The sequence below is a fragment of the Haladaptatus halobius genome, from assembly GCF_020618475.1.
Classification (GTDB): domain Archaea; phylum Halobacteriota; class Halobacteria; order Halobacteriales; family Haladaptataceae; genus Haladaptatus; species Haladaptatus halobius.
Map to the genome: position 1 here is coordinate 1 of NZ_CP085341.1, position 227,582 is coordinate 227,582.

The window sequence follows — 227,582 nt, forward strand, 5'->3', positions numbered from 1 at the left end:
TGTGTTGAGCGGACACTCGTGAGAACCAACATGTCGCCGGAGTATGTGTATCTCACCCGGGAACGCTCGCGGAGCTGGATTGCGCGTGAAACGCTAAGCCTTATGGAGTGGAACGCGTTACTTCAGCGGGTGAACGAGTCTGACTACGCCGACGTGGCGTACACGAATCGGGATATGACTATCCTTGAAGTTGAACAAGCGGACTCCCCGGAGAGTGTGACTGGGACTCCCGTTAAGTCGTCCGAGTTTACCGCGTCAGCGCCGCTGGAAACGTTGGCGTCCAGAACGATGTCGTCTTCAACCTCAATCCCTTTGATTTAGCGACTTACTCCGACGCCGCCTAGTGATTCACCAGAGCCAATTGATCCAGATTCACTCATCATGCTAAGTCATTTGCTTTGCTCGTAAACAGGTATTGACGTTAGTACCTACGCAGGTTCACCACTTCTGGCTGAACTCGTGGATGCCGCGGAAGTGCGGGCTGACCTCGGGTGCGACGTCCGGATACTCCACCGTGAACGTCGCCCCGTCCAGCGCGTGTTTCAGCGTCGTCATCGATTTCAGTATCCCAATCATCGGTCGACACTCCCGAGCACGATATCGAGACTCCCGAGCGACGCGATGAGATCCGGCACCAACTCGCCCTCCGACATCTCCGGAAGCGCGGAGAGGTTGTGGAAACACGGGCTGCGAATCTTGAAGCGTGCCGGTTTCGGCGTGTTGTCCGAGCGGATGTAGACGCCGAGCTCGCCCTTCGCGGCTTCGACGGCGCGATACGTTTCGGCGTCCATCGGCGGTTTGAGCGTTCGGGGGACGTTCGACTGGAGCTGGCGGTCGTCTTCCGGCCACTCTTCGAGCAGTTCGACGCATTGTTCGACGATTCTGGCTGACTGCTCCACTTCCCGAAGCCGAACCAGTACGCGAGAGTAGTTGTCACCGCCATCTTCGGTGACGACCTCCCAGTCAAGTTGGTCGTAGTAGCCATAGGGGTCGTCGCGGCGCAGGTCGTAATCGACGCCCGATCCGCGAGCGACCGGTCCCGTCACGCCGTACTGCTTCGCGACATCAGGTTCGAGGACGCCGGTGTCGACGCACCGAAGCTGGAATATCTCGTTGTTCGTGAGAAGGTTGTGATACTCTTCGAGCGCCCGCGGCAGTTCGTCGACGAAGTCCCGAGTCTTGTCGAAGAACTCCTGCCGAGGCACGGGAACGTCCCAGATGACCCCGCCGAGGCGGAAGTAGTTGAACATCATGCGCTGGCCTGTCAAATCCTCCAGAATGTTCTGGGCCTTTTCGCGGTCGCGGAACGCGTACTGGAAGATGGCGGTGAAGTCGCCGTATACGTCCAGTGCGAACGTGCCGAGGGCGAGGAAGTGGCCCGCCATTCGCGAGAGTTCGACCCCGAGCGTCCGAAGCACCTTCGCGTAGTCGGGAACGTTGATGTCCGCGAGATCTTCGATGGCTCGCGCGTACGCCCACTCGTTGGTCATGTTCGCGGTGTAGTCCCAGCGGTCGGGGTACGGCATTATCTCGTGCCGATATTTGCCCGACTGGGCCATCTGCTCCTCGCAGCGATGAAGATAGCCGACGTCGGGTCGCACGTCGAGGACTTGCTCACCGTCGAGCACGGTCGCCAAGTGAAGAACGCCGTGCGTGGCAGGATGATGCGGGCCGATGTTGAGGAGGATGGTATCGGCGTTCTCCGTGACGTGGTCTTCCTGAAGCGGATTCTGGTGCTCTTCCAGCGTCACTATCTGTGGTCGGTCTTGGTCGTAATCCAGCGAAAGCGGGTGGCCCTGCCACGTCTCGGGCAACAGAATCCGACGCATATCGGGATGTCCCTCGTACTCGATGCCGACGAGGTCGTACGCTTCGCGTTCATGCCACTCCGCGGTGCGGTAGACGGGTTCGGCTGTCTGGCTCACCGGATTTTCCGTGGAAGTCGGCACGACGACACTCACCTCCTGCCGGGGGTCGTCGAACTTCTTTAGGTGGTAGATGCTCTCGTATCGGTCATCGTACTGTTGGGCCGTCAGACACGAGAGGTGGTCGAACCCGGCCTCGTCGCGGAGGATGGTGAGCACGTCCTGCACCTCGTCCGGGCGAATCACGAACCCGCGCGTGTTCGAGTGGTCGTCCCGTCCGATGACGTGATCGCCGAGCTGCTCGGCGAGTGCGTCACCGTCGGCACCCTCAACCCTAGTCGGTACTTCTTCTTGCGAACTCATGGCGAATCAACCCAGTTGTAGCGCATGACGAGCGTGTCCTCGTCGATCTGGTCGGCGAGCGATTCGACCAGTTCGTCGCGTTCGAGGTCGCCGAACTGCTCCAGTTCGTACGGCTTCACGACGACCGGACTCGCCTCGCCGTGTGCGATTCGTTCCTGTAATTTGGCGATGCCGTAGATGAGCGCCTCGGGACGCGGCGGACAGCCCGGAACGTGGATGTCGCACGGGATGACCTCCTCTGCTCCTTTGATAACGTTGTACCCTCCTTGGAACGGTCCGCCAGAGCAGGTACACGATCCCATGCTGACGACGAACTTGGGTTCGGGCATCTGGTCGTAGACGCGCTTCATCCGGGGCGCGAACTTCGAGACGATGGTGCCCGGCACGATGATGACATCGGCCTGTCGCGGCGAGGCGCGCGGCACTCCCGCCCCGAAGCGGTCTAAGTCGTGTTTGACGGCGTAGGTGTGCATCATCTCGATGCTGCAGCAGGCGATGCCGAACTGGAGCATGAACATCGACGATCCCCGCACCCAGTTCATGAACGAATCGAACTTCGTGAGGATGAACGGCGTGGTTCCGAGCGCGTCTCGGAGCTTCGAGTCGAACCGACCCGGCAACTCCTCTTTTGCCCGAGCACGACTGGCCGGTGCCGCAAGCTGTTCGTCCGATGGACTGTCTTCCTGTGTTGGCTGTGATTTTTCACTCACGGTTCCCACCTCATTGCCCGTCTCGACGGGTATTAAAAATCGTTAGGGATGGACAGCCATGAATATTTTGGAAATTTAAACTGAGACAGTGTCGGAGTACCCTACTCACGCAGTATGAATTGCAGGTCGTATCTATTAGCGCACATCGTCGAACCGTTCGGCCATTTCGACGTCCTTGTCGGTGATGCCACCTTCTTCGTGGCTCGTCAAGCCAACTTCGACTTCTTCATATCGAACGATAATCACGGGGTGGTGGAACTCCTCGTCGGCAACTTCGCCAACATCGGAGGCGAACGCGATACCGTTTAGGTAATCGTCGAATTCGTACGTCCGGACGATCTCATCGTCGTCGCGTTCCCATCCGTTTGGAATGCGCGTCTGTATTTCCTCATCCGAAAGCAGATCAACCATACCGATGACCACGACCGCGAAGTAAATAAAATCGATTGCCACTGGTTCAGCCGTCCACCGTAATCTGGCTCAATTTCGTGATGAGTGCGGACAGATTCTCCGTTAATTTGGGCCGAACAGCTGGAGGATAGCATTTGATGGGCTCACACTGACTGTACTCCAAAAACAATTCTGAAAGTGTCGCGAATACGGTTTAACAATGACTGGGGCACTGTTAACTTAGTCGGCTAAAGTAGGTTGAGTTTCCCTACACATGATAGAGGAACTCCAGTTGGTTGATACGGACGCCGGTACTGTACCGTTTTTGGTTGGAGAGCGCATGCCAGCCTGATCAGCAAGGCTGGCGCGTGTTCGGTGCTTCCAAAAAGTCCACGTCTGAAAACTCCGATACTTCCACCTGGAGTTTTCCGAGCATGCTTTCTAGCCACCTCGAAGAATTCCGTCTGCTTCATCCTCAATCTAGCTGTGTCAACAGTGCCTAATTCTCGAACAGAGTTACACGCTAGCTGTGCACATACTTCACTCGGTCTGTGCAAAAGGGCCAGGATGACCTGACCAATTCGAAGTACTGGATGCAGTGATTTATCATCGGCCAGAGCGTGTTTATCATTCTGCACGCTATTCCCGATGGAGAGTTAAAAATGACCCCTGAATCATCGACGACGAAATGGCGAGAGTTAGGCGTTGACTTTGGTGAATTTGGCGCACAGCTTGAGGATCAGACCTATCCCATAACGACTGACGAGCTGCTTGAAGCGTATCGGGAGTATGAGCTTGATTTAGCTGCTGGCACGGAGACCGTCGAAGAGATCCTTGAACCTCTACGAAATGAACAGTATGACTCAGCGGCAGAGGTTCGTCAAACAGTGTTGCTCATGGTTGGCGATCGTGCTATTGGACGGAAATATTACAGTGATCGAACGCCACCAGCGATGGGCGAATATAGTCTCAACGACCAACTATCCTTCTGATTTGCAATTGACCATCTGAGGACAGAAATGATGAGTTAATACTCACCTACTCTGACATGATAATCAAGGAGGCGGTTCCGGCTATGGCAAGGGGTGGATCTCGATCATTGCCTCTTCAAGAAAAAGAGAGCAGTAGTCTTTCTTATTGGAAATTCAAGACAAAAATCCTGCTCTACAGAGTGGGGAGGGTATCGATGGGTTCTCCCCTTTCCTATAAGAGTTCATGCGCCAGAACTACTTTCAGCGAGAATGGCTAGCACTCACGCATGAGCGCTCCCTTATCCGATGAAACAACCGAGGAGGTAGTGCGAGCGTGCCGGACACAGATCGGCGATGAACTGCGAAGTATAACGTATTTTGCCCCGACTGATGCCAAGCATCTGTACCTCCGTTAGAATCTCGAACGTGGCGATAAACTTGATTTCGTTAAGACGGAGCGCGCCGGGTTCGACCTCCAGCGCACCTATAACTGGTCTGAACTCGGCGAGTACAACTTCACACTCAGAGATTTCGATAATGGGTATCTCGTTCGCGTGATCGCTGGTACCAATGGAATGTATCTCACCACTGATTCACTAACCATGACTCAGTTTGAGGAAGTGACGAGTGCCGTCAAACGCATTTTTGACGAACTCGACTAGGCAACGTAGCATTTCCAACACCGTACCTGACGCAAACGAGTGTCCACTTTTATACTGGGTAAGTGAACTTGATTTTCAACTGTAATATTTTATATTTTTTATTAGTTATTGCCTTGTTTGTTGGTGTTCATAACTACTCGCCACCGACGCTGGTTACCTCTCCGAGTCCAATCCAGTCATCCTGATCAGGAGTGTACCGCCGAGCCTGTGGTGTCGTCCACTCGTTGTTCTCAAGCTCGGCAGATATGTCGTATCGAACCCGTGAGTCTTCATCTGCGTTCTCGATTTCAATACGCAACCGTTTTTCGGGATCATAGTCGATGAGACTCGCTTCTCCCCTAATGGTCGACCCATCGTCAAGCAATACCTCGATCTGCTCGCCGAACTGTAGATCTCCTAGTGTTTCAACGAGACTGGTCATCTATGATCTCTCAAAACATTGCCGAACTGACTCTTATTCACTCTCTATTATATTTCCGTCAACAGACACATACGATCGACTCAACTAGCAAGCGATCACGGTGAGCACCGTATCAGACGATAGCCATCCAACTACAGATACTATATCAAAACAAACGTACTGCGAAACTGGTCTGCTATTCTTCTCGGTTTAACTGATTTAGTATGTCGTTTTGGACTTCGTCTATGGAGTCGTATGTTTTATTGTCGACTGAACTAAGCACTTCCTCGACAGATTGTGTGCCGCCCGACGATTCGACCTCATAATTGCCATACGCTGCAACCAACTCGTCTAATGTCACTGGATAGTCTTGAGCCTCGAGGATCTCATCAAAGTCACCAAGTTCACCGCCTTGTGATCGTTCCTCGATTGATGGTCGATCGTCACTCATAGGCTTGTTTAGATTCACAAGCCAGAATAAACTGTTGGCTGATTCACCGGATGATTAGCAGCGATGTACTAGATGCGAGTAAGTGATCAACCATCCATTGGTTCTAGTGGTTGTTATAGGCAACTTTGCTTTCGTTCTGTTCGAATATCCGATCGTCAGTTGGGACTGACGTTACCGATTGGGCTCTTATTGGAATGGACAAGTATCCCAGACCAAATTCGTCACCCTATCGCTAACTTATCCGCCAGCCTCATTAGGATTAGAGTGAATCATTGTCTTGGTCAGCCGGATCCTGCTGGTCGTCGACAGCCTGCGTAAATAAATCGTCAGCCAGCTCCTCGTCGGATTCATCATCTGTTTTCTGAGCTGACACACCGAGTGATAGAAGTTTTTCGATCGCTTGTTCTCGATTCAAGAAATCATCCTGTTCGACAAGACGATTGATATCATTCTCAATACGGTCGGGCAGTGCTACCTCAATCGTAACCATACACACTATTTTCTCTTTAGACAGATTAGCTCTCGGGCTATCCTCACGACGCGTAGTACCGCTATTCCACGGTTCTTGCTATTCTATGTTCTTCTCCATGAACAATTCCAAAAGTCGATGCCAACGAAAACGGTATGGGTCGATGTGATTGCCGAGACGGCATAGAGACACGTCCAGTGGGAACAATTCATCGTCAACGTCGATGCCCCTGGAGTAATCGACGTCACCAATGAAAACCATGAGAAGCTTGCAGACCACCAGTACGTTGTGTCGATCGACGACGTGACCGACGAGCTAATGGCCTGCATGTGTCCGCATCACGTCCTCCGCAATGCCGTCTACAAACACATAGCTGCAGTTGAGAACACAACCGACGACGACACACTCAATGTCTTTCTCTCGGAGAATGATAAGTCAACTTCGGTTCTTCGGGAATTATAAGATACAGTCTGGTGAACTCCATACGAATGGTAATTATTTGTTGTTAAAATATTCTTGTAAGAAAATATTAGTTCAAGAGCTATCCTTTCTGTTTCACAATGAGGCAACTGAATCGTAGTACCGCGATTGCTATCAGAGCAGCTGCCCAGCCGCGGAAGGCTGAACTAAATTATAGGCGTTTAAATCCCGTCTTTCAGGGCGGGATACAGTGCGCTACACAGCAAGCCATAAGAGAGGGGGATTTAAACCACCTTGATCACAGGTGGAGGGCATGTTTAATCCAGTTGAGAAAAGGAGTGATCAGTTCTGTTAAGTTAGGAAAAATCACGACGGAGAGAGGTGGACGACAGGCCGTGGAATACTGGGTGAAATATATGCGTTAGTCGAGATCCATCGCATCGATCCGTTCTTAATAGCGATTGCGGATGGTGACTTCAGTTACCTGCGCAACCGCGGCAATCTCATCCTGTGTTTGTTGTTCATTACACAGCAGTGAGGCTGCATAAATCGCGGCAGCAGCGTAGCCAGTGGGTGATTTTCCTGAGAGTAGGCCTTTGGCTATCGAGATGTCGAGGATTTCGTTCGTTTTTGCTTCAACTGCGTCACTGCTTCCGAGTTCTGAGCAAAACCGAGGGACATATTGTTTTGGATCAACCGGTTGTATCTCGAGACCAAGCTCTCGTCCAAGATAGATGTATGATCGACCGATTTCTTTCCGTTCCACCCGCGACACATCCGAAACCTCCCCAAGACTGCGGGGAATATTCTCGCTGCGACACGCCGCATACAAACAAGATGTTGCAATTCCCTCAATCGATCGGCCTCGAATCATGTCTTCATCCAGTGCACGACGGTATATCACACAGGCAACTTCGCGAACTGAGCGCGGGATACCGAGTGCGCTTGACATCCGGTCGATCTCACTGAGTGCGAACTGGAGGTTGCGTTCACTCGCGTCCTTTGTCCGGATGCGCCCTTGCCACTTGCGTAGTCGATGCATCTGACTGCGCTTTTTTGACGAGAGCGAGCGACCAGAGGCATCTTTGTCCTTCCAGTCGATGGTCGTGGTTAGCCCCTTGTCGTGTATCGTCTGTGTGGTTGGCGCGCCCACGCGAGATTTCTGTTGGCGTTCTTGATGATTGAAGGCGCGCCACTCAGGCCCATGGTCGACAGTCTCTTCCTCAACAATCAAGCCACATCTCTCACAGAGAGTCTCACTCCCGTCTGCACTTGTGATAAGAGTATCCAATTTGCACTCAGGACAGCTCTGGACGCCCTCTTGTTTCTCGGCAGTGCGTTCCGTCTCAGTGTCGCGTTGTTGCCGACGAGTCGGGCGTATCATTAGCTCAGTTATATAGATTAAGCCGAAGCGGTTAAGCTCTCTGTATAATTCTGGGGGAACCCTATCGAGAGCGATAGCGACCCCATGTCCATCTCGAATACAATCCGACTTCAATGACTGTATTCAAGTATCCTGTGCTTAGCAAGTTGTGGTAACACGTGGTTGATTAGGATGATGTGTACCTGTCTTGGCAAAGACGTAGTCACAACGTCTGTACAGATAGATGTAATCAGATGGGCAGCGGCGCCCAATCACCTCGATGAGACGAGTAACCCTCACGCATATTTTCGAGTGCCCTTCCCGGGGTGGTTACACTTCCGCTTATCAAATTGTGGAGAAGTGTAGAAGGGGGCACTGTTAACTTAGATTGAAACCGTCACAGGGCAGCCGGATAAATCTGCTCTCTGTTCGTCTCAATCGGTTCTACTAAGCGGGCTTTGACACTGGCGATCCGCTCACGCAGTCGATTTCAATTGTGTGAGCGGTCGTCCCAATCATCCAACATCAGGCAGTGGATTGGATCACCCCGCTGCAGCCTGCCGATTTTTTGCTAAGTTAACAGTACCATGAGGGGAAAGCAAGATCGTACTCATCACTATCGTCCTTAACTGAACATGACCTTCTGAGAGAAAGGGCAAACTTTTATTATGAGAGTTGACGGATACCGACGTGGGATCTCATTTGATGCTCCAGCGGTAACCGAGCAGCAACCACATGACCCAAGTCCAACATGCGACTTCGTCACTCCGGCTTGCACTCTAATGACATCTACTCACAGTATTGACCATGAAAGTCAGAGCCAGCCGCCTCTCGAAGCGTATGGCATCATTGGCAATTTAGAGACATGTGCGCATGTATCCCGAGAGGGAAGTATCGATTGGTGTTGCTTCCCGGCTGTCGATTCGTCGAGCGTGTTTACCAAAATTCTCGACTGGGACGACGGCGGATCCTGGTGTATTCAACCCGCTACTGAATTCAGCTCAAAACATGTCTATCTCGAAGATACGAACGTGCTGAAAACCACATTCGAAACCGACGTCGGCCGTGTCTCGCTCACTGATTTCATGCCGGTAGTCGATCATTCATATAATACGAATACGCCACCGCGGGCGATTTACCGGCGAATTTCTGGAGAGGCTGGAACCGTCGACCTAACGGTCGAATGTTCGCCTGTAATCGACTATGCGCGAGCCATGCCGGACGTCAAACATGAAGGCACGGCAGTCATCGTCGATCACCCCGATCAGCTCGTTCTCTCGAGTATGCCCTCGGTTTCACTCAAGAGGAACGTTGCAACGGCATCCCTGTCAATTGATGCGGGCGAAGATCGGTGGTTCGTCCTCGAGTACGGATCGACTGACCCAACTGATGGCATCTCCCACCAGGATGTGCTCGACGAGACCATTGAGTACTGGCGTGACTGGGCCCACCTCGAGAATGAAACCGTGTTTCAGCGAGCCTTACTTGAGGGACCGTGGCGCGAGTACGTTATTCGCTCGAGTCTTGTGCTCAAACTACTCATAAGTAACGAGACTCAAGCGATCTGCGCGGCACCCACAACCTCACTTCCGGAAGAAATAGGGGGCGTCCGTAACTGGGACTATCGGTACAACTGGCTTCGTGATAGCGCGTTCACCACACAGGCATTATACAAGACAGGCCACAAACAGGAAGCGAGGGCGTACTTGGATTGGTTTATCGAATTGTGTGACGAGTACGATCCGGAAACGCTCCAGCCAATGTATGGGTTACGAGGGGAACCAGTCCCCGACGAGGAGGTCCTCGATCATCTTTCCGGCTATCGTGGTTCGACTCCCGTTCGAACTGGGAACGCGGCGAAGGAACAACGCCAACTGGATATGTACGGCGAAATCGTCGAGGCCGTGTATGAGACGTCACGACGTGGAGAGATGCTCCGGCCGTCGGACTGGTGTGCTATTCGAACACTCGTCGAGTACGTCTGTCGTATCTGGGACGAGCCGGATTCTGGTATCTGGGAAGTACGATCTGATCCGCAGCACTTCGTCTATTCGAAGGTCATGTGCTGGGTTGCCCTCGATCGAGCTATCGAGATCACCGAGACGACTCGCTTCGACGGGCCAGTCGATCGGTGGCGAGAAGAGCGATCTGCGATCAAGCGCGCGGTTCTCAAGCGAGGATACAACGAGTCGATGGGGAGTTTTATTCGCTCGTTCGACGAGCAGTCCAAGCTCGACGCAACCGGGCTTCTCATTCCACTCACTGGCTTTCTGCCGTTTGAAGACGAACGAGTCCAGGGAACGATCGAGACAACGATGCAGCGACTCGTCACTGACAACGGGCTGGTACAGCGGTACGAAGGCCGTGACGGGGTGGCGGGCGACGAAGGCGCGTTTCTGCTGTGTTCGTTCTGGCTTATTGACGCGCTTGCGCTCTCAGGACGAACCGAGGAGGCCGTTTCCATCTTCGAGAACGTCCTCTCGTTTACGAACCCGCTCGGGCTCCTCTCCGAAGAGATCGATCCGTCGACAGGAATGCACCTCGGGAATACGCCACAAGCCTTCAGCCACATCGGACTGATTAACAGTGCCCTCTACATCGAAAGTGTCCGCCGTGAGGCAGTACCGGAGCCGATTCCGCGAGGGGCGGCGGGGTCGGACGTACTTGAGGGAACGGCCAGCTCGCGGGATCAGACTTCCGAGCGGTGATGAGCATGTTCACAAGAACGTATTCGCAGACATTCTATATCTCAGTACAGAGTCTCCATGTGACGTCGACGAGCATTGCGGTGAATGCCTTCAAAGAGAGATATAAGGTAGCCGCCACGCATATTTTCCGTGTCCCTCCCGGGGTGTTCTACTTCCGCTTACCATGCGGTAACATCGTCGACTTCCTCGTTAACGTGGTCGACCAACGCGTCGAGTTCGGCGGTGGCTGTCTCTTGGTCAATGAAATTCTCCGACACCGTTAACTGTGCCGTCCACGGCTATTCTACATTCTGTTTCCGAAGGACAACCGACCATAATGGCTATGATGTTAGATAACCTATGTATCCTGAACGGCATGACTCAGTTATTTGCGTTTCGTCGTGTTTCGGTAGCAGCGACATGACTGGCCCAAAGTTCCACGTCGAGCGGGGATTCGGCTGCGAACGACAGCGTCGAGTAGCGATGCGATATTCTGGGGTCCGAGGACGATGAGTTTCCTCCGAGTCCTTCCGCTGGCGTTCGTCATGATTGCGGGGCCGCAATTTCTCAGTGCCATCTTCCTCGCCACAAGCGAGAATTGGCGACGGAATTCCGCTGCGTTCATCTTCGGCGCGGCGCTCTCCATCACCCTCCTCGTCTCGCTTGCGTACTTCCTCGGCATCGGCGCGAACCGCCAGCGCGGTTCGAACACCACGCTCTCGGTCATCGTCCTGGTCATTCTGCTCGTCGCTATGGTACACACCTACCTGACGCGCAAGGAATCGGAACCGCCGAAATGGATGGGGACGTTGACGACCGCGAACCCACGATTCGCGTTCAGACTCGGCTTCCTCCTGCTTGGGTTCTTCCCGTCCGACATCCTCACCTCGGTCGCCGTTGGATCCTACCTCGCTGCGAACGGTCTGCCGTGGACCGACTCGCTCGGGTTTATCGCCCTCACCGTGTTCTTTTTGTCCCTCCCGTCGCTCGTCCTCCTCGGCTTCGGCAAGCGGGCCGAAGCCGTCCTCCCGAGGGTTCGGGAGTGGATGAACGCGAACTCGTGGGTTGTCAGTGAAGTCGTCATCCTCCTGTTCGTCGGCATGATCCTCAACGATCTTCTCGGATAGCCGGTGTTCGTGCCCCATGCTCGAAACAGGACAGTCATCGGCGCAACGTCTCGATGGGCAAGTTCGAGAAGACTCTTGAGTCGACCCAGCGCGTTAGTATATTATATTAACCAATGAGAATCCACTTGCAGACTACAGAGCGTCTCTCCATTAGTGATGGCGCCAAGGACGGGTATAACTCACTCTGACGAGAGTGTCTCAACCGCAAAGTCAAATAGTCGTTCGAGATGCGGCTACGTTTCGGACAGGTGACCCTCCCGCTCATCGGGGCCGACGTAGTTTTCGGCCTGCCGGAGCGCGCTGCCAACAGAGCGTTGATTGAGCAACCAGTTGGCGTCGTGCTACAGGTATTCGTCGGGGAGTTCGCCACCGTGATCATCCGGGAGATCCGACACTGGAGTGATGGCGTCGAATCGGGGGCCTTTCTTCACGAAATTCTCGTCGTGATCCCAGGTGAGAAAGCCGTGTTCCACCAAGGTAGAGAGGTCGGTATGGCAGAGTGCAAGCCGGAGTCGTGCTACCTCTTCGTCAGCAGAGGGTGGGTCATCGTCGAACACGTAGAACCATTAGTTCCCCAAACGTGTAAACGAGGGATATTTTCACGGAGACGTAACGTGTGAGGAACGGGTAAGAGAGAGGGAAAACAGGAGACTCCCGAATATTTCTCTCCGTTGGTTTCGGCTTGTAGCAACATCACGTTGATTTGAAGAGCGTATTTGCTCTGTTTGCAGTATCAAATGATGAGTCTCATTTCGGACTCCCATTTCACCCCCTCGTACCGAGGTTTGTGTCCAGCCGGCCGGGAGTTGCTGCTGTTCCAAAAGCGGTAGCATAAATGTCTATTCGCTCGCTAGTCTAATCCCTCTTCTGGAAGCAGGCACTCTTAAACAGCCTCTTCGAGGTACATCAACTCGTTTATCTACCCTCTGGGAAATTTACCGGACAAAAATATTGGTCATGAGTTACATGAAAGCGTAGAACGGCAATTATCGTCTACTCACGTTGTGGGTCGCTGGCCATGCCAGCTTTGACATCAGTTGCGCTCATACAATTTAAGCAGCCCTGGACAGTGTTTTGATTATCGCCGAAGACCCGTGCGAAATCTCGAGTGATGAAGCTCCCGCAGTTCTGACACCGATTATCAACGATTCGTGACTCCATCCCTCTTTGTGAAGTGGTCTTTGCCATGGGTCAACACCTATGTTACATATCATTCATCCGCTGTTTGCTTGTGGCCGCACACTGCTGGCACTCTGTAATCCGATAGGGTTCCCGCGAAAATGCTGCATTTTGGCTCTCCTCGCTCTCAGTGATGAGCTTGATCATCACTTGGTGTGGCGTCATCGCAGCATAGTTATCACATCGTTCTACGAGCTGACTGTCAGCGGATCTCTTTGCTCCCATAGGTTTGTGGTTTCTCCGTCTGGGGTGGTTTCAGCGCAGCACTGGCATCAGGTGGTTGTCTCTGTCTTGTTCACTCTAGACACGTGTTAACGTATGGATAGGGAACCTCTCTACTGGGCTGAATATGCAGGCTCATTAACCGCCAGTAAATGATTATACTTATGTGTAGATTGAGCAACCGTTGGCAACACGTCTCAAGTGATGGATTTTGGGCAAAGAGGCGGAGTGACGCCACCACCTATCTGTGGTTTGAGAGACCACTTTGATTTTCACGATCCCATCGCCTCAGAGCGTGACTATCACTGTCGAAAGGTGCTATCGTCTTCGCGGAGCACAAGCGTCACGGAAAATTGCTGAAGCAGACGCGGGAGTTTGCCTCGAAACAGCAATCGAGTCTAATGACATCGTCGTCAGCGGCGACCTAGGTATCCCCGTCAGTGAACACCCTCTAGAATAGTCACCAACCAAAGGGGATGCGAATTTCCCTAACACGAACCACTGTAAGCAATACTCTTCTACTGCACAGTATACCTTGTTTTGCGGTTGTAGAGGAGACGGTGGTACGAGAAATGGTTCTGACGATGTCGGTAAGCGAGCGGAGGCCTTCCTTCCGAAAGCCCGTGACTGGATGAATACGCACTCGTGGATCGTCAACGAGGTCGTACTCGTATTCTTCATTGTCCTCACCGTCAACAATCTCGTAGGGTGAACTAACTCCCTTCACCTGGCTCTGTTGAAATCCTATCGGTTAGACATTCTCATGGGTGAAGCGTCCGACACATAGATGTGCGAAGTCGCCGAAGTGTCATTCTCATACGAGTTCATTTTCTCTTTTTGAATAGTATGCAATTGAGGAATTCTTGCATCCGAACTTCTCGAAGAATGCCTGTGAGTCGTTATTATCCTCTTCGATTCTGACTAATAACCGCTCCATAGTACAATCTACTAACTTTTGACCGACTGCTAGCCTTCCATCTCGATATCTTCAGTCAAAATCAGGGGGAGTCATCGGGGAATTCCCAGTTTGGAGACGGTGAGTGGTGCGAACGGATGAAATATGCTTCGCTGAGGGCGACATGGTGACCATTTCCACTTCCGCTTATCGCCGAATGAAGGTACTATCCTTGTGCCGTCCGGTTTTTATTCCACGTTAATTATCATTTTCGTGCAATACAGTGATTTGGATCGTCGGATGAAATCTGAAGCGAGTGATTTCTGAGTGCCCAAGGAGTTTCGGCCCGATCGCGATCGATTGCATGTTTCTATACGAATACACAATCGACCCAACCGGCTACACTTGGTCTGCCATTCACATGCTTTTTCTGTGCCGACTGAGTAGCTGTACTGTAGGGTGACAGCCAGTGGCAAACTGTGATTCAATTTTGGGAACGTGTCCGTTCTGTCGAGCGACGATTCCCACCAGTAGTCTCCGCATTGAATACGAGGCGAAGACCGTCAGTACTGTCTTTGCAGAGTGCCCCGGCTGTCGCGAAGTTGTCCAGCCCGAGTAACTGGGCTCGTCGTTGGAGAGCTACGAGACGAAGTGCTTCGGCGATTATGCTGATTCCAGCTCATAGGGATCCTAATGGCCTCTAGCCCAGAATTAGTGGGTATTTAGATGAAGAACGGTGATTAGCTGAACACTGGGGCTACGTTTCTTATTATGCGAACAATTACTCGGGAACTCTTAATCGTCTCCAGGGATCTCTAATTGGTTCCTGACTGGATGTCCTTTTGTGAGATCGGTGTTCCGCCAGGTTCCGCGACGGAACCAGAGGTAGGCAATGATCCCACCGATCACGTTTGAGGTAGCAAAGGCAAGCCAAATACCAGGTGATCCAACCACATCTGCACCAACCCACGCGATTGGAAACCGGATCAGTCCTAGAGTGAGAATAGCAACAACAGCCGCAAGAAGTGTCTTTCCAGCGCCACGGAATCCGCCACTATATGCGCGCATCACACCAATAAACCCAAACGTCAATGCTGTATAGCGCATAAACGTTGCGCCGATATCAACGACCGTAGGATTCGTCGTGAACACAGCGACGATGGGTTCGGCTGCAAACAGTACAAGCAGACCGAACGCAGTGAGCGTCACTAGCATTACCTTTGCACCGTAGTGATTTGCCTGCTCAGCACGGTCAATTTTACCGGCCCCAATGTTCTGGCCAGTCATCGTCTCAATCCCCTGTGAAAACGCGATTGCCGGTAGGAAGATAACCGAAAACACGCGCGTTCCAATCCCATAGGCAGCGACCACCGTCTCGGGGAACGTAGCGATCACCACCAACATGAGATTAACCGAGAGTGCGCGACTGGTTCCCTCCACCGACGCAGGAAGCCCAATATCGACGAGCTGCCTGGCATAGGTGAAGTCTGGCACCATCTGGTTGAGGTGAATCTGGACACCACGTGTTCCCTGGAACATAATGACGAGGCCAATACCAAGCGCTAGTACGCGAGAGAACACGGTCGCGATGGCAGCTCCCTTGATACCAGACCCAGTATAGCCAGTGAGTGCGAACAAGTGCGTCTCTAAACCTTGGAGGCCAAGGTATCCGAATACGGGGTTCTGTTCAAACCCGAAGATGAGGAATGGATCAAGTATGATGTTGAGCACAACAGAGCCAAACATGACAAACATTGGCGTCACTGTATCGCCATAGCCGCGCATCAGCGCGATGAACACGGCAAATCCAAAGACAGCGACTAATCCAAGGGAGAAGACTCGCATGTACGCCGTCGCGAGCGGAGCAACAGTTTCAGAGGCACCTAAAAGTGAAAGGAATTCATCGACGAGCAGGTAGCCAGCCCCGCCGAGGAGCAGCGAGACGATAACCGAGAAGGTCATTGTCTGAGATGCTGCGTACTCAGCTTGCTGTTCTTGGCCAGCGCCGATGTGTTGAGCGACGAGCACGCTGCCTGCCACCGAGAGGCCAAGTGCGAGCGCGATGAGCAAGAAGACCATCGGGAACGCGAAGCTGATCGCGGCGAGTGCGGACGTACTGTATTGCCCGAGCCAGAATGTATCTGCCAGATTGTATGCCGTTTGGAAGAGATTTGTGATGACGATCGGGAACGAAAGATACAGCAGGGGCTTCGCGATACTTCCCGACGTGAGATCGAGTTCTTCAGGCGATTTGAAAAGGCCATGTAGTCGAGTCCGAATACTCACTCAGCGATGCCCTCCGTTACAATCTCAATACGTTCAGAAAATGATTCCTCAATCGGACGAAAATTTTTGCTGATTTTTGCCATATAATAGTTCACCTGTGGCTGACTAGTGAGTCAGCCTCAATCTATACTAGTGTACTCGTCAGCCAGATAAAAAGGATTCGTGAGATATAATCACATTCGTTGAAGCCGAGAAGAGAGCGGTCGAACAGCATTCAGACCGAAACATCGGTTATTCTCGCCTACCGTTGGGTACTTGCATGGTTCTAAAATACCACGTACTTGGCGGAGGCGCAGCCACTCCCGAAGCCACGAGCACGAAAGCACGAGTGAACACAGTGCCATTGTGAGAAGCGAGTTGGACAAGCAATCGGACTAGAACGCACGTGACTACTGATGCGTTTTCGCCAGTGTTTATATCGGTGACCAGCTGCTCTTCTGTAATGGTCTCAGCATGGCTTATTCTGGTGCTCGCCGGTCTCTTTGAGATCGGTTGGGCGATCGGCCTTGAATACTCACAGGGATTCACCAAACTCTGGCCGAGTGTCATGACTCTCATTTTCCTCGCCATTAGCATGCTCTTGCTGGCAAAGGCTGTTCAATCGCTTCCCATCGGCACTGCTTATGCGGTCTGGACTGGCATCGGGGCAGTTGGCGCCGCCACGCTTGGAATACTTTTATTTGATGAACCGGCCACCGTGATACGGATTGGATTCCTCACATTGATCGTGGTCGGCGTCGTTGGCCTCAATTATGTCTCACACTGAGTCTGATGGCAATGGATGCTATCTACTGACGGGGACGTTCAGAGGAGTGTTTTCCTTCGGTTGACCAGACATCCTCATCGAGGAGCCCGTAGTGTTGCTCCAATTCTATCCACAATTCATCAACATCTTCTGTTGAATCCACATCAGTAATTTGTTTGTGAAATTGCTCTGTCTCGGAGGGCGTCAACACATCCTCAGTCTCAGCTGTCGTGATCAGGTTGATGAGAAGATTCCGTTGATAGGTGATCGCTCGAGTTTGCATACTACAGCATCTACCTTATCCTTTCTCAAATACATTAGGGCCACAACCTCACGCGTTTCGAAAATGATGGAGAATCCGTTCTCTTGCAAGAATATTGGGTGAAGACTAATCAAGGGTTGTAAACTAACTCATATGATTTGGATGTTTTTAACTTGTCTTTTTAATATTTTATCAACTGTTGGTATTCTGTGAGCCGATATAGCTTACGTAAGAGTATTCGTCGTTCCTAGGCTAGGCGTTTGATTATTGCGTCGACGTTACCCAGGCGTGCAGTCGAACTCATCCACCCTCCGCTAGAGGTTACGACCTGTGTCCTCATTGCCAGAGATATCTAGAATGACTTCCTTGAGAATCCCCTTCGTCCCCCGGCGAAGCCGTTCGGAAGCGCTTGGTGTGATACGCCAAGTTTCTCGGCCAATTCAGATTGATCAATTCAAGCATAATCAAGCCGAGAAAAACAGCTACCAGTAAACTACCGATGAGAACTCACCGATATCTCTCCAGTAAAAACCACTCGCGAACGTTGGTGAGGGTTGTCTCGTCTTCGATCACCGACGGAAAGTGGAACGATGCCGGGCTGACACGACTGAGCGACGGAGATCGACTTCAATATAGAATTCTAGACTTTTTGCTGGATTTTTGTCGGTGAGCGTCGAACCACACTAACGAAGCCTGTCTCGGACGACGCGCAGTTCGCGTGGATGACGTCCTAGCCGATGAGTTACTTCTTGGTGGTTCGATTGAACGCTTACGAGAGTCATCGCCTCGTTGCTGAGTAGTATCACTCCTGGATTCGAGACGCAGGGAGACCTAGTAAACATTCAGGTTCACGGCTAGTTTCACGGTCTAAAATACACGGAAGCCGTGTATAACCCAAGCTGTTTCCTAATGGCGTATCTTGAATAAAATCCGATATTTTCGCTTACATAAATCCTTCCTCATGATGGCGGTAAGTGTCTTTGGGCTGCTGTTCGTCTACTGTAAGCTGTGACTTACCCATCATTTCAACTTGACTGCATTCGGTAATCAGGCCGATTAGCGGGTTCAACCCCCGTGTGTAGTCCTCGGCGGCACGATAGCCGCCAGTGAGAACGATGAAAACGAATGTAGAAAAACATGACACACAGATCCAGCCAAATCCGCTTTCAGGCATGACAGGATTCCAACGAGATCTACTGCTCACTGTAGCGCTCCTCTCAGGGACAAACCCGTCGGGGAAAGACATCATGCATGAACTTGAGTCAGAGTACGGAGAGGCCGTCAACCATGGACGTCTCTACCAAAATCTCGGTGAGCTCGTCGATTCAGGTTTCATCCGGAAGCTTCCGCTGGATGGGAGAACAAACGTTTACCGGCTGACTGAACGAGCAAACACGCAACTGCATGACCACTACATATGGGCGGAGAAGTGTCTACGATTGATCGACGAGGAGACCGTCGGTTAAATGCGACGATTATCCGCAAAGTGGTCAAATGCGAGGGTAATTCGTAGTGCAACGTCATCCAGACGGTCACCCTCTCACGTCGAACGTCAGCGAACGTCGATATAGAACTATGAATACGAATATCGCGCTCGGGATTCCACCGATCGCGGTGCTGATAAAGATGCTTCGTCGGTCGAAGAATTTAGCTTGGCGTTACCAGCAGGCGAGCTTAGTACTGGCACTGTCGAGTATCGCACTATTTCTCACTATGGGTGGGGCGGTGTTTGCCTATCTGCTGTTGAATGTTCGGCTTTCACCGCTTCTTATGGTAGCATTAGCGTTCACGGTACTAGGGTTGGTACCATTTGCGTTGTTCACTGGCATACTGTACAAAGAACATAAGATGACTTTTGGATCGTGATTATAGAACTCAAGCGAGAGTATCGAATAAAAGAACAAAATTACGGCAACACGACACTGAAAAGGAGATGGAGCCGGCCGAGACGACACTTCATCTCACTTTTCCAGTGTACCTTTTCACGAGATTCACGTCATGATCCCAGGTGAGAAAGCCGTGGTCCACTAGGGTAAAGAGGTCGGTATGGTAGAGCGCAAGACGGAGTCGTGCCACATCTTCGTCGGCAGAGGGTGGGCCGTCCTCGAGCATACAGAACCACTGGTTGACAAACGTGTAAACGAGTGATATTTTCACGAGGGAGTGACGTTTGATGCACCGGGTGAAAGAGAGGGACAAGCGGTAAACTCTCGAGATAGTTTGTCTCACTCACCCTAGGCGGTCACCTTGAGTAGAGCTTCACTCGCCGTACTCCCCCGATACCGAATTGTCTGACTCCGTGTGTCGTATTCGATGAGTCGGTGATCGGCGAGAGCTGGGAGATGCTGATGTACCAGGCCAATCTGAGCCTGGTGGTGTGAGGTGATCGCCTCCACGTTGTTCTGAACGTAGCCAGCCAATTCGTCGAGTGTAGCACTATCCGTATCCTTCGTTCGAAGATATGAGAACACTGTGCGACGACATGGGTCAGCGAGTACTTTCAACAGTGCGTCGACCGGGATGTCGTGCGTGGTGTGATTACAAAGTGTCATTTTGTCTCCCTTCAGTGTGACGAATCTCACTGGAACACCACCACTGGGTGCCCACGAGTATCGTCCAGCCGAAATCCACACCAGTAGATATCCACAGTCGTGCTATCGTCTTAGTCTCTCTAACCAGATGGTCAAAACACCACATGTTCTGCTCTTACCTGATTTTATAGTGCTTTCTTCGGAATAATTGTTCAAAACAGCTACTGCGATCGTTTCTCTACTCACTACGTTGTATGGGGACACACGTGCCAACGGAGTTTTTACGCCTCGAAGGCGAAAAGGATACACCAATGACCAGTGAGCAGCACCAGCCTCAAAACCTCTTTCACCTCGACCACTGCTATCAGGTCTCTGTCGACGAAAACGGCCATGAGACGCTGAGTATGCAGGTGAGTGAGGCGATGGCAACTGTTGTTGAGAAAGATTTGCATGAAATCCCACCCCTCTACGATGTCATCGACCCAGACGCACTCAACAACATCTTTCATCCTCTCTCGGCGGATACACAACAGTCAGGACAATCACCCACTGAGATTGTATTTTCATGGTGTGACCACGCTGTTCGCGTGCGGCAAACGGGTGAGATTCGTATCACAAACCAACCCGTCATTCTTGAGATCGGTACAGACGCCGCCTCATCTACTGTATTCTCTTGTGAAGCATTATCTGGCACAGATGGGGTCGCTCATGAGTATGCCCCAGCCGAGGACGTAGGGACGACAGTTATCCTCGCGATTGCCGATGAAGTCGGGACTGAACCACATGCATTGCGAGAACAACTATCGGATCGCATCAATCCGGATGCACTCACCAACTTGTTCCGCCCAAAAGTCGACGGAACGCCGCGGACTGGTGGCTATGTTTCATTCGCGTTCCAGGGGTATGTTGTCACAGTTTCAAGCGACGGGACAATCACACTACAGTCAGAGCTAGCCCAACTGAAACGAGATGGTGGGAATGTCCTTGTGGTTGGAGATGTCCCTGATGATGTCTTCACCACTGCACGCTCATTCCTCGGTGGGGAGTCCAAGCAAATCCAACACGATCTATTTGCGTTACTTGACCGTTCGCCAGTGGCGCTCCAACAGTCTGCAACGCCAGCACAACCCATCCTAGGTACTAGTGAGATTCTCGATTATCAAATACCAGTAAGAGCGGCGGGGGTACATGAGTCTCTAGCAGAGCAACAGACACAAAACACCCAGATCACTCAAATTACGGGCGAACTGTTCGACCTTCGCAGGGCACTGATTCAGTCACTCGCACGATACGAGTATGACACAGCTGATTATGATGTAGCTGATCTCCGGCTCTACATGGATTCGCTTCGCCCGATCCTTGATGATGTTGACATTGACGTCGCCACGTTTTTACAGCCACTCCAGCAAACTGTGAGCGCTGTGAGTGCAGTCGGCTATTATCTGCTCCCAAGTGATCGAAATGCGCCGTCGATCCGCGAGCTTGAAGCAGACTTTGATGCTGTGATCGAACTCCGCATTGGGACGTCCGGTCCTGAACAACGATGGCGGCTTCGCAACACGGGATATACGACGCGGTGGTTCTCGCTCGACTGAAATTTTGACCCCTTGTAACCGGACATAGCCACTATAATTCAACATCATGTTCATTGATATACGGAAGGGAGGTGGATCAAATGCCAACGCTCTTTGCCGCAGTCATCCCTGCATCCGAGGTCCCCGCCAGTCAAGTCTTTGCTCTTCGAGAGGACTCATGGATCGAATTTCCTATCCTCCAATTGACTACTGGCGACTTACTGCCGCACGTCTGGGCATATGGTGCTGACCGGGAGCGACTATTCACGCAGTGTAACTCGAGTTCGGTCGTGAGGCACATAACTCGACAGCAGGTCTGTCTAGACCGGATTCAATACGTTCTTCAGTGGGAGACAGACGCACTGACTGCGATTGCACGCCTTGTCGCGGAGCTACAAAACAATGAGATAGAACTACTCTTCGGGCGAGCCGATCCTGATCAGTGGACGGTGCTTCTCGAATGCCCATCACCACGGCAGGCCATTTCGTTCTATATCGAGTGTTCGTTTGATGGACTCGAACTTCACCAACGGTCGACCGATGAGTGTACGACGTTCCTTTCCAACTCACCAGAAGATGATCGGCATTGTTGATCGGGTTTTTTCGGCTATTACGCCATGGAGAGTATGTGATTTGGTCAGTTGAAAGAAGAACACCATGATGAAGAATGTCTTTGCCATGGAAAAAGCCCGACAGTGAATAACGGGTTTCCCTGCTTGGGACGACGCTGTAATACCGTGTCCACCGTCGGCACAGCTGAGTTTGGTCTCTCAGTGAGCTTGTTTCGCACGGAGTGTTCGTTAGTGTATTTTAGAATTTTGTCGCTAGTAAGACGACAGAATCGGAACAGCTACGACTCATGCTCTCCGTCAGTCAGATATGGACATCGCACTTCGGTTGCAAGACGGTGCACAGTTAGAACTGACAGACATTGGTGTCTCGACAACAGACGAGATGATTTCATTCAGTATTGATGGCCGCATCACAAACGTTGAAGACGAAGTGTTGAAGCAATTCAGCGGCAAGCACGTCACACCCGTCGAAATCGTGTTCGCCGTTGAGGAACCCGAAGCATAGCATATGAGTCGTGCCCCATAGGTAGTTCTCTGCCTGACCAGCACACACGATGGTTCGTATGAGAATAATCCCATGTAATAGGGAACGTATACGTGTCTGTTGCTCCGTGCTGTGCCTTGCTCTCAAGCATGTTCCTGAGGGTGACCGGCGCTCCAGAAAAAGTCTCGAATCGTTACAAATCGCGTGGTTGGACGGTTTTGCGGTCGTTTTCCTCGGCACGTCGAGCGGCGTTTTCAAGAACCGTCGAAACTTCATCGTCGAGTGCATCGTAGAAGTCACTCGCGACATTCTTATCGTCGAGCTGTTCTTTCACTGCGACTTTGACAATCAAATCAGCCATACAGGCACCTAAACGGTATTATACTACAAAAAGCCAGTGGTAAAAATGGCCGTTTCACGATGGTCGCCGAGAGCAGTCTACGATATCACGCTTGATGAGCATGCCTGTCTATTAGTTACATAATCGTTCAACTGGTATCCATCTTCTACTGGCCACTACAAAACACGGTTCTGACACATCATCAACAGAGCTACTACACAGTGGTTTCGAGACGTCGAGCGATGACGAGCAGCGCTTCAAGCCGTGATTCACCTCGATAGCGAACCGTCTCACTTCGAACGTCATACTCAAGCACATTGTGATCCACGAGTTTCGGGAGATGTTGATGGTGTAACCGGAGGTGGATCTGGTGTTCTGAGGAATCTTCATCAAGCGTGTTCTGGAGATGCTTGCAGAGATCATCAAGTGTTGCTATCTTCGTCTCTCCGTCGTGGAAATAGTAGAGAATATGGCGGCGATACGCATTGGTGAGCAATTCAAAGGCAGTGTCAAGCGGCAGTGCGGGAGAGGAGGTGGGTTCACGCGTCATAAGTGGATCTAGACAGAGAGCATGTGCTGGTTGGCTGCGATGGTGACCAACCCCTTTCGATACTATACGACACGCTTTATTATTTATCTACTGATGCACCCTAAGTATTGTGTTGTTTCGATGGAATCCCAGAGCAGTCTGGCAATGACGATACTTACGTCTACAGTGTTTCGGAGGGACTACTTCTCCGTAGGAGCGGCATATATGTCGGGAGGAGTAATGTTCACTATCTTCTCTGTCGAGTAATTTCCGTCCTCTCTCGGATTGTCTTAACGAACTCTAAGAACCGTTGTTGATCTCTACGAGTATTGGTAACAACTATCTATATTTGTAGAGGGATTTTCCAGACTTGGAATCGCGATACTAAGGAGGGGTTCATCACTAGTTACAGCAGCGATTAAGCAATCCATTTCTCTTTAGAAAGCACTTCGAAACTAAGTAAAAATATCCACTCTAGGTGACTATGGCGACGTCAGCGACCACACTCGAAAGCGACATTCGTGAACACCTCCAGACGATCTTCACTGAAACGACAGCCCCACTCGTCGTTGTGAATCCATCTGAAAACGTTTTAGAAGCACTCATCATCGCTGCAACTGAATATGATACTGACCTCCCTGAAGTACGGGTTTTAGCCGCCGAGTCAATCCTGAAGACCGTGGTTGAAGATTTCATCATCGCGAGCCACGCAGCAGATCTCATTGCCGATGACACGCTTGCACTGCGTACAGCACCCGAGATCTCACACAACTCGTTGCTTGTTACGTCAGAACAGATAATTGCATTCATCTCGATCGACGGCGAGATCCGGGGGGTAGCATCAGATGAATCAGAGGTTGTTGAACCTATGCATGAAACGTTTCTGAACGAGTGGGAGACTGCAGAGCCATTCACGCTTCGGACGCCACCATACTCACAGGTGCTCGATACCCTCGAGGAAGACATCGGCACAGAGACGAAGGACGATTTTGTCGCGCTGCTCGACTCAGTCGAGTCAGTCCGTGGAACCGGTGATGAGTTAGATGAAGTAGAGATCAGTCTTTTAGCGGCGGCGAAGAATGAGGTGCTCTTCTATGATATCGGTAAGTGGGGCGAAGATACCGGTGTTGCAAGTAAGGCAACCTTTTCCCGGGTGAAAACCATGCTCGAAGATCGCGGGCTCGTTGAGACAGAAAAAGTGCCGATCGAGGTTGGACGCCCGCGGCTCCGCCTCCGCTTAGCAACCGAGGACTTACAGAAGACAGATATCGAAGAGCTAGTGCATCGTGTCCAAGAGCAACTTGCCTGAGTATCCACGACGGTGGGCATGCGTCTGTCGCCAGGATTTCATCGTCAAATTACGGTCGGCTATGGTGGTTTGAGATGGTTAATGTTGATGAGATCGCGGAACGACTGGTGAGCGTCGTCCAAACACGTCTTCCGCGCACCTGTTTTTGTTTTGAATTGTGCTACCCGGCCGTTGTTCAGGATGCACTCGGAGATACACTTGTATTTGATCTCGAACTCACATTGCAGTCGCGCTAACCACTCCTATCATCAGAACCCAAGTGGAAGGCAACTTACGACTTGTTCAGCTGGTCGCGCCACTGCATGCCCCGTTTCCCTGTAATGCGCGATTGCTTGGTTGGTGACCTCGTCACGCGGAATTCCGGTTCTCGTACTTGCTTGCCACTCACAGCCGGTACAGCACAGGGTGTAGTCGTTAGTCATCGCTCTCAACAGAGATTATTTCATCGGGTGTGATTTTGATATTGTGGCCGGCATACTCAAACTGGACAGCCAGTGAACCATGGGCGTAGAGTGCATCGAGTGCATCGGGATCAATTGCCTTATAGAGCGGGGGAAGTTCAGCGGGATCACACTCATCCGTCTTGGCAATCTGGTGGACAATAGTCACACTCAGTGGTGTCGTCTGCGACGTATGTGTGCGTGGTGATGGGTCATCTTCCGGCGTGTTGTTTCCAAAGGCCATTTGTGGTATATGACTAATCGTGACTAAGCAAGTGGTCATCGATGGCTGACTATGTAGAATATATATAAAGCCTCATGCGGTGCAGTCAGTCAGTGCTGTCGATGAGCGTATTTGCGATGAGATTGCGATGCCCACGACGGAGCCGATCAGCGAGTGACTGCCGGGAGATATTAAAATCTTGAGCGATTTCTTCGAGCGTCGCTTCCCGCGGGGAATTGAAATAGCCCGCTTCAAACGCCCGGATGAGTGCCGCTTCTTGCGCCGATGTTATTTGATAGACTTCACCTGAGCGCATTTCAGAGAGTGCATAGAGCCGCGTGACTGTAAGAGGGATGTCGTGCTCACGGCAGTACTGTTGAAACTGCGTGATTGCGTCATTGTCGTCTGCGCGGAGTTGGAACTCCCACTCACGTTCAGTTCCAAGGGCCGACAGCAGGATAACGTCCATATCGGCGATTCCTGTAAAGATACTGTTGACCGTCAGATCCCACTCGCCACGAAAGAGGCCGCCACTCGGAACCGTGTCCACAAGTTCGATCATTTCGACTGCGGGGTGGCCCTCAAATCGGTCAGGAATCGCCTCAACGTCACTGCCCCACACCCAGAAGTAGGGAACGATCGCCCTCTTCGTGGGGATGATACGTTCGAGTTCCACTTCCACGTCCGGGAACTTCTGGAAGATTTGGCCAAGGGGGAATGCGTCGGCTGGGACGGTGAACTCAACGATCGTTGGCACAACTCGTCTTATGGATGCATCGGCAAAAATGCCCAGCCTCGTCGTGACACTCCTCAGACACCACGAACACGGATCGCAGTTGACTTAGGTACTATACTCGTCGGTGGAAACCACTGTAAGGAGAGCTTCAAGTCGTGTTCCATCTCGATACCGCACGGTCTCACTGTGCTGATCATAGTCAACGACACCGTGGTCGGCGAGTTTCGGGACGTGCGTGTGGGTGAGGGAAAGCCGTGCGTGACTGGGCGACGTGACCTCTTCGACTTCCTCATGGACATGGTCGGCAAGCTCACCGAGCTCTGCGACATCGCTATCCTTTTTCTGGAGATACGAGAGCACCTCGCGGCGGTGTTCTTTGGCAAATATGGTATACAGGATCCCCGGTGCAAGAGAGTGATCTTTCCCGTCTCGAGAATCAGTCATTACGTTGAATATACAAGAACAACTCCCATAACGATAGGGGCTGTTCAAACGGGGGATTTTAAACAGGATCTGGATGCCACAACTTACGTGGATGGTGTGCTTCATGACCCATCGAGTAACGCACGTTCGAGGAGGGCTTCATTACCGCGGCGAATCAGATCAGAAAGCGGCTGCTGACTGATGTTGAATTCGTCTGCTAACTCAGAGAGTGTGACTTGCCGGGGTGTCTGGAAGTAGCCCTGTTGAAGTGCAAGCAAAAGCGCATCACGCTGTTTCTCCGTGAGGACGCTCTCTACGAGGCCATCACCGACTTCGGTGAGCGTCTGAATCCGCCCGACTGTATAGGGAATCTCATTGTCGCGACAGTGGTTATGGAATGTTGTGAGTTCCTCTTGTGAGGGAAACAGTACTTCGAACTCCCAGGTCTGCGTATCGTAGCCATAGGCACTGCGGATGATCGTTTCCGCCTCTGTGAATCCCTCGAAAAACCCGCCGTCAGGGATTCCCCAATTTAGGAGATACAAGCGACGATCCCCGACCTGCTCGATCTCGCTGAGCTCGTGGACGTGGTCGTCAGCACGCACGCGTTGTTCAAAGGCGTCGAGATCGTCATTCCAGGCCCAAAACAGAGGAATCACATTCGTGTTAATGGGTACGATTCGCTCGAATTCGATCTGAATCTCGGTCTCCGCCGTGAGTAACCGGCCAGGCGTGAAATCTGTGGCTGGGAGTGAGAACTCAACGAGCGTTGCCATCAGTCCGTCTATCATCCAATCTGCAGCCGCTTAGTATTTAGTGTGGCCGCCGTCAGCCATGCTCTCGGCTGACAGATACTGTCAAAAGTGGATATCTGCGCGAATCAATCGCTCCTGCTCGCAGTGGATTACGTAGTCGGCGTGCGGTCATAGTCAGCCGTGACCACTTCAAGGAATGTTTCAAGACGGTCGCTATCCCGATACCGGATTGTTTCACTGCGCTCATCGTACTCGATAACGCCAGCGTCCGCGAGTTTTGGGAGGTGCATGTGGACGAGGGGGGTTCGTGCCTGTTTAGGGCCGGTAACGTCGTTGACTTTCTCGTGGATGTGATCGATTAACTCGTCGAGTTCGGCGACGGCTGTCTCCTCGGCAGTGAAATACTGCATGACGCTGCGTCGCGTGGCGTTCGCGAGCAGTTCGCAGGCGGTATCCAGCTCACGGCGCGGAGTCGATGCGTGGTCGTTATCTGGAGATGCAGTCATTGGTATGTGTTCGGAACAGTATGAGTTTGATTCGCGATCAGTCACTCTGTGGTCGCTCCTGGGTGGAGAGGCTAAGTCGACGTGGATTTGTGTTACTTGTTCGTATGGAATACAATCGCAGACTCCGTAGGTTTTATCGGTGACCGTTCCACAAAACCTACGGAGTTAACGGACAATTCTCGGGAATAATCCTCCGGCAATGATTCACGATGAACATTCAAGAAATGTGGAACTTGGCGAAACAGGGCATCGGCCTTCAGACATATTGTTAAGAACAGCGCTGTCGGTCGTGCTACTTGATGTGGATTTCGTCTGACGTGACTATCACCTGCTGGTCATAATACCCAAATGTCACTGTTGGAACTGGATCAGACCCATCAGAGGTACTGAGCAATTGATCCATGGCAGCAACATTGATCGTCTCATTGAGCCGATCTATTGCTAACGGGGAACATTCTGTTGCGTCGGCCACCGCAAAGACCACGGCTTCACTCGGTGTTTCGTCGGTACTAGATTGATATGTATACTCTGCGTCGCTTCGGGCTGACGTTCGTGTGGGAGCCATGAATGTGGTTAGGTGTGGGAGTTGAATTCTTGTGTCGTCTGCTCAATCTGTTCGAGACGGGATCCTAATAACTGCCGGGTCGTCTCTCCCTCGCCAATGAAGGCCGTTTCCTCATAAACGCCCTCGTCCGTTCGCTCCCTGAGCGTGCCGAGCATGAGGGCATCACGGTCAGCCAGCAGCAGGCGAGCAACTCGGTCTTCTTCGATGGGGACATCTAGCCAGTCTTCGTCTGGCTCCCACAGGACGATTTCTGGAGCGTTCTCGCGAATGAGTTCACGAACAGTCGGATCAGTTGTCCCGAGAAAGACGTCGACACCGCGCTGAGAGGCGTCCATGACGCGCGAGAAACATCCTGCTTCAAGCAATCCTGTTGCGGTGAAAATCGAGAAGAGTTCGTCGTCAACGCGCTCCAAAAGCGACTGGCTATATGCGACAACACCTTCACGACCCTCGATCGTCCCTACCCCTTCGTCCGCAGTGGTTCCTGTGAGGCGTGTCCGGAAGTCGGGATCGAGGACCGAGTGCAGCCAGGCCACTCGTAGGAGCGGGTGACCGTTGTAGGCGACCAATTGCTTCTCAGTATCGTAGTCGATCAGATCCGCCTCAGCTAAGAGAGGTAGATGGACGTGACGCAGGTTACTCAGAAGCTGGTCAACGTCTGCTTTGGGGATGGCAGATTCAGCCGTGCGCTGTTCTCTGGCCCCGTCGTCTCGCGCCAGTGTCTCCAGGTGAATCTGTTGGAATGAATGGTTGAGACTGGCAAGAATGGTCCGACGGCGCGAATCACTGAGTGCCGAAAAGAGTCCATCGAGAGATCCGGCGTCGATATCCGTCCGCTCTTGGGGATGAATCGCCGCAAGGATACCGGGGTCGTGATACGCAGGATGGTTAGTGAGCGTGACGGTGCCACGGTCAGGATCGTGGTCGAATAACCCGGCAGCAGTGAATTGCGACAAATGGTTGTGGTGTAATGTGACGAGGGCACGCTGAACGGCTTCGGTCGGAATGGTGTCTCGTGAGGGCTCGTCTCGCATTGACGCGAGATGTGTCGCGAGTTCTCGCTGTGGCACTGGATCAGGTGTCTGTTCAGAGACGGTTCCGAGGAGACAACGTCGAGGCTCGCTGGCAAGACAAGAGAAGAGAGCGGTGAGTGGGTCTTCTGTGTCTCCACCGGACTGTTTCTCATAGTCATCCACGGTGAGAAATTTGTCAATGCTCAAAACAATACCGAATTATTACAGTCATCATCACGATCTCAGCAGAAACGGTCGACAGAAAAACGAGATATTTCCTAGCTGACGCAGAAGAGATGAAAGATAGTAGTGAGAGGATACAAGCTACTCTGTCCCTTCCGTGAGCAGTTTCAGGTCGATCGTCCCATCGCTGGTAACCGTCACCTCGTATCCACAGTAAGTGAATATGACACGCCCGTTCGCTCGGGGCTGCCCATTATGGCGAGGCGCAAAAATCGCTTCGAGCGCCTCAGGGTCAACTGCCTCGTAGAGGGACGCTAGTTCCTCGGCAGGTTTTCCCTCACGTCGTGCAATTTCTCGGACGATACTGGTACTCACTGAGTCGTCGTCTTCCGGCTCTCTTCCGTCACTTGGTGTTGAACTTACAAGCATTGTTTAGTGTTACTCCTACTGCCTGTAACGAATTGCTCCACCTCAATCCGTGAATGGCGTTCACTAGCACCCCACCAGCCACGTATAAAATAACTCTGAATCGAGATCCAGCCTCACCAAACCCCGCAACACACCTCACGTATAGACTGCAAGAGAGGTATCGGAGTGAATGCACTTCCGCTTGCGATTTTATGCGACAGGAGATCGGCTTCTTGCTAAATAGATAGTGTGAACGTATCACACTTGAACTTGATCTAACGTATGGTTGGTAGAAATCACGAGCTGAATACAGGACGTATGTCTGGCCTCATATTTTGCCCTGCTTTTAGTGGTGATAGACTCGCGTCAGTACTGAGAATCACTCCGTTACATCATCCAATGCGAATGAGCCAAGCTCGATCTCTCCCGATCGCTCGTATCGAAGCATTTGCACCCCTGTACTCGATGTTTCCGCCTTCGTCAGTTCAAGGGCTCCAGGGATTGTCCCCTCCTCGAACAATCGTTTTCCGTCCCCAAATGGGCAGATATCGATTTTAAGCAGGTGTCTCAGCGTTGTAAAGGTATACCGCGGTAAGCGCAACAATTGCCTCCGCAATCTTGGCGATGATAGACATCGCATTGAGTGGACCAGCCATCACGAAGAACGCAATGATCGTCGCAAGTGCATATACGATCGCGATCAGATAGAATTCACGCCGCCAGTATCGACTCAGGAAGAGAAGAACGCCACCGATGAACCCGAGGGCATTCAAATAGAATAGAATTCCCGTTGTCTGATCGAATCCGATCACCATCGGTGCAAGAAATAAATGAATGACTGCCGAGACGAGGGCTGCAAGAATGGTGACGTAAGCAACTGTATTTGATGGAAGGCTCAACAACGGTTTTTGGGCTTCTGTAGTGGCTGGTTGACTGGACATAGAGCGCATTGGGCGGGGAGATCCAAAAAAACCATGCTCATCTAACATTTTCGCATTCTTTCAGGGATGTTTCCTGCTGGCCGTTCGTGAGAACGGGCCACAAAGCACAGCTGAACAAACCTCACTTATCTTTTTACAACTCATCAACAGACGTTCTCAGCTATCACCGACCAGCGACTGTTTACGGAAAGTGTAGATGTAGTGACCGACGATATTCTCAAAACCCTGGCGGCTCTGTTTGATCGAGCGCGAATACATCTCAAGCGAGAAGCCCTCCATGAAGTTGAATTGGGAATCGAACGGCGTCACCGAGTACACGCGCATCTCGTGGCGTTTCATCACAGTGCAGGAAGAGCAATAAGCCACTTAGCAGCGGCGGCGGATCTCCTCCATGAATGCGACTATCATGACCTCGCTGAACACTAACGCTATGATACCTGCGCCCATCTAGTATCATTCAAGGAGAAGCATTTCAATGGTTATCGCATACGTCCTAATCAAGGCAAATGTACCAACTGTGGATCAAATACGAGATACGATTACAGAACTCGACGGTGTCGAGGAAGCGCATATCGTAGCTGGCGACGTCGATATTATCGCCAAAGTCGTCGTCGAGACACCAGCAGCTGTCAGAGAGATCGTCACGTCCGGAGTCTTGACTATAGATGGAGTCGAAAACACCTACTCATACATCGCAATGGAATAAGTCTCCGCACGACCACCGCAGAAATATCTCTCGTCCGTGAGTCCGACGAAGAATAGTCGGGACCGGACTTAGAGCGGTTCTAAGAGAGGGGAAGATGACGGACGGCAGTTGGAGAGCGAATGCGATGGCATCAAACTCGACGAAACGAGTGCTACTACATGAATTCAAATGAGCGTATCCAGAGGGGGGTCACCGCCAGGTCACTTGTCTCTCTCGTTATGAACGATGATTCTCGAGAAACGGTCGAAACCGCATCAATGCCTTGTTATTACTGGCGCTCTCCCTCTCTATTTGGCCATTCCTAATCCCACCAGAGTACTCTCCGACGAGAGCAACGCATCACGAACCAGCTCTTCGGTGGCGAGATCGATACCGAAGAGCCACCACTTCATTCGCGTGAAGACACCAGCCTCTGAACGTGCCTTCTCTCGTTCTGCCCGCCACTTCTGAAGCGACTTTTCTTCTTGGACGTACGCGACGAGCTCCTGGTGCTCGTCGTTCCGCCGACTCGCTACCCGAACCGGCTCACTGCCCGAAATTGGTCCTGCAACTCTTCGAAGACTCCTCTTCTATCTAAACTGAGAGCAGTAGTACTGGAATCTCAGGAGGTCTGCATTTTTAGGCGCCGGAGGATATCACATCGCTAATGAGCGATCTCTTCTCAACAATCATCATCACCGTTTCCATTATTTCCATTATTTCCATTATTTCCGCCATTACCGCCATCTCCGTTATCTCCGTTGTCGCCGTTATCCCCGTTATTTTCATCATCAGTCTCGGCTCGTTCGAGGTCGACATCCAACTCGATCTCCACAGTGATCTCTGTTGGTGAGTTCGAGACTGCCTCTATTTTTGTATCGATGTCAACTTCTAGTTCCTCGACTGCATAGATTTGATCCCTCAGTTCACCACTTGGGAATTCTGTCGTATGGACGTTCACATAGGCGTTCTTCGCATGGATCTCGTCGAGCAAATCCTCAATCGATCCACCTTCAAGTGGACCAACGAGATCCTCATCCGTAATCGTCCCAACTGCCCCAGCATTGTTCTCGACTATAGACTGATCGGCATCTGCCTGGTCACCAAGCAAGTGGACCACAACGGGACCGTTTTCTCCTTTCTGGCCAAGATGGATATGTGCAGCTGTGACCGGCGCATTCGCATTGATGGCTAAAAGGACGTAGTCCAGCCGAGTTCTATCTGGACTTGCTTGGAAGGCAACAATCCCCTCTCCGTCACTGTCAACAGGTGGAACTTCGTTCTCACCCTCAAGGCGACCAGTACTGAACAAATCTCCCGGTAGTTGAAAACGTTGCTCATCTGCGTTCTGTACTTTCGCTGTGTTTGCGGTCGCAGTCCCTGCAGTGAGTCCGGCAAGCGCTGCGGCACTCGTACCAATTATCTGTAACGTACTGCGTTTCTGTGTGTCAATCATAGTTTGACTCCAATTATATCTAAGACACTTATTGTAATTACTATATTGATCATAAATTGATGAATACAACTATTGCTCAAGATGAACCATAGTACTGGTAGAGACTATCTCTCTATGATTCCCTCCGTTGTGACATCCGCACGCTAAACAGCGGTTGGGAATCGAGAACCTCTTGCTGGCGATGATAGGTTTTATCCTTTATGGAGGAGGTCGGTTCGACTGATTTCACTTCTTATTGGAAATGAATTGGAGCTTAGGTGCTATCGCTGGAGTCGAAGCCGAGTGCGGCGGCCACGTCCAAGAGATCCGCGCCACTTTCATTCGCGGAGAGACCAATGTCTTCACCAGTGCTCTTCAGTTTCTGTCGAGCCTCATTATTCGTGAACCCGTTCGTCATGAGTTGTCCAGCAGCTCTTGAAACGTGCGGACACGCCATTGACGTCTCCGAGAGTGTCCATTCGATGACTGATCTCCGGTCTGAGGTTCGAACTCATGGAGGACAGGGTCGTAATTGCCAGCACCAAAGTTTGGCTAGGCGTTTCGTGAAAACATGAACCATCTGCGGCCTTTATCGAGGCGTTCAGCATAGGCGGGAAGCGGAAGTGACAATGACTAACCGAGAACAACAAGACATGAAAGATATCGATTCGGACGACCGCCGATCGTTCATGAAGAAGGGTGCACTCGCAACGAGCGCACTCGCATTAGGACTGGGCAGTGCTGGTAGTGCATCGGCACAGGACGATCTCGTCTTAGTGTACACGTACGACTACCACCCGAACGTGCAGTTCCGTGTTGTTCAAGCACTTGAGCAGTCGACGACGGTGCGTCTCCTCCAGCGTCCCGGCGGCGGCGATGCCCCTGAAATCAGTCAGCCGGACGACTACAATGCGTACATCATCCGCTACCAGCTGGGCGGCGGTGACAGAGGACAGGGACAGATCTCCACATTCGTCTTCGGGCGCGATCTGTCACTGAACACTGGCTCCACTCGGTAGTTCTCTGGCGATGCATCGGTTTTCAGTAGCACGCTCAACCTGCTCAGCACGAGCCTTCGAGGGGGCGGTGACGAAACCACTACAACGACCACAAGTTGAACCTCGTCGTACTCTCTTTATCCTTCGTCCCCTTCGGAGTATTTTAGGGCGGCAACAAGGGGGTCACTCACTAGTCGCATACGTTCTTTCCGACGCATTTAATAGACAAATGTGATCTAGACTGTGTTCTCTCATGAACTCGATTACGGTACGTCTGACATTACCTCATACGGAAGATGGTAATCGGTGTTCCAGAAACAGTGGGACTGTGGATCCGCTACAAATCGCGTGGTTGGACAGTTTTCCGGTCATTTTCCTCAGCTCACCGTGCGGCGTTTTCGAGGACAGTCGTGACTTCGCTATCGAGTGTATCATAGATGTCACTCGAAATGTTCTTATCTCCGATTTGCTATTTTATTACTGCTTTGATAATTTACTCGGCCATACATGCACCCAAACGGTATAATACTGTGAAAATCAGCGGTAAAAATCGGTCTTTACCGAATTTCGACGACAGATACTACAAACCAATGGGGAGTTCTCCAGTAGCGAAGCTCTCTGAAAGAAATCATTTATTTCTACCTTAATGATCAGTGCTTTCCAAAATCAGTATCGTATAGTGCAGACACCGCGATACAGACGCCTGACTCGACTATTTCATCACCACCACAAAATACTATTCGGGATAGATAGTTAATGGAGAATATTTCTGGAACGGGCAGATTCATCTTCGATAGAATCTGCAGTCCTCGCGTCAAACTCTTTGAACCGTTCTCCGGATTGAAGGCAAGCTGGGTAGTTGTACATCCGCAACGACGCTGATCTTCGAAAGTCAGTCGTCGGGAGAAGGACTAACCATGACAAAAAGCAAGCAATCAGATAGTGATTTAAGCGATGAGCCGGAGAACCTTCGACAAAGATCGTTAAAAAGAAGAACAATTCTCTCGGGGTTGATAGCCACAGTAGGCGTATCGAGTCTCGCCAGCGCACAACAAACAACGACAGAACAAGGCCAAACAACAACTACCTAAGGTGGGGGTGGAAATCAGCAATCGTTAGTTCAAGCAGCCCAGCAGGGTGCTCAACAAGGTGTCGACAGTGTCGAAGATTCGTTATCGGAGGACGAGCGGCAAGCGATTGTCGAGGGTGCTACCCAGGGTGCAATCCAAGGTGCTGTCAATCAGAACGTTAACGTCAATGTCGTACAGAATGCTGCGTTCGGCGCAGCCCAGGGTGCAGCTCAAGGGACGGTCAACCAGAATGCCAATGTCAACGTTCTCCAAAACGCCGCATTCGGCGCCGCCCAGGGCGCAATCAATCAGAACGCCAACGTCAATGTCGTCCAGAATGCTGCATCCGGCGGTGCTCAAGGGGCAGTCCAAGGGGCTGTAGCAAATCAAAATGCGAATGTAAATGTTGTCCAAAATGCTGCCTTTGGTGCTGCGCAGGGATGTGCTCAAGCAGGCGTAATTAACCAGAACGTCAACGACAACGTTCTTCAGAACGCAGCATTAGGTGCGGCGCAAGGCGCAGTCAACCAAAATGCGAACGTCAATGTCGTGCAAAACGCTGCGTCTAGTGCAGCCCAGGGTGCGGTGCAGGGGGCTGTAACGAACCAGAACGCCAATGTCAACGTCATCCAAAATGCCGCGTTTGGCGCTGCCCAAGGTGGCGTTCGGGCTGGTGCAGCAAATCAAAACGTCAATATCAACGTTCTGCAAAACGCTGTGGCCGGCGCAGCCCAGGGCGCGTTGCAGCTAAACCAGAACGTCAATATTAATGTAATCCAAAATGCCGCGCTTGGTGCCGCCCAAGGTGCAATTCAGGGCGCTGTGAACCAGAACGTCAACATCAACGTCATTCTGAATGCGGCCGCTGGTGCCGCTCAAGGCGCAGTCCAAGCTGGTGCCGTCAACCAGAATGTTAACATCAACGTCATCCTCAACGCCGCACTCGGTGCTTCCCAGGGAGCGATCAACGCAGCAGCGGGTGCTCAAGACGTCTCGCCCCAAGAGGTCCAAGCCGCAGCACTGGGTGGGGCAACAGGCGCTGTTGAATTCGCCGCGGTGAACCAGAACGTCAACATCAACGTCATCCAGAACGCTGCAGCAGACGGTGCTCAGCAAGGAGTACAAGCAGCAGCCACAGGTGCATCTCCCGAGGAAATTCAACAAGCGGCTGAGCAAGCAGCACAAGAAGATCAGGTCGACGGTACTCAACAACCTGGTGAAGAAACCCAAGAACCAACGGCAGAACCAGAGCCAACAGCGGAACCAGAGCCAGAGCCAACTGCAGCACCGGACAATTCGAGCGCATAAATGGCCTAAAGCGGCAATACACCAAACTGCAATTTTTCGTTGAATTATGGTGCTGACCTTGAATTGATAGACGTAGAAGTATCAACCGATGATCATTGAATCGCGTTGTCTATCGATGGCCGGATCGACAATATCGATGATGAACTCATGGACATCTTCAGTGACACAACGCTGCGACCGGTGGCAATCACGTTTGAGGCCGACGATATCGATGCGGAGTAGCTGCGTCGATAGAGCTACTCACGTTCGTCGTCGAGTGGATCAAGTTCGATCATGCCATCGCTGGTAACCGTCACGTGATACCCAGCATACGAGAATGTGACCTGACCGTCTGATCGTGTGTCACCCTGAGTAGTCGGTGCAAAGAGACGATCCAATGCGTCTGGATCGACAATCGCATAGAGCGGTTCAAGGTCATCGGGCGAGCTATCGGCGGCGTCGGTGATTGCGGTCACAACCCGCTCAGTGAGTGATGTGGAGTAAGGAGTCGGTGACTGATGCGAGTTGTCTCGGTGATTGTCCCGGCCGATTGGAGAATCCTCGCCGCTCATAGTTGCTCTGCCGTATGTTCGCAATGAGCATAAATCTAGTGTGAGAAAGTGAGTGAACGCGTTCGTAACTGTAGTCCCCATCCTCACTCCCGTCTCCGTCATCTTCACCGAACATATCGTCCATATGACTCCCCAGCACAGTCACTGCCGTTTATGACAGTAACTGGGAGTTGTCTGTCCCCATCGAAAGCGAGTCGCGATTAGTCGTCGCGCTCGTCGCTTTCGTCAAGCGCATGTGTGAAATAGAAGTGATTGAACGGCTGGACGCGCCGCTGGCGCATGAGCTCCGAACTGTCGATCGTTAACCCGAGCTCGTGCAATGCGTCCGTAATGCGCGTGATATCTGCCATGCTCGTCCCCACGACTTCCACATGGATATTCCGACGGCCAGTGAGCATCTCGCGGACATCGACGACGCCCTGCACGTCAAGTGCTTTTTCGACGAATGCAGCGCGTTCAACTGCCGGGGCGGTGCACACGAACAACACGTGGAGTGGGAGGTTCGCTGCCTCGTAGTCGATTTCGGGATGGTAGCCCTGAATGATCCCGTCAGTTTCGAGTTGCTCGATGCGGTTGCGAACGGTACTGGGTGAGACACCGACGGTCTCACCGATGTCTTGGGCGGTCGTATGCCGCGCATCTCGTTGGAGGCGATAAAGGATACCGCGATCCACGTTGTCAAGCGCTCGGCTCATACTGAAGATGTAGCGCACTGGCCAATTGACTGTTTCTCCAGTGATATCCCTGACAGAGCGTTGCCTCCAGAAGTGTCGATTCGTCGTCTGCAGTCCTCCGTGGGTCGATCCAGGAGACGTGACTCTTCAACACATACTGTACAACGAGGTGTCACTCACTTCCTCACACGACTAGATTCCGTGAAATTGAGCGGTATTTATGGACATATAGATATTATTAACTATAATTATGCTCAGTAAACAGTTAGCTGTGCTGTCAAGCGTCCACAGACGACAATTGCTCGTCGCTTTAGCACAGAGTAACCCCCAACACGACCAGACAAGTGCTTCCGGTGCATCGGAGACGACCAGCGACGAACACGATCAGGCGATCGCCATGCAACACGTGCATCTTCCCGTGTTAGCGGATCATGGGTTCATCGACTGGGAGCAAGAGACACAGACCGTAACGAAGGGCCCGCAGTTCGACGAAATTGAGCCATTACTCACAGCAGTGGGTGAGCATCAAGAGGTGCTTTCCGATGGGGGCGTCCCCGACTAAGCGATCGTGATCGAAAACTACCATGAATGTGGCAGCTTCGGCACGGAGCGACGATTGGTTGGGACCCTTTCGGCTCCGTGCCATTGAACGCTTCGTGCTACCCCAGTATAACCCTACTGTGATTATCTGAGTGAATAATCGAATATATGACAAACCGACCCACTGATACGTGGTCGCCGAGGGTGATGGTTCAGTGACGCCAGTCGCAGTACTCTCGTCGCACCAGCAGAGTATGGCCTGTACTGTCCCTTGTTAAAACCAGTATTTTGAACTAGTATTCTGTGTTTTCCGGATTTGTATACTGCGATTTCCTGAATTGACAGCGAGTTATGTGGGGAATCAGCAAGCTATTAGAAACGGTACGCGTGTGATTCATGGTGACTGAGCCGCTTCGAACAGATATGAACAAGAGTCCTGCCAGTCGCTCTCGATCAGCTGGACAGGAACTGACTTGTGAGCGGCGACACAACACCACAGATAGCACCGGAACCCCCGGTCGCATGGTTGGGACCCATGAACGACTTAACTAACCACCAACAAGCGGTCGAATTGCTCCAGCAACTCGGATTGAAAGAGTACGAAGCAAAGTGTCTTGTGGCATTATCACGCCTCCCGAAAGGCACCGCCAGGGAAATCAGCGAGTCTTCCGACGTACCGCGCACGCGCGTCTACGATGCGATCAGAGTGCTCGAAACCAAAGGCCTTGTCGAAATTCAGCACTCGAACCCCCAGCAGTTCCGGGCCGTTCCAATCGAGGAGGCCGCCAAAACACTGCGCCAAGAGTACGAGTCACGGACGGACACACTCGTCGAGGCAATGGAGAACATTGAACCAACAGTGCCGGCCAGTGATGAGGAAATCACCCACGAAGTGTGGGCACTGTCGGGGGTCACGCCGATTGCGAATCGGACAGGGCAACTTATCGATGCTGCCGGCCAGGAGATCGTGCTTATCATCGGGCGGGAAGAGGTCGTCACAGAGGAGTTACTCGAGCAGCTCCAAACAGCACAGAACACAGGCCTGAGCGTCCTCATTGGCACAGCGACTGACCAGTTACGCGAGGAAATTCACGCAGCACTGCCTGAGGCCGAGGTCTTCGTCTCGGGGTTGGAGTGGCTGAATGGGTCACCAAGCGCTCGCACTGACGAGACAACAATTAGTCGATTGCTGCTGATTGATCAGAATACAATTCTGGTCAGTTCGGTGCAGGAGACGGAGACTGGTGCAATTGACACCGAGAAAGCAGTGTTTGGTCGAGGTTTCGACAATGGGATTGTGGTGATTGCCCGGCGATTGATGGCGTCCGGTTTGCGTCCAGCTGCTGATCCTGATGTGCCCGACGAATAACGTGTGTGAAACGGCCACCTACTCCCGGTGTTCGTCGAGCGGATCAACATCGATTCTGACGGCAGGACGATCGCTGGTGACTGTCACAGAATACCCAGCGTACGTGAACGTGACTTGGCCACCGGGTCGGTCACTCCCATCAGTGCGCGGCACAAACAGTGCATCGAGTGCATCGGGATCGATCGTTTCATAGAGCGGCTCGAGATCGTCGCTGGCGATCTCCGCCCGCGCAGCGATCCTCTCTACGAGTTTAGTCGATGGTGATGGTTCAGTGTGCCACGCTGGTTGTGAGCCGCTGTCGTCTCGTGAGAAGTTCTCTGATCCCATTTGTGTAGTCTTCTCCCGCAGTCGCTGTCAGCTACTGTGTTAATAGTAATAGTTCCTCTGATCGATTATTTCATGAGAAATATAGAATAATATATTTCTTCTCACAACAACTGCCAATTACTGAGAACCATGCTGTCACCCATTTTCTCACACATGAGTTAAGAGCGTCAAAGTACTACTCGAGATACTGGAGCATTCGCCATGACTGCGCCCACCACCACACCAGCGAGCCCTCGTCGCCATGACGCATCACAACAGCCACTCACTGAACAGATTGTCACGGCGATCACCGATGCAGCCGACACCTCGCATCGTGAACTCCCGCCGCTCTACGAGGTCATCGATCCCGATGCGTTGGATCGCCTCTTCACACCAATCTATGAGGGAGCCACACGATCAAACGTCCGAGTGAGATTTGCGTATGCCGGCTACGAGGTTGTCGTTCACAGTTCGGGCGACGTGACAGTAAGTCCACTCGACGCGGCTGGTGACCAGCACGAGTAAGCCAGTTGGTCGGGCACATTCCCTTCGCCGCCAGACGGGGTGCGAGTAGCTTCGTCAGGCGTCGTAGGTGGCGGCAACCGCGAGAATGGCTTCAAGGAGCGGCTCATCCTGATACTGCACGATCTCGTCGTGCTGATCATACTCGATGACGCCAGTGTCGACGAGTTTCGGCACGTGCGTGTGGACAAGCGCGATCCGTGCGTGGTTGGGGTTAGGAACCGCCTCAATCTCCGCATGGACGTGCGCAGCAAGCTCGTCGACTGCGGCGATGTCCGTTTCCTGGTCACTCAAGTACTGCAGGATGGTGCGTCGCTGAGTGTCAACGAGTAGATCGCAGGCGGTTTCAAGTGAACTGATTGGATTCGATGTGTGATCGGTGTCGAGTGATGTCATCAGTGGCTCCGGGACTATCATGGGAGGTAGTGCCACCAGGGATCATCCACTCCATGGTCGCGTTGTCTCTCCATGAAGGGGTTACTCCCGTGGTGAAGCGATGCTAGCCATTCCCATGGAATACGATAACGTGAGACAAAGGTTTTGTCCCGTCTTCACCGACACAAGTTGATCGTTGACAGAAGATTCTCGATGGAGAGTTTTCTAGAAATACATCGCACTGAGACAGAATCGACGAAGTAGAGTGTGTGCATAGTTTCTGGTGACCCTCCCGGGGAGGTTGCACTGCCGCTTATATAAGCGGCAGTGAGTACCACACATTCGGAATCGTACGCGTCTCTATCAATCCTCAGCCGATATTCGAGAAGAGAATGGGTGTGAGTTCCTATTGCTGATCGGCGTCGTTTTCGTTAGTTGCATGCTTGTTGTCATCGACAAGAACCTCAACGTCGAGAATTGTGAGTGGGATCCCGTCCAATTGTTTCCCGATTTCCGCGAGTGCGATTCGCGAGGCGTGTTCTTTCTCTTCGGCATTGAAGACCGTCAGTTCGAGTTCTAGTGCAACGAGGGCGTCACCTGCTGCCAGGAACGCAGGAGCCAGTGGTTCACCGGATGGTGATGTCCGTGACCCGGGGGTGATCTCGACGTAGTTAAGATCAGGATTTAGCAGTTCGCCAGTTTTGGCGATGGCAATCCGGAGAGCCTCGTCCGCCGTGTCGACAGTATACACTTGGATCGCGGCTTCAACGGTTACCTGGCAGTCCATCGAGAGAACACTTGGATGAGGAACGGGAAGTACCTTTGCTGGATCTCCATCGTGAGGGAAGTCGCTGATCCCTCCAGTCACGCATTCGTATCACAGAGAGTTGTGCCACGATCTGTGACAGGGCAGCAGCACAGTGGAAATACGACCGGAAGTGTGACTGGATGTGAGGGCCGTCGATACGATGGCTACTAGTTGCGGGTGGCAACCACTCGGCGCTTCGATACCACATGCTGCCGTCAGTCGATGCCCAGCGCGTCGAGTTGTTCTTGATAGCGGTTACGGATGGTGACGTCGGTGACCTGGGCAACTTCAGCGACCTCACGCTGTGTTTGTTTTTCATTGCACAGCAGTGAGGCGGCGTAGATCGCTGCGGCGGCGTAGCCAATGGGTGATTTACCCGATAACAACCCCTGTGCACTCGATGTTTCAATCACTTCGGTGGCTTTTGCTTGGACGGCGTCACTGGTTCCGAGTTCCGAACAGAACCGAGGAACGTACTGTTTCGGGTTCACCGGTTCGATCTCGAGACTGAGTTCTCGCGCAACATAAATGTAGGTTCGTCCGATTTCTTTGCGTTCAACTCGCGACACATCCGAGACTTCCGCAAGACTGCGGGGAATATTCTCGCTGCGACACGCCGCATATAAGCAACTTGTCGCAACACCTTCGATCGATCGGCCTTGAATCAGGTCTTCATCCAGTGCACGGCGGTACATCACACAGGCAATTTCGCGAACCGAGCGCGGGATGCCGAGTGCGCTTGCCATCCGGTCGATCTCACTGAGCGCGAACTTAAGATTCCGCTCGTCTGCGTCCTTCGTCCGAATGCGCTCTTGCCACGTGCGCAGTCGATGCATCTGCCTGCGTTTTTTAGAAGAGAGAGAGCGGCCGTAGGCATCTTTATCCTTCCAGTCAATGGTCGTCGTCAATCCTTTGTCGTGCATCGTCTGTGTAGTTGGGGCGCCCACCCGAGACTTCTGTTGGCGTTCTTGATGAGTGAAGGCACGCCATTCGGGCCCATGGTCAACGATCTCTTCCTCAATAACTAAGCCACATCGCTCACAGACAGTCTCACTACCGTCTGCACTCGTGATAAGGGTCTGCGATTCGCACTCAGGACAGCTCTGGACGCCCTCTTGTTCATCGGCAGTGCGTTCCGTCTCGGTGTCGCGTTCTTGCCGACGAATAAGACGTGTCATTCGTTAACAATTGGTGGTTCGAAGCGGTTAAGTTCTCTGCCTGTTGCGCTGGTAGCCCTATTGAGGTCGACGTCGATCTGTCTCTCCTTTGACCGCGGATTTCACACTGATTTGTTCATGGAACTGGGACAACTGCATAATCGCCAACTTTCGGTGGTGACCCAGCCGCTCGCTGGGAGATGCGGATTTTTGCTCTCCCGAGGGCGTGGTGATGGACATTTTCACTTCCGCTTACGGAGTTAAGAAGATGCCACGAATGTTCTATAGCTTTCGTCGGGGATACCGGGGATTCTTCACTGCTGCTTATGATCTAAACAGTAGTACACGTTGTGGAGAGAGTATTCGAACGGGATGGTTGGTAAGGGGGTTTAACCGGCTCTTGCTATTGATAAGTAGTTTATACTTATTTCCCATCCAATGGATACTTTGATGGCATGACGGAACATCGGGCGACCGAGATCGCCTCAGAAGCTATTTTGTTAGTAAATAAGGAAGATGCTTTCAGGCTCCCAGAGCTAAAAGAGAACCTCGAGTTCGACGAGGAGCCCTCCAATAGTATGATCCGGGCCGTATTACGCCAACTCGAGGAAGGTGATTGGCTTGAACGTGACCACCCAGAGGGTCGCATTTGGTATGCGAGCGACAATATTGAAAATCTATAAATTGAATTCTTACTTCTCTCTTATAGAGTAATATCTTCTATCTTATCGATCTTTTTCGGCTTTTCTCCTATTTTAAGTCTTGATTATGGTATATTTCTCAAATGAAGAGAATTGGGTCGGTTTTAAGACGACAGATTCGAATGGTTATTAGGGTCTCTCCACCAACTTTGAAATAGATCACTGTGGTGGAACACCGAGCAGTCTCTATCGCCTCTGAGGCTCTTCTCCTTGCACGTGAACAGGGCCACTTCCGGCTCTCTGAACTCAAAGCTCGCTTATCGAGTTCGTTTGAAGACCCACCCTCTGAAAGTCTTATTCGAGCGGTGTTGCGCCAACTCGAAGCCGCTGACTGGCTCAAACGCGAACATCCACAAGGACGTGTTTGGCACGCCGGCCGGCATTTGAAATAGATTGGTAGCTGAATCCCGCTCTGACATTCCTCTGGCGTTCAGTTATCGTTTGATAGCTGGTGGTAATGCAGAGTATAGTTCGCGCTAACCCTGTATATGAACTGTTGATTTTGACAGTTGCTCAGGTAACAACGCGTATAACCCGATAACTGGGGATTGACTGTGAATAAAAAGATTGAATTGACTTAGAACGATCATAAGACAGAAAGAATGATTAATCGTGGATTATAGATCGCCAGTGGTGATGGAGAGCTCTATTTCGTGTGGAACGCTCCAGTTGCACCAAAATAACAAAATAAACGGTTGTTTTCTTGAGAGCTATAATCAGCAGCGGTGATTTTGAAAGCTGAGCAGGATTCGAAGTTTATTTCGGGCGAAGGCAGTAAAGTCAAATTGGACTCTTCAGAGGCCACGTAAACATTATCAACGGATATGCGTGTTTATTACTGCCACCATAGTGACTGGGACGTGGGTGGGCGAGAAAGCAAGACTCACCCATAGAAGAGAGAAAGACGTGAGAACCTATGAAACGGACACTACACATCTTGATGGCACTGGCAGTCGTCGCCACCGTGTTTAGCGGTGCCTTCGCGACGCCTGCACTGGCTGGCGGGTACGACAAGGCTGATGACCGCAAAAGTGGAGACACGCAATCGAATCAGTGTACGCAATCCGGTGACAGCGCATCCGGAAGTGGCACTGGAGGCTTAGCTGGTGTTGGTGTGGGCGCCAATGTGAACGCGCTCAACACTGGTGACAACCAGGAGCAGACCTGTTCGAACGTCGACTAAAATCAGAAAGCCACTCTAACGACTGGGGAGTGCTTAATTCCCTCGCACAGTTCTTTTATTGGGTGTCAACGATTATAGACGAAACTTTACCAGGCGAGCGAACGCTCTGAGATATACCTCAAAACTTACGTGCTGAATGCATGGAATTGGATGGGATGAGTAGTGGTGTAAGAGTGACGTTCCACCTATCAAGTAATGGGTTAGGACGGAGAAGCGAACTTATCGTCAGTGACGATCTCAAGTCGGACACCTTCAGAATTACTGTCTGAGGTCTAACGATGAATGCACACCACGATGTGGTGGCGTGGGTGCGAGGTGCCGGTTACAAGATAATCTGCAACGAATATCAGGCTGTGATACTGGCTGGGTGCATGTGTACAAGCTGCATTGGTGGACACTGGATTCTTTTGGACGTTCTCCAGTGGCGTCGATACCTTGCTACTCCTGAGAGGGGTGTATGGCTTGTATCAGTGAGTGCTCTCTTCATCAGTGCGCTGTACACGGACGTCGTGCTGCCGGGACTACTCGAGCTCACGTTCATAGATGTGCGCGTGGCGAGAGGCGATCGATACGATGGTTGGCAACGGCGTGGCTTAGAGCTTGGTGCACTTGCAATGGTATTGTTCGCCGTTGCTGGTCTCACGGCGAATTTCCTCATTTTGGTTGTTGCGGCCGGTATCATGGTCACGATGGCAATCGTATTTGTACTGGCCTACGTCCGGCGTGAGAAGTGAGCCTACACCTTACCCTTTTATCCGAAACAGTACCAACAGGATCGTATCAGACGATGATTGAACAACTTGACCAACGATTTTCTTCCCATACGGCCACGATAGGGGCAGTCGTGCTCGGTGAGAGCGTCTTTGGAGCGACTCTTCTTGCCGACCTCTCGTATCTGACTGCGCTCACCCTGGGGACACTCACGGTGGGCGTCGTCTACTGAACGCTTGCACAGATGGAGGAGTGACGCTACCCCGCCGGCGCTAGCGATTGTTATCACACTCTCCCTTCTCACTGGTTACAGTGAACCGAATGCCTAAGTGGTTTGTGAGCATACCTCACGATGTCGGGTCTTGCATCGACGTTCGGTCATACCCGACGAACGTGGATCGCACGGTGCAGCCAAATCACCTCTCTTATCCACGTTTCACAGCCATGAACAAACGCCGCTGTGGGCACATCCGTGAGCCCAAGTAGCTAAGTGAGTCACTCACACACTACGAGTGTCGGGTGGGTCGTACTGAGTTCGCCCGACGGACGTGGACTTCACGGTACCTAGCACCTACCTCTATCACTCCACGTTCCAAAGGAGGGGGGTTCACAGTCGGCAGATGACTATTGCTGAGGTAAGCATGGTTAGGTTCGTGAACTCAACTGCTAAGTGAGTGACTAGCATTCCCCTGTGTGTCGGGTGGGGTCATAGTGAGTTCACCTTAAGGTTGAGAGAAGCAAGAGTCAGGATATTTTCGCCATCACTTGACCTATGTGCGCAAAGCATAGTTTGATTAAGAGAGACGCATGATCCGTGGAGGACAATTAATATCCTGATTCTATAGACCACAGCGGCGGTGTACAACGATTTCATGGGGTGACAGTTGGACTGGCGATGACGCTGCTTCGTTCGTGAACTGCATAGCCCACGAATACGTATTGTGATCATATATGCGCCAGTGGTTTTATTGACTTGAGAGGTTGTTTTGGAGATGGTATGAACGATCTCACCGCCTTTCAACGTGATTTACTCTACGTTCTTGCGGGACTCAATGATCCGCATGGGCTTGCACTGAAAGATGAGCTCGAAGACTATTATGAAAAAGAGGTGCATCACGGGCGGCTGTATCCAAACCTTGACGCCTTGGTTGACAAAGGACTGGTTGAAAAGAGTGAAAAAGATCGCCGGACAAACGAATACGTACTTAGCCAACGTGGCCATCAGGAACTTGACGCACGCCGCGAGTGGGAGTCACAATACGTCGAGATCTGAGCTGAATTGCAGAAATTCCGTCTCTAAATCGTGATTGTCGATCGAAATTGGTGATTAAAGGCATACTATTCCGGATTTTCATACTATACTTATTCGGCTACTCATCGTAGATGAGTTCTCGGTTGGCTATTTCCCCTACAGGGAAATGGCGTCTTGGTTTGACCGGTATCTATGAGTGGTCTGCTCGTGACTTTGATCGTGTGGGGGACTCACGACAATCATGTGTCTATTAGATGAATTCCAGAGCGTGAGCCAGGCGATGTTGATCTGGCTCGTCGATCGCTGGGTCATGCTTGGACTCATCATTATTAGTATCGGTATCATGTCCGTTCTATACCGTCGCCGCAGGGGTTCAGAAGACGCTTCCGTCACTACTGGACAGAAATCGAATGAAGATTCACCAGTCGTCAGTAACCAAGCGCAGATCATTCGTCTCCTCATGAAACATGGGGGACAGATGCGTCAGCAACAGATTGTGACCGAAACCGGCTGGTCGAAAGCGAAAGTGAGTACGCTTCTGTCACGGATGGAAGCCGACGACCACCTCACAAAGATTCGGCTTGGGCGTGAAAACCTGATTCTGCTGCCCGGTCATGAACCACAGATACTCACATCAGCACTGAACACCGACGAAAATCAGGACTAGCCATCCAAATGGATCGACTTCGAGGTGGCTATTTTGGGGTCAACTATGCACATCCGAGGTGGTGGCGACTAGCGTTATCTTCTTCGTATATCTCTTCATGATCACTTTTGGAGTCAAGCCTCAGTTGATACTACTTCACCTTCCAAGTAAAATATCCAAAATACCGCTGATTCGCTAATCGTGACGATAGATCTCTGTTCAGAAAGATTATGAATTGTCAGTTCCCTGCGTGTCCGCTCTCGTTCGATGATGAAGTCATTTGCTGCGTTCGCCTATGAAATCAATCATATATCTCAAATAGAAGAGTATGCAACACGTTTGTCCGGCCGAACTCAGTAGAAAGCGTAATAGCCAAGAGATAGGATGTACATTTCCATTAGAAGCCATGACGAGAGAAAGTTCTCCTACCGAAAGTGCATTCGCCGCCTCAGCGGTCGACCTAGATGAAGCATCATTCTTCCGAACGCTCGTCGAAGATACTTCAGAGGCGATACTCACGCTCGACGAATACAGATCTCATGGGCTATTACCTCTCGTGCACGATCTGCACGTTCAAGCGTGAGGCTGATATGCTTGCGATGGCCTTGAACTTTGAAGAAACGCACGTTGAGCAGTGGGGAATCGAGCATCTCATCGAAATCGAACATCGTGAATGACTGCAATAAATCGAGTGTCCGAGTTTAATCCATAGAATGCTCGATGATTTGTTGGTTGGTTGTTGCGTCGTATTTCTTCTCTTAGACGCCCCAGAACAGTGCGATACCCAGCGGCGTCACAACCGCAAACAATAACTGCAACAACGCACCTCCTATTTTCAAAAAGTGTTGTCCTAAGTACTTCCACTATTGGTTATGGGTAGTCGTTTCATTCAGGTCGGCGTATTTTCTATTCCAGGATTTTTTATTGAATACTATTGATGCCTATTTATAATCTTCTCTCCAGGAGAGATCTTCGTCGTTAGCCGTTCACTGCGGCAAGCTACTAGTAGATAGTCGTCGTCGAAATGTGCAATGTCAGCAATTGACTCACCTTCTGCTGATGCAGGCGATGAGCCAGTGCGGATCGGTATCATTGGACTCGGGAATATCGGCCACTATCATGCTGATCGCCTACGAGATCTTCCAGTGAATCTCGTGGGGGGCATCGATATTAGCGCCGAAGCGCGCGAACGATTTGCCGAGAAATACGAGACGCAGGTGTTCGACACCGCTGATGCGCTCTTTGCGATCGACGTGGATGGTGTGATCATTACAACACCGAATCAGTTTCATGAGGAATACGCGGTCGCGGCCTTCGAGGCCGATATTGCTGTCCTCCTTGAAAAGCCGTTGGCACACACGCTTGAAAGTGCTGAGCGCATCGCAGAGGCTGCTGAAAACGCAGACACATTCTGCATGGTTGGGTTCCATACGCGGTTTTACCCGTCGATTCAGGCCATTAAGGGCTATCAAGACGAAGGCCGGTTTGGCGAGATTCGTCATATCGAAGCGGATTTCATCCGTCGTCGCGGCGTCCCCGAGCGTGGCACATGGTTTACAACGAAGGAGGTCGCTGGCGGTGGTGCACTGATCGATATTGGCGTGCACGCGATTGATTTGGCGCTCTACATCCATGGGTTCCCAGCGCTTCTGGAGGTAAGCGCGACGACCCGCTCACAATTCGGCGCTCGCGAGGACTATACATATCTCAATATGTGGGGCGAAGATACGGGAACAGGCCAGTTCGACGTTGAGGATTCGATCAGCGCGTTTCTCCGATGTGCTGATAGCAAAACGATTGCGTTGGAAGTTGCGTGGGCGGCCAATCGACCGGCGAGTGAAGCGTATTTCATCCGGGGAACGGAGGCCGGAGCCCGGTTCGATCGAGACACTGAGTCACTCACGGTCTATGAATCAAGCCCGGTTGGCGCTGATCACCTGTCTGATACAACGCTTCAAACCCGGCTAGAAGATGCGTTTACGGCCGAACAGCGCGTATTCGTGGACGGGGTTCGAACGGGGACTGCCCCGAACCAGAACACTGTCGAGCAAGCACTGACTGTGCAGCGAGTGATTGATGCGATTTATCGGTCAGCTGCCGAGGAGCAGGCGGTATCGTCGTTTTAATTCAATCGATGCGATAGCGATTCGGAGTCGGTGCATACGGCCGCAAGGATGGTTCGACATACTGAATGTTGCTCGTGAGCGAAATAAGGAGGTGATCGCACCGTCGAGTTTGAGTAACTAAGCCAGCTTCGACTAATCGCGGAATATGCTCACGTTCGAGCGAAGCGTAAATATTTTCGTACACAGTAGGTGAGATTGTTTCGTGTTGTGTATCAGCCTCCTGCTGAGTAATGTGGCGGGCAACCTCTGTGAGGGGGACTGTTCGATCTTGCTGTAGCAAGTAACAAAGAGTCTCACGACAGTATGCCCGTTCGAGCAGGATGAAGATATCTGTGGGTGTGTCATCGGTAATCCTGGTCATTATTTCTCTCTCCTTGTGGTGTTCTCAGTCGTCACGCGAACTGGTCTGCGGGTCGTGGATAGTGGTAGACGGGAACAGATAGCATAAGAATTTGGCTCTGTGCCTGACGCATATTTCGTAGGGCTGAAGAAACAGTTGAATCTGCGGTGGGATCTGGGGATTGTCGACTTCTACATCGTGGCTTCTTGCTTACTCTTCTCGCTCGCTTCACTCCGGCGGTGAAGAACAAGACAGTAGCGTCTGCAATTCAGGGAAAACAACCAGTAGGATTGTAGCGACGGGCCACGAGAGCTATAGACGTGGCTGGCGGACTCTGAGAGAGTATGCCGACTGAGACCCCTACCACAACCTTTCATCAAGTATCAGAGCTTGAGTCACCCGCCCCAACCCTCATTGAAGGACTGCCAGGCCATGGGCTAGTCGCTTCAATTGCCGCTGATCACATTACCAAGCAACTCGGGCTCACTCACCACGGAGCGATCCGATCAGACGCATTCTCATCCGTTGCGTCATTTGCAGAAGGACGCATTCAGGATACCATCCGCGTCTCCGCCGGGGCGGACCCAGCCGTGATGACACTGCAGAGTGACGTGCCGATCCCGGAAGATACATTCACTCCACTGAGTCAATGTGTGTTGGAGGAACTGGCCGACGGATTCAGTCGAGCTATCTTCCTTGCTGGTGCACCAGCACAAGCTGAGGATCAAATCGGCGATGTGCGTGGAGTAGCGACGACCGAGGCAGTGAAACAGGAACTTGCCGACGCGGGCATTCCCATCGCAGATGATCCCGGTGCTGTCAACGGAGTCACTGGCGCACTGGTAAATGCATGCTATCAGGAAGACGTTCCAGCGGCATTGCTACTCGTTCAAGCAGATCCTCGTCTTCCAGATCCAGCGGCTGCTCGCGCCGTCATTGAGAACGCACTCGAACCACTGGTCGAGTTTGAGATCACGACAGACGAACTCCGTGAACAGGCAGATCGTATTCAAGAGCAGAAACAACAGATTTCCCAACAGTTCCAGCACGCACGAAACGATGAGCAAGCAGAGCCGCGCCAAACTAGAGGTATGTATCAATGAAAGAGTCGATGCTTTAGGGAACTGTAGCCGCGACGTCGCCACAGACGGAGTTAATCGGCAGCGGTTGCGTGTGCGGTGGCGGTACCCTTGGACTGCGTCGTCCACAGTTGAGCGTAGATGCCATTGCGCGCACAGAGTTCATCATGGGTGCCTGTCTCCGTAATGTGACCATCGTCCATCACGACGATTTCGTCCGCATCTTGGATTGTCGACAACCGGTGTGCGATCACAAGCGCCGTCCGATCAGCACACACCTCTTCGATATTTTCTTGGATGAGTTCTTCCGTCTCCGTGTCGACAGATGAAGTCGCTTCGTCGAAGATGATGATACTGGGATCGTTGAGCAAGGCCCGAGCGATGCTGATCCGCTGGCGCTGGCCACCCGAGAGTTTCGCGCCGTCCTCGCCGACGAACGTGTCATAACCGTCTGCTAGCTCTCGAATAAACTTGTCTGCGCCAGCGGTGCTCGCCACCTTCCGCAGGCGTCGTGCGGCCGTCTCTGACAATTCCTCGCCGTCCGCTTTCGCAGCTGTTACCTCCATAAAGAGGTTGCGGTCGCCATACGCGATGTTCTCCGCGATCGTGCCCGCGAACAGATATGGCGACTGTTCGACGATACCAACGTGCTCGTTGAGTTTCTGAACATCATACTCTCGAACGTCGATACCATCGATGCGGATAGCACCCGTATCACTGTCGTAGAATCGCGAGATGAGTTTGAGGAGCGTGGACTTCCCGGCACCGCTCGGTCCGGCGAAGCCGACGGTGTCACCGGGTTCAATCTCGAGATCGATATTCTTCACGACCGGGTCGCCGCTCTCTTCATAGCTGAACGTAGTATCGTCGAACTCGATGTGCCCGTCAAGATGGATAGGGGTGTGGCCATCCTCGTGAGAGGTAATCGTTGGTTCCTGCGCGAGAATTCCAAAGACGCGTTCAGCACTCGCTTTCGTCTTCTGCCACTGATTCGCTGTTTTGCCGACGCGCTCCATCGGATCACGGAGCCGGCGGAGAAACATGAAAAATAGCGTGAAGGTTCCGACAGTCATGGTGCCAGTGATAACCTGATTCCCGCCGTACCAGAGGAGGCCGACGAACACACCGCCAATGATGAGTTGGAGCGACGAGAAGAACAATTTCCGACTCCGTACCGCTTGCATTTTCGTGTCCCGATACGCTGCACTCTGCTGGGAAATTCGTCGTTGTTCGATATCGTAGCGATTGAACGACTTGACGACATCAATCCCGTTCAGGTTGTTGGCGAGATCGGTGTTGAGACGGGCGACAATTTCGCGGATTTGTTGATACTTCGGCCAGATCCACTGCATGAATTTCGCGGTCGCGGCAGCGATGAACAGCATCGGCAGGAGTGCGAACGCCGCCAGTATCGGATCGATGCTGTACATGACGGTACCGACAACGAGAACGAGCACTGTCGCCCTGATGAGTTCGCGAAGTTCGGTATTGAAGAAGCTCTCAAGGCGATTGATGTCATTGTTGAGAATCGACATCATCCCGCCCGTGTGATGATTATGATAAAACCCGAGCGAGAGCTGTTGCATATGATCGTACGTATCCCGGCGGAGATCATGCTGAACGGACTGCGCTATCTTATGGAAGGTATACCGGGAGACGAACCGCGTTACTGCGAGCAACGCATAGCTCGCGATAGCAATGCCGATGAGCCGCTGGAGGATGGCAATGCGGAGTGCCGTGTGTCCAGCGGGGATCCCCGTCGTCGGAAGGAGTCCGAGGCCGGCGAGGATTCCCGGATTGCCGTTTGTGGCGATGACGCGATCGATCGCTGCGGCCACCACCAACGTTGGACCCAGCTGAAGGAGCCGCATCGTGAGACTGGTAAGTATGCCGAGACTAAGTTGTGGCCAATATGAATGCAGATACCGTAGCATATTCACCATTGGATGCCCATCGACGTTTCCCCTGATATCTCTAAAGCTGCCGTTATCTGGTTCGCGTGCCATATGTTCCTCGTACCTCGTTCGCTCACTCTGCGAAGTGCCAACAACGAATTTCTGTCCGCACGAAACTCAAAGAATCGCCTCAATTTATAAATAACGGTCCAAATCCTCGGTGTTTCTTGTCCTCGTATCCCAACCTGAGCATTATTAATGAACTAAAATCAGAAAGGGCTAGGAACCGAACGAGCGAGAATTTTTGAGTTTCGTCCCAGCGTGGGGGAACTACAGTGACATGCATCCTCCGACCTACATCAATTAGTGGAAGGTATCTGCATCTAGGATCTCGTTTTTCGATTCTACAGTGATCACTCAGTAGTGTTGCGAAACACTCCGCATGGGCCTGAGAGCCGGTGAGAGGGAGCGGTGACCAGGGCGGGCTGTACTGCATCATCAGACGAATCCGATTTGCAACTTGAAGTTCCCCCATCCGCCTGGCGAACTGAAATAGCGTGGCCGCCACTGTCGTCCCCAACCCCGGAATCACCGCAGGAACGATGTGTACAGCGGCGTCCTCATGAGTATAATATTCGAGAGCCAACGAGATTAGAATGTAGGTGCAACCGCCACTTGCATACCATCTGAGGAGCAGCGCCAGGTTATTGATTCCTCGCTTGGGATGTTTCTTCACATATACGATTCCAAGCGGTAACAAGCTCCTGCGTGAGTGATCCTGTGGCTAGCTTTCACTGCGCACACGCTACGAAATATCTATTCGCTTCAGTTAGCGTGCACTGAATCGGTGGTTGCCTGCACAACTGCCATGTGACGGTTGAAACAATAGATTACTCAACAGTTCCAACACGCACAGGACGATGAGCAGGCAGAACCACGCCAAGCAGAAGGAATGTACCAATAACCCACGCAGATGTTGATGTGTTTGAGGAGAGTGCTTGGATAGCTATTCTCAGTACGTCACAACGTTGGTTGGGGGGAATTGCTTACTGGGTAATAGTACGGGATAGAGAGCGGTTTGTCCGTGGCGATGCGCGAGTGGAATGAAGGGAAAGTCTCGAGCCATCGTACGAGAAGAATGACTCAGTATTAATCCATTCACTTTCCTACATTAGTCGTTGGGTGGAATCGTGAATTCTTGATGGTCGCCTGAGATCGGAACTGATCCGATTTCACGAGGCAATCGTGCTTGAGCCTGATAGGTATAGGTGGTGCCCGGTCGAAGTCGCCATTCTTCACTCTCTTTGCTCACTCCCTCATCTCCGTATGTGAATGTCAGTGAAAACTTCGGGCCTTGTTGGTCATCGGCCGGAAGCTGTGCTGGCGCCGCTTTTGGATCCCAAAGCTTGATTTCCTCGCCAATGCTGCCCGACATCGTTCCTTTCTTTTTGTAAGTAAACCCCGCCCAGACATGATCATGACCACCAAAGTCGGTCATGGTGCCGAACAGGGTGACACACTGGCTTCCAGCCTCGGCGTCCTTCGTCATAACCTCTGTTGGTTGATTAGTGCCTGAAGCTGCAGCTCCCTGCCCACTGAGTACGCCAAGTCCACTGACACTCACAGCGGCAGAGCGAAGGAGTGTTCGGCGTGTCGATCGGAAATTACGGTTTGAATTCGACATCGCTACCTGGGAATCACAGTAACATCCTCCTTTGTTACGCGGTACATTCCAATCAAACTTTCAATAATTGGGAAGTTATGGAAAATATTTACTAGATTCTAATCCAGAGAATATGTACTTCTACCCCTACTAATACGTATTTTCAGATGGGTTCGCACTGTAGTCATCCAGTATTTTATGACCAGACCCACGGATCACTCGTTTCCTTCTCCGCTCAGAGAGCGGGTCGTTCGCTGCAGAAGCACCATCGACTCGCGGTCGGTGTTACCGATCGATGGTTGGTACCTTCTGGTGGCCTCGATGATTCGACGCTATCTTCATTCGCTATACTTGGTTCTTTTTCGAGGTTACAGCAGCGGCTGTTTACAGAGTTTACTTCGTTCAACATTACAAACCATGCCAACTGACTAATACGCACATCAACAGAGGAGAGAATGGCATCCGATGCCATTCCGGTCTCATGGACGCTCTCCCTCTTTCCTGACGAACTGAGGAGGGAACTCACTGTCATCCACTCGGATGCCATATTTTCGATCCACGCTCGACGATAGCGATGCGTCTGAGCGAAGAATTTCCCCGAACAGGCGGATCGCATTTTTGCGATTCGGTTCCGTTGATGATCGCTCGTCTGCACGCATCTTGTGCCCGTGCTGCTCGCTGACTATGGGGATGGGATGAATGGAGCGCGGGTGACGAGTGGCAGAAGTGACGATGACGCTGTGGATGCTGGGCTCGTCCGCGCGTACTACTTCATACGGACTCTGCAGTGAAAGACGTCCGCCAAGGGGACTTTGAACCATTGGTTCGTGAACGGATACGGCATGACAGCATCCGCAGGAGTAAAATCGACTCGAATACCGTGACTAGAAACCATCATCAAAACAATAATTCATGAGATACTCTACTCCACCACCCTGAGGGGGTCGATATCGATAGTTCGGTCACTGAAAACGGTAACCTGGTATCCACAGTACTGAAAGGTGACGCTTCCAGTTCGATCAGTGTCCCTTTGGGTTGAGGCAAACAATGCTTCGAGGGCATCGGGATCGATCACATCGTAAAGAGGTTCGCAGTCGGTAGTTTCTGTACGTGCAACGATCGCTTCGCGAATAAGCACACTTAGCGGTGGGTCGGTACTAGTGTGACAAGTGTTTGACTCGATGATCGTGTCTTCCATTGCGTGTCCTCCTGAAAGCCAGCGCGAATAGTCTCTTCTTGATGGGATAGGAATCCACTCGCTGGCCACCTCATCACAGCTAGTGGTCTTAGTTATAAAGAAGCTCTGCTTGTATATAAACTAAACCATTTATCATGGCGTTCCTCAGAGGAGAATATGAACCCACTCGACCAGCAAATCGCTCATTGATCGTGGCCCCAATCCCTGCGCCGGTAGAACACGTTAAGACATTCACTTCTGATACCATCTTCTGATGTCCGGGGAAGTATTGATCTACGCATCACTGTGGCAGTATTATACACTGGCTCGATGTCTTTGATCGGCTGGTTTTCGTACTCGGCAAGCGCGCGTACGAGTGCGGTACTCAGTTGTAGTTGTCAAAACGAAACCACGGAAGAGTTGAAACTGATTATGGATGGCATCGTCCCTACCGGTGATACCCAAGAGTAGGCAACTCCCTCAGTGAAAGACAGAGAGGGTGAACTGAACGCCTAGAACAGGTATTTGGAGCGTCTGTGTAGTCTAGCGATGGCCTCGACTGGCTCGTCTCAAATCTGCGCTACTGCATCACGAATCACGTTCGTTTCAAACATTTCTGTCGATCCTACCAAGTGCTTTCATGAGGTGACTTTGGCCATCAACATTAGAAAGAGTGGGTGGCCATCAAATTATCCTCACGATCGAAAGCGACCCAGTAATTTACGCCTCGAAATGGCTGACGCGCTCTGGTCGGATCGCGATCAGGATGCGTTCCATTTGAATCGGATTCGGATATTCATCCTCGCCCATATGTCGCTGTGCTAGCTCGTCGATATGCTCGCCTGCCCCTTCCATAATAACTTCGTCAACCTCACCTGTGACTGAGAGCATCCGGTAGGGGCTATCCGGATCGGTCATGCTGATGGCGACCCGCGGATCGTTTCGAGCGTTCTCCTCCTTTTGCTGGCCACGTTTCGTATTCACTAGTAGGCGATTCGTATCAGCGTCGTAATCGACCCACACTGGTGTCACATGCGGTGCTCCGTTTGAGATCAGCGTCGCAAGGTGGGCGAACGTTGGTTCTTAGAATAGATCTTGGAATTCAGTTGGAATCGATGCCGTAGAGCCACTACGGGAGATTGATCTTAATACACACTCCCTTGTTTCGCACTTATGAATCCAAATTTCGAAGATCCGACTCCAGCATAATACCCAGCCCAAACAGATTTCCTGCTCGTAGTCGATACGGTATTCAGAGGAAAAACATGGATGAGCATTCCGAGCGACGGCGGTATTATTCGAAGGATACAGAAGCATCACTTAGCGAAGCAATCCTTGAAGCAGTCGAAGCTCATGAGAACGCCTCATTAGGTGAAGATGAGTTTACTCTCTATGATCATGTCAATCCTGACGCGATCGATATGCTATTCAAAGATACGACTGATATTGCTGTTTCTGTTCAAATTCATTTGACAAATGTAACCGTGAGTATTTGGAGCGACGGTGGAATCGATATTCGTGATACAGACAAAATTGACTAATAGGTGTTTAACGACCAAAAATTAACGCAATTTTAACAAGAAGGTGCGCTCTCGGTTACTGGCCACAGTTATTGAACAAGTTTAGCAGTAAATACAGATAGTTGTCGGCTTGCGATTTTCTTCACTTTCCTCTTCGTCCTTTGTTGGCATATACATAATATAGGTTATATTGTTACCACACGTAGTAAAGAGCAAGAAGTCAGGATGACGGCTTAGTAACGCCAATCTAGCCATGAGGACCCATGATCGGGAAGGGAAACAAGATGACAGTGAACGTCGACGTGTGGCAATACGGAAATCCGCAACATGAGCAGCTGACCCCTCCAATCGACGAACGGTGGTTCTATGGTGACCCTCAACATGACATAGCTACTCCAGTCAATGTTGAACTTCGAGAGTCGCACACATATTTGCGTTCCTGGGCACGGTACACACAGCAGCAGCGGCATCGCGAACCCGACGCAAAGCGTCCAATTCCTACCTCACCATTGGTTGCCACTCGACGGTGAGGCAGTATTGAACGACAGTATCGCTGAGAGAGTCCCAAGTAAATCATATTAGTCAATTTGATGCTCTTTGTAACTTCCCAAAGTACTTTGCTACCACATCATGCTAACTTTCGTTGGGCTCTCATGACGGTTGTTAGATGAGCATGCTCGACGAACGTGGGCAGCGTACTCACCGCTTCACCACCGCTTACTCACGTTTCAGTACTGCAACAAGTGTAGCGCTGGCACTTTCATCCACATTACTTCAATATATACCTTTTTGACCGATCAATTACTCGTTCAGGGTAGGAGACAGTCATGAGGAGACCATTCGCGCGCCCATGTCCCCTTCTCACTGCCGACAGTGAACCCAACCACTAAGTGAATGACTAGCATCCCCCTTTGTGTCGGGTGGGTCAGAGTGAGTTCCCTCGACGGACGTGGACTTCACGGTACCTAGCACCTACCTCTATCACTCCACGTTCCAGGCAGTGTCATGCTCGTTGGAGAGGTATATTCGTTTTCAAAGAGTAGAACAAGTGTAATATCATGTACATACCTATGAAGAAGGAACCATTAGAAGGTAGATCCGCAACCACGGTATACGGTCATTGGCATGATATCGGGCGATGACCCTGATTCTCAATAGAACACGGCTACCAGCCGATCTCTAATAGATCTCGAATGGCCAGGATCTATAAGGCCGTGTCAATCCTACTCATGATTTGGGGCAGTTCTGTCCCACTGACGATAGCCAGCGTGAGTAGGAGTGCTTTGTTTCATGGGTTCTCCTGGTGGCGAACGCAGAGGAGTTGGAGAGCGATTTCCCCTTCCAACCTCCTCCCGAAAAGTCACGTTATGAGGCTGTAGTCGTCAGTAGCTTGCTCTAGTGGCCATGCAGTAGGGTCGACATCGCTAGCGTCATAGCAATTTCCCCAACGATTAAATTAAAAAAATTTAAATAATTTTAACTTATATATGAATATGAGTTCGTAGTTAATCAACTAGACGCCACAACCGATAGTCTCATCATCACTGCACCCACAGCTGCTGGGCTTATTGGCTTCGAGGAGGTGGTGGATGAGACCATAGAACGAGCAAATCAGGCGTCGGTTGCGTCCGTAACTGGATCAGTTTGCCGCGGGGAGCCCGCCCAGACAATTCTCGATTACATTGAGACAAATGATATCGATCTCATCGTCATGGGCACCCATGGTCGAAGCGGGCTTGACCGACATCTTCTCGGAAGCGTCACCGAGAAAGCCGTTCGACATTCCAATGCGTCCGTCCTTACGGTGCGAAGAACTGATTCGGAACGTAAGTAACACTCCTTTCTCTACTTAGAATGAGTACAGGCCGAGCATGGTGGCCAGAGTACTGTATGGGTTGAGTGCTTGTTTGGTATTTGAACAGAGGACTGAAGTCTATTATTCAAAATAATTTTGATATAGAGTAATATACTCTTGAGAGCAAATGATAGTCTTTGTATACCACGTAGCGGTTATTAGGCCGGTACTCACAAGAGAAACGATGAAAATAGTATAATATTGAAGAATAGAAGTTGACGAGAGGATGCGACCAGTTGACGATGTGTTCATCGTCCAAATCACAGCTACAAGGAGTATCGGAAACCCGAGTCCAAACACAAACTTTGCAGCGATCTCAGGAGCAATGATTTTGAGGCCGCTAAGACAGTACATTCCAGCGGAAAATAAAGCTAGTAAACCACTATATGGAATCCAAACGGTTCGCTATAATTGACTATCTGAACTGAAGGTGACGACATGAATACAGCAGGAGTAAGGACTGATAGAAAGAGTACCGTATTGATACCGACGCCAAGCAGTATGAAAATGTAGCCTCGGTTGGCCGTTTTAACTTGCTGATTGCTCATGACCGCATTGTTTACTCCGTCAGTTCTTATGAATCGAGCGTTTCACAAAGGTTTTTTCGTGTCTCTGAAATACGGTGGTATGCGTCTCATTCAGATACGCGTTCCAGATGACTCTCAAGACGACGTTCTCAATACCCTTGAGGAGGTGAACGCTGATTACGTCATCGCTGACGAAGCAGCGAATAACGACGCGTCAATCGTCTACTTCCCCCTTCCCGATGGCGCGGTGGATGAGATGTTGGAGAGGCTCCATAATGACGGGCTTGAGGATAATACTTTCACAATCGTCACGCAGATCGAGACGGCGACGACACCGAACCTTGATGAGCTCGAGGGACGGTATACCCAGGGGCCAGAGGACGAAATCGGGCGCTCACACGCAGAACTACGGACGAAAGCCCGAGAATTGACACCACAACGGTCGATGTTCGTTCTCTTCTCTGCAGTCAGTGCTATCGTCGCGGCTGCCGGCCTCCTACTTAACTCTGCAATCGTGATCACTGGCGCGATGGTCATCTCGCCATTTGCCGGTTCTTCACTTTCCGCAAGCGTCGGCGCAGTTATCGGAGACTATGAATCAATCGTTGACAGTTTTAAATCACAGCTACTTGGACTCGTAGTTGCTATTGCTGGAGCAACTGCTGCAGGATTCGTGTTCAGGTGGGGGTTCCTTGTTCCGCCAACACTCGTTATCAAGAATATCGGGCAGATCAGCAGTTTCAGTGCGCCTGCCGTACTCACGCTCACAATAGCACTCTTTGCTGGCGGCGCGGGTGCTCTTGCGCTGGCAACCGATCTTCCGGTCGCAATCGCTGGCGTTGCGGTCTCCGCCGCAATCATCCCAGCTGCTGCCGCCGTCGGTCTTGGAGTTGTGTGGCTACAGCCACTGCTGGCGCTCGGTGCGCTCGCATTACTCCTTGTAAACGTACTGCTGATCAATATCACCGCCTTCATTGCACTTTGGGCGTTCGGCTATCGGTCATTTAATTCGAGCAACCTTCGGGATGTTATTTCACTCGACCTCCGGACGATCGTAGGGGTCGCGAGTGCCCTCGTGGTAGGCTTTCTTCTCGTTGGAATTCTCATCTCCACATACCAATATCTTCTCTTTGCACAGACAGTTAACCACAATGTCAACGAAGTGCTGACGCAATCGAAATATTCACAGTTAGAACTTGAACAAGCGTACACCGCGTACGGAGGCGGGAGGTTTTCGGGTAAGCAAGCAAGTGGGTCAGTCACTGTCGTCATTGGCCGCTCCTCGAATGAGAGTTATCCAAGGTTGTCTCAAACGCTTCAGCAACGGATTGCCGAGGATACACCTCGAGCAGTTACCGTCCAAGTCCGATTTATCGACTATCAGCAGACAACTCCGACATAAAATTGACAACGCTCTACTGTCGATCTGGTTCCGGTAATACTCTAGTTATTTACCCTTTCCTCAACTGTTGGGAACCTGGACTTCCGTTTTGTAGGACCTTCGTAACTCCCGATCTATGTTCACAAGCTTCTTTCAAACCTAAATCACTTCTCTGATTGGATCTCGCTCGCCTCCTCGTGGCGAATTTCCTCTAGCTCCTGTGTGTCTCGAAGGATGAATGGCCCAATTGCGAGCGTCCGCTTCATCACCGTAAGGACGCGGAGCAGGTAGGCAAGCAACACGGCGAACGGGATGAGTGTGAGCACATAGAGAGCACTGACGACGAGGTAGGCGGTGCTGACGCCGAACACCGTGCCAGCAATCTTCGAGGCATCGAACTCAAGCATCATGTACCCCGCGACCGCCAGCGCTGGCATCGCCCCATATAGCACGCCCCGCGAGATGTTGATGATCTCCCACTGGACATAGAGGGTCTTGAAGTGTTCACGTGCTGGGCCGAAAAACCGAAGCGCTTCAATCAGATCGTCGAATGCCTCGTCCGCCTTGGTCGAGAGCGATTCCGTGTGTTTGTTCTGGAGGGTTCGCGCAGCGAATATCTTCCACGAGTAGTTATAGTTTAGGACGGGAAGCAGCGTCTCGAATGAGCCGAACTCTGCGCCTGCCAAATCGTCGCTGATGGTTTGACTGTGCTCAATGAGTCCATCTGTGTACTCAGCGACCTCTTCAAGCTGTTCCGAGTTGGCGGTTCCGGTGACCGCATCGTTGAGCGTCCTTGCGCGCGTATCCGCCGTTTCGATGAGCGTCCGGAGGAATCGAGAGGGTTCGACTGGAACTACGCCGATGCCTGCGGCTTCCTCTACCTCCTCACGAAACTCGGTTTCGTTCGTCATGCGCTCGCGCTGTTGACCGAGTGGACCGATTTCCTCGGCGAGCACGAATTGTGAGATAGAGAGGACGAGGGTGACACTCGTAACAACGGCAATGACCATCGAGCCAAACAGTGACGCTACTCCGCTGGTCGTCGCGAGTTTCTGTGGTGTACTGGGACCAAGCAGGTGAGCAGTGAGGAGCAGTACATACGCACTCACGAGAATGACACCGGTGACGAGCCAGCGGTTCGCGCTAATTAGGAACCATATCTTCACACGGGTTTCGCCGACGCGCTCGCGCATCGTATCGGCTGGCCGTGTGACGGTGTCCGAGTTGTTACTCATGTACTTCGTTATACGCTAACTTCTGAATTAAATACCCGGATATCAATTGGAGAGAGAACAGTAACCGCGCATAACAGATTCAGAACGTAAATCTACTGGTGAGAGTGCGACTGCGAGATGATGTGGTGATTTATTTTAAACTTCTATTAGTCAGCGATTTTCTCACTACCCAGTTCGATGGATGGGATTTCTTCCTCGAAAATATCGTACTTGAAGTAGGACATCTCCCCAGAGCAACAGCAGAACTGTGATGCTAATCGATTGACGTCTGTGCCTATAATCTTCGACCTCACACAGTCCACGCACCGACGGATCAAACTTGATATTTATGTGTGAGATACGTCAGACGACTCGCTACATATCCACCCCGCTAAGAGTATCGTTTGGTTTCCCCCTCTTTCTCTCACCCATGATTTATCCATTGACTATTTCCTTATCCAAAAATATTTTGGCTATGGGTGACAAGCAACAATTGTCGGGTGTTGATGGAGGGAAAGGAACGTGCGTCCCACCCGACAAACATGGGGAACTCGTGGCGATGGAGAATCTGGTCAGTGCGCTTCGTACATCCCCATGTTCAGTGACTCTGCTCGGTAAGTGAGAGCTATCTCTCGATTAGTTTGCCGCTTTCCCCAATTTCCTTGAAATCCCTCACCATGCTACGTAGTGTCGGACGTGAACGGCGGCAGTTGGACTGCGCTATTCACGTCCGACGAACGTGGGATTCGCAGTGATAGAGATATCCCATCCGCACCCACGTTCCAGGAAGACAAAATCCTTCAACGGTGGTCAGCAGAGGGATACCCCTTCAAAATACGTCTGTCACAGGTTGGACGTAGATATGCATCCACCATACTGACACCGTCGTTAGAAGGATATCTTGTACTACTGTTTTCTCTATAAGAGTAGTAGAAGAGAGACCTCACAGTAGTTATCAAAGCATACAACCAGGTATATCATTAGTACGAAGAGGTGCAGACGGTACTCGCGAGGAACGGTCAGCTACGGCGGAATTCGTCGATAAAGATCTCAGTTTCAGCGGCGATGCAAACACTCGGAGTGGATGCTGCTTCGTAGCTGTCAGTTCTTATTCGATATCGTTGAGTGGCGAGTCGAACGACCCATGTCTGGCCGAGAGGACGGCATCGTGGAGACATTGGTAGTGACCTGTCCGCGATCGCTGCCTCCATGTCCGCTATCCTGTTCTTCCTCGGGTTCTTCCACTGTTTCCTCGTCCGTGTTATCTTTCTCTCCTAATCCGGCGGCGTCGAATAGCGAACGAAGCTTCGCGATGGTTTTCTCGGTCGACGAAGATTCGTCTTCTTCATCGTCCTCGCTTTCCGCCTCGGTCTCGTCGCCTTCCACCTCGTCTTTGTTTCTCGCTTCGGTCGTCGTCTCCTCGTCGGAACTGAATGTCGGCAACACTGCCGACAGCAAGTCGCTTACGCTTCTCTCGCTGGCGCTGGATGTTTCATCGCCGCCGATGCATTGGAGTCGTTTGACGCGCTCCTCTGCGTCAAGGTTCGACCACTCGTTCGAGAGGTCTGCCAGCTCGAGTACGCGTCGGAGGTCGAGCACTGCATCGGGGTCGGCATCTTGCATCACTATCGGTAGGTCAGTCGGAGCGATATCGTCCGATACGTTCGCGAACCCGGTGGCCGTGAGCAATTCGTCGAGCGACGCATTTGCTATCTCTTCGTCGATGGCATCGACGGTGTCGTGCACTGATTCGGCTTTTTCGTCCGGCAGTTCGTCATCCTCAACGGCGTCGAGTGCCGTCTGAATTCGCTCCATCCCATCGGTGAGTAGCTGTTCGAGGTTAGATTCGTCATTACTCATGGTTTGAATAGAATGTCCGCAGATTAGTCGCTGACGGCCACTATAATTAATTCCGCATCGGTTTATTCTTTGTCCTCCTCGGAATCGTCGTTGAAGTCCTCGGCGATGGCATCGACCAGCTCTTCACGCGATAGGTTTGCCTTCACGCCGACCTCCTTCGCGATGGACTGAAGCTCTGAGTACTCCATCTTCTCAAGGAGGTCACGGTACGTCTCTTCTCGAATGGTCTGTATATCGTCAGCGTCGAGATTACTGGCATCGGTGCTGGAGTCCTCGTCGCTTACCCCTTCCATGATTTCTTTTGCGTCCGTCGCTGCCTCTTTGGCAGTCTCTTTCGCCTCGTCGAGTGTCTCCTCTCGTCGTTCGACGTACTCACGGAGCCTATTCTCGAGAGGATCACGGAACTGCGGTCGGCTCAGTGTTCGCCCGAGTGCAACGATGAACGCACCCCCGATGCGGCGAAGTAGCGAGCGCTCACCCTCGTCGTTACTCTGGAATGATAGCTTCGAGACGAGCCAGTCGGATGTAGCGCGACCAAGGTAGCGCCCAGCGAGTGCACCGACCGTTTCGCCAATCGTTCGCCCGAGCGACGCACCATCCACTTGATCGGATACGCTATCGCCAGTCACTAGCGATCCGACGTCGATCTGCTCGGTCAGTTCATTGGTGATCGCCTCTTTCGGGTCGGGATTGTCGGTCATTCGTTCTCGCCTCCCCCGTCGCTTTCAGTATCGTCGCTCGTATTCTCTTCACTTGCCTCGCTCTCAGTATCACCGTCTCCCTCTCCGTCGGCTTTCTCATCGCCGTTCGCGTCCGATGCAGTATCGGACGCAGAATCGAGGAGGGAGTCCAACAGCAGGCCGCCAAGGAGACCGCCGAGCCACCCGCCGAGATGGCGACCGACAAACTCCCCGATCGTCGCACCGAGTGACTCCGCCGACGTCTCGTTGCTAAACTCCCCCCCGAGCGGCGTGTCCGCAAACACTTCACTGAGATCGATGTTCTGAATCGCCGAGCCGAGGTTGAGCGGCGAAGTATCGTCGCTCATGCTTCGGACTCTGTCTCGGATTCCTCCGTAGAGTCACCGCCGAACATCTGATCCACGAGTTCTTTGAGGAGCGTCGTTAGCAGTTCGTCGAGTGGTATGTCTGCCAGCGCATCGCTTACTGAATCGCGGGCAGAGTTGACCGCCGACGAAAGGGGACCAGAGCCATCGGACTCTTCGTCGGAATCGCTGAACAATCCCTCGAAGAGGCTTCCGGAGAACAGGTTCCCCAGCAGCCCTTTTGAACCACCGCCGAGTAGATTTCCGACATCGGAGAGCAGATTCCCCAGCAATCGACCGGGGCCACTCACCGCTGTCACGTCTAACTCGACCTCGTCGAGGTCGACTTCGAGGCCGAGCAGGTCGAGGAACAACCCTTCGAGGTCGAGATATAACACCGTCGTCTCCCCTTCCTCGCGGTAGTCGTATTCGTCCGACTCTTCCTCACTTTCCCCTGTCGTTTCTTGTGATTCGTCCGTCTTGTCTTCGGATTCTTCTGTCCCTTCCTCGTTGGTCTCCTCCGTTTCGTTTGCCTCGTCTGTTTCCTCCTCTTCACCACCGTCGGGCAATAACCGCTTTTCACTCGGAGAGTCGGCGGCGAGGTCTCCGTCGCTGTCCGGGATGATGCCATTCTCTTCGTTATGCGGTTCGTCGCTACGTTCGACAGATCCTGTCATGGTAACCGACTTAATCCTAATGGGAACGGTCATAACTAAACTATTCTGGCTATCTATGCAAGCTTGCCTAGTAGAATACGGCCTCGAAACGGGATATTGAGCCAAATCTCCCGCTACTCGAATAGTGTAGAACGATTCCGGTGGTTCGTTCTCTAACCAGGAAATGATCATCGCCAACTCTCTATCTCTCTAATGGGAAACTCCCACGGTAACGCGTTATCATCGTGGAGTACAGATCGACCATGCTCCATAATTCACTAGATAACAGAGTGAAGACTACCGTTTTCGAACCTCAAGATATCTGCAGTTGCGGGAGATTTGCGACCACCGTGCACTGTGCCTTATCTGTCGAACCTGACGGTTGTCACCGTCTGCTCCACGCTGGCGGCTTATCGTTCAGGGAAACAGTCACGATCTTAGAATCACTTAGGGTGGATCAGTTATAGCAGGTGATCTGGTTGTGGCAGAAACGACTGGCTGATAATGAGCGCGATCTACCGACAACGACACCGTCGCGGGTCACCATCGACGAGACCGCTATCCAAATCGCCAGTGAGTGGTATTGGATCTACATTGTGAACGAGCTCGAGACGAAGCTGCTGTTGACAATCAAGTTGTTCAGCCGCTGTGGCACTGTTCCCGCTGTAGCGTTCCTGCATCTGTTTTCCGAGAAACTCGACTTCTCTAAGATTGTGTTTCTCGTCGATAGCCACGGCCATCTGACTGCCTCTCCCGATTAGGGGGTGAGCGATCGACTCAACTACGGCCTCCAAGACCACATCAAAACGTGATTTTACATGCTTGCAAATGCACACCGACTGCTTTCATACGAGCTAGGTCGACAATCGGTCAGCTGTCAGATTGGATTTCGGTAGTTTAGATGCTATTACAAACGCCACCGATCCCGCCAAGTACTTGATGGACGAACTACCGCGGAGATTATCTAGACAGTGCGGTTCAAATAGTAACTTGGTAGGTTTTAATTCCTCTAGTTTCGATATAGTAGTGGCTAGAATATGAGAAACAATTATTGCAGTGGTGGTCGTTTTTCTGGTTGGAGGAGGTGGAGACACACATGCCAATTCCACATTATCCCTCCGACGAACCCGAGGACGAGCCTGTGCCAGACATCGATGGGATTATCGACACCATCCTCAACGGTGGAAACATTTCGTTGTTGCGGCCGGCCAGGCGATGAATCACTCGCATTCGATTTTTCATAGTGCTGATTTGATTTCGAGAGGAGCGTTCAGACAGCGCTATGCACAACTGCTGCTCCGCGAGTTCAAATTGCTCCCTAATCACGCGATGAAGACGCTGTCGGTAAGTCTCTTCACTACTCGCTGATTCACCAAGTGACGAATCGCCTGAAGTACCCTACCCAGTAGGGTGATTTACAGTCACTTCTATCAATGTCGCCATTCGTGTCTGCTCAGAGGAAGAGCGTAATTATGGTGTAGCCGCCGTAGCTGATCACCAGCGAGAGTGCAAGCAACCCGACCCAAGCGAGGATTGTGTAGTTTGATTTCGTCGAGTCAACACTATCTGCGCCAGCGGCGTAGCCACTCCCGACGATGGCGCTGACGAAAATTTCGTTGAACGACATCGGAAGGCCGAAATAGATCGCTACTTGTGCGATTGCAAATGCCGGAACGAGGACGGCAATTGATCGCCGAGTAATCTTGTGTAAGAGACTTGATCATTCGGGGTGCAGCCATCCATGAACCCGCTAAGAGTCCAAGACCACCGCCGATGAGTATCACAACAATCGGCACCGCAAGCGACAGCGACTCAAATAACGGCAGGAGAGGGCCGATCGCCAATTCCACTTTGCCCCCGCCCGCTGAAAACGCAACCAGCGCACCAAGCGCGAGGAGGAAGTTCCGTTGAGCTGTGTCCGCATCTTGAACCATAGCTCGTGCGAGCCAGCCCGCAAGCACCAGCGCGAATCCTACTGAGATCATCACGACCTGCCAGGTGGCTGTCGGGCCTGGGATAACTGCCGCAACAGCCGCCGCCATTGAGCGAGTTTCTCCCACCGGGCCGAGCAGACTGAACTCCATGCTGGCGATGATGATACCGACGAGACCGGCAAGTATCGGCACAAGCACCCGTTCGGATAGCTGGTCACTGCGGAGAAGCCGGGCGGTAACATATGCTGTTCCCCCACCAATTGGCGGTGTGAGCACCCATAGTGCCACGATCATCTGGTATTCGTCCCACGCAGGGTCACCCCCGAGTGCCAATCCGACTCAACTACTGCGCCCGTGACGGTAAAGGCGGTCGCGATGGAGTAGCCAGCAAACACACCGAGAGCGATGAGGCCGGCCGCAGTGAGAAGTGCGATTGTTACAGCCAGCGGTGAAAGCGTCACCCCGTGTATCAGACCACCCCCAATCGTATGTGTGACAGCCGCTCCTTGCAGAACTGCACCGGCGAATCCTAAAATTCCGACGAAGAAGGCGGCACGCATCGTCGGAATTGCGTTCGCGCTGATTGCTGGCGCAAAAGGTGTCGAGCCAGACGAGCCTGCCCCGATCGTCCATGCGGTAAACAAGCTCGCGATGCCGGTCACTACAAGGATTCCAATCGTTCCCAGTGTAACCATTCACATCTCGATTATCTCAGTCAGGGAGGTCGACATCTTCGGCTGCCTCCAGAGTCTCGGTATTCTTTTCGGTTTTGACGTGCCACCGGTCCACTGTTTCCTCATACTCGGAGAGTCGCTCGCTCACAGTCTCTTTCCGGTCGTCATCGTTGATATTCACCTCGAATGCATACGGCGATTCATCATTTCGCGTTCGGTTGGATGTTTGCGCTCACGAGGTCATTATCGAAATATTGGGGCGCCATCTTCGTCATGACATTCTTATAGACGACTTCTTCGGCAGTCCGAACCACTTTCCGACTGGCCGTGTCAGCTGCGCGAGCGAAATAGTCAAGCGAATCTCGGCCGTTTTCAATGGCGTCTTCACTATCGTTCTCATCCAACGCTTCGTATGACTCGGTTACTTTTTCACCAGCAGTTTGCAGATCTTCAGTTGGTGATTTATCTGCTTGCTCACCTTCTCCTGCTGAGAGGGTGGCTTGTTCGGCGGTTTTTTCGTTCATATCGTCGCGGAGCCGTTCGTGGGCTTTCGGCCGCCACTCATCCCATTCGTCGAACGCTTCCCCCTCAGCGCCTGCGTCACGCAAGGCTTCGGTGATGCGCTCACCGTGTTCAACGATGGTCACCCAGTCACCCTGCTGTTTAAAGCCGGAAATACTTTCCTCCATCCTATTTCTCTCTACGCATCATGCTAGAATAACTGTTTTGCTATTCCTGCATACGATTCCACGTGTCACGGTAAAGTCTTAGAGACCCCACTAGGTCCAGTTCAGGACCTATTCAGTCATGAGCCGTATCGTTAATCAATACCCTGAATGATTTTCTTCTTCGTAAACTCTATCGGTAGCGGAACGTGGTATCTGATCAGCACTCCGACCCGAATCTATAGGGATTAGCAGTGATTTTCAGGGTTATCAGTGACGACAATGATGACGGGAGAAATCAAGCAACGGAGGAAACTATGGGTTTAATTGCTCATCCCTATAGTTAGACATGGGCCGAACGGTTTTCCCACAGTGGCTGGTCACCAGCAATCCCGACATGGTGCCCATTTCCAGGAAGCAGAATAGTGATATGGCGAATTACCTATGTGAAACAGTATTCGACGAGGCAATGCCAGTCTCAAGGGCAGTCACCATTGTGCTGACCAAAACTGGTTTGCGTCTACTGTCGATATTCTCCCTCTTTATAGCCCTGGCAGAGGCAGGAACTGGAAGACCAGATAGGAGGCAAGCGCAGCGATTGACGGCGTGAGAATCCAAAGGGTGATCACCCGTGCGGTGGTTGCTGGATTGAATAGATCAGTTGGCGTGAGCTCAGTTGGATCTTCTTTCCCAATCTGTTGTACCGGGTTCGGATTGACGGTGGTGCTATGGCTATCCGCGGCGAGAGCGTCAACCGAGATTTTGGAACCCTTTTCACCCTGGAGTGCAACTGTTGTCGCTTCGGATAGGGTGATGGTTCGAGATGCACGTCCCCAGCCAAGCCCGACGATACACATGGTCGCACTCACGGCGAGGCTCGCAGGAATCCCAATCGCCGAGAGAAAGGTGATGAGACTTGCGCTTACCACTTCGACGATGAGCGCCGCTAAAAGGGGGAGATCCGTCAAATCATTCCCGACGGTTTCGAGCGTGCGGCGCGCGATCGTGAACGCACCAAGCCCGATTGCGCCACCGGCCAGAAGAATTCCTGGTTCAAGGCCTAATTCACCGCTTCCGACGAGCGGTGCAACGGCATTTGCCGTATTACTCGCACCCGCGCTGAACGCCATGTAACAGCCGATCACCACAACGAGTGCACCACTAATCAGTTCCCGTGCGGATGTCCCGGAGGCGATTCGTGGCCGGGGAATGACGCTGGATTGGTCACGAACGAGTAGTGCGCCTGACGAGCTATCGATGGCGAGCCAGGCGTCAAGATAGGGGTAGAGATATCGACCAATCATCGCACACACCCAGAATGCGATGACGGGTGCGATGAGCCACCAGGAGACGATTTCAAGCATGATCCCCTCGTTGAGACTACCGGTTGCGACTCCAAGGCCAGCGATTGCCCCAACGGCAGTCATTGAGGTCGACGCTGGGACGCCGAAGAGGTTCGATATTAACAGGGCAAGCCCGACGAAAAAGAGGACGCCGACGCTGGCGATAAGTGTGAACTCGCTCTGTGGAACGATCTCACCGCCCATGGTTTTGATCACATTGCGCCCCACAGTCCAGCCACCAAGGAGGGCAAATCCAGTCATGAGGCCGGCGGCAGCAAGTTTTGAGACGACACGACTGCCGACGGCTGGGCCGAAGGCAACGCCGGTCGATGATCCCCCGATATTGAAGCCGACGAACACGGCAACGAACAACCCAAGAAGCAAAAGGAATGTGAAGGCCATGTGAGTAATTGAAGTAGACATCGAATAGGTTTTTCTATCGGTCACATATTCACTCCAGAAGCTAACACTCGCTCGCAGTCGTTCGTTCGTGACTGAAACGCTCATCTACTATCGATGCACTGGGATGCTTAGAGCTGATCGTCTGGAACTTCGTCCCAATGATTATCCAATAGTGTGAGACGTGGGATGATCTCATCCCAACTGTGGACGATGTCGGAGTGTATTGGTGGCATGATCCCACAGTCATGGCCGGTAAAACAGGTCTACGCTGCTCTACTGCGATTCACTTATGACGTGGAATCGTCGCTTTTGAAGCGCCGAAGTTTCGTCCTGAGTAGCGTGCTAAATGAGCGTGTTGTTTGCATTCGATCTGTCAGTACTCCGTTAATGACGATGCCCAGAAGGAGGATGAATGCCCCAGAATAGAGCCAAAGTAATAACAGAATCACACCACCGATGACACCATACGCATCGTAGACCGGTGTCACAGTCACATAGACGTGAAAGAGGACTTGTAGTACAGTCCAGCCGACTGCTGCGACAATCGTTCCCGGCAGGGCCTCGTGTATTGCGATCGGAATTGGCGGAAAGGCATAGTAAATGAGGAAGAATGCAATTGTCAGCCCAACTAATGAGACGAGGGGACTCACAAGCTCGAACGTGGCAAGTTGCGGAATGAGCGTGAACAGTGTCGTACTTATCAGCACGACGACGGTCGCAAAACTGAGTGCGACAAAGCCGACGAGTGTGTCGCGGAGGTGGTGGCGGCCGGCGTTCTGCGATGGCTTTCCATAGAGCTCGGCGAATACGACTTCAAGTCCCCAAACGATACGGTAGGTACTCCAGAGCAGGACAAGGAGGCCGAGAACTGAGCTTCGAAGACGCATTGATGCATTTTGCAATGCCTCGGCGAGGAGTGCCTGACCACTGGGACTCAGGTAGCGCCGAGTGAGATGGATCACCGCCGTCGTAAAATCCTGTCCCCCGAGGAGGGACGCAGTAATAAGGAGGAGCAACAGGGCGGGAAGCAGGGAAACAAACGCATGGAATGCGAGACTGCCCGCTAAAAACGGGAGTCGGTTAGTAGATGCACGCTGATACACCGTTTGAAGGACGTGCACAGTCGCTTTGAGTCGATTGGACATAATTTCTCTGAATGGGGAATATCAGGAGCTGCGTGAGCCGTTCTGACCGCAGCTCCTCTTTGCCACTCTCGATAAGTAGAGTGGTGTGGCACGCGCTCCGATTATCGTCATCGGTTTCCCCTTGGTGAACCGGTTTGTGTGAAGGCTGTTGCAGTGGTGTGTCCCGGTTCATGCACGACCAATGCCATGAAATGGATTGGAGTAGGCGATAATAAACCTTTGCAGTAATTTGAACACTATTCTTATAACTTATGCGATGGATAAGGTACAGACAAGAGACTGAAGAGCTTGGCAAATACTATACTTAACTTTTTAGATAATATGTTGATGTCCTTGTGAGCCACATCACAAAGTAACCTAATGTCGTATATAAGTTATAGAAATATATTAATCAGCGAAATATACGTTGAGAACGCTGGAAAGCGATCACGAAAAGAATTAGATGGTAAAGATAAAATCGAGGATCGTGTCGATGCTGTACCACTATTAATCACATATATTATATATTGTTATTCTGAGTGGTGGGCAAAAGGATTTTAGAGTACGTCTTACTGAGCTACGGTGCATGAACTCGAGTCTCACGCAGAATCGCGAACGGATCGCCTGGTGGTTGATCTTCAGTACACTTGGTGTGCTTTTCGCCTTTATCCTCTACTCATATCTAGGAACGTTCGTCTTGGGGTTGTTCATCTATTATGCGACACGTCCTGTGTATCAGCGACTGAGCCATCGCGTCCGTCCGCGAAGTCTTGCCGCGGCTGTTGCACTGGGTGCGATTTCATTGCCGGGACTCCTCCTTATCGTCTATACAGTTCTGGTGAGTATCCAACAACTGAGTTCGCTCGTTGGAGCGGATCTCCGCCAGTACCAGGCTCTGCTTGGTCCGTATCTCAAGAGACTCTCGGGCTCACAAAACGCACAAGGGGTTTTTCAGCGATTTTTGTCGAATCCCCAGCAACTCACGTAGGTTCTCGATCCGAAGACTGCGAGCAAAATCCTTGTCTCGGCTGGTGAGTATCTCGGAGCGGTGGTCACGGGACTCCTCCATGTATTTATTGCCCTGGTGATCGCATTCTATCTGCTCCGGGATGATCACAAGCTTGCAATGTGGTTTACCTCCCGGATTAGTGGGCCGGATAGCGCGACGCATGCGTATTTGGAAGAAGTCGATACTGATTTGGAGACGATCTATTTCGGGAATATTCTGAATGCATTCGTGGTCGCGATCGTTGCAGCGATTACCTATACGCTCCTCGATAGTATCGCACCATCCGGGTTGACGATTCCTGCGGCCGTGTTGCTCGGGCTGTTGACAGGGCTTGCGAGCTTGATTCCCGTGGTGGGGATGAAGCTGGTGTATGTACCGATTGGGCTCTATCTTGCTGGTCGTGCGCTCCTCTCGAATCCACAGTCAATTTGGTTTCCACTTGCGTTCTTGCTGGCTGCGGTCGTAGTTGTGGATGGGGTGACTGAATTGTTACTGCGGCCGTATATTTCGGGGCGGAATCTCCATGTCGGCCTAGTCTTATTCGCCTATATCATCGGCCCACTTCTGTTCGGCTGGTACGGCCTGTTCTTTGGGCCGCTCCTGTTGGTGCTGCTCATCCATAGTACACGCATTGTCTTGCCCGAGCTGCTTCATGGCCAGGCACTCACACCGACTGCAGCTGCTGGTGATCCCATTCCAGATTCAGATGGCGGGACCGAGAGTGAGACTGATCCCTCAGATGAGACAGTCTCAGATGCTTCTAAGGCAGCAGTTTCATCAAATTCTGAACCTGCTTCTGAGGGTGCAAACGAGCAGGATACAGAACATGCCGAACAATAAGGACGACGACTCAGCCCGTACCATCTCCACTAATTATCAGTGCATTTGAAAAGGCTTAGTGCTGCTCGTCCGTTGGGCGGCGCTCAGTTGGCCAGAGGGTCAATATCGTCAGAAGTAGATAGAAGCCGATGAAGACGCTCACGACCATGTTCCCAGGTACACCGGGGATCGCCGCCGCGTCACGCCATCCCTCGCCAGGAGTATAGAGAGTGAGATACACGAGCCAGGCACCGCCGAGAACGAGGTACAAGACGAAGTAACTCTGTCGAAGACGCTGAGAAAAAACTTCCCGGTACGAGACTGCAGGTAGCGGATCACCCCACTGGGCCTGTCGATGCCAACCGAGTATCTCTGGTGGATCGATCGTGTTCGGGGCCTCGTCTTCTCCGTTTAATTGGGCAGCTACGTGAAGAGCTGTAGAGAGACGATGCTGACTGGTATCAACGGCGAGGTACAGGGTGATTGCAATTATGCCGATCAACAAGAACTGCGGCGCGTTTTCAGGGGTCACAAACGCAAAAACAATCATCACTGTCATCACTGCGATTGCCCAGCGAACGGTCTCGTTTATGTGTTCACGAAACGTCTTTATCTCTGAGATCATTTCCTGAGTATATTGGAGGGAAAATCGCTTTGAAGTCATTTAACGAGTAGTCGCCTCTACTGCACCTTCCTCTGTCTCTGGATTCCACTCTGGCTGTGGAGGGGAACCGTGTAAACAGGAACCTCGACTTGTCGAAGAACGGCTTCCATAACCCTCTCGTCAAGGATATACTCGAGGTTGGTCTGATCTTGTGTTCCCATGACGATGCAGTCGATCTCATGCTCAGTGGCGTACTGTCTGATCACTTGAGCTGGTGCGCCAGCGGCGATCGATACCGTAACTGTTTGTGCACTCGACTGTGCCGTGCGTGCGATCACAGCATCGACAACTGACCGGTTACTCGCATTAAATGCCTCGTATAGCGAGTCACGTTCGGTGGATGGATCAACGTCGACAAATGAAATGATGTGAAGGGCAGCACCGGATCCCTCGGCCAACTCGAGGCCGGCGGCAATCGTATTCATTGCTGTATCATTCGCATCGATTGGAAGAAGGATTCGCGTAAACATACATGATTATTCGTGTTCTCTATCGATAGCTCTGTCGCTCTCGTAGCATGAGATCAGCAAATGATCCATCAATATAACTAAACTAATGACGTTTGATTATATGACCGACACAGAATTAAACACTTCACTCAACAAATGGGCAAGTGAGACCTCTCTGTTCGCATTGATCGTGAGATACTGTGACCACAAGACAATGTGAGTAAACTACATCAGGGGAAAGAAGGGAGAGATTGTCAAGACTATCATACGCTACATTGTGTTTTGTCGTTGTATGTATAGCTCGAAGTGAGCAGATCATAGTATCGGATTGGTGAGTGGCGGATGAAGGTTTGGAGAAGAAGAGAGAAGAGGTAAGCAGAACAGAATTTGCAAATTGAGCAGCTCGCTCAGCTTCAACGTCAAACCGAGCAACAAGAACCGACAATCGCGGAATTAGAGCGGGTAAAAACAACAGTCCAAACTATATCGGCTGGTTTCATCGTCTATGAGGGACTCTGTGCAGACTGTGAAAGTGGTGTTATCATCCGGACAGATGATACGCTTCGGTCTACGTCATGTGGATTCTGTTTCTACCTCTGAGTGCGACTATGAAGGAATAATTCACGTTATATGTTCTCTCCCGTCCTCTATTATAGTAGATGGGTAACATATAACAATATTTTCTATTATCGACTAGCTCGCATATCTTTCTCTATAATATTATTAAAAATATCTGTTATTATCTATTATTAAAAAGGATCTTGGCGCTCTGCTGGTGATCTACGAGCACCTTTAAATACGAACCTCCTAAAACTTCGTTTACTACTTTATTTTTGGTAACCTCATAAGACTTTTGACAACTGGATCCCTGTCGAGATAGTTATAAATAATCATTAAGCATGATCATCGCGTTTGTCTCGGTGGCATGAGTGTGTTCAAAGAGATCACAATCACGGCGACAAGTGCCGACTCGTGGGAAGACGCTGCTCTCACTGCGGTCGAACGAACCGAGCAGACGATCGAACAGATCCAATGGGCTGTCGTACAGGATCAGTCGCTCCAATTGAGCGGCGATGCTCCCACGTTCAGAACCAAACTCAAGATCGGCTTCGAAGTTGAAGAGTAGCAGTTCTACCAATCTATCACCGGTTATTTTTCGCCAGAATATCCGTGAACATACCATAGACAGGGTTTTGACTTGGATGTTCATTATATAGGAAAGGACAGGGCTGGCGGTCGAATGACTGAGTCCCAATCTTCTAAATGGTGTGGACACTGCTCTCTACCATTTTTAGAGTACTCCTTTCTAATATGGACGTTGCTGACTGTAGACTGGAAGTCCGATATCCAAGATGACGACGGCTTCCTCTGGTATGTCTTGTCCGGAACAACGCCGATACACTCCTCATAACTTTATCTTCTGAATTTCAATACTAGTCGTATGCTCGAAGCGACCTAGGAGCAGACGACCGCATGCCGTCAACAGGATCGCCTGCAGCTGTTTGTCGTTGGTGTCGGTATCCTTCTTCGCCATCTTCTCGGTCGGTAAGCTGAGGCGATCGCTTCTTCGCGTATCACTCTGACGTCTGTTCCGTAGTTGGACAATATCGTTTTGTCCTCACAAGTCGTAACCGTGAACCACCGAGGGCGGGATTATGAGTGTGACTGTGCAGATCGCCGAGAATCAGAGCATCCCAACGCTTGTCCAAATCCTCGGCGAAGGAGACGGAACGATCCTGATTGCCACAGTTGATGAAGAGAAGCGGGATCTCCGAATTCTCTTTCCGGATTCTGAGGCCCTCTCTTCCGGCAGGCGGACATGAACGTTGTGGTACCCTTGACTGATGGGTAATTCATGCTCGTTCATCGGCACTGGCGAGTATCTTAGACGGCAGTTGTAAGCAACTCCAGTCAGACGCATAGCAGACGCATGTCAGCCACGGTCACAAAGCCTATTGGGCGCTTGTCCGTGTGTTCGCGTGCCGGTTTGCTCGACCGGCAGGCTCGGGGAGGGGTCATACAGCCCCCTTCCTTTGAGAGTTAGTCCATTGAACTAACGGGCAGGTGTGCTCCCCATCCTACATCCTCCTACCAGACTCGTCAAACCATCAAACAGCCTCTTGACTGTCTACCACATTGCATCTGGTGTTTTTACCCGCTATGTGGATTTCGTCTCCTTATGAGACTCACTGGCACTGTCGCCATTGGTCGGCAGTGAACTGTATCTGCCGCTGTTTTATACTTGTATCCATTTCCATCGTAAGAAACGCCTTTTCCGGGATTTATTCTCGACTTTGACGTGAACGAATGCCTGTTGCTCTCTATCGCCTGCATGTCCCTCAGCGTCAAAAAGCGATGATCTACCGTTCGCGGTCGTCGCCTCGACGATATCGTTCTCCGAGACGATAGCCGGTTACCTCGCCCGACTCGTTCAACGCCACCGCGTACTGTCCGAGAATGTCCTGCGTATCCGGGATTGAACTTCGTTCGACTATCTCGACGACGACCTCCCAGCCATCCTCTTTCTCGGTTATCTCGATAATACCGTCGAGCGGGTGGCCGACCAGGTCAGCGGCAACGTCCTCCATCGTCTCTCGGACGTCCATCACGCCGAAGTGGCCGTCACGTTCTTTGTTCGCGCCCTCTGTCTTCTCGCCCGCATTGCGTTCGGTCTCTTGCTGTTCGCCTTGTTCGCTCACGTCGTCATCCTCGTGTTCGTCGGCGTCGCCTATCGTCTCGTCGTTAGAATCATGTTGAAAGCAAAACCCGTCGTCCTGTGCCGGGCGTGAACAGCGACCGCTAGACTCGGTGAGCGCCCGGCACTGGTCGGCTTCCGACATGATGTTTCAGCGAGTTCCTACGATGTGGTGGCCTTTACATCTACTTCCTCGAAGTCAACTTCCTCGCCCGCCTCGGCATGTTCTATCTTCGACATCTCCTTGGCGTAGTGGATGAACGTATCGACTGACGCGACGACGACGCGCGCCTCGACCGTCAGCACCTCGATACCGACGACGGAGATGCGTGCCCACACGTCGATGACGACACCCTTGTCGAGGATTCGATCCAGCACTTCCGCGAGACTGGACGAATCTGGATTTGATCGTGCCATAGGCAATCAGTGGGATTCTGTCCCTATAGTATATAATTCTGCCGAACGCCTCTTGACGATTCAGATCGTCGTTGTAACCTATTTTAAAGAAAGAGAAGCGAAGTTAACGATACTCGTATCGAATTGAGACATTGTGGTCGAAATTAGCCATTACGCCACTGCTGGATTAAATGACGACGAATGTCCGACGAGAAATTCCCGATGAGGGGCACATGAGTTATTGTCGTGGGTATCGACGTGCCTTTGGGGGAGACAATGAGCCACCGAATGGACGACTCCAGTATCGGCGAACTCGACGATGTCATCGACCGACTCGCCGACGCTGTCGAGGAGTCCGAACACGATACGGAACACGATGCGGAGGACGAGGTAAAGACCAAGATGGAGACGGAGAGTGAGATAGACGTGGTAGACGCGCGGGACATAGGACGAGCTCCGACAACTGACCTCGTCGGCTCACCACTCGACGGAGTCGTTGAGGTTGAAGACCACGAAGACAGGTGGCGAGTGGTCGCAGATATGGTCGAACGGAGCGCGATTCCCGACACGCAAGACATCCTCGGGCGGTACGTTATCAATCTCGACATGACCGGAAATGTTCGAGGCTACGATCGCGCCGGGCGGTATCGGCGCGAAAACGTCGGCAAACAGCGAGAGATTTTCACCGCCAACGAATACTCGGGGAATATATGAGCGACGATACGCAATCGGCACGGGAATTGCTCGAAGAGAGTTTACAGGAGGAAGCAAACGTCGAACAGCTGTTCGACGAACTCCTCGAGAAGCGAGAGAACGGTGGCACCGTCGGGCGCGACCTTGGTGGGTTGATTGGCTGTGGACTGGGGATGCTCCTTGGACGCAAATTTGGGGAGTCGGTTGGGGTGCGAGTCGAGAGCCGGTTCGGTAGAGGCGAGCGCGAAGCGTCCGACGACACCTCGCGCGAGCAACTCATCCGCCAGCGTATTCAAGATGCTTTCGAGCTGAGCAAGGAGGAGGCAAACCAGATACTCGCCGATGCACCCATAGGTAGAACCGAGCCCAGGGAAGAAAGTGGCGAAGATGGCGGCGAGGGGAAAGACACCGAGCAGGAATCCGATAGCGAGGAGGATCCCGACGAAGCGGGGACGGAGACGGAAGACGCCGAAACGCCGGAGGAAGAAGATGAGTCGAACAAAGAGGAAATGGAAGCCGAGGACGATTCAGAGGCAGAGCAGAGCCTTGACCTAGATGACCTCTCGGATAAGGATCTCCAGACGCTGGCGAACGACCTGCTAGACGAACTAAAACAGAGAAAAACTGCGCAATGATGGCTTCGCACAGCGTCGCCAAACTATCCGATTTGCTGTGAACGAGGCGTATGCTTACTATTTCCCCCCCACGGCTTATTAGCGCCCGTCACGTCCATTTATAGTTGAGGACACTATTGCACTGGTAACGATGAGTTCGAACCGATACGTCTACGGGGTGGTCGAACAGAACGAGTTCGAGTTCGACGCCGACGCGGTTGGTGGCGCGGACCGAGTGTACACCGTCGATTACCAAACACTCTCCGCCGTCGTCTCGGACATCGACACGACCGACCCCGAACGAACCGACGAGGACAGCAAAGCGCACGACGAGGTGCTCCGTCGTGTGCTCGAACGCGACGACGTGGACGCCGTCGTCCCGATGCAGTTCGGGATGGCGTTCAAGGACAACCGAACCCTGAAGACCGTCCTCCGCGGGGCGAGGCGGGCGTTCACGAAAGCCCTCCACGAGGTGGACGGCCACGTCGAACTCGGCGTCAAACTCGTCGCCGACGAGGATGCCGACCTCCCTCGCGAGGAGATCCGCGACGATGTGGGAGGACGACTGTCGGAAATCGCGGCGGGCGAGACGGACGACGATCTGTTCAGCGATCGACTCGTGTTGAACCGCTCGTACCTCGTCGCCCAAGACGACCGCGAAGCGTTCGGCGAGGTCGTGGACGATGTGCGCGAGGAGTACGGCGACCTCACCGTCCAGTACACCGGACCGTGGGCACCGTACAACTTCGTGGACATCGAGATCGGAGCGCAACGATGATCGTCGTCGATGACTCGCTCGTGCGACCGTTCGTCTCGCTCCTCGACGTTCTCCACTCGATGGCGCTGGACGAGATGTACGACGTGGAGGGGATTCAGGACGAACTCAAGGAGATGCACTTGCTATACGAAATCGGTGAACTGTCGAACGAGGAGTACCGAGCGCGGAAAGACGAACTCAAAGCGCAACTGGAGGTTGCGGAGGAAGTTCACGAGCGATTGCGGAACGGAAAAGTCGAGGTAAAAGGATAATGGGATTGTTCGAACGGCTAGTCAGATTGGCGAACGCGCTCGCCGAAGAAGACGGGAGCAGAACGCGCTCCGGAGAACTCGGCGATGCCGGGGGGCGAATCAACTACGCGGTCACGTTCGACTCCATCAGTACCGACTCCCCGCAAAGCCAACGACGTTCGTCGGCGTCGCGCCAAGAGTACCTCACGGACGTTCGGGAGGAGGGTGACGAGCTCGTCGTCACCGTCGACGTACCGGACGTGTCGGAAGACGACCTCTCGGTCAGGTTCGACGACCAGATGGGCACGGTCGAGATTCGAGACGCAGAGCAACCCGTCAAGCGTCTCGACCTCGACCGGAGCGATATGCACGTGACGGCGGCGGCGTATAACAACGGCGTGCTCGAACTGCGGTTCGGAGGGTCGGAAGATGGATGACAAACAGATCGAAGCGTTCGAGAAGGAGGTGCGGTCGGTCGTCGAGCGACTGAAATCGGCGTTCGAATCGTCGGAGTCGTTCGAAGAGGTTGCAGACGAAGCGGAAAAGCTCTGGTCGGTATTGGACGAAGGGGAAGACGTGCTCGACGAGATCGACTTGACCGATGTCCCGGACATCGTCGACTCGTCGGACGCTTCCGAGGCCATCGACGTCGAAGATATTCCGAAGGCGATCTCCGAGGGCGACCCGGAGGAGGCCATCGACACGTTGGGCCTCATCAAAGCGGTCGAACTCCGGAAGCTGTGGGGGTCGACGGACATGCGCAAGCTCTGGCGGGAAGCGCGCGAGTTGGAGGACGCGGTCGACGATCTCGGCGACTCCGACGACGGCGAAGACGATGGGATGGTGTCGGGGATGAGCACCGACGCGGGAGGTGCTGACGTGGACGTAGACGGCGAGATGCGGTCGAAGCTGTACCAAGCGAAGATTCAATCCGAACTGCAAGACAGCGTCGAGACGTTCCGCGAGAAGCTGCTCGAAACTCGAAACGAACTCGCCGCCATTAAAGCGGAGAACGAGTCGATAGGCGGCCCCGGCCAGCCGAACTCGCGCAACCCGACGGCCTACTCCACCATGGCGCAATCGCGTACGGACATGGGGAGCGCGGGGAGCTTCTCGACGGTTCCGCGGGAGACGAAATACTCGTCGGCACCCAACATGAAGCGAATCTACGGCGATAGGTTCGAGGAGGAAAACGATGAGTGACGCGAAACCGACGCGCAGTCAGTCCGACCTCGCGGAGATGCTCGAACTCCTGCTCGACAAGGGCGTCGTCATCAACGCCGACATCGCGGTGACAGTCGGCGAGACGGAATTGCTTGGCGTCCAACTCCGAGCTGCCATCGCCTCGTTCGAGACGGCAGCCCACTACGGACTGGAATTTCCGGAGGGTACCGATATGAAGCGCGTCGAGGAGGTGGCGGGCGTCGAAGAACTTCCGGAGTCGGAGGCGGTGACGGTCGAGGCATCTAACGAGGAGGGAGACGAGGAAGTGGAGGCGGAAGAAGCCGGAGAAGAGGAGGAGACCGAAGAGACTCAGGAAGAGAAGGAAACGCAGGAGGTGACGGCGGAGAATGAGCGCGATTGAGATCGACGGCGACGACGCGGGACGCGGACTCATCGCGCTCGTCGTCACCCTCGTCGAACTGCTAGTCGACGCCTTGGAGCGTGAGGCGGTTCGGCGGATGGAGCACGACGACCTCGACCCGGAGGAGATAGAGCGACTCGGCTCGCAGTTGGCGGCGCTGGAAGCGGAGATAGATCGCCTGAAAGAGTCCGAAGGAATCGAACGCGAGGTGGATGACCTCCGCGATGACTTGGACGCCCTGCTTACCGAGGCGCTGGTGGACGTCGCGGAGCACGAACCAGAACTGGAGGGCCTCGATGGCTGAGATCGGAGTCCGGTCGGCGGACGCGACGGAGTTCGAGGAGGGACGGTACCTCTACTGCGTGGTCGATTACACGACGGTAGAGACCGAATTTTCGGAGATGGGCACCGACGGCGAACCCGTCTTGTTCGCCCCCGAACTCGACGCATGAAACCGACGAAAGACGACCACGCCGTGGTGGATTTGCTCGACGTACTCCTCCGTGACGGAGCCGTGATACAAGCGGACGTGGTCATCACGGTCGCGGACGTGCCGCTGGTCGGGTTGAGCCTTCGCGCCGCCATCGCCGGGATGTCGACGATGACCGACTACGGCTACTTCGAGGAGTGGGACGCGGTGCAACGCCGACGCACTCGCGCGCCGGATGACCATCCGCTGCTCCCCAGCGAAGATTAAGGAACCTCACGCGAAGGCTCTTTGAATAGTTATGTGATGACGAGATTCGCCTCCAACATTGTCTATTCGATCATCTCGTTTTCGCATCTACCCAAATTTACGAGCAGAACAGGAAGAATGACATCCCCGTGGTCGTGTATCCTCGAAGAGCATTAACTCTAGTCGGTTGCCGTTTACCATTTACCGAATATGACCGATTCACGTGGGCCGACCAGTCCATCAACGATGGGTCGCGCGTCACCGATTAGAATTGGTGTTGGATGTCATTTTGGTCGGCGGATTGAATAATGATTTTGTCCTCGCGAACACGAACGAATACTTCATCACCGATCGTCATATTGGCTACTGCCAGCTCATCCTCATGCAAATTAATATGAACGTTGTGATAGTGCCCGTGTTCGTCTGTCATCCCGCTTGGACTGAGCGTCTTTCGTCGTACCATCAGGCTCCTTATCAAGTAGGTTTTCGATGGCTACACTTAGCGATTCTGCTGGCAGTCTCTCCCCGTTTTTACACACTCAAGGAAAAAGCCCACAGCTTCAGACGTATGGTGACTTCGACAGCGTGATGCGCTATGGTATTTATCTACACAGTACAGTAGGAACTGGTGGAGCCAAGCCGGGGTAAACGCCTCTGGTGACCGAGACCACTGTGCCTTCGGGTGTATGTCCTGTCGTGGAACAAGGAAGCTCACGAGTTTATTCATGCGAGGCCATCATTTTCGGTACCTGTTTCTCTTGTAGTCAGTGTAGAATTGATTCCAGTGAAGTCTCCCGATCAGACAGAATATCTAGGGTGGTGTCTGGAGGACTGGTAGGGAAATAGTAATCGACATCGATGACTGCGAAATCAGCATCCATCAACCCCTACCTTCAGATCCGATATATTCAATCCACATCGCCCGCTATCCATCCGACCATCACCAATACTGATCAAGAATCAGCTTAATACGCTGTGTCGTGTACTCAGACATATGAGCACCGATGATGCACACAGATTTGATCCGGAAGCGCCGGAAGAGCGAGAAATCGGGCGCGAGATGGTCGACCAGAGCACCGGGCTTGGCTCGGTGATGGCCCATTTTTACCGCGGCGAGATGGACCGTGTGTCGACCTGGCGCCAACGACTCGATGAAACGACAACGTGGGCGGTGACAGTCATCGCAGCTCTGCTTGCATATGGTTTCTCGACGAGTGGTACACCCACTATTATCCTTGCTGGAATTGTCGTTACGACGATTTTTCTTGCAATTGAGGCACGTCGCTACCAGGACTATGATGTTTTTCGCGCCCGGGTTCGTATCTTACAGGAGAATCTCTTTGCGAACGCACTTGATCCCTCTGAAGGCGTTGAACAACGAGATTGGCGCCGGCAACTTAGCGAGGACTTCCGTGACCCAACACTCAGGATCCCATTTTCAGAGGCGATCGCCCGACGGCTGCGCCGAATCTACCTTTGGTTGTTGTTTCTTCTTCTCGTTGCCTGGCTCTTCCGACTCACCACTGTCGCACAGGGCAAGACATGGATAGATAATGCGACGATCGGTGTTGTACCTGGGAGTATCATTTTAGGGCTCGTTGCAATGTTCTATCTCGGGCTGGTGTGGATTACGTTCCGCCCACGGTCGCGGCGCGCGAGAGAAGATTTTGGTCGCGAGTGAGAAATTCAGGAGTCGGAGAAACGCGATGAACACCATTCCAGAATACCTTCGCTCAAGCGCTAAAGTGCGCGTGCGGCCATGTTTGAAACCTCATGCCGGTTAATGCTGGCGTGTATTAAAGCAAACAATGTTTCGAGGAACTAGAGTGCTCCCTCTGCAAATAGTTGTGGTCTGTTTTTGTTTTACTTGTCCAAACGAGGAAGGGATGGTAAATAAACCTCATAATTAATATAGAATAATCCTTGAGATAATCGTCAGTTTGATCGATCCCCGACGCTGAAGGACTACTCAAATCATGTTGTTTTCACTTGAGCCGGCGAGACATCACCAAGGTTCCAAGAATCAACAGACCGATGCCCCAATACAGAGAATCGCCTGGGAGCCAAATCAAAAGTAATGTAACAATTCCCGAGCTGAGTAGCGACCAACCGATTGTCGTATCGTAGCTCATATACTAGCATAGTTGTATCTCTACTTAGCCTCCCTGGTTTCCTGAACGAATACCTTGTTGGATACTCGAAAATCAGCTCCCTATTAGTTGGATGGACGTGTGATTGGCTAGTCTATTGGATACAAAGTGACTGTTGAAAGTCGAATTTTTCCATCCTCGGAAGTTTTACTGATTTCTCCAAGCTGCACTATGTGGATCAGGAGGATGACAATGTATAACTATTAGCTGTCAGAATTGAGCCGTCATAATCCCATACACGGCCAATTCCCATCGACTTCCTTGTATGTAAATTCGAACAACATGTCCTCAAATCAGACTCATAGCTCAATCCGTTCAGTTATCTGTTGGCTCTGGACAATACTTCGTACCGACAATGACCTCCAACTCTTGCGGACGAACAGATAGTGAGAGCTGCTGGTGTGTACGTATCTCCCCATCCAGGCTAAATTCGATGTCCTTATCTTGTTGACTCGTGATTTCGAGCTGCTCTGTAGTAAGTTGGGTTACGTGTTCTGTTTCCTGTCCAAATAACCGCTGTGTCGCAGCCTCAGTGAGCAGATCGTTCGTTGGCATTTCTTCGACGATCGTTATCTCAAAAAGACCATCTTCTACGTTAGCCTGGCCACCACCGCCCGTGAACCGACGGGCATTGCCAATGAGTATGCAGAGCGCGTCACCCGTCCATGTTGCTGGGTTTGTTTCAGACATCTCTTGAGCATCGATTTCTACGTGAAGCGGATCAAAATCAGCTGCTTGCTGTAAACCACTGATCACGTAGGCAAGTGTGCCGAACCGTTTTTTCAAATCCGAACTGGTCTCTGCACTCGTCTTTGCTGTCAGTCCAGCAATACAGGAATTCGTGAATGGTTCACCGTCGGCGATGCCCAAATCAATGCGTCGTCTTTCACCGGCTCCAAGGAGTTCGAAGGCGTGTTCGATGTTCATTACCCCGATATTCTGGGCGAAATTGTTTCCTGTTCCCCCCGGAATAACAGCGAATGTTACATCTGTAAGCGAATCTGCCTGTGTAAGCCCGTAGACGACCTGGTGTATAGTCCCGTCTCCACCACAAGCTGCAACCAATTCGGCGTCCTTGTCAGCAGCTTCTTTAGCAAGAGCGACTGCATCACCCTCTTCCTCCGTCTCTCTGATTATATACCCACGATCCGCCGCACGTGAACGCACTTCAGCCGCGTGATCAGCACTCCCACTAGCTGGGTTCAGTATAATCCACCACTCATTGCCATCGTCATGTGAATGAGTCTCGGATACGTTTACGCCATTTTGGAACGACTTATCGTCTTTCATGGTTCGGAAGAAATTCGCCTGAAATACATTCCTCAAATGTATTGCAGCCCATATGCATCCTTCGGTTAACCTCAGACCCGTATCGATTTGGTGCCGGCGTGTTGGTCTTCGACGGAAGATTAGGAACCGTTAATTGGCAAAAGAAGAGGTACTTCCCGTAAATATTGGATAATGTTGGCCGTCTCTACGCTGACCATAGCCTTTGACTCATCGAAGTAGCGAATTAATTGATGTAGGTCTGTAACGCAGTCGGTATGATTGTATAGACACGTACACAGGACATGGTCATATATTTTCACTCACTTTTCAAACTGAAACAGGGCAAGTTGCGGTACAGGCCGTTTATCGCTTGTAGTGTTTGTTCCTCGTTAGGAATCAACAATCAGGATTATACTAACCAGTGGAGCTATCGAGAGAAAATGCGATGATTTGGTAGTAATTATTATATTGCGAGAAAGGTCAAACTTGCTCAATAGGCAATTCGATCATCGACTCATTAGACCCCTACTTCTTTGTCTGCCTCTAATGGATCCTCCAGCTCACCTGCGATTACTTCGAATGTATCGGTCGCAGTAACGAGACCGACAGTGCGACCATCCTCAACAACCATTGCCAGTTCCTGTTGATTCTGCTGAAACTGATCAATGAGATCACTCACCGCGACATCTGGTGGGATCGTCATCGGAGGAGCAGCCACATCGCCGAAACTGCATTCACCATTTTCTAATTGCTCCTCATTCTGAAGCACTGCTGGAACGTGAACGGTTCCCACGACATCGTCAAGATCTGTTCCGACTAATGGAAAGCGGTCATGAGGCCTTTCACGCATTCTACTGATGTTCTCCTCAGTTGTCCACTCTGTGGAGATAGCGACGATATCGTCCCGGTTCACCATAATATCGGCTGCGTGGATTCGATCAATAGCGAGCGTATTGATCACCTCTCGGCGCCGTTCAGAAGGAAGATCCATATGTGTTAAGATATTGCCCATCTGACCGAGTAATTCACTCCGTGTCGCACCTTCAGCTGTCCCCTCCTCACGCTCTTCCTCAGCCCACGAACGAGTAATTTCGACTCCAAACAAGGTGAGCAAAGCTTTGGCCGTCCAGTCAGCGAGTCGGATAATCGGAGAGAGAATGCGTGTCCACCAATAGAGAATTGGCGCGCCGTACTTCGCGATTGTCTTGGTTCGTTCAATCCCCAGGTATGTCGGTGCCTGTTCACCAATTGTAAGATGGAGCAAATTAATAATTGCTAGTGCACTAATCACTGCGAGCGTTGTATGCCCTCCACTCTGTCCACCGAAAAGACCACCAAGTCCAAATACTGAGATAAGCGGATCGATAACGGCTGTAAGTGCGGGTTCAGCGGCCACACCGAGCCCGACGCTACAAATCGTAATACCAAGTTGGCACCCGGATAGATAGATTTCGAGCCGTTCAGTCATTTCCCATGCGCGCTCAAGACCTTGCGACCCTTGGAATTCTTCCTCGGCGAACTGGCGAACCCGAGTCATCGCAAATTCGATCGTGACAAAGTATCCGTTTCCTAGAAGAAGGATAAATCCGATGAATAGGCGAACGAATGTAAGTGGATCTGCCATTGTCTTCCCCTTTCTGCTGGTTTCCTTATAAATGTATTTTTATCGTGATGACCAGATTTTTCCAGCCTCCATATATCAGTTCTTTTCGGTGACCCCACGCAGGTTCGAGCGAACTCTCCGTCACTACTATAACGCCACTAGCAAGAACAATTAGAAATAACAGTAGGAGATACACAAGTACGTAAAATAGAAGACTGATTGATCGGTTTTCAACGGATTATCCCTACTTCGACAACGTAGATGAAGCACCTGGATATCACTTTATGTAGAACAGTCAAATTTGGCGTATACTTTCCGTCGATACCTGAGTTCTTATCTGTAACTACTCCTCTAGTCAGTGAAGCTATTCGCGTGTCAAGGAGCTACCGGCCCAAATCCCTCGATTACACCCTCATACATACGTTCGTATCTGCGCAAGCAATTTTTGAAAGTTCGTCTTTGCCTAGCGTAGATGGGTTTGCAGAGCCGATCTTTTGCCTTGTTTGCAGTGGTAATGTACTCTTCCTTCTCCTTTTAGTAAATATAGAGGCTGCAATGAGATTGTTCTTTACACTTCAAACGAAGAGTACTGATCCAGCTCGAGTGGAGCGCTGAACGGTGGAAATAGCCAACTTCTCTCTGAGTACACTCAATAGTACATCTTGGATTGTGAGCGAATCAGACGATTTTCGTACCGCTTACGGTGACGTCAATCGTCTCAACAGTCTTGCCATCGAAATTGACTGCACTGAGTGTGGCAGTCTGGCCAACCGGAAGAAAGAGCGTCTTACTCGTCTGTCCGCTTTGGACAGTCCCAGTATCGAACTCGGTGCCATCTTGTTTAATCACCGTCAGCATTCGGACACCGTGTTTCGTTGTTGCTGCTGAAGTAAGACTGATACTGGCTGCCACCCGACCACTCGCCCACGGTTCACTGATACTAATCCGTTTGAAGATGGATGAGTTCGCAAGATTCGCTGTCTGCACTGTGGGGCTGAGCGTAAGACACCCACTTACCCCGAGCGTTCCAACCATCGCAGTCGCTTTGAGAAGTGTTCTCCGTGAATAATTTTTTGACATTTTTGGGATGTATAGGTACTATGTTTGCTGATTTTGGTTCTAATTCTCAGCTATGAGATGAGTGCCTCTTTGCTGAAGAATCCGCCTGAAAGCACTTGACTGTACCGGCAAATCCCGTTATCTTGCCGCTTACTGCACAGACTCTTACCATATTAGCGCTGTGAATTACGGAGGATCAGTGGGCCGATCGCGAGCGTTCGCTTCGCGACTGTAGCAATTCGTAGGATATAGCTGACCAACAGCATGAAGGGAAGGAGTGTCACTGTGAACGCTCCGCTAACGACCCAGAGAATGTCGGTCACGCCGAGCGTCGTGCCGGTGAACGTCCCACTCCCGACGAACGCGAGCATCGCACCAGCAACGAAGAGCGCGGGAATCGCCGCATAGAGGATCAGTTGTGAAAGATCGATCAGTGCCCACTGAAAATACAGCGTTTTAATGTGTTCGCGTGCGGGGCCGAACATTGTAAGTGAGGTTTTAAGTCGTTCAAACAGGCGATGCTGTTCGTCAGTCAGGTCGTCCGCATATTCGTTGCGCATCCGTTCAACATGGAAAATTTTCCACGAGTAATTGAAATTGAGTGCCGCGAATAGCACGTCAAAGGTGCCGAACTTTGCACCGTCAAGCTGATCTTTGACCGTATCAGCGTTTCCAGTGAGACTGTCGGCAAATTCGTCCAATTCGGCCCGCAACTCCTCGTTGTCACTTTCAGTGATCGAGTCGGAGAGCTCGTTTGCCCGACGCTCAGTCACGTTGATGAGCTGTTGGAGAAACGCAGATGGATCCGAGGGTGTCGTCTGGTTAAGCATTTCCCCCACGAAACTACGGAAATCCATCGCATCGCTCATGCGCTGGCGTTGATCACCGAGTGGACCATTTTCTTGCGAGATGACCAACTGGCTAATCGTGACGACCAGCGTTGTACCAGTAATGGTTGCACCGATCATCGTCGAGAACATCGTTTCGATGGTGTCGGTTTGGGCGATTTCGGACTTTAACGGTGGGTAGAGAAGGGTTCCCGCTATCACGAACATGACGAAGAAGATCACGGCGATCACACCGGTGACGACCAAGCGTCTGGCTCCAAGCAGTATCCAGAGTTTCGCGCGACTCTCACCTGCCCGCTCACGCATCGTGTTCGCAGTACTGATTTCGCTGTCACTCATCTGTGGTGTTATCCTTTGTTTGCGCCGGTCGCTTGAATATCAAGTATTTCGTCCCGCCGCCGACATATTCAATGGTATCAGCTAGCTCCCAGCCATCTGCACCGAGGTCGTTGAGGTCATCGGCTGGATCGATCGATTCCTTTTTTGTGCTCCCACGAGGTGGCCGAATCGTGTGATACTCCCATTGCTCGGTAATCTGCCGCGTCATAACTAGTATCTAATCATCAGCACCGACGAATGAACGTTATGGTTCTCTTAGATTGCTAAGACGGAGTTTAGGCTAAATAACAGAACGTAATAAGACACCTGGCTATTAATAGATCACTTCCTTAAGACAAGATTATCTTTAGAACTAGATAATTTTTTCGATAATGACGCTAGTACCATTGGGTAGTTCCATACCCGATCGCCGACTAAGGATTAGTAACAAATATATCCCTTGATAGAGCAACCAAGATAATAAGATAATATATCGTTGGGAGTGGATTTATAGCGAAGACGAGAATTCTTGATTACACGGAGTGTACGTGGAGAATCAGCGCGGCAGACAATACACCTGATGAGGTGAACCGATACGCGATCCAGCATTTCCATGAAACAGGCCACTCAATCGCAAGCGTCAACCGTTAGCTGCTGCCCAGTGGTAATCACTGTCTATCTAAATTCGAAATTGCTCATTTCGATAAATAAGTGACTAGAATTGAATTTGAGTACTTTCTCGGAAGCAAGTGAAAAGGACGTGCTCGATATTTGTTAAGTAGTGTTCAAATGGGTTGTAACTGGCTTCTCGGGAACAGTTTGTCTGTAGGCTGTGGTTTATGCTCTATTCTTCGTTGTCCTTTTCCTTATCATTCTTCTTGTCCGTTTCTTCATTTGTTTGTTCGTTCAATTCACTGTTGACAATTGTTTTAAGTTTCTTTCTTCCCCAGATAAACCCAATGCCGCCCACAACGCCAGCAACTATCGCACCGGGGATTCCATATCGTCTATAACCGAATTTAACTGCTTTTTTGAGAACTGTAAGCGTCCCAATCATCTGTGTTTGTACTCTTAGAGAGGCAGTAACTCAATGATAGAAAGTATTTCGGTACAATCCTGTCATCACCTATTTTTCCTATATTCACTTACCGGATACCACAAATACGAAATGGTTGTCCATGCGACACAACCCTACATCTACGGGTTTGTTGTTTCGACCGGATGAATGGGTGTATGATGTAGATGATCATTCTTCCCGATAATGCTAAAGAATTAGAATGAAATCAGGGAACTCCTCTGTTCTGAGGGACACCCATTTTTGTTAAAACAGTCCCATATTCAAACAAATCCCTTGAATACGGGCTTCGTTTGAGTTTAATCAGCAATAGTAGTATCTCGCGGTTTCAGGTCCTTAATCCGATTCCTCTTTTCTTTCTTCGGCATGGTCGAATACTGCGTGTTAACCTTTATATCTGGATAGTAGTTCGGGATCGTCGAGTAGCCATTGCTGACGCTCAAATACAGCGGAATTTCTGGAACTGTTGATGAGGTAATTAGAGTTTGGGTGGAGGATTGTTAATCGTGACCAGATCCACCTTCATCTCTCCGATCTAATTTATACGCGAATTGACTGCCTTAGTAAGAGCGTTTAAATCCGCAAAATATCGTTTGTAGCGGCTAGTCAATGTTAGCTACCACATTCGACTGACTTCAGAACCACCTGCGGAGTCGCGAGGTGATGCCGAGATGCCGTTTGGCCATTATCACCGTGTTCTGCGCCCGGCGGCCAATTTGTTCGGGGATTGCTCCGAAGACGAGCTGGTCCAGTAGTCCTTCGCGAGTTGCACCCACAACAACGAGATCATACCCTACTGACTGGTCGATGACCGTATCGACGATGTCCTGCCCTTCGAGAACCTCGCCAGTTACTGTAATCCCTTCGCGGAAGGTTGCTATAGTATCGTCAACTATCTCTTGGCCCTCAGCTCGATCGTTTTCATCAGCACCTTGATCTACCACGTAGATTACATCCACTTCAGCATCTTGCGTGTACGCGACACTATCCGCTATATTAGCGGCGAGTTCCGCGTGGAGGATCGCCTGCGCCACGTCGTGGCCGATCCGAATTGTTCCGCTGACCGGTACGTCGGCTTCTCGAGCGATGTCCATCGCGTCGTCAAGCATGTCCGGTTCATCTTCCACGAACTCGCGTCCCTCCGAGAGCGGCGTCTGCTGGGGCACCGTCACGACGCTCATCACGAGAATTTCTCCATTTGGATACGTCTCCTCGTCTTTCGCCAGATCGATGGCGGTTCGCATCAACTGCTCGGCGTTCTCCGGATTGGCGATGGGGACGACGATCTGATTCTCCGCTTCTGCCGCTGGTTCGGGGGAAACCACCGTCGGCGTTTCCTCCTCGAGTTGTTCGGCTTCTTGCTGTTTCGAGTAGCCGTAGTAGATGCCGAGACCGAGGAGCATCCACACCGCCGTGGTGACGAGGGCGACGAATCCGTGGGAGTTTTGCCCCGTGAAACCGGGCTCCAGTCCGAGTTCGAGGAGCAGGAACGGCGTGAGCAGAAACTGAAGGACGATGCCGATGAGCGGCGGCCACGGCATGTACGGTACTGTGTACGTCCGGGGGAGGTCCGGATGGGTTTGGCGCATCCGGATGACCGTCCAGTTCACCTGCACGAACAACAGAATGAACATGATGTCCGCGGAGGCGGCGACACTCTCGATGGGGAGCGCGACCGCCATCACGGCGATGATAACTGCCGAAATCAGAATTGCCCAGTGGGGCGTTCGCTTGCCTGAATGGATGCTGTCGAAGATACTGGGCAGTGCGCGGTCGCGGCCCATCGCAAACGAGACGCGACTGGACGAGTATACCGTCGCGTTCAGCGCGCTCATCGTCGCCGCCAGCCCGGCAAATAACAGAAGCGGTACACCATAGGGGACGAACTGTCCCGCCGCGCTGATGATGCCGAGTTCGCCCATATAGCCGAGCGCTTCCCACGTCGGTAACGTTGACCCCGCACTGTTGGGGATAGCTGTGGTAGAGATGAGTTGTTGCGTAACGTCAATTCCACCGATGGCCGCGAACGCCACGAGCACGTAGATAGGGACGACGATGTACATCGAGTAGAATACCGCCTTCGGCACGTTCGTTCCGGGATCGACAACTTCTTCGCCGGACTGAACGATGATCTCGTACCCCTCGAATGCGATGTAGGTGAAGCCCATCGCACCCACGATACCCATCCAACCTGCAGGTGCGAAACTCGGACTGTTGAGGAACTTCGCCGTCCAGTTCGGCTGTTGGAGAGTTGCCCAGATGCCGAAGGCGATGAAGAGACCGAGAATGACGACTTTGATGGCGGTGACGATGATTCCTGCCTTCCCTGTCTCCTCCGCCCCGCGGAAGTTAATGTACGCGAACGCCGCGATCATCAGCACAGCGAGGAGCTTTTCGTAGAAGTGCAGTCCGAACCCGAATGCCGGGAAATGAAGGAGACCGGTGTACTCGAAGAGATGAACCAGGAAGGTGCCGAAGGTCACAGCGTAGAGCGAACACGCGACCGCGTGGGCGAACCAACTCATCCATCCAGCGTAGAAGCCATTCGGGTCGACGAGGGCTTCTTTCACCCAGAGGTAGCCACCGCCCGCTTCGGGGAATGCCGCACCAAGTTCCGCGTACGAGACGGCGGTGAACATCGCGACGAAGCCGTTGAGGATGAACGCGGCGGTGAGCGCAGGACCGGCGATGCCCGCCGCGAAGCCGGTGAGCGCGAACACACCTGCCCCAATCATCGCACCGACGCCGATGAAGGTGATGTCGAACAGGCTCATATCCCGTGAGAGTTCAGTTTCGACATCTCCCTCCTCAGACTGCTCTACTACAACTGTATCTTTTGAAGCGTCATCCGCCATAAGCCACTTTTCAAATCCAACCATTAAAAAAGAATCGAGCCTCTCATAGCATGATGTTAAGAGGATTGATTAGAGGTATTTTTAATATATTCGCTTCTTCCGAAGTACAGAACGTAGTATATAATGGTTCGCCCAGCAGATTCACTTGCATCGGCTGTGATGATTACCTTTCCTTCAACTGTCGATGCACTATCCTCTAAAGATAGACGAAGGCTAGGACGTTTCACTACCGATTGTAGTCGAGACAGCTCATTGACCGAGGGTATGAGGAATCAAATGTTGACTTAATCATCAGGTCGATTTCCCGCACTTTATAATGTTGGTCCATATACCTCCAGGAAAGATGGTAGACGTTGGCTTTGATTCCTCTGACAATCGAGCTCGCATCGGCTGGTGGCTGTTCATCCTCGTTCTTGCACTCGTGGCAGCGTTTATCGCCTACTCATTTGTGGGAATGTTGGTTCTCGGTATTTTCGGCTATTACGCTACTAGGCCAATCTACCGACGGCTTACTGCTATTACCGATTCAGACGGATTAGTCGCAGCACTGACTATCATTGTGGTGTTGCTCCCCATTATTTTACTCGCACTCTACGCTGGTTTCCAAGTGTTCCAGCAAGTTCAACAGTTTCTCAGTAATACCACTAATTCTACGCTCCTAGCAGACTACCTCGGAGCACTTTCGAATGAGCAACGGCAGACGGTGCTATCAGCCATTCAAAATCCTCGTCAGGTCATTACGAATCCGCAGCAGACATTGCAGACAGGTCTCCAAGTAGGTCTGACCGTAACGTCGGCCATCATCGGTGCGATGCTGCTCCTCGCGCTGGCGGTGACACTCTCGTACTTCCTGCTGAAAAATGACGACCAACTCTCTGCGGGCCTCTGTCAATTGTTCGGTGGAGAGGAGACGACAGCCTACGCCTACGCTTCGGCCGTTGATGAGGATCTCGAATCTGTCTTCTTTGGTAATCTCCTTTTCATCATTGGCATGTCTGTCATTGCAGCAGCCACTTACTGGGGGACGAATGCCCTCGCGCCACCGGGACTCCAGATCCCCATGGTTGTCGTACTTGCATTTCTAACTGGTATCGCAAGCCTGGTTCCGATTGTTGTCGGAAAGATCGTCTACTTACCTGTTGTTGGGTATCTAGGGCTTCAGGCGATGAACTCGAATGGCAACCACTTTGCGTTTGTTGGCGGCGTGCTTGTCGTCTATTTTCTCGTCCTCGATACGCTACCACAGACGTTTCTCCAACCGTATATCACTGGTCGTCAGCTCGACATGGTGATGATGATGTTTGCCTATCTACTTGGCCCAATATTGTTTGGGTGGTACGGCTTTTTCCTCCTGCCGATCTTGTTCATTCTGATGCTCGAAGCGATCCGTATCGTCCTTCCTGAACTCCTTCATGGCGAGCCACTCACGCCGACCGTTTCGATTGGTGAATCTGTCGGAACGGATCCTCAGTCAGTGCACGAAAGTGCATCTGATGACGTTGACACAGCAACAGGCGATGGCTCCGCACCAGACGCTGAATAATGTCATTTACGATCCTATCTCTGCCTCTGTGGTCACCATCGATTGACTGCCTACTCCCAAGGATAAGAGGTTTGTCCACGTGATCGGATTGCGCTCCCAGTTATCTCCGAATCTCTTTCTAATCTTGGTTTAAATAAAAATCCATGTTCCAGACTTCCCTTGTGATACGCCTATGCAGCTGACAGAAACGGTGGTAAGATACACCGAACGTGTTCATTACACCCTGTGAATAAAAATACCAGAGGAGTATTGAGATAGACAGAATTTATAGTTAAATTTGAAGTCATACAGCTCTCGGCTTTCCTAGCGTTGAGACTCACGCAGGATCAGTGGGCCGATAGCAAGTGTCCGTTTGGCGACGGGAGCAATACGAAGAATATAGGAAGTAAACAACAGGAATGGAACGAGCGTGACCGTGAACGCCACACTGACAACCCATGTGACAGTGGGAATCGTTAAGAATATGCCGCTGAACGTCTCGGCACCAACAAACGTGAGCATCCCACCAGCGACGATGAGTGCGGGAATTGCCGCATAAAGGATGTACTGTGAGAGATCGACGAGTGCCCATTGGAAATACAGTGTCTTGATGTGTTCACGTGCTGGGCCAAACATCACGATTGCTGTTTTAAGGTCATCAAATGCAGTTCGTTGGTCCTCGGTCAGGGATGCAGAAAACTCCTCAGTCATCCGTTCGACTTGATAAATCTTCCATCCGTAGTTAAAGTTCAAGGCAGCAAACAGTACATCAAACGTGCCAAACTGCGCTTCCTCCAGTTCTTCCTGGACTTCGTCGGCGTTCCCATGAAGACTGTTGATAAACTCCAACACTTGCTGGACTAGTTCATCGTTATCGTTCTCTTGAATGAGGCGATCAAGCACCTCCGCCCGCCGTTCAATCTCTCCAACAAGCTGGCCGAGGAACGCTGAAGGATCGGCTGGAACAACAGAGCCAAAGAGATCTTTCGTGTATGTTCGAAAATCCATTGCGTCGCTCATACGCTTGCGCTGATCGCCCAATGGCCCATTTTCTTGGGAAAGGACGAGCTGGCTGATCGTAACGACGAGCGTCGTCCCTGTAACAATCACCCCAATCATCGCTGAGAAGATTGTCTCGATTGTGTCCGTCGACTTAATCTCACTCGGGAGTGATGGGTCGAGAGTAACGCTAAACACAAGAAACGAAATAAAGACAAGAAATGCAAGCAGCCCAGTCACGAGAAAGCGATTGAGACGGAAAAGCACCCAAATTTTGAGTCGACTTTCTCCTGACCGTCCTCGCATCGTATCTGCAGTACCAATATCACTTGTCTCGTTATTATTCATCCGTTGGCTCCGTGTCGGGATCCAATGGCCGTTTCAGTACTAAATATTTCGTGCCCCCACCGGTATACTCAATTGTTTCGACAAACTCCCACCCCTTTTTGCCAAGCTCGTTGAGTTGGGTTGTTGGATCACTGGCTTCTTTTTGCGTCTCTTCGCGTGGTGGTTTGAGGCTGCGATACTCCCACTGGTTGGGATACTGAGCGCACATCAGATGGCTGTTAGCGACTATAACATAAGCATATTAGCGTTCCGTCTCACCTCTCTAGGCAATATATGAATAATGGTTTTAGTATGATGATTGGCCAGAAGATACAGCAGATAGGAGATAAATACCCTAGTCGATGCGAGAGCTTCACGTTCGTGTTTCTGACGATCACGCCGACGATGTTATGGCCATCCTCAATAACTATGGTATTGATTTCACAACAATAACCGAAAATGATGATAGCGTTCTCTTTTTGTTTCCGCTCCCAACAGCAGCTGTCTCCTCGATCCTCGACGAATTGCGACAAGCAGGCATGGACGAGGAGTCGTATACGGTGGTGACAAAAGGAGAGTTCGTTGAGACGCCAAATTTCACCGATCTTCGCCAACAGTATTCGACTGTCGTACGAAAGCTCGCAAAGTCTGAGCTACACGCAAAAATTCGAGAAATCCAGTGGCCGTATCAAATTTACTACCTTGGTACGATCTTGAGTGTCATTGCAGCGGCTGCCGGACTCTTACTTGACCAGCCAGCACTCATTATCGGTGCGATGATTATCGCACCCCAGGCGAGTTCAGCCCTCGCAGCTCCAGCGGGGACGCTCTTGAGTGATTGGGAACTATTTGTTACTAGTATTAAAGAGCAGATTCTCGGCCTTGGCATTGCAATTATTGGCGCTGCTCTGTTTGGCTGGTTCATTCGCCAGACAGGGTTTGTCCCACCTGGGTTGGCAATCACGCAGATTGAACTAGTTGGTGTCCGTCTCGCACCAACCTTTCTCTCGACAGTCGGAGCCGTGATTGCAGGTATCGTCGGCGCGTTTGGGTATACCACCGAACAATCAACAGCACTCATTGGCGTGATGATTGCTGCGGCTTTGATTCCCGCGGCTGCAGCAACTGGTCTCGCAATTGCGTGGATGGCCCCACTGTTCGGCTTCGGCACGTTCCTCCTCTTGCTGGTCAACGTCCTCGCAATCAACCTTGGTGCCTTTCTCACGTTGATAGTGATGGGATATCAGCCCGACTGGCGAACTGCAGATCACTCATTTCGAGCGTCGATTCCGTCTGAGCAGCAAGTGGCTGTGTACGGAACACTTTTCTTTCTCTTGGTAGCGACGCTTGGCACTGGGTACCTAACCGCGACAAATATAGTCTTTACACAAACGGTCAATCAAGAAGTGGAAATGACGCTCAACCAACCGGCCTACACAAACCTCTCACTTTCAAGCGTACAAGCAGTGTATGGTGGGCCAAGTTGGCGAGCGGAACCAACAAACGTAACGGTTCGAGTGAGTCGAACATCCAATCGAGGGTATGCAAACCTCGCGGATCGACTGGAGCAAAGAATTGAACGTCGAACAAATCAGGATGTCCAGATCACCGTCGAATTTACAGAATCACAAACAGTCGATTCGGCAACACCGTCAGTAACGAAAACAGAGCGATTGTTAAAATTGACGGCGTAGAGTACTACCTATCGTGTATTCTCGCCACTGTTCTGAAAGTGGCTGACTCACCAAGAAATATAGCATTGCGCAACTGTGGGACGTATATGGCCGGAACGATCGTTGAAGTCGAGATTCCTGCTGAGACATTCATTCTCGGACACACGCTAAAGACCTTCGAGGCAGCCACGTTTGAGGTTGAACAAATGGTGGTTTCTCATCAAGATAGTTTGCTGCCGTTTATTTGGGTTGAAACAAGGAATCGAGACGACATCGAACAAGCGTTCGCTGACGACGAGAGTGTCGCTGATTTCCAGCTGATCGGCGAAGTCGAGACTAGCCGGCTCTATCACCTGGAGTGGGTCGATCGGATTGCTGCATTGATTCGCATTCTTGTCGAAGAAAAGGGAACGGTGCTCAGCGCGGTTGGAAAAGACAATACATGGCGTCTACGCATGTTATTTGTTGATCATGACGCCATTACATATACCTATGAACATTGCAAAGAGCATGGAATCGAACTCAAAGTTCAAAATGTTCATGAATTTACCGCAGATCACCGGAGTCAATTTGAGCTTTCCGACGAACAACAAACAACGCTCCGACTTGCCTACGATCGCGGTTATTATTCGATTCCACGGGAGATACGAGCAGAGGCTCTGGCTGAGGAACTTGGTGTGACCCATCAAGCAGTCTCAGAACGGCTTCGGCGTGGCCACGGCAACCTCGTGAAACATGCGCTCATGAACGGCTCCGGCGCACCAGCGGCCTCACAACCAGCACAAAAAACACCTGACGAAGAACCGTCTTCAGACCACTAACTGGTTGAGATACACTCGTTGTCGTCTGCTTTAGTAGAGTCAAGTTCGACAGTCCAAGTCAACCGGATCTAGCGGCAAAATTATTTTCCTACTTGACGTGCTGTCGGTCGAAATCCTCCTTGGCGCGCCGAGGACGAGGTCGAAACGCTATCCACAGTAGGCCGAGATAAAATGCAGCGACAAGACCGAGAACAATGATTCCAGGTATGATCCCGATCACGGCATTTTTCACCCATGTTCCGTTTTTTGCAAAGGCGATAATGCGAAAGGTCCATGCAGCGAGTAAGATGAGCAATAATGGGAGATACACCCGACGCAGTCGTCGAGCGAAGGCCTCCGAGTATGGAGTTTTCAACGTCGGATCATGCAGATCATCAGTGAGCTGCCGTCGCCAATCACGGTGTTCAACACCCTGTGACGGATCAAGTGCGTTCGCAAAGAGATTCTCCTGGAGCAAACGAATGCGCGCTCGATAGACATCATAGTCTTGATAGCGACGCGCTTCAATCCCAAGGAAAACTGTTGTAACGATGATTCCAGCAAGAAGTACAGCAGGCGTGCCACTCGTTGAAAAGCCATAAGCGAGGAGTGCAGCAATGACTGTCACAGCCCATTTTGTCGTTTCATCAAGTCGTTGGCGCCACGTCGTAATTCGATCCATTTCTCCGCGGTAAAAGTGGGCCATCACCGAGCCAAGCCCGGTGCTCTGATCGACCATTTCACGGCCAATTTCCCGTTCTTCTGGCGCTTCCGGATCAAAATCACGTGTCTCATCAGGACTCATTATCACTAACTACTATTTTTGAACCTCTTAAACCGTCCCTAGTTATTTGGTAGAATCTAAATTAGTTCATTGACACAGTTTTTAAGAGAGAAGGTAGCTCTGGAGGAAGATATGCGAAAGGAGTGTTGCCTGCCGGATGCGAAAAATCGGTTGCGAGTACCGCTCTCTTGCTATCGACTCCGAGCACTACCATGTTCTGATAGTAAGGCGTATTCAGTACGTGTTATTGGAGAATGTGATCTAGATGAATATTATTGATCCGATCCCAGCTGTGCTACTCCGAGACGTCATCAAAATCGGCACCATCCTTAAGCTGTTGCCGCTTTTCGCCAGATTTCTCACTACTCGGGACTAACCCAGCCGTGTTTTTATCCGTCGAGTGCGTCTCTGTCTCCGACTGTGTTTTGCTGTCCAATTTTCGGGTGGTATGTTTATCACCATTTTCGTAGATGGTTCCATCCCCTAACGTGATCGGTGTCTCCAATTCGTCACTTAATCGCTTAAGAAGTGTCTCTATGTCGAGTGTTTTCAGGACAACATCCAAGGGACGTGGTGCCCACCAATCGACCTCTGAATCGTAGATATTCACCCGTTCAACACGGCCTTGGGTGTGAAGTTCGATGAGCTTGTGTCGAGCTGTCTCCGGACTCTCATCAAGAGCGGCAGCAATGTCATCCATCGTGACCACAGGACTGTCGGTGGTAATCACCGCATCTAATATTCGATCGAGCGTCTCTCGGTTACCGGTTTGATCTTGTCCATTCTGTCCTGGCTCTTCCATACACCATCTTATACGACTAGATGGCATAAGCTAGCGGGATTTGTTTTGTCGAAGAGCTACCAATTGGTAAGTCATGAGTGCAGATTGTTACCGGACTTGCTCAGGGCCGATTGCAACAAACAGTCTCTACTGAATATCTTTGCTATTCCTGCTATCAGCTGTATAGTACCATCACTGTGAACTACAGCGACTCCTCTTCGTCCTGTACGTGCTCAGTTCCTCGGTTGCTGTATCGCTGGTGACCAGCTACTTTTGAATCAACTCTATTGAGCACCATCTGACGAACTGCATTGGCTGAGTCAAACACATAGTTTTCTTGCTCAGTGAGTGGGTTGAGCACGCCACGGAATATCTCCGTATCATTTGGGTGTTCGATTTCGTAGTTACTATACTCGTCGATGAGGTCGTCCGTCGCTACCGGATATCCGTGTTGGTAGAGTTCCTTGTTAAGGTCGCTGAAATCGATCCCCCTGTACGCGCTCATCACTACTCATACCCTTTTCTATGAAACCGGGGAGAAAACAAGTTGTGGCTGTTTACATCGAAATTTCTCGCTACTAGCGGTGCTCTCGTTGCTCATCAATATAAGAGATGCGAACGCCAGAATAGACTTAATATAGACGCTATCTGTTCGCAAAAGAATTTATTACCGTTTCGAGATGAGCATGATCAGCAGCAAAGGAAAGCTGATTACTCACCTCGTTCCTCATCAGTCTCGTCTTCAACTTCAATCGGGATCTCGATCGCGTCACCAACGTCGAATTCGTTCTCAGTGGCGATGTTAGATAGGCTGGCCAGCAGTTCCTCGGGTTCTGTTTGATTGAGTAGTTCCCGAACAATGATCGCGCTGAGTCGTCCAGCGACGGAACTCCCCACAACCCGTGTGATGAAATGGTCACCAGCGAAACGGTCAAGCAATTGCTTTCCAAGACCACGTCCGAGTGTCCGCCCCAATACTTCACTCAGCCGTTCATAGTCGACAGCCTCATCATACGATGCTCCATTGCTTAGTGCCTCAATGTCAACGCTTTCGAGGATCTCCTTTGCAATTTCAGTCGTGAATAGTAGGCCAAGGCCGCGCTCAATTTGGTCGAGCTGCTCACTCTGTGATGAAGATGTTGTGAGTATCATTGATCGGTTTCTCCTGACTGATTACTCATCGTGACAGTCGCTGGCGGAATGAATCAGGTGATTCTTGCCTCCTCCTGGGGACATGCTGGCGGATCTGTTCCGAGAGCGATGAACCCTCTGGCGTTTTCGATTGGAATGTCCGGAGGATGGACCTAGCGGTAGAATCTTTGGCTTGGCGCGCTTCGATCTTGCGAAGCAGTATCCCGATACCTAGGAAAAGACTTGCGTCAAGGAGTTCTCTGCGGAGGCGGCGCTGGTCGTGACGAACGGCAAGTGCTTTCAACAATGAAAGGACGCCGACCGCGAGATACCATCTCGAATTCGTCTTCATGATTCGTGGGATTACAGTACGTAGTGGCATACCCATCCCATCTACGTAGAAGGAATAAATAATAGTATGGGCAGAACAGGATATGTATAGAACAAGCCACAAACGATGACTAACGTTTAGCAGGTGAACAGGGTACCCTGACAGCTAAAGATTGCTCAGTGTAAATCCGTATATCAGTGAACACCGAGGTCGTTATCAGCTTCGATCTCTTCGGTGGCCCATCGGAGATTGAAAGTAACACTTTCTTCCGCACCAGATTCCATCAAAGAAGAATCTGAATCGACCGCGACGCTGAATGTCACTGTCTTAGGTGGATTAATCGTTGCACTGTCGTTTCCAGCCAGGATCGTTACTTTCTCCCCTTTGTGGCTCTCTCCAGTAGAAGAATGCCTATCTGTTTCATTGTTTGATTCCATGGGAGGCGAAGTTTCGGGATTCTCTCGAACTGGTTTTTCAGTACTAGCAGGACTGGCTGTATCGAGTTTATTAGCGAAGTCTCGTAGGTATGACGCGATCTCTGCCCGGCTCTTTTCAAATTCGGCCTCAAGTTCTGCCATACCAACTATAGCTGAAGAAGGAGCATAATTCTGTGGGCTGATTTTTTCGCAATTTCTACATTAAGTAAATTTTAGAGATTGTTTTCGGATAATATCCTGCCATCGCATGTTTCTCTACGGAAGTGATTCTGCTAATGTAGATCAAATGTTTCGCGTATACATCATTAATACGTCAACTATCGACAGGTCGTTGGTCACCGGAATAAAAGGTTCGGATACTTAAAGAGCTTGCTCGTGTAGCCAAAAAGATCCCCTTACATGTGTAGATCTGTAATGGATAGGATTTTTAATGGCACCAAGTTTTCATAGGATATGGCTGTATCAACGCAGCCCTACTTACTACGATTCCCAGGTCTTATTACACTAATGGAAAATTCGATCGTGACATTAACAAGTTCTGCCGACGTCCAGTTATCTAATCGATTACTTATTTTGCCGAAATGTCCGATCTATTTCGCGGAATCAGCACGCCCCTTTTAATAGAATTTGTCGTATCTACAAATAATCAATTTAGTCCCATTTAAGGCTATAGTATGGCTTGCCTATGCAACCTCTTTCCTTTTTCAGGCAGAGCTTCGAAATTTCCCTAATGGATCGTCGCAGATCCTATAAGAAGATCAACCGAGGGATTAGATGAACAAAAGCCGAAAGAACGTCGTCGTGGTAGTATTAGATACGGTTAGAGGACTGGATACTGTCCCCGCTGAAAAAACCTTTATCCCAACATTAGCCTCGCTTACGAGAGAAGGAACTGAATATCGTCACGCATTCACAAGCGCACCTTGGACACTTCCGGCTCATGCTGGACTGTTCACTGGAACGTACTCATCGAAACACAATACACATGGAAAACATCATACGCTGGATTCATCGTTGACTACGCTTCCGGAAATATTTTCTTCGGAGGGTTACGACACTTTTGGAATTTCGAATAATACATGGATCAGCGACGAATTCGGCTTTGATCGCGGATTCGATTCATTCAATCATGGTTGGACATCGAGCGAATTGCAGTGCGAAAGATCGCTGCTCGACATTGCCGTGAATGACACTGACGAACGCCCCGTCTTAAATGGTGATGATGGAGCACAAAAGACAACCACTGAAGCCATCGACTGGTTATCTACAAGGAGAAGTCGTCAGCCATTCTTCTTATTTCTTAATTACATCGATGCTCACTTCGAGTATACACCGCCAAAGCAGTTCGTAGCAGATCGTTTACCATCTGGCTACGATTACAACCAAGCGCTCAACATTCTTCACGATCCACGAAAATACGACGTTGACGAAGTAACTCTCACAGAAGAGGAGTTTGCCACCCTTCGAACGCTGTACCGGGCTGAAATTACGTACCTCGACGCAAATGTTCGGAAGCTAATAGATGGGATAAAAGCTGTGGGTGAGTGGGAAGATACAATACTCATCGTCACTAGTGATCACGGTGAGAATATCGGAGAGCACGGGTTCCTTGGCCATCAGTACAATATTTACGATACCTTACTTCATGTGCCGCTCATCATCACCGGCGGGTCGTTCAATGAAACATCGAACACAGATCAGCTCGTTCAGCTTCCTGATCTCGCTCCGACGCTCTTAGACGAAGTTAACATCGATGCGCCAGCTATGCGGGAGCAATTCCAGGGTCGATCATTTCATCCATCGTCAACGGCAATAGAGCGAGAGTATATTATTAGCGAGTACATCGCACCGCAACCGTCGATCAAGACACTCGAACAACGATTTACTGAACTCCCACCTGATCTCTACACATTCGATCGCTCACTACGTGCTATCCGAACATTCGATTACAAACTTATCCGGGGCTCAGATGGTTCTCGTGAACTCTATAATATCAACGTTAACCCTGCTGAGACCAAGAATATCATCCAAGAGAATCCGGAGATAGCCGAATTCCTTGAAGATAAATTAGATCGATGGCTCGCTTCTTTCGAGCAAAAACTCACTCAAACATCACCATCAATCTCTTCGGAATCCAGAGAACGACTCCGTGATCTCGGCTATCTTTAATAATTTTGGATAGGACTAATTTATCGAATCATAAGATACCCTCTTATTGCTCACCGGCTAGCAACCTCCAATATATGTCTATCTCAAGCGGATGATTCGATCTCAGAGGTACAATTTTCAAAATCAACAGTATCGTTTGCAATCAAGAGGAAAACAAATGACCAATAGAGAGTTGTTACTGGCATTTTTCAAGCGATACAGCCGATTTTTCATCAATTGAAAGCCACTTCGTCAAGAGACCAGTTGATGCCGTTCGTGGAAACACAACAATACGCGTTCCACTCGGCATCCGGTCAATCGAATAAGCGAGATCATAGGTCGGCCATAATTCACGCTTCTCGGTCATGGATAATTTGGAATTATTTGAGGATGAATTATTCATTGGCATTCAGCTTGAATATTTTCGCCGTTACTCAAATTGCGGTTTTGCCTTTGTAATCAGTTCATATCCGCTTCAATTGTACTGGGGAATAATCGCGGTCGGAGCTGTGGTTCAAATGCGTCAAGCGGAATTCGTACGTCAGTAGCCGTTTCATGTTGTGGATTACCATACAAACACTGTTTTATATTGTCACGCTCATAAATCTCGTGTTGGGGGATCCCATAGCGTGATCGTTCGTACCGTCTGGATTCAGTGTCATCACTTTCAGGTGGTTTTTCTCCCATATTGCGGTGTCTATATTACTAGTGCTCCAGGGAGTGATACATCTTGCCTGCATTTGCAAAGTGATTATACGGGTTATTTAGAAGAAGAAATATATAATAAAAACAGTGGTGGAATCTTCGCACTTATATAGACGGATCCTCACTGGTTTTTACTCTCTTGAATAGTTGCGTCATTTTTTGGAATTCATTCCGAAATGATTCCTTTTTCTGAGCGGATCAACTCTTAATGCCTGAGGTTGATATAAAAGGCTTGCCACTGCAACCGGTACACCCACTCACACAGAACAGAATCATACGGGTGCAATGGCACGAGAATTCACTTCCGACGATCATGGCAAAAATGTTGTAACCGCTGAGGGCGATCGAATCGGAACAGTATCAGAGGTGCGAGAAGGACGAGCCCATGTCGAGCGCGATGAGAATACAAGCCTGACCGACAAGGTGAAGTCCATGCTTGGATGGGACGATTCTGATGATACTCATGAGCTTCAACAGGATCACGTTGACCGCGTCAACGAGAATGAGGTTCGTCTCCGACAGCATTGAGCATATATCTTCTAAATTTTTTTCGTCGTGAGTCGACAGTATATACACTTGTGAGGCTGTTAATTACCATTTTGGAGACGTTGTGTCGTCTCGAGAATATTGGCCATCCACGTTGTGAGGTTTTGCTCGACAATTCGCTGTTGGAGCGTTGTCATCCGTTCTTGACGTTCAGCTGCATCCATCAGTAGCGCCGATTCGATGGCTGCCGCAAATCCATCAGTATCATATGGATTGATTGTCACTGCAGACTCACCGAGCTCATCGTGTGCACCCGTTTGATTACTGAGAACAAGGACACCAGGGTCGTCAATCTGAGCAGCAACGTACTCTTTGGCAACAAGGTTCATCCCATCGCGGACAGCACTGACGAGCAGTACATCACCGTGGCGGTAAAGGCCAGCTAGTTCTTCCTCAGTTAACCAGTTCTCGATTTGAATAACTGGTTGCCACTCGTCGGTACCAAACCGATTATTAATGCGCTCAACAGCTTCCTTAACGTTCTGCTGGAGAGTCTGATATGCAGGAATAAGCGATCGACTTTTCTCAACTTTCTGGACGTACGTGAGTTCGCCACGCCACTCTGGTTTGGTCGTCCAAAGACGTTCGAGAGCATCGAGTCGCTCACTAATTCCCTTCGTGTAGTCAAGGCGATCCACACCGATCACTACTTTCGTCTTCCCCGATATATCGTATCTGCATCGAAATTTATCCCAGAACGCTTTATCCATCCTTTCGCTGGCCATCTGAATGGTTTCCGCGTCAATTCCCATCGGGAATGCTCGGACGGTCGTTGTTTGGCCGTTATAATGGATTTGACTATCGTCGTGATTGACAACCGCACTATCTAAACATTCATCAACACAGTCGAGGAAATTCTTGCAGTAGCGCTCGATGTGAAACCCAAGCAAATCGTTGCCCAATAGACCGTCAAGTAACTTTTGTCGGTGAGGACACGTACGAAACGTGTCCCAACCAGGCCAGGTAATATGCCAGAAGTGCAGAAGGAAAGTATCGGTAGAGGCGTTACGGATATATCGTGGGGCCAGCGAGAAGTGATAATCCTGAAACCACACTATCGACCCTGAATTCACATGGTCGGTGACAACGTCAGCGAACCGCTCGTTTATCTGCTGGTATCGGGCCCAGTGGCGATCGACGTACTCCGTTTTCAAGCCCCCACCATGACAGAGCGGCCATAGGACGCGGTTACTATACCCATAATAGTATCCCTCGACCTCTTCTTCCGAAAGCCAGACACGTTGAAGGGTGTACGCTTCTTCTTCTGGCGGCATCTGAACCGTCCCATCTTCATCAGTGACCTCCGCATCTGCCTCTCCATCACTCCATGCAACCCAAGTTCCGTTAGTGCGTTGCATGACAGGATCTAGTCCTGCAGTAAGTCCGCCTGCAGGGCGATTTACCTCAATACTACCGTCGGTGGTGTAGCAGTGCTGATACGGTTGACGATTGGAGATAACGATGAGGTTATCTTCTAATGGTGGAATCGAACTCCGCTCATTTTTCTCAGTATCGGTATCGCCCTCCGACGCGCTCAGGTTATCTGCCGGAGAGTCCATAGCTCTCGTCTCATCTACTCAGGGAAGCCAGATAGTCCCTTGGGTTGTATGCAAACGATACGAAAATATACCCATCACTAAAATCACTAAACTACCATTCAAAGAAGTTCTCCACTAACTCTTGTTTGGCGATCTGCGTAGATCATTCGATAAACAGTAGCCAATATTGAGGAAAGAACCAGGCATACTTAACGGGAAGAGTAAAAGAAGAACTCTCTGCGTGCACGTACGAACACAAAAGTATGGAGTAAAATCATTGAGCGCGCTGTAACACTGCGAGCTTAATTACGTCGTGAAAGGGTTGCTAGCTCAGTATTCGCGACATCCCTTCATATCCTCCATCTCTCTTCCAGTAATAGTGATCTCCTCATTCGTTTCTTCTCTGGCTGTGTACGGTTTTGAATTGAATGACCTGTGTCACAAAAATGCCGGATAGCACGTTGATTCGCCTCATCGGACGTGGTATTTGTTGTATCCTCTCTCCACTCGCACTCCATGCAATCCAGGATCTGTTTCCCCGTCATAAAAAGGAGTTCTACGAGGTTTTGTATTGTAACGTTGGTTGCTGTAGCAGGGGATTTTTAGACCATCCTTACTAATGTACAACACCGTGTATGGATAAATCACTAAGAGAAGAGGTAAGAATAGCATGTGTCAAGCTAAAATAGAAGCGCCTATTTTTTGTCCTGATCATCAGCACCGCCACCCAAAATCAGCCCATTTTCTATCATATTCTCGTGGCCACGCCGGAGCCGTTCTGAGACAGCTTGATGAGTCACGTTTAACTCCTCGGCAAGATCTTCAGTTGTGGCTTCACGGGGGATACTATAATAGCCGTGGTCGTACGCAAGTGTGAGAGCTGTTTGTTGATCATCGGTCAGTCCGAAACGACCTTGTCGACCATCTTCAAGCTGATAGATGTTTATAATTTCCATTGAGAGACCGTGCTCATCACAGTATTTGTAAGTGCGAGATAAGGAGTTGCGGTTTGGGAATAAGGTTCGGAGATTCCACTTTTCTTTATTACCCATTGCAGCAAGAACTGTCCCTTCTTCCTCCACAAGAACTTGGACAAGCATTTCGATTTCCGAGACCCATTCCATCTGATAGAGCCATTCATCAGGCAGTTCCGCGAGTAGCTCGACCTGCTCGACACTCGGATCATCAGCAAGAAGAGCTTCGATCTCCTCGAGCTCACTCTCACTCCCACTCACCCACACAAATGGCATGACACGACCATCGTCATGAGCAACAACACGTTCGACTTCGAATTCGATTCCGTCGGTAGTAGACAACATTTGTTTGAGCGCAAATTCATCGGCAGGCACTTCGACTTCAGCTACTGTTCCAGCCATATCGCAGAGTAGCACGAGAGGAGAATATATCTGTTGGATCGGGCACAGATATATAAATTTTATTATATCAATACAATGCCATTGAACTCGGATTCTCAGCCAGACTATTTCTCATTACTCAGCTTTGTACGTTTAAGTCGGGCGGCGATGCAGACGGTTGAAACGGGCGATGATGCCGATCACGAACTTCCTGTCGTGTACCGACGTACTCGACGAATTCGAGTCACTATCGCCTCAGCAGCGATATCACGCAAAAACCTACGTCACCGATCTTACTGCGGTCAGCAACAAGACCGTGACAGGAATGGCACGCGAGATTCTCCCGGCCAAGGGCAACTACACTCTCAACAAGTTCCTCACCGAGTATGACAGGGACAAAGAGCAATTCAACCATGAACGACTTGAGGAACTACAGAACCACGGTGAGACGCGCTGGTCACAAGATGACTACATCATTCATGACGACACGATCAACCAGAAAGCCGGGGACTTCATCCCCAGCGTCGGCCGGTTCTACGATCACGCCGAAGGCGACACTGTCTAGGGACAAAACATCGTTTACGCCTACTACGCTGACGACAAAACGGCCGACCCGCTCACCTTCCGCCTGTACGAACAGCAAGGCAAAGACCACGATGAAGACCACGAAACGAAGTACGATCTTATCCGAGATATCCTCTCCGAACTCGGCGCCGTGAAGCTGGTCATTGCCGAGAAGGAAACTGATGGGGACGACGAGAACCCAGTCAAGTACCTCACCACGAACAAAATCGACGCACCGACTGCTCATCTGATTCGTTCGTACGCAATGCGCTGGCGCATCGAGACGTTCTTCGAGGGCTCAAAGCAGGATTCCGGCTTTGGAGACTGCGAGATGCAGTTGGACGAAGGTGCCAGTCGCCACTGGCATCTTCTGATGGCTACCTACAGTTTCGTTCGTCTTGATCCTGATTCGAGCGTCTTGGGAACGGTTCGCTCGAAAGCGTCATCGCTTCGAGCGAATCTCGAACATTCCCTGAAAGAAGCGGTTTACAACCTTCTCTCATAGGCCAGAGACAACTACAACCAAGGTGTTGATGATCTCATGCAAGAGATCGGCCATCTCTTCGTTCACTCAATAACCGAGCCTAACGTGCAAAGCTGAGTCATTAATTAACGACCACCCGATTCTCTATGGATCTGTCTAAACACTACTATATAATGAATGATATTATCGCAAGGATAAGGAAGATGATTACTAACCACTTTGCAGCACGCATCGAGAGCCCAGCCACTCCACCAGCACCAAGTGCGGCAGCAATGATTGCAAGCACAAAGAATGCGATTGCGAGTTCGAGGATTGCCATCGTGCCCCACTAGAAGAAGGATTGATATAAATTTCTTGCGGCTAAAGGTAGAATTTGAAAAGAACGCTAATGGATGCCGTCTTCAACACCCGTACCGATAAACATCTGAGAAAAGATCCCAACGCCGTCAAAGATTTGTGATTAGAGCAAGATTAGGGTAGAGCCACAAATCGTCATGATACCCAATGAACCCAAAGAATCTAATTGGCACTGTTACTACGACTATGAGGCTCAGCCGATCACCGACGTGCTCCGGATTTATATAGGGGTACGACATCCAATAATAGGCATAGAAAATAGTGATTAAAATGGACGCTCTGAATAAGTTTTATAGAGAAGTTACGTTCGCATAACCGTGATTGGGATTAGGCATACCCAAGATCCCTCAATTTAGCTTTTACAGCGTCAGATACTTCGAGTTTATCACTAACAGTATTTCGGATTTCGAGTGTTTCTTGCAGCTCTTGCAGATATTTACGTGGATCTTCCACAGGAGGAACACCACACTCATTCCAACCGTCAAGCGTTTCATACCCGAAGTAGGCATCAGAGGCAGCAAATCCCATAAGCGGAGCATCATAGGTGGCGATAAGCGAGTCAGCATATCCAGCGTCATACATCATCTCGATACGAGGAGAACGAAGCCCTTCATACTCAACCAATCGCGGTTGCTCCGTGATTTCACCAAGCAAATCTTGACCTCGCGATGGTGCATCGATACCAGTTAGTTCGAGAATTGTTCGATGAACATCAAGCAAACTCGTTGGTTTAGTGCAGCTACCTGTGCAGTTGGGCCCAGAGATAACAAGCGGAATATGGGTGAGTTCAGGATAGACGCCGTGTAAATGCCGCCAACTTCCATGCTCACCGAAGAGCTCACCGTGATCACCGACCGTGATGACGTAGTCAAACTCTCGTTCAAGTTCCGCGAAAATTTGTCGGTATTTATCTGAGAGATACCGAACAGCTTCGTCATATGCTTCGCGAATAGGTTCCCCGTCAGGTTCGTTCTCTGTAAGAGTCGCGGCTACTTCATCGTACGATGAATCGTCAATCGAACTAGTGGGTGGACTATAGGGTGCATGGGCTTCCATTAGATTAGCGAAGAGAAATTCTTGGTCGCCGTACTGAGTTTCTTGAACAATTTGGAGGAATCTCGTTGCACCATCGTCGGTTGTCTTCTCTAAGAAGCCGCCAGTTCGCTTTTGAATTCCTCGTTTGATTGACGGCCAGATTCGATACTGTCCAGCGAGGGCTCGTCTTACCACATCAGCGTATTTCTGTGCTCCAGTATCGCCCTGGCCGATCTCTGTGATTTCTTTCCAGCCTTTTAACCCTTTACTGTTGACGTTTATTCGCCATGCCCCTTGGAAGGTATCGAACCCACGATCAAATCCGAAGACCGGTGAGACCATCAGATTCGCACTGAAGGCACGAGTTGTGTACCCTGCTTGTTGAAGATATTCTGCCAAGGCAGATTCTGGACAGTCAAACCCTTCTGCTTTTGCATGTACCCCAACTTCGCTCGCGTATTTGCCGGTGAAGAGTGATGCATGGGCAGGCATCGTCCATTTTGCGGTCGACCATGCATGGTCAAACCGTCTTCCGGGGAGCCAATCAAATCCGTCATCAAAAGCGTCTTTCCGGAGGGTATCAAGAACGATGAGTGCAACACTAGTCATCACTTCAGTGCTTGAGGCATGGTTTACTAATATTTTGTATTCATAAATGAAGCTTCTATCGTTATCGGGGAGATAACACTGCATCACGTGCGTTATATATCACTCATCCCAGCTAGGGAAACACTTATTGAAAGAGTAGTTGTGTTCTGATCGCTATAGCAATGATGACTGATGACGATGAAGGCAAACGCGTGATCAACCAAAACGGTGATGAAATTGGCGTGGTCGCCGAAGTTCGAGAAGATACTGCCTATATCGACCCAGATCCCGGTATGTTCGAGTCGATCAAAGATAAACTTGGTTGGGGAGATATTGATGAAGACACTTATCCACTCCAAGACGAAAATATTGAACAAGTAACAAATGATGAAATCCGCCTGCAACGTCTCTAAACGGATCTAACTACAAGACCATCTTCTCTCGGCGCGTGGATTTATTTAAATTATATATTTATAGAATTTTGGAAGGATTGGAAGATACTTGAGCACAGCTCGTTCATCATTCAAACGCAACACCAAGCGTGCGTCGGACGTGGAAACCAAATAGCGAACTGGTAGGAGTGTCTCACTCCAAATAATGAGAGTGAATATCCTTAAAGACTGAAACCATTGTGGGACGGTTCTGCACATTCTGACGCCGAAGCAGAAAGTTGCCGCCTCAAGGAACCGCTGAAGGTGGCGAGTAGGTTGGCGTAGTTCAATTCGCTCTATTGGTTTTCACTATTTCCAAATTGTAGTGGATTCTTATTCGAGCAGGTGTTCACAATGGGGGCAGATTCGGTGACGAGGATGGACGCTGCGATTGCATTGTGGACAGTCAGCATCGTCTTGATCCTTGTGCTCTAACGAACTAGTATCATGTGCCATCACGTATGTAAATTACCGGTCTCAGGTACCAGCTGTACTGCCTGCATATACAAGCTTTTTACTTATTATTGAAAATGAATGACCAAAGTCACGCAGACTGTCTCGACACCTCGTCTGAAGATATTTCGCTTGATTCGTTTCCGACCTCAGCCTCAATCTAGTCAGTAAAGATAGTCTCGATCTCTTCCCAGAAACTTCTTTCACAGTGACCTACACTAATGGCACAGTTATCTCGTGGGCAACCACCTATTCAATATCTTCAGGTGGAGGGAATGGCAGAATATCGTAAGTTTCTCGGCGATACTTCGATTTCCACGACAATAGTGATTTTAATGATATACCGACGTCTCTGGGTGAAATCAGAAGAGTAGAACTATAAAACGAAGAAATCGGGAAACAATTAGTCCACTCCTCAAGATCAGCCTTGAACTAGAAGTAGCTCGGATCACTGTAAAGAGATTCCCCTTGAGGAGAGCCAATCGCGGACTTCGATAATGACGGCTGGACTACCGATGAGTCGGAGCGTCTCGTCCTCTTCAACGATGGTAATCCTGAACTCTTGCTTGAGTGCAGCGCGAGAGTTAGACAGTGCACACTTCGGAAGAACAATCTCTGTATTCTCGCGGAACCACTCGGCGGCTGTCACTGCTTGTGCAGTTGCAGTTCTGGTATATATGGTTGGTGTTCTCTTCCATGGTATGTGGATCACCCCCTTAACGAATTCAGGTAGATTGCCTCTATGAGTATCTCAATCACACCATTTCCCTCATGACTTATTGGGACCGCTATTCGAGTTTTCGAGCCGCCATACATCGACATCCGAACCAGTCATCGAGTCATGCTCGGCGACGGTAGCAAGAACGTCCTGAACTAGTGACTCCGCGGCGTAGAGATCTACGTCCAGATCGGCCCTTTCCAGTCGGCCGAGTGCGACTTGCGCACCACTTCCAAGTGCCAACACCTTATCATCGAGGATTCGTCCATCGTCGCCAATTTCACGAATTAGGGCGATCCCCTTGTCATCGTACGCCGAGACGATTGCATCGACACCTGCAGTTTCAGCGACTGTCGCACCGACATTCGCGAGTCGTTGGATCCCCATTTCTTTGCTTTGTTCAGTCCGGTATCTTTGAATTTCAGATTCGAGCATCCGACTAAATTCGTCGATTCCATCTGGTTCGCCCGTTGCTGCTGTTCTCACTGACGGGAAGTCAAACACCTTCTGCTTGTTGTTGCTTCGTATCGTGTTTCCACTAACGACCCGCCGATCGCCTGCCAAGATGGTTCCGCTCCCAGTCTCGATGCCAACAATCGTTCCCATGCGCGAACTGATGGTCAGCGCGGTTAAGAGGATTGCCCTCAACTCTCCCAACGATATTACTTTCTGTAGTGGCCGACCACTTAAAGCCAGAGCCACGTGAGAATCAGCCACAACTATTTCTCTCGCTGTGGATCACAGCATGAACGCGAACAACTGCGAATAGGCCATCGACTTTGGGATCTTCATGAAATACTCGAACAACGGAACTACTCGACAATGACGGCCAGTTCCTCGGTCAGTACAAGTATGAAATCGAATACGAATGGTTCTGCAACGCTGCGCGACATCCTCGGTCTGTCAGCGGAGTAAGAGAATCACAACTACGACCTAGCCGAAGCAGGCCTGCAAATGAGAATTCAGAGATAGAAGAGCGAAATGACGGCTAACTCACCACCATCCTTCGAGGTGATAGATTCGTCTCGGCCACTAACAGTGTTTTTTGCGAATCTCACTACGTTTAGTGGCGCGTGAAAGTTTGACCATTAAGCATCCGCAGTCTCCCGCTTCAAATCCTTTGATTGAGCAATCATTCTGCCGCCTTTCGGTGATCTATCAGAGGTTATTAATGAGACATCATCGCTACGTTTGTGCAGCCATTTTGGGATCTGCAGAAACCAGTCGTATTTTTCTTTATCCGTCAACATCTGCATCAGCATCGGCCCCGTCGGCATCAGCGTCCGCATCAGCCCCGTCAGCGTCGGCGTCAGAATCAGCACCATCAGAATCCGAATCCGAATCGGCACCGTCAGAATCAGAGTCAGTGTCACCGTTATCAGAATCCGTGTCTGTATCGGTACCGTCCGAGTCGGTATCCGTATCTCTCCCATCAGAATCACTGTCCGTATCAGTACTCCCTCCATCGAATGCAGGGTTCGTCCTCTGATTTGAGGTCTCCTTGGATTCTAACTTGTCTTCGGATTCATCCGTCGTGAGATAGAGATACACTGGTGGCAGGACATACGAAGCCAGCGCTAGGACAATGAACCATCGGTTGAAATAGGCCAACAAGCCAAGGCCAGTCAAGGCGGCTGTGGCTGCTGCATGGATGCCGCTATGCGTTCGAACGTAGACCCAGTAGTACTCCCAGAGTCCACGAAACCATTCATTGGCGGTTGCGACTGTTTCTCGGAGGTGAAGCGTCTGATTCAGCGAGTCCATATAAATTGTTTCTCCTCGGTTGCTATAGTTGTTGCTCCGTTACATCGCTGCAGAGTACAGGAATATGTAGGAATTAGCGTTAGAAATATTATAGCATGGTGAACATATTCAAGAGTGGAATCCTACGAGTGTACAATAGATCTACTCGAAGCTTACAGGAGTAAGAGATAGTGAACGTCCTAGGGAAGGATCGGCGAATAACTTGTCTATGAATACCTGGCAATTCCGAGATAAAACTAGATCATATGTAATGTGAGTAGCCAAGAAAGCAATCAACGATAACCCGGTAGCTTTCTACAGCTCTACTATTAGATTCACTTTTGGGTTTTCACCTACCGTTTCTATTAGAAGCAATTTGAGTGGTAGATATTTAAAACGGGATTGGAAGCTTTGGAACGCCTAGTTTATTTATATCCCGTTTCAATGCACACATCCGCGCATGAGTTCAGACACGGAAAATGACCCATCAGGTGCATCGTTATCCTATCGACGTATTTTAGAACGTGAAATGGAAAACGCACTCCAGGAGATTCACCGCCCTCCCAAAGGCGTGTTTCTATCCGGACTTTCAGCTGGTCTTAATCTCAGCTTCGGTGCACTCTTCATGGCGATGGCACTCACGTTCTCTGGTGGATTTCAATCGAAACTCGTCCAGCAAGTCGTACTTGGCAGTGTTTCCTCGATCGCCTTCTTATTCGTAGTAATCGGACAAACAGAACTCTTTACAGCCCACTCGACGATGGCGATTTTGCCTGTCCTGGATGATCGTGCCTCACTAACTGAACTAGGTCGGGTCTGGAGTGTTACGCTCACGTCAAATTTAGTAGGATGTGTAATGTTTGCAGTGCTCATCGCGACGGTCGGGCCATCCATGGGCATTATTGAGGCAACGGCCTTTGGCGAACTGGCAAATGCACTCCTTCCGCTGCCATGGTGGGTGATTCTTTTGAGTGGTGTGATCGCCGGCTGGTTGATGGGGCTCGTAACATGGCTTTCTGCGTCCAGCCGTGACACCGTCGGTCGAATTCTCTTTGTGATCCTCGGGACGGCAATGATTGGGTTCGGACCCTTCCATCATAGTATTCTTGGGACGACTGAAGTAGTGACCGCACTGTTTCTGAATCAGGGTGTCACGATCGGAGATTTCATCTACTTTATTGTCTGGACAGTGCTTGGGAATATCATCGGCGGTAGTGTGTTTGTGGGCTTGCTCAATTATGGGCACGTTGCGCTAGCCGGGGAGGAACAAGATGTTGACTTCGAAGCTGTAGAAAATGAAAGTTAATCGGTTGCAACCGAGGTCGAGCATCAGCTGATTTGCTCCTTATCAAAAGGAACCTCGATATGGAGAGAAGGTCGATACCCTCCACTGCTCGTTATACGAACACAAGAGCTATCCTGAATACGACCCTGGGCGAAATAGGATCAATCGAGAGCGCCACGGTTACTCTCTAGTTCGAATACCTCTACTCAATGATGTGGCCGATGAATTGCATCCCCGGAGAACGACTCAATACCCAGCACTGTTAAATCGAGCAAGAATTGTGGTATGGCGATAGGCTGATCAGCGCTACTTGGCACCCATCTGATCAGTTATTATTCATATATTATCCGAAGCGACGGTTGTCTGCAATCGTTACAAGATCTTGTTAGGAGCACAACTAAACAGTCCATAATAATCTACCTCCTGGAGGAGATCGTCATTTGTCCTCTATCATTCGGCAGTGTTCAGATAAGAATGAAGGCCGAGGCAGTGCGATTTGCCAGTGATCTAGGTAGAAACCGACCGCCCTCACGGAGATAGCGACTGGATCGAGTTAGATGTTGTAGAGCGAGAACGATACCGAAGCCGCTGATGTGGTTTTACTATCTGCCCACATACAGCTGGTTTATCATTATCAGATGCTGGTTCTGTTTTAGAAAAGTTCGCTGTCGACCGTGTCGCACAACAATCCATAATTTGGTTCAAAAGCCGATAGACAGCCGACTAATGGGAAGACGCCGAATCACGTCATGATCGATGAAATCTAGCTAAAACTATGATTTCAACATGTCTCCTATAGATATCAGAACATCGTCGAACGTATCTTCAAAGAGCTAAAACATCGCACGAATTGATTTTGATTTGCGAACCATTTTCGTCACGCGTCACACCCTTCCGCTGAAACCTAGTTGAAAACATCCAGCTTCGCATGGAATCAGCTAACATGGACAGTGCCTCCTACGGGAAGCAATCCTTTTTAAAGATTGGCGACAAAGCGCGATCCATGGCTGTCGTTGCAGCAGCGGCCGCGGTCACGAAGGCAGTGAGTTCGCTGACCGATATGACCGACGAGGCGAACCAGGTGGTCAACCAAGAGGCGATCGAGTCAGCAGTCGATGACCGGGGAATCGAGGCTGTCACGGATCCCGGCGTACTTCGGTCGGCCATCAATCAGGAGGAGCTCGATCTTGACGACGATGAACTGCAAACGGCTGTCCAAAACCACCTTAGCGAACAGCGTGACAGATAGACGAGGGTCACACAAGAAACGAGAACGGCGTATTAGCTGATTCACTCAGCAAACAAGTGGTAGATCCTCTTCGAGATGTAGCGCTCACTGACGTCGAGGATAATCTGACGATGCTGTCGTAGAGTACTGTCACCTCGCATGCGGACGCTCCGCTCGACGATGGCGAGCGCGGCGACGCTCGCGATGATCCTCCTCGTGCTCGCTCTCCCAGCATTGTACTAAGAACGTCCTAGATCTCCGTCTAACCGTGCATGGTGTAGTCCAATCATCGCCACTCGGACAAGCCCAATCGTATGAACGCCAGCACCGCTCATTGTATGAGAAAAGTCCACGACGAGAAGAGAATAGCCAAACCACCTGGCGAAAATATTTCTCTAAACTCTCAAGATTCATCGGGGTTCGCATCTTGCACTTCGACAATCTCGGCCTGTGAGATGAAGGTCTCGCCACCGCCTATGCGAACTTGGATCGTCTGGCCGGGAAGATCGGGATCATCGTTATCGGCCGGCTCCTCCGGAACCGAGATCGCGATGATCTCATCGAGGGTGATAGTTCGACGTTGGACTGGGTCGCCATCGTGTTCCACAGTCTTCCACGTTTCAACATCGAGGTCGCTCATGCTTTTGCCGAAGTATTCCTCCGAATCCTTGTTGACCGAGTCTTCAGTCTGCGACTTGCCAGCCGTCCGGTTTCCGTCTGCGACCTGTTCGTGCTGGTATTGATATAAGGATGCGAGCATCATCATGAGTACAATGGCCACTAACTAAAGGATTCACCATGAATGTCTCTGTAAGACCAGCCACTATTCAGTTTATTCTTTTGAGAATGCAGGAAACGGTCGAATCAGAGGGTCATACTAATGGAGTCAATGCTATTGATCGGACATCGACCTAAGATCCCTCTCTTGACCGCCATTCCGCGATTACGACACCGGTAAGAGTATCTCGTACTCGACATGGAGAGAAAAGCGATTATCGATATATAAATCGAGATCTACCATCCCTTTCATGCTACTTGAGTGAGGATTTGATTGGGAACCCAACTAGCGGGATAGAGGGGACGTTTAAGTGAAACGGATGATCTCTGAAATTCGTGTTTCACCTCCGTTTGGTGTGAGTACCCAGTATATATTGGATGGAATATACAGTTATATTTCGATGATATTACAGATAGATTAAATATATAGAAACCAAGCTCTGCCGCTACAATACCAACCGACCACTTTTGAATCACTTAATATGGTACGACTCTCGACCATGGTACTCCTCGCTGGAGTCATCCTGCTATTCATTCCGATACCACCGATCACAACAATTCTTGGGATTATCGTGATCCTCCTCGGTATCTCGCTTCGCCTGCTCACCAACTGGTAGTAGACGGCAAATGTGCAGATACTGACTTGAAGGTTTCGAGAGCAGCTGTTCGACGGTGTTTTCACCGAAACTGCCGAACCAGTCCTGCAATACCGCTGCACCAAGAACAGCGACACTTATGGTAAACAATAAAATATTCGATGAAAAGTCCGGTAATATTCAGCAAGGGAAACAATATGATAAAGATTTGAGAGTGATAATTGATAAAGTATTATTTATTGATGATATGCTGACGCTCCAGCCGATTCTCAGTTAACAAAAGTGAGTTAGACGTCATTCATTCGTTGTTTTGATATCTCACCACACTGTTGGCATTCTGTGATACGATAGGGTTCGCGGGAAAATTCATCATTGTCTGAATCCTCATTTTCCGTAATAAGTTCAATAGAAATCTGGTGTTGCGTTTCTTCACCGCAGATTTTGCACGATTCATCTGTAACTTGAGAACGATCGATCTCTGCGTCAGACTCGTTTTCGTCGGGAGATTTGTTACTCATACCAATAGTCTCTCGCTCACAGGCTAAGGGTATTATCGTTTCGAATGAAGAACCGCGTCCACCGGCTGCCCGACTTGTCCCGACAACTTCTAGTTGTAAGTACCATGACTCGCTTATGACGACGGTTGCGAATTCTCCATCCCAGCCGAGCAGTTCGTACTTCGAGAAACACTCACCCGTCGACCGAAGCTCAAATTCGAGATCGACCGCGTCGTCGCGCACGATACGGCGCGTGTCATTCCGTTTGTCTGGGTGTCGGGCGAGGGACTGGAAGATCTGACCGCACTACTTGACGCCAACCCGAGCGTCAAGAACGTCGAGTTGCTCACTGAGACCGACGAGGAACGGTTTTATCGGCTCGAGTGGGCCGACGAAGCGCAAATTATCGGGCGCATGGTCATTGAGTTCGATGCCTCTGTCCAGCAGGCGTTTGCCGCCGATGAAGAGTGGACACTGCACGTGTTGTTCCTCGAGTGCAGCGGCCCGCAATACAAGGTTTTGCTAAGAAACATGGACTCGATCTCGACGTCGACCGGCTGTACGATGTCGATGATGCCCGTCATGTCCGATTTGGACTGACTGAAAGCCAACACGATACGCTCGTCAAAGCCTACGAACGTGGGTATAACACCATTCCACGAGAGACCGATGCAGGCGAACTCGCTGCCGAACTCGGCATTTCCCATCAAGCGGTCGGTAAGCGCCTTCGCCGCGCAACAGGGAACCTCATCGAAAGCACACTGCTAGTCGACGAAAACGAAGCAGAGTAGCCACTGCCCTGCTTTTGTCCCAGCACAAGCCCTAAAACGATATTAACCGACACTGGTGGAGGTAACTACCATGTTCTGTTGGTTAAGACTTCGATCACGCGATCGTAATCGTGCTGCCGCCGGCCGCGCTGGTCGGCAGAGGAACCGACGCACAGAGATTGAATTGGAACCCCCGGGGTATACTCACTTCCGCTTATAGCTGTAGGCGGCAATAGGCGCGAACTTCTGGTCACGAGGTATTCACGGTGTTGTCTTAACGGGCGATCTCATGGTCGGCGTGAGTATACTCATTGGCATCGCAACGGTGTACGCAAAAACGAATGGATCATCGATGCAGACGCGGTCCAGGAAACGGAGTCGCGTCGCGAGTCGGCAGCGTCGCTCGCTCTCCAACTGGGGACTGATTCTAACCATTGGTGGACTTGCGATTGGGCTGCTCCTTGCCTGGGGTGGCCGGCAGATGGCCACAGAGTTTGCGCTTAAGTGTGTGTCCGGCCTCTATCCTGTGCTTGGATAGGTCTCCTTCTCATGGCTAAAATACTTGGACTGACGATCGAAGCAGTCATGAGCTACGCGAACAATCCGGATTTATCTGTATTACAGTCAGACTATTCCGTGGGTGGCGGCAACCTCGAGGACCGCTTCCACTTGTCTGCCATCCCGATAGCGCACGGTCGCACTCCGCTGGTCGTACTCGATGATGCCGTGGTCAGCGAGTTTTGGCAGATGCGTGTGGATGAGTGTGGTTCGTGCTTGTTGCTCTGACTCTATCTCATCCACCTGAGCTTGGACGACTCCAACCAAGTCAGTTAGAGTAGCAGTGTCATTGTCTCCGTCTTGGAGGTGATCAAGAACGACTCGTCGATGGCTCTTGGCGAGGAGGTCGCAGATTGCCTCGATGGAGTGGGTTGGGTGAGCGGCATTTTCTGGTATTATTACTGACGACGTTGTTGTCTGTCACTAAAATCACAACACCTTATCAGTTAGATGCCCAATGAGGTAGATATCTACGAACTCATTGCTGCGTTCAACTGGTTGCTGCTGAGGGTGTGAAGAACGTCGTCAGGAGTTTGCGGTGAGCGGCTTGCAAGTGTTGGTGAAACGTTGGCCCCGAAATCCCAAGCGTGTCAGCTAGCTCGGCACCTGTACTCTCACGGGGCGACTCGAAGTAGCCACTCAGATAGGCTGACTGCAAGATTTCATGCTGGCGATCAGTGAGCTGTTCGTGCACCCGCTCACGGAAGCCAGTCGGCGAGTCACTCAAGCGTTCACGTTCTCGTTTGGCAGCGAGCGTCGCTTCGGGATACACAGCTTGGACAGCCTCAACAAAGGGGCGAATATCAGTTGCAGTCGGGACTTCGGCAGTGAGCGTTCCCTGTCCATTTGTGGCGGTTCCTGTTTTGATCGCAGCACCACGCTCGGTCAACCGTTTTGAAGCGGTTGTCCTGCTTTCAAAGAGAAATTCAAATCGGCTCGTCTCCTCGTGTGTGCTGATACATCGTGCTTGCCGAACAATTGGCGAGCGGTCAGCCCGTGCGAGAATTTGCTCCGGCGATGCATTGTCAGCCTGGATATATTCCAGCAAGTCTCCATCGCTGGTCTGGACAACCCCATCAAGGGTAAACGTACAGTCAAGCTCATCAGAGACGGTGATGAAAAAGGCGGCCGTCTCAGTCAGATCAAAGTCGAGTTCGACCACTCGATCCGTCAAGAGGAGTTGTTGGGTTTTGAGCGCGTAGATCGCATAGCCAAGCGTCTCGCCCAACTCGTCGAAGATCGCTTGTTCGTGCTCGCTAAACATCGCGGGCTGTGTCCCATACACGACGAGGACACCATAGGTCGTCTCGCCATAGACGAGGGGAACACAGATAGCGGAGCGGTACTCTTGGGACAGGGCTGCCTCGCGGACGGACTCTGGGAATGCTGGATCAGTCTCAATGTCGTCGACAACGTGGACACCACCAGTTTCGATGGCGTGTGCCGTCGCCCCCTGTTCGGTGTCTGTTGGATCGGCCTCGCGTATGGCCTTGAGATACGCCTGCTCAACGCCATATGACGTGCGGATGGTAATCCCCGTGGTTGCTGGCTCGAGATCGCCGATTAGTGCTGCCTGGTAGAGGTCTGAGGTGACGAGATGCTCACAGACCAGCTCCTCGATCTCACTTTGTGTTGTTGCTTCGACCAGTGATTTGTTAACTTGTCTGAGAACGGTATTGATCTCGGAGATCGTCTGGAGGATCTCGCGTTGGCGCTGGAGCGTCGCTTCACGCTGTTTCTGCGCTGTGATATCTTCGGCGATTCCAACAATCCGATGGATATCGCCTGCATCATTGTAGACGGGAAAACCACGATCAGAGACCCAACGAATCGTCCCCTCAGGTTGGACAACCCGGTACTCTGCGATGTACTCACTCTGCGGGGTCTCGGCCCTCGCATCCTGCGCGATTTGGTCGATGAGCTCCTCGACCTGCTTGCGATCGTCAGGATGGATGCCTTCCAGGTACGTCGATAAATCTTCATAGAGCAATTCTCGTGAGCGTCCCCAGACATCTTCGTAGGCAGAGTTGATGTACAATACCTCAGTCATCTCGGCATCCGTCATCCAGAGCACACTGTCGACTTGCTCTGCGATCTGCCGGAAGCGTGCTTCGCTATCACGGCGTTCGTACTCGTGCCGTTTTTGCTCGGTGAGATCCCGGATGATCGCAGTGAACACCCGCTGATCGTCGTACGCGTGTTCAGTGAATGAGAACCGGAGTGGAATCGTCTCTCCATCTGCATGGAGACCAATTCGGTCAAGTGTCGTTCGATGCACTGACTCCGACGTCTCCTCTGTGTCGTGAACCACCTTCTTAAACGCCGTATAGTAGGACTGCTCATACTGGGATGGGAAGAGGATGCGCATCGGGCGGCCAATCAGCTCGTCGACCTCATACCCGAAAAGGTCGCCTGCCGCCGGATTTGCATACACGATCATTCCCGAGGTATCAAGCGTGAGAATGGCCTCGCCCGCCTCCGCAACCACCGTGTGAAAGAATGTCGTGTCCTCGTTCCCATCGATGAGTAACCTGTCGTCAGAGTTGGAGAAACGCTCATCTCCCCCATCTGGGATCGGAGTCATTGTGTCTGACGCACTTCGACAAAGGTCTATAACTCCTAGGGCTGTTCAAACAGGGTGTTTTAAACAAGACGTAGTTGAAACAGGCTAGTCGGATGAGATATCCCCCGCCCCACCGAGAAGTACATGTTCAAGGAGGGCTTCATTGCCACGTCGAATCAGATCAGAGAGCGACTGCTGAGTAATGTCAAATTCCTTCGCTAACTCAGCCAACGCGACCTGCCGGGGCGTCTGGAAGTACCCCCGTTGGAGTGCGAGTACTAGTGCGTCTCGTTGTTTTTCGGTGAGTACGCTCTCGACCAAGTCACTGCCGGCCTCGCTAAGTGTCTGCATGTGGCCGAGTGTATACGGAATCTTGTTTTCTCGACAGTGGTTATGGAACGTGGTGAGCTCTTCTTGTGAGGAAAAGAGGATTTCGAACTCCCAGGTTTCGGAGTTGTAGCCATACGCACTGCGGATGATCGTCTCAGCCGTGGTAAACCCCTCGAAAAAGCCACCGTCAGGGGTCTCCCAGTGCAGGAGATACAAGCGGCGATCCGCAACTTGCTCAATCTCGATGAGTTCCTGGACGTGGTCGTGAGCGCGAACGCGCTGTTCGAAGGCGTCTAAATCGTCATTCCAGGCCCAAAACAGCGGGATGACGTTCGCATTAATGGGAACAATCCGTTCGAATTCGATCTGGATCTCTGTCCCAGCCGTGAGTAAGCGACCAAGCACGAAGTCTGTCGCTGGGAGCGAGAACTCGACGAGGATTGCCATCAGGGTATTCGTATTCTATCCGAAGCAGCTTAATCACTCGGTGAGCAGCTCCTCTGGCCGTTCTCGAGACGGAGGACAGGCGCTAACAGCGCTCACGCTCCTGATGAAATCAAGCGAGAACCGCCGATCCATGCCGTCCGTGCACGTGTCTACGGTTCATCAGACTCAAGCTCTACGGCACCTTCAGTTGAGACGGTGACCCAGTACCCGGCATACTGAAATGAGACTGAGCCGTGTGTCCGTGGCGTCCCATCTGCCCGTGGCGCAAACAGTGCATCAAGTGCCTCCGGATTAATCACCTGGTACAATGGCTCGAGGTCAACTGGTGACTGCCCTTTTGCGTCTGCAACGGCAGTCAGAACGTTGGTACTGAGTGAACGCGGCGATGCAGTCGGTGGGGATCCGTTATTGGTATTAGTTGGATACACGCATTAATTCCTCTCACGGTTAGAGTCTCTCAACCAAGTATTCTACAGGTTCAGCCACCATCTCTTGCTCTGCACTCTACTGGAACCGCACTAAAATAACCAGAGGATGGCAGAGCTGATATGTTGCTTTACATCCCACAGAAGCTGCCCTCACCAATACGATCGCTCATCCAGCATGGATTCACGTATCGTCCGTGTGCTCAGTCCGGCTCTTCTTCGCTCCGTGCGAACTCGACGACTGTCTCGACACGGTCGCCACCGCGAAAGCGAATTGTTTCACTCCGTGCATCATACTCAATGAGGGTGTGATCAGCCAACTTCGGGAGATGCGTGTGGCGGAAGTCTGTTTCAAGGTGCTCGCACGACGCATCGACGCGCTCACACACCGCATCAATCAGCGCGGAGAAGGTAATTGTCTCCCCATCCATTGTCTGAAGGTGATACAGGATATACCGACGGTGGGGATGGGTGAGGAGATCAAAGAGCGTTCCGAGCGAAAATTCAGACTGATGGATGGTGTTTGCGGTCATTGGAGGGGGTTTTCTCTTGTGAGGTAGCGGTAAATGGGTGGAAGCGGGTCTTCGATCGGCGGTCGCTTGGAGAGCATGTTTATCACCATCAGTCTCGCGCTATCCTTACTATAAAGGAAATCTCTGATGTTTATTCTTATGGCTCAAGTGTTAGAGGTGACCTTATCGATTCACATGTGAAAAGTATTCACGTGGATACATGAGGTGGATCCACCCGAGAAGACCATTTCTCGCGTATTATTTCATCTACTTCTTCCAGCATATGTAAAACTACGCCCATGTTCAAAGCAGCAGTAGCACTCATTGTAAGAGGGTTGTTTGAACAGAAGAGTTGGTAACGGGATAACCAACTATTGCTATTGCTAAGTAGACTATACTTATTTACCATACGAAAGATGATTTGCTAGCATGACAACTCATCGGGCGACCGAGATCGCTTCAGAGGCTATTTTATTAGCAAATGAGGAAGATACCTTTCGGCTTCCAGAACTGAAAGAGAACCTCGAGTTCGATGAGGAGCCCTCTAATAGTATGATTCGGGCTGTATTACGCCAACTCGAGGAAGGCGAGTGGCTTGAGCGTGACCATCCAGAGGGACGTATTTGGTATGCGAGCGACAATATTGAAAATCTATAAATTGAATTCTTACTCCTCTCGCATAGAGTGATGCCTTCTATCTTATCGGTCTTTTTCAGCATTCTTCTATTTTGAATTCTAGTTATTGTATATTTCCCAAATAGAAGGGATTGGGTCGGTTTTAAGACGACAGATTCGAATGGTTCTTAGGGTCTCTCCACCAACTTTGAATTTGATCACTGTGGTGGAACACCGAGCAGTCTGTATTGCCTCTGAGGCTCTTCTCCTTGCACGTGAACAGGGCCACTTCCGGCTCTCTGAACTCAAATCTCGATTATCGAGTTCGTTTGAAGACCCACCCTCCGAAAGTCTGATTCGAGTCGTGTTGCGCCAACTCGAAGCAAGTGCGTGGCTCGAACGTGAGCACCCACAAGGACGTGTTTGGCACGCCGGCCGGCATTTGAAATAGATTGGTAGCTGAATCCCGCTCTGACATTCCTTTGGCGTTCAGTTATCGTTTGATAGCTGGTGGTAATGCAGAGTACGGTTTGCGCTAACCCTGTATATGAACTGTTGATTTTGACAGTTGCTCAGGTAACAATGCGTATAACCCGATAACTGGGGATTGACTGTGAATAAAAAGATTGAATTGACTTAGAACGATCATAAGCCAGAAAGAATGATTGATCGTGAATTATATGATCACCAGTGGTGATGGAGAGTTCTATTTCGTGTGAAACGCTCCAGTTGCACCAAAATAACAAAATAAACGGTTGTTTTCTTGAGAGCTGTAATCAGCAGCATTGATTTTCAAAGCTGAGCGGGATTCGAAGTTTATTTCGGGAGAAGGCAGTAAAGTCAAATTAGACTCTTCAGAGGCCACGCAAACGTTATCAACGGATATGCGTGTTTATTACTGCCACCATAGTGGCTGGGACGTGGGTGGGCGAGACATCGAAAACTCACCCACAGAAGAGAAACAACACGGGAGAACCTATGAGAAAGACACTACACATTCTGATGGCACTGGCGGTCGTCGCCACCGTGCTTAGCGGTGCATTCGCGACGCCTGTATTGGCTGGTGGGTCCGATTACGGCGGAGAGAAAGCCGCTGATGGATCGAGCAGCAGTGGAGACACGCAATCGAACGAGTGTACGCAGTCGGGTGACAGCGCATCCGGAAGTGGCACTGGAGGGTTAGCTGGTATTGGTGTGGGCGCGAATGCGAACGTGCTCAACTCCGGTGACAACCAAGAGCAGACCTGTTCGAACGTCGACTAAGACAGGAAAGCCACTCTAACGACTGGGGAACGCTTAGTTCCCTCGCACAGTTCTTTTATTGGGTGTCAATGATTATTGATGAAACTTTACTAGGCGAGCGAATGCTCTGAGATATACCACAAAACTCACATGCTGAATGCATGGAATGGATGGGCTGAGTAGTGGTGTAAGAGTGACGTTCCACCTAGCAAGTTATGGGTTAGGAAAGTGATGGGTTAGGACAGAGAAGCGAACTTATCGTCAGTGACGATCTCAAGTCGGACGCTTTCAGAAGTACTGTCCGAGGTCTAACGATGACTACACACCACGGTGTGCTGGCGTGGATGCGAGGTGCCGGTTACAAGATAATCTGCAACGAATATCAGGCTGTGATACTAGTTGAGTGCACGTGTACAAGCTGCATTGGTGGGCACTGGTTTCTTTTGGATGTTCTCCGGTGGCGTCGATACTTTGCTACTCCTGAGAGGGGTGTATGGCTTATATCAGTGAGTGCTCTCCTCATCAGTGCGCTGTACACGGACGTCGTGCTGCCGGGACTACTCGCCCTCGCATTCGTGTATGTGCGCGTGGCGAAAGGCGATCGATACGATGGTTGGCAACGGCGTGGCTTAGAGCTCGGTGCGCTTGCAATGGTATTGTTCGCCGTTGCTGGCCTCACAGCGAATCTCCTCATCTTAGTTATTGCGGCTAGTCTCATGGTCGTGATGGCAATTGTATTCGTCTTGGCCCACATCCGACACAAGAATTGAGCCTAGTCTTCGCCTTTTTATCCGAAAATAATGTAAACAAAATTACTCCAGGCAATGATCGAACAGTTCAACCAACGATTCGCTTTCCACACGGCCACGATTGGGCAGTCGTGCTCAGCGAGAGCGTCTTTGGAGCGACTCTTCTTACCGACCTCTCACATCTGACTGCACTCGTCGTGGGGACGCTCACGGTGGGCGTCTACTGGACGCTTCATAGGTGGAAGATTGATGCTCCCCGCTGGCGCTAGCGATTGTTAGCACACTATCCCTTCTCACTGGCTACAGTGAACCGAACTGCTAAGTGGATTGTGAACATAGCTCACTATGTCGGGTCTTGCATCGCATTCGGTCATTTGATCCGGCAAACGTGGGCAACATGGAGACCATTCACGTCCCCACGTTTCATATGGCAGATGTCGCAATACGCGGGAATCGCTCCCACATCACTTTTAACGTATCCCAGTATGCGGATCGTCAGGATTCGTTTGTCTCTGGGTTCCAGGTCAGATCGAGTGTGATAGCTTCGGTATCACTTCCAATCATGGGTGACCGCTCTTCGATGGCGATGTCGTAGGTTATGGTTGACGCCGGCGTGAGTTCCACTGTTTTGTTTCCAACCTGAATCTCAGCCGCGTCCTCCTCACGCAGTTCATGGGCAAGTGCTTGGAGACGATCTGCAACTTCCTCACGGGACACCTCTTCGGAATCAGCTGTCTTTTCAGCCATGGCGATTTTGTATGTATGAGGCGTACTCCCAAATACATTAGGACACACGTGAGTCGTATACCTTCACCATACGATGTCTCGACAGTCCACGCTCTAATTAACCCCTTCCAAGAGCAGAATAGGAGACCTAACTGGGCAAGGAACTATAGGAGTGGTAACATATGCAATCGCAAAAAGGAATACCCATGGGGCATGCCACCAAAATAACAGGAGCTGTGGAGTCTTAGTTATGGACACTTACCCGGTCATCCTGTCGGTGATTGGATCCTCGTAGGTCGCCAGTGAAGCTCAGAGGATATTCGAGTGACTCGCCGGTGCTGCCAGGATCAGACAAGAGGGTATTTGAAAGCCGCTTACTTTATCTCGAACATGAATGGGTCGGATAGTGGTACTCAACCCGGCGACACGATGCGCGAGCGGGTCAACGAGAATCGAGTGAAGTTATGGCTCTACATGGAGGCGAATCGGTGGGTCGTCGCCAGCGGGGTGTTGATTACTTTCTTCGTCACGCTGGTCGTCCTCGATGTCGCCGACCCGTCGCCACTCCAGCAGTATATCGGGCCAAGCGACGACGCAGTCGATACCGTGTTTCAGGGCTTCATTGGCGCGATCATCACCGGTGTGACGCTCGTCGTGACGCTCAACCAGCTCGTGCTCTCGCAAGAACTCGGGCCAGGCGGTGACCAGCGGAATCGGATGGAGAGCGCGATGGAGTTTCGACGTGACGTGGAGAATGCGCTAGAGGTGCCAACGAGTCCGCCGGAACCGGCATCGTTCATGCAGGCGCTCATTGAGGAGACCAACGACCGAGTGAACCGACTCGCCGACGCAGTTGACGAGAACTACGATGAAGAATTGAAAGAGAAGATCCACAGCTACGCCGATGGGCTAGCGGAGAACGCCGATGAGATGAGTAAGACGCTGAAGAATACACTGTTCGGAACCTTCGGCGTGCTCTCTGCCATCCTCAATTACAATTGCTCGTGGAAAATTTTCCTCGCACGGAAGATTCGCAATGAGCATGCCGACGTGCTCACCGACGAAGTAAACGCGGCGTTCGACGACATCCTCGAGAGTCTGAAATTCTTCGGTCCGTCGCGCGAGCACTTCAAGACGCTCTACTTCCAACGGGAACTCGTCAATCTCTCACGAGCAATGTTGTACTCGGCGGTGCCCGCCCTCGTTGTGTCTGTGGCGATGATCATCTACTTCGACGCGCGGGCAGTTCCAGGTTCGACGCTCGCTATTAGCAATGATGTGCTGACCGTCAGTTTCGCTACGACTATTGCAGTAGTTCCGTTCATCATCCTATTGTCATTCTTCCTCCGCATCGCCACTGTGGCGAAACGTACCCTTTCGATTGGAGCGTTCATTCTTCGGGAAACAAAACGGAGAGACGATCCCGACTAAGTAAGCGGAGTGGTTGTTTTGGCTTTCAGTAGAAGCTCAATTTCGTCCCCTTCACCTCACATTCATCAGCGCCACCGGCATGGTCGTATGTGCAGAGTCTCGAATAAGGCACTCTCAAGGAGTATACCAGATGCTTCACGATGATGGGTTGTAAGTGAGAATCGACTAATCGAAGGAGGGGATATTCGGTGGTGACGGTTAAAATACTCTTCGTATTAAGCCCGCTCGTATAAGAGTCTCTACTCACCAATCTATGATGAGACGGCTGATTCGTACATATGGCCCGACAGACTACTGATAGGTGGGAGTATCATACGCTCCGGCCACCGCGAGGGAGCACCAAAAAAGAGGCGATCGACCCGAGTGCTGAGCTCAATGAGTTGGGGAAAGATGGGTGGGAACTCGTTGACACCATTGAGTACGTCGGCGGTGGCACCAAGTTTTTAGTGTTCAAACGCCCTGCGCGACAGGGAGACAAAACAGACAATGAGTGAGAGCGAAATCAGCACGGCAAATACGATGCGTGAACGGGCTGGTGAGAATCGTGCAAAGCTTTGGGTGGTGCTCGGCGCACGGCGCTTGGCAGTTACTGGCGTAATTGCAGTGGTGTTTTTTGTGCTGTTCGTGATCGCTGGCACGCTTCTCTACCCACCGCTAAAATCTGAAATCGCGAAAACAGACACGATTGAAACGATTTTCTCAACCATGCTTGGAGCAACGATCACCGGAACGACGTTGGTCGTTACTATCAGCCAACTCGTCATCTCCCAGGAGAATGGGCCGCTAGGCGATCAACATCAACGGATGAGCGATGCGATGGATTTCCGTGAGTATCTGAGCGAAATGCTTGGCCACTCAACTCCGGCTGACCCGTCTGCGTTTCTCCAGCAACTGATCGGTGGGGCTGAGCAGCGAACAAATGACCTCCGTGAGGCAATCGCAAAAAATGGTCATGACGACCTCCAAAATGAGATTGACGAGTTCACGGAGAGCCTCACAGGAAATGCAGAAACAGTTAAAGACGAGCTTGAGGGCGCACAATTCGGGACGTTTGATGTGTTGTTTGCCGCCCTCGATTTCAACTACTCGTGGAAAATTTTCCATGTCGAACGGATGCAAAGCGAGTATGCGGACGATCTGACTGACGAACAGGATCGGCTGTTTGAACGATTGAAGACCTCGCTCTCGATGTTCGGGCCGGCACGTGAGCATATCAAGACGCTCTATTTCCAATGGGCACTCATTGACCTCTCTCAACTGATCCTCTATGCGGCGATTCCAGCGTTGTTCGTCGCTGGCGCAATGCTCGCGTTTGTTGGGAGTGGGACATTTACTGGCATCACGCTTGGTGTAAGCGATCTCCTCTGGGTGGTCGCTGGTGCGTTCACAGTCACACTAATCCCATTTTTATTGCTTGTTAGCTATATTCTCCGGATCGCGACCGTCGCGAAACGAACTCTCGCGATTGGCCCGCTGATCCTGCGTAACTCCCAGCGATAATGACTAAACTTCCACTACCAGAATTCACAACCAACAAAACAGATGACAACCAACCAATCCCAACACTCCGACCACACACGCCACCACACGGCACCACTGCCTAGCAGGCACCTCCACGTAGCGAATCCCTGTCCGCAACGGGAGTGTGAGTGATAATGGATCGTACGTCACGACGAACGTTCCTAACACTGACTGGCGCAATTGGAACCATAAAGCCTGAGCGGATGTCTCACACGAAGTCCCACGGTGACGGCGTCTGGTGTTGATAATTCACTCGTGTTTAAGCGAATGAGCGTGAGTGAACCGTGGGCAAGTGGCCGCGTCGCAGCGAGCGTAACGCTGACATCAGCCGCGACAACGAAGCATGGCGTTCGTGCCTTGACCGTTATTAAAAAGGACGGCACTGAGTTCGATACCGGGACGATTCAAAGTGGCCAAACAAGTAAAACGATTTTTCTCCCGGTTGGCAAGCAATCGACGCTCACTGCGGTCGATTTCGATGGCAAGACCGTTGGTTCGATCATCGTCAAAGTGAGTGGTAACAAGATCATCTGATCCTCCATCCTTCTCAAATCATTTTGAGCTACGAGATGACCATGCTCAGTAGAGTTGCGCTCGGATCATTTTTTGTCTGGGTCGTCGGCACCTTGGCCGAGGATGAGCGCGTTTTTGACAAGGCTTCCATGACCCCGCCGTAAGCGCTCGGAGACTGCCTGATGTGAGATATCTAGCTCGTCAGCGAGATCGTCAGCCGTTGCATTCCGGGGAACTTGATAATAGCCAGCGTCGTAGGCGAGTGTTAGTGTGTCTTGTTGGTCATCGGTTAGTCCAAAGCGTCCTTTTCGGCCGTCCTCTAACTGATATATATTCAGGATGTCGAGTGACAGACCGTTTTTCTCACAATACTCGTATGTCCGTGACAGGCCCTCTCGGTCGGGGAAAATGATGCGAAGATTCCAATCACGGCCATCACCCATTGCCGCGAGAATCGTTCCGTCTTCAGTAACGATGATTTGAACCAGCGTTTCGATTTGATCGATCCACTCCATCTGATAGAGCCACTCGTCCTCCAAGTCCGCGAGGAGCTCAATGGATTCGACACTTGAATCATCTTCGAGAGTAGTTTCGACCTCCTCACGCGTGTGCTCATCGCCACTCACCCACACGAATGGCATGAGACGGTCGTCGTCATGGGCAACCACCCGTTCAATTTCACAGGCAAGCTCAGAAAGTGACGAGAATGACTGACTGAGGGCAAATTCCGTGGCGGGGATTTCGACTTCCGCAACCGTAGCAACCATATTTCCACTAGAAACCCACACTCGATATGTCCGTTGATTCGGTCTAGATATACAAAATATAACGATTAGGTTGTTTGAGTGTGTACTCCTATACTCATGGCATACTATTCTCGATGATGTGGCTTTCGATTTCCCTACTGCGATACATTTGCAAACAGTCTATTAAACATCCATCAGCAGATGGCAACAAGAATTTTTATGACTCCTCCAACTGTCTTCGTATGGAACATGTTACGATCGATGCGATCGACCCATTCACGCATCCCACCGGCGCAACATCAGGAGGGCGCGCACTCTCAGAAGCACTTGGAACGACCGACGTTGCGCTCAATCAGTACGACCTTGCTCCCGGTGAAAGTACATCTGGGGGATACCATACCCACCTTGATCAAGAAGAGATTTTCTATGTCCTTTCGGGCACCATGACCTTCCAGACGGATGCTGGTGAGATCGAGGTGAGCGCCGGCGAAGCAATCCGGTTCGCTCCCGGTGACTACCAGCACGGCACAAATCAAACCAGCGAACAAGTGACAGTGCTTGCAATTGGCGCCCCTGACACCAAACACGATTGGGATCAGATCCGTGTTCCAATTCCGTGCTCGGAATGTGACGCAGATGCACTTGGTGTTGAGTTTGCATCTGAGGGTGAGACCCGTCGACTTGTTTGTCCAGATTGTGGAACAAAGATGGATATTCCGAACTGAATAGCCGAGCGTGCCCTTTCTCAAAATCATTACGGGGCCATTCACATAGACCGAGACTAGGCAAGGATGAAGAATCGAAACGGAGGTGCAGTGACGTATTTCGATCCGTACAGCAACAATATAGATTAGTAACTAGAAATAAAAAAGCGGCTACGTTGTTTTTATCGGTGGTTTTACGACCCTTGTTTGTCTTTCACTGAGTAATGGAGGCCGTTCTGTGGTATGTCTTTACCGGGACACGTGGTGGGCCTAATCGCGTCCGCCTCGTCCACGCTCTACATGAGCGGCCTCGTAATGCAAATCAACTCGCTGAAGATCTCGATCTCGATTATAAGACAGTACGTCATCATCTCGATGTCCTTCTTGAAAACAATGTCATTGACCGAAGTGGTGATGAGTACGGCGCGATCTATTTAGTGAGCGACCAGGCAGAACACCACTGGGAGACGATCGAGCAAATTAGTGAACAGGTGGACTAAACTATGGTTGAATTTGGGAAAGCATGTATCCGCGTCCGATACCGAGGGAGGAATAGATAAATGGCGATTTGGATTGACGCACTCCGCATCACGATCGGTGTCAATCTCCTCCTGATAGTGGCATTGCTCTCCGTGTGGGGCCGGAATTACATACAATTCCGCTCGAAGCACGCACTCGGTCTCTTTGTGTTTGGCGTGATGTTGTTCGCGGAGAATGCGCTTGCGCTGTACTTTTTCCTGTTTGATCCCGTGCTCCATCTCTGGTTTTCCCAGCAAATGCCAGTGATCGCCCAACGGGCGATCATGCTCATTCGTATCTTCGAGACGATTGCGCTCGTCTTTCTCACCTGGATCACTTGGGATTGAATCGTGCAGTCGTAGTCAGGGTCGGTGATTGTTCCAGCACTTCTCAGAGATCGCGTGTCAGGACTGTCCTTCTGTGGTTTTTGGGTTGAATTTGGGTGAGAATCCGGGAATCGTTCTTGTACTACATGCTAGTATCTAAGGGTGTACCGAACGGGTACACTGATCGATCATGACTCAGGATCCAACTGACGGAATGGACGCGAAAAGTATCGAACAAGCAAACACGAGCATGCGTGAGCAACTCAGTTCACGTCGCACGTTCCTCGCTGGTGCTGCAGCTGTCGGTGCGGCTGGCGTCTCTGGCCTCGGCATGGGAACGGCCGGTGCTGAGGATGACGGGATGAGTGGCGGCAACAATGGAAGTAGAAACCAATCTGGTGGCAATGGAAACAGCATGAGCGACGTTGATATTCTGAATTACGCACTGACCCTCGAACACCTGGAAGCAACCTTCTACCAGGAAGGTCTCGGAAAATTCTCGGCCGACGACTTCATGAACGCTGACCTGGGCTGCGGCGTCTGTGACGAGGTACGAGAACAGATCCCAGAGCAGGTCAAAATCGTTGGTCAACACGAAGCAGCACACGTTGACCAGCTCACGAAGGTAATTAAGAAACTCGGTGGTACACCCGTCGAAGCGGCCGAGTATGACTTTGGCTACAAAACGCCGAGCGAATTCCTGGGCGTGGCGATGGCACTCGAAAACACAGGAGTTGCTGCCTACGCGGGTGCGGCACCCTCGATCCAGAACAGCGACCTCCTGGCGGCTGCCCTGAGCATCCACAGTGTTGAGGCTCGTCACGCTGCAGTCTTCAACGGTGTGAACATGGAGTCGCCGTACCCGAACGCCTTCGACGAGGCAAAATCGATGGAAGAAGTCAAAAAGATCGCTGGCCAGTTCATCGTCTCGGAGTAATCGATAGACGTTCCAAGCCGAGTCACACAATAAAACAAATTTTATCGAATCATGTCAGAGGATAGTTCACGACGGCGGATTCTACAATTGCTCGGAGCCACGGCGACCACATCCCTCAGTGGATGTGCAAGTATCTTTGGTCAACACGAAACCACGGCCACAACCACAACAGATCAGCAGACAACGACAGCAGTCGACATCCCGACACCAACCACAACGGAACGCAAAATCGAATCTCCGTCTGGCGTCGTTAGTGACGGTACAGTTCCAAAATCCCCTGCAAACTATTCCTACGCACGAATGGGAGCAGCCACCGCACCAGTCACTGCAACGATCTATGGTAGTTGGAAGTGTACCTATACACAGGACTTTGTCCAAACCCTTCTACAGACGATTATACAGGAACTTGTACAATCAGGACAGGTTTCGCTCGTCTTCCGCGAAGTCGCATACCGAGATGGCAAACCATTTCACGGCCCAGATGAACTCACTGCTGGGCATGCTGGGCTTGCTGTTTGGAATCACGCTCCAGAGTCGTATTGGTCGTATTTCGCCACTGTCTTTGCGAATCAACAGGCAGGGTCCGAATCATGGGCAACTGCTGATCAACTGCTCGCGTTAGCAAAAGCTGCTGGCATCCCAAATTAGAAGCAGATCCATCGTGAAATCAAGCAGGGTGCCTATCAGTCGGAGCTCAAACAGACGATGGAACAGGTCGCTAAGTTGGGGCTAGGAGCTGTGCCACGGGTTGTTGTCAATGAAACCGTGACTGCACCAACTGTCAATCCTCAAGCAACGACTACCCAGCTCAAACAGGCACTTGCAAACACGAACTGATTCTGTTGAGTAGCACTCTTACTGGCCAGTGGCGAGTGTTGGGTTGCTCTCTCAATAGAATTGCGGTGGTTAGTAATGGCAGGGATCCTCCGATGAGCCGATTGTGCTATGGTTGTGGTGGTAAATTTGAGTTGAATTTGGGTGGGAATTCGGAAAACACTCTTTGAAAATAGAGACCGGTACTACAATGAATCACGATGACTGACCCAACTCGTCGGACCCTCCTGGGAATTGGCGCTAGTGTAACTACAGCAGCACTCGGTAGCACTCGGCTAGTCCACGCAAAGACCCAATCAAGGACTCGTTCGAACCAGACAGCACGCAATTCGGCACAGAAAGATAGCCGTATGGATAAGGGCCGAATACGGATCATCCATCTCTCACCGGACGCACCACCGGTCGATGTGTATCTCAATGAGACACTTCTCTATCAGGATGTCACTCCGTTCAACACGGGAAGCAGCTATGTGAATGTTAAAACAGGAACACATAGGGTTACATTCGTCCCCGCTGGGAAAGGGCTCGGTGAGGCAGTAATCGATACTCGAGTGACCATACAAGCGAATGACTATACACTTGCTGCCATTGGGGAAGTTGCTGGGTGTACTGATACCCCACTTCGGCTAGTGCAGTTCACCGATAACAATAGCGGACTTAAGCAGAACAGGGCACGACTGCGCTTGGTTCACGCATCTCCAGATGCGTCTGGAGTTGATGTCACAACCGCAGAGAAAGGACGTACACTCTTCGAGAACGTAGAGTTTGGTGATGGCGAGTACGCGACCCTCCCTGTTGGTGACTATACAGTGTCTGTTGGGACGACAGAGGGTGACTGTGGTGGGACGAATGCTCAGTTTCCCCTAATGCTGCGTGGTGGGCGAATTTATACCGCGTTTCTTGAGGGGTACCTGACTCCGGACAACGAACCAGCAAATAAATCGCTTGTCCTTGCTCTTTCCCCACCAATAACGCCATAATCCGAGGCCCTCCAGAGTAGATCGATGAGCAGCTAATCACTATCATCCAAATGAGTAAAAAAGATCCGAATCAAACATTTAATCGCGTCTTCATCGGTGTAGGGATCGTTTTGTTTAGTATTGGTATTAGCATGACCGGTCTGGGGAGCACACTTCTGGGATCGTCTGGTCCAAGTGGAGGGAATACGGCAGTCAATATATCACCACATGAATCAGGAGCCGTTACGACAATTCAGCAATCAACGAAGCGAACAACCACTACAAAAACACCGATCACCACGCAAACGTCTCCACCAACACAGTTGAGTACACTAACAGCGATATCCTCGACGACATCGACACCAACAGAAACGACGAACATAGCCAAGACATCAACGTCAGAGTCAGGAACAACTCAACAAAATCCGACTACTACACAGAATAGCAGAAACACGATGCACTCGAATCCAGAGATGGGTACAGCAACAGAACAAGAGTCGGGAACAACGACGACGGTGATACCGAATCAGTCCAATCGTGATGTCGCTGCAGGAGACCACGCTGGTGAAACCCATCCATCACCTCGTGGTCCCGAGAACCACCCCAATGCGTGGACAAAGGGAGATTTGCTGGCGCTGTTCACATTATGTTTCGGCGGCTTGCTTCTTGTGGGTCCGACTGTCTACTCGTATTTGCCTGTGTAGAAAGAAATGCGTACGAATCGACGATCTCTTCGTCTTATTGGTCGACGATGAATTGACCTGCTGCAGCGAGTACTTCCTCCATGGTTTTCGGCTCGTCGAACGCCATTGGGAATAGCACATCTGCATTGAGAATGTTGAGATACGAAGCGTACAGGACTTCGACCGTCGCAATCGTCGCGCCTGCGGTCTGGAGATCCGGATTTTCGATCAACGCGATCGCACCATTGTTGCCGAGACGCCGAGGTTCTTGACCGAACGCCTCTTGATTCGATGTCAGTTTGACTTGAACAGCAACTGGATCACGATCCAGTAAGTATTGAAGCGCGTTCAACGGGTAGATTCCGAGATCGATCAATGCGCCGCTACCTGCAATCTCGGGGTCGAGACGCCACGTGTTGGTTTTCGAGACGTTCGAGACGGTCTCGTATCCGGGTGAGCCGGCGGAGGTCGTCCTCGCGTGGACTGTCGTCGATGGGGATGTAGTGGCTGGCACGAACAACGGTCGCCTCATCAACCGCGATTCAGATGGAGCGTGGACCGATGCGGGACAGGTTCCAGCTGGGATTCGGTTGCTGGTCGTCTACTGAACTGATTCGACTGCTACAGTATCGGCTCGTGATAGACTATCACTTCCGACCACGTGAAAAGAGACAGGTTTAGTGCATGGCCGGGAGTCGGATCGGGGACCGAATTACTCGCGAGCCGGACTTTTTTATTGAGGCGTCGGTGTGTCGCACAACAGCCCGAACCAATATACATGTTGCCGGTGAAGATACGGAGTATGCCTCACATCGAAGTCGAGAACGAAGTCGACGTCTTCGTGCGTGACCTCGGTGCGGGCGATCCGATCGTCTTTCTGCACGGCTGGCCGCTCAACCACCGGATGTTCGAGTATCAGTTCCATCACCTCCTCGAGGAGGGCTTTCGATGTATCGGTATCGACCTCCGCGGGTACGGCGAGTCGGACAAACCGTACGGCGATTACAGCTACGACCGCTTCGCCGACGACGTACGTGCGGTTCTCGACGAACTGGCCGTCGAGGGAGTGACGCTAGCCGGCTTCTCGATGGGTGGGGGCACTGCCACGCACTACATGAGCCGCCACGACGAGGCTCGCGTCGACAATCTGGCGCTGATTTCCGCCGCGAGCCCGGTCATCACCGAGAAACCGGACTTCCCCGAGGGCCTCGCCGAGTCGGAAGTGAACCCGCTTATCGAGGGCGCACGGACCGACCGGGCGAAGATGAACGCCGACTTCGACGAGATGCTGTTCCACACTGAGCAGAGCGACGAGATGATGGACTGGATCTGGAGCCTCGGGATGGAGGCTTCCGGGCAAGCGACAGTCGCCTCCGCCAAGACCTGGCGCGACGCCGACCTCCGGCCGGACATGGCCGATATCACTGTCCCGACAAAAGTTTACCACGGCGTCCACGACGAGGTCACCCCTATCGAGATAACTGGCGAGGTGCTCGCCGAGGGCATCGAGAACGCCGACCTGGTCCGCTTCGAGAACAGCGGTCACGGCCTCGTCGCCGACGAGACGGAGAAGATCAACGAGGAACTGGCCGACTTCGCTGGCTGACCGGCCGCACGTCCGATCGTACGCGAATCACTTGCTTCGATTTGCTCGCTAAGGCTGGAGGAAGGTCAATAACGCGGCCTTCATCACGGGGAGTTTTTACGACTTGATTGTTTTCGACACCCAGCCGGTCGCCCCGCTCGGAAATAGCCCATCGTCTTCCCTGGGCTGGAGCGTTCCGGTCCCGTCGACCGCGCAGACCACGACCTCGTGAGCGCCTGTCGGTGGCTCGTAGGTGTACGCCCACTGCCGCCACACGTCGTCGCTGGCCTCCGTGAGCGGCTCTGAAAGCCGTGCGTCGGTCCACGACGCACCACTATCGGTGGAAACTTCGACCCGCTTGATACCTCGCGTCCCCGCGTTCGCGTACCCGCCAACCGTGACGCGCCCGTCGTCGTGATGATTGATCGCATGAAGCTTCGTGACCGTGTTCACGGGCCCGGCGTCGTGCCAGCCGCGTTTCTCCCAGGATCCCTTCGCTGGCCGTTCGAGAATTTCGATCTCGTTGAGCCATTTGACGTTGATCTCCCCCAGTGCCCGAAATCAATGCGCGTGCTAGATACCCGTGCTGACGTGGGAGTACCTGGCCGTCATTCCGGTAGGCTAACAACCCCGTGCGCAGCGCCCGCTCGGAAACTCCTTGTAGTAGCCGTCGACCGACCGTAGCATAACGAACTCGCCCTGGAGATTCGGAACAACTACGTCGCCTATGACTTCGCGTAGTGGCTACCAGTACAAGCAGAAATCGAGAACCGTGCTCGTACTCATGGATGGCTGCGACCGGGCGAGACGGAAGGCCGAGTGGGAGGGTGTCTTTACTGATTCGTCAAGAACAACGGTTCATCACATCGACATCCTTGACTGCCTTGATTCAGGTGTGATCTCCCGAAGATACAGCCGAGACACCCAGAACGAAGATCGAAAACGACCATCCACAAGCGCATCGTTGTCTCATGCGATGACTCAGAATCAAAAGTATACGCCCGAGATCGATGGGCTCCATGGCGTGCCTAGTGAGGCACTCCTCAACTACATTGTGGCGAATGGAATCGACCGCGTTGTCATCTGTATGCGCGAGATGTCGAACCCTGATCGATCATTCATTGTCGTATATTAGCCATGATAAGCCGTTCTGCAGCCGTTCCTGTGACAATTATCGGTAATAGGAATGAATGGCTCTGTTGAAATCTTTCAGAGTTGATATTGAGGAGAGCTACTCTTCCCACAAGGTTCACCGGATGCAGTTGGAAACGAGCTCTTCAGCAAATCGCCAGGCGTGAAGAGGGTTTCAACAGAGCCGGATGAATGGGTGTATTGAGACGGTATGTAGACGTGTTCGATTTTATTCCAGTTCATCCCGTGGAGTAGACGCTACACCAGTCATCGGGTTCAATATCACCTTCCACCCGGCTACAGGGTTCCCCGTATCTCTGCCGTCTTCTGGCGGAATGTAGTACTGGCAGTTCGAATTTTGTTGATTTCCCTTGGGATGTTCTTGACTACTACAGTCCTTAGTCGGCAGAGTAATCGCTGGACGAAAGAGACAGCCCTTGCATCCCATTATTTGTGGGTGACTCTGTTTTCTTGAAAGATCTCTCTCTGCGGTGGTGGCAGCGACGAAGCAGACGCGCAGTGATCGCCTGCAAATCACTGTTTCGAGCTCACTGGAGCGAGGTATTCCGATTTGATCTGGTCGCCCTCCCGCCACTGGACGTAGTAATACTGGGTATCGTCGATCGTGACGAAGACGATCGACGCGGTGGCCGGGACGCCTTTTGTAAAAATCTCATCCCAGTTAATGGCATCCGCCGGAATGCCTTCCTTGTGTACTTTGGCGGCGAGTTCGTCGACCGTCGCCGGGTCGACGTCGTGGTCAAGACCAGCCCAAAGCCACCGTTCTCATGGTCTCTATTTATCTGATAAAAGCAATTGACAGGGAACGGTTCCTGTTATTGGTCGACGATGAACTGGCTCGCCGCCGCAAGTACCTCCTCCATCGGGAGCGGCTCGTCAAACGCCCGTGGGAAGGGCACATCCTGATTAAGGATGTTGAGATAGGACGCATGGCGCGCTTCGACAGTTGCAATCGTTGCACCTGCCGTCACGAGATCTGGATTGTCGATGAGCGCAATTGCACCATCATACGCCGACACACCGAGGTTTTCGAACGTCTGAGCAAGCGCGAAGTACTGTTGAACCGTCTCGAACGGGAATTCAAACTGTAGCCCTGAGACGGGCTCACCGCCGAGATCGGTGATAACCTCAGTGAGCCGATCGACGTGCGTCTGTTCGTGGTCGCGAATGAGGTTTAAGTAGTCGTACGTCGAGAACTGCAGCGACTTGCCCAGGCGCTTTGCTGCGGCGGAGCTCTCGACCTCACACTCGCTGAACTTCTGCTGGCCTTGTGTGTAGAATGTCGCTTCCAACTTCTCGAGCGTGAGCGCGTAATTCAACACCTCAATGTCGGTGACATCGTCCTCACCATTGCTCGCCATACCGTCTTCCTGGGCGCTACCGAGGCCGGTTGCGGCAACCGAGAGGGCAGCCGCACCGGTAGCGGTTTTCCCGAGGAACTCGCGTCGGGAATTGAGTTGTTCTGTTGCGTCTGTACACAGGTCTGCGACCGAGTCGATCGGCCGGTCGTCCGTTGGGGAGTCGTTGTCAGAGGTCATAACTGGTACCGAATTCGGTTCGGCGGCGGATACTGCGTCTGTGGCAGTAGTGCCGCCGTCGACAGACATCCGAGAACGCTAATAATAAAGAGCCGCGACAGTTCAGTGAAGCATCAGTTGGCTAACGTTGATAGCGCGCGATTATCCACATTGTAGCCCCTGCCAGTACAATCTATATAGCAATACAAGCACGACATGTTCTTGGTTATCCCATGCCTACGGATTCTTTCGATTCCCGCATGCAGTCCTTGCTGGAGGCATCGGAACCAATCGAAAATTAATTCCGCTTATCGTTTCTTGAGGAGCAAGCAGTGTCGGGTCCGTGGTCAGCGAGAAAGACGATTTTCTCCCGACCAACGTGAATTCGAGTAATATGGCCTTCAAATTCCATCTCAGAGAGGAGATTACTCAATTTTGAATCCGACCAGTTCGATACCCTTAGAATCTCTTGTTGGTACATCTAGCCCCGGTTCTCCGCCAGAAGCATGACAACCCATTCGGACTCAGCGTCCAGCGTACCAGCATCCGCAAACAGATTTGTTGACGGCAGGTGTTTCTGATATTGAGCAGTAAGCATGGGGAGAGAAAGATAATGACAGAGCAGGAGCGCACCGACAACTCCGACTAGTATACCAATTCCATTCTTAGGTGCGACTGACGGTATCTGGTCGATTGGCATTCTTATCCCCCTCCTCGGCGCCCAGACCATCGGGATGGTCCCAAAGATAACGGCCGGCTCCCAATCAGTGAGATAGCACGAAGGCCCATGACGCTCGGATCAAACCACTCCGTGTTTTCAGAATCTCTCCGAGGAAAATGCAATGTGAACTTTCACTTGTGTAATCGAGAACCGGCTCCAAGAGTAGGCGAATACATCGTTCAAGGCGGTATCAGACTACTGTTGGTGCTATCGAGCCCGATACGAAGAAGAGGTAATTGAGATCCACACTACAAACTGCCGTCTCCAAAGTCATCGATGCGAGTGTGGACATATGCTGACCACTCATCTAGTGTGTAGTGCATCAGGTCTTTCGCCTCGTCGAGTGATGTCGGCTCGTGACGGTACACATGTCCACCATCATCAAGGAGGCGGCGATATCGGCTTGCGAGTCCTTTCTCGCGGAGGGTTGCAAGTGATCGGGAGATATTGGTTCGGTCACGATCAGTCACCGAGGCTAATTCGTCCATTGTACTATTGGGCTGTTCTAGCAGGGTAAGGTAGAGGTGGCTCTCGTGTGGCTGGATTGAAAACACACACCGCAGAACATCCTCAAACCCTGGTTCCTCGGCGAGCATTAACTCTCGAAACCGCTGGGGATCAGGCTCACTCATATGCCGACTTCCACATACTCCGGGATAAATCCTCAGCTACCCGGTATCATGAACCAGCGATTCGTTAGCCACGCGTGTGCGCCAAAGTCGCACACACGCCAAACCACTTTATCGGAGGCACTATAGGTTTTCACCGATGGCTACTGAAACCGACTCCGAGCACGTATCAGACGCCGAAATGACCACGACGGGTGGCTGGCAAGCAGGTGTTATTGCCGGACTGAGTGGTGGCGCAGTGATGGGTGTAATGTTAACCATCGCGATGCGACCCGTCATTGAGCATGCAATTCCAGCGCTGTGGGGGCTTGATGGTGGTCTCGCAGGCTGGATCATCCATATGAGTAATGCAGCGATCTTCGGCGTGATCTTCGCTGCAGTCGCAACACAGCCTAGTGTCCGCAACTACACCACATCACTGGGCCAATCAGCCGTCCTCGGGATTGGGTATGGAGTTGTCCTCTGGATCGTTGCGGCCGTAATTGTGATGCCATTGTGGCTTCAGGCCGTCGGGTTCGCCAATGCACCAGCATTCCCAAACATCAGTATGAAGAGTTTGATGGGACATATCATATACGGACTGGTGCTGGGTCTCGTCTATCCAGCAATACGCGACCGACGAACCTAATCGGCGAGCAACACCAATAGTAACCGAGGCGTTTCAGTGAGCATGATTGCTCGCTGGAACATTGACCAGCCCAAGAATAATTTCACTCGTCTCCGACTGACCTCGCTGGATAGGCACGAAGGTGGTGCAGCCATGACTGTCGTCTCTAGAATTATCTATGGTGGCATCGTCCAGTGGAGTGTGAGCGGGGAAATAATTATTCCACCAACGCGGCCAAAAGTTACAGCTGATACTATTCGACAGTAAGCTGTGGATCGGAGACCGTTTCCGTCGCAGCGGTATTCCACGAGTGTGCTGGCGTCCAATCAAGGAGCTTCTGAGCCTTCTGTGTCGTGAACGCCGACCCGTCACCATCCACGTCGAACGTTCCAGGTACTTCTCCGAAGTACTCAACAATCAACTCTCGTAACGGTCGATCCATGTAGTTCTCCGCTGCCACACCCAAGAATGGTTCGTGGCCATCAAAGTTGGCTTCTAGCCCCGCGTGAACGAGCGATGCGATATCACGCACGTCGACGTACGACCAGAAGTTTCCGACCCCTGCAGAGAGGTCGTCACGGCTGTCAAGACACCGATACTCGTTCGGGTATTGAATCCACGATGGACGGATCGACGCGATCTGGACGCCATATTTCCGTGTAACCATATCTGCAACATTTTCTCCGACGACCTTCGATGTCCCGTAGGAGTCTTCAGGTCGTAGTTCGTGCATTTCGTCTATCGGGAAGTAATCGGGGAGCCACGGCTCTTCGGCGAACGCGGTTCCGTAGGCACTCTCACTCGAAGCCGTGACGATATCAGCACCCACTCTGCCCGCGGTAACCAACATGTTGTACGTCGCCATGACATTGTTCTCGAACACTTCAACTCCAGCGGTTCGCCCCATCGCCGGAACTGCACCCCAGTGGACGACATGATCCGGATTGACATCGGCGACAATGTCTGCTACTTTCCCGAAGTTGGTGAGGTCACACGCACGAAACGTGACGTTCTCTCTCCCTCGGACACCCCACCCGGGATGAGAAAGATCGACGCAGACGACGTCATAATCTGCGTCTGCGAGAGTGTTGACGATCCACCGACCCGACCGACCAAGACCACCGGTTACAAGAGTCGCCATCTGTATTCTCCCAAAAGCGTACCCGCAGTATCGTTGTAAACCTTTGCGTAACAGCAGATCGAGCGCATCGTTCCAATCTAACTTACTGTCGATATGACAATTTAATCGCCACTGCGCGTAATAGTGGCAGGCTGTCCAGTTAACGGAGTTCGTTGCCCAGCACTCTCCCTATCGAAGAACAGGAACCGAATGGAACATGAGACTTACTCGGCGAAGGGGTCTTCGTAGTCGTTTCGAATGAAGTAGCGGATCCAGTTCCCGTACGTGCGATCCGCTGGGTGATTCGCAACTTGTTCGTAGCGAACGACGCCGTCCTCGTCAATGACGTATGTCGCGGCGATGCCAGTCAGACCGTGACTCGTCTGTTCGGTACCGCTGTACTGTTCAGCGACATCGCCGTCGGGATTGGCGAGTAACTGAACATCGAGATCATAGCGATCCCGCATCTCTGTTACCTTCTGGAGTGGATCGGTCACGATGGGTATGACATTCACGTTCTCGTTGAACCAGAGGTCGTACGAGACTTCACTGAATGTCTGGAGCTGCTCTGCACAGAATGAACACCAGTGACCGCGGTTGATGAGCACGATTGCAGGGCCGTTTTCTAGTTTGTCAGGTAGTGAAACAGTGCCTCCACCGGTACTCTGTAACTCGAATTCCGGGGGCTCCGTATTTTCCAACGATATGTATCTGAGTGATAGACCTCGAACCACTTAGACACTTAGGCAGACTATAACTTGGGTTACCAATATTTGATGAGGATACTACAATGGCTCCGAGACAATTTCTTATCCGAAGAGTACTCGCCATATTTCCACTTCCGTTTATGAGGTTATATGGCAGGAAATCTAGAAACGTCGCGAAAAATCGTTATCGGTCTACAGATTCGATCCGCGCGCGCAACTGATCAGAGAGGTCGGTCAAATGGGCGGTTCCAAAGAGTGCGACGAGTAATCCACCGATTGTATTGTAGAACAAGTCGAGGATCGTATCGTCCAATCCATACTGGGTGAGCACCTTTCCGATGCCAAGGAGGCTCGACACGACAGCGACGTAGAACTCAATGAGCTCCCAGATGACACCGAACGCCATCACGAACAACAATAAATAGACGAACATGAACTTTGGTGGCATCACGATGTATTCCGTATGTTCTTCGAGCGCTCGCGTCACAGCATATGCCACGCCGGCGACGAGCGAGGACGACAGCGCGTGAGTCATGTGGTCCCACCACCACGTCGACTGATAGAGACTGAGAAAGCCTACGGCAGGCAACGCCAACGTTCCAAACGCGTGCAAGAACATCGCTACCGTGATCCAGAGTACAATTCCAGCAAGAATAATGGTCGATGTACTAGAGTTCGAGAAGCGAAGGCGAGCGGGACAGCAATGACGAACACGACCTATATAGCTGTTAATCAATTTGGAAGAACTGTCTCTGGTAGGCTTGTTCTTCTTCTGGAAGGTATGCAACAACGACATTGTCGGGCCCATGGCTAGCAAGATGGTGGGGAAGTCGCTTAAGGTATGATTCCCATCCTCGGGCTCCCTCGCGTGGAAGAAGGGCAATGGCAAGATCTCCCTCCTTGAACTGGTCGCTTGTCTCTGAACGGAATGCTCGCCAACTGTTCACTGCTTCGAGTTCAAATGGAACTTCTGGTTCAACTGATGTGATTAAATTTTCATACTGTTCTACTCCGCCATCGATGATAAAATATTGACTAGGGACGCCCAATTGCTCGGTTAGGCGTTTCGCCATAAATACCCCTTGAGACAGGCCAGGATGAGTTGTGATACGGCCCGGGAGCACGATCACAAGCCGTTCTATTGTGTTTATCGGTTCTGCGAGATTTGCTACCAATATAAATTCGTTCGTTCGATCGAGAAGCTGATCGATTGTGGTACCGAACAACCGGTGCCCAAATCGACGCTGATTGTTCCATCCCATGATAACCGTCGTAATCCGGTTATCCTTGATTGCGCGAACAATCCCGGTTACCACGTTTTCTGCGACGCGAGTCTGTGTATCAATCGGAATTTCAGCACTTACGGCGTGTTCTTCTGCTTTTTCGAGTGTTTGCTCTGCATCAGCGACTTCACCTTCTGTCTGTTGGTCTCCGCCTGCTTGCTGATCGTGCGTGTCTGCTCCATCGGCTTCTGAACGATTCGTGGTGGTATAGCGCTTCCCAATATCGAGGTTTTGTCCTTTCTCTTCTACGACGGTGAGCGCGTGAATTGGTTCTTCTGACTCGGATGCATGGAGCAGTATCGAGAGATCCAACAGCGTGCCCGTATTATCTGTATACTTGGTGAGGGGGATCAGGATTCGTTCCGGCGCCTCGCTAGGCTCATACTCCTTCGTTTCTTCAGCTGCAACAACTTCGCGGCCGTATCGCTCCGCAAGATATGGGCTGATTATTCCAGCAATAAGAATCATCAGTACAACCCCATTCACTGTGGCAGTGGTAAATAGGCCGAGATCGGTCCCAATAAATGCGATCGCAAGAGCAGCAGAGGCTTGCCCAGTTGAAAGACCGAACATCGTCAGCCATTCAGGACGCTCGAATCCATAAATACGGCTTGTCAGCCACGCTGCGGCCAATTTCGTTCCAAGCATAATAGCGAGAATTGTCCCAGCAATTACCCATGGCTGAATGCCTTTCAAGAACAGATTTGGCTGGACGATCATTCCTGTTGAAAGTAAGAAAAACGGGATGAAGAGCGCATTGCCGACAAAGTCGATCCTATTTTGTAAAGTGCTTGTTGATGGAATAAGTCGGTTTAGCGTGAGGCCAGCGAGAAACGCGCCAATGATCGGCTCAGCTCCAGCAAGGTTTGCAAGATATGCTGTGACGAAGAGAACTGCCATTACAAAGAGGAACTCGAAGTAACTCTCCTCATCAACATTGCGGAAAAACCACCGTCCAAGTCGTGGGACTGCTATCCAGACCCCAACGAAAAAGATTGCGAGTTTAAGAGTGAATTCAACCCAGAAGAGAATCTCAATATGACTCTGTGAATGTAAATTTTCAATCACTGTGAGGATGAGAAGTGCGACCGTATCAGTCAAAATCGTGGCGCTGATAGTCGTCGTTACCGCGTTATTCTTCACAATATCTAATTGTTCTACGATAGGATATCCAAGAAGCGTATGTGAGGAGAATATAGAGGCAAACAGGATGGCCGCAATGACTGAGAACTGAAGGATCACGACACCACTAATCGTTCCCAGAACCATCGGTAATGAAAACGTTATCAACGCAAATATCGCACTTCGACTTGGATTCTCTAAGAAATCATTGATATCGATTTCGAGCCCAGAGACGAACATAAGATAGAGGAGTCCAACCGTACCGAGCAACACAATTGTGTTGCTCCGGTTGAGAAGACCCAGCGTGTGGGGACCAATAAGCACTCCAACCAGTAACACAGCGATAATCCCGGGTAATTCGAATTGTTCAAGCAAAAGTGGAGCGGTTAGAAAAACAACCATTGCTATAGCAAAAATAAGAACTGGATCATTAAACGGCAAACTGATTGAAGGGAGTCCAGGCACAGCCACTATTGGGTCATTCCCTGCGAGTCGCTTAATTCATTCGTTTTCCGGTAGAGCAGTCATTGTATGGCTATGTCTCTTGTTCATTGTTCTCGGAAATAATAAGGGAGATCATACCCTGTTATTTTCTCCCAAAGTACTAGCCCAATAACAGATGCAAAAAGAAAAGAAACAAACATTACTATCCATGCAATTATTGGAGAGGTGTCTCGAGTTTGCCATCCCAGATAAAACATAGTCATACCACCACCCATTATAAGGCCTAGAAATAGACTCCAACTCCATTTAGATCGTCTATTTTTGACCATGTCAATCACTCTCCGAAGAATTATCCTCTTGTCTGCATCTTATGACTCAGGTAAGTAATCACTATCGGTAGTTGTAGCCATATTTGGTGGTTATTCTAACAGCATTGATAGGATAACAGTCTGCTAAGTCCCCAGAATGCGTGGAGGACAACTGGGATGGCGAAGGCTAACTACTAGATAACGAGTTTCAGCGTGTGGTACTGATCAGTCTCCGTGTCAAAGAAACACCATCATGGGGCTCAGCCTGGCTGCCCAAAAGGCAGTCAGGTGGCGACCTCGCATAGATGTGGCTCCCTCCAGACTGTACCATCCCAGAGGGAACCATGTGCTTCCTTGGAATCAACGTTCATAAACGTGACTCGTACGTCACCGTGTTGGACAATGAGGAGGGAGCTGTCGTCAAAGAGGTTTACGTCAAGGCGGCGCTCAGTGGCCTGTCGCGGCCAGCGTGAGCGATCACTTTATCATCTATGTGTCTCCCGCTGATCAGCCGGCAGAATCCAATCCTTGATGGTGATTCTCTTCACTCTTCGGTCTGATCAACTTCTCACCTCAAGACCTATTTTCGTAAACGTAGTTTGTTGCGGTAGCAGGCTGTCATAGATGTCTAAATAAGCGCCGAACCCAGAAATTCAGGCGCCGAGCGCCTCTCGTCTTGACGGAGATGTCTCGATTCAAGATCGAATCGAAATCCACCGAGACGTGCACTCACGCGCAACGAAAATCGTACATACTTGTCCCGAGAGTAGATGAATTATATCCTAATTGGAAAATAATATTATAATTGGTAGATGGGAAACTAGTGTTAATATACCTCGAAACTATCCATAACTCTCCTTTTTGTAGTGGTTATCGGGCAGATTAAACTGCTCGACGACGTCGGAGACGCTGTTGGCCATCGCACCGATGCCGCAGACGTACACCTCCATCGATGAGGGGTCGATACGTGCATTGATGTCGTAAACGGGCGTTTCCCGTACCCACCCGGCTATCTCCGCGGGCAGGCTATCCGCCGCTGTTTCCTGCTCGTCGAGATACTTGAGAAATGTCTGCTGGACGTATGCCGTCTCGCCAGCCCACTCAGAGAGATATTCTTCACGCGAGCACGTCGGCACGTAGTGGAAGTTTTCCCACTCTGCGGTATACTCGGAAAATTCCTCCCGGTAAGGAAGATGATCTTTCCAGGAAGAGCCTAGAAAGAGCCAAATATCCCGCTTTTCGCCATTGTATTCGTCGCGATTTTCTTCGAAGATATAGTCGATCATGCTCTTGAATGGCGCAACGCCCGTCCCCGTAGCGATAAAGATTACGTCGCGATCCGAGGGTGGCGTGAGGGTGAATTCATCGCCGAACGGTCCGCGGACGAATAGATCGTCACCGACGACCGTCTCGTCACAGAGAGTCGGCGTCAAGTGGCCACCAGGGACACGCCGGATACACAGGTCGACGTCCGTACTGTTTGGCGAACTAGCGATAGAGTAGACTCGAGGCTCCTCATCCTCGTAGCTGATGCGAACGTACTGGCCAGGGACGAATTCAAGTCCGTCCTCTGGCTCGAATTCCAGTTTGAGTAGCGACGGGAATGGGCGTTCGGCTCGCTCTTTCAGCGAACTAAGTCGGTCGCTTAGGTGTTCTTCACCCTGCTGTGAGAGCTCCGAGACGACAGTATTCCATGCTTCATCGTTATCAGTCACGGAGCCGAGTTCTTCGATGTCGACGAAATCTATAAGCCAGTCGCGGTCTGCGTCCAGTACTTTTCTGATCTCACCCTCTCGGTTATGATCCATCGCTGTCGTCTCAACGATGGAGGCGTGCTGGTCGATAATCTCCATAGTCTCGGCCTCCGCCGCGAGTGAACGGTCGGTTGGCATGTGATTCGTATTATTTCGCCGAATCCGGGTTATTTCCTTCGGCCTTTTCGGTAGTATGACCCTCCTCGCCGCTTTTTTCGATGCTCGTTGAGGGTATCGGAGATCGTGAAGTAGTTGCCGGACGCCTCAAGGGCTGCTTCGCTTCCGGCGTACTTCCGAGCGATCTCTTGAGGTTCGCGTCACTCATGTGAACCGCTTCAACAAGCTCTCCTTCAACATCGAACACAGCAATTTTCGTTTCTGTCTTGTAGGTATCGATACTCATGTAGTGATCAATCATGACTTCCTCCTCCGGAGCGTCATCGCTACGGGATCGCAGCCTCGGCTGACCGGGTTAGCCCCCTCCTCGTCCGTCATCTTGTTCCTCCTCAATTTCTTCTGCCGCTTCCACCGTCTCTTCGTCCATATCATCGTCCCCTCCCACTCCGGGGGCGTCGAATAGCGAACGAAGCTCCGCAAGAGTCTCCGCGGACGAAGATTCGTCTTCTTCATCCTCCTCACTTACCGCCTCGGTCTCGTTGCTTTCCCCTTCCTCCTTGCTTCTTCCTTCGGACGTTTCCTCACAGAAACCGAAGGATGGTAACACTATCAACAGCAGGTGGGTCACAATACATCGAATTAGGGATGATAGCCAGGGAGATTCGGAAAGATACTGTTGTGTGATGACAGTGACGATGAAATCTACATGGCAACACTACCGTCCGATAAGTTCTCTACATTAGAGATAACTTTGAAATATATATTTCTAAAAAAGTTTAAACTATGTTTTCCGAACTAAAATAATACATAAACTGCCAGAAATCCTCAGTCAGATGCTAAACTGCGTACTCTTCGAGTTCTATTGTCTGTTTCTCGCGTATGTGCTAGCGGATTGCCCTTCTGAGACCGCCACATCATCCGGTTCTGGACAGTACCTGCCTGTGGACTACCATGTGTTCTATTATCCATCAAGCTCAAAATTAGGCTGTGCGCTCAATTAAAATTCGAGTTCCAGCAGAGAAGCAGGCGGCCGTTTTGGAGATACTTGATGACGAGGGGATCGATTTCGATATTACAACAGAGATAAGCAACCGCAACTATGCAGCCGTGGTCTCTTTTCCACTGCCAACAAACGCGGTTGAACCCGTTCTCGATCGTCTTCGCGAGAATGGCGGTCTCGACGAAGATACCTATATGATCATCGTTGATGCAGAAACCGTCATCGCACCACATTTCGAGTCTCTTAAAGAGCGCTATGCTGCAGAAACTCCGGGTGAAGGGCGTATTGCTCGTGAAGAATTGTACACGAGGGCCAACAATCTAGTGCCTGACTTCGGAACCTATCTCATTATGACGATCATCAGTGCGGTCGTTGCGGCCATCGGTCTACTGGTGAATTCCCCCGCGATTGTCGTTGGTTCGATGGTTATCGCTCCGTTGCTTGGCCCGGCGATGGAGACAAGCGTAGGTACCGTAACGAGCGATCGAGAGATGTTTTTTCATGGCTTAAAACTCCAGCTGATTGGCTTCGCAGTCGCAATCATAAGTGCCATCTTAATCAGTCTACTCGTTAAGACGACAGCTCTCCTTCCGTCTGGGGTTAACGTCGTCGAGCTTAGTCAAGTCAAAGGCCGTCTCTCTCCCGATTTCTTATCACTCATTGTCGCTCTCGGCGCAGGTATCGCGGGCGCGTTATCGCTTTCGACTGGCGTATCAACTGCGCTCGTCGGCGTGATGATTGCCGCTGCACTTATTCCGCCGATAGCGCTCGTTGGGATTGGTATCGCGTGGGGCCTTCCAGTGGTTGTATTTGGATCTAGCATCCTTGTCCTAGTCAACGTTCTTTCAATTAATTTGGCTGCGCTTTTAGTTCTCTGGTATCAAGGATATCGACCGGAACAATGGTTTAAGCGATCGGAAGCGCAGTATGAAACAATTAAACACATATTGATTCTCTTTCTTGGGATTGTCATTCTCTCGGTGGTTCTCGCGAATGTCACATATTCCACTGCCCAGAGCGCTCAATTTGAGCAAAAAGCTAATGCTGAAATTACCGCACTTCTTCATTCACCTGAACATAAACAACTTACACTGCTTAATATGCAAGTTGAATATGGTGGCAAGTTTCCCTTTCAGCATGCAAATCGAATTATTGTCACAGTTGGACACCCTCCCGGAACATCCTACCCCAATCTTGCCACACAAATTGATCGCCGAGTGAGCAACGCAACAGGTCAAGATATCGCTGTCCAAGTACGGTTTGTCGAGATCGATAACACTGATTGAGCACGCTTCTCTATCCAGTAGTTTTCAAATCGTGCATGAAGAAGGGCAGAATCGAACTTGAAGCAAGTTTTGGTTCTAATGAGTCACCTATAGAAGTCATCGAACTTTCGCAAACAATCGGCGACCACGGCGTTCGTCGAATCCTTATTGTCGACGAGAATGACAACCTCACCGGTATCGTGACACTCGATGATATCATTGCAACCATCGGCGAACAGCTCGATAATATCGTGGACACGATCGAAGTGCCGTCGCCAGATTATAGTCCCTAGGCCGCATAATGATTCACTGTGTGAGAGAATGGACTATCGGGTCAATAATCATGGATTCGTTGGATAGCTCTGCGGAAGGTGTAGAGGCCTGTGAAATAAGAGTATGGCATAACAATCAAAAAAACAGCGTCAAATCAGGAGTGGCCGATCGCGCTCTCGACGATCATCCCTCTACCACGCGACGGTCGGAGTTGCAATCCGGCGATTGGAACGGCTCAATCGTCCGTTGACTGCACCCATATTGTCTTTTTATTTGTGAACTCGCGGATGCCGTGGCGGGCGAGTTCACGGCCATAGCCCGAATCCTTTACGCCGCCGAAGGGGAGTCTTGGATCCGATTTCACGAGTTGGTTGACATAGGTCATACCCGCGTCGAATTCGTGGGCGACGCGCTCGCCGCGATCCAAATCCTCTGTCCAGACCGAGGCACCGAGTCCGTAGTCGATGTCGTTGGCGAGTTCAATTGCCTCTGCTTCACCACTGACCGCGAATACTGCGGCCGACGGCCCGAAGACCTCCTCACAGGCCGAAGCAGAATCGTGGGGTACATCGGTCAGTACTGTCGGTGGATAATAAAAGCCGTCGCGGTCGAGCGGCTTGCCACCAAGATCACAGGTTGCGCCGTCCTTGATCGTGGCCTGTACTTGATCATGGAGGTCTTCCATCAAATCCCTGCGGGCCTGCGGCCCGACGTCGGTGTCTTCGTCCATTGGGTCGCCGACGGTAAGCGCGTCCATTTCCTTGGTGAATCGATCCAAAAACTTGTCATAGATCGCCTCGTGGACGATGAAACGCTTTGCCGCAATGCACGATTGGCCATTGTTCTGACACCGTGCCTGTGCACCGACTTTGGCGGCAGTCTCGATATCGGCGTCGTCGAGCACCACGAATGGGTCGTTGCCGCCGAGTTCGAGCACCGACTTCTTGATTTCGCTGCCCGCCGTTTCGGCGACCGCCCGGCCCGCGCCTTCACTCCCGGTAAGCGTCACTGCCGCGAGTCGATAGTCGCGAATGATGTCCTCTACCTGATCGGAGTGAATCATGAGTGACTGGAAGACACCCTCAGGGTAGCCCGCCTCCAGCAGCACGTCCTCAATAGCTTGGGCAGTGCCAGGGACGTTTGAGGCGTGTTTCAGTAATCCTACGTTGCCGGCGGTGAGATGAGGTGCAATAAAGCGAAAAACCTGCCACATCGGGAAGTTCCACGGCATGATGGCGAGGACGGGACCGAGCGGCTCGTAGGAGACGTAGGTCTTCGTTTCGGGTGCGCTCCCGATTAGCTCGTTCTGAAGAAACTCGTCGGCGCGTTCCTCGTAGTATTCACATGCCCACACGCACTTTTCGATCTCGGAAACGGCTCCGGCGATTGGTTTACCCATCTCCCGTGTCATCAGTTCGGCGTACTCCTGTTTGTTTTCGCGGAGTACATCTGCCGCGTTCCCGATGAGTTGTTGACGTTCGCCGATTGAGGTCTCACGCCAGGCCTCGAAGGTTTCACTCGCTGTATCAAGTGCGGCGTCAATATCTTCCTCGGTGTCGTCCTCGATCGGTTCTAGCGCGTTACCGGTAGCTGGATTCGTGCGATCCATATCATCTAATAGGCCAGCAAGCCAATTAGTAACTCTGGCCTGCTAGGATGTTTCGCCGTTAATACGGTCACTCTTCGACGCTGAATCTGTATTCTGCGAGGAGTTCGAGGAGGCGGTCTGTGTGGTGGCCCCGCAACTCGATGCGACCATCATCAACGGTTCCGATGGCGAAGTGGCTCTTCAGGTTCGAGGCAAGATTCGAAACGTCAAATGTCGACGGGTCGAAATCCTCGATGATCGTGATGGCCTTACCGCAGCGTCGCTCGTCGATTCGAATCGAGATGCCCTGCTCGGATCATTCGAGGTCGTCATCGATATCAGGGTCGCCGAACTAGCTGGTACTCGAGCTAAATCGTCCTGTGATACACGGATAGATAGATGTTCCGGGCATAAACCGCTGCGGACAGCGACTATTTAGGTATACACACTTAATCTGGGTTGCAATGGCAGACTTCGACCTTATCGTTTTCGGCGGTGGCACCGGCAACACAGTCGCTTCGGCGGCAGCCGCTGAGGGTCTCGACACTGCACTCATCGAGAAAGGACCAATTGGTGGACTGTGTCTCAATCGAGGTTGTAACCCTTCAAAAATGCTTATCCAGCACGCGAACGTCGTCAATCGAATCCGGAGAGCTGGCGAATTCGGCATCGATGCGCGTATCGATGACATCCGCTTCGGCGAGTTCGTCCGCGAGGTGAACAACGAACTTGCCGAGGCCGCGAGCACGAAGGCAGACACCAAGCGTAAGCAAGAAAACCTCACACTCTTTCAAGAAGAGGCGCGGTTCGTTGACGACTACACCATCGAACTCGTGGACACAGGAGAATCCCACACCGCTGAAAGGGTGGTCATCGCGGCAGGAAGCATACCTGTGATTCCCAGCGCAATCGACGGACTCGATAATGTGGATTTCCTCACCAGCACCGACGCCATCCGAGTCGAAGAATGCCCGGACAGACTCGTGATTCTCGGGGGAGGCTACATCGCGGCGGAACTCGGCTACTACTTCGAGTCCTTTGGGACTGACGTGGTGCTCATCGAAATGGAAGATTCCCTAGTGCCTCGCGAGGACAGCGAGGTTGCGGACGCCTTCACCGACATGGCAAGCGAACGCCACGAGATCTATACCGGGTATCGAGCATCGGAGACCGCAGAATCGGGCGGTGAAATCACCGTGACCGCTGAATCTAAGGATGGCGACGAAATTGAGGTGGATGGCGACGAGTTATTGGTAGCGCTCGGCCGCCGCCCCAATACAGACGGAATCAATCTAGAGGCGACGAACGTTTCCACTACTGATGCGGGATTCATCGAGACTGACACCCAATTGCGAACGAATGTCGAGAACATCTGGGCAATGGGCGACATCGCCGACAATGGGATGTTCAAACACTCCGGCGACTACGAAGGTGAAATCGTCATCGACAACGTTGCGCGCGAGAAGGGTCGAGAAGCCAATTTCACCGCGCTCCCACACGCCGTCTTCACTGACCCTCAAATCGGCGCGGTTGGCGAGACTGAATCGGCGCTTGAAGACACTGGTAAGGAGTATGTCGTCGGACATGCCGAATTCACCGACACTGCAATGAGCCGCGCACTGAAGCTCGACCACGGGTTCGTCAAGGTACTTGCGGATCCCGAAAGCCGCGAGATTCTCGGCTGTCACATCATTGGCCACGAGGCGTCGATGTTGATCCACGAGGTTACTCCAGCTGTTCGCTCCGGTGTAACGGTCGATGAGCTCAGGAACACCCTTATCCACGCTCATCCTTCGATGAACAAAGTGGTCATGAAAGCCTGTCAGGATGTGCCACAGACCGAGTAAATCCAATAAATGAGATCCATTGAGGATCGGTATTAACATCGGACGACCCTATATTCTCGCGATGCTTAATGACATCAATCTTCGTTTCACCTCGTTGCCGGCGACACTGAGAACTAAGCAAGGCTTTCCGCTTACACCCCCAACATGCAAGATTCGCCGTCTCGAACATCTCGGTGAGCAGTTCTTGGGTGAGCAGGGATACTAAAACCACTGTACTGTTCACTTCTCAAACTAGCCTCACTATACAGTGCTCCTCATACCTAGCTGTACTTTATATTTAATATGCTAACCAATAATCTGGCCATAGCAGCACCGACTTTCTCGTTTCTATTGGTCAAATCCATCGTTTTCCACTTTGTGCGTTACTATCTTGTAAATATGTTTCTGAACGGTTATTTATAAATAGGGAGCCGAGTACTCGATTCGCTATGGTCGCATGTAGGCATATCCTTCGTTTTCCAGCCGTGTCACTTCGACAGCACCCTCTGGGACGGTTTCCACGCCCCCAATGAGGTCGGATTCGTTGAGATCCATCATGTCGAGGGTATTACTACAGGCCCTGAACGAAACGCCCTCGTCCAGTAGTGATCGCACCTGCTCTGTGCTGTCCCCATCGGGTGTGACCGCTTTGATTCCCTCTGATTGGATGACGACTGCGACGTCGTCAATGGTGCCACTCTCGTCGTCGAGGAGGTTTTGAGCGATAGCGAGTGCGGTTTCTTGTTCGGTTTCATCTCCCGAGATGAGGTGAATAACACTTTGCATGCAACAGGAAGACAACCCATAGGTTAATAATACCTGTTGCCCGCCAGCGAGTGTAGTAGCCAGATCGTACACGCGAATGCTGTAAATAACTGCTGTCAGAGCCCCGTGATTCCGTCCAGGCGCACAGTCTTGCAGACACCACATGAGATAGAAGATCTGGCCAGGAGTCAAGATAGTATTATGATTCGCAAACACGAGTACGATGATGAGAATATTCTTGCTGTGGATTTTGGACTAAACACGGGTGAGATCTCACTTTATATTGTTGCCAGCACTGCAATCATCAATATTGACGGTGAGCAATTTGAATTCGAAGTGCCGGCTGACGCAGACGAGATCATTATCAATGACGGTATACCCACCATTAAACAAACTGTCCAACAATAGTGAATCGCTATCTTCGGTATCGATCACGCGCCCCTCAACCGACAACCGTACTATGCCTGATTTATTCATACTGCCAAGTAGCGACAGAGAGCCAATAAACCAGAGAGCCGCATAGTAGAGCCTACAGCCTACAAGTGACTGCTTATGCTCCATCTCATCCACTCTGTCAAAATCGGAGGTTAATTCAGCAAAAGTGCTGATTTGGAAGAGGTGAGTAGTTCGAACGGACGAAATTTGCTTCCCCGAGGGCAGGGACTGATCCGATTCCACTTCCGCTTATGATTTAGGCAGCAGTGCACCATAACCACGGCTCACGCCACCGCTTCGTCAGGATTAGATGCCAGTAGTCGGGTTCAGCACAGTGGATTCAACTTTTAAGTAATAATAGAGTTAGATTAAATATGGTGAAAGAGAAACTATCAGATACAGTGTATCGATAGTCGTTAGCACGCGCACCTGATGCTGTTATCCGGTGCAGAATTATTAGATGAAAACGAGAACGAGAGGCAGTACTATATATACTGCTGTATACCATTACGTCACGTTGTGTACTAAGGATGATTGATCTTGACGGTGATTACTATAGATGAATTTAACAACGACATCAGCTATCCTCCTCACAGCGAGCGTCCTCGGGATTGCCCATGGAATCGAGCCGGATCACGCAGCAGGGATTGCCTCGCTCACAAGTGAAGCTGGAAATTCAAAGCTCTCAGCGATCGTCGGAACGTGCTTCGCTGTTGGCCACGTAGTCCTCGTCATCCTCTGGATTCTCATTGCGTATTTCCTGCTCGGACAAACGACATTCCCACCCATGATCGAATCAGTTGGAACGATCGTCCTTGGCTTGGTCTTGATCCTCTTAAGTGGGGTATTAGGCGTCGCTGGGATCCGAACGTTCATTCATAGACATGAACACAGCCATTCGGACGATGGCACCAATCACGCTCACTTTCATCTTCATTTGCCTATTTCGAGCAAGCAGCACAAATCGTCTTCACTTCCTTCGCACACACATAAACACATGATCGCTGAGTATCTGAAGGTCGGTATTGTCGGCGCATTGTTTACCTTATCACCTCCGGTCAGCATGATCGCGTTTATCTCCATTATCGTCACGAACACCGGGCAAGAAATAGTGGCACTGGCGGTACTCGCATATGCAGCCGCGATTACGATTACAATGGCTTTTATCGGCGCAGGCGCTGGCGCGTTTTTCGCACTTGCTAAGGGACGCAGTGAACGAATACACGCAATTTCGCAAATCGTATCGGCCGCGCTAGTCTTTGCTTTTGGATTCTATTTCCTCAGCCAAGCAACATTCCCTCTATGAATGCTCACCCGAGTAGAATAACCAAAGGGGGACGCAGCTATTCATCGATGAATCTATCTTCTCAGCCGAGACGATCCACTGGCACCGTGAACTGATAGGTTTCACCATGGTTCAAGTATGCAACTTGTTCTTCGAGGCCTGCCTCCGCAATTGCCTCCTTGAAGTCGGAGAGGGGCGATTGGAAGACTTCATAGTCATTGTAATGGATGGGGATCGAAGTGTCCGCATCGAATAGTTCAACAGCTTCGACACCTTGTTCTGCATCCATTGTCAGGAGCACACCGAGGATTTTGGTTCCCCCCAAATGTAGCAGTGCGAGATCGATCTCCGGATAGCGTTCTGGGATCTCTTTTAGTTTATCGTACATGAGTGTGTCTCCCGTAATATAGAACTGGAGGGCAGTATTGTCTCCTTCAGGCTTGAATTCCAACATACTTCCCATGACGGGCGGCATTGCCTTTTCGACGACCGGTGGGCCATGTCTTCCAGGCATCGACGTGATATCAAGTTCGGCAGTACCCTTAGAAATGGTCATCGTGTCCCACGTATCCAGCGGATACGTCTCATGAAAGCCTTTATCCGCCAACTTCTCGACGGCATGCTGCGTTGTTATGATTGGGAGATCTTTATCGAGTTTCTCTTGGACCAGATGATCGAAATGATCACCATGGTAGTGCGAGAGGAGGACGAAATCCACTTCCGGTGGTATCTCTTCTATATCGATCGCTGGGTTGGTCTGGCGCTCTGCGGTGACGCCGTACCCGAGATGAACGTGATCTCCCGCGTGGAGAAAGTTTGGGTCAGTAAGAATTGTGAAGCCTGCATAGCGGATGATCACTGTGGCAGTGCCAACGAAGAAAATTGAGCCGTTCTCGACATCGATAGCGTCTTGGTCAGGCGGAGGCAGTTCAAGCTGAACTGATTGACTCATACTAGCTCGCTACGCGCTGGTGTTCAGTAAAGCTACTGTCCATCCATGAGGACACGGCTCGATAGTATGAATGAGCTACATAGTGCGAGCGGATATCCTGCCAGCGTAAATCTAAGTGGCTGCAGGGCCGTTCGTCGGCTCATGGCTGATCACCGGAAACGCGGAACTCTCACGTGAACGGGCACTGAGTGCGGTCGTCGACAGGTCAATGTTCGCGCCCTGGATTTCGACAGAGAATCAGTCTCTCGCTGGCAATGATAGGGTTTGTGCTTCGTGGAGGGCGTCGTCCCGCCGAATTCCACTTCCGCTTACGATTTTAGCCAGTAGTAACAGAATTTTGAGGATGTCCATATTCATGGCTTAAGGTAAAAACTCAGCATTACAAACCACCGTTATACACCTGATCACCCCTGTGAACGCTCACATACCGTAAAGAATTTCATAAAAACGAGACAATGGCTAGTGGGAGAACAATGTACGATCTAACTGGCTTTCAACGAGACCTGTTGTACGTGATGAAGGGGTTAAAGGATCCACATGGACTTGCCATCAAAGACGACCTCGAGGGCTACTACGAAAAGGAAGTCCATCACGGTCGACTCTATCCAAATCTGGATGCACTCGTCGACAAAGGACTGATCGAGAAGAGCGAAAAGGATCGCCGGACAAACATCTATACGCTGACTCAGCGTGGCCAGCGAGAAATCGAAGCTCGACGAGAGTGGGAACAAGAGTATCTCGAGCAGAACGCTCCGACAGCCTGATAACTCCACTCTGTAGCCTTCCTTTTGGTGAAACCGCAATATCGATGACTCGATCTACGTACTGCAAGACCACGAGAATTTCAACAAATCGTATCGCGCTGTATTCGTAGAAGCCATAGTACTTCGTGCTGACGCTTGCTTAGTCAGCTCCCATTCTCTCGCGCTGTGTTTTCACTCTCGTCAGCGGGTGCTAGGCAGCTCGGAAATCCATACTGATGGACGTAGTTGTCTTCGACACCGTCGAACAAATCGTCTAGCTCTGTGTTTTGCCATATTGGTCCGTGACTAGTATTTATCCCCTTCTATCAATCAGTCAGGCGCGTGATCAGGCACTGACGTAAGCCCCATCTAATTGCTTCAGTACGTTGATCCATGCTTCCTCATGGCGGTCTTTCGACTCCTCGTCTGGGAATCCGGCATGTGTCAGTTTCAGCCGTGTATCATCTTCCTTGGGAGTGAGTTCTACGGTTACGACCGTTTCGGCGCCCTTAGTGCCATCTGCTCCGGTAAGCCACGTGAGTTCGACGAGGCGATCCGGCTCAAGCCTAAGGAACCTTCCATAGTGCGGATGGCGCTCACCCTCATAATGCGTTTCAAAGAAAAAAGGGGAGTCTATCTCGGGCTCCATTACCACTGTGTCTGGAGCCGCAAACCAGCGATCGAATTCTTCTGTCCACGCTCGAAACAGGTCTGCTGGCTCTGTCGCCATAGCGTGCTCAACAACTAATTGAAACGGTCGAGATGACAAGTCGGGTACCGTGATTGGAGTATTCATATTGATCTCCTTTAGCCTAGCTTTCTGTTTCACTGGAGGTCAGCGGTTGCTATAGATGTTACCCTAACGATGTGAAAGTGGAGGTAGCTCGCCTTACAAATAGCCGCTTCCTTGTTGATAGGCTAAAATTGTCATTGTTCGGATCACACTATACCTTTTCGGATAGAGAGTTTCTAGACACTTGATCTGCACTACAACCTGCGCATGGATCGATTTTGGGGCTATCGGGGGTTAATCACTTCCACTTATGGTCTAAGAAGCAGTAATCGACTGTTTTGATGGATGATTGATGATTTGAATCAGAAAGTGATGCGATCGCATTCTATCGAAAGCAATTGTAGATCACCTTGAATGGTGCTATTCATCATTAGTGAAGTGGATCCGGGCCACTCTGGTTAAGATAGGAGCAAGCGATATAGACTGCGGAAGTTGAGGTGACACAAATGAGTGAGAACGAGACAATGACTGACAACATCAGCCAGACTGGCGGTGGACAGAGAAAGGTAATCGTAAGCGAGTTTCTGTCGCTTGATGGGATCATGCAAGCCCCGGGTGGTCCAGACGAGAACCGCGACGGTGGGTTCGAGCATGGCGGTTGGCAGATGCAATACCTCGATGAGGTCTATACAGACACAGTCTCCGAAGGGATCTCCATGTCGGACGCCCTCTTACTTGGACGGAAGACCTACGAGATCTTCGCCGCGTACTGGCCGACGGCGGATGAAGAGGTCAACGCCGACTTCGCCGACGTGATGAACAGCATCGACAAATACGTCGCCTCAAGAACCTTGGACACAGTGGAATGGCAGAATTCGACGCTGTTCGAGGGAGACGTTGCTGAAGCGGTCGCCGAGCTGAAACAACAGTCAGGCCAGGACATCCGTGTCATCGGCAGTGGCGAGCTTGTTCAAATACTCATGGAGCATAATCTCGTCGACGAATATCAGCTTATGATTCACCCGCTCGTTCTCGGCGGTGGCAAGCGGCTCTTCAGAGATGGGAGCAAGAAAACCAATCTGCAACTCGTGGACACGAAGACAACTGGGACCGGGGTCGTGATACTTCACTACCAGACGGAGAGGGAGTAGCGAGTCGAGATGGCGAAAAACAGACCTGTTGCGCCAACTCACTTAGAGTAACGTACTGCTCGACCTCAGTCCCTAATGAACCTACGTTTGTTGGCAAACTGGATCTTGGGCTTCCTTGAGGGCGTGGTAGTACCACCCGTTTCGACTTCCGTTTACGAGTGTAGTCAAAAATAGCTAATTTGCGATCACCGTTGTTGTGTATTCTGCGTAGGAGCCCGTCTGGGGGAATCCACTGAAGCTATACACAACATCACCGACGTTCAGGTCTGTGACGGGCCTCATATTGTTTCAGTTCTACGTCCGCGTCGGGCCAATCCAAGACCAACTGCTAACACTATCACGATGCTTACGTGGTATGCAATATCTGGGACAGTACGTGGGCCAATGCCGATGATGATCGTGAAGATTCCGACAAGCGTACCCAGTAATGCGAATGCTTGGACGATTATGGCGGTTGTGAACATTGAACGTGAATGGAGCCAGGTTATCACTAAGCCACCGAGCAGAACCGTACCGATTACACTCTCGGCAATCATTGCCTCATGATGCTCATAGCCACTGATGAGCATCCCTGCATGAATTGTGGCGGCGAGGAAGAATGATGCAGCCTCCACTCCCAGCAATACGCGCATGATTCGTTTCATCGGAATCGCTGCGATACTTCGAACTTGGTTACGTAATCGTGCTCCTCTGTAATTCGATTCATTCTTTGATACTCCAGCAGGTGATTTCATGAACTAGAGGACGATAGCAGCCACGATGACTGTTTACTCGAACATGTTCGAACGAATCTTGAGGGTATGACGGCCCGTCTGTAGAAGTGATGGCTCCAAAGTCATGCGCGAACCGACCCACGTCCTGTGGTACAAAATACACAAAGACAAAACAGAGGGCAGATAGCGGGCGTTCCATGCAACGAGGTCCGCCTCGCTTTGTCGTCTTCGGGTTCGGTGTCGTTCTTGGACTCGTCGTTGCGAATAAATTAGCAAATACAGGAGGGGTTTGATCGGACTATGACGATCAAGCAAATGGACAACGTCCTCATCGTGGTCGAGAACCTTGAAACTGCGAAGGCATTTTTCACGGAGCTCGGTATGCAGCTGGAGGGCGAGACGCGCGTCGAGGGAGAGTGGGCGAACCGCGTCGTGGGCCTCAAGAACGTCCAGAGCGACATCGCCATGATGCGGACCCCTGACGGCCACGGCCACGTCGAGCTCTCGAAATTCATCACACCCGAGGCCACCCGTGACGGATCCGAGGAACCGGCGGTGAACACCCTGGGGATCCGCCGCATCATGTTCACCGTCGACGACATCGACGAAGTCCTCGACCGCCTCCACTCCCATGGAGCCGAACTCGTGGGCGAAGTCGCCCAGTACGAAGACGTGTACCGTCTCTGCTTTGTGCGCGGCCCCGAAGGCATCATCGTCGGGTTGGCCGAGGAACTCGACGGAGCCTAGCGGGTCGCCCCCACGCTCTCGGCAGTTACCGTTTAGAGCCCGGGCATCCCCAAGCCAACCCCCGAAAAAGACGCCGCTACAGGCAGAAGTATGAGCCTGGAGAACCTCGCCCGCTGCCCGGTCGAACTGGAACGAAGGAGGATGGTAGAATCACCCGATGTGATGCATCTACGATTCCGAGTCAAAACTGACACGGCGAACGAATAGGAGAAAGTCTAATGACGATTATCAAAATAAATCGTTCCTCTTCACTGTCTCACGAACGAGGAGGTGGACAAGCTTTGGGCGGAGCTATAGCGTGATACCAAATTGCAGAAATCGAAGCGTGGAAGCGGCTAATCGCGTGAATGGACGAAATATGCTTCACCGAGGGCGGCGACTTGCTCATTTTCACTTCCGCTTAGTCAGAAATGCGGAAGTACACCACACACCACCACTTCCAGTGTAATCGTGCACTATAGTCGTCCTATCCCGCGAAAACAGCAACTTCAGAATTTATAAATCTCATAATGCTATATAAAACTACACTCGCTGCCTGTAGAAGCGTCCCGACAGCGGTTCCTTCGTTCCCTCCGTCTACATCAATCGATAGGTCTCATAGTTCGTGAGGAGCTCACAGATCGTCTGCTTGAAGTCTTCTTGCGCTCCCATGCATACGAGCACTTCTCATATTCAGGTTATCTCGTTCATCTGATGAGTGTTTCGAGCCGCTCAATCTGTGCTCAGGCGTGTTCGTATCGGTTTTGTGTGGTGACATTCTGGATGTATCCGATAAATCAAATTATATTGGGTCGATGATATCTCTGAAAGTTGGCGCTGCAGAGTTAGGCGTTAGTATTAGCGCCAGCAACGTAGTTCGTCTCCGTGGTACTGTCGACGGTGATCCAACTGTCGCGAATCGTCGGATTAACCTCAATCGGGCCAAATTCGTACGAGCCGGTCGAATCAGGCGCCTCGACGAAGTAGGTGTAGCTCGTCTTTTCGTCGGCCGCGGCCTGCGTGGCAAAGTAGACGTACTTCACCCCGTCTGCCTGCTCGACGCGTTCGACATCGTCGCTGAATCCCGTCTTGACTGTCCATTCGGTCGGTACTATATCACGTACTGTAGACTTGTCTGATGGCGTTACCGCGATGTCGATCTGGTCGGTCTGGCCCGCCGTGAACGTCGAACCGTCGTCTGAACGCGAGCCGGAGACGCTGAATGGGATTGGAGGTGCGTCGACCGCGAAGTTGTCCGCTTCGCCGAACGTCCGAACCACCTCACCGTCGATTTTCCGGATCTGCGTGGCGTCAAGCGCGTTCACGAGCACTGTCTGACCGAAGAACGAGACGGTGTAATCGAGCAACCCGAACGGGTGGAGGTGCTCCTGTGAGGCTGGCGGTAGCAGTCCACCGATGACATGGATACCGTCGCCGGGGTCGTCAGCCGGACTTTCGCCGCGGTGAGTGAGCGACCCAGCACCGACCCAGTCGTTCGCCCCGCTCGTCCGCCCGGCGATCGTGGCGACAGTGTTCGTGTCGTTTGCGTTCTTGAAGGCGTTGGGATCGATGACCGTCATCGGAGCCTCGTATCCAACGTTGTACCCCAACGGAACGATTTTGTACAGCTGCTTTTGGATTTCACGGGTATCCTCGAGCAGCGGGTGGTCTCCATTCTTGTTCCCGCTATCGCCGCCCGTGACGGCGACGCTTGGCGGAGATACCCCAATGTAGCCGAGATAGAGATCCTCACGGCTGTCGATGTGCTTACCGTCGATACCCGCGGCGAGATCGTTCGTCATTGGTCCGAGCAGCTGCACCCCCGTATCGGTCACCACGAGATTACCACCGCTGTCGACGAATTCATCTAGCGCGTCAATATACCCAGTGTCGGTGATGGCGTCGTCGTGGATCACGACGAGGTGATCGTAATCGAGATGAGTACCGCCTTTGACATCCGCGACAGTGAGTGGGTCGACAGCCGCGGTCGTCTCTCCTGTGATATCTTCGAAGTAGACGAGCGGGTCGACCTCGTATTCGCGCTGGCTGTAGCCGAGCACCTCCTTCGGATCGGGGTTGATTCCGCTGCTGCTGAGGGTACCAAAGACGACTGTAGCCTCGCCGGCGGATTTCAAGATGTTGGTGACCGCGACAGTCCACGTTCCGGCGGCAGGATTGTTTACTGCGAACTCCGGCAGATCACCGGTGGAGCGCCCCGCCTCCGGCAGGTCGAACGAGCGAACGGTTGTCCCATCGGGACCTCGGAGTTCGACGTTTACGAGGGTGTCGGGCCGAGGCTGAACCTGCACGGACAACTCATCCACGTCGTCGGCGACGGTTTGTTCGGCCGTACTGACACCCCCTGCATCGAGAGTGAGCGACGTCTCATTCGTCCCATTCGTCGTCGAGGAACCCTTGTTCGGGTTCTGGATGAAAGACAGGTCATCCGACGAGCGCGTCAGCGAGTCGGTCGTGACGTACGCGACCGAGTCCCCGGCCGTGTCGATGAACGACTCAACGTTCTTTGTGGCGTACTCGGCGATGGTGCGAATGGCGGTTCGGTAGCCGAGAACCTGCATTCGCACTAGCTCGGGATCGTACACATTCGCGCCGACCATGTGCGAGTACGCCATCTCGAAGTCCATCGAGGTCAGCCCGAGTCCGCCCAGCTCCTTGGGGTGAGCCATCCAGTCGCCGAAGAAGCCCGCGTCGGTGTACCCGATAGTGTCCCAGATACCACCATAGTCGAACGCCTCCTCTGGAAGAGTCTCGTAGAGCACTTTGATGTTCGTATCACCTGTCAACGTCTCCTGGAGGTCGCCGATCGTTGTCCATGTCTCGAGTGCCGCCTCGAGGGTTTCGTCAACTTCTCTGTTCAGCTGATAGAGCTTGTGGAATTGGTCGTTCGAGAACTGGTGCTGGCTGATCAGTCCGAGAACGAACTCCGGGAGATGAAGCGCTCCATGGAGATCAGCGCCAAATTCGAGGTTCTCGTAGTTTCGGAAGTGTTCGACGAACGAGAGCGTGTCGGGGACGTGCTCGTAGATCGCGTCAGGCACGTCGTCGTCGATCCCGGGCTCGTCGTCCGTGAGGTTCGCGCCCGTCGGTTCACCCGGGAACTCTGCCGGATCGATCCACCCGACGGTCGGGTACTGGCGGTTGGTGTCGTACACCTCGGCGGTGCCGCGCTCATAGAAGGGAATAACGGGTGCACCGCCCTCCGGCCCCGCAAGCTGCCAGCCGCTCTCGTACTGTGGGTGTTTCGCCACCCACCCATCTGGATTCGGATAAACGAAAACGAGAACGAGGTCGTCGAGCAATTGCGCCGTATTAGTCTCGTTCCCGCGGAGGAGTCCTTCGATGAATCGCGAGCCGGCCTCCGCGCCCGCACGTTCGAGACCGTGGATCGAGAGGCTGTACATGATCTTCGTCTTCTCGCGGAAGGCCGCCTCGTCGGCGATATCGTTCGTCACTTCCGCGACGTAGAGCTCCTTTGGATCCTCGCGGTCAGTGAGATAGTTGTAGTGTCCGGGGCTTTTTCCGATCGAATAGACGTTCAATCGGTCAGAGTGCTGCGATTCGAGGTGATTCAGCCCGTCGATCATCTGTTCGTAATCGATGAAACCTGTGCTGCGGCGTGGTTCGGGGAACACGCCAAAGGGATAATAACCCAGCCGCCAGAACGGATTTGAGCCGGGTGAGTGCGAAAGCGTCTCCGCTGTTGGGAGGTCGGCCGCCGTCTGTGCTTCGGTCGTCGTCAGCTGGGTATACGCCGCGGGTTGTGGCTCAGTAGTGGTGATTACTTCTCCCTCGATCACTGATTTCAAGTCTTCCGGCCCCGTTTCATCGGTGAAGGTGACGAGCGTTGGAACCGCATAATCAGTGGCGGTGTGGTTAAGTACGTACTCGTACTCGGTCTCCATCTTCTCGGAGGAAACGCTCGCGCTCGCGTTGCCTGGAAGGGCGAGCGCTGCACCGGTCGCCGCCGACAATCGTACGAAGGTGCGTCGATTGATGGAACTGTCTGTGAATCGATCGGTTTGTTCGTTGCTTTGTCCATTGTGGTTAGTAGGGATATCTGTCATGATTATGTTGGAAGTGGTGTTATGTTTATAGTCAGTTATCGATGATCGAGTCGCTCGCTTCCGCAAAAGTCGCCCAATTGCCCGTCTCAGCTCGTTTGGCTGCAGCGATAGCGTCAACGAACCCAGTCCCAATGTTGATGGCCGTGTACTGATCGGGATGGTAGTTCGTCGCGGTCGCCTCGACCGTATTGATCACGTCGATCGGATCGGGCGTCCCGGCGTTGTTCTGCTGGTAGGCGTCGATGATGAGCGTTACACACCCCGCTGTCACCGGACAGGACATACTCGTGCCGCTAATTTTCCCATACCAGATTTCGCCATCCTGTTCGTTTGGATCACCGAGACTGGGATAAGTCTGCAGCGCGTCGGCCGGTGAGAGCGTGCTCATCACGAGATTCCCCGGTGCGCCGACGCCGTTACGATAGACGCCATAGGGCCGTGAGGGCTCTTCGCCACTCTCGTAGTCATAGATGTCTTTGATGTTCTCGAGTGCTGTCTGGCGGTCGTAGTTCGAGGGACCATCGAAATCGCGCGGTCGTCCACGCGAGGAGAACTCCGTGACTCGGCGATCCGGTTTCGGATTCGTTTCGTCGAACGTCGCGGCGACGCCGATTGTGTAGGGCAGTTTGGCATGTTGGCTGAGCGTCTTCTCGCCCGGACCGCTGTTACCCGCCGAGAATAGCGGAACAATTCCTTCCTGAAATGCGTACCATGCAGCAACGTTGACCGGCTCGTGCGGGTCGACGTCTTTGCCGTCGGTGACCGGGCCGTAGGAGTTCGAGACAACCTGGATGTCGGTTTTTCCGTCACGCTTGCGTTCGATCAGGTGATCCCACGCCGAGACAATGTAGACCAGCAAGAGTGTAGCTCCGATGCTGTAGACAGTGAGGTCGGCGTCCGGAGCCATGCCCTTGTATTGGCCATCACTCTGGGTGCCGTCGGCGGCGATACTCCCGCCGGTGTGGGTGCCGTGACCGTTCTCATCGGTGTCGGCTGGCTTGACGTCCGCCCACGTGTACGGTTCGTCCTGTGCTTCCGGGACGCCGACGAACTGCCAGTTTGCCTGAAGATTATTCACGAGGTCGGGATGATCACCGTCAGTGCCGGTATCAAGGACAGCGGCGTGGACGGACTCACCAGTGTAGGGCCAATTCAGTCCGGTACCATCTTGAACGGGTTTAGCCTTGGTCAGCTCGCGCGCATCGTCGTTGTGCCACTCCAGTTCTTTGTTCGCGTATACACCCTGAACGCTCGGCCAGGTGGCGACGGTTCGGATCTGCTCGCTGGTCAGCACTACAAATCCGATCGGGAGGACATTGAACTGGTGGAACCCATCAACGGCGAGCATTCCAAGTCGTTCGACATCGTCGTTACGCTGGAAGACGACCAGCGCCTCGTGTTTCGCGCTGGCGTCACTCAAGTCGAACGCGTCGTCAATGGTCGCCGAGGTGCTGGCGGTGGCCATGGCTGTTCCGCCGAACGACGCGACTGTTGTGCCGGCACCGACCGTCTTAAGAAACGTGCGTCTGTCCCATCGACTGGCGCATTTCGAATCGGTCGTCGGAGAGTCTGCCTGTTTCGTCATGGTCTTGATTGGATTGGTGGTATGGTTACGAGTCGTGGTCAGCTCAGGCATTCGTACTCTGGCCGACGACCGCGTTCGTCTCAGCGGTGCCGCTCACCGCTACCCACTCGCGGTCGCTCCGCGTTTTGTAGACATCGGTGGTGACCTCTACCGGCCCGAACTCGTAGTCGCCGGTCTCGCTCGGCGCTTCCGCGAAGTAGGTGTAGCTGTGGTCGATTGTGGCGTCTTCCGCGTTCGTGGCACCGTCGCCGTTCCGGTCGAAGTAGACGAAGTTGGATTGGCCGTCGGGTGCGGGGACGACTTTCGATACGTCGCTTGGCTCTTCGAGCACGTCCCACTCACGCGGAACCCGATCCCGCACGATAACAGGCGTATCCGCGTGAATCTCGATATCGATTTGGTCGGTCTGGCCTGCCGTGAATGCCGAGCCGTCGTCTGTCCGGGTTCCGCGGACAATCAGATCCGTCACGGTTTCGACCGAGAGGTCGAAGTGCGCCTGTACGTCGAAGCTATTGAACACACCGGGGATATCGACGAGCTTCGCAACGACGTAGTACGTGCCGCCGTCAGTGATCTCACCCTCATCGTTCGTCTCGACTGCCGCGAACTGCACCGACGCGTTCCCTTCGATGCCTTGCGCCTTTGCGACAATGTTTGGTTCGCCGTGCTCGCTCGGATATTCGGCGTCGTAGACGAACAGATCGATATGTGGGTTGCCCTTCGCTGCATCCTTGTTCCCGCCGGAGAGGTGACTGAAGTCGACACTCACCTCCAGCACGCTCGGATCCGGCGCGACGTAGCCTGCAACCGCTCGGGAGTCGTCAGGAATATAGAGTCCGACGGTCTCGGCGGTCGTCCCCGTCAACTCGCGCGAGACAGCGTCGACCGCTGCATCGGGGTTCACCCGACCGTAGCCTTCGTAGGGGTCACGGCCGCCGAACTCGTAGGTTGGTGTGTGCGCCTTGTGGTACGGCGCAGCGGTGAAGACCGTCTCACTCGCCGTCGTCAGTAGTACCTGTTTGAGCCGCATCACGTCGTTGAAGTCCGTCTCATCGGGTGCTGGAAGCGCGATGGAGTCCGGTGCGTCGAACTCCATCGCTTGTGCGACTAACCCTGCGATGCCGTTCGTATATGGACTTGCCATCGAGGTACCGGCCTTTTCGATGTAATCGCGGATGGGCGGTTGTTCGCTCTCGAGCTTGCTGGGATCGCCGTTTTTCGCGGCGTTGATGAGATCTGTCGAGGCTCCGCCCGGTGCAGTGACGTCGGGTTTTAGGTAGTAGTCAAGCTCGTCCTCGTCGACGGCTCCCAACCCACCACTGGAGTAATCGACGATGCCGTCGAAGGGGCCTGTCGAGACCACTGAAATGGCTTCGTCGGCGACGGCGGGCGCACTGTTGCCATTGGCGGGGGTATTACTGTTACCCGCGGCAGCAACAGTCAGGATGCCTCCGTGGGCCATTTTCTTGATCGCCTCGACGACCCCGAATGAGAGCGTACCACCGCCTGCACCGATCGGCGCTCCGCCGAGGTAGCCCCACGACATATTGATCGATCGGAGGTTAAACGTATCAGCGAACCACTCGGCGTTCTTCCCGAGGTCAAGTGTCGGGTCGCTTAGTCCGCCGAGTCCGACTAAGCTCTGATTTGGTGCAAGTCCGCTGTGCACCGAGGAACCGCCGGCTGCCGTGCGGTCGCCGGTCGTCTCCTGCGGGTCGAGAAACGCGCCGACGCTCACTCGCTCCGCCCGGCCGGTTGCTACCGTCTCTCCGGTCTTCGGTCGGACATAGACGGTGTACGTCGCGGTTCCCGACGTGTGAACGGTCGGCGTGTCGGCGACGATGTTACTTCCATCGAGACCCTTATCATCAATGACGGTCGCGTCTCCCTCCTGAAAGTCAGTGCGGTCGAGCGTCTGTCCATCTGGCCCCTCGATGACGAGACCGATGAATTCACCGTATACGCTGGCATAGACACCCGTTCCTGCTTGTGCCTCAACTTCGTAAGTAAGGACATCTCCAGCAGCGAGGATCGCGTGTGGTTCGTCTTTTTGGACAGTGTCGAAGTCGATTGCGCTTGCACGACCGCTACCGGCCATGATCGAGGAAACATGTGATCCGTGACCGTTCTGGTCGCGGGGTGCATCTCCAAGCTCACCGTACTGATCGTTCGCATCATACCACCCGACGACTTTCGGTGTCTGAGCGGTAACGTTAGCCGGGTCGATATCCGCAAACGGGTCGTTGCCACCTTTGAGGAATGGTTTGCTCCACGGATGATCTGAATCGCCATCGTCATCGGGATCCTTGTTATTAAATCCAATGAGGATGCCATTCCACGGTCCAAGGTCAGGATGACGCGCTTCGATACCGGTGTCGGTGAGGCCAATGGTACGGTCGGGACGACCGCGGTAGCCCCGCTTCCAGACCTTGCTGGCCTCCCTCACTCGCCAATTTCGATAAATACCAACGTCTGCGCTCGCGGCTGTCACGGTTCGTGTACCGATGCCACCGAATAGTCCCATTCCAGCGAGCGTTCCGCTTGTTGTGAGGAATCTTCGACGGGAGAATCCGTTCTCGTTGTCGGTCTCTACCTCATCTTGCGTATGGTTCTCAACCATCTACACGTTCAGAAAAGTTCATTATTAAAAAATGTTTTGAAAATATAGTTATGATATTAAATTCGCATGATAACATCAATGTACATTTGGACAGCGATATTTAGGTGGTGTTGGTTTCACGACTTCTTCGCATATCGTCGTGTTGAAAGTCGTCTGGAACATCTACCTCTAACCCGGTTCTCAGAGTCCAGCGAACATAGATCTACCTCGGAAGACGGGGATGATGGTCTTCTTATGTAGTATTCTCACCAATTACGGCATTGTCGTCGACTTAGAGGATATGACATTCATTGGCAGGGGATACACCGTATTTCTCTTCGACGAAAGTCTCTATAGCTCGAAGAAGCTTGGTGAGTTCTCGACTCAGGAAGCTGCAATCGACCATGCTACTGGATGAACAGAGGAAAATGCTTGAATGTGATTGGCCGTATATTGCGACATTATACGTACCATCGCCTCTTTCTTCCCAAACGATGGTCTTGAGCTGCGATCTCGTCACTGAAAGATGAAACAATCTGTTTGGAAGGTGTGCTTTGGAGAAACGTCACTCCCGCGTTCGAACTCGCGCTCGACGCAAACGCCGTGTGTTGCTTAAGCATCCAGCCGTGTTTGTCGTGCTGAGAGAACGTGATTAGCCCTTCGATAGTTGTTCGAGCCGCCTGCACGCCCTGTATACTCGCTTCCACGTGAGGTGTTCATCACACGCCATGGAGAACAGCGACCTGAGGCTATCAGCGGTTTTCATGAGTTTCCCTTTGAGCGTCTTCGTACCCTACTCGTTCCAGTGTTCGAACAGCTGGATGCGAGCGCGTACCCAAGAGATGGCTTTGTACTACTGGCGGTGTGAGTCTTGCTGGGCGGAGGTCACGCGGAAGGATGCGCCTGAGGACTGCTGTTAATGGTGGACGATGATACTCGAAAGTGTCCGAAGTGTAGCACGCCGGTTCGGTCAATATCTATCTTGGGGCCGGAAACAGCGATTCTCGACCTGTGCGGACATTAAATCTCAGCTGATCACAACATCCTCATAGACAGCACCTAATTTAAGTAACTAGCGTAATTACTTAATGCGATTTTACTCGAAAGTTATCCTATGAGGAACCACTGTTCCACCAAGACTGAACACAAATCACAGATTCTTGTTTCGCTTCGCGATCGGCTCGTACCGTACACGCCGGTGCTCGTTGCAGCCACACTCGGTGAGGCCGTGTTCGTCACGGGGTTGTGGTTCCGAACCACAATAATCGATGCGTTACTCGCCAGCAGTGTTATGCTCTCTGTCTCATTGGTTGGCTATCGCTTTCTTGAAGAGCAAAGGCGGTAGCAGCTCACCGCCAGAACCGATGAACACCTCACGGCTACTAAAACAGCCTACTTTGTGAGAGGTGTACATTCTAGCTAATTATTTGTCTTGAAGTTAGACATGAGATACAACGAGATTGCGGGCGTACTCGCTTTGTGAATTACCGTTAGTCTCAGCAACTTGATCCAACTGCTCGACGGTACTTTCGTTGAGTTGGACGGTAATGTTCTTCATTACCAGGCGATTGCGCCAGTCGTCACAAGAAAATCAGTCAGACGTGTGGCTGACATCTTAATCACACAGAGGTAGGTTAACTACCGAGTTTTGTTGATAAGAGCGACGCTGATCGACTGGAGCACGCGATAAATCGATGCAATAGGGGGAAGCGTGGGGAAGTGGGTTGCGTGTAGACAGGCAAACTCTCTCCCCACGAGTGTGGAGTGTGTGCTCCAGTAACATGAATCCAGAGGGTGAAGAATATCCTCATTGCTGTCACGTGGCCAAAGTGCCTAAGCATGAGAGTAACTAACACGCTTTGTCGGGTGGGGAAGGAACTCGGCTCGCTCACAGAGAAACCCATCAGCCTTCATCCGACAACGTGAGAGGCATGCTTTTACACTATTGACGCACGTTTACCGAATTACTCCCACGTTCGGGATTCGTGTTCATCTGTCGAGAGTCACCGCTCAATTCCCTTGCCGCTTTCCAAACAACCTTGGCACTCACTAACATGGAGGTCGATGTCGGGATAACTTATCAAGAGGTTCGCCCCGACGAACGTGAGACAACCCAATAAGCCCCGAAACCACTCACGTTTCGAACTATACTGACACCGTCGTCACACCTTCATCACGAACCACCGCCCCTTATAGAACCGAGAAAGAACCTTCGTAAATAGAAGTCTTATCGGAAATCGTTCTAGAACCCTATCGAAAAACTGGACTTTGATAATATTGTGGACTGATAGCCAAAAGACTTCAATAAAATTCTTTTTCTCGACTCGGCGATCTTCGTTGCGTGGTAGCAAGTAACGAGGAAGTTTTATTATTCATCTTCTAATCATTAGGGTTACGTCATCCGCTTGGCTGTGATCGCCAAGCAACATGAGGTGACGCGTACTGATGATCACTCACCTACCACACCCACCGCGTGCTGTTGACGCTAACAGCACCGCCTCTATCCGGAGTGCCCTCTAGCGTGATCCGGAACGTCTTCACCTGCGATCGTGGGATCAACAGGAGTGGTAGGATATGTGACTCTTCGGTCGCAACTCACCTCCACGCTTAGTTCATCCCTGCTCGGATCGCATAGGGCACCTGTCTTTGGCCTGCTCGATTTGAAGTCACCCTCAGCAATTACTGGAGAGTGAGTTCGGATAGGACGTCAGGGAGAACTGGCGTGGTTCTTTTCGATAGTACTGTTCATCAAGCAAGTTCAGGCTCATGTCGCATTGATAGCAAGGAGACGAAGCGACAACCGATGACGGATCAGCCCCAATCGCACACGGCACGGTCGAATGAAGCAGACGACCATGTCTGCTACTCCCGTTCGTATAGACAACTCCGACGTGGAATCGGGATCCAACTCGCATAGTACGGGTGTTCGTATGACAACTGGGGCTTTGCACGCAAATCGGCTCACCATGTCCGACAGTGGTGAACCGGGGAGTGAGTACCCGATGTCAGAGCTGACGCACCGAATTCGCTAATTCGTCCACGGTAGCGAAATGGCGCTTAACCGCTATAAAGGAACGCGGTGGTCTCATGAGAGGCATCGCTGTGAGTCGTCCACGTGGCCCGGAGACAATCGCATCGCTAGCCAACCACGGCACTCAGCTGAACCATCAAAAGGAGCAAATCACATGAAACAACTGTTCGAGCAAGGATCGCAATACGAGAACTATTTGGTCGGCTCGATGGCCGACTACGTGCGAGCGAATTGGCGGCAGCTGTTCAAAGCTGCTCTGCTGATCGTGGCTGCACTACTCGGCCTCGTATGGGTCGGAACACTACTCAGCTACGCGCCAACAGTAGTCATGATGATCATGGTGTTTGCGCTCCTCACGACCCTGCCAGTAGTAATCTCCTATATCGCTGTGCAAGCGGTCACAGTGGTTTTGAGACGTCAACAGTGAAAGACTGATTGACGTCTTCTCCCCTACACAGACTCTCAAGACAAGTATTCTTAGTCCGACTTCCCTGATCATAATATCTCGCGCAGGCTACAGTCTTTTTTACCTTTTATAATATATTTGATTAAAGATTTAGAAACGAAGAATATAAACGGCCATTCCTGGTTCTCAACGAGAGACCACATTTTTGATCAGACACAACAAAGGGGACAGTATTACAAGAAAGGGTATTCGCCTAAGAAAGGTCTATCGCTACGGTAAACAGCGCTTACTCATATAAACAGTGAAGAAAGTAAGAGAACCTCCTTATATAATTGGCAAGAAGTTTGTTAGAGGAAGAGAGATCGATACGAACGTCTGTAGGATCGGAAATATAGCCTTTACAGAAGTGCTTATTCGGAAAGGATCGGTTTCTCTCGGTAATGACGCCAAAATTGCAATTTCTTTCCCCTCTACATCGATTAGCAAAAGATAAGCCAAGTGCTTTCCAAGAAACGGTTGCAATGACACAGAGTAATGAGTCGTTAACGGCGTATCTCGCGGAAAATCCCCGAATGGCTGGCGTCCTGTTCACCATCTGCCTGCTGCTCACCCAAACTGGGAACGCGGCGGCGGCGCACGGCGGAACGGTTGGATAAATTAGATCTCACTTAGATCTATTTCAGTTGACCAGAAAAGATCGCCATTAATAATAACTGGGAATGGTTCTAATCTGAGGAATCGAGTTAGAACCTCTGATGAAAGCGTAAAAGTAGGTAGATTACCTCCGATTAAATAATTCGTGTCAATATGTTCGATATAAGGCGTGTAAAATGCTCCCATGCCTAGGGCGAGAGTAGGATAAGTAATACAATTTACCCTGAAACCATCTTTAGAATCATCCCGGTTTATTTCACATATCATTGGGGTTCCGCTTTCACTTTGTGTAATTTCGATACTACCATCACCAACAGTGAGATAGTCATTCCCAACAATTCGATAGTTACGGGCGATTGTAAGGGCTGATCGAAGAGAAAATCCCCTATTGAGAAGGCGAGCCACAACTTGTCCAACCGAAGTCGCGCTCACATTCCCAACTGCATTATACGTGACTATCCCTCCGATACTACCGAGTTCAATGAGTTGTTTTCCTTGTTTGTATGATCGACACCCATTCAAAAGAAACGTGTCGACTGCAGTATTATTAAGTGTTCTCGCATCAAGCCCACCATCTCGACAAATGAATTCGTTGTCCTTTATGTGGCCAATATAGTGAAGGAAATCCGTTTTACTCGTGAGTATCGTTTTCAATTCTTCCACAGAAGTGTTCCTATGGACATCGATGTCGAATTCGAGTTCGTCACGCTCACCATACAAATCATCTCCATCGTCGTATTCGGAACTCATCTCATCATCATTACAGACGACGGTGATGTTGATCGCATCAGTTGAAGAGGGTCTGTTGAAACGATTCTCAAATCCGCTCTTCAGTACCTTGTTCGCACCAATTGGTTTTCCTGAACCGAGCCAAGCTTGCTCGAGTGCTTCCGTCTGACTTGGCGCGACGTAAGAACGATAGTCCGAGTTCACAGTTCCTCTTTGTTTCGTTTTCACACCGCGTAGAAATCGTTCGATCGATTGCGGAGTGGTGGACGTTTTTTGGAGGTCAGATTTCTTATCGGAGGACTGAATGATCGAAAAGTTGTTAACGAGATACGGGAGGCTTTCAATGTTCTCCTCCTTGTCCGTTACATGAGTCACTAGTGACCATGTCGGCATCTGTTTTTGGATGACATTGAACGGGATATTCAAATAAGTGGGAAGCTGCTCTGAGAGGGATTTGTGGTAGAGTTTCTCAAATCGTAAGTCGGTTTTGTCCTCAATTGTGTTTCGTTCATGGAGTTCAACTTGATAATATCCTTCCGTACGGGTGATACAGTCGAGGAAAAACAATTGCTTGAGTACCCGCTCGACTTCACCTTCGAATCCTCTCGATGGATGGTCGAGAATATGAGTAAATCCATCGTCCGTAGCGAGTCGAGATTCATTACCCGGAACAACAGTTGCCCCGAGATAGTATGCGAGTGTGCTCACTGGATAAATCTTCTCGGTTATTGGTGGAACTTCGATACGGACTCCCGTCTCTGGCGGTGAAATCTCATCCGGAATATGTAGTTCCTCATCGAGCTGTATCCGAGGAGGATGACCGCGAAATGAGGGTAGCGACCGCTCACAACTTGTCGTTTTCAGCGCCGAACCGAACGTTGAAATAGCTGCCATGATATCGCGGGGCGAAGCGGTTGTCGTTATTGTTGCTCCAGGGCGCCTGTGGTATGAACGTGCCCCGATTTGAATACGGGTCTCTGAGCCAAAATCGAACTCCATCCGTTCTGCCGACGAAGCGATTACCAGCTCACTATTGACTCTAATGTATATTTTAATAGGTGCACACAGCTCAATAATATACTCACACTTTGGGAGTTGTTCATACGCATAATCTTCTGCTTCGACAAGAATCTCCCCGTTTAAATCACGGACATAAGAGATCACAACAAAAGGTAAATTGAGTCTATCGGTCACGATCTCAGCTGCGTTATCTACAGGAAAATAAAACCGGTCATCACCACTCGGATCAGGTCGAACATTCGTTGATGTTCGAAGTGGATATTGGCGTCGCTGAATCGGATCAATGATCGTTACACCAAGTTCATCCTCAGATGGACGAAATACTGGCTTCATCTACATTCCCTCCGCTGAATTTCAATGGAAAACATCCGGAAAAACTTCCTTTTTCATTATAGAGGTACCTATATATGGATACAAACGTATTTTTCGGGCGGACAGTACTAAAGCGGGAACCACTTTGTCGTGTGGTCGGTATCTTGCAAATGCCATCGTTGTTCAGGCACCTTCACAGAAAACTTGAGTTCGATGACAACATCGAATGTCGATCGGATTGCTTGCACAGTGCGCGAATCATATGGGTTGGGAAGAATATAATGTCCCAATCCGTCAACATCTTCAACGGTTTCGGTGATCGCTGTGACGAATTGTTCAGCAGTCTCAATATCTTCCTGTTCGAGAAGCAATTGAAGAGAATCGAAGCAGAATCGGAGCTCAGCAGGATCAAATCCGTTTCGCTGTCTTTGTAAATCAAACAACTGATCCTGAATTGCAGCCTGAAACTCCTTGAGGTTACCTGATACAGACGAAACGGGCATCTGACTCGACTGACTAACTTGTGCGTCCACTGCCGAACGAGCAACTGTCTCGTGTGTCAGGATATGAGCGCGATCGGGGCGAGTCTCAGCAATTGAAAGTCGGGTCTGTGCGACATCTACGTCCCCACCGTATTGTGCAAAGAAAAACGTTCGATCAAACGCGCGATCACCGAGAAGTTGGATGCTCATTTGATCAAAAACCTCCTCTGGCACATCACCCGTGAGCAAGATGTTACCACCCGTCCGTTTCAGCCGGCCGAGTTCAGATTCAACAGTGATTTGTCCATTACTTTGAACGGTAATATAATGGCCAGCAAAAGAAAACGATATTTTGCCCTTCTTCCGTGGCGTTCCATCCATCTGCGGCCGAAATAGATCCTCTAAGGCACCTGGATCAATACTTTCATAAAACGATTCAGGAACATCTGTGGAATCGACTCCGGCCGCCTCAATCATCTTCTGAACAATGGTTGCACTCAAGGAATGATTGTTTTGCCGGTCGTACTGTATCTTCAGAGGCGTTTCTACCCCACATAGGAACGGACTAGTGTCCTCATCTCCCTCTATACTCATAGTACTCTGTACCGCTAGAGCGCGAGAAGCAAAAAGCCACGTGATAGTCAAGAAATAGTACGTTTAATCGTGTACTTATTTGGCTAGGGATTGGACGGCCATAATCATTTCCCAAAATACGCGGTATTCGAGCTCTCACGTATATTATTGAATTCATAATATTAATTATGCGATGATTTTACTAATTATTATTATATTAAATTATATTACTCTCTTGAATTCTAGTAAATGACCACAATATTGTTAAATCCACATCCATTTTTACATTTTCATGAGTAGTAATATGAATCAGGTGGCGAATACAAAAATCAGTCCATTCATATTCGTCCCCCGATTATGACCGACTATGACCGACACATCAGGAGGAGGGGGAGATAAACTGATTGAGTTACTACGACTGGTTGAGTCGGTCGACTTTGACATACTGCTTTCTTCGTCAGATGAAGTGTATAAAGCACTCGCAAATGAACAGCGACGTCACCTAATTCTCCACCTCATCGAGCAAGATACTGCAGTTCCCCTTTCCCGATTAGCGATGGAGCTCGTAAGCCAGAGTAACGATGTACCGCTCACGGAGGTCACACATTCAGAGCAAGAGCAAATGCGTCTGAACCTTGAACATGAGCATCTCCCCCGCCTTGCAGACTACGGTCTTCTCTCCTGGTCACACGGTGAAGACATGATCGAACCGCTTCCCTCACTCGACTCCACTGATTGCGAGTAATCTACTCCGTAGTCGAAAGTAATTCTGTATTCGGTGAGAATATCGGTTGATGATGCTTTAATTCTAATAAATAGCATATTCTGATCGTTGGTATGATTCTCGTATAACGGAATCTTCAAAGCTATTTTGTCACCTACTTACTCTTATACTACCGTTTGAATTGCTCATTCATAATTAGCAAGTATTAACATCTATGTCATTTGTACTCAGAGCACATGTGGGACGTGTCATCTGACGATATCACCGAGGGGCCACTTATTCGAGCATTGGTTGTCTTAGCGCTTCCGTTGCTCGTTCAGAATATCGTGCAAGTGGTTCAACAAGTTGTGGATCTCTTTTGGCTCGGACGACTCAGTGGGGATGCGGTTGCTGCAGTCGGCCTCACCTTCCCATTAGTTGGCTTGTTATACGCAGCTGTGCTGATCGCCCCGTATGTCGGAACCCAAGTCCTCGTGTCTCAACGTGTCGGAAATAATGACAAAACGGGCGCACAAGTCGCCGCATATACCGGGGTGACACTCGCCCTTGCCTGCGGGCTGAGTATCGGAGTGCTTGCATTTATCAGCGCTCGTCCGCTCGTTGGATTACTTCTCAGTGCTCGACCGGATGGCGTTGCGACGCACGTCTCCCAGTTGGCAACCGTGTACTTCGGAACGATCGCTCTAGGAGTTGTGGCCGCAGCGATGAGTGATGCGTTGGAGGGGGCGTTTGTTGGCCGAGGTGATTCACGTGCGGCTCTGTACATCAGTATCGCAACAGTGATTGTGAATCTAGTGCTCGACCCAATCTTGATTTTCGGCGTGGGAGCTGTTCCAGCACTCGGCATTCGAGGTGCTGCACTTGCAACCGTTGCAGGCTATACGGCCGGGTTCTTACTTGCAATTCTCTTCGTGTTCCAAGGCCGCAGCGGGGGAATTCTCTCTCGACAGGCAATTCACTATGATCTTGATGAGTATCGTGAATTGCTCGATATTGGCCTTCCATCAGCGCTACAGACCGGGTCTCGACAACTCGTTCGCCTCGTCATCGTCGCTGTCGTCTTCACAATCGGTGGTACAGCCGGACTCGCTGCATACATCGTCGGCACCCGAGTCTCCTCGATCGCGTTTATCCCTGCATTTGGACTCCAACAGGCCGCACAGAGCGTTGTCGGGCAGAATGTCGGGGCAAATCGTCCTGATCGTGCCTTCCGTGCAACCTGGTTCGGTGTTGCCCTCATTAGCGGATTACTTGCCATGATTGGCATTATCCAGTGGTTTATTCCAGGAGCTATTGCAGGTATGATCGCACCGACGCTTGATCCGCAAGCCACGTCCTTTGCGGTCGAGTTCCTGCGAGTACTTGCGATCGGATACCCAGCACTTGGAGCAGTATATCTGCTCCAGGCCGGATTTAATGGTGCCCGGCGAACACGGGTTAGTATGATATCATCAATCGTCCAGTTCTGGGCGATTCGACTCCCAATTGCCGCTGCTGGTGGACTCCTTCTTGGCTATGGTATGCCAGCCGTCTTTTGGGCCGTCGCAATCTCAAATATTCTTGGTGCTGTCGGACTTGGTGTGTATTATCAGCATTTGACTGACGCCGGCATGTTTCAACACGCCGCCCAACAGGCCCAACAAGCCACTGTGGAATAAATTCTGTATCTGCTTTCTATATTCATGAACCTCAAAACCTCAAATTGTCAATCAGAGAAACTCACCTCGCGCTCCTCACCAACAACGTCACGCCACTCTGCTTGGCTCACAGAATACCGATGCATGTCCTTGACTCCGTCATCCTCTGGAAGCCAGTTGCGAAGGCAGCCCTCGTACTGCCCGCCGTATTTCTCCATGTACTTCTCAATCGCGCGCTTTGACCGGGTATTCGCCGGCAGATGGCCCACTGCCACCAGTTCGAGATCAAGCCGATCGAATGCGAGCTGCATGAGTGCGCCAGCTCGCTCGCCAGAATAGCCTCGGCCCCAGAATGGTTTGCGCAACCAAATCCCCAGGTTGCCCGTTCGCTTCTCCCAGTCGAGATGGAGTCCAGTCATCCCAGCAAATTCGTTCGCTCCATCCTCTGACTCACGCGGGAAGATCCCATAAACAGCATCCTCAGCCTAATCTCAGCGTTCTTCGAAGGTGTCGAAGGCGTCCCACGTCTCCTTAAGTGTCTGGTGCGGATCCCAGGATATATATTTCGTTTCTTCTGCAATCGTCTCGCTATTCGCGTAGTACTCATAGACATCCAGGGGGTCGACCGCCTCTGTGAGTTGCTCGAGACGGAGCTGATCGGTCTCAATCACTGTGGGAAACATACTGATAGGTGTGAAGACCAACTGAAAAAGTATTTTGCGACCAGAAACCATTTAAAGATCCTCCTACGTCCGAAAAAGCGGATTTTGCAGGTTATTCGCTCGTGCATTGAGCGCCCCAGTCTCAACTCCGGCATCCAGTGGTGGAGGATGGTAGAATTTTATGGATCGAACCATCATTCTGTTCGTATGACCATCGCCATTATTTCGGACATCCACGCGAATGCAGTTGCACTCGACTCAATCTTAACCGACATTGAGCGTGACTCAGTAGACCAAATCATCTGCTTGGGCGATATCGCCGGGACTGGCCCCCAACCCGTACGAACCCTTGAGCACCTACAAGAGCTGGAATGTCCGGTAGTGCTAGGAAACGTCGATGAGACGCTGTTGGATCCACCGAGTAATGATTCACTCGACGAGTTCACCGACGCTGATCAGAACTTTGCCGAAATTGACGCCTGGTGTGCTGACCAGCTGTCGGCTGCCCACAAGTCGTTCATTCAATCGTTCGACTCGACTCTCGAGTTCGAACTGCCTGACGGAATCCGGCTATATTGCTATCATGGGTCACCGCGTTCGCATTCCGAAGAGGTGCACGCGACAACATCTGAGGAGAGACTCGACGAGCTATTCGAAAACGTTGACGCACACCTTCTTGCGGGAGGTCATACGCATTTCCCGTTTATCCGTCGGTATCAAGGGATGGTTCTTCTCAACCCCGGGAGCGTTGGTCTCCCGTATGTATGGAATCGGGATGTCGAGGGGTATCGAAATCCACCTTGGGCAGAATATGCGGTTATTACAGGGGATCCTAAATCACTCCAAGTCGAGCTGCGTCGTTGTCCCCTTGATGTAACTGCCGTCGTTGAATCGGCTCTCGAAAGTGATATGCCACACGCTAGGTGGTGGACTGAAGGGTGGCAACCCAGTCAATGAGCAGTCGCGACGAGCTCGATGAGGAGTTGAATATCATCCCTACAGCAACCGAAAGTGGACACTGCGGTGCTTAGTAAGGATTCTTTCAACTACTCGCTGTCGCTCACCGACTTACTGGAACCAGAGGTAAACGAATCAGCAAGAATTCGGATGAATCCCATAACAAGAACCAGAAGTTCGGAGGATGGGATCCTACAAATCACTATGATTATCCACTCAGAATGGCAAATAATACAAACAACTTCATAGAGTCCTTCTGTCTCGTAACCGTACACGCTGATTCGCTATCTTTACAGGGCGTTTTCACCCAGCACCAGGTATGGATCGACTTTGTGTCTATTGTGGATCGAGCGAGGGACGGAAACCAACTTATCTCGACGCGGCACGCACGCTTGGCCAGACACTTGCCGACAGGGAGATCGGCCTCGTATACGGCGGTGGACATGTCGGAATGATGGGTGCGGTCGCAGATGCGACACTCGACGCCGGTGGTGAGGCGTACGGTGTGATGCCGCAGGCACTCGTTGACCGGGAAATCGCTCACGACGGCCTCACTGACCTCGATGTGGTGGACTCAATGCATACCCGCAAGGAACGAATGGCTGAACTCTCTGATGGCTTTATCGCCCTTCCCGGCGGGTTCGGGACGCTCGAAGAGCTAATGGAAGTACTTACCTGGGCGCAACTCGGATTCCACCGCAATCCGTGTGGCTTTCTGAATGTCGCTGATTACTACACCCAATTAGTCGAGTTCTTCGATCAGCAGGTTGAAGAAGGGTTTGTCAGTGAGAAGCACCGGAACATGGTCGTCGTTACAGATGATGTGGAGGATCTTCTCGACCAATTCGCCGCCTACGATCCTCCCGAGATCAAGCAGTACATTACAGACAAGGGCCAGACGTAGTCGAAATGGACAGTCAGTCGTTTCAGCACTGTAGTTTTGGTACACGACGTTAAATTTCACCGCATTGTAGCCTTGATAAACATATGTATTTTAATTTTTAAAATATTCAATAGCCGGTATTGGTTTCTTACTGTATTAATCTAAATTGAACCGTACTTGAGCGCGTTGAGTACTTATTAGTGGATCATATTTCCGTGCGTTCTATTGTCAGCAAATCTGCCAGTTCGTGAAAGCTCTCGATGATCAAATGGAGCGTCACATCCATCGTTGTTGCGCCACCCGGCGCGATACTTGTCACCCCACCGAAGTACTTAGTGACGACTGGCAGTACGAAGAATGTGACAATTTCTCGAAAGAGGTTCGCGAGAAACGCAATCGCGCCCAGTTTCATCCCGCCGAGATCAAACACGACAATCCCCGCGTAACTGTACCATCCAAACCCTGCTGCGACTGCTGCGGCGTGGGTGACGGGCATGTTGATAACCATTCCAAACAGCACACCACCGAGAATGCTCCCGACAGCCACAGCCACTGGAATCAGGAGCACGCCCCATCCGATGTGTACGATATGACTCAAGGCTTCGGTATCGCTTCCAACTGTAACGCCAACGCCGAATAGCAGCGCCAAGAGCGCATAATCGGAGATAGATCCAAGCCTTGTGACCAGGTGCTCTGGAAGTCCGATGGTCGAGAGTCCGAGACCAACCACGAGCGAGATGAAAATGAGAGCCGTGATCTTCCAATCGAAGCCATCAGCTCCTAGCTCCGATGGTGAGGCTTGACGAGTGATTGCGTTCTCGTCGGACGAGGCGGATAGGGGGTCGACGATCGATGTGATCACGATGCTCAGGTAGACACATATGATACTTCCAATGACACTTCCTAGACACAGCACAAATGCGGATTCACCAATCGTATTCAGATCCTGCAGGATTTGGTCATCACCTCCGAGTTGTGCACCGATCGCAATGAGAAGGATGGCGAGACCGGTGAAGATGATGCCGTCACCTATCTGTTGGGTTCGGTTAGATGGTAAATAATATCCAAGCACACCTCCAATCAACAAGGAGACAAGCAGCGTTTCGACACTCATGTTCCACCATTGAACGATGCTGTATAAAATGTTCTCATCTCACTGGAAGGGTGCAGAAGTTGAGTATATAACCAGAAAATTGGTGAGGATCAAAAAGTATGTTGGAGACTCATCTGGTATCTCATGTGGCGCGCTGTTGACCTGCTAGTTCAGCTCACGTTGACAAGCGAGTACGACCGGTCGCCGATGGTCACGGCCGACAATATGCTCACCCTGTTGAAGAAGCGGACTGGCGTTGGCTAAAAACCGTGTTTCGAGGCGATGAACGCTAGGTGATCAGCGGTAGCGCTGATTTGCCCGGTCGCTAATTCAGGGAAGAGTAGAATAGTAATCAGAATTGGTATCTGAACTCCAGTTTGAAGTACTTACAGAGAGTAATTCCCCCAAATCGTGCATTCTGGGACCTCTGTACTTTCTCTAGTCTCATCTTCCGTACCCGATCCAGTAGTTGAGGTCGGTGTTCTCAATGCATACGATATGAGGTTCAGGGAATCTTGGCTGAATTAACTGCTCAGTAGGGCATGCGAACACAACATTCGAAGGACACTATTCGAGTCGCGTCAGGCCGTCTCTCCCTAATAAGACTGCCTCCACTTTGTGAAGGTGTTCGTGGAGAGTTGATGTAGTAATCCCCAATTCATTCGCTAATGCGCTAGCCGATGTTTCCTTCGGGTATTCGTAGTACCCCCTCTCACGAGCTAGTTGGAATACCTCTAACTGGCGCTTCGTGAACTGATCTACCGGAAGTGTGGTCGGCGCATCTCCCTGGTTCTGCCGCTTCATACTCCGCACATTTATCTCCGCATTCATCTGCTCACGAACTTCATCAACCTTGATCCGCACCGTTTCCCGGCCATGGTTCGTTACGAGACTCCAATACTCTCTCCCATCTCGAATGTCGATCGGCCCTGCACACACGAATCCGCGAGAGGTGAGTGGCTGACTGATCTGCTTTCTCCCATCGTGAATGACGAGGAGTTCACGCGTTGCATTTCCCGGCTTTGGAATCGAGGCCTGCCGAAAGCCAGACGCCATCTGGGAGACAGAATGAACGTGTTCAGACGCTCGAATGGCTTCGATACCCTCTGTAACCGATTCGTGATCGTCCGCGTAGATCGTGAAAAGCGTCGCAACCTCGCTGCCGGTCATGTAGATTCCATAGCCGAGAATCCCGATATCGAGACGCTCCGTAATTTCGATTTCCCAGCACTCGGGGTACCAGAGACCAATAGAAACCTGGAGTGCTTCGTCAGATCCCTCAGAAGACATCATCGTACGTGTTCGTAGTTTCTACTATCCTCCATAGCCGGATAACAGTTCCGTGAACGGGGAGACAGCCGATGCTCGAATGAATCAGTCGTCGTGTCGCTCGAAGACGGCCTCAGCGAGCGTGTTCTTGTGGCCTTCGTTCGGGCCACCGGCAATCGTGAGGAGTTTCGCGTCACGCAGATACCGCTCGACGTGGTACTCAGTCGTGTAGCCGATACCGCCGTGGAGTTGGATCGCGTCGTTTGCGTTGTCCACAGCGGCCTGTGTGGCATTGATTTTCGCCATACTGAACTCGCGTGTGACGTCGTATCCGCGGTCGGCACGGTCGGCTGCACGGAGAGTGAGTAACCGGGCCGTATCGACTCGTTCGGCCATCCTACCGACCTCCCAGCTCACTCCTTGAAAGTCGCTGATGTGCTGGTCGTACTGCTCACGGGTGCTCGTGTAGGCCACCGTATCTTCGAGGGCGGCGCGGGCGATACCGACACCGCGAGCTGGGACGTTCACACCGGTATGTATCTCTCCACGCTGAACGTAGCCTTCGCCCTCCTCGCCGATGAGTCGATTATCGGGAACGCGAACATTCGAGAGGGAGACGCGCGGGGATTTGACACTGTTCGCGCCAAGTGTCTCCCACACCGTCTCGACTTCGAAGTCGTCGGTCGGAACGAGAAACGCGCTGATGTTATGTGGTGCGTCCTCCTCGGGGCCAGTCTTCGCGTACGTGAGGACGTAGTCCGCGTCAAGGAAGTTCGTCACCCACTGCTTGTGGCCGTTGAGCACCCACTCATTCCCGTCACGTTCGGCGGTGGTCTCCATCTCCAGTTTATTACTCCCCGCGTTCGCCTCACTCAAGCCGAGTGCGCCAACAGTATCGAAGGACGCCATCTCCGGAAGGAAGTCCTCGCGCTGCGCCTCGGTTCCGAAGTGCTCGACGACTGTCGCAACTCCGAGATGGAGTCCGATGGTACTAGCTACCGACATGAGTCCAGCCGATAGTTCTTCGATCATCAACGCGAGTTCGACGAGGCCTTCACCCCGGCCCCCGTACTCTTCCGGAAGCGTCACACCCGTCAAACGATGTTCGCCGAGTTTGTCGAAGATTGTGCTCGGGTACTCCTCCTCTCGGTCGAGCTCTCTCGACTTTGGTTCAATCTCCTCTTTCGTGAATTCTCGAACCTCATCTCGAAGCGCCCGTTGATCCTCCGTCAGGTCGAACCTCATACGTCATGGGTATGTCCCTCATCGAGTAAACTTGGAGCCTGCTATAGCAGGCGGACTGGGATACATCCGTGAAGAGGACGTTCTGTACCGAGCAATTCGTGGTTCACCCAGACTGATTAGTTAGACGGATTCTTGAGCGTATCGTGGCCAGCATCTCGTAGTGGCTGCGACTTGTGGGTCACAACGTACTGTCTTTCGACGAATCACCCAACAGCCGTACGTCGAGTGGCCAGTATATACCTCGACGCCGTTGTACGATCGAACCTCACTCGCCGGATTAGAATCGGACATTCGTGTCGTCTCGGGAGTTTAGTTCACCCACCACGAGCACGATGCAGTCGATCAGTTCGTTTGTTCGATTCCACTAGCCTACTTTCTCTTCGAGGCCCACGACCGCTACGGGAGTTCGACACGCTACGAGATGGATACCCTCTTTCGGATATTCGTCCTGAAAGAACTCCACGGCTGGCATCATGAGACAGCGCTTATGGAGTACCTCGATAGCCACCCCGCACTCTGTGAGCGCTTAGGAATGAGGACGATCCCTGATCAATCGATACTATGGCGCAGCTGGCACAAACGGTTCACTGCTGAACTTCGTGAAACCGTCGAGACAGCTGCGCGGACCATCCTCATCAAAGCCCAGAACACGGATGTTGCCGTCCCGCGGAAACCAGAACGTCACCTTGCATCTCCCGGTGACAAAGAGGACGAACCAGACCCAGACGGTCAAGCTGTCCTCGACGAAGCAGCGACGATTACAGAGCACGTCAGTCGGGTCGTCTTCCCGGTGCTCTCACTGAACCGGGACGATAGCTGTGAGATCCACGAGAACGCCTACTGGGGCTTACAGACCTATCTCGAATTCCGCGAGAACTTGGCCGCCAACGAGGGTGCTCGCAGCTTCATCCACGAATCCACACGGGATCGAACACCACTCGGGCACGCCCACAGCGACCATATCCGCGACCTCTCAATACCGGCGATTCGAGAGATGTACCGACAGGCTGTCCGTCTACTGCTGGACGAGGTCGCGGAGACGGAGGTATTCTTCCGGGCGGGAATTGTTGCCATCGACATCACCGAAGCCGATCCCTTCACCGGCGATAGGACGGGCCACGAGGACGAGATCATCGGGACGAAAGAGCAGACCGACGAGTACGCCTACCAGTGGGTGACCGTCCAGCTGGTCGGCAACGCGGTTCCAATTGTACTTGATGTGCGGCCAGTACGACGGGGTAAGTCACGCAAGGAAATCGTCGAGGACTTGCTCGACTCCGTCGAGGATCTCGTTCACGTCGATAATGTACTGATGGATCGGGAGTTCGACAGTCAGCACGTCCGGGAGATGATCAGCCAGCGCGGGCTTTCGTACGTCGTGCCGAATCGGATGCAGACCAGCGAAAAAGCCTAGGCCAAACGGTTGCTCCAGCGGGGTCAAGACCGATACGAAACAGACCGCAAGCTCCATCTCGGAAACAACGAGTGGCACAAGACGACGCTGATCTACCGACGCAAAGAGAACTCCGAGCATGATGATCACCGGCAGTACTCGGTATTCATGTCCAACCGGGGTGGTAGCTTCCTCAGTGAATATGGATATTGCTGGGAAATCGAGAGCGGCTACAGATCGATTAAGCGATTCATGGCTGCGACAACCTCGACGGATTTCGGGCTCCGCTTCTTCTACTTCGCGTTTGCGAGTCTCCTCTACTCGATTTGGCGAGCAGTTGATCTGCTCGTGCAGGTTGAGTTGACCGGTGAGTACGACCACTCACCGATTGTGACGGCCGATAATACGCTCACACCGCTGAAGAAGGAAACCGGAATCGGAGAGAGAGGTACTCAGTCCGGGATAATGCGGGTTTTTGAGTGGCAACGCTGTCGGTAGTCTCAGAAAATCACCGATATGGTTGTTAATACGATAGGAATGGCCGCTCGCAAGCCGATCTGAAGCAGTTTCTGTGACTGATTCGTCCGAGATCACGCATTATAGGCCCGCTAAACCCACTGTAGTCTCAACTTCACCAAAACACAGAAGTTGAGACTACTGTTCTCAATGCATAGAGAACTGGTTTGATATCGAGTTATTGATATCAACCAGTATAATTTGTGCAAGTGCTGGCCTCCCGCTCATCGTGAGTCAGTAATTAAACTATGTCCATATAGAATCCAAAATATTGGATCAAATTCAATATTTCTCGAAACCACAAACATTTATCTATGTAGTGTGGCGTTTATAGAACAATGTCCAATGACTTTCCACTTCCGGACAACTTACCAGTACCGGATGACGATGGAGCGGCCGACCATCTCCAGGGGATGGAGATGCCCAACGTATCCCTCCCAGCGACCGACAGCACGACGATCGACCTCCAAGAACTGCCTCCTCGAACGGTTATCTACGTCTATCCACTGACCGGGCGGCCAGACAGAGACGTGATCCCAGACGGGTGGGAAGACGTCCCGGGTGCCCGTGGCTGTACTCCTGAGTCATGCGGGTTTCGAAATCATTACGATGAACTTCGAGATAATGGAGTCGGGGAGGTATTCGGACTGTCTACGCAGTCAAGTGAGTACCAACGTGAAGCCCGTGACCGTCTGCACCTCCCCTTCGAGATGCTGAGCGATGCCGAGCAGGAGTTGACAAATGAGCTTGACTTGCCGATGTTCACTATCGAGGGAGACGAGTACCTGAAACGGTTGACATTGGTCATCTCTGATGGACGTATTGAACACGTCTTTTATCCAATTTTCCCACCAGACGAACACGCGAGTGAGGTGCTAGAGTGGGTAACGGACAATCCCCGCTAAGTAGCCAGTATGACTGGGGATAGAACTGTTGCTTCCGTTAAGCCAACCGACTCAAACCGATAGCTATCTCAGACACCCAACAGAGCCTCGGTATACTACTTGGGTGGGGCTGCGTCGTCACCGAAGCCACTCCCGTACGTTTCGAGCACTTCTGTAACGGTGACCTCGTACGCGTCGTACCACTCAGTCCACCGCTGCTTCGCCCGTTTGTGGTCTGAATCCGCTCCAAATGACTCGAGCGCGTTCAGTGACTCCCAGTAGTACACAACGAGAATCTCCTCACTCTCCGGGGCGTTCCACGTGCGTTTACCGAGATACCCATCCGTATCTTCAGCAGCCGCTTGTATCGCGTCGTTCAACTTCTGAAACTCCTCATCGTATTCCCCTGGATCAAGGCGGAACGTAACGAGATACATTACTACCTACTCACTCACCTGCGCGGATAAGATAATTCTCTTCCGTGGACGCAACCTTTCGCCACTGAATACTCGCTGACCTAACGTCCTTCTCACGTTTTCGTCTCTGGCTAGTCTCGCCTGGAACCCCGCAACTATCCATCGCTTCAGAGAACACTCTTATGGGCAATTCAACCATATCGGAGGCCTGTACCACCCTCCGAGTGAGTCCTGTGGTGAATTACCTATGACACAACACGATGACCAGTCAAACGAGAACCGATTCGCAACTATTGCCGTCGGCGCCGCTGAGACCGAGACGCGCCCCCACAGAGGTGGCACGAGCGATGTCGTCCCGCCAATCCACCTCTCGACCACGTTCGAGTGGGCTAGTGGGGACAATGCCAACGAACACGACTACTCACGTGAGAGCAACCCGACGCGGGCAGTCCTCGAAGAGCAGTTAGCTCGCCTCGAAGGTGGCGAGCATGCGTTGGCGTTCGCCTCGGGGATGGCCGCTACTTCGACAACAATGTTGTCACTGGTACCGCCGGGAGGCCACCTCGTCTCCTCAGACTCCATCTATAGTGGCACCGAAAAACTGCTCACGGAACTCGCTGCCGGACACCTCAACGTCGACGTGGACTTCGTCGACGCTCGCAACCCCGAAAACGTTGCGGCGGCAGTCGATTCAGAGACCGACTTGATTTGGGCAGAGACGCCGACCAACCCGCTGATACGGCTGTGCGACATTCAGGCAATCGCCGGCATCGCCGACGATCACGGCATCCCGTTCGGAGTTGACAGTACTTTTGCGAGTCCGTACTTCCAAGCACCGCTCGAGCTGGGTGCCGACATTGTCGTCCACAGCATCACCAAGTACCTCAACAGGCATTCCGACTCGATCGGCGGGGCCATCATCACCAACGACGAAGGAGCCTTTGAGCAGTTAGCGTTCGCGCAGCGGGTCGGACTTGGAAATATGCTGTCACCGTTTGACTGCTATCTGGTTGCGCGAGGGGTGAAGACGCTACCGGCGCGGATGGAACACCACGAGACCAACGCAATGGCGGTTGCGCAGTTCCTCGAAAGCCACGATCGAGTGGCGCGTGTCTATTATTCGGGATTGGAGAGTCACCCGCAACACGAGCTTGCGAGTGAGCAGATGTCAGGGTATAGTGGAATGTTGTCGTTCGAGTTTGACGGTACGCTGGTTGAGCTTGAAGCGTTCATAGAGGGACTCGAGGTGTTTACACCGGGGGCAAGCCTTGGTGGAACGGAGAGTTTGATTGAGGTGCCGTCGTTGATGATTCCCGACGAGATTGGCCATGGGGAGGCGACGGCGGAGATCCCGGAGACGCTGGTTCGGGTGTCGGTTGGCCTCGAAGACGCCGACGACCTTTGTGAGGATCTCCGGACAGCGCTGCCGTAGGCGCGCATCCCCCTTTCCGCTCAACTATCCCGATCTGCAAACGACTCGATTGTCCAATGGTCGTGGCAGCGGCGAAGCGGGAATACGAATCGTTTTCAACCGAAAATACGGCTTACTCAAGCGGTTCAATGACGTCTCTGGGACGAATTATTCATCCTCAAGAATGTCCGCTCGGAGTCCTCCGCGGTGAGTGAGTGCCTGCAATACGCCATCATGAGTGATGCGCTGAAGATGATTACATGGTTCACACAGGCGGTCCCCTCGACAGATGGCGTTACCGACCCGGAATCGTTGTCCAACGAGATGATTGAGTGCGACGTCACGTGTTTCGATGTTTCGTTGGTGTTCTCCCGGTGCGAGTTCGATTCCCGCTTCACGTTCGATTGCTGTAACAGCTTCCTGCTCGATCAACGTGAGGTCGTACCCATCGTGGCGTTCCTCATCTGGCTCCCAGTCGACGAAAGTTCCCGTCTCAATCTCGCTAAAGTAGCGATCACCTTGGAGCCCCTTCCTGGCGATCGCTTCAACGTCGGTCTGTTCTTCCATCTCAACTTCAGCTTCAGGTGCAGTAAAAATCCGTTCGACGGTGCCACTCCTAGTCATGTGTGCTATGCTGTTTGACAGGAATATAAGCGTACGGGTGTAGGTATTGTCGGCCAGGTAAATGCCACAACGTTACTTCACTGGTGGTGGTAGACGTATTCATCGATATCTCAATAAACACATAACAAGATGCGATAAAATTGACAATCGTTATTCTCTCGTTCTCCAAATTTTCATCCATGTCATGGACATATCTCCTCGTTGCTGCCATTTTTGAGATTGGCTGGGCGGTCGGTCTTGAATACACTGAAGGCTTCACTCGCCCTGTTCCCAGCGTATTGACTGTTATTGCGATGATAATAAGTATGGGATTGCTCGCACAAGCGGTCAAAACACTCCCAATCGGAACAGCCTATGCTGTCTGGACTGGCATCGGAGCAGTTGGGGCTGCTATCGCTGGAATTCTCCTCTTCGGAGAACCGCGAAATGTGTCTCGATTTCTATTCATCGGGTTCATCATCGCTGGTGTTGCCGGGTTAAAACTCACTAGTGGTCACTGATCAGTTCAGCTACTCTCAATACTGGAGGCATCCTTCCACCGGGGTTGCCATTGATTCTGGACGAACTGGACGATGTTCTCATTGGTCACTTGGACCGTCCCAAGGATTGAATTTTGATTGAATGGATTCGCGACGTATACACAGATATTTTTCTCATCAACAACATCGTAGGTGTTGTAGAGCGTGGCTGTCGTCTGAAGCTCAAAGTTCTCGTAGACATCGAGAAGCTGGTCTAGCTCTTCAACGAGCGAGTCAGGCATCTCTTCAACAAGTCGGTTCGTAAATAGGAATCGAACGCTGACACCACGTTCGAGCGTATCAGCGAGGCGGTCAATCGTCTGTGTATATACTTCTTCGAAGCCGAAGAGTCCACCAGCCGTTGTGGTTGCAGTGATTACGAGGTTATTGGTAGCGGCATCCAATCGATCAGCCAGTAACTCTGCAATTTCGTCCTGACCGACGGTCGCAGGCCAGAAATGACCTTCCACCGGAGCAATGGTTTCCAACTCAGTGAGAACATCCGCTGCGACCGTTTCATACTGCGTTTGTTGTCGTTGAAGATCACGGCGACGTGCCGTGAGCAAGCGGTCAACAGCGCGGTCAGGTTCGACAGCAACATATGTTCGTGGGTGGCGGTCTGGTTGACGACGGACAACGTTCTGTGATTCGAGACTGGAAAGAACATCGTAGATCCGGCCCATCGGGACGTCACTCGCTTCTGAGATTTCTTCTGCAGTACCCGACCTGAGCGTCAACAACCCACGATATGCTTTTTCCTCATAGCTTGAGAGTCCGAGATCACGAAGTGACGTCATATCCTGTTCTCGACTCTACGTTGTGATAAACTCTGATACTACCCCGTGAGGCCGGCAGAAGTTGAGACTGCTACTCTCACTGCATGAGTGGAGCGTCCGTCGTTACACCCGTTCCCAACTCAGCTCGCATCAGCCGGCCTGCTGGACTCCGCAGTCGGTGCTTGGTTTCGGCGGGGCTGCTGCCTCGAAGGCACGGTGGACGGATTTGGGAATAGGATCAAACGGGTGGGAGCCCGAATCACTACGTCGCCCTGCCGGTGACCCAGCGCCACACCGTTGCTGGGTCAGAGACCAAGTGCGGTTTGGAGCCTGGTGAGAAGCCCGCCCTGGAGATCGAAGATCTGCGTCATCTCCTCGTCTGTGAGTTCGAAGTCGAAAACGTTGAAGTTCGCCTGGATGTGTGCGGGGCTCGATGCCTTCGGGATTGCCGAGACCTGTTCTTGCTGGAGGAGCCACCGCAACGCGACCTGGGCTTCGGTCTTCCCGTATCGAGCGCCGATCCCCTTGAGGCGGTCGTTGCCGATGACCCGGCCTTCCGCAAGGGGACTGTAGGCGGTCAGCATAACCTCGTTTTCGATGCAGAACTCGAGCAGGTCGGCCTGCTCCTTGAACGGGTGATACTCCACCTGATTGGTGAGAATCGGGGTGTCGGAGGCCGCGATTGCGTCCTGCAGTTGGCCGACAGAAAAGTTGCTGACCCCGATGTGCCGGACTGTTCCCCGCTCCTGGAGGTCGTTCATCGCCGCAATCGACTCCTCGATCGGGATGCTACGACTCGGGGAGTGAATCAACAGCAGATCGATGTCGGTGGCCAACCGTTCGTGGCTTTCCTCGACGGACTCGAGGACGTCATCGTGCGCGAGGTTCTGGCGGAGGATCTTCGTCACGAGGAGGATATCGTCGCGCGGCACGTCGGCAGCCGCAATTGCCTGGCCCACTGCCCGCTCGTTATTGTACATCTGGGCCGTGTCGACGTGCCGGTACCCGGTTTCCAACGCCTGGTGGACGGCGGTTTGACACGTCTCGCCTCTCATCGGGTACGTCCCGAAGCCCAGTGCTGGGACGTCCACACCTTGGGTAGTTACGTATTCCATACGCCGTTGCTTCAGCGGCCAGTTGCAAGAAGATACGCCACGGCTCGCCCGGAGTATCTCTCATCTTTGCATCGGATGGATCGAACGATGCGGTGACGATTCTCCGATCCATTTCATGTAGCGATATACGATTTATGAATTCTGAAATGCGGCTAACCGGCAAGTAGAGGATATATATCGTGTGTCTACATTGGAAGTGGTGGTGTGTGATCTACTTCCGCATTCAAATCTAAGCGGAAGTGGAATTGGCCATCACGGCGCCCTCGGGGAAGCACAAAACCCGAGCCTCACCGACACTGTGGCTTTTCCGGCCAAAATATAGCGTGGATCCAATAAACATAGGAGCACTTCTAAAGAAAAGACCGCTGCGGAGAAAGGTAGTAGAAATCTCCGAGTTGCTCTGTGGAATTACCTCCAAGTTTCGCGATAGCGACAGATATGCCATTAGTTCATACGTGAGCAATTATTGGCTGTGATTGAGTAACTCTACCGTGTGTAGTACTCAATTCAAACAATTGTTGCAAACAGCTGTTTGTAATAGAAGATGGGCTCATTCAGCAGTTAGTTATAAGCTATTAATGGATCTAGTTGCTGTGAATCCATAGTACAAATAGTTGCGCTTAACGATTAACACATTTAGTTACTGTAAGCGTTTGTTTCGTGTGAGTGTTCTAACTAGATGTTTAGGTTGTTTGTTACAAACGGTTGTTGCAAATGCATGTTGCAAATGGAGACAGCAAAGGAGTGATGTAAATGAATTGTCTGACGAAAACTTATAAACGAAGTCATCAATGGTATTCATATATGCTCTCGTACGCGGTATACAGCGAAGCAGGCGGTGTCGGCAAAACGACTCTCACTGCAAACTTAGCGGTTGCGCACGCCAGAGCCGGACTTAACGTCCTCACCGTTCCGCTGGATCCACAAGACGGTGATCTGAGTTACCTCTTTGATGTTGACCACAACCGCGCAGACAGCAATGCCGACACGCTTGTCCACCACCTCGTCGACCGAGGAAAAGGCGAGTTCATGAATCTTATCGAAACTGTCGAACAAGGAGTCGATATCATACCAGAGCACAACCGACTCGAAGATCTGGGTGAAACACTACGGAAAGAACAGGAGGCACGAAGCGACTTCGGCGAATCATTCCCGATGTGGACCCAGCTCCAGCGTGTTCTTCGAGAAGCAGAAGTTCACAAACACTACGACGTTCTCTTAGTCGACCCGCCTGCGAGTTCGGGACCACACCTCTACAATGCACTGGATGCAACTCGCAATCTCGTAATGCCAGTAGAGCCCTCCGGAAAAGGACAAGCATCGGTAAGTGGGCTCAATGACCTCGTGACGAATCTCGAAGATCAATTAGAGATTAATATTGGCGTACTCGCTGCTATCCCAAATCGGGTTAAAGGGACGCGAGATCAAGATGCTATTATCAAGGAGATCGAAACACAGGGGTTCGACGTGCCGGTCGTCCTCCGCGACCGCACGTCGTTGCTTGAGGGGTGCTGGCGTGAAAAATGTAGTGCGTATACGTACGTGCGCGAGCACCGGAACCGAGAACGTGACTATGAATTAGAAACGCTGGCAAAGTTCGATGACATCGCTCGGCATCTCGAAACTGAAGGTGGTATTGAAGCGCCAGATCCACCGGAATCAGGTAGTCTTGAACGCGACGACGTGAGGGTTCAAGCATGACTGGATTAAAATCAGGATCCGGAGACGACCTCTGGGACGATGAGAGTGACGAGACGGATGCAGCAGACGAAGAAAATGGAGAAAGCGAGAGTAAAACAGACCCTGCTACCGATCCCAATCAATCGACCACTGATGAAGAGAACGAACGAACTGAGGAGACGTCGTACGTGTCGACAACGAACACCATGTCCGAGGATGACTCCGCCTCAGCCCCATCCACAGCTCCGTCTACTTCGAGTAATTCATCGAAACAACAGCAGTCATACATCGTCCGGCGAGCTGTACACGATAAGTCTGTCCAATATGAACGTGATGATCGTCTAACATTTTTCGTTCACGACGACGTTGTCGACGGAGAACGAGATCTCATTACGGATGTCGAATCAGAGCTCGGTCGGTCTATTCCTAAGTTCGACGTTCGTGAGGCGGTGTATCGTGCTGCACTTCGGAATCGCGATGATATTCTCGACGAGCTTCTCAAGATGGGGTACACGACCGACGATAGTTCGTAAAACCGCTTTGTGCTTTTGGCGCTGCTAGAGTTTCGTTGGAATCTTCTGAGTTCTGTATAAGAGATAGCCGACAAACTGTAACTGGGTGCCTTTGCCAGACTCGAATCGGTCACTCCCAACTGCCACTCGTTTTAGGATAGACTCTGTTAATACCTCTAAACTGCAGTTGTCAATTCAAGTGATCTCGTTGTTTAGTCTATTTAAGATATGAAAGTATGGTCGGACGTTCGTCAGACACCCCTCGTTCGGAGTCGAGAATCACGGAAAGCGTTATGTTGGTGGCGTGAAATCACCCTCTAACTTCTTGAGCCGATCTTCATTGACTAAAAGCGCTGTAAGTACCACATCGGGATCGCGGAGTAATGTATGATCGAGATAATTGCCCTCACGGCCGCCGCTGATCTTCTGGGATTCAGTGACGCCAAGAAACGCGGACTCTTTTAAAATCTGATAGACGCGGTCAAAACTAAGCACATCCACACCGACATCGCGGGCAACCAGATTATAGCGGTCATAGACATCGGATGTGGAAAAGGCGTGCCTATCGTTTGAATTTGTGAGTTTCATGAGCGAATAAAGGACAAATTTTGCCTGAGGCGGATGAGCTTTTAGAAGATCTGTCAGCCGATCTACTTCTGCATGTGTTTGTGCTTCTTCGACGTGACGATCAAGGATTTGTTCGGCATTTTCATTCTCCGCAACTTCTCCCGCAATTCGGAGTACATCAATTGCTTTTCGAGCGTCACCATGCTCTTGAGCAGCGAGATCTGCCGTCTTCGGTATTACGCCTTCCGTAAGGACACCTTCTTGAAAGGCATCTCGACGGTGTTCCATGATATTTACGAGTTCAGAAGCGCTGTAGGGTTCAAATATGAAGTCTTTATTCCTCATTGAGCTTTTGACACGCTCATTAAGCCTCCCTCTATATTGGATCTTATTAGAAATAGCAACAATACCAATGTGAGCATCGGTATGATCTGCTTCACGGGCACGAGAAAGTTCGTGAAGGAGTTCGTCACTATCATTATGTTTATCAATTTCGTCTAAAATAACGATTATACCATCGTAGTACTCGTCAAGAATCTCCCAAAGATACTCATAGTAATCACCTGCACCAATACCTCGTCGTGGAACGCGAATCGTGCTTTCACCAGCGTCGAGTAACTCATCGACCGTACTATTAAGTTCTTGAGTAAGTGTACGAGCGGCACGTGTTTCTGTGTTCTTACTTTTACACTCAATGTAGACTTTTCCCGCATTAATGCCACGAGCGTTCGCCGAATCAATAACTCGCTTCACCACATGACGGGAAACAAGTGACTTCCCTGTTCCCGTTTTTCCGTAAATCATCACATGATTCGGTGGCTCGCCCATCGCGAGATGCCTGAGTTCGTTGGCGACAGCTTTAATCTCCTCATTTCGTCCAACAATACGATCCCCTTCTGGAACCGTACCGACTTTGAGCAACTCGCGACGAGCAAAGATTTGGGATGCAGAGTCAGTTGACTCTTGATCAAGGCCGAGGAGTGGATCATTAGCAGGGTCATCAGGCGCCTGTAAGAAATCGGTGAGTTGCTCTTGATCCTCTTTCATGCTTGGTTCAACAACTACCAGTGTTATAAATCTAGTGACCCAATTCGGAGTCGAAATGCGGGATAGTCAACGGGAGGGGATTCGTTGTAGTGAATTGGATTTACGACATTTGACCTGATTAGGACTCGATGGTATAGATCTACTCCTCTCGATATGGTAAAAAGACACTCCTCATTCGGAGTCGAATCTTCTGGGGACACACCCCTCGTTCGGAGTCGAAGCCTTACTGTAGAACGAGGGAAACGGATGAAATTGACAAGCAACTCCCGACAACAACCAATCCCATCTGACTTGGAGTTATTGAGATGGATAACATCCTTTTCGAGATCAGTTAGATATACATTATTTCGGATCTATATTTGTATTTGCTGTCGATGGACATTTATAAACGCTTTATAGTGAACTACAAATTACCATTCATATCAATAACAGATTTAAGAAGTGCCAGAGACACCCCTCATTCGGAGTCGATTTTTGTTCATGTATTATTGAGAGATACAAGAGAGGCTCTAAGAATATCTCCAAAAATGCAATTACAGCAATGCTTATTACAATCCAACGCATAAATTTCTCCAAGTAGAATTCAGCTCAATTGAGTATGAATGCGTGAATTCATCTCAAACTGGAAATTATACCTGTTCTGTTTGAACTTGATAACTACAAAAGCGTGATCTGAAGAGATGTAAATGTCTATCTGTACATCGCCTTCCGAGCTTTGACTTGAATTTCACTGTGTTATAGTCATCAATGGTTTCGACTCCGAATGAGGGGTGTCTGTCTCCAAAAAACTTAGTTCCCTATCATTAAGGAGTGTTGGTCGTAACACAAACGACCAAGCATATTACCGATACTGTCTTCCTCTGCTACACAGCGCTATCTAGCCAGTTTGTTGAATAGTGGGCACGAAGCAGAAAACAGTCAATTAATATTCTGGATCTGTGATGCGGAGCTTACCTTCAACCTTGTAGAGCCAGCCATAGTTGAGTAGGTGTTCGATCGCATACTGAACATCGGCTGGTTCGTCCAGGAACGCTTCATGCGCGAGCAGCAGTTCCTGTGCCCGTTCATGAGAGAACTCTACTTGGCGATCGGTGGTTTGAGAGACCAGGATTTCGTAGGCGTCTTCGATCCAGCCAGGCAGCGATCGTGGTTCATTCCTCCACATGGATGTTCACGCTCGTCTCGTCGGTGTGTGGTGATTTGTGCCAGAGACGTTTAAAGAGCCGTCCTCTGTCTGACGCATGGCTCACACTTGTCGATCACTTCAATGATCTCCTCAGTGGTTTGGCTGATCCGTCCGAGTCGATCCTGAATCTCCTCGGAGTCATCGTCCTGCCACGTCGCGAGGTAGAACACTGATCCACTCGTGTCCAACCCGACGTATCGACCGACGAAGTACGCAATTGCTTCCGCCTCGATTTCGCGTTTACCCGCTCACAATCATCGTCGACATCGAAGTGAAGCAGCGCGTGGGCGTACTCGTGGATGAGCGTCACGGCGAAATTGGGCTAACTTTCCCGCGCTTTCAACTCAACGACCGGCTGGCAGGCCATTGGACTGCGCTTGGTGCAGACGCCCTTTGCCTCGTCATGCTCCCAGTCGTCAGCGTCGACGGTACGAACGCCAACATTGAGGTCATCTGCCACATCGAGGAGCGCGGGCATGCGATCCGCGACGTCGCCCGTTACGTCGGTTCTCTCGAAAAAATATCACACCATGCCTGCCCAGTGACGGAGTTCGATTCGATCACGCACTTCGCGGGCTGTCGCGAGGGCCGCCAATCCTGGGTAGTCCGTCTCGAGAGCTGCATATATAAACGCCGAGAAAAGGGTGTCATTCGACGTCTGGCGCTGCTGCAGATACGATTGGTGTTTCTGTGCCAATTCCTCAAGCTGCCGCTCGATACTCCTCAGTCGATCGCTTCGATCAGTAAATGAGTAGTGACCTCGTTCAATTGCAGCTAATTCGGCACCGATGTCCCCAAGAGAACGTTCCAGATCTCTAAGTTGCCGTCGTTCCACTGTAAGTACATCTAGCGTTCGTTGGCGGGTTTCGATGACTTCCTCACTTGTACGTCGGAGTTGATTCCACATGAATGGCGACCATGTTGCTGACCCACCTGTGAGGCCGACTGCTACATCGACTCCGAATTCATCTGCCATACTCTCGAGAGTGGTCTCTTCACCGTATGCGTCTTCCCAGTGGCCAACTGCCAAAATCGTCTCACGATAGGCGGTTTGAACCGCTTCCTGTGGCGCGTGTGCAGACGGAGACTGAGAGTGAAACGTGTCTTTCAGTGTTCCGCCGTCTGTTTGATAGGAGTGTGACGGAATCTCGGTGAGTCGATCGAGAAACGCCTCAAAGGCCTCGATTTCGGCCTTGAGTTGGGATTCCTCTTTCGCAAGATGCCTCTGCGCTCTCGGAAGTGACGTATGGTCGACTAACTGTTTTCTTCCCTGTGCCATTGATACACACTGACATTCAAAAGGGGGAGTGTACTATACATTATTGGCCATGAAACACTAGCAAATTATATTCTATGATTAATTTCATAGTTTATACGAAAAAGAATACTATGGTATCCCCATGAACCGCCCTAGAGTCAAAAGACCTGAGCACTCTCTGCGACTATTGTGGAATTCGATTGGCGAACAGCAGTACATGCATCACAGACTGAACCGGACAAGCTGGCCTATCCTGTGGTGAACGCTCTCATACGTTTATAGAGACGGATCACCATCGGTAACTCATGGTCGAGATTCCCGAGAACTTGCAATGTCTCTATAGCGGGACTGTGACACGATCCGACGACGAGTATGTGATCGAAATTCCAGCCGCCGAAATCAAAACCGGAACGATACTACCTGGTGAAACGGTTCGCGTCGCGACTTGCCCACAGAGAGACGCCACTACTCCGACAAGCTGTCAAGCGTCTCATCCAGAACCGCCTGTTTCAGAGGGCGAACAGCGAAACGTCACCATTGAGGATATCGGAGCTGAAGGTGATGGCATTGCGTATCTAGACCGTGGTTACGTTCTCTTTGTCCCAGAGACAGAGCCTAGTGAGACGGTGGATGTCGAAATCGATCGTGTTATGCAACGGTTTGCTGTTGCAAGCGTTCTTGATGACAAAGAGTAGCGACCAATACAGGTGATCACTTTGTCTTCTCCGGTGTCATCGTACCACTATCGATCGACAGGGTGATATGCTGGCAGTCGTTAACTCTTCCAGTTACGAATGACTGAAACCGATACTGGAAGCAAGAAAACTGACCGCTTGCGCGAGATTTTCATGGACGTCGCTGACGATCCCACAGTCACTGAAGCACAAGAAGAGTCGCCTGGCATACTTCAGGATACGTCCGCTGTCGATGAAACACTCAGTGACATCATTCGAGAGATGAAAGCAACCTATGAATTCCAAACATCGCTTTCGACCACTGAGTTAGTGCAGCTTGTCCGGCTCTTCTTTGATGAGTACTCAGATACAGCGATCGCACGCAAGCTAGGGGATGCAAGTCGAGATAAAACTGTTGCACGCGCTCGTATTCATCTGCAACTCTTCCGCGACACAGATTTCGATAGTCCCTTTGACCTTGATCGACTCCGTGATTTGCTCCGCGAAGATATCACACTGGCGGACATTGCGGAGACGCTTGATGTGAGCCCGAGTACCGTGCGGAAATATCGGATGCTCCTCGACGCTGAGCATGCTGCCGACGCGGTCGATCATCGCTATCGTCGTCGATTTGAAGCGGCGCTTGCTGCGCCAGAGCAGGACGAACCCATCCGTAACTCATTTGAAGATGGGCTCGATGATGCGATTGATGCATCACTTGGTGACAACTGATCCGTCAGGGATCGAGGATGTGAAATCTTTGGATGTAATCCTGCCCTTTCCCCCATCTACTATTTCTGTTTGATCGTAAGCGCTATGTGTGAGTAACTCTCACAGGGTGATGCCGTGGTATTGCTCTGTGAATACCCCGGTTCAGGACTGTACGCCTGTCTGTAATATCGTGGAGCAGACGCTATCCCGGCGTCTGCTTTCCATGGCCTCGAATTTGGATATCAAATTTCATTGCTCTGAACGCGGAGTAGTCGCGCAGCAAGCTGGTCTTGCTCGTGTTCGAAGCCGAATCCTTACGCTCTTCGCTCCCAAAGGAGGCATACAGCCAGCAATGACCGACGACAGGCGATCACTCTCACCCCTAACGTATGAAGCGTATGACGCACTCACGGCGGTGTTTGACCAGGACGAGACATTCACCCGTGAGCAGGCCTATACCAGTCTGAGCGAGCAGGATATCGATCAGGTGACGGCTGACGACCTACTCCAAATGTTGTTAGATCGAGGCTACCTCTACGAAGTCGAGGGAGAGTTGCGGATTACGGGCGAGTAGGTGATCACGATTCGTCCACATGATTCGTCTCATCGACTAGCACGACGTCTCTTTCTCATTGCTAGACTCACAATTACAGGTTTCGGTTTGCTGAGCAGCTCACCACAGATAGGCGTGTTCGTTTTGACTTGTTACAGTGACACTTATCGAGCACTGGCTGACCTACTGATATCTATGTTCTCCATTCGAGCGTCCAAGAACGATGGTCTCAAATGGTGAATCGCCACTTACACTACTCGCACAAGAAGCGCTCAACTCACTCGCGACAGCAGTTCCGAATGAGAGGGGAGCTCACCTCTGAGCAGGCGTATGCAACTCTCGTGGAGGAAGAAGACCTTGAGCGGTTTGCTGCCGAGGATATTCTTGAACGGCTGCACATGAGAGTACATGTGTACGAGGTTGATGGTCACTTCCGTCTCACGGGCTTCTTGACCACACATCTAAATGGAGAACACAGGCAACCTGACTGGCGCCGTTGATCGGCGTATGTGGGTTACTACAATCAGAATTTGTGTTTCCGGAATGAGTTTTATGCTCCCAATCAATAGTTGAGACGCGCTCTCACAATCCCAGCACGGACACCCTGCCTGACGCCATCACTCTATCATTGGTGCCGTGACTGGCTGTGAGAGTACCAACCATTGGCTTTCCTCTTTGCCCAGCGATCGTCAACCACTATCGGTTTTCATTCCAGTATCTGCAGACATCGCATAAAATTACTCACCTCTAATCTTCGAGTTCCAAACTCGTCCACTGGCGCTTTTCATCATCGAAGCGACTGATCTCCGTCAGTAGTAGACGGGAGTCGACTACCCCTCCGGATGGACGCTTTACACTCCAGCTTTCATTGCAGTGACTTTCTTGTTGATATCGTCGATCTGCTCATCAAGGTTCTCGATAAACGAGATTGTCTGGGCAGTTGTCACTGCACCCTGTTTCGATGGGTCGATCAGGTACTCTTCCTCCAGTTTTCGGAGTGAATAGCGCACTTCGTGATGAGCAAATCCCGTTTCGTTCGACATTTTCACAATCCCGATCGGTTCGCGGTCAACAACCATCAGGAACACCTCTAGGTGCCGTTCGAGCATGTCCACTTCTTTCTCCACACGGTCGATCATACGTGGTATCACGCAGCACGGTGTGTTAACCTTTCTAATTCCGTCAGTGGTTCTCTCTCGATAACTAGAGCAACGACTTAAAGCAGGACGTACCAACTATCGTCGTGCTTCCAGTGGTTCGTAAATGAGAATGGTCTTGGTACTACGGACGACGATGAGATACTCCTCAATCGTGAATCGCACCTCAACGTCACTCTTCTTCTCTGAACTGGCTACGATAAGACCCTCGAGCGCGTCCGGGTTGACATGCTCGTACAAGCGCAGGGAGGTCTGGCCACCGGGTGGCTCGATGACATCAACAACTGCCTCAACAACAGACAGTACCGGTGAGCAGTTCGGCTCGATTGAATATGAGGCTGTCAACGCGTACTGTGGTGGTGGGCTCGGCCCAGAGTGTTCTGTGTCGTTCCTAAACCAACTGGTCGTTTCGCTGGCTATTGGTTCACTCTGCATAGTTGCTGTTATGCCTCGATCAAGTTGAGTAATAGTTGCTTACGACAGGATTTACTTGATATAGATCAGTGCTCCGGATCAGTAATACGGAGCTTGTCTTCGACCTCATAGAGCCAGCCGTAGTTGAGTAGATGTTCGATCGCATGCTGTGCGTCGGCTGGCTCGTCCGGAAACCCCTCGTGGGCGAGTAGCAGATCATGCGCCCGCCCGTAGGAGAATTCTGTTTGGCGATCGGTGGTCTGAGCCACCAGAATCTCGTAGGCGTCTTCGATCCAATCGGGCAGCGTCCGCGATTTATTCCTCCACATGGGCGTTCACGCACGTCGGTGCGTGATGATTTGTGCCAGGTTCACTTAAAGCGCCGGAGATCGCATGACGTACGACCGCTATCCGCCAATGAGCTACCACCGATACTCACGTGGACGTCGACGATCGTGGGGTCGGCGAATAGAGAGGAGTACTCAGGTGACCTGGTCACCGAATACGACTGATAGAGCTTTGCGTACGTTCAGGATGTTATCTTTTCGCCAATGAGGTTTGTGGACTCTAGACTGGTTAACGCGTAGTGGGCGGTTTGGGATGAGAGCATCGTTCGTTCGCAGAGCTGCTGGTAGGTGAACCGGTTCCTCGTGGTCGAGTATGGTATAGACGAGCTTCGCATTCAGTGGCAGTTCAAGTAGCCGTTTGAACTGGGTTTCCGGGTCAGTTTCAGCAGCGGTGTCCGTGATAAAAGTGATTACTGATACTGGGCATCCATAGGTCTCTTGCTTGGACAGCGGGAAATCAGTAGCCCTTCATCCGACGCGGAATCCCGGTGAGTCACACCACTTGGGAAATCACATTCGCCTGGAGAACGTCAACTGATCTGCTCAGTCTTGCCGAGTTGAAGACGGAGTCACTGGTTTTCGTGACCGAATTGCGGACACCCCCTCTTCCCTCGTTTCCACCGTATCCGTCGGTTCCGTGAACACATTCCGTGACTTCCCTGCCAATTCGACCACTCGTGTTCGGTATGATCTCTACCACGGTTCGACGGGTACCACGAGCGATCATTGTCAATAGAATCGTCCCTAGATGCGTTCTCCTCTGCATTCGTGCCAGCGAATGCTGTATAGTAACGCAGGGATGGTGACGATCCGTCGGCGCATGCTGTATTGCTACACACTGGTGATGGACTGTCGATTCACCTGACATCTTGTGTGGGAAGATGACATCTGAGATGATCTGACGCGACCGTTTAGCGCCAATTTACAAATCGAACACGGGGTGTGTCCGCAGCGTACGGTCGGGGCTGATGGCTGGCGGTCACATACCGTTATCGAGTTGGTCACGACCAGTCGTCACCTCCTTAAAAGCCACCAACACACCAGCGTGTCCGCTGAAAAACCGTCCAACAAGATACTGATTTTCACTTGAAACCTGGTGTGTAGAAACAGTGATTCAAGCAATACCGTAAGAGTGGGCACGCTCGGATTCGAATCCAAGTTTCCTGGACGAGTGGAAGGCGTTATTGATGGACAACAGCATGCCAAGTGGACTCACATTCTCGGTATCTGGATCGCATTCCGGGTGTTCTGCCAGACTGAAGTCCAAGTTCTCTGTCACCACCTTATCTCATCCTCATGCTCTCACGCGGCATCGTACAGCATCGGCACTGAACCGCTCACTCTCGCCACCGCCCACGATACTAATTGTGGCTACTGGTGCGACTCCAGGGAACGACACGAGGGAGTTCCGATACCGGTTGGAACGCAGGAACTGTCCGACTCACTCGCTGGTAGTAAACTGTATGCCTGGAACGACGAGCGCCCGGAGTGAAGCGATGGAAGCGAGTCACACGCCTGAACCAGTCAGCATTGAGCGACGCGATGGACGGCCGGAAAACCGAGCAAGGCGAGCCGGAAAGCGAACGGATGTCCTCACCCGTGACAAATTGGTGTCGACACGAGCGACACACCCCTCGTTTTGAGTGAAGTAGTTGATATATTTTGATGCGGCATGAGATCCATCTCACTGAATGGCTAGGCCGCGAGAGGAAACGAACTGCTCCGAGTATCCGCCAGGTAGAGCCAGAAGAAGAGGGCTGAAAGAAGACAATAAATTGATGTCTGTGGCTCACTGCACTCCTTACATCGCAGCACTCGTCTCCTCGACTACGAACCGTCTGCATAATTCAGTCGATATGCGGATCGAACGAGACAAAACGAGGTCTGCTTTGGTGAACGTTCTTATATGTTTATAGAGGTGGATTATAATCGATATTCTATGGTTGAGATCCCCGAGAAGATGCACTGCCTCTATAGCGGGACGGTAACACGAGCCGCCGACGAGCACGTCATCGAAGTCCCTGCCGTTGAAATCGAAACTGGGGCAGTTCCACCCGATGGAACAGTTCGTGTCGTGATTCTGCCTCAGTGAGACGCTGGTTCCTCGCCACCACGCCAATCGTCCCATTCAGCGCCGCCCGTTTCAGAGGGGAACGGCGAGAGGTCACCATCGAGGATATTGGCTCCAAGGGTGATGGCATTGCGTATCTCGATCGGGGCTATATCCTGTTTGTCCCAGAGACGGAACTTGATGAGACAGTGTTTGTTGAATTTGAGCGTGTCATGCAACGGTTCGCTGTCGCTGCTGTTCTCGAAGATTGATAATATGCCGCAGTTTCTTCGGTGTGTATTCTCCTCATTGTTCTGAAGATAATTTTCGTACGAATCACATTTTAGTTTTCTAAGCGATTACTCTGAATTAAAGGCTGCCAGTTGTTCTTGATACCGATTTCGGATTGTGACTTCAGTAACGTGAGCTATTTCTGCCACTTCTGGTTGCGTACATTTCTCGTTACACAGGAGTGACGCTGCATAGATTGCTGCGGCAGCAAACCCAGTTGGTGACTTTCCCGAGTGAAGGCCTTGTTCGAGTGTCACTTCGAGGATTTCGAGTGCTTGATTTTCAACTGCAGTACTCGTCTCAAGCTCTGAGCAAAACCGTGGAATAAATTGTTTCGGGTTCGTTGGCTCGATTTCCAATGTCAGCTCGTGCGCGATATACCGATAGGTGCGGCCAAGTTCTTTCTCCCCGATTCGCGATACAGTGAGCATCTCATCGAGGCTCCGTGGGATGCCGTCCTGTCGACACGCAGCATACAAACAACTCGTTGCCACTCCTTCGATAGAGCGGCCGCGAATCAAATCTTCTGCCAGTGCGCGCCGATAGATCACACTCGCAATTTCTCGGGTTGTCTCTGGCAGATTCAAGGCACTGGCCATCCGATCGATTTCGCTCAGTGCAAACTGAAGATTCCGTTCACTTGCATCTTTTGTGCGAATCCGTTGCTGCCAAGTGCGAAGCCGATGGAATTGTTTCCGCTTTCGCTCCGAGAGCGTTCGTCCATAGACATCTTTGTTCTGCCAATCGATCGTCGTTGTCAACCCTCGATCGTGCATTCGGTGGGTGAGCGGTGCACCCACGCGCGATTTAGAGTCTTTTTCAGTTTGTGTGAATGCTCGCCACTCGGGGCCCCGATCGAGATGGGAATCATCGAGGACCAGCCCGCAGTTTTGACAAACCAATTCGCCTTGATCGGCACTCTGAATGAGTTTTTCAGACGTGCATTCTGGACATTGATCGTGCTCTTTCTGTTGGCTTGTCTCATCGGCCGTTTGTTGTTGTTTCCGTTGCCGTATTGATGTCATACATCTTTCTTCTGAGTTTCTCACTTGAATGTACGGATAATCTCAGTATGTTGCCGGAGTCGCACGGTAGCTCGAAATAACGTCACTAACTATCAATGTCATACTGATTCAACCCAACCCTCAGAGATTCGTTCGCGCTTGCAACCACTGCACACGTCGACGCATCGCTCTGGTCGGTGGGGATAATGGCTATGATAATATCTCCACGGTTTCGATTGAGCGGTTTCGCAATGGGTCGGCGTAGCTGACTTCGTGGCGAGTTGGTTCTCCCGTATTTGGTTGGCCATTCTAGGTTAGTATTTGATACTAGCCGACAGGTACTCGGTACGTCGTGAATTCATTTTCATCTAGAATGGCTTGTATTATTGTGGACGAATACCTGCACCTGGCGAGAGAACCAGCTTGTGAGCCAGCGTTTTGTTTCACTTTTGCTCTGGTTGGCTGAGCTCTTTCTCCATCGAATACCAAGCGTGGAATGCAGTCAACGTACCCCAGTAGGCGGTATGAGCGCTCGTACTCATCGTACTCCATCTCTCCACGCTATGTGCTCATTCCTCTGTCACAACGGATCATACAGCATCGCGAATACCCTCCGTCCCGAGGGTTTACTTATTGCGGACTCGAATCCAGCAGTACTGATGGTCTATAATGGAGAATCGCCGCTCACCCCACTTGCACAAGAAGCACTTGACGCACTTACGGCGGCAGTCCCGAGCGAGGGCGAGTTCACCTACGAAGAAGCATATGCAGTTCTCGCGGAGGAAGAAGACCTTGAGCGCCCCGCCGCCGAGGATATCATCGAACGACTCTACATGGAAGGACATCTGTACGAAGTCGAAGGGAAGCTTCGATTCACTGGCTCCTAATCAAAAACTTAACAAAAAGAATTAATACAGTGATAAGGATAATCGATCGACGTATATGAGTTACTACAACCAGATTTTGTGCCTTCGCAATGCATTTTAGCCTTCCACCCGATTGTTTAGATGCACTCTCACAACCACCAGCACGGTACACTGTCTGACGCCATCACTCCGACAGTGTCGCCGTGACTGGCTGTGAGAGTTCCCACCATTGGTTGATGGTGACTGTCTATTCAAATCGATTACTTTGTGATGGCCATCTCTGACGATTGCAGTTTGTAAATCGAGTCTCCATGCTGTAGAGGGACTCAGAATAGTGGTGCCAATCGCGAAAAAATTCCGCTCTCAGCGCCATGAAACGGCAACGTCATCATTGAGTACTGCAGTTGCTCAACTAGTGACCGACGCTAGTTGGTTCCGCGACAACACACAGCTCGTGTTACCGAAAGGTAGGCTGGCTGATTACCGCAACGATCTTGAACGTCAGTTCATGATTACCATCATCGACGAACAGGACACAGTTCGTCTGATCGGCAGTCCTGTCGTCATCATCGATGTACGCAACTGGCTCACTGCGAAAGGGATTGTTATCGACTGATTCCCGCTGTGCCTTCTCTTTCGAGAATCACTTCTGTGAAAAGTGGCTGTGTGTCGAAGTAATGGATTTCGTTCGAAGTACTTGTCCTGGTTAGCCGTGCGCTATTCGCCATCGAGACAGGCTGTGAGCCATATCTGGTGCTGTTCGAGTAGCTCGTATCCTGCGTCCGCTAACTTGTACTCATTGGTTCGCTTATCGCGTTGACTCTTTTCGACATAGCCTGCTTCAACGAGTGTATTGAGATTGGGATACAGCTGGCCATGGTTGACTTCCTGTTCATACACATCTTCCAAGGCGCGTTTAATCGCGAGTCCATACGCGGGCCCGTCACGGGCGAGTATCGCAAGTGCATCGCGTTGAAACCCGGTGAGATCACTAAACTCTGCTGCTAGTGTGGATTTCTCTGTTGTCTTAGCCATTAGACTCTCTTCTGTTTCCATCTGAATGAATCTTTTCAATTCGATTTCTCTATCCTAATCTTTCCGTATGGAACTCACTCGCTACTCACAGTCCTCTAACCTATGAATATTTAACTTTATACTGGACTTGTTCTTGCACCGTGATAATCGGTAACTATTGTATGTGCCTATTTGTGAGTTAATATCTTGTTTCACTTCCGCTCTGGTTGGGTGAACTCTTTACCTATCGCCTTCGAAGAGGTAACTGCAGTCGTCGTAATCCAGTATACGGCGTGGACCTGTGCCCCTACCCCATCCTCCCACGCCGTGTGCTCCCCTTGTAACATCACGACCAACACAGAGACAAGCGTGTGCTTTGCCCCGAGGATTTACATCAGTAGTACGTGTATTTGATCATATCGATGATTTCGAATCGGCGACCGCCACTCACACCACTTGCGCAAGAAGCGCTCGACGCACTCATGAGTGCAGTTCCGAACGACGGGGAACTCACCTATGAGTACGCCTACGATGTCTTGGCACAGGAAGAAGATCTGAATCAGCCTGCTGCCGAGGATATCATCGAACGACTCTACATGCGTGGCCATGTCTATGAAGTCGAAGGGAAGCTCCGGCTGACCGACTACTGATTGATCGGCTACTGGCGACTCTTATGGCCTGTTTATCCGTCGCTTCAGCCAGTGACCTCACATGGTGATACGAGTCAATCGACATATGTGTGTGATCCACATGGTTTTCGTCATGTGCGAATATCATGTCCCTTCGCGTCTGAAGCGTCGCTTCTATCATCTTTTCTCAGGTTGGCACTTGACAGCCCATCCCTGCCACTTGACCCACTTGACACGGTGGTGTCTCCTCTCATCTGCGGGTACCACCTTCACAATGTCTTCGCTGCAAAACCAGTGAGAAGCACTCGGGTAGGCTCAAACCCTGGGAAAAGAACCGTTACCCTACCTTAGTCCAGAGTCATTCGCTCTCTCGACGTCGGCTAAAGGTAGTGAATCCCCCGATCAGCGGGTTCCCTTTCTTCAAGCTGTGCATCGACTAGTTTCACTACGTCACCAATCCGTCGTCCTGCTTGCTGAATATAGAGGATCCCTGTGTGCTCCAGCCCCTCACCTTCAACCAGGGATAAGAAGTCATCGTCGAACGTCAGCAAGAGCCAGTCATTCGACACGGCATACGCTAATTACTCACGATCTGGATTCCTCAGCGTACCTTCATCACGCGCCGTCCGCACTGTCCACCCTCAACTCGCGATCCATCAGCAACTGGGATTCAAATACTCTCGTCGCAATACACTGGCCTCATGCAGACGCTGATTCTGGTGGCCGAAAGTCATCGATATGATCGTAGTAGTAAGCGAACGCGCGGTGGACGTCACCCAGCGAGAGATCTGGGTACAGTTGCGTGATTTCGTCCGGGCTGTAGCCGCTATGTTCATACGCGTCAGCGATATCCTTCACGCGAATGCCCGTCCCCTCGATGGTCGGTGCCCCATCACTATGATCTGGGTCCTGAACGATGCTCATATGTAAACAGAGACCCTGGACTCTCTAGAACATCCGGGTTGGTAATCACGTGGCTCTTTCTCGCTCGTCTACTCGGATGGTAACCGTCCACTCGTTCACGGTTCTCCATGGCGCGATCCCGCCAAGATTACACTGTCGTAATTAACGCCCGAACGTGAAGCGTAATCACGACAGAAGTATTTTCCTGCCTTTTTCCACCTCGCAAGCGCGGTAGGAAAAGTGGGAGTAATTACACTTCACAGTAGCCGACCGTTCGTTCCGCATCGAAGGGGGGCGCAATTTGCGCCCCCCTTGTCATCTGTGGAGAATTCCTCCGTCACCGCTTCGGGGCAAGATTACGCCCCGCGTTCGAGGGATAATTACGACAGTGTAATCTTCCCGCTACTCGTCACCTCCTTGTTCTCGCTGTTTCGATCGCCAGTATTCGATCATAGTCGGGGAGGGTGTTCGACCACTCCCTGATTTCCCGAGTGTTAATGTTGCGTGGTCTTGTTGAAACGGGTCGGTTGTGAGCGGATTGTCTCGGTTAGCAGTGGATTCTGGCATGGTCTTCTCCTCCTGTTTTGTACAACTCATTCCACCAACTTAAAATTATCTAACCATTGACCACATACTGTAAAAGCACATGGCTCCGACGTATTCAAAAATATAATATTAATATCTATTTACTGTTCGATTGATGGGTGGAGAAGGGACAAACGAGTCTCTTCACAGGATGGGCTACCCGTCACGGTTGCACTTCTGAATATGCTGGGGCAACTGGTTCGCTGGAATCGCCTCGTGACACATCGGACAGAGGCGCGTCCGTTGCGCTCCTCTATGCTGTGTACGGCAGTTTTGACAGACTCGATCAACCAGCGATTGGGCTTCTGACGCGGATATCTGACGAAATGCGCCCTCGCTGGCACAGAGTGGCGATTCATCCTCGCCAATCAGGTGACAGACAGGGTCAGCCGGTGGGAGAGTAACCGGCACGATGACGTTGTCTGTACCAGCAGGCAAATCAAGGCTGTCCGGTGTTTGTCCACGAACAGCCTGTTTGTGACGATCCCCACTCATCGTTCACCTCTTTCCATGTCTGTCCTAAAATATCTTTCACGCACGATCTCAATCGAATGCAAGTGACGCTTCCCCCTTTCGGTGACAGTGGTACTAGAATCACGGAGGAACTGTTTGGTGGGGATTACTGCGAAAAAGTGTGGGCGGTCCCTCGGAAACCCCGCCATTCTGGCGAGTTTTAATAACTCTCTCATGGAAAGTTATTAGGATGCTCTCTTATTAGTCTATTTCACAGAATAAACTAAATCAAAACCTTTTTATCTCTATTCCACTAATAACATCCGTAGCAGCGAATGCGAAGCAACGGACGGACGTGTCCGTCCGTAGCAGCGTCCTTGGTCGCTGCTCTCCCCGTTTTCCCGATCTGCGCCCCACAGCGCTGCTACCGCAGACAATCGACCGCCTTCATACTTTTCTCTCCGTCTCCCCACCGAGATTGTTTCTCGTGATTGTAGTACCACTCCGTTAATTAGCGTTCTAATCGCATGACGTGACCGGGTTCTTCCTGACTGGCTCTCCCTCTCCCTCACCAAAGTAGTACTACTCTCCGACCAAGATCGAGCGATATCCACCAACTACACTTGTCACTGCACTTCGACCGTTGCGCTCGTGACGGTTCGGCTCAATTTTCTTCGTCAATCGGCTGGCTCGACGGACTCAGTGCCGATAGTTGGGGCTGTTTCGGCGTGTAACCCTGTGTGATCGAAGTGAAAAGGAAAGCTACCGCTACGGACTGAACGGGCGTGCGTCGGTGCTGAGCGGCCTATCGTAGCTTGTCTATGCTACTCGGGGCGTGATGCTCTTCGACGCGAGTGCGATGGTAGCCTCTGACGTTGCTCTCGTACTGGTCATAGGCGCGCTTGGCGAGCAGGAGCAGGTGATGACATTCGTCTTTGGCTTCTTCCGCTAGCGCAAGATCGAGCGGGTTCAACTCTGTCGCGTTCAAATCGAGTGCGACCTGCCGAACGATCATAGCTTGTTTTAAAAACGTGCTAAGGTCTCTATGCCACTCTTGCTCGGATTTTTGCGTGCCGGTTGCCTCTTGCCACTCCGCATGCGAGAAGATCGCGGGCACGTTCTTCACCAGCGACGCAAGCGGTGCGCCCATGATTCGCTCGACGGAATCTGCGCTGTCAAGCTGCTCGTCCAGAATCCCCTTGACCGAACTCACGTAGTGGGCTTTCGAGACAAAGTAGACATCTTTGTCTGGGTCGGGATGTTGCCAGAAGTGTGACCGAACGAGGTCGCCGTACGTTTCTCGGATGTGTTGCTCGCCGCGTTTGGTATCGAACCGCGTGGTGAGATGGAGACAGTGCGTTTCCACAAGCTCGTCTAGGACGGCTTCCGGTATCATTCCGCTCGTGGTTTTTGCCCGTGCCATCCCGGCAAGGATGCGAGAGGCGATTTTGTGGTTCTGCCGGAGGGTCGTTTCACCAACGCGACTCGGATGTACTTCGAACTCGTCACCCCAATAGCCACCGTCAACAAGATCGCCAGCAGCGTCTCGAAGGGTTTCGTAGCTACACTCCGCTCCCTCGCTTGCGAGTTGGTCCGGTGTGATCGGGGCCGAATAGTGAGCGGGATCGCGGTCGGTCGGGTCGTGGGCGTCCTCCTCGTCAAGCTCGAGGTCGTCCACCGAAAGGTCGCCCTGTGCAAGCGCGTGCAGATCGTCCTCGGAAACACGACCTTCTCTGATGTGTTCCGGGTCGAGATCGGGATAGAGATCAGCGTAGAGCCGATCAATAGCTTCACGGTTAACTGCGGACAACGAACAGCCTAACCCTGCGCTGATCGCCTCACGTTCCGTCTTGTCGCGTTCGTCGCCGTAGTATTTCATTTGATGCTCTTTATTCCCGCTGCTCGTGCTCGTCGCTGCCTCACTCATACAAAATCACCTCTACATTCGACTGCGCAAGTGCGCGTGATGGTCGCGTGCCGCATGCTCTCATTTTTTCCTTGCGAACGTCAATCGATTCACAGTTTCCACAGGCGGTGTATCCTTCCCTGACAGCCTCTGCTAGTGTAACTTTCGTTCCACAGGTGTTCGGACAGGCACAGATTTGTTCGTATTGTATTCCGTGATAGCAACTGCCGTGTTCGCTGGCGAAGACGGTCTGTGTGTAGTCGACATCGTCTCTGAAGTTGTTACACCGAGCGATCTCTGGCGGTACTTCGTCCGTTTCTCCTGGTTCTGATTCATCGAGGTTCTCACAGGCGGAACCCTCAAGAAACTCGGCGAGCGATACTTGCACTGACGCCATGTCGCTGGCGTCTCGGTTGGTTGCTTGAATTGACATCGTTCAAGTGTCAGGAAGTGACAACCAGCGAGCAACGAACGATAATAGCGTGTGATAGCATTGCACCACCCGACGGACCCTCAGACACTTTGTCGGGAAGTGCGAACGTTCACACGCACTTTTACGGTGCTCGCAGTTTGCCCGGAAAGTCTTGTCAGACCTTTGCTCCCGGGTGATCTCCATTATCAGGAGACCGGTCCAATGAGCAGAGGTACTCATCTAGTATCCATATTTCCGTGTTGTATGATAAACTTTCGGGTCGTATTCGAATATTGGATCAAAAATCCCCAATATTCATGTTGAAGCGGGTGGTATTGTCCTCATATCCCTGTGGCAAATCATTGGGATAATATCGCTCAGAATGTCCAACGCAATTGAAGGAGATTACCCCACAGATGTGCTCGTTATTGCTGCGAGAATTCTACGAGCAATATCTCCTGAAACCCTAGGCTCAATACTGCTGGTCTATAGCGGTACCACAGACTCTCAAAAAGAGATTGCAGACACTATTCATCGTGACCAATCAACCGTTTCATCATATTTTCAGACCCTGTCGTTAGAAAAATCCCCCGTGTCCCTGGTCGTGAAGCCTGGTCTTCACCACACTGTTACCAGCACGGGAGAGGAGGTTATTAGCCTCATTGACGACATGATCCGCAATCTTGGTGAGGAGATAGATTCGATTGACTGGGGATCGGAGAGCGATAAAGAACGGATTGGGGAACTCCTATCTCCATTATATGAATCACGGAGCGATACCCCATTTTTCTTACTGAACTCTCTGGGCAATCGTAGTGATCTGGCCCACATCGATGATACACCATCCCCTGTTTGGCTCGATGAAGTCGTACATGATGTTGAAATGCGGCTCCAAGATATCGGTGAGGAGACATCTAAGAAACAGATTCGGCAGGTTGCTGACCGCTTCGTTGAAAGTGGCGCGGTTTCGTTCGATAAAACCCACGATCAACTCACGTTGACTGAGAAAGGGAAGGAACATGCCTATCTGCTTGATCAACTCGCAGAATTCGTTAATGGACAGGTTAAGAGTGACGTGGGGAATGGGAAATATACAGTCGGATCAACTGAGACAGAAGCGACGGTGGGTGATCAAGACGCTTTTGCTGGTGAGACTACATCCAATGATTCCACTCATCAGATGACCATGCCAGGTAGCAGTGCCCAACAACTTCTCTCACAGCAGTCTCAGGAAATCCAGCAACTGTCTCCCGATCTGAACCTAGGAAATGCAACCGTCATGACTGTGTACTGTTTGCGTTTGAGCGACGAGTCGGCCGGTGAATCAACTCCCATCTTGCCGCTTACAGAGATGACTGTTGGAGACCTGGTTGAAAAAGGGAATCAGATTGCTCAAAAGTACGGCAAGGATGCTGAGTTAGTTCCTTACCGAATGGTGCGGGTGAACGAGGAATTGTACCCGTTGACTCCAATTGAATCACATTCTGACGATTCTTCTTAACAAGAGTATAGTGGATGTTACCGTTGTCTATCGGGATCGAGGTACCAGTCGGGGTTGTCATCCCATCCTTCTTTCCGTCGCCGAAAGGCCATAAGCTCTTCTTCGTCTAATTCTGGAGTTCTGAATCTGTTGATCAAATTTTCACATTGTTGGTACATATATTCGTCGCCCCCACGAATAGATGGGTCAGCCATGACACTATAGCCAATCAATGCGCCCGCTCTTGAGATCCCGTCTCGTTTCACTAGTCTTTCAAGCTCTGGAGAATATTCTGAGAGATTCACTGCGTGAGTTGTGAGATTCACAAGATTCTTTTGTTGTGATTTACTGGGTGATCCTGGTATGTGCTCACTTTCCGCGAGCCATTCGGCCGCATGTTCAACATTCATGGATGGGTTATGTTCTGTCCGTTGTTTGAGTGCATCAACTACGTAGGACCCTTCGTCAACAAGAGTATCCATGTTTAGCCCATGATGTAACTGGGATTTGATCGTCCTTAATTTAAATAATTCGTGAGATTGGGGGATAGCGAGTGTAGGGGCAAGATAGGCCCATTCGTTATGTTCTGTTCCTGTGATTTCTGCTGCGATCTCCCCGATAATGTCGAGAGCTTCGCGGGTGTGTCCAAGTTTATCGGGCTCGAGCTCTAGGAGGTGGTTAGACAACGCACCATCATACTGGCCTTTTTTCGCGTTCAGAATCTCCCTAATGATCGCGGACTCGCCTTGTCCGATGATTCGCTTAACATCGAGATTCAGTGCCTTATCGGCGTACTGACGGACGTGGAGTGCAGCGAGGTACTGGGCGAATACTCGTTTATTCCATTCACTGGGTTCCCCGCCCCCTCGCTTTAACTTGTGCCATCGTGCTTTGTCGAGCTGTCGAGCGTTACCGAACGACCCAGGGTCCTCGCCGAGCTGGGCACGAAACGACGCCTGGTAGTCCCCCCGAGAGAAATCGAGCCAGCCCTTCGCTCCTTGCTTAGCAGCACGAGTATGGGCGTTATCGGAAGCTCTCTTGAGGATTGTCTGGGCTTGACGAAGGTTTCTCTGTTGTGTTGATTTTTGATAAAATTGAGCGTAGTTGATGGGTCGAATCACCCCTCGTTGAGTGAGGAGAGTGTAGCTCAGGGCAAGGTTCCGAATCCATTGGCTACTGTTTTCCTTTAATGCCCACCCCCAAATGCGGTTGTAATCGTGTCTGTCCATGAGGATGACGGGTGGTGGTCCGGTAACGTAGTTCACAATATATGGTAGATTAGCAAGGAATGGCCCAGAAGCTATCCCAGGAAGCGCCACGAAGGCAGGTCGTTGCTTTGAGGAGGTGGAGGTATTAGACGGTGACCGGTTGGTCATATTTTGTGTGTTTGTATCGTACTGAGTGGACATATTTTTACTTTGCTCATTCGAGGACAGTCCACTCAGGCCGTGAGTTATTAGTCCTGCTATTGATGCTAAAATATGGCGACGAGAAGAATCAGGGCTCTTCTTTTTATCATTTACTCTTCCACCACCCATTCTTTGGGGATATATGCTCCAATTGTATAGTTCTATGGTATTCCTGTCTGGAGCCCTGCTATCTAATAATGCGAGTTACTAAGTTCAAAATGTTTCATCTATTCTACTTATGACATCGAAATTCATTAAATCTGATATCTGTCCTCCATCGATCGTGATCGATGCACCATTAATATAGCTTGCTTTAGGTGAAGCGAGAAAGGCAACGACGTTCGCAACTTCTTCTGGTTGGCAGACACGTCCAAGGGGAAAGCTATGGAGTATCTGTTCTGTCACCTGTTCCGGCGTTACATCGTAAGTGCTGGCGATATTGTTGATGATACTGTCCCAGCGGTCCGTTTTAACCGGGCCTGGATTGACTGCATTCACTCGAACGCCTCGGTACCCGTAGGATTTTGCGAGCGCCTTGGTAACGTTAATGTCTGCGGCGTTCGTCGCTGCCGACGTGAGCATATTCGGTTGGGGGTGAATGCCTGCAGTCCCGACGATATTAACAACGACACCGCCTTCGTCGACAAGGTAGGGCATTGCTTCTGTCGTGCATCGTATTTGGCCCATCAGCTTTAGATCCAGACTCTTATACCAGTCGTTTTCATCAAGAGATTCGAGACCTCCACCTGGGGCACTTCCAGCGTTGTTTACGAGCACATCGATTCCACCAAGGCGGTCAGCGGCTGTCTCAACAAAGGCTTGGGTTTGTGCCCGATCCGTCAGATCTGCTGGAATTGCTGCACACTCAACGCCGTGTTTGGATTCAATTTCAGTTGCTGCATCCTCAAGGGGACCTTCTGTCCGGGCGCAGATGGCTATATTCGCACCCTCAGCCGCCAGTTGATTAGCAGTCGCGTATCCGATTCCTTTACTCGCGCCGGTGACAAGTGCCGTCGTTCCTGTGAGTTCAAGCTCCATCGTTTTCTCCCAAATCCTCCATTACTAAAAAGGAACGGTACGAGCACATCAACAAAGCATCACCAGATGAATGGAGAAAGTTCTAAGCCTTTATCGCTCCCTGATCGCTCTTGTTGCTGATGCAGTAAAATTAATAGTTGCCATCGTTCCAGCGGCATAATGTGTCAAAATCCTCTCCTCCCGCTTGTTCATGATACTTTGCAGCGTTCCGACCGGGAGTGGATCCCAAGGGGTCCCTACGGTAGTAGCCCGTAGGCGGGAGAGAACGAATGCGGCCGGGCCAGAACTCCCCGGCCTTACCGCCACCGCCAAAGAAACCCTGGCCGAGCGCATGACACCCTCTCGACGGTGTGAACTCCGTGTACGGGCGTAGGTGCCCCCGGGACAACCATCCCCCAGGCGCACTTAGGGGTAGAAAAGCCAGCCTACTCAGTCCACATTCTCGCCATCACCCAGACACACCCCAAGCCACGTGATATGTGTTGCAAGTACATCGTGGGCCGTCTCGGTGACTTCGTACTCGTTCGTCCGTCGATCTCGCTGACTCTTTTTGAGAAAGCCACTTTCAACGAGCGTATCGAGATTCGGATACAGTTGGCCGTGATTGATATCGTCATCATACAAGTCTTCTAGCTCTCGTTTGATCGCAAGCCCGTACAGTGGCCCATCTCGGGCGAGCACAGCGAGTGCATCCCGCTGAAAGCCCGAGAGAGTAGTGATCGGCGGAACTGCTTCAGCGCTCATCGCGATCCTCCTCTGGAAGCCACCAGATCACGACACGAGGACTGAGCTTCCCACGTTCGAGATCACCCTGTTCGTGGAGTTGTGTAAGGCGTTGGTGGGTTGGAGAGCGAGAGATATCAAATGTGTCTGCAACCCAGCGAGCGGTCACCGCGGGGAATTCTGCGTCGCGTATTGCCTGGAGTATTTCGTCGTCACTTGCATCTTCCGCGAATTGTCCTTGATCGTCACGCTGCCTCGCTTTTTCATCGTCCGTCATAGATGATATCATGACCCCCGTTTACTTAAATCCACATCATACAAAGGATGTCGTAACCTTTATTACCATAGCACATATAGGATGTGGTAAGGAAGACCGGTGCCCTCGGGCGTGTGGAAACGCGCCGGGTGCACTAACACCCGGCACCGGTCTTTCGAAAACCGACCCTCGGAAAGACCATGAGTACGAAATCACCTAGCGAACTTGAAGCTGACGAGACGGCACAGAAACGCGCGCAGTCCGAACAGTTCGGCTTCCACGTCGAAGCCACTGGAATGGTCGAAGTGACTAACGAGAGCCACGACAACCCCGCTGAGCACCACTACGTCGTCACGATGGACGACGTGACCGAAGACGTGATGGCTTGCACCTGCCCGCACCACGTTCACCAGAGCGCGTTCTGCAAGCACATGGCTGCTGTCGAAACCGCGACGGACGACGGGACGCTCACGGCGTTCCCGTCGGAAGACAACGAGACGGACGAAGACGACACTGAATCGGTCGAGTGCGAGTGTGACGGCCTGAATGGCTTCCCATGCTGGCCGTGCGTCCGCGCGGGTCGGAAGGAACTGCCAGCCTAATCGCGGCTCTTTCTTTCCATTTATGTCACGCCAAACAACGCTGTCCGATGTGGCCGCCCAGCGAACGCTGACCGAGTGCGCGGATACGACCAAACGCGACAACACACCGACGACTGAGCGCGCCTTGCTCGACCGAACGAAAGCCCACGCGGCGGACGTCGCGGCTGAGCATTTCCCCGATTTGCCGATAGAGGCGATTGCGTGGGAGGTGTCCCACCGACGACAGCGGTCGGCAGGGGCGACGAAATACGACCCTTCGAACGGTGAGATAACGATCTCGCTCGCGTGGGACGCCTACGATTCGCAGGGCTGGGAGCAATTCAGTTCGACGGTGCGCCACGAACTCATCCACGCATGGCAGTTCCATGAGTTCGGCGAGGCAGACCACGGGAGAACGTTCGACCGTTGGACCGACGCCCTCGACACAACCCAGTACTGCAAACGCTTCAAAACGCCGACGTGGTGGATCGTCTGCGAGGACTGTGATGGGCAACTCCCACGCTATCGGCGTTCAAAGGTCGTGAAACAACCCGAGAACTACAGCTGTGGCAACTGCGGTGGGTCGCTGCGCATCGAGGAGGCTGCCAGCGAATGAGTCCCAAGTGCTGCCCGAAGTGCGATCAGCTAGTCCTAGCGACGACAATCCGGGGACTCTCGGCAATCACGATCCAGCCCTGTGACCATGAAATCGCCGATCTGGCAGCGTTGAACGACGTGAGTGACCTCGACCCCTTGGCGCCCGGCGAGTGGCTCACGCAGTTCCTCGCTGAATCAGAGGACGACTGACACCCCCTGACGCTTCGGCTCTCCCTCATTTCATCGTTCGTTTTTGATCGGTACAGGCGCTAATATGGGTAGTATATTATACTAACCTTCGCAAGCCCACATCTCTCTGAGTATCGGTGACGTAGTGAAAAGCGAGCTTGATAGAGCAGTACTCAGATGGCGTCAGCAAGTTCTTGTTCGGATTGTTCGCCGTAGACAATCTGATAGGAGACGTCGGTCATCCAGATGGCGAAGAGCGTGACGCCAGCCAGTGCCGCCATTCCGTACCACCACTTGGGGACGAGAATATCGGCTTGGAATGCGGCCCCTCCGAATCCGATTCCAAATGTTGCACAGGAAAAGAGCAGGCCAAAGGTCATTGGAATGCCGAGCAGCGACCGAATGGGGCGGGCTCGGAATGCTCTCCATAGCGACTGTCCACCCTTCCGACCACTGAACATCATTGCGATCCCCACCGCGAAGATGAGTATCAACGAGAGGTAGAACACGATCGCCATGTCCCACGCCACTGGCGTCGAATAGCCCTGTCTCTCCAGCATTCCAACGACAGTTGGGGCGGGGGTAGCTGCTATCCCACCGAAGAAGATTCCCATCAGAAGAACCTTGATCGTATGCGCCCCCAATCGGCTGACTTTCAGCCGGGCGGTCTCTCTGAAGTTTATTTTCGACATGGATAATTGTGATGAGAGACGGTGGCTAAAACGTTTCCTCTGAGAGTAGATCGCCGAATGCCGCCCTGCCGAATAGCGGACAGTCAGCCTGCATCGGTCAGGCTGACAGTCTCCTGTTTCGCGTGGTACGGACACCAGATTTCCGGAGTAATCTGGCTGTTTTCAGCACTGCTCGCATCTCTACTATACGTCGGAGTCTACACTACTGACAGTCCCGCCGGAGGACTTCCGGGATGACAGTTACTCCCTGCTGATACTGGCAGTCGTGGAGTGTCGTGACAGCCGGACAGTCCCTGTTGTCGCTGCTAGACGGCCATCTATTCCGGCAGGGTGGACAGTCCCACCGGTTGGATCCTGCCGGAACCCAGGCCGGGCTGGTCGGCAGATCTGACAGTCCTCTGTCGCGGTTGTGCCGGCGCACACGGCATTCTGTTGCTCGTGGACAGTCCCATGCGTTGCACCCTCTACTGTTGAGGTCTCTCTCATTGAAATTGCGGTGTCTCGCAGAAGACGGCACCCCACTGGTGCGTTAACGGTGGCATCCAGATGGCGCGTCCATTTTGGTATCTCTCCTGGTGCGCTCACGTTGGCACCCTGATCATGTCGTCACACCGGCACCCCAGTAATGCGTGGTGCTGCTGGCACCCAGTAGTGCAGCAAGATGCGTTGACTGTGTCGCTCAAGTCGGCACCCCAGATGCCGGTAGCACTGGCTGGCACTTCCACACGGAGTAGACAACGGTTTCCTCGCTGTGTCCCGGCAGGGCAGACTGTCCAGTACTCTCGTGGCAGACTGTCCATCTCTCTCGTCGGTCGTTCTTTCAAGGGTACTCCGGCCAGTCTCGTCTGTGTTGGCCGTCACTCGGTCTCTGGGGTGCCCTCCTCGCTGTCGCTATAGCCGTCGCGTCTTGCTGCTGCTGTTGCTGTTGCGGCCTCCCGCTGTGCGGCACACTGCCCGGTTCTGCTCAGGGGGGCTTGCCGCCCTCCCGGTGCTGACTGTCCTGCTGGCGGTCTACTCTCCTCTGCGGGCCGCTGCTCGCACTGCTGGACTATCCCTCTCTCGTCTCTGCGTCTTTCCGCTCTGAGTTCGGCACGGCCTGACTGTCTCACAGTCTCACCATCGTGTTTCCTCCTCGCGTGACCTCGGGTGGGCTGTCCCACTCCTACGGAGCCACCATGCTGACGGTCTCTGCACTCGTCGGGGTCGCGCCTGCTCTGTGCTTGTTGGGGTGCCCCTGTTCACGTCACGCTCGCCATCACCTGCATGTCGATCTGTTAGGGGTGCTCTCCATGGCACTTGGCATGGGATACCGTCTTTGTCGGCACCAGTCAGATCTCCACCATCGACACTATATAGTATTCTGATAATTCATTCTCAATACTATCTTCCCAGTAGTTGCGACCATTGTTGTCCGATGTTGATTTCCTATACTCGGACTTCGAGAATCTCAAACTACTTTCGTAGAATAAAACCTGAGTAAGTACTCTTCGACCCACGGGTGGTTTCCGCTCTATAATGGTCGGAGGAGAGAATTTGATGTGCAATTGCCGGTAATATTTTGACGGTCGTCATGGTAGTGAGAGTATGGACGAACCCGAATCATGGGATGTTTTGATCGACGAACTCCGTGGTAATCGCGCCGAACTTCTGTTAGCAATGAACGATAATTACCCGGCCGAGACACCAAAGCGAGAGCTAACTGACACAGTCAACTCCGTGAACTATCATCTCGATATTCTCACCGAATGGGGCCTGATTGAGGTCGTCGCTCGCGAGCAGCAAGGCGATCGAATCCCCGCGCGTGTGTTCTCGCTCACTGATCGCGGTCGTGAGGCAGTCGAGGAGTTGTTTGAGCAGACAGATGCACGGCCAATACCCACCGCAGTTGAGCAGCATATCGAGAGTCTTCGGCGAGAAGTTCAGGTGGCACAAGATGAGGCAGAAGCAGCTCAGTCAGAAGCGCAGGCGGCACAGGAGCGAGTCGAGCGACTCAAAGAGTGGATTAAAGCCAACGTGGCTGATTCTCAAGGTACTGGGTAGTAAAAGCGCGTGAGATAACAGCCGAGGAGGAACCCGACGATCGCACCGGCGTCACCAATTATCGGCTGCAGTGCAGCGAAGATACCCATCGAGAGAAGGAGCGCTATCGGGATGACTTTCAGCCAATAGACCGCTTTCTTCCCGAGTCCTGTGTTCGAGGACGATGTCTGTGTACCCATCTAATCTTACCTGTTAGATTCATATTCGTCGAACCGCTCTAAAAGTCCTTTGCCGGTTTCTTCTCGTGACTGCAAATCTCGTTCAATAAACTCAATGAGTCTGTCGCCAACACTGGGGTAGGTCCGCGGCACGCCTTTTTTCCATTCATTCCAGGTGTCTTCGTCTTCGATTTTAAGCGGATACGTTATCATTCGGATATCGTCTTGTGATTTGAGGGCATCCATAAGTACCTCATGGTTTGTGTTACTGCTATTATATTACTGAAGGTTACCATACAATACCCTATAAGACATAAAATTCTAATAGGGTATGAGGCGTTAGTTACTAGTACCATAACTACGTTATTAGATATGAGGTAGTACTAATGAAAGGATATCAAACCTTACGTCATCATGCAACCCGACTCAGTCGCCCACAGATACTCGCGATCGCCACCGGTCTCGCACTCATCGCCGTTGACCCCGTAGCGGCGGCGGGGGCCTGTGACGTCCCGAACGCGTCGAACGGTATCAACCAAGGTGGGCAACTGCTCCGAAGCATCCTCGTCCTCGCCGGGATTTTCGTCGGCGGCAAGTCGATGATCTCCTCACGAAGTGGTGGGAGTCACGGCAAGGCCGGGTCGCGAAAGACGCTTGGGGTCGCCATCGGCCTGTTGTTCGCTGGCGCGGCACTCCCGCAACTCGCCGGGTGGGTGCTCGGGATGTTCGGGAGTTCGCTCTCGGATGTCGGCCTCGGCTGCATGTTCTAACCTCTGACGAACGGTCTACTGATCATCTTCCTCCTCCCACCACCACGCTATGACCCATCACACTGTTCCCCGAGTGCTCGTGTGTATCCTCCTCGTGAGTGTGCTTGCCGTCGGGTGTTCCGTTGCCCAATCGACGACCACGACCGCCCCGACGCCGACGAACAACTCGACAAATGCGAGCACTGGAAACACGAATGCGACGAACCAGACGGTATCGCCACGGCCGAACGTCAACCCCTACGGACAGGACTACCTGAACAAGACAGGCAAATTCAACTCCAACAACTCGACACTTGGCGTCTACAACAATTCCAGCGGGATGCAAGTCGGTGGGGGTGGGATGTTCTACAATTCCATCCTCGACGGCTTTCTCGCCATCCTCGGTTACTTCGTGAACGGGCTATTTTGGCTGATTGACGCCTCCCTGGGCATTGCCGTGAAGATGATAACGTTCACGCCCGCCCCGCATTGGGGCAGTGGCTGGTATCAGAACCCCGGTAATACGATCTGGCCCGAGAAGTACCACGACTGGAAGAGCAACGCCCAGCCGTGGACGTTCTTCATCTGCATCATGGCAACGGGGATTTACCTCGCGTTCGGACAGCGTGGCTTCGGCATCCTTCCCGCCCGGTATGAACGACAAGGATCGAAACATCTCATCCTCGCGTGGGTCATGGCCTTCTGGGGCTGGCAACTCGCCGGCTTCTGGCTGAATATCTCGAACGCGCTCGGGCACGGGATTACTGCCGATCTCACCCAGACGTCAATTGCGTCGAATAGTCTCAAAGGCGTGCTCCTGATCGGAATGTTCTTTGTCGGGATTTGGAACATCTGGGTATTCCTTGTCATCATCTCGTTGGTGAGCCTTCGATTCATCGGTCTGACAGCGTTGACACCGTGGATACCGTTCTTTTTCGCGTTGAAGGCGATGCCCATTCGTGGGTTGGGAATGATCGGCGACGGCCTCACGAAGTTGTGGTTCATGCTCTCGTTGGTGACGCTCCCGGTCTCAATTGCCTTGTCTGTGGGCTTCTCCCCGATGACCACGGATATCTTCAAGACCTACGGCATTGGTGGCCTCCAACTCGTCGCGATGCAGCTCGGGACGGCCGTGGCCTGTCTCGTGATGCCGTACGTGATGTACCAGAAAGGCGGGCAAGCGTTGGCGTCTGTCGGTGTCGTCGGATCGGCACCCACCGCCGAAGGAATGCGGGAGTCCTATCAGGATCAGCGCCAGCGTGCGTACGACCTCAAAGAGTCGACGAAACAGACGGTCACCGAAGTGCGTGACACCCATCGAGGGCTCCGTGGTGCGGACCCTGTCGGCGACGGTGGGCGGGGCTACGCGACCGGACAGGCCGGACGACAGACGTTCCAGACGTACACCCAGACGATCAACCAACGAATTCAGAACATCCGTGGCGGGGATAGTATCGACCCGGAGACGGGTGGCGAAATCCAGCATGGACTTGAGCGTCATTTCCCCAAGAACGATGAATTAGAACAGCTGCGGCAGGATCGACTCAACGACATTCGCAACAGATTACAGGACTGACCGAACTTATGAGTGACGACAGTAATTCACACGGCGGGCATATCGGCCTCGAAACAATCATTCCACAGGAGACAACGGGGAACGTCTTCGCGACGGTACTCGGGCTCTCCATCGGAGAGCTAGCTCTGGTCGTCCTCCCGACGGCCCTGCTGGCGTACATCGAACTGACCTACATCTCGGTGCCGGTGATGTGGTTTTTCGTGTCTGTGGGTTGCCTGGCGGGCGGGTTGTACTTCGCGGTGAAGCAAACGCCATGG

At 51.5% G+C, this 227,582-nt stretch carries 240 protein-coding genes and 11 pseudogenes (1 of these 251 running past the window's edge); 114 read left to right on the forward strand and 137 right to left on the reverse strand.

All coding sequences use genetic code 11. The features are described 5' to 3' along the window. Nucleotides 1–444 precede the first annotated feature (444 nt). From LIW51_RS35875 to LIW51_RS35890, 4 genes and pseudogenes are all read right to left on the reverse strand, one after another. Nucleotides 445–576 (reverse strand): annotated as a pseudogene (locus LIW51_RS35875) (NuoI/complex I 23 kDa subunit family protein); the annotation flags it as partial. Next, a complete protein-coding gene (locus LIW51_RS35880) occupies nt 573–2,228 on the reverse strand; it encodes an NADH-quinone oxidoreductase subunit D (RefSeq protein WP_227380665.1) in 1,656 nt (551 codons plus the stop codon). The gene LIW51_RS35880 and the pseudogene LIW51_RS35875, both read right to left, overlap by 4 nt. Continuing rightward, nucleotides 2,225–2,848 (reverse strand): NADH-quinone oxidoreductase subunit B, encoded by a 624-nt coding sequence (locus LIW51_RS35885; protein WP_227380816.1) that lies wholly within the window; start codon nt 2,846–2,848, stop codon nt 2,225–2,227. Before LIW51_RS35885 ends, LIW51_RS35880 begins: the two co-directional genes overlap by 4 nt. A 225-nt stretch (nt 2,849–3,073) precedes the next feature. Beyond that, nucleotides 3,074–3,349 carry a 4a-hydroxytetrahydrobiopterin dehydratase gene (locus tag LIW51_RS35890; protein ID WP_227380803.1) on the reverse strand — a complete coding sequence of 92 codons (276 nt, stop codon included), beginning with the start codon at nt 3,347–3,349 and terminating at the stop codon, nt 3,074–3,076. Nucleotides 3,350–3,990: 641 nt separating this feature from the next. On the opposite strand from LIW51_RS35890, the gene LIW51_RS35895 reads away from it, so the two are divergent. Both LIW51_RS35895 and LIW51_RS40295 read left to right on the forward strand, forming a co-directional pair. Then, the gene (locus LIW51_RS35895) at nt 3,991–4,320 is read left to right on the forward strand and encodes a DUF5789 family protein (RefSeq protein ID WP_227380666.1); all 330 of its coding nucleotides are present in this window, start codon (nt 3,991–3,993) and stop codon (nt 4,318–4,320) included. Nucleotides 4,321–4,586: 266 nt separating this feature from the next. After that, nucleotides 4,587–4,961 (forward strand): annotated as a pseudogene (locus LIW51_RS40295) (DUF7522 family protein). A 133-nt stretch (nt 4,962–5,094) separates the two neighbouring features. On the opposite strand, the gene LIW51_RS35905 reads toward LIW51_RS40295, so the two are convergent. The 3 genes from LIW51_RS35905 to LIW51_RS35915 form a co-directional block, all read right to left on the reverse strand. Further along, nucleotides 5,095–5,382, reverse strand: coding sequence for a hypothetical protein (locus LIW51_RS35905; protein ID WP_227380667.1), 288 nt, complete (start codon nt 5,380–5,382; stop codon nt 5,095–5,097). 175 nt (nt 5,383–5,557) lie between these two features. Then, a complete protein-coding gene (locus LIW51_RS35910) occupies nt 5,558–5,812 on the reverse strand; it encodes a DUF5789 family protein (protein WP_227380668.1) in 255 nt (84 codons plus the stop codon). A gap of 259 nt (nt 5,813–6,071) precedes the next feature. Beyond that, a complete protein-coding gene (locus tag LIW51_RS35915; RefSeq protein ID WP_227380669.1) occupies nt 6,072–6,302 on the reverse strand; it encodes a DUF7120 family protein in 231 nt (76 codons plus the stop codon). 267 nt (nt 6,303–6,569) lie between these two features. Between LIW51_RS35915 and LIW51_RS35920 the strand changes: the two genes are divergently transcribed. Beyond that, nucleotides 6,570–6,743, forward strand: coding sequence for a hypothetical protein (locus LIW51_RS35920; RefSeq protein ID WP_227380670.1), 174 nt, complete (start codon nt 6,570–6,572; stop codon nt 6,741–6,743). Nucleotides 6,744–7,152: 409 nt separating this feature from the next. Here the strand turns inward: LIW51_RS35920 and LIW51_RS35925 are convergent, their stop codons facing one another. Next, nucleotides 7,153–8,085, reverse strand: coding sequence for a transcription initiation factor IIB (locus LIW51_RS35925; RefSeq protein WP_227380671.1), 933 nt, complete (start codon nt 8,083–8,085; stop codon nt 7,153–7,155). A gap of 761 nt (nt 8,086–8,846) precedes the next feature. Here LIW51_RS35925 and LIW51_RS35930 point away from each other — a divergent pair. Beyond that, nucleotides 8,847–10,772 (forward strand): glycoside hydrolase family 15 protein, encoded by a 1,926-nt coding sequence (locus LIW51_RS35930; RefSeq protein ID WP_227380672.1) that lies wholly within the window; start codon nt 8,847–8,849, stop codon nt 10,770–10,772. 488 nt (nt 10,773–11,260) lie between these two features. Next, nucleotides 11,261–11,878 (forward strand): GAP family protein, encoded by a 618-nt coding sequence (locus LIW51_RS35935; RefSeq protein WP_227380673.1) that lies wholly within the window; start codon nt 11,261–11,263, stop codon nt 11,876–11,878. Between the two features lie 341 nt (nt 11,879–12,219). On the opposite strand, the gene LIW51_RS35940 is transcribed toward LIW51_RS35935, so the two are convergent. The 3 genes from LIW51_RS35940 to LIW51_RS40305 all read right to left on the reverse strand — a co-directional run bounded on the left by LIW51_RS35940 (nt 12,220) and on the right by LIW51_RS40305 (nt 13,282). Next, nucleotides 12,220–12,435 carry a hypothetical protein gene (locus LIW51_RS35940; protein ID WP_227380674.1) on the reverse strand — a complete coding sequence of 72 codons (216 nt, stop codon included), beginning with the start codon at nt 12,433–12,435 and terminating at the stop codon, nt 12,220–12,222. A 436-nt stretch (nt 12,436–12,871) separates the two neighbouring features. After that, the gene (locus tag LIW51_RS40300) at nt 12,872–13,066 is read right to left on the reverse strand and encodes a DUF7563 family protein (RefSeq protein WP_438267510.1); all 195 of its coding nucleotides are present in this window, start codon (nt 13,064–13,066) and stop codon (nt 12,872–12,874) included. A gap of 15 nt (nt 13,067–13,081) precedes the next feature. Further along, complete coding sequence (locus LIW51_RS40305; protein WP_438267511.1) at nt 13,082–13,282, reverse strand: DUF7835 family putative zinc beta-ribbon protein; 201 nt, start codon at nt 13,280–13,282, stop codon at nt 13,082–13,084. Between the two features lie 583 nt (nt 13,283–13,865). Here LIW51_RS40305 and LIW51_RS40310 point away from each other — a divergent pair. Together LIW51_RS40310 and LIW51_RS40315 are read left to right on the forward strand one after the other, a co-directional pair. Beyond that, a pseudogene (locus LIW51_RS40310) lies at nt 13,866–13,991 on the forward strand (GAP family protein); the annotation flags it as partial. 652 nt (nt 13,992–14,643) lie between these two features. Beyond that, on the forward strand, nt 14,644–14,793 hold the full coding sequence (locus tag LIW51_RS40315; RefSeq protein WP_438267512.1) for a DUF7837 family putative zinc-binding protein: 150 nt from the start codon (nt 14,644–14,646) through the stop codon (nt 14,791–14,793). Nucleotides 14,794–14,969: 176 nt separating this feature from the next. Here LIW51_RS40315 and LIW51_RS35950 read toward each other — a convergent pair whose 3' ends face one another. Continuing rightward, nucleotides 14,970–16,460 carry an MATE family efflux transporter gene (locus tag LIW51_RS35950; protein WP_227380675.1) on the reverse strand — a complete coding sequence of 497 codons (1,491 nt, stop codon included), beginning with the start codon at nt 16,458–16,460 and terminating at the stop codon, nt 14,970–14,972. 442 nt (nt 16,461–16,902) lie between these two features. On the opposite strand from LIW51_RS35950, the gene sugE (LIW51_RS35955) reads away from it, so the two are divergent. Then, nucleotides 16,903–17,226, forward strand: a complete 324-nt coding sequence (sugE, locus tag LIW51_RS35955) for a quaternary ammonium compound efflux SMR transporter SugE (RefSeq protein WP_227380676.1) — start codon at nt 16,903–16,905, stop codon at nt 17,224–17,226. Between the two features lie 22 nt (nt 17,227–17,248). Here sugE (LIW51_RS35955) and LIW51_RS35960 read toward each other — a convergent pair whose 3' ends face one another. Then, entirely contained in the window at nt 17,249–17,488 is a 240-nt protein-coding gene (locus tag LIW51_RS35960) for a hypothetical protein (RefSeq protein WP_227380677.1), read from the reverse strand. A 1,151-nt stretch (nt 17,489–18,639) separates the two neighbouring features. Here LIW51_RS35960 and LIW51_RS35965 point away from each other — a divergent pair. Both LIW51_RS35965 and LIW51_RS35970 read left to right on the forward strand, forming a co-directional pair. After that, nucleotides 18,640–18,933, forward strand: coding sequence for a helix-turn-helix transcriptional regulator (locus LIW51_RS35965; RefSeq protein ID WP_227380678.1), 294 nt, complete (start codon nt 18,640–18,642; stop codon nt 18,931–18,933). A 109-nt stretch (nt 18,934–19,042) separates the two neighbouring features. Then, nucleotides 19,043–19,333, forward strand: a complete 291-nt coding sequence (locus tag LIW51_RS35970) for a hypothetical protein (RefSeq protein ID WP_227380679.1) — start codon at nt 19,043–19,045, stop codon at nt 19,331–19,333. A gap of 90 nt (nt 19,334–19,423) precedes the next feature. Here LIW51_RS35970 and LIW51_RS35975 read toward each other — a convergent pair whose 3' ends face one another. Both LIW51_RS35975 and LIW51_RS35980 read right to left on the reverse strand, forming a co-directional pair. Continuing rightward, complete coding sequence (locus LIW51_RS35975; RefSeq protein ID WP_227380680.1) at nt 19,424–19,579, reverse strand: hypothetical protein; 156 nt, start codon at nt 19,577–19,579, stop codon at nt 19,424–19,426. A 122-nt stretch (nt 19,580–19,701) separates the two neighbouring features. Next, nucleotides 19,702–20,019: a DUF7344 domain-containing protein gene (locus LIW51_RS35980; protein ID WP_227380681.1), complete on the reverse strand. Its 318-nt coding sequence runs from the start codon at nt 20,017–20,019 to the stop codon at nt 19,702–19,704. A gap of 245 nt (nt 20,020–20,264) precedes the next feature. On the opposite strand from LIW51_RS35980, the gene LIW51_RS35985 reads away from it, so the two are divergent. Both LIW51_RS35985 and LIW51_RS35990 read left to right on the forward strand, forming a co-directional pair. After that, nucleotides 20,265–21,593: a DUF7504 family protein gene (locus tag LIW51_RS35985; RefSeq protein ID WP_227380682.1), complete on the forward strand. Its 1,329-nt coding sequence runs from the start codon at nt 20,265–20,267 to the stop codon at nt 21,591–21,593. Nucleotides 21,594–22,451: 858 nt separating this feature from the next. Further along, the gene (locus LIW51_RS35990; protein ID WP_227380683.1) at nt 22,452–22,649 is read left to right on the forward strand and encodes a hypothetical protein; all 198 of its coding nucleotides are present in this window, start codon (nt 22,452–22,454) and stop codon (nt 22,647–22,649) included. 172 nt (nt 22,650–22,821) lie between these two features. Here the strand turns inward: LIW51_RS35990 and LIW51_RS35995 are convergent, their stop codons facing one another. Further along, entirely contained in the window at nt 22,822–22,989 is a 168-nt protein-coding gene (locus LIW51_RS35995; protein ID WP_227380684.1) for a DUF1931 domain-containing protein, read from the reverse strand. A gap of 193 nt (nt 22,990–23,182) precedes the next feature. Beyond that, nucleotides 23,183–23,518, reverse strand: a complete 336-nt coding sequence (locus tag LIW51_RS36000; protein ID WP_227380685.1) for a DUF7344 domain-containing protein — start codon at nt 23,516–23,518, stop codon at nt 23,183–23,185. A 463-nt stretch (nt 23,519–23,981) separates the two neighbouring features. Between LIW51_RS36000 and tbsP the strand changes: the two genes are divergently transcribed. After that, nucleotides 23,982–24,806 carry a transcriptional regulator TbsP gene (tbsP, locus tag LIW51_RS36005; protein WP_227380686.1) on the forward strand — a complete coding sequence of 275 codons (825 nt, stop codon included), beginning with the start codon at nt 23,982–23,984 and terminating at the stop codon, nt 24,804–24,806. A gap of 414 nt (nt 24,807–25,220) precedes the next feature. On the opposite strand, the gene LIW51_RS36010 is transcribed toward tbsP, so the two are convergent. The 10 genes from LIW51_RS36010 to LIW51_RS36055 all read right to left on the reverse strand — a co-directional run bounded on the left by LIW51_RS36010 (nt 25,221) and on the right by LIW51_RS36055 (nt 31,338). Next, nucleotides 25,221–25,529, reverse strand: a complete 309-nt coding sequence (locus LIW51_RS36010) for a HalOD1 output domain-containing protein (RefSeq protein WP_227380687.1) — start codon at nt 25,527–25,529, stop codon at nt 25,221–25,223. A 46-nt stretch (nt 25,530–25,575) separates the two neighbouring features. Then, nucleotides 25,576–26,226: a helix-turn-helix domain-containing protein gene (locus LIW51_RS36015; RefSeq protein ID WP_227380688.1), complete on the reverse strand. Its 651-nt coding sequence runs from the start codon at nt 26,224–26,226 to the stop codon at nt 25,576–25,578. Between the two features lie 84 nt (nt 26,227–26,310). Next, nucleotides 26,311–26,649, reverse strand: coding sequence for a DUF7344 domain-containing protein (locus LIW51_RS36020; protein WP_227380689.1), 339 nt, complete (start codon nt 26,647–26,649; stop codon nt 26,311–26,313). 101 nt (nt 26,650–26,750) lie between these two features. Next, entirely contained in the window at nt 26,751–27,404 is a 654-nt protein-coding gene (locus LIW51_RS36025; RefSeq protein WP_227380690.1) for a helix-turn-helix domain-containing protein, read from the reverse strand. 128 nt (nt 27,405–27,532) lie between these two features. Then, nucleotides 27,533–27,889, reverse strand: a complete 357-nt coding sequence (locus LIW51_RS36030; protein WP_227380691.1) for a DUF7344 domain-containing protein — start codon at nt 27,887–27,889, stop codon at nt 27,533–27,535. A gap of 292 nt (nt 27,890–28,181) precedes the next feature. Then, nucleotides 28,182–28,454 (reverse strand): HalOD1 output domain-containing protein, encoded by a 273-nt coding sequence (locus tag LIW51_RS39735; RefSeq protein WP_227380692.1) that lies wholly within the window; start codon nt 28,452–28,454, stop codon nt 28,182–28,184. Between the two features lie 8 nt (nt 28,455–28,462). Further along, nucleotides 28,463–29,674, reverse strand: a complete 1,212-nt coding sequence (locus LIW51_RS36040; RefSeq protein WP_227380693.1) for a DUF7344 domain-containing protein — start codon at nt 29,672–29,674, stop codon at nt 28,463–28,465. A gap of 117 nt (nt 29,675–29,791) precedes the next feature. Next, nucleotides 29,792–30,025 carry a DdfA family disk-determining factor gene (ddfA, locus tag LIW51_RS36045; RefSeq protein ID WP_368411922.1) on the reverse strand — a complete coding sequence of 78 codons (234 nt, stop codon included), beginning with the start codon at nt 30,023–30,025 and terminating at the stop codon, nt 29,792–29,794. Between the two features lie 587 nt (nt 30,026–30,612). Further along, the gene (locus LIW51_RS36050; protein ID WP_227380695.1) at nt 30,613–30,999 is read right to left on the reverse strand and encodes a DUF7475 family protein; all 387 of its coding nucleotides are present in this window, start codon (nt 30,997–30,999) and stop codon (nt 30,613–30,615) included. 156 nt (nt 31,000–31,155) lie between these two features. Beyond that, nucleotides 31,156–31,338 (reverse strand): hypothetical protein, encoded by a 183-nt coding sequence (locus tag LIW51_RS36055; protein ID WP_227380696.1) that lies wholly within the window; start codon nt 31,336–31,338, stop codon nt 31,156–31,158. A 136-nt stretch (nt 31,339–31,474) separates the two neighbouring features. Here LIW51_RS36055 and LIW51_RS36060 point away from each other — a divergent pair, with 136 nt between their 5' ends. Continuing rightward, complete coding sequence (locus LIW51_RS36060) at nt 31,475–31,705, forward strand: Lrp/AsnC family transcriptional regulator (RefSeq protein ID WP_227380697.1); 231 nt, start codon at nt 31,475–31,477, stop codon at nt 31,703–31,705. A gap of 661 nt (nt 31,706–32,366) precedes the next feature. Here the strand turns inward: LIW51_RS36060 and LIW51_RS36065 are convergent. Together LIW51_RS36065 and LIW51_RS36070 are read right to left on the reverse strand one after the other, a co-directional pair. After that, on the reverse strand, nt 32,367–33,140 hold the full coding sequence (locus LIW51_RS36065) for a CHRD domain-containing protein (RefSeq protein ID WP_227380698.1): 774 nt from the start codon (nt 33,138–33,140) through the stop codon (nt 32,367–32,369). 253 nt (nt 33,141–33,393) lie between these two features. Next, on the reverse strand, nt 33,394–33,576 hold the full coding sequence (locus tag LIW51_RS36070; protein WP_368411923.1) for a hypothetical protein: 183 nt from the start codon (nt 33,574–33,576) through the stop codon (nt 33,394–33,396). Nucleotides 33,577–33,748: 172 nt separating this feature from the next. On the opposite strand from LIW51_RS36070, the gene LIW51_RS36075 reads away from it, so the two are divergent. After that, a complete protein-coding gene (locus tag LIW51_RS36075; RefSeq protein ID WP_227380700.1) occupies nt 33,749–34,138 on the forward strand; it encodes a twin-arginine translocation signal domain-containing protein in 390 nt (129 codons plus the stop codon). Between the two features lie 1,151 nt (nt 34,139–35,289). Here LIW51_RS36075 and LIW51_RS36085 read toward each other — a convergent pair. Next, nucleotides 35,290–35,637: a hypothetical protein gene (locus LIW51_RS36085; protein ID WP_227380701.1), complete on the reverse strand. Its 348-nt coding sequence runs from the start codon at nt 35,635–35,637 to the stop codon at nt 35,290–35,292. A gap of 99 nt (nt 35,638–35,736) precedes the next feature. On the opposite strand from LIW51_RS36085, the gene LIW51_RS36090 reads away from it, so the two are divergent. Next, nucleotides 35,737–36,495 (forward strand): hypothetical protein, encoded by a 759-nt coding sequence (locus tag LIW51_RS36090; protein ID WP_227380702.1) that lies wholly within the window; start codon nt 35,737–35,739, stop codon nt 36,493–36,495. Between the two features lie 236 nt (nt 36,496–36,731). On the opposite strand, the gene ddfA (LIW51_RS36095) is transcribed toward LIW51_RS36090, so the two are convergent. After that, complete coding sequence (gene ddfA / locus LIW51_RS36095; protein ID WP_255767745.1) at nt 36,732–36,950, reverse strand: DdfA family disk-determining factor; 219 nt, start codon at nt 36,948–36,950, stop codon at nt 36,732–36,734. Between the two features lie 296 nt (nt 36,951–37,246). Beyond that, nucleotides 37,247–37,741 (reverse strand): Lrp/AsnC family transcriptional regulator, encoded by a 495-nt coding sequence (locus LIW51_RS36100; protein WP_227380704.1) that lies wholly within the window; start codon nt 37,739–37,741, stop codon nt 37,247–37,249. A 229-nt stretch (nt 37,742–37,970) separates the two neighbouring features. Between LIW51_RS36100 and LIW51_RS36105 the strand changes: the two genes are divergently transcribed. Further along, nucleotides 37,971–38,282 carry a DUF7344 domain-containing protein gene (locus LIW51_RS36105; RefSeq protein ID WP_227380705.1) on the forward strand — a complete coding sequence of 104 codons (312 nt, stop codon included), beginning with the start codon at nt 37,971–37,973 and terminating at the stop codon, nt 38,280–38,282. A gap of 513 nt (nt 38,283–38,795) precedes the next feature. Then, the gene (locus tag LIW51_RS36110; protein WP_227380706.1) at nt 38,796–39,629 is read left to right on the forward strand and encodes a TrmB family transcriptional regulator; all 834 of its coding nucleotides are present in this window, start codon (nt 38,796–38,798) and stop codon (nt 39,627–39,629) included. Nucleotides 39,630–39,647: 18 nt separating this feature from the next. On the opposite strand, the gene ddfA (LIW51_RS36115) is transcribed toward LIW51_RS36110, so the two are convergent. Then, a complete protein-coding gene (gene ddfA, locus LIW51_RS36115) occupies nt 39,648–39,956 on the reverse strand; it encodes a DdfA family disk-determining factor (RefSeq protein ID WP_227380707.1) in 309 nt (102 codons plus the stop codon). Between the two features lie 201 nt (nt 39,957–40,157). Here ddfA (LIW51_RS36115) and ddfA (LIW51_RS36120) point away from each other — a divergent pair, with 201 nt between their 5' ends. Continuing rightward, nucleotides 40,158–40,460 (forward strand): DdfA family disk-determining factor, encoded by a 303-nt coding sequence (gene ddfA, locus LIW51_RS36120; RefSeq protein WP_227380708.1) that lies wholly within the window; start codon nt 40,158–40,160, stop codon nt 40,458–40,460. Nucleotides 40,461–40,514: 54 nt separating this feature from the next. On the opposite strand, the gene LIW51_RS36125 is transcribed toward ddfA (LIW51_RS36120), so the two are convergent. From LIW51_RS36125 to LIW51_RS36135, 3 genes are all read right to left on the reverse strand, one after another. After that, nucleotides 40,515–40,853: a DUF7344 domain-containing protein gene (locus tag LIW51_RS36125; RefSeq protein ID WP_227380709.1), complete on the reverse strand. Its 339-nt coding sequence runs from the start codon at nt 40,851–40,853 to the stop codon at nt 40,515–40,517. Between the two features lie 385 nt (nt 40,854–41,238). Next, nucleotides 41,239–41,619 (reverse strand): DUF555 domain-containing protein, encoded by a 381-nt coding sequence (locus LIW51_RS36130; RefSeq protein ID WP_227380710.1) that lies wholly within the window; start codon nt 41,617–41,619, stop codon nt 41,239–41,241. A 236-nt stretch (nt 41,620–41,855) separates the two neighbouring features. Next, nucleotides 41,856–42,818 (reverse strand): transcription initiation factor IIB, encoded by a 963-nt coding sequence (locus tag LIW51_RS36135; protein WP_227380711.1) that lies wholly within the window; start codon nt 42,816–42,818, stop codon nt 41,856–41,858. Nucleotides 42,819–43,252: 434 nt separating this feature from the next. Between LIW51_RS36135 and LIW51_RS36140 the strand changes: the two genes are divergently transcribed. The 8 genes from LIW51_RS36140 to LIW51_RS36175 all read left to right on the forward strand — a co-directional run bounded on the left by LIW51_RS36140 (nt 43,253) and on the right by LIW51_RS36175 (nt 49,416). Further along, complete coding sequence (locus LIW51_RS36140) at nt 43,253–43,480, forward strand: hypothetical protein (protein ID WP_227380712.1); 228 nt, start codon at nt 43,253–43,255, stop codon at nt 43,478–43,480. Nucleotides 43,481–44,414: 934 nt separating this feature from the next. Beyond that, nucleotides 44,415–44,681 (forward strand): hypothetical protein, encoded by a 267-nt coding sequence (locus LIW51_RS36145; RefSeq protein WP_227380713.1) that lies wholly within the window; start codon nt 44,415–44,417, stop codon nt 44,679–44,681. A gap of 278 nt (nt 44,682–44,959) precedes the next feature. Further along, nucleotides 44,960–45,415 (forward strand): hypothetical protein, encoded by a 456-nt coding sequence (locus tag LIW51_RS36150; RefSeq protein ID WP_227380714.1) that lies wholly within the window; start codon nt 44,960–44,962, stop codon nt 45,413–45,415. 53 nt (nt 45,416–45,468) lie between these two features. Next, entirely contained in the window at nt 45,469–45,624 is a 156-nt protein-coding gene (locus LIW51_RS36155) for a hypothetical protein (RefSeq protein WP_227380715.1), read from the forward strand. 765 nt (nt 45,625–46,389) lie between these two features. Continuing rightward, a complete protein-coding gene (locus LIW51_RS36160; RefSeq protein WP_227380716.1) occupies nt 46,390–46,665 on the forward strand; it encodes a PadR family transcriptional regulator in 276 nt (91 codons plus the stop codon). A gap of 247 nt (nt 46,666–46,912) precedes the next feature. Beyond that, nucleotides 46,913–47,311 (forward strand): helix-turn-helix transcriptional regulator, encoded by a 399-nt coding sequence (locus LIW51_RS36165; protein WP_227380717.1) that lies wholly within the window; start codon nt 46,913–46,915, stop codon nt 47,309–47,311. 443 nt (nt 47,312–47,754) lie between these two features. After that, nucleotides 47,755–47,967: a hypothetical protein gene (locus tag LIW51_RS36170; protein ID WP_227380718.1), complete on the forward strand. Its 213-nt coding sequence runs from the start codon at nt 47,755–47,757 to the stop codon at nt 47,965–47,967. Between the two features lie 354 nt (nt 47,968–48,321). Continuing rightward, complete coding sequence (locus LIW51_RS36175; protein WP_227380719.1) at nt 48,322–49,416, forward strand: Gfo/Idh/MocA family protein; 1,095 nt, start codon at nt 48,322–48,324, stop codon at nt 49,414–49,416. 1 nt (nt 49,417) lies between these two features. Here LIW51_RS36175 and LIW51_RS40320 read toward each other — a convergent pair whose 3' ends face one another. Then, nucleotides 49,418–49,777 carry a DUF7344 domain-containing protein gene (locus LIW51_RS40320; RefSeq protein ID WP_438267513.1) on the reverse strand — a complete coding sequence of 120 codons (360 nt, stop codon included), beginning with the start codon at nt 49,775–49,777 and terminating at the stop codon, nt 49,418–49,420. Nucleotides 49,778–50,100: 323 nt separating this feature from the next. Here LIW51_RS40320 and LIW51_RS36180 point away from each other — a divergent pair, with 323 nt between their 5' ends. After that, a complete protein-coding gene (locus LIW51_RS36180) occupies nt 50,101–50,859 on the forward strand; it encodes a proteasome assembly chaperone family protein (protein WP_227380720.1) in 759 nt (252 codons plus the stop codon). Between the two features lie 50 nt (nt 50,860–50,909). Here the strand turns inward: LIW51_RS36180 and LIW51_RS36185 are convergent, their stop codons facing one another. The 4 genes and pseudogenes from LIW51_RS36185 to LIW51_RS36200 all read right to left on the reverse strand — a co-directional run bounded on the left by LIW51_RS36185 (nt 50,910) and on the right by LIW51_RS36200 (nt 56,710). Then, entirely contained in the window at nt 50,910–52,841 is a 1,932-nt protein-coding gene (locus LIW51_RS36185) for an ABC transporter ATP-binding protein (protein WP_227380721.1), read from the reverse strand. A 1,060-nt stretch (nt 52,842–53,901) separates the two neighbouring features. Continuing rightward, nucleotides 53,902–54,279 carry a hypothetical protein gene (locus LIW51_RS36190; protein ID WP_227380722.1) on the reverse strand — a complete coding sequence of 126 codons (378 nt, stop codon included), beginning with the start codon at nt 54,277–54,279 and terminating at the stop codon, nt 53,902–53,904. Nucleotides 54,280–55,315: 1,036 nt separating this feature from the next. After that, nucleotides 55,316–55,591: a HalOD1 output domain-containing protein gene (locus LIW51_RS36195; RefSeq protein WP_227380723.1), complete on the reverse strand. Its 276-nt coding sequence runs from the start codon at nt 55,589–55,591 to the stop codon at nt 55,316–55,318. A 699-nt stretch (nt 55,592–56,290) separates the two neighbouring features. Beyond that, nucleotides 56,291–56,710: pseudogene (locus LIW51_RS36200) on the reverse strand (PPOX class F420-dependent oxidoreductase). A gap of 125 nt (nt 56,711–56,835) precedes the next feature. Between LIW51_RS36200 and LIW51_RS36205 the strand changes: the two are divergent. The 3 genes from LIW51_RS36205 (at nt 56,836) to LIW51_RS36215 (ending at nt 60,874) form a co-directional block, all read left to right on the forward strand. Next, the gene (locus LIW51_RS36205; protein ID WP_227380724.1) at nt 56,836–57,111 is read left to right on the forward strand and encodes a HalOD1 output domain-containing protein; all 276 of its coding nucleotides are present in this window, start codon (nt 56,836–56,838) and stop codon (nt 57,109–57,111) included. Between the two features lie 1,564 nt (nt 57,112–58,675). Beyond that, on the forward strand, nt 58,676–58,924 hold the full coding sequence (locus LIW51_RS36210) for a universal stress protein (RefSeq protein ID WP_227380725.1): 249 nt from the start codon (nt 58,676–58,678) through the stop codon (nt 58,922–58,924). A 648-nt stretch (nt 58,925–59,572) separates the two neighbouring features. Then, complete coding sequence (locus LIW51_RS36215) at nt 59,573–60,874, forward strand: TIGR00341 family protein (protein WP_227380726.1); 1,302 nt, start codon at nt 59,573–59,575, stop codon at nt 60,872–60,874. A 143-nt stretch (nt 60,875–61,017) separates the two neighbouring features. On the opposite strand, the gene LIW51_RS36220 is transcribed toward LIW51_RS36215, so the two are convergent. The 9 genes and pseudogenes from LIW51_RS36220 to LIW51_RS36265 form a co-directional block, all read right to left on the reverse strand. Then, complete coding sequence (locus LIW51_RS36220; RefSeq protein ID WP_227380727.1) at nt 61,018–62,088, reverse strand: DUF7972 family membrane protein; 1,071 nt, start codon at nt 62,086–62,088, stop codon at nt 61,018–61,020. A gap of 1,080 nt (nt 62,089–63,168) precedes the next feature. Further along, nucleotides 63,169–63,927, reverse strand: a complete 759-nt coding sequence (locus LIW51_RS36225; protein WP_227380728.1) for a hypothetical protein — start codon at nt 63,925–63,927, stop codon at nt 63,169–63,171. Nucleotides 63,928–63,989: 62 nt separating this feature from the next. Beyond that, the gene (locus LIW51_RS36230; RefSeq protein ID WP_227380729.1) at nt 63,990–64,628 is read right to left on the reverse strand and encodes a hypothetical protein; all 639 of its coding nucleotides are present in this window, start codon (nt 64,626–64,628) and stop codon (nt 63,990–63,992) included. Beyond that, a complete protein-coding gene (locus tag LIW51_RS36235; protein ID WP_227380730.1) occupies nt 64,625–64,975 on the reverse strand; it encodes a hypothetical protein in 351 nt (116 codons plus the stop codon). Before LIW51_RS36235 ends, LIW51_RS36230 begins: the two co-directional genes overlap by 4 nt. Beyond that, nucleotides 64,972–65,649: a hypothetical protein gene (locus LIW51_RS36240; RefSeq protein ID WP_227380731.1), complete on the reverse strand. Its 678-nt coding sequence runs from the start codon at nt 65,647–65,649 to the stop codon at nt 64,972–64,974. Before LIW51_RS36240 ends, LIW51_RS36235 begins: the two co-directional genes overlap by 4 nt. A 1,432-nt stretch (nt 65,650–67,081) precedes the next feature. Beyond that, nucleotides 67,082–68,257 (reverse strand): annotated as a pseudogene (locus tag LIW51_RS36250) (inorganic phosphate transporter). A gap of 16 nt (nt 68,258–68,273) precedes the next feature. Next, nucleotides 68,274–68,925 (reverse strand): annotated as a pseudogene (locus LIW51_RS36255) (DUF5828 family protein). Between the two features lie 518 nt (nt 68,926–69,443). Beyond that, the gene (locus LIW51_RS36260) at nt 69,444–70,646 is read right to left on the reverse strand and encodes an inorganic phosphate transporter (RefSeq protein WP_227380733.1); all 1,203 of its coding nucleotides are present in this window, start codon (nt 70,644–70,646) and stop codon (nt 69,444–69,446) included. Nucleotides 70,647–70,933: 287 nt separating this feature from the next. Next, the gene (locus LIW51_RS36265; protein WP_227380734.1) at nt 70,934–71,791 is read right to left on the reverse strand and encodes a YihY/virulence factor BrkB family protein; all 858 of its coding nucleotides are present in this window, start codon (nt 71,789–71,791) and stop codon (nt 70,934–70,936) included. Nucleotides 71,792–72,818: 1,027 nt separating this feature from the next. Between LIW51_RS36265 and LIW51_RS40615 the strand changes: the two genes are divergently transcribed. Next, complete coding sequence (locus LIW51_RS40615; RefSeq protein ID WP_255767750.1) at nt 72,819–73,619, forward strand: AI-2E family transporter; 801 nt, start codon at nt 72,819–72,821, stop codon at nt 73,617–73,619. 55 nt (nt 73,620–73,674) lie between these two features. On the opposite strand, the gene LIW51_RS36275 is transcribed toward LIW51_RS40615, so the two are convergent. Then, complete coding sequence (locus LIW51_RS36275; protein ID WP_227380735.1) at nt 73,675–74,262, reverse strand: DUF2270 domain-containing protein; 588 nt, start codon at nt 74,260–74,262, stop codon at nt 73,675–73,677. 17 nt (nt 74,263–74,279) lie between these two features. Next, nucleotides 74,280–74,687: a universal stress protein gene (locus LIW51_RS36280; protein ID WP_255767751.1), complete on the reverse strand. Its 408-nt coding sequence runs from the start codon at nt 74,685–74,687 to the stop codon at nt 74,280–74,282. 949 nt (nt 74,688–75,636) lie between these two features. Here LIW51_RS36280 and LIW51_RS36285 point away from each other — a divergent pair. After that, nucleotides 75,637–75,837: a dodecin family protein gene (locus LIW51_RS36285; RefSeq protein WP_227380737.1), complete on the forward strand. Its 201-nt coding sequence runs from the start codon at nt 75,637–75,639 to the stop codon at nt 75,835–75,837. Between the two features lie 529 nt (nt 75,838–76,366). Beyond that, nucleotides 76,367–76,534: a hypothetical protein gene (locus LIW51_RS36290; protein ID WP_227380738.1), complete on the forward strand. Its 168-nt coding sequence runs from the start codon at nt 76,367–76,369 to the stop codon at nt 76,532–76,534. A gap of 537 nt (nt 76,535–77,071) precedes the next feature. Here the strand turns inward: LIW51_RS36290 and gvpO (LIW51_RS36295) are convergent. Then, nucleotides 77,072–77,551, reverse strand: a complete 480-nt coding sequence (gene gvpO, locus LIW51_RS36295; RefSeq protein ID WP_227380739.1) for a gas vesicle protein GvpO, halophile-type — start codon at nt 77,549–77,551, stop codon at nt 77,072–77,074. A gap of 17 nt (nt 77,552–77,568) precedes the next feature. Beyond that, the gene (gene gvpA, locus LIW51_RS36300) at nt 77,569–77,823 is read right to left on the reverse strand and encodes a gas vesicle protein GvpA (RefSeq protein WP_227380740.1); all 255 of its coding nucleotides are present in this window, start codon (nt 77,821–77,823) and stop codon (nt 77,569–77,571) included. Nucleotides 77,824–78,090: 267 nt separating this feature from the next. On the opposite strand from gvpA, the gene gvpO (LIW51_RS36305) reads away from it, so the two are divergent. From gvpO (LIW51_RS36305) to gvpM, 10 genes are all read left to right on the forward strand, one after another. Beyond that, the gene (gene gvpO, locus LIW51_RS36305; protein WP_227380741.1) at nt 78,091–78,516 is read left to right on the forward strand and encodes a gas vesicle protein GvpO; all 426 of its coding nucleotides are present in this window, start codon (nt 78,091–78,093) and stop codon (nt 78,514–78,516) included. After that, complete coding sequence (locus tag LIW51_RS36310) at nt 78,513–79,130, forward strand: hypothetical protein (protein WP_227380742.1); 618 nt, start codon at nt 78,513–78,515, stop codon at nt 79,128–79,130. Before gvpO (LIW51_RS36305) ends, LIW51_RS36310 begins: the two co-directional genes overlap by 4 nt. Before the next feature lie 130 nt (nt 79,131–79,260). Further along, the gene (locus LIW51_RS36315) at nt 79,261–79,887 is read left to right on the forward strand and encodes a GvpL/GvpF family gas vesicle protein (RefSeq protein ID WP_227380743.1); all 627 of its coding nucleotides are present in this window, start codon (nt 79,261–79,263) and stop codon (nt 79,885–79,887) included. Then, a complete protein-coding gene (gene gvpG, locus LIW51_RS36320) occupies nt 79,884–80,138 on the forward strand; it encodes a gas vesicle protein GvpG (protein WP_227380744.1) in 255 nt (84 codons plus the stop codon). Before LIW51_RS36315 ends, gvpG begins: the two co-directional genes overlap by 4 nt. Further along, nucleotides 80,138–80,554, forward strand: coding sequence for a gas vesicle protein GvpH (gene gvpH, locus LIW51_RS36325; RefSeq protein ID WP_227380745.1), 417 nt, complete (start codon nt 80,138–80,140; stop codon nt 80,552–80,554). Before gvpG ends, gvpH begins: the two co-directional genes overlap by 1 nt. After that, on the forward strand, nt 80,547–81,320 hold the full coding sequence (locus LIW51_RS36330; protein ID WP_227380746.1) for a hypothetical protein: 774 nt from the start codon (nt 80,547–80,549) through the stop codon (nt 81,318–81,320). Before gvpH ends, LIW51_RS36330 begins: the two co-directional genes overlap by 8 nt. Then, a complete protein-coding gene (gene gvpJ / locus LIW51_RS36335; RefSeq protein WP_227380747.1) occupies nt 81,313–81,702 on the forward strand; it encodes a gas vesicle protein GvpJ in 390 nt (129 codons plus the stop codon). The genes LIW51_RS36330 and gvpJ overlap by 8 nt, the downstream gene beginning before the upstream one ends. Then, nucleotides 81,689–82,006 (forward strand): gas vesicle protein GvpK, encoded by a 318-nt coding sequence (gene gvpK / locus LIW51_RS36340; RefSeq protein WP_227380748.1) that lies wholly within the window; start codon nt 81,689–81,691, stop codon nt 82,004–82,006. Before gvpJ ends, gvpK begins: the two co-directional genes overlap by 14 nt. Further along, the gene (locus tag LIW51_RS36345; protein WP_227380749.1) at nt 81,999–82,154 is read left to right on the forward strand and encodes a hypothetical protein; all 156 of its coding nucleotides are present in this window, start codon (nt 81,999–82,001) and stop codon (nt 82,152–82,154) included. Before gvpK ends, LIW51_RS36345 begins: the two co-directional genes overlap by 8 nt. Further along, nucleotides 82,151–82,399 carry a gas vesicle protein GvpM gene (gene gvpM, locus LIW51_RS36350; RefSeq protein ID WP_227380750.1) on the forward strand — a complete coding sequence of 83 codons (249 nt, stop codon included), beginning with the start codon at nt 82,151–82,153 and terminating at the stop codon, nt 82,397–82,399. The genes LIW51_RS36345 and gvpM overlap by 4 nt, the downstream gene beginning before the upstream one ends. A 244-nt stretch (nt 82,400–82,643) precedes the next feature. Here gvpM and LIW51_RS36355 read toward each other — a convergent pair whose 3' ends face one another. After that, entirely contained in the window at nt 82,644–82,841 is a 198-nt protein-coding gene (locus LIW51_RS36355) for a hypothetical protein (protein WP_227380751.1), read from the reverse strand. Between the two features lie 531 nt (nt 82,842–83,372). Between LIW51_RS36355 and LIW51_RS36360 the strand changes: the two genes are divergently transcribed. Further along, the gene (locus LIW51_RS36360) at nt 83,373–84,059 is read left to right on the forward strand and encodes a DUF2270 domain-containing protein (protein ID WP_227380752.1); all 687 of its coding nucleotides are present in this window, start codon (nt 83,373–83,375) and stop codon (nt 84,057–84,059) included. Between the two features lie 784 nt (nt 84,060–84,843). Here LIW51_RS36360 and LIW51_RS36365 read toward each other — a convergent pair. The 7 genes from LIW51_RS36365 to LIW51_RS36395 all read right to left on the reverse strand — a co-directional run bounded on the left by LIW51_RS36365 (nt 84,844) and on the right by LIW51_RS36395 (nt 93,555). Then, entirely contained in the window at nt 84,844–85,818 is a 975-nt protein-coding gene (locus LIW51_RS36365; protein WP_227380753.1) for a diacylglycerol/lipid kinase family protein, read from the reverse strand. Between the two features lie 496 nt (nt 85,819–86,314). Further along, a complete protein-coding gene (locus LIW51_RS36370; RefSeq protein WP_227380754.1) occupies nt 86,315–87,421 on the reverse strand; it encodes a CNNM domain-containing protein in 1,107 nt (368 codons plus the stop codon). 657 nt (nt 87,422–88,078) lie between these two features. Further along, entirely contained in the window at nt 88,079–88,258 is a 180-nt protein-coding gene (locus LIW51_RS36375; protein ID WP_227380755.1) for a hypothetical protein, read from the reverse strand. A 374-nt stretch (nt 88,259–88,632) separates the two neighbouring features. Further along, complete coding sequence (locus tag LIW51_RS36380) at nt 88,633–89,646, reverse strand: DUF7972 family membrane protein (protein ID WP_227380756.1); 1,014 nt, start codon at nt 89,644–89,646, stop codon at nt 88,633–88,635. Beyond that, a complete protein-coding gene (gene sp36, locus LIW51_RS36385) occupies nt 89,639–89,854 on the reverse strand; it encodes a Sp36 family protein (RefSeq protein WP_227380757.1) in 216 nt (71 codons plus the stop codon). The genes LIW51_RS36380 and sp36 (LIW51_RS36385) overlap by 8 nt, the downstream gene beginning before the upstream one ends. Before the next feature lie 615 nt (nt 89,855–90,469). Then, a complete protein-coding gene (locus LIW51_RS36390; RefSeq protein ID WP_227380758.1) occupies nt 90,470–90,682 on the reverse strand; it encodes a hypothetical protein in 213 nt (70 codons plus the stop codon). A gap of 653 nt (nt 90,683–91,335) precedes the next feature. Next, entirely contained in the window at nt 91,336–93,555 is a 2,220-nt protein-coding gene (locus LIW51_RS36395) for an amino acid permease (RefSeq protein ID WP_438267514.1), read from the reverse strand. 343 nt (nt 93,556–93,898) lie between these two features. Here LIW51_RS36395 and LIW51_RS36400 point away from each other — a divergent pair, with 343 nt between their 5' ends. Next, nucleotides 93,899–95,098 (forward strand): AI-2E family transporter, encoded by a 1,200-nt coding sequence (locus tag LIW51_RS36400; protein ID WP_227380759.1) that lies wholly within the window; start codon nt 93,899–93,901, stop codon nt 95,096–95,098. Between the two features lie 303 nt (nt 95,099–95,401). On the opposite strand, the gene LIW51_RS36405 is transcribed toward LIW51_RS36400, so the two are convergent. Both LIW51_RS36405 and sp36 (LIW51_RS36410) read right to left on the reverse strand, forming a co-directional pair. Then, entirely contained in the window at nt 95,402–96,424 is a 1,023-nt protein-coding gene (locus tag LIW51_RS36405) for a DUF7972 family membrane protein (protein WP_227380760.1), read from the reverse strand. Next, a complete protein-coding gene (gene sp36, locus LIW51_RS36410; RefSeq protein ID WP_227380761.1) occupies nt 96,417–96,632 on the reverse strand; it encodes a Sp36 family protein in 216 nt (71 codons plus the stop codon). The genes LIW51_RS36405 and sp36 (LIW51_RS36410) overlap by 8 nt, the downstream gene beginning before the upstream one ends. A gap of 181 nt (nt 96,633–96,813) precedes the next feature. Here sp36 (LIW51_RS36410) and LIW51_RS36415 point away from each other — a divergent pair, with 181 nt between their 5' ends. Continuing rightward, nucleotides 96,814–98,097 (forward strand): TIGR00341 family protein, encoded by a 1,284-nt coding sequence (locus LIW51_RS36415; RefSeq protein WP_227380762.1) that lies wholly within the window; start codon nt 96,814–96,816, stop codon nt 98,095–98,097. A gap of 86 nt (nt 98,098–98,183) precedes the next feature. Next, nucleotides 98,184–98,897 carry a helix-turn-helix domain-containing protein gene (locus LIW51_RS36420; protein WP_227380763.1) on the forward strand — a complete coding sequence of 238 codons (714 nt, stop codon included), beginning with the start codon at nt 98,184–98,186 and terminating at the stop codon, nt 98,895–98,897. Between the two features lie 88 nt (nt 98,898–98,985). Here LIW51_RS36420 and LIW51_RS36425 read toward each other — a convergent pair whose 3' ends face one another. The 5 genes from LIW51_RS36425 to LIW51_RS36445 form a co-directional block, all read right to left on the reverse strand. After that, nucleotides 98,986–99,681: a DUF2270 domain-containing protein gene (locus LIW51_RS36425; protein WP_227380764.1), complete on the reverse strand. Its 696-nt coding sequence runs from the start codon at nt 99,679–99,681 to the stop codon at nt 98,986–98,988. Between the two features lie 274 nt (nt 99,682–99,955). Then, nucleotides 99,956–100,462 carry a helix-turn-helix domain-containing protein gene (locus LIW51_RS36430; RefSeq protein ID WP_227380765.1) on the reverse strand — a complete coding sequence of 169 codons (507 nt, stop codon included), beginning with the start codon at nt 100,460–100,462 and terminating at the stop codon, nt 99,956–99,958. Nucleotides 100,463–100,643: 181 nt separating this feature from the next. After that, a complete protein-coding gene (locus tag LIW51_RS36435; RefSeq protein WP_227380766.1) occupies nt 100,644–100,946 on the reverse strand; it encodes a DUF5789 family protein in 303 nt (100 codons plus the stop codon). A gap of 206 nt (nt 100,947–101,152) precedes the next feature. Next, nucleotides 101,153–101,593, reverse strand: coding sequence for a hypothetical protein (locus tag LIW51_RS36440; RefSeq protein WP_227380767.1), 441 nt, complete (start codon nt 101,591–101,593; stop codon nt 101,153–101,155). Between the two features lie 504 nt (nt 101,594–102,097). Continuing rightward, nucleotides 102,098–102,481, reverse strand: a complete 384-nt coding sequence (locus tag LIW51_RS36445; RefSeq protein ID WP_227380768.1) for an amphi-Trp domain-containing protein — start codon at nt 102,479–102,481, stop codon at nt 102,098–102,100. 633 nt (nt 102,482–103,114) lie between these two features. Here LIW51_RS36445 and LIW51_RS36450 point away from each other — a divergent pair. Together LIW51_RS36450 and LIW51_RS36455 are read left to right on the forward strand one after the other, a co-directional pair. Continuing rightward, nucleotides 103,115–104,509 (forward strand): sulfatase family protein, encoded by a 1,395-nt coding sequence (locus tag LIW51_RS36450; RefSeq protein WP_227380769.1) that lies wholly within the window; start codon nt 103,115–103,117, stop codon nt 104,507–104,509. Between the two features lie 969 nt (nt 104,510–105,478). Beyond that, nucleotides 105,479–105,721, forward strand: coding sequence for a DUF8593 domain-containing protein (locus tag LIW51_RS36455; protein WP_227380770.1), 243 nt, complete (start codon nt 105,479–105,481; stop codon nt 105,719–105,721). Between the two features lie 59 nt (nt 105,722–105,780). Here the strand turns inward: LIW51_RS36455 and LIW51_RS36460 are convergent, their stop codons facing one another. Further along, nucleotides 105,781–107,298, reverse strand: a complete 1,518-nt coding sequence (locus LIW51_RS36460) for an alpha,alpha-trehalose-phosphate synthase (UDP-forming) (protein WP_227380771.1) — start codon at nt 107,296–107,298, stop codon at nt 105,781–105,783. 674 nt (nt 107,299–107,972) lie between these two features. Then, a complete protein-coding gene (locus LIW51_RS36465) occupies nt 107,973–108,653 on the reverse strand; it encodes a bacterio-opsin activator domain-containing protein (RefSeq protein WP_227380772.1) in 681 nt (226 codons plus the stop codon). Nucleotides 108,654–108,822: 169 nt separating this feature from the next. On the opposite strand from LIW51_RS36465, the pseudogene LIW51_RS36470 reads away from it, so the two are divergent. Further along, nucleotides 108,823–109,797: pseudogene (locus LIW51_RS36470) on the forward strand (transposase). Between the two features lie 49 nt (nt 109,798–109,846). Here LIW51_RS36470 and LIW51_RS36475 read toward each other — a convergent pair. Both LIW51_RS36475 and LIW51_RS36480 read right to left on the reverse strand, forming a co-directional pair. Further along, on the reverse strand, nt 109,847–109,993 hold the full coding sequence (locus LIW51_RS36475) for a DUF1328 family protein (protein ID WP_368411925.1): 147 nt from the start codon (nt 109,991–109,993) through the stop codon (nt 109,847–109,849). Between the two features lie 371 nt (nt 109,994–110,364). Continuing rightward, a complete protein-coding gene (locus tag LIW51_RS36480) occupies nt 110,365–111,765 on the reverse strand; it encodes a sulfatase (RefSeq protein WP_227380774.1) in 1,401 nt (466 codons plus the stop codon). An 80-nt stretch (nt 111,766–111,845) separates the two neighbouring features. Here LIW51_RS36480 and LIW51_RS36485 point away from each other — a divergent pair, with 80 nt between their 5' ends. Then, entirely contained in the window at nt 111,846–112,073 is a 228-nt protein-coding gene (locus LIW51_RS36485) for a DUF8593 domain-containing protein (protein WP_438267515.1), read from the forward strand. Between the two features lie 919 nt (nt 112,074–112,992). On the opposite strand, the gene LIW51_RS36490 is transcribed toward LIW51_RS36485, so the two are convergent. The 3 genes from LIW51_RS36490 to LIW51_RS36500 form a co-directional block, all read right to left on the reverse strand. Next, entirely contained in the window at nt 112,993–113,193 is a 201-nt protein-coding gene (locus tag LIW51_RS36490) for a VNG_1110C family protein (RefSeq protein ID WP_227380776.1), read from the reverse strand. 120 nt (nt 113,194–113,313) lie between these two features. Further along, nucleotides 113,314–113,868 (reverse strand): 20S proteasome subunit A/B, encoded by a 555-nt coding sequence (locus LIW51_RS36495; RefSeq protein ID WP_227380777.1) that lies wholly within the window; start codon nt 113,866–113,868, stop codon nt 113,314–113,316. Nucleotides 113,869–114,498: 630 nt separating this feature from the next. Then, complete coding sequence (locus LIW51_RS36500) at nt 114,499–115,026, reverse strand: hypothetical protein (protein ID WP_227380778.1); 528 nt, start codon at nt 115,024–115,026, stop codon at nt 114,499–114,501. A gap of 439 nt (nt 115,027–115,465) precedes the next feature. On the opposite strand from LIW51_RS36500, the gene LIW51_RS36505 reads away from it, so the two are divergent. Continuing rightward, on the forward strand, nt 115,466–116,311 hold the full coding sequence (locus LIW51_RS36505) for a formate/nitrite transporter family protein (protein WP_227380779.1): 846 nt from the start codon (nt 115,466–115,468) through the stop codon (nt 116,309–116,311). 982 nt (nt 116,312–117,293) lie between these two features. Further along, nucleotides 117,294–117,539: a hypothetical protein gene (locus LIW51_RS36515; RefSeq protein ID WP_227380780.1), complete on the forward strand. Its 246-nt coding sequence runs from the start codon at nt 117,294–117,296 to the stop codon at nt 117,537–117,539. Between the two features lie 382 nt (nt 117,540–117,921). Here the strand turns inward: LIW51_RS36515 and LIW51_RS36520 are convergent, their stop codons facing one another. Beyond that, nucleotides 117,922–118,278, reverse strand: a complete 357-nt coding sequence (locus tag LIW51_RS36520) for a hypothetical protein (protein WP_227380781.1) — start codon at nt 118,276–118,278, stop codon at nt 117,922–117,924. A 499-nt stretch (nt 118,279–118,777) separates the two neighbouring features. On the opposite strand from LIW51_RS36520, the gene LIW51_RS36525 reads away from it, so the two are divergent. After that, complete coding sequence (locus LIW51_RS36525; protein WP_227380782.1) at nt 118,778–118,912, forward strand: transporter; 135 nt, start codon at nt 118,778–118,780, stop codon at nt 118,910–118,912. A 266-nt stretch (nt 118,913–119,178) separates the two neighbouring features. On the opposite strand, the gene LIW51_RS39750 is transcribed toward LIW51_RS36525, so the two are convergent. Continuing rightward, nucleotides 119,179–119,631: a DUF7835 family putative zinc beta-ribbon protein gene (locus LIW51_RS39750; protein WP_368411924.1), complete on the reverse strand. Its 453-nt coding sequence runs from the start codon at nt 119,629–119,631 to the stop codon at nt 119,179–119,181. Here LIW51_RS39750 and LIW51_RS36535 point away from each other — a divergent pair. Further along, nucleotides 119,548–119,988 carry a bacterio-opsin activator domain-containing protein gene (locus tag LIW51_RS36535; protein ID WP_227380807.1) on the forward strand — a complete coding sequence of 147 codons (441 nt, stop codon included), beginning with the start codon at nt 119,548–119,550 and terminating at the stop codon, nt 119,986–119,988. The two genes, LIW51_RS39750 and LIW51_RS36535, sit on opposite strands and share 84 nt — an antisense overlap. After that, nucleotides 119,883–120,179, forward strand: coding sequence for a helix-turn-helix domain-containing protein (locus tag LIW51_RS36540; RefSeq protein WP_227380783.1), 297 nt, complete (start codon nt 119,883–119,885; stop codon nt 120,177–120,179). Before LIW51_RS36535 ends, LIW51_RS36540 begins: the two co-directional genes overlap by 106 nt. A gap of 603 nt (nt 120,180–120,782) precedes the next feature. On the opposite strand, the gene LIW51_RS40325 is transcribed toward LIW51_RS36540, so the two are convergent. The 5 genes from LIW51_RS40325 to LIW51_RS36565 all read right to left on the reverse strand — a co-directional run bounded on the left by LIW51_RS40325 (nt 120,783) and on the right by LIW51_RS36565 (nt 125,014). Continuing rightward, nucleotides 120,783–121,115 (reverse strand): DUF7344 domain-containing protein, encoded by a 333-nt coding sequence (locus LIW51_RS40325; protein ID WP_438267516.1) that lies wholly within the window; start codon nt 121,113–121,115, stop codon nt 120,783–120,785. A 91-nt stretch (nt 121,116–121,206) separates the two neighbouring features. Continuing rightward, nucleotides 121,207–123,300: a bacterio-opsin activator domain-containing protein gene (locus LIW51_RS36550; RefSeq protein WP_227380785.1), complete on the reverse strand. Its 2,094-nt coding sequence runs from the start codon at nt 123,298–123,300 to the stop codon at nt 121,207–121,209. An 84-nt stretch (nt 123,301–123,384) separates the two neighbouring features. Further along, nucleotides 123,385–124,056, reverse strand: a complete 672-nt coding sequence (locus tag LIW51_RS36555) for a helix-turn-helix domain-containing protein (protein WP_227380786.1) — start codon at nt 124,054–124,056, stop codon at nt 123,385–123,387. A 149-nt stretch (nt 124,057–124,205) separates the two neighbouring features. Then, nucleotides 124,206–124,484 carry a DdfA family disk-determining factor gene (gene ddfA / locus LIW51_RS36560; RefSeq protein WP_227380787.1) on the reverse strand — a complete coding sequence of 93 codons (279 nt, stop codon included), beginning with the start codon at nt 124,482–124,484 and terminating at the stop codon, nt 124,206–124,208. Between the two features lie 200 nt (nt 124,485–124,684). Continuing rightward, nucleotides 124,685–125,014 (reverse strand): DUF7344 domain-containing protein, encoded by a 330-nt coding sequence (locus tag LIW51_RS36565; RefSeq protein ID WP_227380788.1) that lies wholly within the window; start codon nt 125,012–125,014, stop codon nt 124,685–124,687. A gap of 408 nt (nt 125,015–125,422) precedes the next feature. Between LIW51_RS36565 and LIW51_RS36570 the strand changes: the two genes are divergently transcribed. From LIW51_RS36570 to LIW51_RS36585, 4 genes are all read left to right on the forward strand, one after another. Continuing rightward, entirely contained in the window at nt 125,423–125,650 is a 228-nt protein-coding gene (locus LIW51_RS36570; protein WP_227380789.1) for a hypothetical protein, read from the forward strand. A 936-nt stretch (nt 125,651–126,586) separates the two neighbouring features. Then, nucleotides 126,587–126,871 carry a hypothetical protein gene (locus LIW51_RS36575; RefSeq protein ID WP_227380790.1) on the forward strand — a complete coding sequence of 95 codons (285 nt, stop codon included), beginning with the start codon at nt 126,587–126,589 and terminating at the stop codon, nt 126,869–126,871. A 485-nt stretch (nt 126,872–127,356) separates the two neighbouring features. Next, a complete protein-coding gene (locus tag LIW51_RS36580; protein ID WP_227380791.1) occupies nt 127,357–127,620 on the forward strand; it encodes a hypothetical protein in 264 nt (87 codons plus the stop codon). 110 nt (nt 127,621–127,730) lie between these two features. After that, complete coding sequence (locus LIW51_RS36585; protein WP_227380792.1) at nt 127,731–127,868, forward strand: hypothetical protein; 138 nt, start codon at nt 127,731–127,733, stop codon at nt 127,866–127,868. Nucleotides 127,869–128,094: 226 nt separating this feature from the next. Here LIW51_RS36585 and LIW51_RS36590 read toward each other — a convergent pair whose 3' ends face one another. Beyond that, complete coding sequence (locus LIW51_RS36590; RefSeq protein WP_227380793.1) at nt 128,095–128,346, reverse strand: amphi-Trp domain-containing protein; 252 nt, start codon at nt 128,344–128,346, stop codon at nt 128,095–128,097. Between the two features lie 369 nt (nt 128,347–128,715). On the opposite strand from LIW51_RS36590, the gene LIW51_RS36595 reads away from it, so the two are divergent. From LIW51_RS36595 to LIW51_RS36610, 4 genes are all read left to right on the forward strand, one after another. After that, nucleotides 128,716–129,756, forward strand: a complete 1,041-nt coding sequence (locus tag LIW51_RS36595; protein WP_227380794.1) for a DUF7972 family membrane protein — start codon at nt 128,716–128,718, stop codon at nt 129,754–129,756. A 278-nt stretch (nt 129,757–130,034) separates the two neighbouring features. Further along, on the forward strand, nt 130,035–130,250 hold the full coding sequence (gene sp36, locus LIW51_RS36600) for a Sp36 family protein (protein ID WP_227380795.1): 216 nt from the start codon (nt 130,035–130,037) through the stop codon (nt 130,248–130,250). Next, nucleotides 130,243–131,256, forward strand: a complete 1,014-nt coding sequence (locus LIW51_RS36605) for a DUF7972 family membrane protein (protein WP_227380796.1) — start codon at nt 130,243–130,245, stop codon at nt 131,254–131,256. The genes sp36 (LIW51_RS36600) and LIW51_RS36605 overlap by 8 nt, the downstream gene beginning before the upstream one ends. A 288-nt stretch (nt 131,257–131,544) precedes the next feature. Next, nucleotides 131,545–131,811 carry a hypothetical protein gene (locus tag LIW51_RS36610; RefSeq protein WP_227380797.1) on the forward strand — a complete coding sequence of 89 codons (267 nt, stop codon included), beginning with the start codon at nt 131,545–131,547 and terminating at the stop codon, nt 131,809–131,811. 65 nt (nt 131,812–131,876) lie between these two features. Here the strand turns inward: LIW51_RS36610 and LIW51_RS36615 are convergent, their stop codons facing one another. After that, nucleotides 131,877–132,557: a helix-turn-helix domain-containing protein gene (locus tag LIW51_RS36615; RefSeq protein ID WP_227380798.1), complete on the reverse strand. Its 681-nt coding sequence runs from the start codon at nt 132,555–132,557 to the stop codon at nt 131,877–131,879. Between the two features lie 221 nt (nt 132,558–132,778). Here LIW51_RS36615 and LIW51_RS36620 point away from each other — a divergent pair, with 221 nt between their 5' ends. The 7 genes from LIW51_RS36620 to LIW51_RS36650 all read left to right on the forward strand — a co-directional run bounded on the left by LIW51_RS36620 (nt 132,779) and on the right by LIW51_RS36650 (nt 137,519). Continuing rightward, a complete protein-coding gene (locus LIW51_RS36620) occupies nt 132,779–133,261 on the forward strand; it encodes a cupin domain-containing protein (protein ID WP_227380799.1) in 483 nt (160 codons plus the stop codon). Nucleotides 133,262–133,464: 203 nt separating this feature from the next. After that, nucleotides 133,465–133,740: a winged helix-turn-helix domain-containing protein gene (locus tag LIW51_RS36625; RefSeq protein WP_227380800.1), complete on the forward strand. Its 276-nt coding sequence runs from the start codon at nt 133,465–133,467 to the stop codon at nt 133,738–133,740. Between the two features lie 60 nt (nt 133,741–133,800). After that, nucleotides 133,801–134,106 carry a DUF8036 family membrane protein gene (locus LIW51_RS36630; protein ID WP_227380801.1) on the forward strand — a complete coding sequence of 102 codons (306 nt, stop codon included), beginning with the start codon at nt 133,801–133,803 and terminating at the stop codon, nt 134,104–134,106. Nucleotides 134,107–134,275: 169 nt separating this feature from the next. Further along, nucleotides 134,276–135,022 (forward strand): ferritin-like domain-containing protein, encoded by a 747-nt coding sequence (locus LIW51_RS36635; protein WP_227380802.1) that lies wholly within the window; start codon nt 134,276–134,278, stop codon nt 135,020–135,022. A gap of 300 nt (nt 135,023–135,322) precedes the next feature. Then, complete coding sequence (locus LIW51_RS39755) at nt 135,323–135,670, forward strand: DsbA family protein (protein WP_227380808.1); 348 nt, start codon at nt 135,323–135,325, stop codon at nt 135,668–135,670. A gap of 536 nt (nt 135,671–136,206) precedes the next feature. Then, nucleotides 136,207–136,836 carry a DUF4397 domain-containing protein gene (locus LIW51_RS36645; RefSeq protein WP_227380549.1) on the forward strand — a complete coding sequence of 210 codons (630 nt, stop codon included), beginning with the start codon at nt 136,207–136,209 and terminating at the stop codon, nt 136,834–136,836. A 50-nt stretch (nt 136,837–136,886) separates the two neighbouring features. Next, nucleotides 136,887–137,519, forward strand: coding sequence for a hypothetical protein (locus LIW51_RS36650; RefSeq protein WP_227380550.1), 633 nt, complete (start codon nt 136,887–136,889; stop codon nt 137,517–137,519). A gap of 34 nt (nt 137,520–137,553) precedes the next feature. Here LIW51_RS36650 and LIW51_RS36655 read toward each other — a convergent pair whose 3' ends face one another. Then, complete coding sequence (locus LIW51_RS36655; RefSeq protein WP_438267517.1) at nt 137,554–137,892, reverse strand: Gfo/Idh/MocA family protein; 339 nt, start codon at nt 137,890–137,892, stop codon at nt 137,554–137,556. A 19-nt stretch (nt 137,893–137,911) separates the two neighbouring features. Here LIW51_RS36655 and LIW51_RS36660 point away from each other — a divergent pair, with 19 nt between their 5' ends. Together LIW51_RS36660 and LIW51_RS36665 are read left to right on the forward strand one after the other, a co-directional pair. Continuing rightward, a complete protein-coding gene (locus tag LIW51_RS36660; RefSeq protein ID WP_227380552.1) occupies nt 137,912–138,106 on the forward strand; it encodes a hypothetical protein in 195 nt (64 codons plus the stop codon). A 194-nt stretch (nt 138,107–138,300) separates the two neighbouring features. Continuing rightward, the gene (locus LIW51_RS36665) at nt 138,301–139,104 is read left to right on the forward strand and encodes an alpha/beta fold hydrolase (protein WP_227380553.1); all 804 of its coding nucleotides are present in this window, start codon (nt 138,301–138,303) and stop codon (nt 139,102–139,104) included. A gap of 96 nt (nt 139,105–139,200) precedes the next feature. Here LIW51_RS36665 and LIW51_RS36670 read toward each other — a convergent pair. After that, a pseudogene (locus tag LIW51_RS36670) lies at nt 139,201–139,788 on the reverse strand (molybdopterin-dependent oxidoreductase); the annotation flags it as partial. Nucleotides 139,789–140,685: 897 nt separating this feature from the next. Between LIW51_RS36670 and LIW51_RS36675 the strand changes: the two are divergent. Continuing rightward, nucleotides 140,686–141,021 (forward strand): hypothetical protein, encoded by a 336-nt coding sequence (locus tag LIW51_RS36675; protein ID WP_227380554.1) that lies wholly within the window; start codon nt 140,686–140,688, stop codon nt 141,019–141,021. Between the two features lie 29 nt (nt 141,022–141,050). On the opposite strand, the gene LIW51_RS36680 is transcribed toward LIW51_RS36675, so the two are convergent. The 3 genes from LIW51_RS36680 to LIW51_RS36685 form a co-directional block, all read right to left on the reverse strand. Then, nucleotides 141,051–141,773 carry a ferritin-like domain-containing protein gene (locus tag LIW51_RS36680; protein ID WP_227380555.1) on the reverse strand — a complete coding sequence of 241 codons (723 nt, stop codon included), beginning with the start codon at nt 141,771–141,773 and terminating at the stop codon, nt 141,051–141,053. Nucleotides 141,774–142,050: 277 nt separating this feature from the next. Then, the gene (locus LIW51_RS40330; RefSeq protein ID WP_438267505.1) at nt 142,051–142,233 is read right to left on the reverse strand and encodes a helix-turn-helix transcriptional regulator; all 183 of its coding nucleotides are present in this window, start codon (nt 142,231–142,233) and stop codon (nt 142,051–142,053) included. A gap of 488 nt (nt 142,234–142,721) precedes the next feature. Continuing rightward, on the reverse strand, nt 142,722–143,105 hold the full coding sequence (locus LIW51_RS36685) for a helix-turn-helix domain-containing protein (RefSeq protein ID WP_227380556.1): 384 nt from the start codon (nt 143,103–143,105) through the stop codon (nt 142,722–142,724). A 136-nt stretch (nt 143,106–143,241) separates the two neighbouring features. On the opposite strand from LIW51_RS36685, the gene LIW51_RS36690 reads away from it, so the two are divergent. Further along, nucleotides 143,242–143,730, forward strand: coding sequence for a histidine kinase (locus tag LIW51_RS36690; protein WP_227380557.1), 489 nt, complete (start codon nt 143,242–143,244; stop codon nt 143,728–143,730). Nucleotides 143,731–143,962: 232 nt separating this feature from the next. On the opposite strand, the gene LIW51_RS36695 is transcribed toward LIW51_RS36690, so the two are convergent. The 4 genes from LIW51_RS36695 to LIW51_RS36710 all read right to left on the reverse strand — a co-directional run bounded on the left by LIW51_RS36695 (nt 143,963) and on the right by LIW51_RS36710 (nt 148,412). Continuing rightward, complete coding sequence (locus tag LIW51_RS36695) at nt 143,963–144,850, reverse strand: NAD-dependent epimerase/dehydratase family protein (RefSeq protein WP_227380558.1); 888 nt, start codon at nt 144,848–144,850, stop codon at nt 143,963–143,965. Between the two features lie 203 nt (nt 144,851–145,053). Continuing rightward, nucleotides 145,054–145,536 (reverse strand): peroxiredoxin family protein, encoded by a 483-nt coding sequence (locus LIW51_RS36700; protein WP_227380809.1) that lies wholly within the window; start codon nt 145,534–145,536, stop codon nt 145,054–145,056. A gap of 184 nt (nt 145,537–145,720) precedes the next feature. Next, a complete protein-coding gene (locus tag LIW51_RS40620) occupies nt 145,721–146,344 on the reverse strand; it encodes a DUF2238 domain-containing protein (RefSeq protein WP_497007428.1) in 624 nt (207 codons plus the stop codon). Next, entirely contained in the window at nt 146,265–148,412 is a 2,148-nt protein-coding gene (locus tag LIW51_RS36710) for a cation:proton antiporter (RefSeq protein WP_227380559.1), read from the reverse strand. The genes LIW51_RS40620 and LIW51_RS36710 overlap by 80 nt, the downstream gene beginning before the upstream one ends. 586 nt (nt 148,413–148,998) lie before the next feature. Between LIW51_RS36710 and LIW51_RS36715 the strand changes: the two genes are divergently transcribed. After that, on the forward strand, nt 148,999–149,166 hold the full coding sequence (locus LIW51_RS36715; RefSeq protein ID WP_227380560.1) for a hypothetical protein: 168 nt from the start codon (nt 148,999–149,001) through the stop codon (nt 149,164–149,166). 369 nt (nt 149,167–149,535) lie between these two features. On the opposite strand, the gene LIW51_RS36720 is transcribed toward LIW51_RS36715, so the two are convergent. The 3 genes from LIW51_RS36720 to LIW51_RS36730 are packed head-to-tail and all read right to left on the reverse strand — an operon-like array spanning nt 149,536 to nt 151,192. After that, complete coding sequence (locus LIW51_RS36720; RefSeq protein WP_227380561.1) at nt 149,536–150,585, reverse strand: FAD-binding oxidoreductase; 1,050 nt, start codon at nt 150,583–150,585, stop codon at nt 149,536–149,538. A 10-nt stretch (nt 150,586–150,595) separates the two neighbouring features. Then, nucleotides 150,596–150,865 carry a hypothetical protein gene (locus LIW51_RS36725; RefSeq protein WP_227380562.1) on the reverse strand — a complete coding sequence of 90 codons (270 nt, stop codon included), beginning with the start codon at nt 150,863–150,865 and terminating at the stop codon, nt 150,596–150,598. 54 nt (nt 150,866–150,919) lie between these two features. Then, a complete protein-coding gene (locus LIW51_RS36730; RefSeq protein WP_227380563.1) occupies nt 150,920–151,192 on the reverse strand; it encodes a hypothetical protein in 273 nt (90 codons plus the stop codon). Between the two features lie 359 nt (nt 151,193–151,551). Between LIW51_RS36730 and LIW51_RS36735 the strand changes: the two genes are divergently transcribed. Next, entirely contained in the window at nt 151,552–152,850 is a 1,299-nt protein-coding gene (locus tag LIW51_RS36735) for a TIGR00341 family protein (protein ID WP_227380564.1), read from the forward strand. A gap of 35 nt (nt 152,851–152,885) precedes the next feature. Beyond that, on the forward strand, nt 152,886–153,122 hold the full coding sequence (locus LIW51_RS36740; protein WP_227380565.1) for a CBS domain-containing protein: 237 nt from the start codon (nt 152,886–152,888) through the stop codon (nt 153,120–153,122). Between the two features lie 215 nt (nt 153,123–153,337). Here the strand turns inward: LIW51_RS36740 and LIW51_RS36745 are convergent, their stop codons facing one another. Beyond that, entirely contained in the window at nt 153,338–154,711 is a 1,374-nt protein-coding gene (locus tag LIW51_RS36745) for an NAD-dependent succinate-semialdehyde dehydrogenase (RefSeq protein ID WP_227380566.1), read from the reverse strand. 67 nt (nt 154,712–154,778) lie between these two features. Continuing rightward, the gene (locus tag LIW51_RS36750; protein WP_227380810.1) at nt 154,779–154,994 is read right to left on the reverse strand and encodes an SUI1 family translation initiation factor; all 216 of its coding nucleotides are present in this window, start codon (nt 154,992–154,994) and stop codon (nt 154,779–154,781) included. Nucleotides 154,995–155,154: 160 nt separating this feature from the next. On the opposite strand from LIW51_RS36750, the gene LIW51_RS36755 reads away from it, so the two are divergent. Further along, a complete protein-coding gene (locus LIW51_RS36755; RefSeq protein WP_227380567.1) occupies nt 155,155–156,537 on the forward strand; it encodes a dihydrolipoyl dehydrogenase family protein in 1,383 nt (460 codons plus the stop codon). A 48-nt stretch (nt 156,538–156,585) separates the two neighbouring features. Here LIW51_RS36755 and LIW51_RS39760 read toward each other — a convergent pair whose 3' ends face one another. Continuing rightward, nucleotides 156,586–156,687: a DUF3956 family protein gene (locus tag LIW51_RS39760; protein ID WP_227380568.1), complete on the reverse strand. Its 102-nt coding sequence runs from the start codon at nt 156,685–156,687 to the stop codon at nt 156,586–156,588. Between the two features lie 276 nt (nt 156,688–156,963). Next, nucleotides 156,964–157,302: a DsrE family protein gene (locus LIW51_RS36765; RefSeq protein ID WP_227380569.1), complete on the reverse strand. Its 339-nt coding sequence runs from the start codon at nt 157,300–157,302 to the stop codon at nt 156,964–156,966. 180 nt (nt 157,303–157,482) lie between these two features. Here LIW51_RS36765 and LIW51_RS36770 point away from each other — a divergent pair, with 180 nt between their 5' ends. Together LIW51_RS36770 and LIW51_RS36775 are read left to right on the forward strand one after the other, a co-directional pair. Further along, nucleotides 157,483–157,689 (forward strand): DUF7127 family protein, encoded by a 207-nt coding sequence (locus tag LIW51_RS36770; protein WP_227380570.1) that lies wholly within the window; start codon nt 157,483–157,485, stop codon nt 157,687–157,689. Nucleotides 157,690–158,275: 586 nt separating this feature from the next. Further along, a complete protein-coding gene (locus LIW51_RS36775; RefSeq protein ID WP_227380571.1) occupies nt 158,276–159,022 on the forward strand; it encodes a hypothetical protein in 747 nt (248 codons plus the stop codon). A gap of 61 nt (nt 159,023–159,083) precedes the next feature. Here the strand turns inward: LIW51_RS36775 and LIW51_RS36780 are convergent, their stop codons facing one another. After that, the gene (locus tag LIW51_RS36780; RefSeq protein ID WP_227380572.1) at nt 159,084–159,953 is read right to left on the reverse strand and encodes an MBL fold metallo-hydrolase; all 870 of its coding nucleotides are present in this window, start codon (nt 159,951–159,953) and stop codon (nt 159,084–159,086) included. Between the two features lie 473 nt (nt 159,954–160,426). On the opposite strand from LIW51_RS36780, the gene LIW51_RS36785 reads away from it, so the two are divergent. After that, nucleotides 160,427–160,717, forward strand: coding sequence for a PadR family transcriptional regulator (locus LIW51_RS36785; RefSeq protein WP_227380573.1), 291 nt, complete (start codon nt 160,427–160,429; stop codon nt 160,715–160,717). Nucleotides 160,718–161,042: 325 nt separating this feature from the next. Here the strand turns inward: LIW51_RS36785 and LIW51_RS36790 are convergent, their stop codons facing one another. Beyond that, nucleotides 161,043–161,492: an SRPBCC family protein gene (locus tag LIW51_RS36790; RefSeq protein WP_227380811.1), complete on the reverse strand. Its 450-nt coding sequence runs from the start codon at nt 161,490–161,492 to the stop codon at nt 161,043–161,045. A 443-nt stretch (nt 161,493–161,935) separates the two neighbouring features. Here LIW51_RS36790 and LIW51_RS36795 point away from each other — a divergent pair, with 443 nt between their 5' ends. Continuing rightward, nucleotides 161,936–162,580 carry a dihydrofolate reductase family protein gene (locus LIW51_RS36795; protein ID WP_227380574.1) on the forward strand — a complete coding sequence of 215 codons (645 nt, stop codon included), beginning with the start codon at nt 161,936–161,938 and terminating at the stop codon, nt 162,578–162,580. A gap of 278 nt (nt 162,581–162,858) precedes the next feature. Here LIW51_RS36795 and LIW51_RS36800 read toward each other — a convergent pair whose 3' ends face one another. Next, entirely contained in the window at nt 162,859–163,314 is a 456-nt protein-coding gene (locus tag LIW51_RS36800) for a hypothetical protein (protein ID WP_227380575.1), read from the reverse strand. 279 nt (nt 163,315–163,593) lie between these two features. Between LIW51_RS36800 and LIW51_RS36805 the strand changes: the two genes are divergently transcribed. Then, nucleotides 163,594–164,040 (forward strand): VOC family protein, encoded by a 447-nt coding sequence (locus LIW51_RS36805; RefSeq protein WP_227380576.1) that lies wholly within the window; start codon nt 163,594–163,596, stop codon nt 164,038–164,040. Nucleotides 164,041–164,864: 824 nt separating this feature from the next. On the opposite strand, the gene LIW51_RS36810 is transcribed toward LIW51_RS36805, so the two are convergent. From LIW51_RS36810 to LIW51_RS36820, 3 genes are read right to left on the reverse strand one after another with little or no spacing between them, the layout of a single operon-like run. After that, nucleotides 164,865–168,104: a M14 family metallopeptidase gene (locus LIW51_RS36810; RefSeq protein ID WP_227380577.1), complete on the reverse strand. Its 3,240-nt coding sequence runs from the start codon at nt 168,102–168,104 to the stop codon at nt 164,865–164,867. Between the two features lie 31 nt (nt 168,105–168,135). Next, a complete protein-coding gene (locus tag LIW51_RS36815; protein ID WP_227380578.1) occupies nt 168,136–169,689 on the reverse strand; it encodes a S8 family serine peptidase in 1,554 nt (517 codons plus the stop codon). 43 nt (nt 169,690–169,732) lie between these two features. After that, on the reverse strand, nt 169,733–172,309 hold the full coding sequence (locus LIW51_RS36820; protein WP_227380579.1) for a S8 family serine peptidase: 2,577 nt from the start codon (nt 172,307–172,309) through the stop codon (nt 169,733–169,735). Nucleotides 172,310–175,473: 3,164 nt separating this feature from the next. Here LIW51_RS36820 and LIW51_RS36830 point away from each other — a divergent pair. Next, on the forward strand, nt 175,474–175,746 hold the full coding sequence (locus tag LIW51_RS36830) for a hypothetical protein (RefSeq protein WP_227380581.1): 273 nt from the start codon (nt 175,474–175,476) through the stop codon (nt 175,744–175,746). Nucleotides 175,747–176,246: 500 nt separating this feature from the next. Further along, complete coding sequence (locus LIW51_RS38915) at nt 176,247–176,381, forward strand: DUF7503 family protein (RefSeq protein WP_255767738.1); 135 nt, start codon at nt 176,247–176,249, stop codon at nt 176,379–176,381. A gap of 1 nt (nt 176,382) precedes the next feature. Here the strand turns inward: LIW51_RS38915 and LIW51_RS36835 are convergent, their stop codons facing one another. Continuing rightward, on the reverse strand, nt 176,383–178,461 hold the full coding sequence (locus tag LIW51_RS36835) for a hypothetical protein (RefSeq protein ID WP_227380582.1): 2,079 nt from the start codon (nt 178,459–178,461) through the stop codon (nt 176,383–176,385). Nucleotides 178,462–178,568: 107 nt separating this feature from the next. Further along, nucleotides 178,569–179,399 carry a DUF7504 family protein gene (locus LIW51_RS36840; protein ID WP_255767739.1) on the reverse strand — a complete coding sequence of 277 codons (831 nt, stop codon included), beginning with the start codon at nt 179,397–179,399 and terminating at the stop codon, nt 178,569–178,571. Between the two features lie 463 nt (nt 179,400–179,862). On the opposite strand from LIW51_RS36840, the gene LIW51_RS36845 reads away from it, so the two are divergent. Continuing rightward, a complete protein-coding gene (locus LIW51_RS36845) occupies nt 179,863–180,240 on the forward strand; it encodes a DUF7344 domain-containing protein (RefSeq protein ID WP_227380584.1) in 378 nt (125 codons plus the stop codon). A 287-nt stretch (nt 180,241–180,527) separates the two neighbouring features. Then, the gene (locus tag LIW51_RS36850) at nt 180,528–181,877 is read left to right on the forward strand and encodes an MATE family efflux transporter (RefSeq protein WP_368411915.1); all 1,350 of its coding nucleotides are present in this window, start codon (nt 180,528–180,530) and stop codon (nt 181,875–181,877) included. A gap of 47 nt (nt 181,878–181,924) precedes the next feature. Here LIW51_RS36850 and LIW51_RS39770 read toward each other — a convergent pair whose 3' ends face one another. Further along, nucleotides 181,925–182,275 carry a GNAT family N-acetyltransferase gene (locus tag LIW51_RS39770; RefSeq protein WP_368411916.1) on the reverse strand — a complete coding sequence of 117 codons (351 nt, stop codon included), beginning with the start codon at nt 182,273–182,275 and terminating at the stop codon, nt 181,925–181,927. 72 nt (nt 182,276–182,347) lie between these two features. Continuing rightward, entirely contained in the window at nt 182,348–182,539 is a 192-nt protein-coding gene (locus LIW51_RS39775; protein WP_368411917.1) for a hypothetical protein, read from the reverse strand. Between the two features lie 186 nt (nt 182,540–182,725). Here LIW51_RS39775 and LIW51_RS39780 point away from each other — a divergent pair, with 186 nt between their 5' ends. Then, the gene (locus LIW51_RS39780; RefSeq protein ID WP_227380812.1) at nt 182,726–183,475 is read left to right on the forward strand and encodes a metallophosphoesterase family protein; all 750 of its coding nucleotides are present in this window, start codon (nt 182,726–182,728) and stop codon (nt 183,473–183,475) included. A 319-nt stretch (nt 183,476–183,794) separates the two neighbouring features. Next, nucleotides 183,795–184,379: an LOG family protein gene (locus LIW51_RS36865; protein WP_227380586.1), complete on the forward strand. Its 585-nt coding sequence runs from the start codon at nt 183,795–183,797 to the stop codon at nt 184,377–184,379. Between the two features lie 184 nt (nt 184,380–184,563). Here the strand turns inward: LIW51_RS36865 and LIW51_RS36870 are convergent, their stop codons facing one another. The 3 genes from LIW51_RS36870 to LIW51_RS36880 all read right to left on the reverse strand — a co-directional run bounded on the left by LIW51_RS36870 (nt 184,564) and on the right by LIW51_RS36880 (nt 187,965). Next, nucleotides 184,564–185,472, reverse strand: coding sequence for a LysO family transporter (locus LIW51_RS36870; RefSeq protein WP_227380587.1), 909 nt, complete (start codon nt 185,470–185,472; stop codon nt 184,564–184,566). 546 nt (nt 185,473–186,018) lie between these two features. Beyond that, on the reverse strand, nt 186,019–186,744 hold the full coding sequence (locus LIW51_RS36875) for a helix-turn-helix domain-containing protein (protein WP_227380588.1): 726 nt from the start codon (nt 186,742–186,744) through the stop codon (nt 186,019–186,021). An 81-nt stretch (nt 186,745–186,825) separates the two neighbouring features. Next, nucleotides 186,826–187,965, reverse strand: coding sequence for an acyl-CoA dehydrogenase family protein (locus LIW51_RS36880; RefSeq protein WP_227380589.1), 1,140 nt, complete (start codon nt 187,963–187,965; stop codon nt 186,826–186,828). A 160-nt stretch (nt 187,966–188,125) separates the two neighbouring features. Between LIW51_RS36880 and LIW51_RS36885 the strand changes: the two are divergent. Then, a pseudogene (locus LIW51_RS36885) lies at nt 188,126–189,856 on the forward strand (transposase). 356 nt (nt 189,857–190,212) lie between these two features. Then, entirely contained in the window at nt 190,213–190,779 is a 567-nt protein-coding gene (locus tag LIW51_RS36890; protein ID WP_227380590.1) for a peroxiredoxin, read from the forward strand. A 95-nt stretch (nt 190,780–190,874) separates the two neighbouring features. Here the strand turns inward: LIW51_RS36890 and LIW51_RS36895 are convergent, their stop codons facing one another. Then, nucleotides 190,875–191,195 (reverse strand): antibiotic biosynthesis monooxygenase family protein, encoded by a 321-nt coding sequence (locus tag LIW51_RS36895; RefSeq protein WP_227380591.1) that lies wholly within the window; start codon nt 191,193–191,195, stop codon nt 190,875–190,877. A gap of 226 nt (nt 191,196–191,421) precedes the next feature. On the opposite strand from LIW51_RS36895, the gene LIW51_RS36900 reads away from it, so the two are divergent. Then, nucleotides 191,422–192,606, forward strand: a complete 1,185-nt coding sequence (locus LIW51_RS36900) for a trans-sulfuration enzyme family protein (protein WP_227380592.1) — start codon at nt 191,422–191,424, stop codon at nt 192,604–192,606. Between the two features lie 112 nt (nt 192,607–192,718). Here LIW51_RS36900 and LIW51_RS36905 read toward each other — a convergent pair. Further along, nucleotides 192,719–193,209: pseudogene (locus LIW51_RS36905) on the reverse strand (MOSC domain-containing protein). A gap of 179 nt (nt 193,210–193,388) precedes the next feature. Between LIW51_RS36905 and sugE (LIW51_RS36910) the strand changes: the two are divergent. After that, the gene (sugE, locus tag LIW51_RS36910) at nt 193,389–193,709 is read left to right on the forward strand and encodes a quaternary ammonium compound efflux SMR transporter SugE (protein ID WP_227380594.1); all 321 of its coding nucleotides are present in this window, start codon (nt 193,389–193,391) and stop codon (nt 193,707–193,709) included. Between the two features lie 5 nt (nt 193,710–193,714). Here sugE (LIW51_RS36910) and LIW51_RS36915 read toward each other — a convergent pair whose 3' ends face one another. Next, nucleotides 193,715–194,524, reverse strand: coding sequence for a TrmB family transcriptional regulator (locus LIW51_RS36915; RefSeq protein WP_227380595.1), 810 nt, complete (start codon nt 194,522–194,524; stop codon nt 193,715–193,717). Between the two features lie 284 nt (nt 194,525–194,808). Beyond that, nucleotides 194,809–195,618, reverse strand: a complete 810-nt coding sequence (locus tag LIW51_RS36920; RefSeq protein ID WP_227380596.1) for an aldo/keto reductase — start codon at nt 195,616–195,618, stop codon at nt 194,809–194,811. Between the two features lie 804 nt (nt 195,619–196,422). On the opposite strand from LIW51_RS36920, the gene LIW51_RS36925 reads away from it, so the two are divergent. Together LIW51_RS36925 and LIW51_RS36930 are read left to right on the forward strand one after the other, a co-directional pair. Then, nucleotides 196,423–197,319 (forward strand): ParA family protein, encoded by an 897-nt coding sequence (locus LIW51_RS36925; protein WP_227380597.1) that lies wholly within the window; start codon nt 196,423–196,425, stop codon nt 197,317–197,319. After that, entirely contained in the window at nt 197,316–197,831 is a 516-nt protein-coding gene (locus tag LIW51_RS36930) for a DUF7970 domain-containing protein (RefSeq protein WP_227380598.1), read from the forward strand. The genes LIW51_RS36925 and LIW51_RS36930 overlap by 4 nt, the downstream gene beginning before the upstream one ends. 270 nt (nt 197,832–198,101) lie before the next feature. On the opposite strand, the gene LIW51_RS36935 is transcribed toward LIW51_RS36930, so the two are convergent. From LIW51_RS36935 to LIW51_RS36950, 4 genes and pseudogenes are all read right to left on the reverse strand, one after another. Then, the gene (locus LIW51_RS36935; RefSeq protein ID WP_227380599.1) at nt 198,102–199,424 is read right to left on the reverse strand and encodes a Cdc6/Cdc18 family protein; all 1,323 of its coding nucleotides are present in this window, start codon (nt 199,422–199,424) and stop codon (nt 198,102–198,104) included. A gap of 922 nt (nt 199,425–200,346) precedes the next feature. After that, nucleotides 200,347–200,589 carry a hypothetical protein gene (locus LIW51_RS36940; RefSeq protein WP_227380600.1) on the reverse strand — a complete coding sequence of 81 codons (243 nt, stop codon included), beginning with the start codon at nt 200,587–200,589 and terminating at the stop codon, nt 200,347–200,349. A gap of 50 nt (nt 200,590–200,639) precedes the next feature. Continuing rightward, nucleotides 200,640–201,118 (reverse strand): annotated as a pseudogene (locus tag LIW51_RS36945) (ImmA/IrrE family metallo-endopeptidase); the annotation flags it as partial. Between the two features lie 15 nt (nt 201,119–201,133). Then, a complete protein-coding gene (locus LIW51_RS36950) occupies nt 201,134–201,889 on the reverse strand; it encodes a DUF7260 family protein (protein ID WP_227380601.1) in 756 nt (251 codons plus the stop codon). Nucleotides 201,890–202,173: 284 nt separating this feature from the next. Here LIW51_RS36950 and LIW51_RS36955 point away from each other — a divergent pair, with 284 nt between their 5' ends. The 4 genes from LIW51_RS36955 to LIW51_RS36970 all read left to right on the forward strand — a co-directional run bounded on the left by LIW51_RS36955 (nt 202,174) and on the right by LIW51_RS36970 (nt 204,306). Beyond that, nucleotides 202,174–202,563, forward strand: coding sequence for a TRAM domain-containing protein (locus tag LIW51_RS36955; protein WP_227380602.1), 390 nt, complete (start codon nt 202,174–202,176; stop codon nt 202,561–202,563). Nucleotides 202,564–202,662: 99 nt separating this feature from the next. Beyond that, nucleotides 202,663–203,274 carry a hypothetical protein gene (locus LIW51_RS36960; protein WP_227380603.1) on the forward strand — a complete coding sequence of 204 codons (612 nt, stop codon included), beginning with the start codon at nt 202,663–202,665 and terminating at the stop codon, nt 203,272–203,274. Between the two features lie 331 nt (nt 203,275–203,605). Further along, nucleotides 203,606–203,827, forward strand: coding sequence for a hypothetical protein (locus LIW51_RS36965; RefSeq protein WP_227380604.1), 222 nt, complete (start codon nt 203,606–203,608; stop codon nt 203,825–203,827). A 278-nt stretch (nt 203,828–204,105) separates the two neighbouring features. Continuing rightward, nucleotides 204,106–204,306: a hypothetical protein gene (locus LIW51_RS36970; RefSeq protein ID WP_227380605.1), complete on the forward strand. Its 201-nt coding sequence runs from the start codon at nt 204,106–204,108 to the stop codon at nt 204,304–204,306. 351 nt (nt 204,307–204,657) lie between these two features. Here the strand turns inward: LIW51_RS36970 and LIW51_RS36975 are convergent, their stop codons facing one another. From LIW51_RS36975 to LIW51_RS36985, 3 genes are all read right to left on the reverse strand, one after another. Continuing rightward, entirely contained in the window at nt 204,658–204,945 is a 288-nt protein-coding gene (locus tag LIW51_RS36975) for a hypothetical protein (protein ID WP_227380606.1), read from the reverse strand. 96 nt (nt 204,946–205,041) lie between these two features. Continuing rightward, nucleotides 205,042–205,398, reverse strand: coding sequence for a HalOD1 output domain-containing protein (locus tag LIW51_RS36980; protein WP_227380607.1), 357 nt, complete (start codon nt 205,396–205,398; stop codon nt 205,042–205,044). Between the two features lie 65 nt (nt 205,399–205,463). Further along, the gene (locus LIW51_RS36985; protein ID WP_227380608.1) at nt 205,464–205,706 is read right to left on the reverse strand and encodes a hypothetical protein; all 243 of its coding nucleotides are present in this window, start codon (nt 205,704–205,706) and stop codon (nt 205,464–205,466) included. Between the two features lie 1,957 nt (nt 205,707–207,663). On the opposite strand from LIW51_RS36985, the gene LIW51_RS36990 reads away from it, so the two are divergent. Beyond that, nucleotides 207,664–207,816, forward strand: a complete 153-nt coding sequence (locus LIW51_RS36990; RefSeq protein WP_227380609.1) for a hypothetical protein — start codon at nt 207,664–207,666, stop codon at nt 207,814–207,816. After that, the gene (locus tag LIW51_RS36995) at nt 207,813–208,046 is read left to right on the forward strand and encodes a TRAM domain-containing protein (RefSeq protein ID WP_227380610.1); all 234 of its coding nucleotides are present in this window, start codon (nt 207,813–207,815) and stop codon (nt 208,044–208,046) included. The genes LIW51_RS36990 and LIW51_RS36995 overlap by 4 nt, the downstream gene beginning before the upstream one ends. Nucleotides 208,047–208,133: 87 nt before the next feature. Here the strand turns inward: LIW51_RS36995 and LIW51_RS37000 are convergent, their stop codons facing one another. After that, nucleotides 208,134–209,090 (reverse strand): transcription initiation factor IIB, encoded by a 957-nt coding sequence (locus LIW51_RS37000; protein WP_227380611.1) that lies wholly within the window; start codon nt 209,088–209,090, stop codon nt 208,134–208,136. Between the two features lie 638 nt (nt 209,091–209,728). On the opposite strand from LIW51_RS37000, the gene LIW51_RS37005 reads away from it, so the two are divergent. After that, on the forward strand, nt 209,729–209,956 hold the full coding sequence (locus LIW51_RS37005) for a hypothetical protein (protein WP_227380612.1): 228 nt from the start codon (nt 209,729–209,731) through the stop codon (nt 209,954–209,956). 316 nt (nt 209,957–210,272) lie between these two features. Next, nucleotides 210,273–210,551 carry a VNG_1110C family protein gene (locus LIW51_RS37010; protein WP_227380613.1) on the forward strand — a complete coding sequence of 93 codons (279 nt, stop codon included), beginning with the start codon at nt 210,273–210,275 and terminating at the stop codon, nt 210,549–210,551. 101 nt (nt 210,552–210,652) lie between these two features. Here LIW51_RS37010 and LIW51_RS37015 read toward each other — a convergent pair whose 3' ends face one another. After that, the gene (locus LIW51_RS37015) at nt 210,653–210,970 is read right to left on the reverse strand and encodes a PadR family transcriptional regulator (protein WP_227380614.1); all 318 of its coding nucleotides are present in this window, start codon (nt 210,968–210,970) and stop codon (nt 210,653–210,655) included. Nucleotides 210,971–211,371: 401 nt separating this feature from the next. Between LIW51_RS37015 and LIW51_RS37020 the strand changes: the two genes are divergently transcribed. Beyond that, nucleotides 211,372–211,599, forward strand: coding sequence for a hypothetical protein (locus LIW51_RS37020; protein WP_227380615.1), 228 nt, complete (start codon nt 211,372–211,374; stop codon nt 211,597–211,599). A gap of 359 nt (nt 211,600–211,958) precedes the next feature. Here LIW51_RS37020 and LIW51_RS39785 read toward each other — a convergent pair whose 3' ends face one another. The 3 genes from LIW51_RS39785 to LIW51_RS37030 form a co-directional block, all read right to left on the reverse strand. Continuing rightward, nucleotides 211,959–212,147 (reverse strand): hypothetical protein, encoded by a 189-nt coding sequence (locus LIW51_RS39785; protein WP_368411918.1) that lies wholly within the window; start codon nt 212,145–212,147, stop codon nt 211,959–211,961. Between the two features lie 130 nt (nt 212,148–212,277). After that, nucleotides 212,278–212,502 carry a DUF433 domain-containing protein gene (locus tag LIW51_RS37025; protein ID WP_227380616.1) on the reverse strand — a complete coding sequence of 75 codons (225 nt, stop codon included), beginning with the start codon at nt 212,500–212,502 and terminating at the stop codon, nt 212,278–212,280. A gap of 1,822 nt (nt 212,503–214,324) precedes the next feature. Further along, nucleotides 214,325–215,446: a hypothetical protein gene (locus LIW51_RS37030; RefSeq protein ID WP_227380617.1), complete on the reverse strand. Its 1,122-nt coding sequence runs from the start codon at nt 215,444–215,446 to the stop codon at nt 214,325–214,327. A gap of 773 nt (nt 215,447–216,219) precedes the next feature. Between LIW51_RS37030 and LIW51_RS37035 the strand changes: the two genes are divergently transcribed. Then, nucleotides 216,220–217,338, forward strand: coding sequence for a hypothetical protein (locus LIW51_RS37035; protein ID WP_227380618.1), 1,119 nt, complete (start codon nt 216,220–216,222; stop codon nt 217,336–217,338). A gap of 17 nt (nt 217,339–217,355) precedes the next feature. On the opposite strand, the gene LIW51_RS37040 is transcribed toward LIW51_RS37035, so the two are convergent. The 4 genes from LIW51_RS37040 to LIW51_RS37055 all read right to left on the reverse strand — a co-directional run bounded on the left by LIW51_RS37040 (nt 217,356) and on the right by LIW51_RS37055 (nt 220,764). Then, complete coding sequence (locus LIW51_RS37040) at nt 217,356–218,546, reverse strand: hypothetical protein (RefSeq protein WP_227380619.1); 1,191 nt, start codon at nt 218,544–218,546, stop codon at nt 217,356–217,358. A 393-nt stretch (nt 218,547–218,939) separates the two neighbouring features. Then, nucleotides 218,940–219,764, reverse strand: a complete 825-nt coding sequence (locus LIW51_RS37045; RefSeq protein WP_227380620.1) for an SDR family NAD(P)-dependent oxidoreductase — start codon at nt 219,762–219,764, stop codon at nt 218,940–218,942. Nucleotides 219,765–220,193: 429 nt separating this feature from the next. Beyond that, nucleotides 220,194–220,508, reverse strand: coding sequence for a PadR family transcriptional regulator (locus tag LIW51_RS37050; RefSeq protein ID WP_227380621.1), 315 nt, complete (start codon nt 220,506–220,508; stop codon nt 220,194–220,196). Further along, a complete protein-coding gene (locus LIW51_RS37055; RefSeq protein ID WP_227380622.1) occupies nt 220,498–220,764 on the reverse strand; it encodes a hypothetical protein in 267 nt (88 codons plus the stop codon). The genes LIW51_RS37050 and LIW51_RS37055 overlap by 11 nt, the downstream gene beginning before the upstream one ends. A 179-nt stretch (nt 220,765–220,943) precedes the next feature. On the opposite strand from LIW51_RS37055, the gene LIW51_RS37060 reads away from it, so the two are divergent. The 3 genes from LIW51_RS37060 to LIW51_RS37070 are packed head-to-tail and all read left to right on the forward strand — an operon-like array spanning nt 220,944 to nt 222,131. Next, nucleotides 220,944–221,345 (forward strand): SWIM zinc finger family protein, encoded by a 402-nt coding sequence (locus LIW51_RS37060; RefSeq protein ID WP_227380623.1) that lies wholly within the window; start codon nt 220,944–220,946, stop codon nt 221,343–221,345. Nucleotides 221,346–221,367: 22 nt separating this feature from the next. Then, nucleotides 221,368–221,940 (forward strand): SprT family zinc-dependent metalloprotease, encoded by a 573-nt coding sequence (locus LIW51_RS37065; RefSeq protein WP_227380624.1) that lies wholly within the window; start codon nt 221,368–221,370, stop codon nt 221,938–221,940. Then, on the forward strand, nt 221,937–222,131 hold the full coding sequence (locus LIW51_RS37070) for a hypothetical protein (RefSeq protein WP_227380625.1): 195 nt from the start codon (nt 221,937–221,939) through the stop codon (nt 222,129–222,131). Before LIW51_RS37065 ends, LIW51_RS37070 begins: the two co-directional genes overlap by 4 nt. A gap of 152 nt (nt 222,132–222,283) precedes the next feature. Here LIW51_RS37070 and LIW51_RS37075 read toward each other — a convergent pair whose 3' ends face one another. Beyond that, nucleotides 222,284–222,802, reverse strand: coding sequence for a hypothetical protein (locus LIW51_RS37075; protein WP_227380626.1), 519 nt, complete (start codon nt 222,800–222,802; stop codon nt 222,284–222,286). 1,584 nt (nt 222,803–224,386) lie between these two features. Between LIW51_RS37075 and LIW51_RS37080 the strand changes: the two genes are divergently transcribed. Then, nucleotides 224,387–224,842: a hypothetical protein gene (locus LIW51_RS37080; protein WP_227380627.1), complete on the forward strand. Its 456-nt coding sequence runs from the start codon at nt 224,387–224,389 to the stop codon at nt 224,840–224,842. Here LIW51_RS37080 and LIW51_RS37085 read toward each other — a convergent pair. Together LIW51_RS37085 and LIW51_RS37090 are read right to left on the reverse strand one after the other, a co-directional pair. Then, on the reverse strand, nt 224,827–225,021 hold the full coding sequence (locus tag LIW51_RS37085; RefSeq protein ID WP_227380628.1) for a hypothetical protein: 195 nt from the start codon (nt 225,019–225,021) through the stop codon (nt 224,827–224,829). The two genes, LIW51_RS37080 and LIW51_RS37085, sit on opposite strands and share 16 nt — an antisense overlap. Nucleotides 225,022–225,027: 6 nt before the next feature. After that, nucleotides 225,028–225,246 carry a hypothetical protein gene (locus tag LIW51_RS37090; protein WP_227380629.1) on the reverse strand — a complete coding sequence of 73 codons (219 nt, stop codon included), beginning with the start codon at nt 225,244–225,246 and terminating at the stop codon, nt 225,028–225,030. A gap of 140 nt (nt 225,247–225,386) precedes the next feature. Between LIW51_RS37090 and LIW51_RS37095 the strand changes: the two genes are divergently transcribed. The 3 genes in view from LIW51_RS37095 to LIW51_RS37105 are tightly spaced (at most 49 nt apart) and all read left to right on the forward strand, a layout consistent with a single transcriptional unit that may run on beyond the window. After that, entirely contained in the window at nt 225,387–225,770 is a 384-nt protein-coding gene (locus LIW51_RS37095; protein WP_227380630.1) for a hypothetical protein, read from the forward strand. 49 nt (nt 225,771–225,819) lie between these two features. Beyond that, nucleotides 225,820–227,325, forward strand: a complete 1,506-nt coding sequence (locus LIW51_RS37100) for a TrbL/VirB6 family protein (protein ID WP_227380631.1) — start codon at nt 225,820–225,822, stop codon at nt 227,323–227,325. A gap of 8 nt (nt 227,326–227,333) precedes the next feature. After that, nucleotides 227,334–227,582 carry the 5' portion of a VirB4 family type IV secretion system protein gene (locus tag LIW51_RS37105; RefSeq protein WP_227380632.1) on the forward strand. 2,874 nt of this gene lie beyond the right edge of the window, so 249 of the gene's 3,123 nt are visible here — the first part of the coding sequence; it begins with the start codon at nt 227,334–227,336; its stop codon lies beyond the right edge, outside the window.

Bases quoted from the DNA above. Each gene is read 5' to 3' on its own strand.
- LIW51_RS35880 (WP_227380665.1), bottom strand. From the start codon at position 2,228: ATGAGTTCGCAAGAAGAAGTACCGACTAGGGTTGAGGGTGCCGACGGT.
- LIW51_RS35890 (WP_227380803.1), bottom strand. From the start codon at position 3,349: ATGGTTGATCTGCTTTCGGATGAGGAAATACAGACGCGCATTCCAAAC.
- LIW51_RS35895 (WP_227380666.1), top strand. From the start codon at position 3,991: ATGACCCCTGAATCATCGACGACGAAATGGCGAGAGTTAGGCGTTGAC.
- LIW51_RS35905 (WP_227380667.1), bottom strand. From the start codon at position 5,382: ATGACCAGTCTCGTTGAAACACTAGGAGATCTACAGTTCGGCGAGCAG.
- LIW51_RS35910 (WP_227380668.1), bottom strand. From the start codon at position 5,812: ATGAGTGACGATCGACCATCAATCGAGGAACGATCACAAGGCGGTGAA.
- LIW51_RS35915 (WP_227380669.1), bottom strand. From the start codon at position 6,302: ATGGTTACGATTGAGGTAGCACTGCCCGACCGTATTGAGAATGATATC.
- LIW51_RS35925 (WP_227380671.1), bottom strand. From the start codon at position 8,085: ATGATACGCCCGACTCGTCGGCAACAACGCGACACTGAGACGGAACGC.
- LIW51_RS35930 (WP_227380672.1), top strand. From the start codon at position 8,847: ATGACATCTACTCACAGTATTGACCATGAAAGTCAGAGCCAGCCGCCT.
- LIW51_RS35935 (WP_227380673.1), top strand. From the start codon at position 11,261: ATGAGTTTCCTCCGAGTCCTTCCGCTGGCGTTCGTCATGATTGCGGGG.
- LIW51_RS40300 (WP_438267510.1), bottom strand. From the start codon at position 13,066: ATGGCAAAGACCACTTCACAAAGAGGGATGGAGTCACGAATCGTTGAT.
- LIW51_RS40305 (WP_438267511.1), bottom strand. From the start codon at position 13,282: ATGGGAGCAAAGAGATCCGCTGACAGTCAGCTCGTAGAACGATGTGAT.
- sugE (WP_227380676.1), top strand. From the start codon at position 16,903: ATGGTCTCAGCATGGCTTATTCTGGTGCTCGCCGGTCTCTTTGAGATC.
- LIW51_RS35960 (WP_227380677.1), bottom strand. From the start codon at position 17,488: ATGCAAACTCGAGCGATCACCTATCAACGGAATCTTCTCATCAACCTG.
- LIW51_RS35965 (WP_227380678.1), top strand. From the start codon at position 18,640: ATGACAGGATTCCAACGAGATCTACTGCTCACTGTAGCGCTCCTCTCA.
- LIW51_RS35970 (WP_227380679.1), top strand. From the start codon at position 19,043: ATGAATACGAATATCGCGCTCGGGATTCCACCGATCGCGGTGCTGATA.
- LIW51_RS35975 (WP_227380680.1), bottom strand. From the start codon at position 19,579: ATGCTCGAGGACGGCCCACCCTCTGCCGACGAAGATGTGGCACGACTC.
- LIW51_RS35980 (WP_227380681.1), bottom strand. From the start codon at position 20,019: ATGACACTTTGTAATCACACCACGCACGACATCCCGGTCGACGCACTG.
- LIW51_RS35990 (WP_227380683.1), top strand. From the start codon at position 22,452: ATGGACATCGCACTTCGGTTGCAAGACGGTGCACAGTTAGAACTGACA.
- LIW51_RS35995 (WP_227380684.1), bottom strand. From the start codon at position 22,989: ATGGCTGATTTGATTGTCAAAGTCGCAGTGAAAGAACAGCTCGACGAT.
- LIW51_RS36000 (WP_227380685.1), bottom strand. From the start codon at position 23,518: ATGACGCGTGAACCCACCTCCTCTCCCGCACTGCCGCTTGACACTGCC.
- tbsP (WP_227380686.1), top strand. From the start codon at position 23,982: ATGGCGACGTCAGCGACCACACTCGAAAGCGACATTCGTGAACACCTC.
- LIW51_RS36010 (WP_227380687.1), bottom strand. From the start codon at position 25,529: ATGACCACTTGCTTAGTCACGATTAGTCATATACCACAAATGGCCTTT.
- LIW51_RS36020 (WP_227380689.1), bottom strand. From the start codon at position 26,649: ATGACTGATTCTCGAGACGGGAAAGATCACTCTCTTGCACCGGGGATC.
- LIW51_RS36025 (WP_227380690.1), bottom strand. From the start codon at position 27,404: ATGGCAACGCTCGTTGAGTTCTCACTCCCAGCCACAGATTTCACGCCT.
- LIW51_RS36030 (WP_227380691.1), bottom strand. From the start codon at position 27,889: ATGACTGCATCTCCAGATAACGACCACGCATCGACTCCGCGCCGTGAG.
- LIW51_RS39735 (WP_227380692.1), bottom strand. From the start codon at position 28,454: ATGGCTCCCACACGAACGTCAGCCCGAAGCGACGCAGAGTATACATAT.
- LIW51_RS36050 (WP_227380695.1), bottom strand. From the start codon at position 30,999: ATGTCCAGTCAACCAGCCACTACAGAAGCCCAAAAACCGTTGTTGAGC.
- LIW51_RS36055 (WP_227380696.1), bottom strand. From the start codon at position 31,338: ATGAAACGCCACGAGATGCGCGTGTACTCGGTGACGCCGTTCGATTCC.
- LIW51_RS36060 (WP_227380697.1), top strand. From the start codon at position 31,475: ATGGTTATCGCATACGTCCTAATCAAGGCAAATGTACCAACTGTGGAT.
- LIW51_RS36065 (WP_227380698.1), bottom strand. From the start codon at position 33,140: ATGATTGACACACAGAAACGCAGTACGTTACAGATAATTGGTACGAGT.
- LIW51_RS36070 (WP_368411923.1), bottom strand. From the start codon at position 33,576: ATGGCGTGTCCGCACGTTTCAAGAGCTGCTGGACAACTCATGACGAAC.
- LIW51_RS36075 (WP_227380700.1), top strand. From the start codon at position 33,749: ATGACTAACCGAGAACAACAAGACATGAAAGATATCGATTCGGACGAC.
- LIW51_RS36100 (WP_227380704.1), bottom strand. From the start codon at position 37,741: ATGAGCCGAGCGCTTGACAACGTGGATCGCGGTATCCTTTATCGCCTC.
- LIW51_RS36105 (WP_227380705.1), top strand. From the start codon at position 37,971: ATGCTCAGTAAACAGTTAGCTGTGCTGTCAAGCGTCCACAGACGACAA.
- LIW51_RS36110 (WP_227380706.1), top strand. From the start codon at position 38,796: ATGAACGACTTAACTAACCACCAACAAGCGGTCGAATTGCTCCAGCAA.
- ddfA (WP_227380707.1), bottom strand. From the start codon at position 39,956: ATGGGATCAGAGAACTTCTCACGAGACGACAGCGGCTCACAACCAGCG.
- ddfA (WP_227380708.1), top strand. From the start codon at position 40,158: ATGACTGCGCCCACCACCACACCAGCGAGCCCTCGTCGCCATGACGCA.
- LIW51_RS36125 (WP_227380709.1), bottom strand. From the start codon at position 40,853: ATGACATCACTCGACACCGATCACACATCGAATCCAATCAGTTCACTT.
- LIW51_RS36130 (WP_227380710.1), bottom strand. From the start codon at position 41,619: ATGGACTGCCAGGTAACCGTTGAAGCCGCGATCCAAGTGTATACTGTC.
- LIW51_RS36135 (WP_227380711.1), bottom strand. From the start codon at position 42,818: ATGACACGTCTTATTCGTCGGCAAGAACGCGACACCGAGACGGAACGC.
- LIW51_RS36140 (WP_227380712.1), top strand. From the start codon at position 43,253: ATGACGGAACATCGGGCGACCGAGATCGCCTCAGAAGCTATTTTGTTA.
- LIW51_RS36145 (WP_227380713.1), top strand. From the start codon at position 44,415: ATGAAACGGACACTACACATCTTGATGGCACTGGCAGTCGTCGCCACC.
- LIW51_RS36150 (WP_227380714.1), top strand. From the start codon at position 44,960: ATGAATGCACACCACGATGTGGTGGCGTGGGTGCGAGGTGCCGGTTAC.
- LIW51_RS36155 (WP_227380715.1), top strand. From the start codon at position 45,469: ATGATTGAACAACTTGACCAACGATTTTCTTCCCATACGGCCACGATA.
- LIW51_RS36160 (WP_227380716.1), top strand. From the start codon at position 46,390: ATGAACGATCTCACCGCCTTTCAACGTGATTTACTCTACGTTCTTGCG.
- LIW51_RS36170 (WP_227380718.1), top strand. From the start codon at position 47,755: ATGAAGCATCATTCTTCCGAACGCTCGTCGAAGATACTTCAGAGGCGA.
- LIW51_RS36175 (WP_227380719.1), top strand. From the start codon at position 48,322: ATGTCAGCAATTGACTCACCTTCTGCTGATGCAGGCGATGAGCCAGTG.
- LIW51_RS40320 (WP_438267513.1), bottom strand. From the start codon at position 49,777: ATGACCAGGATTACCGATGACACACCCACAGATATCTTCATCCTGCTC.
- LIW51_RS36180 (WP_227380720.1), top strand. From the start codon at position 50,101: ATGCCGACTGAGACCCCTACCACAACCTTTCATCAAGTATCAGAGCTT.
- LIW51_RS36185 (WP_227380721.1), bottom strand. From the start codon at position 52,841: ATGGCACGCGAACCAGATAACGGCAGCTTTAGAGATATCAGGGGAAAC.
- LIW51_RS36190 (WP_227380722.1), bottom strand. From the start codon at position 54,279: ATGACGAAGGACGCCGAGGCTGGAAGCCAGTGTGTCACCCTGTTCGGC.
- LIW51_RS36195 (WP_227380723.1), bottom strand. From the start codon at position 55,591: ATGGAAGACACGATCATCGAGTCAAACACTTGTCACACTAGTACCGAC.
- LIW51_RS36205 (WP_227380724.1), top strand. From the start codon at position 56,836: ATGGATGAGCATTCCGAGCGACGGCGGTATTATTCGAAGGATACAGAA.
- LIW51_RS36215 (WP_227380726.1), top strand. From the start codon at position 59,573: ATGCGTCTCATTCAGATACGCGTTCCAGATGACTCTCAAGACGACGTT.
- LIW51_RS36220 (WP_227380727.1), bottom strand. From the start codon at position 62,088: ATGAGTAACAACTCGGACACCGTCACACGGCCAGCCGATACGATGCGC.
- LIW51_RS36225 (WP_227380728.1), bottom strand. From the start codon at position 63,927: ATGAGTAATGACGAATCTAACCTCGAACAGCTACTCACCGATGGGATG.
- LIW51_RS36230 (WP_227380729.1), bottom strand. From the start codon at position 64,628: ATGACCGACAATCCCGACCCGAAAGAGGCGATCACCAATGAACTGACC.
- LIW51_RS36235 (WP_227380730.1), bottom strand. From the start codon at position 64,975: ATGAGCGACGATACTTCGCCGCTCAACCTCGGCTCGGCGATTCAGAAC.
- LIW51_RS36240 (WP_227380731.1), bottom strand. From the start codon at position 65,649: ATGACAGGATCTGTCGAACGTAGCGACGAACCGCATAACGAAGAGAAT.
- LIW51_RS36260 (WP_227380733.1), bottom strand. From the start codon at position 70,646: ATGGCCTTCACATTCCTTTTGCTTCTTGGGTTGTTCGTTGCCGTGTTC.
- LIW51_RS36265 (WP_227380734.1), bottom strand. From the start codon at position 71,791: ATGTCCAATCGACTCAAAGCGACTGTGCACGTCCTTCAAACGGTGTAT.
- LIW51_RS36275 (WP_227380735.1), bottom strand. From the start codon at position 74,262: ATGACTTCAAAGCGATTTTCCCTCCAATATACTCAGGAAATGATCTCA.
- LIW51_RS36280 (WP_255767751.1), bottom strand. From the start codon at position 74,687: ATGAATACGATTGCCGCCGGCCTCGAGTTGGCCGAGGGATCCGGTGCT.
- LIW51_RS36285 (WP_227380737.1), top strand. From the start codon at position 75,637: ATGAGTGTGTTCAAAGAGATCACAATCACGGCGACAAGTGCCGACTCG.
- LIW51_RS36290 (WP_227380738.1), top strand. From the start codon at position 76,367: ATGAGTGTGACTGTGCAGATCGCCGAGAATCAGAGCATCCCAACGCTT.
- gvpO (WP_227380739.1), bottom strand. From the start codon at position 77,551: ATGTCGGAAGCCGACCAGTGCCGGGCGCTCACCGAGTCTAGCGGTCGC.
- gvpA (WP_227380740.1), bottom strand. From the start codon at position 77,823: ATGGCACGATCAAATCCAGATTCGTCCAGTCTCGCGGAAGTGCTGGAT.
- gvpO (WP_227380741.1), top strand. From the start codon at position 78,091: ATGGACGACTCCAGTATCGGCGAACTCGACGATGTCATCGACCGACTC.
- LIW51_RS36310 (WP_227380742.1), top strand. From the start codon at position 78,513: ATGAGCGACGATACGCAATCGGCACGGGAATTGCTCGAAGAGAGTTTA.
- LIW51_RS36315 (WP_227380743.1), top strand. From the start codon at position 79,261: ATGAGTTCGAACCGATACGTCTACGGGGTGGTCGAACAGAACGAGTTC.
- gvpG (WP_227380744.1), top strand. From the start codon at position 79,884: ATGATCGTCGTCGATGACTCGCTCGTGCGACCGTTCGTCTCGCTCCTC.
- gvpH (WP_227380745.1), top strand. From the start codon at position 80,138: ATGGGATTGTTCGAACGGCTAGTCAGATTGGCGAACGCGCTCGCCGAA.
- LIW51_RS36330 (WP_227380746.1), top strand. From the start codon at position 80,547: ATGGATGACAAACAGATCGAAGCGTTCGAGAAGGAGGTGCGGTCGGTC.
- gvpJ (WP_227380747.1), top strand. From the start codon at position 81,313: ATGAGTGACGCGAAACCGACGCGCAGTCAGTCCGACCTCGCGGAGATG.
- gvpK (WP_227380748.1), top strand. From the start codon at position 81,689: ATGAGCGCGATTGAGATCGACGGCGACGACGCGGGACGCGGACTCATC.
- LIW51_RS36345 (WP_227380749.1), top strand. From the start codon at position 81,999: ATGGCTGAGATCGGAGTCCGGTCGGCGGACGCGACGGAGTTCGAGGAG.
- gvpM (WP_227380750.1), top strand. From the start codon at position 82,151: ATGAAACCGACGAAAGACGACCACGCCGTGGTGGATTTGCTCGACGTA.
- LIW51_RS36355 (WP_227380751.1), bottom strand. From the start codon at position 82,841: ATGGTACGACGAAAGACGCTCAGTCCAAGCGGGATGACAGACGAACAC.
- LIW51_RS36360 (WP_227380752.1), top strand. From the start codon at position 83,373: ATGAGCACCGATGATGCACACAGATTTGATCCGGAAGCGCCGGAAGAG.
- LIW51_RS36365 (WP_227380753.1), bottom strand. From the start codon at position 85,818: ATGAAAGACGATAAGTCGTTCCAAAATGGCGTAAACGTATCCGAGACT.
- LIW51_RS36370 (WP_227380754.1), bottom strand. From the start codon at position 87,421: ATGGCAGATCCACTTACATTCGTTCGCCTATTCATCGGATTTATCCTT.
- LIW51_RS36375 (WP_227380755.1), bottom strand. From the start codon at position 88,258: ATGCTGACGGTGATTAAACAAGATGGCACCGAGTTCGATACTGGGACT.
- LIW51_RS36380 (WP_227380756.1), bottom strand. From the start codon at position 89,646: ATGAGTGACAGCGAAATCAGTACTGCGAACACGATGCGTGAGCGGGCA.
- sp36 (WP_227380757.1), bottom strand. From the start codon at position 89,854: ATGACGCGGCAGATTACCGAGCAATGGGAGTATCACACGATTCGGCCA.
- LIW51_RS36390 (WP_227380758.1), bottom strand. From the start codon at position 90,682: ATGATTGGGACGCTTACAGTTCTCAAAAAAGCAGTTAAATTCGGTTAT.
- LIW51_RS36395 (WP_438267514.1), bottom strand. From the start codon at position 93,555: ATGGCGGATGACGCTTCAAAAGATACAGTTGTAGTAGAGCAGTCTGAG.
- LIW51_RS36400 (WP_227380759.1), top strand. From the start codon at position 93,899: ATGGTAGACGTTGGCTTTGATTCCTCTGACAATCGAGCTCGCATCGGC.
- LIW51_RS36405 (WP_227380760.1), bottom strand. From the start codon at position 96,424: ATGAATAATAACGAGACAAGTGATATTGGTACTGCAGATACGATGCGA.
- sp36 (WP_227380761.1), bottom strand. From the start codon at position 96,632: ATGTGCGCTCAGTATCCCAACCAGTGGGAGTATCGCAGCCTCAAACCA.
- LIW51_RS36415 (WP_227380762.1), top strand. From the start codon at position 96,814: ATGGCCATCCTCAATAACTATGGTATTGATTTCACAACAATAACCGAA.
- LIW51_RS36420 (WP_227380763.1), top strand. From the start codon at position 98,184: ATGGCCGGAACGATCGTTGAAGTCGAGATTCCTGCTGAGACATTCATT.
- LIW51_RS36425 (WP_227380764.1), bottom strand. From the start codon at position 99,681: ATGAGTCCTGATGAGACACGTGATTTTGATCCGGAAGCGCCAGAAGAA.
- LIW51_RS36430 (WP_227380765.1), bottom strand. From the start codon at position 100,462: ATGGAAGAGCCAGGACAGAATGGACAAGATCAAACCGGTAACCGAGAG.
- LIW51_RS36435 (WP_227380766.1), bottom strand. From the start codon at position 100,946: ATGAGCGCGTACAGGGGGATCGATTTCAGCGACCTTAACAAGGAACTC.
- LIW51_RS36440 (WP_227380767.1), bottom strand. From the start codon at position 101,593: ATGATACTCACAACATCTTCATCACAGAGTGAGCAGCTCGACCAAATT.
- LIW51_RS36445 (WP_227380768.1), bottom strand. From the start codon at position 102,481: ATGGCAGAACTTGAGGCCGAATTTGAAAAGAGCCGGGCAGAGATCGCG.
- LIW51_RS36450 (WP_227380769.1), top strand. From the start codon at position 103,115: ATGAACAAAAGCCGAAAGAACGTCGTCGTGGTAGTATTAGATACGGTT.
- LIW51_RS36455 (WP_227380770.1), top strand. From the start codon at position 105,479: ATGGCACGAGAATTCACTTCCGACGATCATGGCAAAAATGTTGTAACC.
- LIW51_RS36460 (WP_227380771.1), bottom strand. From the start codon at position 107,298: ATGGACTCTCCGGCAGATAACCTGAGCGCGTCGGAGGGCGATACCGAT.
- LIW51_RS36465 (WP_227380772.1), bottom strand. From the start codon at position 108,653: ATGGCTGGAACAGTAGCTGAAGTCGAAGTGCCTGCCGATGAATTTGCG.
- LIW51_RS36480 (WP_227380774.1), bottom strand. From the start codon at position 111,765: ATGCAGTGTTATCTCCCCGATAACGATAGAAGCTTCATTTATGAATAC.
- LIW51_RS36485 (WP_438267515.1), top strand. From the start codon at position 111,846: ATGACTGATGACGATGAAGGCAAACGCGTGATCAACCAAAACGGTGAT.
- LIW51_RS36495 (WP_227380777.1), bottom strand. From the start codon at position 113,868: ATGGGAACGATTGTTGGCATCGAGACTGGGAGCGGAACCATCTTGGCA.
- LIW51_RS36500 (WP_227380778.1), bottom strand. From the start codon at position 115,026: ATGGACTCGCTGAATCAGACGCTTCACCTCCGAGAAACAGTCGCAACC.
- LIW51_RS36505 (WP_227380779.1), top strand. From the start codon at position 115,466: ATGAGTTCAGACACGGAAAATGACCCATCAGGTGCATCGTTATCCTAT.
- LIW51_RS36515 (WP_227380780.1), top strand. From the start codon at position 117,294: ATGGCTGTCGTTGCAGCAGCGGCCGCGGTCACGAAGGCAGTGAGTTCG.
- LIW51_RS36520 (WP_227380781.1), bottom strand. From the start codon at position 118,278: ATGCTCGCATCCTTATATCAATACCAGCACGAACAGGTCGCAGACGGA.
- LIW51_RS36525 (WP_227380782.1), top strand. From the start codon at position 118,778: ATGGTACGACTCTCGACCATGGTACTCCTCGCTGGAGTCATCCTGCTA.
- LIW51_RS36550 (WP_227380785.1), bottom strand. From the start codon at position 123,300: ATGACTCCGATCCCAGATGGGGGAGATGAGCGTTTCTCCAACTCTGAC.
- LIW51_RS36555 (WP_227380786.1), bottom strand. From the start codon at position 124,056: ATGGCAATCCTCGTCGAGTTCTCGCTCCCAGCGACAGACTTCGTGCTT.
- LIW51_RS36565 (WP_227380788.1), bottom strand. From the start codon at position 125,014: ATGACCGCAAACACCATCCATCAGTCTGAATTTTCGCTCGGAACGCTC.
- LIW51_RS36570 (WP_227380789.1), top strand. From the start codon at position 125,423: ATGACAACTCATCGGGCGACCGAGATCGCTTCAGAGGCTATTTTATTA.
- LIW51_RS36575 (WP_227380790.1), top strand. From the start codon at position 126,587: ATGAGAAAGACACTACACATTCTGATGGCACTGGCGGTCGTCGCCACC.
- LIW51_RS36590 (WP_227380793.1), bottom strand. From the start codon at position 128,346: ATGGCTGAAAAGACAGCTGATTCCGAAGAGGTGTCCCGTGAGGAAGTT.
- LIW51_RS36595 (WP_227380794.1), top strand. From the start codon at position 128,716: ATGAATGGGTCGGATAGTGGTACTCAACCCGGCGACACGATGCGCGAG.
- sp36 (WP_227380795.1), top strand. From the start codon at position 130,035: ATGGCCCGACAGACTACTGATAGGTGGGAGTATCATACGCTCCGGCCA.
- LIW51_RS36605 (WP_227380796.1), top strand. From the start codon at position 130,243: ATGAGTGAGAGCGAAATCAGCACGGCAAATACGATGCGTGAACGGGCT.
- LIW51_RS36610 (WP_227380797.1), top strand. From the start codon at position 131,545: ATGAGCGTGAGTGAACCGTGGGCAAGTGGCCGCGTCGCAGCGAGCGTA.
- LIW51_RS36615 (WP_227380798.1), bottom strand. From the start codon at position 132,557: ATGGTTGCTACGGTTGCGGAAGTCGAAATCCCCGCCACGGAATTTGCC.
- LIW51_RS36620 (WP_227380799.1), top strand. From the start codon at position 132,779: ATGGAACATGTTACGATCGATGCGATCGACCCATTCACGCATCCCACC.
- LIW51_RS36625 (WP_227380800.1), top strand. From the start codon at position 133,465: ATGGAGGCCGTTCTGTGGTATGTCTTTACCGGGACACGTGGTGGGCCT.
- LIW51_RS36630 (WP_227380801.1), top strand. From the start codon at position 133,801: ATGGCGATTTGGATTGACGCACTCCGCATCACGATCGGTGTCAATCTC.
- LIW51_RS36635 (WP_227380802.1), top strand. From the start codon at position 134,276: ATGACTCAGGATCCAACTGACGGAATGGACGCGAAAAGTATCGAACAA.
- LIW51_RS39755 (WP_227380808.1), top strand. From the start codon at position 135,323: ATGGGAGCAGCCACCGCACCAGTCACTGCAACGATCTATGGTAGTTGG.
- LIW51_RS36645 (WP_227380549.1), top strand. From the start codon at position 136,207: ATGGATAAGGGCCGAATACGGATCATCCATCTCTCACCGGACGCACCA.
- LIW51_RS36650 (WP_227380550.1), top strand. From the start codon at position 136,887: ATGAGTAAAAAAGATCCGAATCAAACATTTAATCGCGTCTTCATCGGT.
- LIW51_RS36665 (WP_227380553.1), top strand. From the start codon at position 138,301: ATGCCTCACATCGAAGTCGAGAACGAAGTCGACGTCTTCGTGCGTGAC.
- LIW51_RS36680 (WP_227380555.1), bottom strand. From the start codon at position 141,773: ATGACCTCTGACAACGACTCCCCAACGGACGACCGGCCGATCGACTCG.
- LIW51_RS40330 (WP_438267505.1), bottom strand. From the start codon at position 142,233: ATGTACCAACAAGAGATTCTAAGGGTATCGAACTGGTCGGATTCAAAA.
- LIW51_RS36685 (WP_227380556.1), bottom strand. From the start codon at position 143,105: ATGAGTGAGCCTGATCCCCAGCGGTTTCGAGAGTTAATGCTCGCCGAG.
- LIW51_RS36690 (WP_227380557.1), top strand. From the start codon at position 143,242: ATGGCTACTGAAACCGACTCCGAGCACGTATCAGACGCCGAAATGACC.
- LIW51_RS36695 (WP_227380558.1), bottom strand. From the start codon at position 144,850: ATGGCGACTCTTGTAACCGGTGGTCTTGGTCGGTCGGGTCGGTGGATC.
- LIW51_RS40620 (WP_497007428.1), bottom strand. From the start codon at position 146,344: ATGGGCCCGACAATGTCGTTGTTGCATACCTTCCAGAAGAAGAACAAG.
- LIW51_RS36715 (WP_227380560.1), top strand. From the start codon at position 148,999: ATGTGGCTCCCTCCAGACTGTACCATCCCAGAGGGAACCATGTGCTTC.
- LIW51_RS36720 (WP_227380561.1), bottom strand. From the start codon at position 150,585: ATGCCAACCGACCGTTCACTCGCGGCGGAGGCCGAGACTATGGAGATT.
- LIW51_RS36725 (WP_227380562.1), bottom strand. From the start codon at position 150,865: ATGATTGATCACTACATGAGTATCGATACCTACAAGACAGAAACGAAA.
- LIW51_RS36740 (WP_227380565.1), top strand. From the start codon at position 152,886: ATGAAGAAGGGCAGAATCGAACTTGAAGCAAGTTTTGGTTCTAATGAG.
- LIW51_RS36745 (WP_227380566.1), bottom strand. From the start codon at position 154,711: ATGGATCGCACGAATCCAGCTACCGGTAACGCGCTAGAACCGATCGAG.
- LIW51_RS36755 (WP_227380567.1), top strand. From the start codon at position 155,155: ATGGCAGACTTCGACCTTATCGTTTTCGGCGGTGGCACCGGCAACACA.
- LIW51_RS36765 (WP_227380569.1), bottom strand. From the start codon at position 157,302: ATGCAAAGTGTTATTCACCTCATCTCGGGAGATGAAACCGAACAAGAA.
- LIW51_RS36770 (WP_227380570.1), top strand. From the start codon at position 157,483: ATGATTCGCAAACACGAGTACGATGATGAGAATATTCTTGCTGTGGAT.
- LIW51_RS36775 (WP_227380571.1), top strand. From the start codon at position 158,276: ATGAATTTAACAACGACATCAGCTATCCTCCTCACAGCGAGCGTCCTC.
- LIW51_RS36780 (WP_227380572.1), bottom strand. From the start codon at position 159,953: ATGAGTCAATCAGTTCAGCTTGAACTGCCTCCGCCTGACCAAGACGCT.
- LIW51_RS36785 (WP_227380573.1), top strand. From the start codon at position 160,427: ATGTACGATCTAACTGGCTTTCAACGAGACCTGTTGTACGTGATGAAG.
- LIW51_RS36790 (WP_227380811.1), bottom strand. From the start codon at position 161,492: ATGAATACTCCAATCACGGTACCCGACTTGTCATCTCGACCGTTTCAA.
- LIW51_RS36795 (WP_227380574.1), top strand. From the start codon at position 161,936: ATGAGTGAGAACGAGACAATGACTGACAACATCAGCCAGACTGGCGGT.
- LIW51_RS36800 (WP_227380575.1), bottom strand. From the start codon at position 163,314: ATGAAATCACCTGCTGGAGTATCAAAGAATGAATCGAATTACAGAGGA.
- LIW51_RS36805 (WP_227380576.1), top strand. From the start codon at position 163,594: ATGACGATCAAGCAAATGGACAACGTCCTCATCGTGGTCGAGAACCTT.
- LIW51_RS36810 (WP_227380577.1), bottom strand. From the start codon at position 168,104: ATGACAGATATCCCTACTAACCACAATGGACAAAGCAACGAACAAACC.
- LIW51_RS36815 (WP_227380578.1), bottom strand. From the start codon at position 169,689: ATGACGAAACAGGCAGACTCTCCGACGACCGATTCGAAATGCGCCAGT.
- LIW51_RS36820 (WP_227380579.1), bottom strand. From the start codon at position 172,309: ATGGTTGAGAACCATACGCAAGATGAGGTAGAGACCGACAACGAGAAC.
- LIW51_RS36830 (WP_227380581.1), top strand. From the start codon at position 175,474: ATGAAACAACTGTTCGAGCAAGGATCGCAATACGAGAACTATTTGGTC.
- LIW51_RS38915 (WP_255767738.1), top strand. From the start codon at position 176,247: ATGACACAGAGTAATGAGTCGTTAACGGCGTATCTCGCGGAAAATCCC.
- LIW51_RS36835 (WP_227380582.1), bottom strand. From the start codon at position 178,461: ATGAAGCCAGTATTTCGTCCATCTGAGGATGAACTTGGTGTAACGATC.
- LIW51_RS36840 (WP_255767739.1), bottom strand. From the start codon at position 179,399: ATGATTGAGGCGGCCGGAGTCGATTCCACAGATGTTCCTGAATCGTTT.
- LIW51_RS36845 (WP_227380584.1), top strand. From the start codon at position 179,863: ATGACCGACACATCAGGAGGAGGGGGAGATAAACTGATTGAGTTACTA.
- LIW51_RS39770 (WP_368411916.1), bottom strand. From the start codon at position 182,275: ATGACTGGACTCCATCTCGACTGGGAGAAGCGAACGGGCAACCTGGGG.
- LIW51_RS39775 (WP_368411917.1), bottom strand. From the start codon at position 182,539: ATGTTTCCCACAGTGATTGAGACCGATCAGCTCCGTCTCGAGCAACTC.
- LIW51_RS39780 (WP_227380812.1), top strand. From the start codon at position 182,726: ATGACCATCGCCATTATTTCGGACATCCACGCGAATGCAGTTGCACTC.
- LIW51_RS36865 (WP_227380586.1), top strand. From the start codon at position 183,795: ATGGATCGACTTTGTGTCTATTGTGGATCGAGCGAGGGACGGAAACCA.
- LIW51_RS36870 (WP_227380587.1), bottom strand. From the start codon at position 185,472: ATGAGTGTCGAAACGCTGCTTGTCTCCTTGTTGATTGGAGGTGTGCTT.
- LIW51_RS36875 (WP_227380588.1), bottom strand. From the start codon at position 186,744: ATGATGTCTTCTGAGGGATCTGACGAAGCACTCCAGGTTTCTATTGGT.
- LIW51_RS36880 (WP_227380589.1), bottom strand. From the start codon at position 187,965: ATGAGGTTCGACCTGACGGAGGATCAACGGGCGCTTCGAGATGAGGTT.
- LIW51_RS36890 (WP_227380590.1), top strand. From the start codon at position 190,213: ATGTCCAATGACTTTCCACTTCCGGACAACTTACCAGTACCGGATGAC.
- LIW51_RS36895 (WP_227380591.1), bottom strand. From the start codon at position 191,195: ATGTATCTCGTTACGTTCCGCCTTGATCCAGGGGAATACGATGAGGAG.
- LIW51_RS36900 (WP_227380592.1), top strand. From the start codon at position 191,422: ATGACACAACACGATGACCAGTCAAACGAGAACCGATTCGCAACTATT.
- sugE (WP_227380594.1), top strand. From the start codon at position 193,389: ATGTCATGGACATATCTCCTCGTTGCTGCCATTTTTGAGATTGGCTGG.
- LIW51_RS36915 (WP_227380595.1), bottom strand. From the start codon at position 194,524: ATGACGTCACTTCGTGATCTCGGACTCTCAAGCTATGAGGAAAAAGCA.
- LIW51_RS36920 (WP_227380596.1), bottom strand. From the start codon at position 195,618: ATGGAATACGTAACTACCCAAGGTGTGGACGTCCCAGCACTGGGCTTC.
- LIW51_RS36925 (WP_227380597.1), top strand. From the start codon at position 196,423: ATGCTCTCGTACGCGGTATACAGCGAAGCAGGCGGTGTCGGCAAAACG.
- LIW51_RS36930 (WP_227380598.1), top strand. From the start codon at position 197,316: ATGACTGGATTAAAATCAGGATCCGGAGACGACCTCTGGGACGATGAG.
- LIW51_RS36935 (WP_227380599.1), bottom strand. From the start codon at position 199,424: ATGAAAGAGGATCAAGAGCAACTCACCGATTTCTTACAGGCGCCTGAT.
- LIW51_RS36940 (WP_227380600.1), bottom strand. From the start codon at position 200,589: ATGTGGAGGAATGAACCACGATCGCTGCCTGGCTGGATCGAAGACGCC.
- LIW51_RS36950 (WP_227380601.1), bottom strand. From the start codon at position 201,889: ATGGCACAGGGAAGAAAACAGTTAGTCGACCATACGTCACTTCCGAGA.
- LIW51_RS36955 (WP_227380602.1), top strand. From the start codon at position 202,174: ATGGTCGAGATTCCCGAGAACTTGCAATGTCTCTATAGCGGGACTGTG.
- LIW51_RS36960 (WP_227380603.1), top strand. From the start codon at position 202,663: ATGACTGAAACCGATACTGGAAGCAAGAAAACTGACCGCTTGCGCGAG.
- LIW51_RS36965 (WP_227380604.1), top strand. From the start codon at position 203,606: ATGACCGACGACAGGCGATCACTCTCACCCCTAACGTATGAAGCGTAT.
- LIW51_RS36970 (WP_227380605.1), top strand. From the start codon at position 204,106: ATGAGAGGGGAGCTCACCTCTGAGCAGGCGTATGCAACTCTCGTGGAG.
- LIW51_RS36975 (WP_227380606.1), bottom strand. From the start codon at position 204,945: ATGATCGACCGTGTGGAGAAAGAAGTGGACATGCTCGAACGGCACCTA.
- LIW51_RS36980 (WP_227380607.1), bottom strand. From the start codon at position 205,398: ATGCAGAGTGAACCAATAGCCAGCGAAACGACCAGTTGGTTTAGGAAC.
- LIW51_RS36985 (WP_227380608.1), bottom strand. From the start codon at position 205,706: ATGTGGAGGAATAAATCGCGGACGCTGCCCGATTGGATCGAAGACGCC.
- LIW51_RS36990 (WP_227380609.1), top strand. From the start codon at position 207,664: ATGGTTGAGATCCCCGAGAAGATGCACTGCCTCTATAGCGGGACGGTA.
- LIW51_RS37000 (WP_227380611.1), bottom strand. From the start codon at position 209,090: ATGACATCAATACGGCAACGGAAACAACAACAAACGGCCGATGAGACA.
- LIW51_RS37005 (WP_227380612.1), top strand. From the start codon at position 209,729: ATGGTCTATAATGGAGAATCGCCGCTCACCCCACTTGCACAAGAAGCA.
- LIW51_RS37015 (WP_227380614.1), bottom strand. From the start codon at position 210,970: ATGGCTAAGACAACAGAGAAATCCACACTAGCAGCAGAGTTTAGTGAT.
- LIW51_RS37020 (WP_227380615.1), top strand. From the start codon at position 211,372: ATGATTTCGAATCGGCGACCGCCACTCACACCACTTGCGCAAGAAGCG.
- LIW51_RS37025 (WP_227380616.1), bottom strand. From the start codon at position 212,502: ATGAGCATCGTTCAGGACCCAGATCATAGTGATGGGGCACCGACCATC.
- LIW51_RS37030 (WP_227380617.1), bottom strand. From the start codon at position 215,446: ATGAGTGAGGCAGCGACGAGCACGAGCAGCGGGAATAAAGAGCATCAA.
- LIW51_RS37035 (WP_227380618.1), top strand. From the start codon at position 216,220: ATGTCCAACGCAATTGAAGGAGATTACCCCACAGATGTGCTCGTTATT.
- LIW51_RS37040 (WP_227380619.1), bottom strand. From the start codon at position 218,546: ATGGACAGACACGATTACAACCGCATTTGGGGGTGGGCATTAAAGGAA.
- LIW51_RS37045 (WP_227380620.1), bottom strand. From the start codon at position 219,764: ATGGAGCTTGAACTCACAGGAACGACGGCACTTGTCACCGGCGCGAGT.
- LIW51_RS37050 (WP_227380621.1), bottom strand. From the start codon at position 220,508: ATGAGCGCTGAAGCAGTTCCGCCGATCACTACTCTCTCGGGCTTTCAG.
- LIW51_RS37055 (WP_227380622.1), bottom strand. From the start codon at position 220,764: ATGACGGACGATGAAAAAGCGAGGCAGCGTGACGATCAAGGACAATTC.
- LIW51_RS37060 (WP_227380623.1), top strand. From the start codon at position 220,944: ATGAGTACGAAATCACCTAGCGAACTTGAAGCTGACGAGACGGCACAG.
- LIW51_RS37065 (WP_227380624.1), top strand. From the start codon at position 221,368: ATGTCACGCCAAACAACGCTGTCCGATGTGGCCGCCCAGCGAACGCTG.
- LIW51_RS37070 (WP_227380625.1), top strand. From the start codon at position 221,937: ATGAGTCCCAAGTGCTGCCCGAAGTGCGATCAGCTAGTCCTAGCGACG.
- LIW51_RS37075 (WP_227380626.1), bottom strand. From the start codon at position 222,802: ATGTCGAAAATAAACTTCAGAGAGACCGCCCGGCTGAAAGTCAGCCGA.
- LIW51_RS37080 (WP_227380627.1), top strand. From the start codon at position 224,387: ATGGACGAACCCGAATCATGGGATGTTTTGATCGACGAACTCCGTGGT.
- LIW51_RS37085 (WP_227380628.1), bottom strand. From the start codon at position 225,021: ATGGGTACACAGACATCGTCCTCGAACACAGGACTCGGGAAGAAAGCG.
- LIW51_RS37090 (WP_227380629.1), bottom strand. From the start codon at position 225,246: ATGGATGCCCTCAAATCACAAGACGATATCCGAATGATAACGTATCCG.
- LIW51_RS37095 (WP_227380630.1), top strand. From the start codon at position 225,387: ATGAAAGGATATCAAACCTTACGTCATCATGCAACCCGACTCAGTCGC.
- LIW51_RS37100 (WP_227380631.1), top strand. From the start codon at position 225,820: ATGACCCATCACACTGTTCCCCGAGTGCTCGTGTGTATCCTCCTCGTG.